General features: G+C 40.7%; 192 protein-coding genes, 1 tRNA gene and 1 other RNA gene (2 of these 194 cut by a window edge). 92 read left to right on the plus strand and 102 right to left on the minus strand.

The window, feature by feature from the left end; genetic code table 11:
- The 6 genes from G7092_RS04775 to G7092_RS30605 all read right to left on the minus strand — a co-directional run.
- On the minus strand, positions 1–2356 hold the 5' portion of the coding sequence (locus tag G7092_RS04775; protein WP_166086730.1) for an ABC transporter permease. The gene continues 20 nt to the left of window position 1, outside the view; only the first 2356 of its 2376 coding nucleotides appear in the window; the start codon lies at positions 2354–2356; its stop codon lies off the left edge, out of view.
- A gap of 66 nt (positions 2357–2422) precedes the next feature.
- Entirely contained in the window at positions 2423–4783 is a 2361-nt protein-coding gene (locus tag G7092_RS04780; RefSeq protein ID WP_166086732.1) for an ABC transporter permease, read from the minus strand.
- 49 nt (positions 4784–4832) lie between these two features.
- Positions 4833–7199 (minus strand): ABC transporter permease, encoded by a 2367-nt coding sequence (locus G7092_RS04785; RefSeq protein WP_166086734.1) that lies wholly within the window; start codon positions 7197–7199, stop codon positions 4833–4835.
- 24 nt (positions 7200–7223) lie between these two features.
- Entirely contained in the window at positions 7224–9650 is a 2427-nt protein-coding gene (locus G7092_RS04790; protein WP_166086736.1) for an ABC transporter permease, read from the minus strand.
- Between the two features lie 220 nt (positions 9651–9870).
- Positions 9871–10548, minus strand: coding sequence for an ABC transporter ATP-binding protein (locus tag G7092_RS04795; protein WP_166086738.1), 678 nt, complete (start codon positions 10546–10548; stop codon positions 9871–9873).
- 119 nt (positions 10549–10667) lie between these two features.
- Positions 10668–11921 (minus strand): efflux RND transporter periplasmic adaptor subunit, encoded by a 1254-nt coding sequence (locus G7092_RS30605; RefSeq protein WP_166086741.1) that lies wholly within the window; start codon positions 11919–11921, stop codon positions 10668–10670.
- Positions 11922–12265: 344 nt separating this feature from the next.
- Between G7092_RS30605 and G7092_RS04805 the strand changes: the two genes are divergently transcribed.
- The 10 genes from G7092_RS04805 to G7092_RS04850 all read left to right on the plus strand — a co-directional run bounded on the left by G7092_RS04805 (position 12266) and on the right by G7092_RS04850 (position 23296).
- Positions 12266–13621: a sigma-54-dependent transcriptional regulator gene (locus tag G7092_RS04805; protein ID WP_166086743.1), complete on the plus strand. Its 1356-nt coding sequence runs from the start codon at positions 12266–12268 to the stop codon at positions 13619–13621.
- Positions 13611–14960: a sensor histidine kinase gene (locus G7092_RS04810; RefSeq protein WP_166086745.1), complete on the plus strand. Its 1350-nt coding sequence runs from the start codon at positions 13611–13613 to the stop codon at positions 14958–14960. The genes G7092_RS04805 and G7092_RS04810 overlap by 11 nt, the downstream gene beginning before the upstream one ends.
- A 54-nt stretch (positions 14961–15014) precedes the next feature.
- Entirely contained in the window at positions 15015–15560 is a 546-nt protein-coding gene (locus G7092_RS04815) for a transposase (RefSeq protein ID WP_166086747.1), read from the plus strand.
- A gap of 156 nt (positions 15561–15716) precedes the next feature.
- A complete protein-coding gene (locus tag G7092_RS04820) occupies positions 15717–17120 on the plus strand; it encodes an aminotransferase-like domain-containing protein (protein ID WP_166086749.1) in 1404 nt (467 codons plus the stop codon).
- Positions 17121–17189: 69 nt separating this feature from the next.
- Positions 17190–17711, plus strand: coding sequence for an N-acetyltransferase (locus G7092_RS04825; protein WP_166086751.1), 522 nt, complete (start codon positions 17190–17192; stop codon positions 17709–17711).
- Positions 17712–17837: 126 nt separating this feature from the next.
- Positions 17838–19049: an MFS transporter gene (locus G7092_RS04830; RefSeq protein ID WP_235953777.1), complete on the plus strand. Its 1212-nt coding sequence runs from the start codon at positions 17838–17840 to the stop codon at positions 19047–19049.
- A 115-nt stretch (positions 19050–19164) separates the two neighbouring features.
- On the plus strand, positions 19165–19743 hold the full coding sequence (locus G7092_RS04835) for an NADPH-dependent FMN reductase (protein ID WP_166086753.1): 579 nt from the start codon (positions 19165–19167) through the stop codon (positions 19741–19743).
- Between the two features lie 10 nt (positions 19744–19753).
- Positions 19754–20332 (plus strand): thioredoxin family protein, encoded by a 579-nt coding sequence (locus tag G7092_RS04840; protein ID WP_166086755.1) that lies wholly within the window; start codon positions 19754–19756, stop codon positions 20330–20332.
- A gap of 431 nt (positions 20333–20763) precedes the next feature.
- Positions 20764–22647 (plus strand): molecular chaperone HtpG, encoded by a 1884-nt coding sequence (gene htpG / locus G7092_RS04845; RefSeq protein WP_166086757.1) that lies wholly within the window; start codon positions 20764–20766, stop codon positions 22645–22647.
- A gap of 127 nt (positions 22648–22774) precedes the next feature.
- Positions 22775–23296: a DUF4251 domain-containing protein gene (locus G7092_RS04850; protein WP_166086760.1), complete on the plus strand. Its 522-nt coding sequence runs from the start codon at positions 22775–22777 to the stop codon at positions 23294–23296.
- A 195-nt stretch (positions 23297–23491) separates the two neighbouring features.
- Here G7092_RS04850 and eutC read toward each other — a convergent pair whose 3' ends face one another.
- From eutC to G7092_RS04915, 13 genes are all read right to left on the minus strand, one after another.
- The gene (gene eutC, locus G7092_RS04855) at positions 23492–24250 is read right to left on the minus strand and encodes an ethanolamine ammonia-lyase subunit EutC (RefSeq protein WP_166086762.1); all 759 of its coding nucleotides are present in this window, start codon (positions 24248–24250) and stop codon (positions 23492–23494) included.
- Position 24251: 1 nt separating this feature from the next.
- Complete coding sequence (locus G7092_RS04860; protein WP_166086764.1) at positions 24252–25631, minus strand: ethanolamine ammonia-lyase subunit EutB; 1380 nt, start codon at positions 25629–25631, stop codon at positions 24252–24254.
- Positions 25632–25685: 54 nt separating this feature from the next.
- On the minus strand, positions 25686–27026 hold the full coding sequence (gene eat / locus G7092_RS04865; RefSeq protein ID WP_166086766.1) for an ethanolamine permease: 1341 nt from the start codon (positions 27024–27026) through the stop codon (positions 25686–25688).
- 135 nt (positions 27027–27161) lie between these two features.
- A complete protein-coding gene (locus G7092_RS04870; protein ID WP_166086768.1) occupies positions 27162–28094 on the minus strand; it encodes a sugar phosphate isomerase/epimerase family protein in 933 nt (310 codons plus the stop codon).
- 474 nt (positions 28095–28568) lie between these two features.
- Positions 28569–31166 carry an MGH1-like glycoside hydrolase domain-containing protein gene (locus G7092_RS04875; protein ID WP_166086770.1) on the minus strand — a complete coding sequence of 866 codons (2598 nt, stop codon included), beginning with the start codon at positions 31164–31166 and terminating at the stop codon, positions 28569–28571.
- 242 nt (positions 31167–31408) lie between these two features.
- The gene (locus G7092_RS04880; protein ID WP_166086772.1) at positions 31409–32482 is read right to left on the minus strand and encodes a dipeptidase; all 1074 of its coding nucleotides are present in this window, start codon (positions 32480–32482) and stop codon (positions 31409–31411) included.
- A gap of 1 nt (position 32483) precedes the next feature.
- Complete coding sequence (locus G7092_RS04885; RefSeq protein WP_166086774.1) at positions 32484–33593, minus strand: D-TA family PLP-dependent enzyme; 1110 nt, start codon at positions 33591–33593, stop codon at positions 32484–32486.
- Positions 33594–33732: 139 nt separating this feature from the next.
- Entirely contained in the window at positions 33733–34200 is a 468-nt protein-coding gene (locus G7092_RS04890; RefSeq protein WP_166086776.1) for a RidA family protein, read from the minus strand.
- Between the two features lie 99 nt (positions 34201–34299).
- Positions 34300–35403, minus strand: a complete 1104-nt coding sequence (locus tag G7092_RS04895; RefSeq protein WP_166086779.1) for a hypothetical protein — start codon at positions 35401–35403, stop codon at positions 34300–34302.
- Positions 35404–35500: 97 nt separating this feature from the next.
- Positions 35501–36316 (minus strand): hypothetical protein, encoded by an 816-nt coding sequence (locus tag G7092_RS04900; protein ID WP_166086781.1) that lies wholly within the window; start codon positions 36314–36316, stop codon positions 35501–35503.
- Positions 36317–36402: 86 nt separating this feature from the next.
- A complete protein-coding gene (locus G7092_RS04905; protein ID WP_166086783.1) occupies positions 36403–37956 on the minus strand; it encodes a vanadium-dependent haloperoxidase in 1554 nt (517 codons plus the stop codon).
- Positions 37957–37983: 27 nt separating this feature from the next.
- Positions 37984–38919 (minus strand): hypothetical protein, encoded by a 936-nt coding sequence (locus G7092_RS04910; RefSeq protein WP_202985218.1) that lies wholly within the window; start codon positions 38917–38919, stop codon positions 37984–37986.
- Positions 38920–39170: 251 nt separating this feature from the next.
- A complete protein-coding gene (locus G7092_RS04915; protein ID WP_166086785.1) occupies positions 39171–39722 on the minus strand; it encodes a hypothetical protein in 552 nt (183 codons plus the stop codon).
- 145 nt (positions 39723–39867) lie between these two features.
- Between G7092_RS04915 and G7092_RS04920 the strand changes: the two genes are divergently transcribed.
- The 4 genes from G7092_RS04920 (at position 39868) to G7092_RS04935 (ending at position 43145) form a co-directional block, all read left to right on the plus strand.
- Entirely contained in the window at positions 39868–40431 is a 564-nt protein-coding gene (locus G7092_RS04920) for a YeeE/YedE family protein (RefSeq protein WP_166086787.1), read from the plus strand.
- Positions 40432–40434: 3 nt separating this feature from the next.
- Positions 40435–40845 (plus strand): DUF6691 family protein, encoded by a 411-nt coding sequence (locus tag G7092_RS04925; RefSeq protein ID WP_166086789.1) that lies wholly within the window; start codon positions 40435–40437, stop codon positions 40843–40845.
- Between the two features lie 20 nt (positions 40846–40865).
- Positions 40866–41450, plus strand: coding sequence for a TlpA family protein disulfide reductase (locus G7092_RS04930; protein ID WP_166086791.1), 585 nt, complete (start codon positions 40866–40868; stop codon positions 41448–41450).
- Between the two features lie 144 nt (positions 41451–41594).
- Complete coding sequence (locus G7092_RS04935; RefSeq protein ID WP_166086793.1) at positions 41595–43145, plus strand: alpha-N-arabinofuranosidase; 1551 nt, start codon at positions 41595–41597, stop codon at positions 43143–43145.
- Positions 43146–43257: 112 nt separating this feature from the next.
- Here G7092_RS04935 and G7092_RS04940 read toward each other — a convergent pair whose 3' ends face one another.
- From G7092_RS04940 to G7092_RS04950, 3 genes are all read right to left on the minus strand, one after another.
- Positions 43258–44700 carry a phytoene desaturase family protein gene (locus G7092_RS04940; RefSeq protein ID WP_166086795.1) on the minus strand — a complete coding sequence of 481 codons (1443 nt, stop codon included), beginning with the start codon at positions 44698–44700 and terminating at the stop codon, positions 43258–43260.
- 93 nt (positions 44701–44793) lie between these two features.
- Positions 44794–45411 (minus strand): beta-class carbonic anhydrase, encoded by a 618-nt coding sequence (locus G7092_RS04945; RefSeq protein ID WP_166086797.1) that lies wholly within the window; start codon positions 45409–45411, stop codon positions 44794–44796.
- Positions 45412–45433: 22 nt separating this feature from the next.
- On the minus strand, positions 45434–46078 hold the full coding sequence (locus G7092_RS04950; RefSeq protein WP_166086799.1) for a redoxin domain-containing protein: 645 nt from the start codon (positions 46076–46078) through the stop codon (positions 45434–45436).
- 413 nt (positions 46079–46491) lie between these two features.
- Here G7092_RS04950 and G7092_RS04955 point away from each other — a divergent pair, with 413 nt between their 5' ends.
- From G7092_RS04955 to G7092_RS04980, 6 genes are all read left to right on the plus strand, one after another.
- Positions 46492–48153, plus strand: coding sequence for a L,D-transpeptidase family protein (locus tag G7092_RS04955; RefSeq protein WP_166086802.1), 1662 nt, complete (start codon positions 46492–46494; stop codon positions 48151–48153).
- A gap of 401 nt (positions 48154–48554) precedes the next feature.
- A complete protein-coding gene (locus tag G7092_RS04960; RefSeq protein WP_202985219.1) occupies positions 48555–51731 on the plus strand; it encodes a SusC/RagA family TonB-linked outer membrane protein in 3177 nt (1058 codons plus the stop codon).
- A 5-nt stretch (positions 51732–51736) separates the two neighbouring features.
- Positions 51737–53335 (plus strand): SusD/RagB family nutrient-binding outer membrane lipoprotein, encoded by a 1599-nt coding sequence (locus G7092_RS04965; protein WP_166086804.1) that lies wholly within the window; start codon positions 51737–51739, stop codon positions 53333–53335.
- Positions 53336–53486: 151 nt separating this feature from the next.
- Positions 53487–56801 carry a VCBS repeat-containing protein gene (locus tag G7092_RS04970; RefSeq protein ID WP_166086806.1) on the plus strand — a complete coding sequence of 1105 codons (3315 nt, stop codon included), beginning with the start codon at positions 53487–53489 and terminating at the stop codon, positions 56799–56801.
- Positions 56801–58138, plus strand: a complete 1338-nt coding sequence (locus G7092_RS04975; RefSeq protein WP_166086808.1) for a vanadium-dependent haloperoxidase — start codon at positions 56801–56803, stop codon at positions 58136–58138. The genes G7092_RS04970 and G7092_RS04975 overlap by 1 nt, the downstream gene beginning before the upstream one ends.
- A gap of 5 nt (positions 58139–58143) precedes the next feature.
- Positions 58144–59694, plus strand: a complete 1551-nt coding sequence (locus G7092_RS04980) for an FG-GAP repeat domain-containing protein (RefSeq protein ID WP_166086810.1) — start codon at positions 58144–58146, stop codon at positions 59692–59694.
- Between the two features lie 115 nt (positions 59695–59809).
- Here G7092_RS04980 and G7092_RS04985 read toward each other — a convergent pair whose 3' ends face one another.
- The 5 genes from G7092_RS04985 to G7092_RS05005 all read right to left on the minus strand — a co-directional run bounded on the left by G7092_RS04985 (position 59810) and on the right by G7092_RS05005 (position 70781).
- On the minus strand, positions 59810–62083 hold the full coding sequence (locus G7092_RS04985) for a GH92 family glycosyl hydrolase (protein ID WP_166086812.1): 2274 nt from the start codon (positions 62081–62083) through the stop codon (positions 59810–59812).
- A 73-nt stretch (positions 62084–62156) separates the two neighbouring features.
- Positions 62157–64259 carry an alpha-L-fucosidase gene (locus G7092_RS04990; RefSeq protein WP_166086814.1) on the minus strand — a complete coding sequence of 701 codons (2103 nt, stop codon included), beginning with the start codon at positions 64257–64259 and terminating at the stop codon, positions 62157–62159.
- A gap of 9 nt (positions 64260–64268) precedes the next feature.
- On the minus strand, positions 64269–66563 hold the full coding sequence (locus tag G7092_RS04995; RefSeq protein ID WP_235953778.1) for a family 20 glycosylhydrolase: 2295 nt from the start codon (positions 66561–66563) through the stop codon (positions 64269–64271).
- A 12-nt stretch (positions 66564–66575) separates the two neighbouring features.
- Entirely contained in the window at positions 66576–69257 is a 2682-nt protein-coding gene (locus G7092_RS05000; RefSeq protein ID WP_166086816.1) for a glycoside hydrolase family 2 protein, read from the minus strand.
- Positions 69258–69350: 93 nt separating this feature from the next.
- Positions 69351–70781 (minus strand): alpha-L-fucosidase, encoded by a 1431-nt coding sequence (locus G7092_RS05005; RefSeq protein ID WP_166086819.1) that lies wholly within the window; start codon positions 70779–70781, stop codon positions 69351–69353.
- A gap of 181 nt (positions 70782–70962) precedes the next feature.
- On the opposite strand from G7092_RS05005, the gene G7092_RS05010 reads away from it, so the two are divergent.
- From G7092_RS05010 to G7092_RS05025, 4 genes are all read left to right on the plus strand, one after another.
- Positions 70963–71610, plus strand: a complete 648-nt coding sequence (locus tag G7092_RS05010; protein WP_166086822.1) for an RNA polymerase sigma-70 factor — start codon at positions 70963–70965, stop codon at positions 71608–71610.
- Positions 71611–71661: 51 nt separating this feature from the next.
- On the plus strand, positions 71662–72747 hold the full coding sequence (locus G7092_RS05015; RefSeq protein ID WP_166086824.1) for a FecR family protein: 1086 nt from the start codon (positions 71662–71664) through the stop codon (positions 72745–72747).
- A gap of 215 nt (positions 72748–72962) precedes the next feature.
- Complete coding sequence (locus G7092_RS05020; RefSeq protein WP_202985220.1) at positions 72963–76280, plus strand: SusC/RagA family TonB-linked outer membrane protein; 3318 nt, start codon at positions 72963–72965, stop codon at positions 76278–76280.
- 10 nt (positions 76281–76290) lie between these two features.
- Positions 76291–78471 (plus strand): glycoside hydrolase family 3 N-terminal domain-containing protein, encoded by a 2181-nt coding sequence (locus G7092_RS05025; RefSeq protein WP_235953779.1) that lies wholly within the window; start codon positions 76291–76293, stop codon positions 78469–78471.
- Between the two features lie 63 nt (positions 78472–78534).
- Here G7092_RS05025 and G7092_RS05030 read toward each other — a convergent pair whose 3' ends face one another.
- Positions 78535–79212 (minus strand): MgtC/SapB family protein, encoded by a 678-nt coding sequence (locus G7092_RS05030; protein ID WP_166086826.1) that lies wholly within the window; start codon positions 79210–79212, stop codon positions 78535–78537.
- 311 nt (positions 79213–79523) lie between these two features.
- On the opposite strand from G7092_RS05030, the gene G7092_RS05035 reads away from it, so the two are divergent.
- Positions 79524–79853, plus strand: coding sequence for a hypothetical protein (locus G7092_RS05035; protein WP_166086828.1), 330 nt, complete (start codon positions 79524–79526; stop codon positions 79851–79853).
- A gap of 12 nt (positions 79854–79865) precedes the next feature.
- Here G7092_RS05035 and G7092_RS05040 read toward each other — a convergent pair whose 3' ends face one another.
- Both G7092_RS05040 and G7092_RS05045 read right to left on the minus strand, forming a co-directional pair.
- A complete protein-coding gene (locus G7092_RS05040) occupies positions 79866–80645 on the minus strand; it encodes a uracil-DNA glycosylase family protein (protein WP_235953780.1) in 780 nt (259 codons plus the stop codon).
- A gap of 14 nt (positions 80646–80659) precedes the next feature.
- On the minus strand, positions 80660–82291 hold the full coding sequence (locus G7092_RS05045) for a carboxylesterase/lipase family protein (RefSeq protein WP_166086830.1): 1632 nt from the start codon (positions 82289–82291) through the stop codon (positions 80660–80662).
- A gap of 131 nt (positions 82292–82422) precedes the next feature.
- Between G7092_RS05045 and G7092_RS05050 the strand changes: the two genes are divergently transcribed.
- The 14 genes from G7092_RS05050 (at position 82423) to G7092_RS05120 (ending at position 98523) form a co-directional block, all read left to right on the plus strand.
- Positions 82423–83154 (plus strand): NUDIX hydrolase, encoded by a 732-nt coding sequence (locus G7092_RS05050; protein ID WP_166086832.1) that lies wholly within the window; start codon positions 82423–82425, stop codon positions 83152–83154.
- 119 nt (positions 83155–83273) lie between these two features.
- Positions 83274–84116 carry a VOC family protein gene (locus tag G7092_RS30610; protein WP_235953781.1) on the plus strand — a complete coding sequence of 281 codons (843 nt, stop codon included), beginning with the start codon at positions 83274–83276 and terminating at the stop codon, positions 84114–84116.
- Positions 84117–84213: 97 nt separating this feature from the next.
- Positions 84214–84435, plus strand: coding sequence for a hypothetical protein (locus G7092_RS05065; RefSeq protein ID WP_166086834.1), 222 nt, complete (start codon positions 84214–84216; stop codon positions 84433–84435).
- Positions 84436–84496: 61 nt separating this feature from the next.
- A complete protein-coding gene (locus G7092_RS05070) occupies positions 84497–84889 on the plus strand; it encodes a VOC family protein (RefSeq protein WP_166086836.1) in 393 nt (130 codons plus the stop codon).
- Positions 84890–85357: 468 nt separating this feature from the next.
- A complete protein-coding gene (locus G7092_RS05075) occupies positions 85358–85744 on the plus strand; it encodes a response regulator (RefSeq protein WP_166086838.1) in 387 nt (128 codons plus the stop codon).
- A complete protein-coding gene (locus G7092_RS05080) occupies positions 85725–86813 on the plus strand; it encodes a sugar transferase (protein WP_166086841.1) in 1089 nt (362 codons plus the stop codon). The genes G7092_RS05075 and G7092_RS05080 overlap by 20 nt, the downstream gene beginning before the upstream one ends.
- 5 nt (positions 86814–86818) lie before the next feature.
- Positions 86819–87499: a TolC family protein gene (locus G7092_RS05085; protein WP_166086843.1), complete on the plus strand. Its 681-nt coding sequence runs from the start codon at positions 86819–86821 to the stop codon at positions 87497–87499.
- Positions 87500–87501: 2 nt separating this feature from the next.
- Positions 87502–89667 (plus strand): GumC family protein, encoded by a 2166-nt coding sequence (locus tag G7092_RS05090; protein ID WP_166086845.1) that lies wholly within the window; start codon positions 87502–87504, stop codon positions 89665–89667.
- 203 nt (positions 89668–89870) lie between these two features.
- Positions 89871–91391 (plus strand): O-antigen ligase family protein, encoded by a 1521-nt coding sequence (locus G7092_RS05095; protein WP_166086847.1) that lies wholly within the window; start codon positions 89871–89873, stop codon positions 91389–91391.
- Between the two features lie 4 nt (positions 91392–91395).
- Positions 91396–92010, plus strand: a complete 615-nt coding sequence (locus G7092_RS30880) for an acyltransferase (protein ID WP_166086849.1) — start codon at positions 91396–91398, stop codon at positions 92008–92010.
- A gap of 10 nt (positions 92011–92020) precedes the next feature.
- Positions 92021–93367 (plus strand): oligosaccharide flippase family protein, encoded by a 1347-nt coding sequence (locus G7092_RS05105; RefSeq protein ID WP_166086851.1) that lies wholly within the window; start codon positions 92021–92023, stop codon positions 93365–93367.
- Positions 93368–93369: 2 nt separating this feature from the next.
- Complete coding sequence (locus G7092_RS05110) at positions 93370–94578, plus strand: glycosyltransferase (RefSeq protein WP_166086853.1); 1209 nt, start codon at positions 93370–93372, stop codon at positions 94576–94578.
- Positions 94579–94616: 38 nt separating this feature from the next.
- Positions 94617–95804, plus strand: coding sequence for a glycosyltransferase family 2 protein (locus G7092_RS05115; protein WP_166086856.1), 1188 nt, complete (start codon positions 94617–94619; stop codon positions 95802–95804).
- 61 nt (positions 95805–95865) lie between these two features.
- On the plus strand, positions 95866–98523 hold the full coding sequence (locus G7092_RS05120) for a non-ribosomal peptide synthetase (RefSeq protein WP_166086858.1): 2658 nt from the start codon (positions 95866–95868) through the stop codon (positions 98521–98523).
- A 47-nt stretch (positions 98524–98570) separates the two neighbouring features.
- On the opposite strand, the gene G7092_RS05125 is transcribed toward G7092_RS05120, so the two are convergent.
- Entirely contained in the window at positions 98571–99710 is a 1140-nt protein-coding gene (locus G7092_RS05125) for an acyltransferase family protein (protein WP_166086860.1), read from the minus strand.
- Positions 99711–99935: 225 nt separating this feature from the next.
- On the opposite strand from G7092_RS05125, the gene G7092_RS05130 reads away from it, so the two are divergent.
- The 5 genes from G7092_RS05130 (at position 99936) to G7092_RS05150 (ending at position 113661) form a co-directional block, all read left to right on the plus strand.
- Complete coding sequence (locus G7092_RS05130) at positions 99936–100859, plus strand: glycosyltransferase family 2 protein (protein WP_166086862.1); 924 nt, start codon at positions 99936–99938, stop codon at positions 100857–100859.
- Positions 100856–102028: a glycosyltransferase family 2 protein gene (locus G7092_RS05135; RefSeq protein WP_166086864.1), complete on the plus strand. Its 1173-nt coding sequence runs from the start codon at positions 100856–100858 to the stop codon at positions 102026–102028. The genes G7092_RS05130 and G7092_RS05135 overlap by 4 nt, the downstream gene beginning before the upstream one ends.
- A 206-nt stretch (positions 102029–102234) precedes the next feature.
- Positions 102235–108849 carry a polyketide synthase gene (locus tag G7092_RS05140; RefSeq protein WP_166086866.1) on the plus strand — a complete coding sequence of 2205 codons (6615 nt, stop codon included), beginning with the start codon at positions 102235–102237 and terminating at the stop codon, positions 108847–108849.
- A gap of 1 nt (position 108850) precedes the next feature.
- The gene (locus G7092_RS05145; RefSeq protein WP_166086868.1) at positions 108851–112879 is read left to right on the plus strand and encodes a non-ribosomal peptide synthetase; all 4029 of its coding nucleotides are present in this window, start codon (positions 108851–108853) and stop codon (positions 112877–112879) included.
- Positions 112880–112887: 8 nt separating this feature from the next.
- Positions 112888–113661 (plus strand): 4'-phosphopantetheinyl transferase family protein, encoded by a 774-nt coding sequence (locus G7092_RS05150; protein ID WP_166086870.1) that lies wholly within the window; start codon positions 112888–112890, stop codon positions 113659–113661.
- Here G7092_RS05150 and G7092_RS05155 read toward each other — a convergent pair.
- Positions 113632–114357: a glycosyltransferase family 2 protein gene (locus G7092_RS05155; RefSeq protein WP_166086872.1), complete on the minus strand. Its 726-nt coding sequence runs from the start codon at positions 114355–114357 to the stop codon at positions 113632–113634. The two genes, G7092_RS05150 and G7092_RS05155, sit on opposite strands and share 30 nt — an antisense overlap.
- Positions 114358–114442: 85 nt before the next feature.
- Between G7092_RS05155 and pbpC the strand changes: the two genes are divergently transcribed.
- From pbpC to G7092_RS05195, 8 genes are all read left to right on the plus strand, one after another.
- Positions 114443–116836 carry a penicillin-binding protein 1C gene (gene pbpC / locus G7092_RS05160; RefSeq protein WP_166086874.1) on the plus strand — a complete coding sequence of 798 codons (2394 nt, stop codon included), beginning with the start codon at positions 114443–114445 and terminating at the stop codon, positions 116834–116836.
- A 136-nt stretch (positions 116837–116972) separates the two neighbouring features.
- Positions 116973–117533, plus strand: a complete 561-nt coding sequence (locus G7092_RS05165) for a hypothetical protein (protein WP_166086876.1) — start codon at positions 116973–116975, stop codon at positions 117531–117533.
- 162 nt (positions 117534–117695) lie between these two features.
- On the plus strand, positions 117696–118283 hold the full coding sequence (locus G7092_RS05170; RefSeq protein ID WP_166086878.1) for an RNA polymerase sigma factor: 588 nt from the start codon (positions 117696–117698) through the stop codon (positions 118281–118283).
- A complete protein-coding gene (locus G7092_RS05175) occupies positions 118280–119881 on the plus strand; it encodes a porin family protein (RefSeq protein ID WP_166086880.1) in 1602 nt (533 codons plus the stop codon). The genes G7092_RS05170 and G7092_RS05175 overlap by 4 nt, the downstream gene beginning before the upstream one ends.
- Before the next feature lie 96 nt (positions 119882–119977).
- The gene (locus tag G7092_RS05180; RefSeq protein WP_166086882.1) at positions 119978–120688 is read left to right on the plus strand and encodes a 3'-5' exonuclease; all 711 of its coding nucleotides are present in this window, start codon (positions 119978–119980) and stop codon (positions 120686–120688) included.
- A complete protein-coding gene (locus tag G7092_RS05185) occupies positions 120689–122401 on the plus strand; it encodes an ABC transporter ATP-binding protein (RefSeq protein WP_166086884.1) in 1713 nt (570 codons plus the stop codon).
- A 149-nt stretch (positions 122402–122550) separates the two neighbouring features.
- Positions 122551–124686 carry a ribonuclease R gene (gene rnr / locus G7092_RS05190; protein ID WP_166086886.1) on the plus strand — a complete coding sequence of 712 codons (2136 nt, stop codon included), beginning with the start codon at positions 122551–122553 and terminating at the stop codon, positions 124684–124686.
- 106 nt (positions 124687–124792) lie between these two features.
- Entirely contained in the window at positions 124793–125767 is a 975-nt protein-coding gene (locus G7092_RS05195) for a polyprenyl synthetase family protein (protein ID WP_166086888.1), read from the plus strand.
- A 66-nt stretch (positions 125768–125833) separates the two neighbouring features.
- On the opposite strand, the gene G7092_RS05200 is transcribed toward G7092_RS05195, so the two are convergent.
- The 6 genes from G7092_RS05200 to G7092_RS05225 form a co-directional block, all read right to left on the minus strand.
- Entirely contained in the window at positions 125834–126697 is an 864-nt protein-coding gene (locus tag G7092_RS05200) for an EamA family transporter (protein WP_166086890.1), read from the minus strand.
- A 141-nt stretch (positions 126698–126838) separates the two neighbouring features.
- On the minus strand, positions 126839–127273 hold the full coding sequence (gene rpmA / locus G7092_RS05205) for a 50S ribosomal protein L27 (protein ID WP_166086892.1): 435 nt from the start codon (positions 127271–127273) through the stop codon (positions 126839–126841).
- Between the two features lie 50 nt (positions 127274–127323).
- Positions 127324–127632, minus strand: coding sequence for a 50S ribosomal protein L21 (rplU, locus tag G7092_RS05210; protein ID WP_090467954.1), 309 nt, complete (start codon positions 127630–127632; stop codon positions 127324–127326).
- 74 nt (positions 127633–127706) lie between these two features.
- On the minus strand, positions 127707–128210 hold the full coding sequence (locus G7092_RS05215) for a hypothetical protein (protein WP_166086894.1): 504 nt from the start codon (positions 128208–128210) through the stop codon (positions 127707–127709).
- Positions 128211–128250: 40 nt separating this feature from the next.
- On the minus strand, positions 128251–128634 hold the full coding sequence (locus G7092_RS05220) for a four helix bundle protein (protein ID WP_317169985.1): 384 nt from the start codon (positions 128632–128634) through the stop codon (positions 128251–128253).
- Between the two features lie 70 nt (positions 128635–128704).
- Entirely contained in the window at positions 128705–130078 is a 1374-nt protein-coding gene (locus G7092_RS05225) for a dicarboxylate/amino acid:cation symporter (protein ID WP_166086896.1), read from the minus strand.
- Positions 130079–130250: 172 nt separating this feature from the next.
- Here G7092_RS05225 and G7092_RS05230 point away from each other — a divergent pair, with 172 nt between their 5' ends.
- Genes G7092_RS05230 through G7092_RS05245 form a run of 4 tightly spaced genes read left to right on the plus strand, consistent with a single transcriptional unit; the run spans position 130251 to position 132438 of the window.
- Positions 130251–130778 carry a hypothetical protein gene (locus G7092_RS05230; protein WP_166086898.1) on the plus strand — a complete coding sequence of 176 codons (528 nt, stop codon included), beginning with the start codon at positions 130251–130253 and terminating at the stop codon, positions 130776–130778.
- A 44-nt stretch (positions 130779–130822) separates the two neighbouring features.
- Positions 130823–131320: an RNA polymerase sigma factor gene (locus G7092_RS05235; RefSeq protein ID WP_166086900.1), complete on the plus strand. Its 498-nt coding sequence runs from the start codon at positions 130823–130825 to the stop codon at positions 131318–131320.
- Complete coding sequence (locus G7092_RS05240) at positions 131307–131897, plus strand: hypothetical protein (RefSeq protein WP_076373348.1); 591 nt, start codon at positions 131307–131309, stop codon at positions 131895–131897. The genes G7092_RS05235 and G7092_RS05240 overlap by 14 nt, the downstream gene beginning before the upstream one ends.
- A gap of 16 nt (positions 131898–131913) precedes the next feature.
- Positions 131914–132438: a GNAT family N-acetyltransferase gene (locus G7092_RS05245; protein WP_166086902.1), complete on the plus strand. Its 525-nt coding sequence runs from the start codon at positions 131914–131916 to the stop codon at positions 132436–132438.
- 2 nt (positions 132439–132440) lie between these two features.
- Here G7092_RS05245 and G7092_RS05250 read toward each other — a convergent pair whose 3' ends face one another.
- The 4 genes from G7092_RS05250 to dinB form a co-directional block, all read right to left on the minus strand.
- Positions 132441–133139: a LytR/AlgR family response regulator transcription factor gene (locus tag G7092_RS05250; RefSeq protein WP_166086904.1), complete on the minus strand. Its 699-nt coding sequence runs from the start codon at positions 133137–133139 to the stop codon at positions 132441–132443.
- Between the two features lie 3 nt (positions 133140–133142).
- Entirely contained in the window at positions 133143–134171 is a 1029-nt protein-coding gene (locus G7092_RS05255; protein WP_166086906.1) for a sensor histidine kinase, read from the minus strand.
- Positions 134172–134189: 18 nt separating this feature from the next.
- Entirely contained in the window at positions 134190–135410 is a 1221-nt protein-coding gene (locus G7092_RS05260) for an acyltransferase family protein (protein WP_166086908.1), read from the minus strand.
- Positions 135411–135513: 103 nt separating this feature from the next.
- Positions 135514–136698: a DNA polymerase IV gene (gene dinB, locus G7092_RS05265; RefSeq protein WP_166086911.1), complete on the minus strand. Its 1185-nt coding sequence runs from the start codon at positions 136696–136698 to the stop codon at positions 135514–135516.
- Positions 136699–136770: 72 nt separating this feature from the next.
- Between dinB and G7092_RS05270 the strand changes: the two genes are divergently transcribed.
- From G7092_RS05270 to G7092_RS05335, 14 genes are all read left to right on the plus strand, one after another.
- Entirely contained in the window at positions 136771–137400 is a 630-nt protein-coding gene (locus G7092_RS05270; protein WP_166086914.1) for a 2'-5' RNA ligase family protein, read from the plus strand.
- Between the two features lie 10 nt (positions 137401–137410).
- Positions 137411–137986 carry a 2'-5' RNA ligase family protein gene (locus tag G7092_RS05275; protein ID WP_076373355.1) on the plus strand — a complete coding sequence of 192 codons (576 nt, stop codon included), beginning with the start codon at positions 137411–137413 and terminating at the stop codon, positions 137984–137986.
- A gap of 113 nt (positions 137987–138099) precedes the next feature.
- Positions 138100–138198: signal recognition particle sRNA small type (ffs, locus tag G7092_RS05280), an RNA gene on the plus strand.
- Positions 138199–138413: 215 nt separating this feature from the next.
- On the plus strand, positions 138414–139988 hold the full coding sequence (locus G7092_RS05285; RefSeq protein WP_166086916.1) for a glycoside hydrolase family 10-like protein: 1575 nt from the start codon (positions 138414–138416) through the stop codon (positions 139986–139988).
- A gap of 149 nt (positions 139989–140137) precedes the next feature.
- Positions 140138–140611: a PaaI family thioesterase gene (locus G7092_RS05290; RefSeq protein ID WP_166086918.1), complete on the plus strand. Its 474-nt coding sequence runs from the start codon at positions 140138–140140 to the stop codon at positions 140609–140611.
- A gap of 294 nt (positions 140612–140905) precedes the next feature.
- Positions 140906–141862: a YpdA family putative bacillithiol disulfide reductase gene (locus G7092_RS05295; RefSeq protein ID WP_166086920.1), complete on the plus strand. Its 957-nt coding sequence runs from the start codon at positions 140906–140908 to the stop codon at positions 141860–141862.
- Positions 141863–142015: 153 nt separating this feature from the next.
- Positions 142016–142447: a hypothetical protein gene (locus G7092_RS05300; RefSeq protein ID WP_166086922.1), complete on the plus strand. Its 432-nt coding sequence runs from the start codon at positions 142016–142018 to the stop codon at positions 142445–142447.
- 710 nt (positions 142448–143157) lie between these two features.
- A complete protein-coding gene (locus G7092_RS05305) occupies positions 143158–143805 on the plus strand; it encodes an N-acetyltransferase (RefSeq protein ID WP_076378871.1) in 648 nt (215 codons plus the stop codon).
- Between the two features lie 80 nt (positions 143806–143885).
- Complete coding sequence (argG, locus tag G7092_RS05310; protein ID WP_166086924.1) at positions 143886–145088, plus strand: argininosuccinate synthase; 1203 nt, start codon at positions 143886–143888, stop codon at positions 145086–145088.
- The gene (locus tag G7092_RS05315) at positions 145081–145431 is read left to right on the plus strand and encodes a cupin domain-containing protein (RefSeq protein WP_166086926.1); all 351 of its coding nucleotides are present in this window, start codon (positions 145081–145083) and stop codon (positions 145429–145431) included. Before argG ends, G7092_RS05315 begins: the two co-directional genes overlap by 8 nt.
- A 38-nt stretch (positions 145432–145469) precedes the next feature.
- Entirely contained in the window at positions 145470–146513 is a 1044-nt protein-coding gene (argC, locus tag G7092_RS05320; protein WP_166086928.1) for an N-acetyl-gamma-glutamyl-phosphate reductase, read from the plus strand.
- 60 nt (positions 146514–146573) lie between these two features.
- The gene (locus tag G7092_RS05325) at positions 146574–147707 is read left to right on the plus strand and encodes an aspartate aminotransferase family protein (protein WP_166086930.1); all 1134 of its coding nucleotides are present in this window, start codon (positions 146574–146576) and stop codon (positions 147705–147707) included.
- Between the two features lie 23 nt (positions 147708–147730).
- Positions 147731–148678, plus strand: a complete 948-nt coding sequence (locus G7092_RS05330; protein WP_166086932.1) for an N-acetylornithine carbamoyltransferase — start codon at positions 147731–147733, stop codon at positions 148676–148678.
- Positions 148679–148733: 55 nt separating this feature from the next.
- A complete protein-coding gene (locus G7092_RS05335; RefSeq protein ID WP_166086934.1) occupies positions 148734–149342 on the plus strand; it encodes an FMN-binding negative transcriptional regulator in 609 nt (202 codons plus the stop codon).
- 15 nt (positions 149343–149357) lie between these two features.
- Here the strand turns inward: G7092_RS05335 and G7092_RS05340 are convergent, their stop codons facing one another.
- Positions 149358–150656 carry an NAD(P)/FAD-dependent oxidoreductase gene (locus tag G7092_RS05340; RefSeq protein ID WP_166086936.1) on the minus strand — a complete coding sequence of 433 codons (1299 nt, stop codon included), beginning with the start codon at positions 150654–150656 and terminating at the stop codon, positions 149358–149360.
- A gap of 203 nt (positions 150657–150859) precedes the next feature.
- Between G7092_RS05340 and argB the strand changes: the two genes are divergently transcribed.
- The 3 genes from argB to G7092_RS05355 all read left to right on the plus strand — a co-directional run bounded on the left by argB (position 150860) and on the right by G7092_RS05355 (position 154071).
- The gene (argB, locus tag G7092_RS05345) at positions 150860–151705 is read left to right on the plus strand and encodes an acetylglutamate kinase (RefSeq protein ID WP_166086938.1); all 846 of its coding nucleotides are present in this window, start codon (positions 150860–150862) and stop codon (positions 151703–151705) included.
- Positions 151702–152520 (plus strand): pyrroline-5-carboxylate reductase, encoded by an 819-nt coding sequence (gene proC / locus G7092_RS05350; protein ID WP_166086940.1) that lies wholly within the window; start codon positions 151702–151704, stop codon positions 152518–152520. The genes argB and proC overlap by 4 nt, the downstream gene beginning before the upstream one ends.
- 174 nt (positions 152521–152694) lie before the next feature.
- Positions 152695–154071 (plus strand): aspartate kinase, encoded by a 1377-nt coding sequence (locus G7092_RS05355; RefSeq protein ID WP_166086942.1) that lies wholly within the window; start codon positions 152695–152697, stop codon positions 154069–154071.
- A 30-nt stretch (positions 154072–154101) separates the two neighbouring features.
- Here the strand turns inward: G7092_RS05355 and G7092_RS05360 are convergent, their stop codons facing one another.
- Positions 154102–154602: a hypothetical protein gene (locus tag G7092_RS05360; protein WP_166086945.1), complete on the minus strand. Its 501-nt coding sequence runs from the start codon at positions 154600–154602 to the stop codon at positions 154102–154104.
- 367 nt (positions 154603–154969) lie between these two features.
- Between G7092_RS05360 and G7092_RS05365 the strand changes: the two genes are divergently transcribed.
- Positions 154970–157780 carry a S9 family peptidase gene (locus G7092_RS05365; RefSeq protein WP_166086946.1) on the plus strand — a complete coding sequence of 937 codons (2811 nt, stop codon included), beginning with the start codon at positions 154970–154972 and terminating at the stop codon, positions 157778–157780.
- Positions 157781–157866: 86 nt separating this feature from the next.
- On the opposite strand, the gene G7092_RS05370 is transcribed toward G7092_RS05365, so the two are convergent.
- Genes G7092_RS05370 through G7092_RS05380 form a run of 3 tightly spaced genes read right to left on the minus strand, consistent with a single transcriptional unit; the run spans position 157867 to position 163503 of the window.
- Positions 157867–159354 carry a dihydrolipoamide acetyltransferase family protein gene (locus G7092_RS05370; RefSeq protein ID WP_166086950.1) on the minus strand — a complete coding sequence of 496 codons (1488 nt, stop codon included), beginning with the start codon at positions 159352–159354 and terminating at the stop codon, positions 157867–157869.
- 55 nt (positions 159355–159409) lie between these two features.
- Positions 159410–160645 (minus strand): competence/damage-inducible protein A, encoded by a 1236-nt coding sequence (locus G7092_RS05375; protein WP_166086952.1) that lies wholly within the window; start codon positions 160643–160645, stop codon positions 159410–159412.
- 5 nt (positions 160646–160650) lie between these two features.
- Positions 160651–163503, minus strand: coding sequence for a putative LPS assembly protein LptD (locus tag G7092_RS05380; protein ID WP_166086954.1), 2853 nt, complete (start codon positions 163501–163503; stop codon positions 160651–160653).
- Positions 163504–163555: 52 nt separating this feature from the next.
- Here G7092_RS05380 and G7092_RS05385 point away from each other — a divergent pair, with 52 nt between their 5' ends.
- Positions 163556–164467 carry an N-acetylmuramoyl-L-alanine amidase family protein gene (locus tag G7092_RS05385; RefSeq protein WP_166086956.1) on the plus strand — a complete coding sequence of 304 codons (912 nt, stop codon included), beginning with the start codon at positions 163556–163558 and terminating at the stop codon, positions 164465–164467.
- Between the two features lie 87 nt (positions 164468–164554).
- Positions 164555–165499 (plus strand): MlaD family protein, encoded by a 945-nt coding sequence (locus G7092_RS05390; RefSeq protein WP_166086958.1) that lies wholly within the window; start codon positions 164555–164557, stop codon positions 165497–165499.
- A 245-nt stretch (positions 165500–165744) separates the two neighbouring features.
- On the opposite strand, the gene G7092_RS05395 is transcribed toward G7092_RS05390, so the two are convergent.
- The 4 genes from G7092_RS05395 to G7092_RS05410 all read right to left on the minus strand — a co-directional run bounded on the left by G7092_RS05395 (position 165745) and on the right by G7092_RS05410 (position 169104).
- A complete protein-coding gene (locus G7092_RS05395; RefSeq protein WP_166086960.1) occupies positions 165745–166659 on the minus strand; it encodes a ribonuclease Z in 915 nt (304 codons plus the stop codon).
- A gap of 22 nt (positions 166660–166681) precedes the next feature.
- Complete coding sequence (locus G7092_RS05400; RefSeq protein ID WP_076378832.1) at positions 166682–167059, minus strand: STAS domain-containing protein; 378 nt, start codon at positions 167057–167059, stop codon at positions 166682–166684.
- A 53-nt stretch (positions 167060–167112) separates the two neighbouring features.
- On the minus strand, positions 167113–168057 hold the full coding sequence (locus tag G7092_RS05405) for a phosphoribosylaminoimidazolesuccinocarboxamide synthase (protein ID WP_166086962.1): 945 nt from the start codon (positions 168055–168057) through the stop codon (positions 167113–167115).
- 87 nt (positions 168058–168144) lie between these two features.
- Positions 168145–169104, minus strand: a complete 960-nt coding sequence (locus G7092_RS05410) for a PhoH family protein (protein WP_166086964.1) — start codon at positions 169102–169104, stop codon at positions 168145–168147.
- Positions 169105–169204: 100 nt separating this feature from the next.
- Here G7092_RS05410 and G7092_RS05415 point away from each other — a divergent pair, with 100 nt between their 5' ends.
- From G7092_RS05415 to G7092_RS05430, 4 genes are all read left to right on the plus strand, one after another.
- Positions 169205–169981, plus strand: a complete 777-nt coding sequence (locus G7092_RS05415) for an SAM hydrolase/SAM-dependent halogenase family protein (protein WP_166086966.1) — start codon at positions 169205–169207, stop codon at positions 169979–169981.
- Between the two features lie 90 nt (positions 169982–170071).
- A complete protein-coding gene (locus G7092_RS05420) occupies positions 170072–170590 on the plus strand; it encodes a hypothetical protein (RefSeq protein WP_235953782.1) in 519 nt (172 codons plus the stop codon).
- 28 nt (positions 170591–170618) lie between these two features.
- Positions 170619–172451, plus strand: a complete 1833-nt coding sequence (locus tag G7092_RS05425; RefSeq protein ID WP_166086969.1) for an ABC transporter ATP-binding protein — start codon at positions 170619–170621, stop codon at positions 172449–172451.
- Between the two features lie 123 nt (positions 172452–172574).
- A complete protein-coding gene (locus tag G7092_RS05430) occupies positions 172575–173975 on the plus strand; it encodes an MBL fold metallo-hydrolase (protein ID WP_166086971.1) in 1401 nt (466 codons plus the stop codon).
- Here G7092_RS05430 and G7092_RS05435 read toward each other — a convergent pair.
- The 11 genes from G7092_RS05435 to G7092_RS05485 form a co-directional block, all read right to left on the minus strand.
- Positions 173966–174511 (minus strand): GNAT family N-acetyltransferase, encoded by a 546-nt coding sequence (locus tag G7092_RS05435; protein ID WP_166086973.1) that lies wholly within the window; start codon positions 174509–174511, stop codon positions 173966–173968. The genes G7092_RS05430 and G7092_RS05435 overlap by 10 nt on opposite strands.
- 342 nt (positions 174512–174853) lie before the next feature.
- On the minus strand, positions 174854–176359 hold the full coding sequence (locus G7092_RS05440) for a glycoside hydrolase (RefSeq protein ID WP_166086976.1): 1506 nt from the start codon (positions 176357–176359) through the stop codon (positions 174854–174856).
- Between the two features lie 843 nt (positions 176360–177202).
- Positions 177203–177853, minus strand: a complete 651-nt coding sequence (locus G7092_RS05445; RefSeq protein WP_166086978.1) for a hypothetical protein — start codon at positions 177851–177853, stop codon at positions 177203–177205.
- A gap of 328 nt (positions 177854–178181) precedes the next feature.
- Positions 178182–179132 (minus strand): D-2-hydroxyacid dehydrogenase, encoded by a 951-nt coding sequence (locus G7092_RS05450; RefSeq protein WP_202985221.1) that lies wholly within the window; start codon positions 179130–179132, stop codon positions 178182–178184.
- A gap of 93 nt (positions 179133–179225) precedes the next feature.
- Positions 179226–180293 (minus strand): 3-phosphoserine/phosphohydroxythreonine transaminase, encoded by a 1068-nt coding sequence (gene serC / locus G7092_RS05455; RefSeq protein WP_166086980.1) that lies wholly within the window; start codon positions 180291–180293, stop codon positions 179226–179228.
- 184 nt (positions 180294–180477) lie between these two features.
- Entirely contained in the window at positions 180478–181146 is a 669-nt protein-coding gene (rpe, locus tag G7092_RS05460) for a ribulose-phosphate 3-epimerase (RefSeq protein WP_166086982.1), read from the minus strand.
- Between the two features lie 321 nt (positions 181147–181467).
- Entirely contained in the window at positions 181468–181791 is a 324-nt protein-coding gene (locus G7092_RS05465; RefSeq protein ID WP_166086984.1) for a GIY-YIG nuclease family protein, read from the minus strand.
- A 266-nt stretch (positions 181792–182057) separates the two neighbouring features.
- The gene (locus G7092_RS05470; protein WP_166086986.1) at positions 182058–182330 is read right to left on the minus strand and encodes a hypothetical protein; all 273 of its coding nucleotides are present in this window, start codon (positions 182328–182330) and stop codon (positions 182058–182060) included.
- 171 nt (positions 182331–182501) lie between these two features.
- Positions 182502–184634 (minus strand): polyribonucleotide nucleotidyltransferase, encoded by a 2133-nt coding sequence (gene pnp / locus G7092_RS05475; protein ID WP_166086989.1) that lies wholly within the window; start codon positions 184632–184634, stop codon positions 182502–182504.
- 129 nt (positions 184635–184763) lie between these two features.
- On the minus strand, positions 184764–185042 hold the full coding sequence (rpsO, locus tag G7092_RS05480) for a 30S ribosomal protein S15 (RefSeq protein WP_166086991.1): 279 nt from the start codon (positions 185040–185042) through the stop codon (positions 184764–184766).
- A 250-nt stretch (positions 185043–185292) separates the two neighbouring features.
- On the minus strand, positions 185293–186246 hold the full coding sequence (locus tag G7092_RS05485) for an adenylyltransferase/cytidyltransferase family protein (protein ID WP_166086993.1): 954 nt from the start codon (positions 186244–186246) through the stop codon (positions 185293–185295).
- A gap of 49 nt (positions 186247–186295) precedes the next feature.
- On the opposite strand from G7092_RS05485, the gene G7092_RS05490 reads away from it, so the two are divergent.
- Complete coding sequence (locus tag G7092_RS05490) at positions 186296–186715, plus strand: acyl-CoA thioesterase (RefSeq protein WP_166086995.1); 420 nt, start codon at positions 186296–186298, stop codon at positions 186713–186715.
- 8 nt (positions 186716–186723) lie between these two features.
- Here G7092_RS05490 and G7092_RS05495 read toward each other — a convergent pair whose 3' ends face one another.
- The 3 genes from G7092_RS05495 to G7092_RS05505 all read right to left on the minus strand — a co-directional run bounded on the left by G7092_RS05495 (position 186724) and on the right by G7092_RS05505 (position 189573).
- Positions 186724–187836: a hypothetical protein gene (locus G7092_RS05495; RefSeq protein WP_166086997.1), complete on the minus strand. Its 1113-nt coding sequence runs from the start codon at positions 187834–187836 to the stop codon at positions 186724–186726.
- Positions 187836–188471: an ABC transporter ATP-binding protein gene (locus tag G7092_RS05500; RefSeq protein ID WP_166086999.1), complete on the minus strand. Its 636-nt coding sequence runs from the start codon at positions 188469–188471 to the stop codon at positions 187836–187838. Before G7092_RS05500 ends, G7092_RS05495 begins: the two co-directional genes overlap by 1 nt.
- 118 nt (positions 188472–188589) lie before the next feature.
- The gene (locus tag G7092_RS05505; RefSeq protein WP_166087002.1) at positions 188590–189573 is read right to left on the minus strand and encodes a D-alanine--D-alanine ligase; all 984 of its coding nucleotides are present in this window, start codon (positions 189571–189573) and stop codon (positions 188590–188592) included.
- Between the two features lie 280 nt (positions 189574–189853).
- Between G7092_RS05505 and G7092_RS05510 the strand changes: the two genes are divergently transcribed.
- From G7092_RS05510 to G7092_RS05550, 9 genes are all read left to right on the plus strand, one after another.
- The gene (locus tag G7092_RS05510) at positions 189854–190645 is read left to right on the plus strand and encodes a PASTA domain-containing protein (protein ID WP_166087004.1); all 792 of its coding nucleotides are present in this window, start codon (positions 189854–189856) and stop codon (positions 190643–190645) included.
- Positions 190629–190934, plus strand: coding sequence for a rhodanese-like domain-containing protein (locus G7092_RS05515; protein WP_166087006.1), 306 nt, complete (start codon positions 190629–190631; stop codon positions 190932–190934). The genes G7092_RS05510 and G7092_RS05515 overlap by 17 nt, the downstream gene beginning before the upstream one ends.
- A gap of 145 nt (positions 190935–191079) precedes the next feature.
- The gene (gene mltG, locus G7092_RS05520; RefSeq protein WP_166087008.1) at positions 191080–192132 is read left to right on the plus strand and encodes an endolytic transglycosylase MltG; all 1053 of its coding nucleotides are present in this window, start codon (positions 191080–191082) and stop codon (positions 192130–192132) included.
- A gap of 2 nt (positions 192133–192134) precedes the next feature.
- Complete coding sequence (locus G7092_RS05525; RefSeq protein ID WP_166087011.1) at positions 192135–192542, plus strand: acyl-CoA thioesterase; 408 nt, start codon at positions 192135–192137, stop codon at positions 192540–192542.
- Positions 192543–192552: 10 nt separating this feature from the next.
- Positions 192553–193527, plus strand: coding sequence for a YihY/virulence factor BrkB family protein (locus tag G7092_RS05530; protein ID WP_166087013.1), 975 nt, complete (start codon positions 192553–192555; stop codon positions 193525–193527).
- 116 nt (positions 193528–193643) lie between these two features.
- Positions 193644–193730: transfer RNA gene (locus tag G7092_RS05535), tRNA-Ser, on the plus strand.
- A gap of 259 nt (positions 193731–193989) precedes the next feature.
- Complete coding sequence (locus G7092_RS05540) at positions 193990–195273, plus strand: site-specific integrase (RefSeq protein WP_166087014.1); 1284 nt, start codon at positions 193990–193992, stop codon at positions 195271–195273.
- Between the two features lie 196 nt (positions 195274–195469).
- The gene (locus tag G7092_RS05545; protein WP_166087016.1) at positions 195470–195763 is read left to right on the plus strand and encodes a type II toxin-antitoxin system HigB family toxin; all 294 of its coding nucleotides are present in this window, start codon (positions 195470–195472) and stop codon (positions 195761–195763) included.
- Between the two features lie 18 nt (positions 195764–195781).
- Entirely contained in the window at positions 195782–196156 is a 375-nt protein-coding gene (locus tag G7092_RS05550) for a helix-turn-helix domain-containing protein (RefSeq protein ID WP_166087018.1), read from the plus strand.
- A gap of 346 nt (positions 196157–196502) precedes the next feature.
- Here G7092_RS05550 and G7092_RS05555 read toward each other — a convergent pair whose 3' ends face one another.
- The 35 genes from G7092_RS05555 to G7092_RS05725 all read right to left on the minus strand — a co-directional run bounded on the left by G7092_RS05555 (position 196503) and on the right by G7092_RS05725 (position 226995).
- The gene (locus G7092_RS05555) at positions 196503–196766 is read right to left on the minus strand and encodes a helix-turn-helix domain-containing protein (RefSeq protein ID WP_166087020.1); all 264 of its coding nucleotides are present in this window, start codon (positions 196764–196766) and stop codon (positions 196503–196505) included.
- 247 nt (positions 196767–197013) lie between these two features.
- Entirely contained in the window at positions 197014–197982 is a 969-nt protein-coding gene (locus G7092_RS05560; RefSeq protein WP_166087022.1) for a hypothetical protein, read from the minus strand.
- 158 nt (positions 197983–198140) lie between these two features.
- Positions 198141–198443, minus strand: coding sequence for a hypothetical protein (locus G7092_RS05565; protein WP_166087024.1), 303 nt, complete (start codon positions 198441–198443; stop codon positions 198141–198143).
- Between the two features lie 56 nt (positions 198444–198499).
- Positions 198500–198958 (minus strand): PH domain-containing protein, encoded by a 459-nt coding sequence (locus G7092_RS05570; protein WP_166087026.1) that lies wholly within the window; start codon positions 198956–198958, stop codon positions 198500–198502.
- Positions 198942–199544, minus strand: coding sequence for a hypothetical protein (locus G7092_RS05575; RefSeq protein ID WP_166087028.1), 603 nt, complete (start codon positions 199542–199544; stop codon positions 198942–198944). The genes G7092_RS05570 and G7092_RS05575 overlap by 17 nt, the downstream gene beginning before the upstream one ends.
- A complete protein-coding gene (locus G7092_RS05580; protein WP_166087030.1) occupies positions 199544–200320 on the minus strand; it encodes a DUF4099 domain-containing protein in 777 nt (258 codons plus the stop codon). Before G7092_RS05580 ends, G7092_RS05575 begins: the two co-directional genes overlap by 1 nt.
- On the minus strand, positions 200321–201496 hold the full coding sequence (locus tag G7092_RS05585; RefSeq protein ID WP_166087032.1) for an ArdC family protein: 1176 nt from the start codon (positions 201494–201496) through the stop codon (positions 200321–200323).
- Positions 201453–201917, minus strand: a complete 465-nt coding sequence (locus tag G7092_RS05590) for a M23 family metallopeptidase (RefSeq protein ID WP_166087034.1) — start codon at positions 201915–201917, stop codon at positions 201453–201455. Before G7092_RS05590 ends, G7092_RS05585 begins: the two co-directional genes overlap by 44 nt.
- Complete coding sequence (locus G7092_RS05595; RefSeq protein ID WP_166087036.1) at positions 201914–202324, minus strand: hypothetical protein; 411 nt, start codon at positions 202322–202324, stop codon at positions 201914–201916. Before G7092_RS05595 ends, G7092_RS05590 begins: the two co-directional genes overlap by 4 nt.
- A 55-nt stretch (positions 202325–202379) precedes the next feature.
- Positions 202380–202760 carry a hypothetical protein gene (locus tag G7092_RS05600; protein WP_166087039.1) on the minus strand — a complete coding sequence of 127 codons (381 nt, stop codon included), beginning with the start codon at positions 202758–202760 and terminating at the stop codon, positions 202380–202382.
- A gap of 25 nt (positions 202761–202785) precedes the next feature.
- Complete coding sequence (locus G7092_RS05605; RefSeq protein WP_166087041.1) at positions 202786–204792, minus strand: type IV secretion system DNA-binding domain-containing protein; 2007 nt, start codon at positions 204790–204792, stop codon at positions 202786–202788.
- Between the two features lie 68 nt (positions 204793–204860).
- Complete coding sequence (locus tag G7092_RS05610) at positions 204861–205532, minus strand: hypothetical protein (RefSeq protein WP_166087043.1); 672 nt, start codon at positions 205530–205532, stop codon at positions 204861–204863.
- 12 nt (positions 205533–205544) lie between these two features.
- Positions 205545–210983, minus strand: coding sequence for a helicase-like domain-containing protein (locus tag G7092_RS05615; RefSeq protein WP_235953783.1), 5439 nt, complete (start codon positions 210981–210983; stop codon positions 205545–205547).
- 25 nt (positions 210984–211008) lie between these two features.
- Positions 211009–211224, minus strand: coding sequence for a hypothetical protein (locus G7092_RS05620; RefSeq protein WP_166087047.1), 216 nt, complete (start codon positions 211222–211224; stop codon positions 211009–211011).
- 15 nt (positions 211225–211239) lie between these two features.
- Complete coding sequence (locus G7092_RS05625; RefSeq protein ID WP_166087049.1) at positions 211240–212034, minus strand: DUF4138 domain-containing protein; 795 nt, start codon at positions 212032–212034, stop codon at positions 211240–211242.
- A gap of 1 nt (position 212035) precedes the next feature.
- On the minus strand, positions 212036–213262 hold the full coding sequence (traM, locus tag G7092_RS05630; protein ID WP_166087051.1) for a conjugative transposon protein TraM: 1227 nt from the start codon (positions 213260–213262) through the stop codon (positions 212036–212038).
- A 6-nt stretch (positions 213263–213268) separates the two neighbouring features.
- A complete protein-coding gene (locus tag G7092_RS05635; protein ID WP_166087053.1) occupies positions 213269–213682 on the minus strand; it encodes a hypothetical protein in 414 nt (137 codons plus the stop codon).
- Complete coding sequence (gene traK, locus G7092_RS05640; RefSeq protein ID WP_166087055.1) at positions 213660–214274, minus strand: conjugative transposon protein TraK; 615 nt, start codon at positions 214272–214274, stop codon at positions 213660–213662. Before traK ends, G7092_RS05635 begins: the two co-directional genes overlap by 23 nt.
- A 78-nt stretch (positions 214275–214352) precedes the next feature.
- Positions 214353–215510, minus strand: coding sequence for a TraJ family protein (locus tag G7092_RS05645; RefSeq protein ID WP_166087057.1), 1158 nt, complete (start codon positions 215508–215510; stop codon positions 214353–214355).
- Entirely contained in the window at positions 215507–216289 is a 783-nt protein-coding gene (locus G7092_RS05650) for a hypothetical protein (RefSeq protein ID WP_166087059.1), read from the minus strand. Before G7092_RS05650 ends, G7092_RS05645 begins: the two co-directional genes overlap by 4 nt.
- A gap of 58 nt (positions 216290–216347) precedes the next feature.
- On the minus strand, positions 216348–217022 hold the full coding sequence (locus tag G7092_RS05655) for a hypothetical protein (protein WP_166087061.1): 675 nt from the start codon (positions 217020–217022) through the stop codon (positions 216348–216350).
- On the minus strand, positions 217019–217687 hold the full coding sequence (locus tag G7092_RS05660) for a hypothetical protein (protein WP_166087063.1): 669 nt from the start codon (positions 217685–217687) through the stop codon (positions 217019–217021). Before G7092_RS05660 ends, G7092_RS05655 begins: the two co-directional genes overlap by 4 nt.
- 10 nt (positions 217688–217697) lie before the next feature.
- Positions 217698–218219 carry an MT-A70 family methyltransferase gene (locus G7092_RS05665; RefSeq protein ID WP_166087065.1) on the minus strand — a complete coding sequence of 174 codons (522 nt, stop codon included), beginning with the start codon at positions 218217–218219 and terminating at the stop codon, positions 217698–217700.
- Positions 218216–218896, minus strand: a complete 681-nt coding sequence (locus tag G7092_RS05670; RefSeq protein ID WP_202985222.1) for a hypothetical protein — start codon at positions 218894–218896, stop codon at positions 218216–218218. Before G7092_RS05670 ends, G7092_RS05665 begins: the two co-directional genes overlap by 4 nt.
- Positions 218893–221319, minus strand: coding sequence for a TraG family conjugative transposon ATPase (locus G7092_RS05675; RefSeq protein ID WP_166087067.1), 2427 nt, complete (start codon positions 221317–221319; stop codon positions 218893–218895). Before G7092_RS05675 ends, G7092_RS05670 begins: the two co-directional genes overlap by 4 nt.
- Positions 221297–221593 carry a plasmid transfer protein gene (locus G7092_RS05680; RefSeq protein WP_166087069.1) on the minus strand — a complete coding sequence of 99 codons (297 nt, stop codon included), beginning with the start codon at positions 221591–221593 and terminating at the stop codon, positions 221297–221299. The genes G7092_RS05675 and G7092_RS05680 overlap by 23 nt, the downstream gene beginning before the upstream one ends.
- On the minus strand, positions 221593–221955 hold the full coding sequence (locus tag G7092_RS05685; RefSeq protein WP_438861462.1) for a DUF4134 domain-containing protein: 363 nt from the start codon (positions 221953–221955) through the stop codon (positions 221593–221595). The genes G7092_RS05680 and G7092_RS05685 overlap by 1 nt, the downstream gene beginning before the upstream one ends.
- Before the next feature lie 172 nt (positions 221956–222127).
- Complete coding sequence (locus G7092_RS05690; RefSeq protein ID WP_166087071.1) at positions 222128–222424, minus strand: DUF4134 family protein; 297 nt, start codon at positions 222422–222424, stop codon at positions 222128–222130.
- Positions 222425–222427: 3 nt separating this feature from the next.
- Positions 222428–222712: a hypothetical protein gene (locus G7092_RS05695; protein ID WP_166087073.1), complete on the minus strand. Its 285-nt coding sequence runs from the start codon at positions 222710–222712 to the stop codon at positions 222428–222430.
- Entirely contained in the window at positions 222709–223119 is a 411-nt protein-coding gene (locus G7092_RS05700) for a hypothetical protein (RefSeq protein ID WP_166087075.1), read from the minus strand. Before G7092_RS05700 ends, G7092_RS05695 begins: the two co-directional genes overlap by 4 nt.
- Positions 223116–223475, minus strand: a complete 360-nt coding sequence (locus tag G7092_RS05705) for a hypothetical protein (RefSeq protein ID WP_166087077.1) — start codon at positions 223473–223475, stop codon at positions 223116–223118. Before G7092_RS05705 ends, G7092_RS05700 begins: the two co-directional genes overlap by 4 nt.
- The gene (locus G7092_RS05710) at positions 223463–224089 is read right to left on the minus strand and encodes a ParA family protein (protein WP_166087079.1); all 627 of its coding nucleotides are present in this window, start codon (positions 224087–224089) and stop codon (positions 223463–223465) included. Before G7092_RS05710 ends, G7092_RS05705 begins: the two co-directional genes overlap by 13 nt.
- Positions 224090–224109: 20 nt before the next feature.
- Positions 224110–225105: a relaxase/mobilization nuclease domain-containing protein gene (locus G7092_RS05715; RefSeq protein WP_166087081.1), complete on the minus strand. Its 996-nt coding sequence runs from the start codon at positions 225103–225105 to the stop codon at positions 224110–224112.
- Between the two features lie 294 nt (positions 225106–225399).
- Positions 225400–225810 carry a plasmid mobilization protein gene (locus G7092_RS05720; RefSeq protein ID WP_166087083.1) on the minus strand — a complete coding sequence of 137 codons (411 nt, stop codon included), beginning with the start codon at positions 225808–225810 and terminating at the stop codon, positions 225400–225402.
- 240 nt (positions 225811–226050) lie between these two features.
- Positions 226051–226995 carry a DUF8464 domain-containing protein gene (locus tag G7092_RS05725; RefSeq protein WP_166087085.1) on the minus strand — a complete coding sequence of 315 codons (945 nt, stop codon included), beginning with the start codon at positions 226993–226995 and terminating at the stop codon, positions 226051–226053.
- 963 nt (positions 226996–227958) lie between these two features.
- Between G7092_RS05725 and G7092_RS30945 the strand changes: the two genes are divergently transcribed.
- Both G7092_RS30945 and G7092_RS05730 read left to right on the plus strand, forming a co-directional pair.
- Entirely contained in the window at positions 227959–228435 is a 477-nt protein-coding gene (locus G7092_RS30945; protein ID WP_369074287.1) for a MauE/DoxX family redox-associated membrane protein, read from the plus strand.
- On the plus strand, positions 228432–228737 hold the full coding sequence (locus tag G7092_RS05730; RefSeq protein WP_166087087.1) for a hypothetical protein: 306 nt from the start codon (positions 228432–228434) through the stop codon (positions 228735–228737). Before G7092_RS30945 ends, G7092_RS05730 begins: the two co-directional genes overlap by 4 nt.
- 22 nt (positions 228738–228759) lie before the next feature.
- Here G7092_RS05730 and G7092_RS05735 read toward each other — a convergent pair whose 3' ends face one another.
- On the minus strand, positions 228760–230139 hold the full coding sequence (locus tag G7092_RS05735) for a TlpA family protein disulfide reductase (RefSeq protein ID WP_166087089.1): 1380 nt from the start codon (positions 230137–230139) through the stop codon (positions 228760–228762).
- 30 nt (positions 230140–230169) lie between these two features.
- Positions 230170–230686 carry the end of a RagB/SusD family nutrient uptake outer membrane protein gene (locus G7092_RS05740; RefSeq protein ID WP_166087091.1) on the minus strand. Its footprint extends 881 nt past the window's final position, so the window shows 517 of its 1398 coding nt (coding positions 882–1398); the start codon falls outside the window, past its right edge; its stop codon occupies positions 230170–230172.

Consider the following 230686-nt stretch of genomic DNA (forward strand, 5'->3'; position numbering starts at 1 on the left):
TTACCGGATTTGCCAAAGCTGCTTTTAAAGACTTAAAGCTGATGGTAAACAGAGCTATTAAAAAGGTTAAAACTGCCGCTAAAACAAATATCCACCAGTGCAATGTGGTGCGGTAAGCAAAATTTTGCAACCATTTATTCATACAGTAATATCCAACAGGCATAGCAATAACCGTAGCCAGTAAAACAGGCTTCAACATATCTTTTGACAGTAGCAGCAAAATATTGGGCACAGATGAGCCCAGCACCTTACGTACACCTATTTCTTTGGTACGTTTGGCTGCTGTAAATGAGGCCAGACCAAATAAGCCTAAACAGGCAATAAATATGGCCAGACCGGAAAATATGCTCAACATGGTTTGCTGCCTGATATCATTTTTATAAGTGGTATTAAATTGTTGATCCAAAAAGCTGTACTCGAAAGGATAAACAGGCGCTACTTTGGCATATATTTCTTTAATACTGGCCAATGCAGCCGGTATATTTCCAGGTTTTAATTTTATCACTACTACCCGGCGATCATCATTGGGTGCTATCACCAACGCATCCATATTTTCTTTAAGTGATAAAAAGTTAAAATCTTCTACAACGCCTACTATGGTACGTGGTTTATCGTCGCGCCCATTATTTCTTATCCATTTGCCCAAAGCTTGTTGGGGCGTGTAACCCAATTCTTTGGCTGCAGTACGATTAAGCAGCACCGCATTAGCAGTATCGGTAGCAAATTGTGCCGAAAAATCCCGGCCAGCTATGATCTTTAAGCCAAGAGTTTTTACATACTCAAAATCGGCAAACTCGGTTCTCGACCTGAATACATCATGCTGACCTTCGACAGTAAAAGTATGCGTATCAAAAAAACCTCCCGGCTGACCCGACATAAGAGATACCGATGATACAACACCAGAGTTTTGAAGCTCGTCTTTAAACTGGCGTCGGTGGTCATAAATATCATTATTGTCTATGCTTACAGTAATAGTTTGTGCTTTATCATAACCCAGTGACTTACTTTTGATATAATGCATCTGGTTCATAATAACAATAGTACCAATGATGAGTAAAACAGAGATACTGAACTGTAACACCACTAATGATTGCCTCAGCAATGTACCTCCTTTGCCTAATCTTAATTTCCCCTTTAACGCCTGTATGGGTGAAAATGCAGAAAGGAAAAACGCCGGGTAACTGCCAGCCAAAAAACCTACAGTCAATATTACGCCTACCAGGAACAGGTAAATAGGTGGCTGGTTCCAGGCAACCGATAGCTTGTAGCCCAACAACTGGTTATACCAGGGCATCAACATTAATAATAAGCCAACGGATATAACACAGGAAATTAATGCTAATAAAAGTGATTCACCAATAAACTGAATAATTAAATGGTTACGTAAGGCTCCCATTACCTTTCTCATACCAACCTCTTTTGACCGCTCAACCGCACGTATGGTTGACAGATTCATGAAGTTGATACAAGCAATAAGCATGATAAGTACAGCAATGGATATAAAAATGAATACTACAGTTTTATCGCCGTGCTTCACATTATCAAATGATGAAGCATCTTCAAAATAAATATTTTTTAAAGGAGTAAGTTTCAAATCGAATTTAGCGCCAAAACGTTGCATATCCTTGCTCATGTACTTATCCATAAACTGGGTAAAATGACTTTCGAGTGCCGATTGTGTACTATGCTCGTTTAGCAAAAGATAAACAAATAGTCCGTTATTGATCCAGACATTAAAGCCTGCGTCTTTGGTATAATTAGCTATAGGAAAAACAACATCAAAGTCAAGATGCGAATTTGAAGGAACGTCTTTCGCAATACCGGTAACCTTCAATTGTAGGGTCTTATCTATCTGAATTACCTTGCCCATGGCATTTTCTGTACTCCCAAAGTATTTTTTGGCTGTGGTTTCGGTAAGTACTACACTGTTAGGGTTTTCCAATGCTGTTGCTGCATCTCCCTTGATAAGCGGAAATGAGAATAATTTGAAAAAGCCTGCATCGGTTGCGTATACTTTCTGTTCGTTGAATGCTTTTTCACCAAATGAAACCAAATTATTTTGTGGCCTTACCCGTACCGCCATCTTGATATCCTCAGGATAATCATTCAATAATGCCGGCGCATAAGGACCTGAAAGATAAGCCGTACGTGGTTTTCCCGGCTCGAAGCCCCGCATCACCCTATAAATATTTTTGCCTTGCTTATGGAAACTATCCACGCTAAACTCATTGGTGATGTACAGGAATATCATGAGGCAAACGGTAATGCCCATGGTGAGCCCAAGGATGTGGATAAGCGAAAAAGTTTTATTCTTATAGAGATTTCGCCAGGCTATTTTGATGAAGTTTTTTAACATGATATTTTAAATTCTAAAATTTAAGCGCTAAACTTTAAATTATTTATCCTTTTGTTCACTACCGCTTTACTCATTTTTTAAACTTTTTATCGGGTTGGTAAGTGCAGCTTTTATAGATTGAAAACTAACTGTTGCCAAAGCGATGATCATAGTCAACAACCCTGCTGCTATAAATACCCACACCTGAATATTGATACGGTAAGTATAGTTTTGCAACCAAACGTGCATGCCATACCAGGCTATCGGCGATGCTATCAAAAATGATATCAATACCAGCATTAAAAAGTCCCTGGACAATAAAGTGGTAAGATGAGAAACTGATGCGCCCAATACTTTACGCATACTGATTTCCTTTTGACGATTTTGGGCCATATAAGCCGCCAAACCAAACAAACCAAGGCATGATATAAATATGGTTAATCCGGCAAACAAGCTGGCTAACGTGCTTGTCCGCTTTTCGTCATTAAACTTACGGGCGTATTCCTCGTCGGCAAAATGATATTCAAATGGATATTCCGAATTATATTTTTTGAATACACCTTCTGCCCGTTTTAAATTCTCGGCAGTAGTGTTAGCAGGATTTAATTTATAATGAATTACGCTAAACCATGATTTTGGCCCCTGTACGATCATCGGCCGAACAGGTTCATAAGGTGATTCGATAATAAAATTTTTGACTACACCGATAATATGCCAATCGTGTTCATCTCCATTTTTCACAATCTGGCCTATAGGGTTTTTAAAACCCATAACCTTGGCGGCGGCTTCGTTCAGCAGCATAGCCGTTGAGTCGGTTGGATAAGCGGCAACATCAATGTCCCTGCCGGCTATAACTTTCAATCCCATTGTTTTTGTGAAATCCCCATCGGTATTGTAAATGATAAAGTCAATTTTCTGACTTTGATCCTTTCCTTTCCAATCGTAGCCCCAGCTATCACTCCAGCGCTGCGTAATAGGCGAACTGGTTTTGGTTACCGATGTTGCTGCCCCGCTGCTAATCAATTCGCTCCTGATCATTTTATAATTCTTCTCTATGCCCCCCATCATCATGGTATAAACCAAGTTATCTTTTTTGTAACCTAATTCGCGGTCTTGCGCATATTGCATTTGATTGCGCACAATAATGGTACAAATGATGAGCACTATAGCAAAAGTAAACTGTATAACTACCAGTAATTTACGCGGGGTTACTAAAGCATTTGCTGCTTTAAACGTTCCCTTTAATACGCTTACCGGCTTAAAGGATGATAAATAAAAGGCTGGGTAACTGCCGGCTATAGCACCGGTTAACAGTACAAACAAAAGGCATATAAACCAAAAAACAATGCTGCTAAAGGGTATAAATAATTGCTTATCGGTTAGCTGGTTAAATCCTGAAAGACTGATTTGCACAATAATGAGAGCTAATGCACCGGCAATTAGGGCAAGTAATATCGACTCACCCAAAAACTGCCCTATGAGCGAACCTTTTTGCGCTCCTACTACTTTGCGGATGCCTACCTCCCGCGCACGCCGTTCGCTGCGTGCCGTACTCAGGTTCATAAAGTTAATACAAGCAATAAGCAAAATAAACATGGCTATCAACCCAAATAACTTTACCGTATTGATGCGGCCACCCACTATTTTACCGTTTTCAAAATTGGAGTACAACCGCCATTTACTTGCAGGGTGCATAAACACCTCATCATCTTTTTGGTCGGAGTGCGATTTGGTTATATTTAATACCTGTCTATTTAAGCTGGCTTCAGACACATTGGGTTTGGCCAACACCCAGGTTTGTACAGAGTTGTTGCCCCAATTTTTCTCATCCACATGTTCTGTTTTTACCAAATAGCTCCAGGGTACCAGGTATTCAAAATCAAAACGGGTATTATTAGGCAATGCCTTTAAAACACCGGTAACGGTAAAATTATCTACACTATCTATCCTGACAACTTTACCTATGGCATCATCATTACCAAACAGTTTTTTAGAAAGCTGCTCGGTGATCACTATAGAACTAACTGTATTAAGCGCTGTTTTAGGATTACCATTCAGCAAGGGAAAGCTAAACATGGTCAGGAAACCCGGATCAGTAAAATAACCAGGAACGTTCAGGTGCTTATCGCCAACGGTAAACAAAAAATTGGCCGATGTGGTACGCGCAGTTTCCTCTACTCCAGGGTATTCCTGTTTTAAAGTTTTGGCCATCACCTTAGGCGTACTTGACCAGCACCAAAGCTTACCATCAAAAATCGCCCGGTTATAGGCCAGGTACAAACGCGATTTATTGGCATGAAACTGATCGTAACTTACCTCATTCTGTATCCAGAATAAAATAAGAGCTGCACTTGCCATCCCGATAGCTAATCCGGCTATGTTGATCAGCGAAAATGATTTATGACGTAATAAATTTCGCCAGGCTATTTTTATAAAATTTTTGATCATAATGATTTGAAATATCAATTTCTAAACTCTAAATAGCTTTTTCGTTTCCTTATTCGTTCTTTAAACTTTTCACCGGATTACTCAAAGCCGCCTTAATAGCCTGCCAGCTTACCGTAATCAGGCACACGGCTACGCTTATACTTATAGTTACTACAAATACCCACAAACTTATATCGGTACGGTAGGTATAATGCGCAAGCCAGCGGTTCATGTAATACCAGCTAATAGCCGATCCTATCACAAACGAAATAATGACCAGCTGTAAAAACTCTTTTGAAAGATTAAACCAGAGACTGCTGACTGTGGCACCTAATACTTTTCGTATACTTATTTCTTTCTTTCGCTGCTCGGCCGAGAATGAGGCAAGTCCGAATAAACCTAAGCAGGATATAACAATAGCCAATATGGTAAACGCGGTTGATATGGTACCCAATAATTTTTCCGTTTGAAATTTGCCATTAAAGCTTTCGTCAACAAATTTGTATTGAAAAGGATACTCTGGATTGTATTTTTTGTAAATGCTTTCTAATTTGGCCAAACTCGCCGAAACCGGCGCTTTGGGGTTTAAACGTAACCCCATTTGTCCGGCCCAGCCTTTATCAAACCCTATAATCACCGGTTTAACAGGTTCATAAGGTGATCCCCATACGAAATCCTTAACTACCGCTATTACAGCACATTGTTTTCCCTGCCATTTTACTATCTGACCTAGTGGCTGTTTCAGTCTCATCAATTTTACCGCGGCTTCGTTGAGCATCAAAGCCAATGTATCGGCCGGGCGGCTTTCATCAAAATCCCGTCCTTGTAAAATATGCAAACCAAAGGTTGATATAAAATGATAAGATACCGCAATCTGATCAATAGGTATTTTGTCTTCACCTGCAAGCTGTCCCGGCCATGTAACACCCCATGTACTACCGTTAGTATTGGCAATGCTGGTTGATGTAGCTGCAGCGTCCGTTACCGCTCCTGAACTAATAGCGTCTAGCCTGAAGTTATTAAATTGATCGATCATTTTACCTTCCAGGCCAAACTCCACCAGTCCGTTTTGCGAATAACCAACAGGCCTGTTTTTGATATAAGAAATTTGTTTATATATCAGAATACTTGATATGATCAAACAGGTAGCAAATACAAATTGGGTTACAACCAGTATTTGCCTGGTATGCCATGTTCGCTTCCCGGTGCTGCTATTACCCTTTAAAACCCTTACTGGTTTAAAGGATGATAGAAACAAAGCCGGATAACTACCCGCCAAAAGGCCGGTGATTACTGTTACCGCGATGGCCGCTGCCCATGCCCCATAATTAGCATACGGTATGGTCAATTGCCCCCTGATAAGCTCATTAAAATATGGCAACAACACCGACATCAGTAAAATGGCAAATACAAATGCCAAAAATGCGGTAAGTACCGATTCGCCTAAGAATTGCTGTATGATGGCGGTTCGCTTTGCTCCCACAACCTTGCGGATACCAACCTCTCGTGACCGGCGCCCTGAGCGGGCTGTTGAAAGGTTCATGAAATTGATACAGGCAATCAGTAAAATCCCAATAGCCAATAACAGAAATAATCGCACATACTCAATACTCCCCCCAACACTCACACCATTCTTGAATTCACTATACAAATGCCATTTAGTAAAGGGAAATAAAAACAACTTATTCTCTTTATTATCTGCATTATACCGGGCTATCACATTTTTTATTTTGTTGCTAAATACATCAGGGTTAATACCTGGTTTTAACAATACATACGTCATGAAGCTATAATTTCCCCAACTTGAGCCTTTTACCCAGGGTTGTGCCGACTCATAAAGCTTCCAGGGTATAAGTGCTTTAAACCGGAAAGTTGAGTTTTGAGGCAGGTCTTTTATTACCGCGCTTACCTTAACCAGCTGGTTACCATTTAATTTTACGGTTTGGCCCATTGGATCTTTATCGCCAAACAAAGCCTTAACCACCGACTCCGTTATGATCACAGACGACATGTCTCTAAATGCATCCTGTTTGTTGCCTTTAACAAAGTCGAGCGTAAATATGTCCAAATAAGAAGCATCAACCGACATCAGGTTAAATTTCAACGGCTTATTGTTGTAGTTAAGCAATTGATCGTAGCCCCAATTGGTACGGGTTATAGCTTCAATTTCGGGATAATCTTTTTGTAAAGCACCGGCAAGCTGTACTGGCGTTGCATCGCCGGTATTTATTTCGCCGTTGGCAGGCTGATTTTTCATTACCTTATATATCCTGTCCTTATTTTGATGAAAACTATCAAAAGTAACTTCATTATATACGTATATCAGCAGTATAAAACTTACGGCCATACCAGCACCTAACCCACCGATATTGATAGCGGAGTACAGCTTGTTTCTGATAAGTCCGCGCCAGGCTATTTTAAAATAATTTTTAAACATGAGCTTTAATTTAAGTCTGCTATTCTATTCGTTTTTTAAGCTATCAACCGGGTTGGCCACTGCAGCTTTGATGGATTGAAAACTTACTGTAATAACTGCTATAAATAATGCTGCCATGCCGGCCAGCACCAGAACCCACCACTGGATATTAATCCGGTAAGCAAAATCCTGTAACCATTTATTCATCAGGTACCATGCTAAAGGCGAGGCTATCAAAATGGATATAAACACCAGCTTAATGAAGTCCTTGGACAACATACCCGCAATGGCCGATACACTGGCTCCCAGTACCTTCCTTATACCAATCTCTTTGGTGCGCTGTTCTGCAGCATAGGCGGCCAAACCAAATAAACCCAGACAAGCAATTACAATGGCAAGAGAAGTAAATACTATAAATATCTGACCTGTACGCTGTTCTGTGCGATAGGAGGCGTCAAACTCCTGATCCATAAATGAATAGTTAATCTGCACGTTGGGCGATAATTCCTTCCACCTGTCTTTTATTTGGGATAGCAGCGCAGACAGGTTTTTAGTATCTACCTTAACACTTAGAGCGCCTGTATTTTCGCCAAGTGTCATCACCACCGGACCTATACTTTCGCGCAGGGAACTAAAATTAAAATCTTTTACTATACCCACTACATGATATTGCTTTACATTATCCAGCGTATTTTTGCCACCCTGGCTCCTGTACAGGATTTTATTAACATCGTTAAAGCCCAGGAATTTAGCGGCAGATTCATTAAGTATAATACCCGTAGAATCCGTAGGCATATCTTTGGAGAAGCTGCGCCCTGCCACCATCTTCATATCCAACGTTTTTACATAATCCTCATCAATTTCCCAGCTTTGCGGAAACAGGGATTTTTTTTGATCAAGCGTAGCATCTTTATAGTATATAGCCGTGCTTTTCCAATTGGAAGTAGGCAGGAAACCCGTCATGGTGGCATTCATAACCCCAGGAATTTCTTTTACCTCCTGTTTAAATATTTTAGCCTGTTTGTTAAGCTCAAAAACATTTTGAACAATAAGTACCTGGTTGCGATTGTAACCTAAGTTTTTTGTTTGGATATAATTTAACTGGTTATATATCACCAAAGTACCGATGATCAGGAAAATGGATATCGAGAACTGGAAAACGACCAGAAAACTCCTGAGCCTTCCCCCCTTAAACCCGGCAGCTAATTTTCCTTTTAAAACATCCACCGGTTGAAATGCTGATAGATAAAACGCTGGGTATGCCCCAGCAATGGCACCAACAAATAAGGATATGAATAATAACGATGGGATGATCCAAACTAAAGACTGGCTATTAATTGCCAGTTCCTTACCCGATAACTGGTTGAATAGTGGTAATAAAAATAAGGCTGCTGTAAAGGCCAGTAAGGTTGCTACAAAGGTAACCAGAACAGATTCGGTTAAAAACTGAGCGATAAGATGTTTACGGTCGGAGCCTAAAACTTTACGTACACCAACCTCACGTGCCCGGTTTGACGAACGTGCTGTAGAAAGGTTCATGAAGTTGACACAGGCTATTAAAAGAATAAAAATGGCTATTGCCGAAAATATATAGATATACTGTGTGGTGCCATTAGGGCCTAATTCCCCGCTCAGGCTCGATTTCAGGTGAATGTCAGTCAGCGGAATCAGATTCATTCTGAAGAAACTGCCGCTTTTTTCAAAGGCATCAATACTCATATTCATATCCGCCTGCATTTGGGCCCCGCTGAATTTTCTTAATAATTCAGGAAAGCTGGCCGCTAATTTCCCGGCATCGGTAGAATTCTTTAATAAAACATAAGTATTATAATCACTGCGTAACCACTCATTGGAACGGCTATCGGGCCAGGTAGACATCGACAGAAAGAAATCAAAATTGAAATGCGACTGCTTGGGCACATCATGAATTACACCGGTAACTTTAAATGGAGTATTATCATTGAACACCAGCGTTTTGCCTATCGCATTAACGCTGTTAAAATATTTTTTGGCTGTACTTTCGGTAATTACAACGCTATTAGGTTCGGTAAGGGCCGATGAAGGGCTGCCTTCGATCATCGGTAAGGTAAAAACATCAAACAACGAAGGATCGGCATAAACCAACCGGTTCTCCAGTATATTGGAATTTCCTTTTTTAACATGCCAGCTACCGGCATTTTTTAAGCGGACAGTATTTTCAACGTATGGATATTCTGTTTTTAGGGTTTTAGCCAGCGGGGGCATGCAAACGGCATATTTTACGCTGTTATCTCCCAGTTTAAGATCTTCATTTACCCGGTAAATTCTGTTGGCTTTGGTATTGTAGCGATCATAGCTTAATTCATCAACTACATATAAAATAATGAGCAGGCAGGTGGCCAGGCCCAAAGCCAGGCCCAGGATATTGATGGCGGTAAACCCTTTGTTTTTTTGAAGATCGCGGAAAGCTGTTTTTATATAATTCTTGATCATTTACTTGAGCGTTAAATATTTAACTATTATAAAACACCATTTCTACATCTTCCTTAATACCGAAGGTTTATCTCATGTTCTTTTAAAAACTAAAGGATATTTTGAGTTATCCCGATGGAACTAAATCATAAAACTCAAGCTAACCCCTCCTGATAAGGAGAGGATAGCAAGGCACTTACTAACTTATATAAACTATTTTCTTTTGGGAAGAGGCTGGTGGTTAAACCATAATATTCTCCATTACGCTCTGACCATCCAACAAGCGGATGATACGGTGGCTATAACGGGCATCATGCTCAGAGTGCGTAACCATAATAATGGTAGTTCCCTGCTCATTTAAATCAGTCAGCAGTTCCATTACGTCGTTACCGTTGCTGCTGTCCAGGTTACCAGTGGGCTCATCCGCCAGTATCAGTTTAGGTTTGTTAACTACTGCACGGGCAATAGCCACACGCTGTTGCTGACCACCTGATAATTGTTGCGGATAGTGGTTACGGCGATGCATGATCTGCATTTTGTCCAATACCTCTTCTACCCTTTTTACTCTTTCGGCTGATGCTACACCAGTATATATCAACGGTAATTCTACGTTTTCAAATACAGTAAGCTCATCAATCAGGTTAAAGCTCTGGAACACAAAGCCAATGTTGTGTTTACGCAGATCGGCACGTTTACGCTCAGTAAAATGAGCTACCTCAATATCATTAAAAATATAACTGCCCGCATCCGGATCATCAAGCATCCCTAAAATATTAAGCAAGGTTGACTTACCGCAACCAGACGGCCCCATGATGGCCACAAATTCGCCGGTAGCAATTTCAATCGACAGCTTATTTAAAGCTATGGTCTCTACCTCTTCTGTACGGTAGAATTTTTCGAGATTAGTAATTTTTATCATTGGTGCCTCCTGCATCATCCCCGCCCTGTGGCGGATAGATTTGTTTTTTTAAGTTTCGTTAAGTTAATTAGTTTTATATATGATGTTTTACAGCTGCTTTTCGTTGCAGTTTTGTTCATTTATTTTTTCAATACCAATTCCTGTATGTCGCCATAAGTTTCATAGCTTGAGGTAATTACCTTGTCGCCAGGTTTCAATCCATCGGTTATTACAAAGTAATCCGGGCTTTGTCTGCCTAATTGTATATCTACCTTATAGGCCTTGGTGCCATCTTCGCTTACTTTAAATATCCAGTTACCACCGGTTTGCTGGTAAAAACCACCTTTAGGAACCAATATAGCCGTAGTTTCGTCGCTCAGCGCCAGTCTTACCTGCAATGTTTGTCCTTTCCTGATACCTTTAGGTACCTCACCTACAAACTGCATATCAACCTGGAATCTGCCTGCAGTTACCTGTGTGAAAACCTTTTTGATTACCAGGTTATAGGTTTTATCAGCAAACTGAAAATCGCCTTTTAAGCCAGTGTATATACGTGACAGATAATGCTCGTCAATATCAACCCTTACTTTATAGCCTGATTGAACATCGATCTGCCCCAGGTGCTCTCCTTGTTTTTTGTTTTGACCAACTTCTGCATCCATTGAGGTTAACTGACCATCAATAGGCGCCCTTAAAACCAGGCTGGCTACTTTTTTACGCATCAATTCCAATGTGGTTTTCATGTGCGCATATTGTTCCTGTGACTGCGAAGCCTGCTGTTTAACCAGTGAGGTATCCTGCACTAATATTTGCTTGGCTAATTTATAACGGTTAACCTGATAATCATACATGTTTTTATCAGATTGGTATTGTTGTAAACCAATAGCTTTTTGGTCATAAAGATGTTTATCCAGCTTATATACCCTTTCGGCTTCTTTGTAAGCGTTCTCAACATCGGCCATGGTATTTAACTTGGTAATGGTGTTCTGCTGCGCGTTGTTATGCGATATCTGCATCTGGGTTTGCTCGGCATATACAGCAGTTTCCTGGTTAGCCAGACTCAGTTCCAGATCGGTATTGGACAGTTTTAAAATCGGATCGCCTTTTTTCAGGTTGGCGCCATCTTCCACAAACTTTTCTTCAACCACACCACCTTCTGATGCGTCAAGATAAATAGTGGTCAGTGGCATTACCACGCCATTAACCGGGATAAACTCCTGGAACGGGCCTTTAGTGATAGTACTGATGGTTATACGTTCGGTGTCAACATCCAATTTGCTTTTACCAGATGTAAAATAAATACTGCCGCCAACTAATAAAATAATGCCTGTTATGCCCGCAATTGTTAGTATCCGTTTATTATTCCAGGTCTTCTTTTCAATTTTTCTGTCCACTGTAGTTTATTATATTTTGAATAGTGATAACAAAAAGATATGCCACAAATTAAATTACTGTATTTCAACACATTAAACAGCAAATAAGCAATTAAAGCGTACGCTTCTGTTACAGCAAGTGTTCGGTTATGATACAGTGATACAATTTTGCTATATCCGTTCACTATTGATTTACAGTTTAATACTTGTATTATGATAAATGGTATGAAATTTAAGCAATTTAGTTCAATTGTTCACTGGTTCTTTAGTTCATTGGTAGCAATAGTCTGTTATATTTGTCAATATAAGTAAGAGATCCTAATGAACTAATGAACCAGTAAACTACTACTGAACTATATAAATATATGATATTAAAAAAAGCTACTATTTTAATTGTTGACGATGACCCGGATGTGTTGACCGCCGTTAAGCTTTTACTGAAGACAGAAGCGCAGGAAGTGATTACCGAGAAAAACCCGGAGAATTTAAATTGGTTATTGCAACGCAACGAAGTTGATCTGGTTTTGCTGGATATGAATTTTAATAGCGCTATAAATACCGGCAACGAGGGCTTATACTGGTTACGCAAAGTGAAGGACTGGAAACCCAATGTATGCGTGATCATGATAACCGCTTATGGCGATATTGATTTAGCCGTACGTTCTTTAAAAGAAGGCGCTAATGATTTTATTGTAAAACCATGGCATAATGAAAAGCTAATAACTACCATAAAAGAGCTCCTTGATAAAAAAGAGGGTGTAAAAACCACCAAAACCGCTGTTAAAAGTACAGCTGGCGATACTTCTATCCTTGGCGAATCAGAAGTGATGCAGGATATTTTTTACAAGGTGAATAAAATTGCCCCTACTGATGCCAATATCCTGCTCCTGGGTGAAAATGGTACCGGTAAGGATTTGATGGCCAAAGCCATACATGAACGTTCGCTGCGTGCCGATAAGCCTTTTATTAAAGTGGATGTAGGAGCCTTAACCGATACTTTGTTTGAGAGTGAACTTTTTGGTCATAAAAAAGGCGCATTTACCGATGCCCGCGAAGACCGTACCGGCAGGTTTGAAGATGCACAGGGCGGTACTTTATTCCTCGATGAAATTGGCAACATTAGCCTGCAGCAACAGGCTAAGCTGCTTACTGTATTACAAAACCGGCAGGTAACCCGTTTAGGTACCAACAAAGCTGTTGATATCGACATCCGGTTGATTTGCGCCACCAACGTGCCTATGCATGAGCTGGCTAACGAAAACCGTTTCCGCAAGGATTTGATATACCGCATCAATACCGTTGAGATTAATATGCCTCCATTGCGCAAGCGTAATGAAGATATTACGATACTGGCCAGACATTTTGCCAAATTATATGCCGGTAAGTACCTGAAACCTTCGATGGATTTTGATGCCGTGGCTCTGCAGAAATTAAAATCATACAATTATCCAGGCAACGTACGCGAATTGCAATATACTATTGAACGGGCGGTGATTATGGCCGACGAGAATATACTGCGCCCCGACGATTTGATATTCTCGATCCTGGAAACGGCGCCTGAAACCGTTGCCGATGATGATAACATACAGCTAAGTACCCTGGAAAAAAACGCCATACTTCGGGTTATCGAAAAACACAATGGCAACATCACACGGGCCGCTAAAGAATTGGGATTAACCCGCACGGCCTTATACCGCAGATTAAGCAAATATGATATTTAACCGATATGAATGGCGGCTGTTGCTGCGTGTATTTCTGATGTTCCTGGCCCTGGTTGCCGCCGCTTTTGTTATTGTTAGCGGTAAACCTTTATACCTGGTTATTTTTATCCCGCTCATTGTATATGCGGTTATTGAAATGATCCGTTTTCAGAAAAAAGCACAGGACGAGGTAAACCAGTTTGTGGAGTCAATCCATTACCGCGATTTTTCACGCCACTTTGATGTTCGGCGCGCGCCCAATGAGCTGAAGCCATTACGTAAAGGATTTAATGATATCAATACCACCTTTAAACTCATCAGTCGCGAACGTGAAACACAATATCACTATCTTCAAAAGATTTTGGAATTGGTTGATACCGGTATTCTTTCGTTCGAGGAAGAAAGTGGCAACATCAGCTGGATCAATGAAGCTTTTAAAAACCTGATTGGCATCCCCTATCTTAAATCTCTACATTCGCTGGAAAAACGAGATCCGGCCCTGTACCATGAGCTGATCATCGTAAAACCCGGCGACAGCAAGATCATCACCATTACACGTAACCAGCAGCTGGTTAAAATGCTGATCACCGCCAGTGTAATGCGCAGTGATAACATATTATACAAATTGGTAGCCTTTCAGAATGTAAGCGAGGCCCTGGATGAAACGGAGTCAAAAGCATGGTCAAAACTGCTTAACGTAATGACGCATGAGATCATGAACTCGGTAGCGCCAATATCATCATTGGCTGATACCTTGAAAAACCGACTGCAAAGCCCCGAAATAACCGGTGCTATTCAAAGCAGTGAACTGGAAGACCTGGAACTGGGTATCGATACCATTAAAAGACGAAGCGAAGGCTTGCTCAAATTTACCGAAAGCTACCGCAGTCTCAATAAGATCACCAAGCTCGATCTGAATAAAATCCTGGTACGCGACCTGTTTGAGAACCTGGCCAGCCTGATGCGGCCAACACTCGAGAAAAAACACATCGAACTGGAAATCATCCTGCGCGATCCTACCCTGGCTATACAGGCTGATATTAACTTGATTGAACAGGTAATGATCAACCTGCTGGTAAACGCCATAGAAGCGGTAAAAGACCGTGAAGAGCCCCGCCTGATATTATCAGGCGAGTTACAGAATAACAGCAAAACCCTGGTAAAAGTGATAGACAACGGTTTGGGTATGCCGCCCGAACTGCTCGATAAAATTTTTATCCCCTTCTTTAGTACCCGTAAAACAGGCAGCGGTATAGGTCTTAGTTTATGTAAACAGATCATGTTATTGCACAAAGGCAATATACAGGTACAATCAACCGAAGGCAAGGGATCATCATTTATTTTGCAATTTATACCATGACAATAAACTTACGAAGTTTTAAAAACTTCGTAAGTTTGAAAGTGCCCTCTATATATGAAAATCAACAATAACACCTGCTACCATTTATATAACAGAGGAAACAATAGAGAACCGATCTATTTTGAAGAAGAAAATTACTGCTATTTTCTTACCCAATTTAAAAAACACGTATTACCATCCTCTGAAGTTTACTCATATTGTTTAATGCCAAATCATTTTCATTTCTTTATCCGGGTCAATGATAATGTGCTTTTTGAAAAAGGGATAAAAAACTTTTTTATTTCATATTCCAAAGCGATTAATAAAAAATACAATCGCATTGGAAGCCTATTTCAAGGTAGATATAAAGTATCCGAGGTCAATTCAAATAGTTACTATACTAAAATAATCACTTATATACATCAGAATCCGGTAGTTGCCAAACTGGTTGACAATATGATTGATTATAAATACTCATCTTATTCAGCATATTTGACGCAGAAAGAAACCTCATTAAAAAAGCAAGAAGTTTTGGATTGGTTTGGTGGCCTAATTAGCTTTATTGATGTTCATAAGATAATACTTGATGAGCGTCAAATAAGTCAATATTTAAAGGTTTAAACTTAGCCCTTCAAGGACCGGAGCACTCTCCATATAAAACTTACGAAGTTTTAAAAACTTCGTAAGCTTACTGTTCTGCCTTCATTTGCCTCGTTTAAAAAGCAATCACTACCTTTGGTACAATGTCTTTATTTGTAAATAAAGACAGTACAGTATATGAAAACCTATAAATTTGAGGCATTTACTTCCGATATTGAAAAGAACATCAGAGATGGAATTTATAAACCCGGTCATAAGCTCCCTTCTGTCCGCGATCTGAAAAAGCAATATCATACCAGCGTTAGTACCATTCAAAGTGGTTATGAGCATTTAATTATCTTAGGTTTAGTAACCAGCATTCCCAAATCCGGCTATTATGTAGCGGTGCCATCAATCCCCAATAAAAAAAATACGCTACGAGATAATCCAGTAGTCAGGGACGCCATTTTTGAAAGAAATATCGAGCAAATAACCACATCCCGAAGCGAAAAAAAACTAGCAGAGTTTAATGTAGCCACCCCCGGCGATCTTATTATTTCTCAAAAGTTGCTACTGAGAACAATGCAACAAGTTATACGAGAAAAAGGCGCAGGCCTGTTAAGATATTACCCTACAAATGGGTCCGAAGATTTAAAAAATAACATTATAAAACATGCGGCCGGTTATCAGACCCGTATCAATCCACAGGAATTGCTGATCACCGATGGTGCATTACAAGCCCTTTATATTGCCCTTTCTGCCATATGTAATGCAGGCGACGTAATCGCTGTAGAAAGCCCCTGTGTTTTTTCTATATTGGAGGTTATCAGGGTGCTTCATCTCAAAGTGATTGAAGTACCTGTCGATTTGGTGAATGGTTTTGATGTTGCATTTTTTGAAAAAGCCTGTCAGAAAAACAAAATAAAAGCTGTTGTTATTACACCCAACTTTCATAATCCTACAGGTATACTACTTGCTGATGAGGTTAAAAAAGAATTGGTTAAAGTAATACAGCGATACAATGTTGCCGCTATCGAAAATGACATTTATGGCGATTTAAATTTTAGCGGAAAGCGTCCATCTACGCTAAAGAGCTATGATGATAGTGGCCTGGTAATCACTTACTCATCCTATTCCAAAACCCTTGCACCCGGTATTCGCCTGGGTTGGTTAGCCGCCGGCAAATTTCTGGAGCGTGCAGAACAAATTAAATTTTCTATGGGTAGTACGGTTTCCCCTATCTATCAGGAAACTGTCAATCGTTTATTAGATACCAGCAGCTACGACCGGCATATCCGGGCTTTCAGAATGCAACTGGCAAAAAACGCACACTTTACCATCAATCTTTTATCAACTCATTTTCCTAAAGATACATATATCGTACCTCCTTCAGGAGGTTATAATATATGGGTAAAAATGCCCGATCAAGTGGATATGAATAATTTTTACCATCAGTGCGAACGAATCGGTGTCAAATTTACGCCAGGCTATACTTTTTCTTTTTCGGCCATGTTTGCCAACAATTTCAGAATTGTATTCGCAGATAAATATTCTTCATTAAAAGTTAAAGCGCTTGAGCTACTGGGCGAGGCTGTTTCATAGTAACTGTACTGCTTGTTTTTACATATTCTGTATATGTATCAATAGTATCATAGAGTCTAATTTTGGCAAATGGATTCAACAATCATAACCAAATTTACTATTGCTACCCAACAAGGCATGGATGCCTTATTATACCTCACCCAAACCATTGCCAGGGAAAAGTTTTTGCCCTTGCTCTCACAAAAGCAGGTTGAGAATTATCTTTCAGAAAACTTTAACGAAAAGGCGTTGATGGCAGAAGTCAACAGCATGTCCAATCAATGGCTTGTAGTTTACGCCGACGATAAACCTGCAGGTTTTGCCCGTATTACGTCTAAAGGAGAGCGCCCCAGGCAGATAGCTCAAAATCGTATTATCCGCATTGCTGATTTTGGTATCATTAAAGAATACACAGATCCTGCTATCAGACAATCATTATTTGATAAATGCTTAGCAGTTTGTAAATCCTATGAAGCCATCTGGATTAATGAATATGTGGAAAATCCCTTCATTGGTTTTTTTGAATCGGAAGGTTTTGCCAAACAAGATGAAAAATCCCAACTGCACGAACTTCCATTGCAATCTGTTTGCCTGATAAAACATCTTTCCTAAAAAACGATCAACAGTTTTTATCATGCCTTTTATACCGGTAAAAGCAAAGCGGTTTTTATCACTATGGGATAAAAAATCATGTCTATGGAAGGCTGTTGCCTACCTCTTCATCAAAATATACTAAAAATGAAATCAGATCAACAACTAACTGCCAATTCCGCATCAGTTACTAATATTATTGCACCGCCAATGTTCCTGGTCATTATTTTATCATTAGGAACTTTCATTATTTTTTTCCAGGGATTTATGGTCGCGCCGATTTTGCCAGGACTGGCCATGCTATTTCACGTATCTGTGCGTCACGTAAGTTTTATTGAACCAGCTTACTTATTAGGATATGGATTTGTTACCCTGGTTTACGCGCCTTTATCAGATAAATACGGCCGTTTTCCGGTTATATTATTTTCATTAAGTTGCTTTATTGTGTTAACTGCCTGCACCGGATTTTGCACCTCCATCACACAGATGATTATCCTTAGGTTATTGACTGGTTTGGGTGCAGGCGGCGTGGCTCCAATTACCATTGGATGGATTGGTGATAATTTTCCATATGAAAAGCGAGGTCATGCCCTGGGTATTTTTTTCGGGTTTATGGCCGGTGGAATGGCCTTTGGTTCCAGTGCTGGAGCTTTGCTTACTGCTCAGTTAGGCTGGCAAATGATGTTTTGGGTTGCGGCTGCTGTAGGTGCTTGCGTTTTATTGGTATTGATGGTTAACGCTAAACATTTTTTACAAAGAAACACCAAACATGCCGGCGGCTTCCATATTATGTACCAATCTCTTAAAGAGATTTTTTGCTTGCCGAGGGGCTGGCGAACTTACTTGTTTGTGCTGTTTAATGGCATGTTTCATAGCGGGGTTTTCGCTTGGACAGGTTATTTTTTTTATAAGAATTACCATCTTAATGAAAGGGAAATCGGCTTTGCGCTATTGGGCTATGGCATACCCGGATTGCTCTTTGGGCCAATACTGGGCAAACTTGCCGATAAGTTTGGGCGCAATAAAATCATCCCGATAGGAATTTTAGTGGGGGCTTTATCTGCAATAACATTGGGCATAAACTATTCACTGGCCGTATCCTGCATGGCTATTGCCACCTTATCCTTAGGGTTCGATTTAACCCAGCCCCTGTACGCAGCCATTATTACAACCCTTTCGCCCAAAAAAGGAGCAGCCACAGGTTTGTTCGCTTTCTTCCTTTTCATGGGCTATGGGTTTGGAAGCCTGATTTTCAGCATGATTGTAAGTATAGGACTGAATCAAACCTTCCGGCTATTTGGAATAGTTGCTGTTGTTGTTGCTTTTATCGCTGTAAACAATTTTAAAAATGAAAAATAAGAAGAGGGTAAAATTTTAAGAAAACGGAAAGCAATCTTTTGTTTCTTCTAAACACATAGCAAGGTTCCGGTTAAGTAACCACTATATTTGAGTCGAGCATTGATAGAATATCACGATGAACAAACAATTTCAAACAGATGATACGCCCATTTTACAAAGAACACAACTTCTTGCTATTTCCGGGAGTTTAAGAATAGGTTCATCTAACCATCATATCCTAAAATACCTGGCCACCCAGGTTCCTGACAGTATTAATTATACCATATACGATGAACTGGCACTGATACCGCCATTTGATCCGGGTTTGGATAATGACACACCGCCCGATGCCGTTACACGTCTGCGTGGACTTTTAAATACCGTTGATGGTGTGATCATTTGCACGCCCGAATATGCTTTTGGTGTGCCTGGGCAGCTTAAAAATATGCTGGATTGGCTGGTATCCAGCAGTTCACTGGTCGAAAAACCAATAGCCCTTATTACGGCTTCCCTTGGTGGCGAACATGCCCATGCCTCGCTCCTGCTTACGCTGGGCGCGTTAAATAGTTATGTTATTGAAAGCGCAACATTACTTATCCCTTTCATCCGGTCCAAAATAAACGCGGATGGCCATATTATCCATCAGGAAACCGAAGAAAGCTTAAAATTATTACTACATAATTTTTTAACTTTAGATTCACATCCATCTCAATAAATTTAGCCCCATGAAAAAGATCACTTTGTTGTTTTTTGCACTCGCAATTGCCTTGAGCAGCCATGCGCAAACCACCAATCCATCAGCCGATGAGATATTAAAGCAGGCTTATTCAAAAGCTACCAAAGAGCATAAAAAGGTAATGCTGATATTTCATGCGTCATGGTGTGGCTGGTGTAAAAAAATGGAGGCCTCGCTGAATGATCCATCCTGTAAACAAATGATCGATAACAATTATGTGATAGCCACATTGGACGTACTGGAACAGCCTGCCAGAAAAAATCTGGAAAACCCGGGATCCACAGAGGCTTTAACCAAATTTCACGGGGAAAAATCAGGATTGCCCTTTTGGTTGATCCTGGATGAAAAAGGCAAAGTTTTAGGCGATAGCCAGGTAAGACCAAAAGGCGCTTCATTGGATACGTATGGCGATAATGTAGGCTGCCCGGCCAGTGAAAGCGAAGTAGCTTATTTTGTTCAGCTGTTAAAATCAACTTCTAAACTAAGCGACCTTGATTTGGCGGTTATCGGCAAACGTTTCGCGCAAAACCAACCTGCCCCGGCACTAAAACCAGCAGGTACAAATTAAACGATTAAAAAATACACGAATCAGGCATTTGACAATGCTCCGGGATTTTCGTGTAGTGATATCATTACCCAGCCCGGTTCTCTTTTATTCAGAGAACCGGGCTGTTTAGTTAAAGGGAAAAGACCTCAAAAAACAGTCGATATCTTAATACTTTTTAAACCTTTTAAAACGCCTCAAAAATTTGTTAAAAAGTGTTAAAATCGATGGTTTTGGATCGAATTCCGGGGCTTTTTTAAGTGATTTTGATTGTTTTTTGGCTCAAAAAATGTTAAAATCTGAGGTTTAAAAAGTTCGGGGATTTAAAATTTAACATTTGCCTACCGGTATATCTTCAAAATTCTTACTGACAATTTGACAACATCACCGCCTTTGGAACAGGCATTGATAGTTATCGATCGAAAATCATATTAAATCAACCATATAAAAATATTATGCAAGAAAAAGGCAGTATTTCGATTCACACCGAGAACATTTTTCCGATCATTAAAAAATTCCTTTACTCTGATAATGAGATATTTCTGCGCGAACTGGTATCAAACGCAGTAGATGCTACCCAAAAGATCAAACGCCTGGCCTCTCTGGGTCAATACAATGGTGAACTGGGCGATCTGCGTGTTGAAGTAGCTTTCGACGCCGACAAAAAAACCATCACTATTTCCGATAACGGCCTGGGTATGACCGCCGAAGAGATTAAGAAATACATTAACCAGATCGCTTTTTCGGGCGCTACTGAGTTTATGGAAAAGTTCAAAGAAGCCAAAGATGCCAATGAAATTATCGGTCGTTTTGGTTTAGGTTTTTATTCTGCCTTCATGGTGGCCGATAAGGTTGAAATTCAGACACTTTCCTATCAGGATGGTGCCGAGCCTGCTTACTGGGTTTGCGATGGCAGCACCGAGTTTGAAATTGGCGAAGGCGTATTGGCAGAACGCGGTACCGAGATCACGCTATATATTAACAGCGAATCTGAAGAGTTTTTGAACGAACACAAGCTGCAGGAGATACTGGATAAATACTGCAAATTTTTACCTGTGCCTATTAAATTTGGCACCAAAACCGATCGCGAAGAAGATGGTGTTGATGAAGAAGGCAAACCAAAATACATTGAGGTTCAGCACGATAATATCATCAATGAAACCAATCCTATCTGGACAAAAGCGCCATCAGAATTAAAAGATGAGGATTACCTTAACTTCTACAAAACACTTTATCCTTTCAGCGAAGACCCCTTATTCTGGATCCACCTGAATGTAGATTATCCTTTCAATCTAACCGGTGTACTGTACTTCCCTAAGCTGAAAAACGATTTTGAGATTCAAAAAAACAAAATCAAATTATTTAGCCGCCAGGTATTTATTACCGATGAGGTAAAAGATATCGTACCTGAGTTCCTGATGTTATTGCATGGTGTTATTGATTCACCGGATATTCCGCTTAACGTATCACGCAGCTTTTTACAGGCCGATAGTAACGTTAAAAAGATCAACAGCTATATCACCAAAAAAGTAGCTGATAAATTGTCAGAGCTGTTTAAAACCGACCGTAAAGCCTACGAAGAAAAATGGACGGATATAGGTTTGTTCGTAAAATACGGTATGGTGAGCGAAGACAAGTTTTATGACAAGGCAAAAGACTTTGTTTTGGTAACCAATACCAAAAACGAGAACTTCACCCTGCCTGAATATAAAGATAAGGTTGAAGCTGTTCAAACCGACAAAGATGGTCAGCTGGTTTACATTTACACCAACGATCCGGCAAAACAGGATGCCTTTATCCAGTCTGCAGGTAAAAAGGGATACGATGTGCTGGTGATGAACTCTCCTATTGATAATCACTTCATCAGTCAGTTGGAACAAAAGCTGGAAAAAACATCACTAAAACGTGTGGATGCTGATGTGGCTGATAAATTGATCAAGAAAGATGACGCTCCTGAAATTGTTTTAACCGAAGAACAATCAACCAAGGTAAAAGACATCTTCAATAAAGCTATTAATAAGCCTGCATATAATGTTCAAATAGAGAGCCTTAACCCAGACGAACTACCTGTAACCGTTACCATGGATGAGTTCATGCGACGGATGAAAGATATGGCCGCTATGGGTGGTGGTATGAGTTTCTATGGCAATATGCCCGACAATTATAAGGTGATTGTGAATGGTAACCATAAATTAATCAACCGCATATTGCAGGAAGAAAACGAGGATACCCAGGCTCAATTATCAAAACAAGCATTCGACCTCGCTTTGCTTTCCCAAGGCTTACTTACAGGTGCCGAGCTTACCGAATTTGTTAATCGCAGCGTTAATCTGATATAATTTAAAGTCTGCTTATTGATATAAAACCACTCGTTTTACGGGTGGTTTTATTGTTTAAATAATGCTTAACTTTAATAGTAATTAAACCTAAGTATTACTTTATTGTCTAATCTACAAATACTTAATTATGAAATTATTAAAGAATATATCAGCATTGCTCTTACTGGCCTTTATCAGCATTAATATAGCTCATGCGCAAAGCTCTGGGAATGACAAAAAAGCTGCCCGTGCCCTGGCTGTAAAAAACATGGTAGAGGCTCAAAACTATGTATTTAAAGCCAATTACGTGATGCCAATGCGAGGCGTAGGCAGATCATTAACTTCTGAGTATGATCTGACTGTATCTAAGGATACCATTGCTGCATTTTTACCTTATTTTGGCAGAGCCTATACAGCGCCTTATAATCCTACCGAAGGGGGCATTAAATTTACCAATACCCACTTTACCTATACTTCAAAAGTTGGTAAAAAAGGAGGTTGGAGCATTACCATAAAACCAACCGGCAAAGACAAAAACATTAGTGATTGGCGCGATGTGCAAACCTTAAGGCTTGATATTTCTGCTGATGGTTATGCATCACTACAGGTAACCAGCAGCAACCGGGATCCAATTTCTTTTAATGGAACTATCGAAAAGCGCGGGAAATAAGTTTTTCTGTCTCCTCCTGGTCTTCTCAGAGTTTAAGAACCTAAGGTATAAAGTGGGTTTACACATAAATCAATTATATAGTAAAAAATTACATATATATAATTGATAATCAACTATTTACATACATGTAAACTATAAAAAGTGTAAACCCATGTAAACCCACTTTTCGTCTCCTCGGGCTTTCTTTTAGCTTCCTCAGCTTTCCAGTAATCCGGCGTTATCCTTAAGCATCACGCCTGATAATTTCCGTTTAAAGGCCTCGCTGATAAGATAGAATATTTTCTTAGTTGCTTCAGTGTACGATAAACCTCCAGGCCTGATGTTGGATACGCAATTACGGGCTTCATCAGTAAGGCCTGGTTTAGGGCCATAAGTGAGATAAACGCCCAGACTATCCGCCGAGCTTAGTCCAGGCCGCTCTCCTATCAATACCAGGGATAGTTTTGCATTTAACCCATGTCCAATGTCGTCACCAATAGCAACGCGCCCTTGTTCAACCAGGCTAATGGGAGCTAATTTAAAGCTTGATGCAGTCAATTGCGGGATTAGTACCTGTAATAATTCCAGTGAATTTTTATTGACAGCAGTTGCCGATAGACCATCGACTATAATAATAGCTATATCTGTTGGGGCATAATACCCTTGTTGAAGCAGATTAATAGATTCCTCGTTTAATCTGCGGCCCATATCTGGTCGTTGCAGGTATTGTTCGCGATAACCAACTCTACTTTGAAGTTGTAAAATCGGCAAACTAAACAATTGAAGTAGCTTTGTTAAGCTATTGATATCCAATTCAGAATATACAGCATCACGAGCATGCGCATGGGCCAGTTTAAACTCCAGCGATTGTTTTAATGGGATACTGGTACCTACCCTCCCCAAACCTATCCGGGCGGGTGTAAACTCCTGTAGCGCCTTTAATGGCTGTATTTCCTGGGGGATATTCCTTTTCATGCTATTTGATCATGACATCTAATAAGCCATGTGATTGACTTACAGGTAACATATTTCCACTGTTATCAATTATTCCTTGTTTAATGAGCCATTTTTCAAACTCAGGTGCGGGTTTTGTCCCTAGTACCTTTCGTAAATAAAGTGCATCATGAAATGAGGTAGATTGGTAATTAAGCATAATATCATCGGCACCGGGGATTCCCATAATGAAATTACAGCCAGCCACGCCTAACAAAGTGAGCAGGTTATCCATATCGTCCTGATCTGCCTGGGTATGATTGGTATAACAAACGTCTACACCCATAGGTAAACCGAGCAGCTTTCCGCAAAAATGATCTTCTAAAGCAGCCCGGATAATTTGCTTGCCATCGTATAAATATTCGGGTCCGATAAAGCCGACTACTGTATTGACCAGTAATGGTTTAAATTTACGAGCAACCGCATATGCCCGCACCTCGCAAGTTTGTTGATCCACGCCAAAATTGGCATTGGCCGATAGTGCACTACCCTGCCCCGTTTCAAAATACATCACATTATGGCCGATGGTTCCACGGTTTAATGATAGTGTGGCTTGATACGCTTCTTCAATTAAGTTCAGATTAACCCCAAAGCTCGTATTAGCCTGCTCCGTTCCAGCTATGGATTGAAAGCAGAGATCAACAGGCGCGCCCTGGTTAATCAACTGCAAAGTGGTAGTAATATGGCTCAGTACACAGGTTTGCGTTGGTATATCAAACTGATAACGAATATTATCCATCAGATTGAGCAGGTTATTTACCGCTGCAGGGCTGTCTGTAGCCGGATTGATACCTATACAAGCGTCTCCGCTACAATTTAACAAACCATCAATAATACTCGCCGCTACACCCTTTGGATCATCAGTAGGATGATTTGGCTGTAAGCGGGTACTAAAATGCCCTTTTAAACCAATAGTATTGCGAAAACGGGTAACCACCTCGCATTTTTTACCTATGGCGATCAAATCCTGATTACCCATTAATTTAGATACCGCTGCAGCCATTTCGGGTGTAATACCGGCAGCAATACTGGTCAACGTTGCTGTATTAGTTTCATCACTCAGCAACCAATCACGCAGTTCACCAACGGTTAAGTGGCTTATTTGGCTAAAACTTGTATTGTTATGGGTGTCAATTATCAATCTGGTTATTTCATCCTGCTCATAAGGTATTATGGCTTCGTTCAGGAAAGTTTTCAAAGGAACATCGGCCAGGGTTATCTGGGCTGCTACACGCTCCTCATAACTTCCGGCAACAACGCCGGCTAATTCATCGCCAGATCGGTATGGCGATGCCTTGCCCAGTAAAGTTTTCAGATCTGGAAACTTATACACTTTATTGCGTATGGTGTGCTTGTAGGGCATCTACTTTCTAATTGGCATTAAGTCAATGGTTTCGTCGTTTAATGACTAAATACCTTAATGATTATATTCCGGCGTCGTCATCATTTCATCGGTTAAGGCTATTTTATGTTTTCCCATCCATACAAAAACCACAATTACCACAGCCAAACCAGCAAAGAATATACCGCTTACTTGTAAATTAAACCAGATAATGGCAAAAAGGCATACTGCTGATATGATAAGGGCAGTAGCCGGGAATACTGGGTAAAAGGGCGATGCAAAGGGTCTTTCTAATCTTGGTTCCTTTTTACGAAGGATAAACAGGCTCAGCATGCTCATCAAATACATCACAATAGCTCCAAGTACCGATAGTACTATAATTTGCGCTGTAGTGCCACTATAAATAGCTATAAAGCTCACTACCCCGCCAGCAATAAGCGCCCAATGTGGCGTTTTAAACCTATGATTGATGCCTGCCAGCCCTCGTGGCAGGTAGCCGCTGCGCGCCATGGCAAACACTTGTCGTGATGAAGCTAATATGGTGCCATGCAATGAAGCAATAAGCCCAAACAAGCCTATGCTGGCAAATATTTTTGTAAGACCACTTGCTTTACCCAAAACAATTCCGATAGCTTCTGGCAAGGGATAATCCAGGTTGCTGAGTTTGCGCCAGTCGGTTATTCCACCGGTTAATATCATCACTCCTAAGGCTAAAGCTACTAAAGTAGCCAACGCAGATATATAACCTCTTGGGATATTCTTTTTAGGCTCCTTAACTTCTTCGGCAACCATAGCCACACCTTCAATGGCCAGGTAAAACCAAACAGCGAAGGGTAATGCCGCGAATACTCCGGCCCAACCAAAAGGCATTGGGTTGCTTAGATAATTATCCATTTTAAAATGGGGCGATACAATGCCCATATAGAGCAACAGTTCGGCTACGGCCAATATGGTAATGAATACCGAAAATGTGGCCGATTCCTTTACCCCGGATATATTCAATACAATAAAGGCCAAATTGAATAGCATAGCCGACTGCATAATGGGTATAGCCGGATATAAAAAGTGAAGATAACTTCCCAGTGAGATGGCTATGGCCGGCGATGCCAGTAAAAAATCAATCAATGTAGCATAACCTGCTACAAGACCGCCGATAGGCCCCATTGCCCTGTAAGCATATGCAAATGCCCCGCCTGCATGTGGAATAGAGGTAGTAAGCTCTGTATAACTAAAAATAAATGTAATATACATTACCGTGATCACCAGGGTAGCAATCAGAAAGCCAATGGTTCCGGATACGGCCCAACCCAGATTCCAGCCAAAATACTCGCCGGATATAACCAGACCAACAGCTATTGCCCACAGATGAACAGGTTTTAATACGCGTTTTAACTGTTCTGCCTGGGGTGCTGCCATATTTTTGTTTTAATGCGGCTTTAAGATACTTAAAGCCGCTGTTAAATCAAAATGATGACATATTATGGAATTGTTAAGGTCAATATTTCATTGAAGTCATTCCTATTTATTCAATAACCTAATGAATTAATAATCTTACACTTTCAATGTATTTTTCAGATAGCTGATGCTGCTGGTGATGCTTGCCAATGGGTCTTTAGGCATGTCATGCTCTACAAAAAAGTGTTTCATGCCTGCAGATGATGCTGCAGCAAAAATGGGCTTAAAGTCGATAGTTCCACTACCTACAGGCAATATGGTTTCGCGTTTTGCATCCAAATCTTTAACGTGCCATAGCGGGAAACGGCCAGGATGTTGTTTAAACATTTCAACTGGGTTTTTACCGCCTTTGATAGCCCAGGCCAAGTCAAGTTCCATTTTTACATTTTTGGCGTCGGTTTCGCTCAACAACAGATCATAAGGGACTTTGCCGTCAACCTGATGAAATTCCATGTCGTGGTTATGATAGGCAAATTGTATACCTACTTTTTTAGCGGCCTCCCCTGTTTTGTTCAATACCTTAATGGTCGATTTGATCTCCTCCAGCGTACCTGTGGGCGAATTGGCGCAAACCAGGTATTTGATTCCCCCTTCAGCAGCATCGTCAACCAGTTGCTGCATATCGTCGCGCAGGTTTTTCATAGGCGGTATCACCAAAGGCTTTCCATCGGCTCCTACAGGCATTTTTGCTCCTGGAGGAAGCTTAAACGGTGCTCCAAGCACATGATGCGATGTCCAGGCCATACCCAGATCGTTCACCATAGCTTTGAACTCTTTTGGACTCATTCCATAAAATCCTCCTTTTTTACTAAAGGCCGATTCCAGCTCTTTATAACCCAAAGCAGCTATTTTGGTGAGGGTGCCTTTTACATCTTCGTCAATCACTCCAAAAAATGTAAATAACTGTAGACCAATTGCGTGTTCTCCTTTTACATTATTGAGCAGTGTAGCTGCTTTTCCGGATAGTGCCATGGTTCCAAGAGCCAGTGCACCAGCGCTTTGGATAAACTTTCGCCTGTTGTAATTCATGCTGATAATTTTTAGTTTTTGTAAGTGGTACAGTAAAACTAAATAATTTTTACATCGAATTAAACTTTATTGTGTCTTTATTACACAATAAATTATTAAACAATCATTTTTTTCTGTTACAGCAAATTATTGCTGTAATAAATAGGTATGTTTTTAATTATGTCCACTTATAAAAAAACTTTTTAAACCTTAAATTTTAACACTTTTTTAGTCAAAAACGGGATAAAAAAGTTCAATAATTACTCTCTTTAACTAAATTTTAATGCAGTTTTAACACTTTTTAACAAATTTTTGAAGTGTTTTGAAAGGTTTAAAAAGTATTAATTATCTGATTAACAAATAAAACATTATTAAACGGTCAATTTTTGGTCTTGCTTTCCCTTAACTAAACAGCCCGGTTCTCTGTTAAAAAGAAAACCGGGCTGTTATAGATATAAATATACGAAAAGTTTGCCAGACTATCAATCTTCACAATTACATATACAGACAGTTTGCTATCAGCCCTGTCCAGCCGGTTTGGTGCGATGCGCCTGCCCCGCGACCATTATCGCCGTCAAAATATTCGTAAAAGAGAATGTAATCTTTAAAATTCGGATCCGTTTGCATTTTGTGATATTGGCCAAATACCGGGCGGTTACCATTATCGTCACGTAAAAACAATTTGGATATGCGCCTGTAAAGTTCATTAGCTACCTCTTTAAGACTCATATAATTCCCCGATCCTGTAGGGCATTCTACTTTAAAGTCATCACCATAATACTCATAAAAACGGTGCAGACTATCAATAATCAGGTAGTTAATAGGTATCCAGATAGGGCCACGCCAATTGCTGTTACCGCCAAATAAACCACTGTCACTTTCGGCTGGGATATATCCAATACCAAAATCAACACCATTTACATCTACATGGAATGGATTATCCAGGTGATATTTGGAAAGCGAGCGGATACCGTAATCGCTCAGGAACTCTTTTTCGTCCAGCATGTATTTCAGGATGGATTTCATCCGGAAACCACGTAACAAACTAATAAGATGTTTGCCATTAGTACTTTTCTCATTCCAGCGCGATACCAGCGAGGCCAGGTCGGGCCGGTTTTCGGCAAACCATTTCATCCGGTCGCGAAATATAGGACTCTCTGTTATATCACTCTCATTGAGCACTTCGGTAGCAAACAGTGGAATAAGCCCAACTATGCTGCGTACTTTCATTTTGATGGAACCATCATCCGGAAAGCTAATCTGGTCGTAAAAGAAGCCATCCTCATCGTCCCAAAGCCCTTCATTATTTTCACCCAGGTTTGACATCGCCCCTACGATATAAATAAAATGCTCAAAAAACTTCGAGGCGATATCTGAATAAGCATCATCTCCAGCTGCCAGTTCTGTAGCTATACGCAACAAGTTAAGAGAGTACATGGCCATCCAGCTGGTGCCATCGGCCTGCTCCAGGTGCTGGCCACTGGGCAGGTGCATGTTGCGGTCAAAAACACCAATATTGTCCAAGCCTAAAAAGCCGCCTTCAAATACGTTGTTGCCCGATGAGTCTTTACGGTTTACCCACCAGGTAAAATTGAGCATCAGCTTATGAAATATCCGTTCCAGGAAGTAGGTATCGCCTTTGCCATTATTGGCTTCCTTATCTGTTTTATAAATACTCCAGGCCACCATAGCGTGTACCGGTGGGTTACCATCACCAAAATCCCATTCATAGGCTGGTAATTGCCCGTTAGGATGCATGTACCAGTCGCGCGTAAGCAGTATGAGTTGATTTTTGGCAAAGGCCATATCAATGCGGGCCAGTGCCAAACAGTGAAATGCGAGATCCCAGGCAGCAAACCATGGATATTCCCATTTATCGGGCATGGATATAATGTCGCGGGTGTTCAGGTGCATCCACTTACTGTTGCGGGCGGTTTTACGCTGCTCTGGCGGTGCTGGTTGTGCCGGATCGCCGCGGAGCCAGTGACGTATGTCGCAATAGTAAAATTGCTTATTCCACATCATCCCTGCAAAGGCCTGCCGTTGTATCAGGCTGCGATCTGTATCGGGTTTACTGGTGTATACATCCTTATAAAATTGATCGGCCTCCGTAATACGGGTATCAAATATATGGTCGAAATCTTCAAAGCTATAATTGGCATCGGGCGATAAACGGAGTCGCAGTGTAACGCTTTGTTTAGCGGCTATGGTAATATCATAGTTAACAGCAGCCTTGGTGCCCGTATTCCGGGGGTTGAGGGTATCAGCGCCATGTACAATATGATCATTAATACCATCCTTATGGTATTTGATGCCATTATCATAATTATAAAGCCGGTTTGTATTGGTTTCGTTATCACAAAATAACAGTTCTGGCGAGCCTTCGGCATGCAGCCATAGCTGATCAAGGTCTTTATGCGATACTTCTATCCTACCTGCTCCATTGGCCGTTAAATAGGGTTTATAATCATTATAGCCCCAGCTCCAAGTGTTGCGAAACCATATAGTTGGCATTACATTTAACGCCGCGTCCTGGTTGCCGCGGTTGTGGATGGTTATTTTGATAAGGATATCATCCTGCGCGCTTTTGGCATATTCGGTAAATACATCAAAATAAGCATCATTGTCAAATATCCCGGTATCGATGATTTCAAATTCCGGATCTTTACGCGTGCGGCGTTTGTTTTCGGCCACCAGCCATTCATATGGAAAAACCTGCTGCGGATATTTATACAGGGCTTTCATATAGGAATGTGTGGGAGTACTATCCAGGTAGTAATAAATCTCCTTTACATCCTCGCCATGATTACCTTCGGGGTTACTGAGGCCAAAGTAGCGTTCCTTGATAATGGGGTCTTTTTTGTTCCACAGAGCTATGGCAAAACAGAGGTTCTGTTGCCTGTCGCAAATGCCTGCTATACCCTCCTCGCCCCATCTATAGGTTTTGCTGCGGGCCATGTCATGTGTTATATAGCTCCAGGCATCGCCATTGGCGCTATAATCTTCCCTAACGGTGCCCCATTGACGGTCACTTACATACGGGCCCCATTTTTTCCAAGTGGTATCTTTTAACCTTGATTGTTCTGCATTCATGATAGATGATAATGCTTTTTTGAAGCAAGTGTTTGCAAATTAGGCTTATTTAAGGAAAGATAATAGGATTGGATGGTTTGTTTTACATGGGGATGAAAAATCGGATTTAGAAATGATATAGGAACAAAGACAAAAGAGCAAGGACATTCTTGTCATGCTGAACGGAGTGAAGCATCTATTATTCAATATGCAAATTGGCAAACAGATCCTTCGCTGCGCTCAGGATGACAACTTTTATTATTTTATTCAGCCCAGGTCTTTCTTAAAAACCTCAGCCAGTTGCCGTGCATCATGTTTTCAATATCCTGATCGGTATAGCCGCGTTTTTTGAGCAGAGCAGGTACTTTTTGCAGATCGGCGATGGTTTCCAGATCATACGGGCATTGTTCGCGGCCGAAAGCGCCGTCGAGATCAGAGCCCATACCGATGTGCAACGCGTTACCCGCTATCTGGCAGATATGATCGATATGATCAACCATCACTTCCAGGTTACAGTTCATGCCTCTTGGAGTAGATTGTCCTCTCACCCAATTGGGTACCATCATCCAGGCATCCAGCGCGGCACCAATCACCGCCCCGCGATCAATCAGGGCTTTAATCATCTCATCGCTGTACTGGCGGTTATGGTTCACGAGAGCGCGGCAATTATTATGGCTGGCCCAAACATGCCCGCTAAAATGATCAAGTGCTTCCCAAAAACTATCATCGCATAAATGGGTGGCATCCAGGATAATGTTAAGGCGCTCCATTTCTTTTAATAATTCATGTCCTTTCGGTCCCATATAGCCTGTAGCATCTGTACCCTGGGCGTAACGACCCGGGCCGTAGTGTGCAGGCCCAACGGCACGTAAACCATAGTTATAGGCACGTTCCAGATGTTGAACGGTAACGATAGAATCTGCACCTTCCAGGCTTAAAATATAGCCTATGGGTTTATGTTCTGTGGATTGTCCATCGCTCCAAAGCTGCAGGTGTTTCTCCAACGATGGCAGATCATTTACCTGTACCATTTCGCCGGCATCTTCCATAGCTTTATACCAGGCAACCTGTCCCTGCGTTTGCGCCCAGGCCTGCTCTGGCGAATGCCAGCCCGGCAGTGGATTATCGGGCGCAACGTAACGGCCTATCTGCGTAGCTACCACCAGGCCGATATTGCCTTTGCGCAGCTCGGGTAAAGTAACTACAGCTTTGGCGCGGTCGGGTTTGTCGGTCAGGCCTTCTTCGCGCTGGTTAACTTCGGATAGCGGACGGGTAAGGTCGCGGTTCCACTCGAGCGCGTTCATGCTCAGGTCTAAATGGGCATCAACTATAAACATATTAGATGGTTATTTTTCTGTCGCGGGCAGCGTTGAGCCACTCACTATTAAGTAATTTATTTTCAATAGTATAAGCACGTTCATATAAAGCTACAGTTGGGCATATATGATGCGGTATACCATATAGCACATCGCCTATCTGATAAGCATGCCCTTCGCCTGCTTCTACTACCAGATGTTCTTCGCTCTGGCTAACAGGTACCAGTTCAGGGGCATTTAAAAAATAGATGCGCTTACTTAGTTCATTCTCCGTAGATACGGATTTATGCCCTACATCCAGGCAAAGTTTGGTAGTTCCTGGCAGGGATATTACCCTGGAAATAACCAGCGCAGCGGGTAAAAAACCTTGTTCGGCCATGCCCAGCTGATAGCCTTTATCCCAGTAAACAAAAGTACCGGGACTGCATTCTACCACTCCTCTTTTGGCATGTATAGGAAAGGTGGGCGATCCACCGGCTATAATTACCGGTTCGGCATAACCACGCTTTTTAATATCCTCCTGTAGTTTTAAAACTGGCTCAAAACTGTTATTACAACGCTCGGCACGGGTGGCCAGATCGGCATCATGGATATGACCATCATAGGCGTGCAAGCCTACTGGATTTAATCCTGGTAATACGGCGCAGTCCATATATAGCTGCAGCGCCTCAAAACCGGCTTTTATACCCGTACGGTTCATACCTACATTAATATCAAGATAAACATCAACCCGCAGTTTGTATTTTTCGGCTACTTCTGATATTTCATTCGCAGCTACGGCGTTATCAACCAGGCAAGAGAATTTAGTACCCGGATACGCGTGTATAAGCTTTATAAAACGGTAAAGCTTTGGGCCCACCGGCTGATAGGCCAACAGCACATCCGGCGCCTTGCATATGGCTAAAAGTTCGGCCTCGGCAATGGTAGCGCATTTGAATTTTCGGATACCTGCTGCCATAAGCAACAGGGTAACCTCTTTATTCTTGTATGTTTTTACATGCGGGCGCAAGCGGGCAACATCATCGATCATGGTTTTAAGCAGATCGATATTAGCCTTTACCCTATCCGGATAAACCACTAAAGCCGGAGTATCCAGCTTTTCTATATCATCAATTGTGTACCAGTTGTTCATTTTTGAGTTTTGGGGCTTTTTCTGAACCTTGATTTCCGTGATTAAAGGATTAACAGGATTTTTTCACCTTTATCTATACTGGCTCCATCCTATCATGATAATCCTTCAATCAGGAGAATCATGGTCAAAACCTCTTAAATTATTCGGCTAACTCAAACAGGGCCTCAATTTCAACCGGGATATTGTCTGGTAACGAACCCATGCCCACAGCGCTGCGTACGCCGATACCGTTCTCTTCGCCCCATATTTTGGCAAAGAGTTCACTGGCGCCGTTAATGATAAAAGGATGTTTCTCAAACTCGGGGGTGCAATTCACCATACCCAATACTTTGATCACTCTTTTTATTTTATTAAAACTGCCAATATTAGCCTTAATAGTAGCCAACATGGTTAAACCAACCTGCTGAGCCGCCAATTTTCCGTCCTCCTGTGAAACGGTATCGCCGATACGGCCGATGATCAGGGAAGCATCATCCTGAACCGGGCCATGACCCGACAGGTATAAATATTTACCATCAACTAAACATGGTTTATAAACGCCAAGTGGCTTTGGTGCGGGCGGCAGGTTTAAACCCAGCGCCGCGAAGTTTTCTTCGGGAGTGTTCATGCTGGTAAAATTATAAAGTTTGCGCCATAATTAACAATAAAAAAGCCGGGGATCTCACTCCCGGCTTCAATTAATCAACTATATGTACTGTATGGTATTCTATTTAAATTTAAAGGTAACGCCAACGTTAACGGCATAATCAGCAAAAGCAGCATCACCCTGGGTATATACACCTGTTTGTTGTGTGGTAAGCTTGTCAGGTACGCTCTGCGTACGATCCCGTTTCAGGGCTACCGGAACAAAAGCATATATAGATAGCGTTTTGAGGCGATAAGTAATACCCGGCTCGGCCGAGATAATATAGCCAGGCCTTCTGAAGCCATTACTGCCGCCGATCAGGTCTTTTACTGGTAAACACTCATAACGTACGCCTGCCGAAAAGTCGAACTTGCCAACACCATAGCTGGCACCTCCCCTGATCATGATCTGATCGGGAACGCTCATTACATCACTTCCATTAGCCACTGCTTTGGCACTTGGTGCACTGCCGCGTGCTGTCGATATCCCATTTTGCTCACGTGGACTAATGAGGTAATAAAAACCACCGTACAGGCCAAATTGATGAGTGAAGTTGTAATAAGCGTTGATCTCGGTAGTGATGCCTGTGCCGCCGTCACCCAGTTGTATCGATTGATCAACAGGGCCCAGCGTACGGGTATCATTAGCACCGGTATGGTAAAAATAATCCTGATAATTATAATTACCGGTAGGCAGTTTAAGACCCAAACCAACCTGAATATTTCCTTTCCGTGCCTTAGCCGGGTTAAGCAGCCAGGCATAAGCGGTTAAGCGGATGTCGCCCAGGCCAAATGAATGGGTACTCAAGCGTTCTTTACCACCGTGCTCATATAACGATGACCGGCTATTATCCAAAATAGGCACATCAACTGCAAACGACCAGCGATTGTTAAAAATTCGGGTAAGTGTAAGATCTTGGGTATAGGAATGATTGATCACATTAGTGCCCTGGGCAATACGTTGTTTTTGCTCCTGAGTACCAATAAAATGCTTATATGACCGAAAATAACGGTTATTACTGTTCAGTAACCAGCTGCTGTTGGTATTATTACTGTCTGGGTGCTCATCCATAGTGCACAAACCACCCGTACTGCGAATGGCTACACAACCCTGTGCATTTGCACGGGTGGAGTTAAAAAAGATGTAAAAAGAAATAGAAAAAAGTAAGCGTAGAGTTAATTTCATATTTATTGGGTTAAAATTGGTCTATGGTAATTTGTTTAATAAAGCCAGGTTTCTCAGGCCTGGCTTTCACCTGCTCTCATACAGGATTTTTTATTAATCAACTAAATCTCAAATCTTTGGTGTTTTTCCAGGGAAACACGATAAAACCCGATGGTGCTTTTTTTAGCGCGAACCATAAAGCCAGCAGTACGCCATAGCTGCCGCCCCGCTCTACCCATTCAAATATTTCGTAATGAGGATAAAACAGCTCGCTGGTTATTTTCCAGATGATAAATACAAGTAATAAATTTTTAAACGGACGGATGAGTATGGACAAAGAGGCTAATATTTCAAAAGCGCCGGCGATTAGCGCTGTTTTAGCCGGGTCATGAAAACCCAGGGATTCATATTGTTTCAGCAATCCAGCCTTTTGTATGAGGTTAAGCCAGCCATGACCTAATAACAATAAAAATGCCACCGCCCTTAAGCTATTGATCACCGTTTTTAATGCCAGTGGTTCAATTACTACCTGATCATTCATGCGAGCGAACCATTGCTTTAAAGGGATTCTGATTCCTCCTTGTACTATCAACAACACCAAAGGAGCGCCAAAGTTACCGGCACGTTCAATAAACTCAGCAAAAGGCTCACCGGATAATGGACGGAAGGAAGCCGTAATAATGCCCCAGATCACCAACCAGCCGGCAACAGCACGTGTTGGGTAAATCAGCATGGATATACCCATCAAAATATCAATAGAACCTACAACCGGCATCAGTCGATAGGCCTCATCATGCCCTATACCCATTATCGCGAAATAGTTACACCATATTTGTTTGGTAATGATACCAAATGCGCCATGCCCAATAAAACACATGGCACACGCCAGCCTTAGTGTAAAATATATTTTTTGATCAGTTGTTAAACGTAACATTCTTTTTTATTTTGTTTTGGAACAAAGATTTTTGGATGAATGACATCCTATTAAAATCCTTGCTCCTTGCTCCAAAAATCCTTATTCTACTTATCTGCCCCATCTGCTTTTCCCCTCAGCACCGCGTACTGCCCTACTTTGGCCCCGGTTTGCAAACCTACCTCACAATCACTACGGTAATGTATGGCACCATATAGCCGTGACATGGCCGCGTCATGCGCCAGATCGGTGAACTTGGTACCTCTATCGGGCAGTAAATAGGTTAATACCGCAGCAGCTGCCGCGCTAAAATTGGAGTGCCCCGATGTATATGCCGGAAAATTTGGTACTCCTGTCAGCGTTTTAATATTAGGATTAGCCTGTGACGGCCTTTGGTTAAAATAAAAATATTTGGTATCCCAGCAAACAATGGCGGCATCCATTTCGGCCATATTCAGTAATGCTAAATTTCGGGCCCAACGAACTTCGCTGTAATTTTGCTTTACAAATTCATCAGCAGCAATAGCATTCCAATGACCAGGAGGTGTGTATGTACCTATACCATCGGCCCAGAAAGCTACCTGCGTTTCATGATCACGGGAATGATCTTTACTAAATGCCAATACCTCCTCAGTTTCCTTTTTAAATTCAGGTGAGTTGGTTAAGTACGGCGGCGCTGGTCTTAAAGCAACCACTGTAAGTGTGTCAAACAAAAAGGGTAAAACTTTTGAAAACAAAGGCAGCATCGGTGGTCTTTTGGGTGTTTCCAGGCTCACCCAAAATTGTTCTCCTTTGGCAGTGGCGGCTGTTTCAAAACCTTTCCAGATAGCGGGTGTTCCAATAGCCTTGCCTGCACGATCATTACGGGCACGGTTAGCAAATATGGCCGCCACCTGTTTGCCTAAGGCTTCACCGGCATTAAGCTCACCGCGGGTATTTGCGCCAGCCATAATGCGGTATAGCTTTTCTTCATCTGATTTTTGCTGTATATAAGCAATCTCCGTAGGGAATAACAATTTCATAATTTCCACCGTGGTTCCAGCTATAACTGCATCTTCACTCGGGTACGATGGTAAATCTGAAGTGGGTACCAATGGTTTTACACCTGTATCATTTTTATATGGTGCTGTGCGCTTGTACAGGTTTTTAAAATGCCAGGCAGCAATTAACGCATCATATTGGCTCGCGCTTACATAAGCGTAAGCTCTTGCTGCATATGGTGGGTTGGAGAACGGAAATTCCGGATAATTGAACGGATTAGCCGAGTTGGGGGCAGGATAAGTGCCATCTGGATTTTGGTATGGAGCTACATTGTGCTTAGCTACCAGATCGCGCAATATCTCGTTCCATCTCAAAACCGAACCTGCGCTCCAGTATTTAATGCTTGCTTTCTGATCATCAGTCAGGCTGCGTTGAAGAGCCTTGATTTCGTTGATATCAGCCACATAAGCCGGCGAGGTTACCGCGTCGGGAGCAGCTACGGTTAGTGTGCTAAAATCGGTTACCAGTACCGGTTTCCAGGTATCCGCATTCAGGTCGATATTGGCAGGTGCCAGCGCCGGGTACAATGTTGTACGATCGGTAATATCTTTTTTGCAGGAGCTTAAAAAAGCGGCACCCGAAAATAATATTGGGGCTATATAGCGTAATGTTTTTTTCATATTGATCATCGTTAAGTATTAACCTGCCTATTTCTCTTTCTTAGTACTAAAAACGTAATAAACCCCTCCGTAAAAGGTCCGGGTTTGTCCCACATTGCGGCCACTCAGCACATAATTACCACCAGCGGTAAACTCCAGGCCGCTAATAGATTGCAGACTATATTTCAATATAACACCGGCCAATGTTGAATTCATTTTATTGCTGGGAAAAGGCATATCGTTTTTACGGATATCAAATCCGCCCAGCGTGGTCACTTTGGTTAATACAGCTTCGGCATTGAATTTTAAACTCCTGTAGCCAGAGCTTACCAGGAAGTTGGTCATATTAGGCATTTCAACCTCGTTGGTATAATGCAGCTCGGTAGTATAATAGGAATTTCTGTCGATAGTGATATTGCTCCGACGGATATACTGACCGGCCCCGGCAACAAAAAACCGGCCCGTTTGGTAGTTTAACAAGGCTCGTAAGGCCACATTTTTGCTATGAAGACCAATTGATAAGGGTAAATAATCAGCTTCGTAGTTGCTTAGTGGTATCGATCCGGATAAGATAGCATGTAAGCTGAACAACCCTCTTCCAATTTCTTCTTTTAATGCCATCCATTTGATAGATGCGCTCAAGTCCTGGAAATTGTGTTCGCCTCTTAATGTACCGGCGGTAGCATTGGTAGTTACATAAGGTACCATGAATAATAAATTAATACGGTTGGACAAGCCATAATTACCACCTAAACTGTACACATTGGAGCTTACCGTCCCCAGGTTCAGGTTATCGCGTTTAAAAGTACCTTCCCAATAATGATCCCAGCTGCTGTGGGTATAGATACCGGCGGCACAAAAATAATTCTTGGGGATCATCAATGCATCAGCATCTGTTTGCGCCCTGGCAAAAGGCAATAAAACAAGGCAAAAAGCTATAACTAAACAGCATCTGCAGAAAAGTTTTGATAAATTTTCTATCATATATAATTAATTAGGGTGAGGCTAATAAATCAATCTGTAACCGGGCTATAACCCGTTGAACGGGTATTGATAACCGGTTTTTATAACCAATTAGCAATACAAAAGACAATCAATCCGTAAATTGTGCTTACAAATAGCTCGTGTATATTCTAAATACAACCTAAACAGTAGTTCAAACTGTAATCAAATACAGCGGCAGCTTTAAAATAAAGCATGCAAAGCCATTCAATAACATCATTTAAGGTTGCTGGTTAGCAAGAAAAATTAGGAGGTTTACCGGGAGATTCAATGAAGGGAGAACTCAAGTGGTAAGATATAGGATTCATGGTAGCTTTAAGCGTGGTTGAAAATGCCAAAAAGCGATAATGCATCACTTCGCAACTATATTCACTACCGAAGGTTACTTTTTTAAGCGGTGCTTCGTGTCCTTTCTTGCTCAGGGGCACATCGCAAAATTCTTTAGCGATAATTAAATTGGCGGTAACCAACCTGGTTTTTACACTGTTGGCAATGCAAATAAACGACATGGTGTCGCGGGTAACCTTATATCGTAAATAATTATAATAAACTCCTTTGAGTTGCAACTGCCCATGGTCAACTACATAATCATTCCAGTCGTGAATGCCCGGTAAATGAACAGGAAGCTTTATTTCGACAAGTTGAGTTGCATCTACTTTATTTTCGTAGATCTGTTTAACTATCTGAACTTCTGAACGGTGAATTAAGTATTTAAAAACCAAATTATACCCGCCCAAATTGAACAGATGCACATTTAGTAAGAGTATGGCAATAAACCTTTTCACCAGAAAGAGACAATTAATAGGGTATAATCTATTGTAAAGATATTGATACGCTTGATAAAAACAAATAAAAAATCAATAATTACTTAACAAGTAGTGTATTGCTCACACAATAAATATCTTTACCATAATATAGCTATTACGTATCATGTTGGATATTTTAAAACACCCCTGGCCCTGGTATGTTGCCGGTCCTTTAATTGGTCTTGTCGTACCAGCCCTTTTATTAGCAGGCAATAAAGCATTCGGTATATCATCATCATTAAGGCATATCTGCGCAGCTTGCTTACCGGCAAATATTTCTTTTTTTAAGTACGATTGGAAAAAGGAAAGCTGGAACCTGTTTTTTGTTGCCGGTATCGTATTAGGTGGTTTTATAGCCACGCAATATTTATCGGGCAATCATCCAGTTCAGATCAATCCGCACACCACTACCCTGCTCAAACAACAAGGCATTGCAGACTTTAGCGGGCTGTTGCCACATGATGTATTTAGCTTTAGTCAACTGTTAACCCTGAGAGGATTTATTTTTATAGTTATCGGAGGTTTTATGGTGGGTTTTGGCACGCGGTACGCAGGCGGCTGTACATCTGGACATGCTATTATGGGTATATCCACATTACAATGGCCTTCTGTAGTGGCTACCTGCTGTTTCATGGCTGGTGGTTTTGTTATGACCTGGTTCATTTTACCTTATCTCATCAGTCTGTAAACTATGCGCAATATTAAATACCTCATCATAGGGATGCTTTTTGGCATTGTGCTGATCAAATCGGAAGTAGTATCCTGGTTCAGGATACAGGAAATGTTCCGGTTACAATCATTTCATATGTATGGCATTATCGGCAGCGCTATTGTAGTAGGTCTTATCTCTGTTTTGCTCATCAGGCGCTTCCAGGTAAAAACCATATCCGGAGAAGCTATTATTATCCCGGTTAAAAAATTTCATTGGGGTAACGTTTATGGCGGATTGATATTTGGCTTAGGCTGGGCCATAACCGGAGCATGTCCGGGCCCACTGTTTGCTCAGATAGGCAGTGGTTTTGCCGTGATTATTGTCACCCTGTTTAGCGCTATAGTTGGTACCTGGGTTTATGGACTCCTTAGGGACAAGCTCCCGCATTAGTTTGCTATAAACCTGATATAATGGAAAAGAAAAAATTAAGCGTTGGCAATATTATCTACCTGCTATCGATAGCTATTTTGGTTATTATGCTCATTAATCCAACGGCCAAAAGTTTATGGATAAGAGGTTTAATAAACATTGGCTTTTTTAAACCAGAGATCCCGGCCCAGGTATTACCCAAAGTTTTGACCAACCCGTCCAATATAGCTTTCAGAGATAGTACAGGTAAGGTTTTAAATATAACTGATTTAAAGGGTAAGGTAATATTTGTGAATTTTTGGGCCACCTGGTGCCCACCCTGCATTGCAGAAATGCCGAACGTTAACGAGCTGTATCAACAGTATAAAAATACTCCCAATGCGATTTTCATACTGGCTGATGTAGACAATAACTATACAACAGCCAATGCATTTATGAAAAGTCATCAGTATGATTTACCTGTTTATACATTGGTTGGCAACATGCCCGAAGATATTATGGACGGAACCATCCCTACCACGCTGGTATTTAACAAAAAAGGCGAGCTGGTATTTAGGCATGCCAACACTGCGAATTATAACAGCACCAGATTTGCAGATTACTTTGCCAGGCTGATTAAGCAATAGTCTAAAGCGTTTTATTAATTGTTTAGCTAACACCAAATAAAATCATTTCAATAAACAGGTTTTTATTTAAATTAATTGTTGTTATTTTAACACTTATTAGTTTTTTTTCTTTTCTTTACAATTCCAATATCAAAACCTCATTCAATGAAAAAGAAAACACTTATCCATCTGTTTACTTGCTTGCTATGTTTTGGTTCGACTGCTGCCTTTAGCCAAACCGGAACCATTACCATTAGTGATAATTCAAAAACTACAATCGACAAAAACATCTACGGGCAATTTGCCGAACATCTTGGCCGTGGGATATACGGTGGTTTTTGGGTAGATAAAAGCCTTCCGGTAAAAAAACAGGATCGCATCAGGCTTGATGTTGTTGAGGCTTTAAAGAAAATAAAGATCCCAAATCTGCGCTGGCCCGGTGGCTGCTTTGCAGACGAGTACCATTGGCGCGATGGTATAGGTCCCACAGCACAACGCCCGCGCATGGTAAATACTAATTGGGGCGGTGTAACCGAGGATAACAGCTTTGGCACCCATGAATTCCTGGAGCTTTGCAGTTTATTAAAATGTGAACCTTATGTTGCCGGTAATGTTGGTAGTGGTACGGTTGAGGAAATGTCAAAGTGGATCGAATACCTGAACTCCAACAGCACAAGCTCAGTGGTACAGGAAAGAGCAAAAAATGGGCACCCGGAGCCTTACAAAGTTACTTTTTGGGGTGTGGGTAATGAAAGCTGGGGTTGCGGTGGCAATATGACACCCGAGTATTATGTAAACCAGTTTAAACGCTACGCTTCTTTTGCTAAGGATTATCCTGGTGCAAGACTTAAAAAAATAGCCAGCGGCCCCAATGCCGATGATTATAATTGGACAGAAGTGTGTATGAAAAACATACCGCTGCACATGATCTACGGTCTATCACTTCATTACTATACTATACCAACAGGTAACTGGGGTAAAAAAGGCTCAGCAACTTCATTTAGCGAAAGTGAGTACTTTAACACCATGGTAAATTGCCTTAAGATGGAGGAGCTGGTAACCAAACACTCGGCCATCATGGATAAATACGATCCGGAGAAAAAAGTGGCTTTAATAGTTGATGAATGGGGTGTTTGGACAGATCCTGAGCCTGGCACCAACCCAGGCTTCCTGTATCAGCAAAATAGCCTTCGTGATGCGCTCATTGCAGGTACCACGTTAAATATTTTTAACAATCACAGCGACCGGGTAAAAATGGCCGCGTTGGCACAAACTATTAATGTTTTACAATCGCTCATTTTAACTGATAAAGAAAAAATGGTACTTACTCCTACCTATCATGTATTTGATATGTACAAAGTGCACCAGGATGCTAAATATCTCCCCATCAAATTAGATGTACCAGATTATGAAGTAGATGGTAAAAAAATAGCGGCAGTGAATGCTTCGGCTTCACAGGATGCTGCAGGTAAGGTACATATTTCATTGGTTAACCTGGATATTCATCATCCTATAACCATTACAACGGCTTTGCAGGATATCAAATGGTCGGCAGTAAGGGGACAGATATTAACTTCGGCCAACGTAACCAATATCAATACTTTTGCCGATCCCAACAAAATACACCTGAGTAATTTTACTGGTGCCAAAAAAAACGGCGACAAACTAGTGGTTACGTTACCGGCCAAATCAATTGTGACTTTGGAGTTGAACTAACACCTGCCTACACATTGTCATGCTGAGCGTAGCGAAGGATCTATTAAAAGATAGGCATATCGAAGAGCAGATCCTTCGCTACGCTCAGGATGACAAATTGTGCTATAAAGGGCTACTTTACCTTAATCTTCCAAATATCACTCAACGCTTTTTTAGCTGCATGATAACCACACATACCATGTACGCCGCCACCCGGTGGTGTGGATGAGGAACAAATGTAAAACCCCTTAGCTGAGGTTTTATAAGGCGACCAACGCAATGCAGGTCTGGTAAATAGTTGTCCGATATCGATAACGCCGCCATTGATGTCCCCACCAATATAGTTGGGGTTATACTGTTCCATCTGCGTGGTATTGAAAGTATGTTTGGCCAATATAGTATCCCTGAAATCTGGTGCAAAGCGTTCCACCTGTTTTTCAATAATAGTGGTCATATCTTTTTCAGAATCGTTGGGTACGTGGCAATAAGCCCAGGCGGTATGTTTACCTTTTGGCGCCCGTGAAGCATCAAACTGACTTTGCTGAGCCAGTAATACAAATGGTTTTTCTGGATGTTCACCTTTCCATATGCGATGCTCGCCGTCGGCTATTTCTTCAAATGTGTTACCAATATGCACGGTGCCTGCTTGTTTAACTTGCTCTGCTTTAAAAGGTATTGACGTACTCAGGGCCCAGTCTATTTTAAATACACCCATTCCATAGCGGTAGCGTTCCAATTGCCATTTATACAAAGATGAAAATCGGTGCCCGGCTATTTTGAGGAGTTGTTTAGGCGTGATGTCAAACAATACGGCGTGTGCAGATGGCAGTTGACCTAACGATTCAATATAACGGTCAGTTTCTATTTTTCCTCCTATCGAAATAAAATACGAAGCCAATGCGTTGGCTATTTGTTTTGATCCGCCTTTTGGTACAGGCCAGCCTTTTAAATGCCCTTGCGCCATTAGTACCAAGCCAATGGCTGATGTAGCGAAATTGCTTAAGGGCTGTATGGCATGTGCTGCCATCCCGGCAAATAAGCCCTTTGCAGCCTGGGTTTTAAAACGTTTCTCTAAAAAGCTGGCGGAAGTTAAGCCATCCAGACCAAATTTGGCCATGGCCAGCGGGTGTTTGGGAAAATGCAGCGGCCCTAAAGCATCGGGCGCTATGAGCGGCCAGTTTTTTACTACGGGTTTGATGAGTTTAAGATAAGCCTGTTCGTCGGCACCTAACAGGCTTGCGGTTTGTTCAATTGATTTGGTTAAAATAGCGGCCGTGCCATCATCAAATGGATGCGCGGCTGCTATTTCGGGATAAATATATTCCAACCCGTGCTGGTCAAGTGGTAATGTTTCAAAAAACGGTGAAGCTGCAGCCAGAGGATGGATGGCGGAACAGATATCATGCAGATAACTGGGTAAAGTGAGCTCTGCCGAACGAAGACCTCCTCCTATTTCTTTTTTACCTTCAATCAATAATACCGACAAGCCATTTTGCTGTAATAATATGGCAGCAGCCAAACCATTAGGTCCAGAGCCAACTATCACGGCATCATAATCACGTTTTTCAAGCTTCATGTATACGGTAAGGTGTTTAATAACTCACTAAGATATTTAAATAAAGGCTTTATTATCTTAATGAATTTTAAAAACACAACCCTATTTTCCGCATCAATTTAAAACCTCACCGGCATGGGTAGCTTCAGGCACTTCGATAAGTTTACCGGAGCGTACATCATAAATGTAGCCATAAATAGGAATATTTTTAGCTACCAACGGATGCTGCCTGATGCGTTGAACATCTTCAGTAACGCTTGCTTCCAGGTTTTTAAAAGTAAGGAAAGCAATATGTCGGGCTTCATTTGATCCGCCGCTTTCTTCGGTATTACGCCAGCCGTGCTCATCAACAGTAGCAGTCTTCAAACTTTTGGATAGTAAGTCACGAATAATATCATCGGTAAACAAAGCCATACCACAATCGGTATGATGGATCACAAACCATTCCTTGGTACCCAGTAGTTTGTGCGATATCACCAGCGAACGGATGGCATCATCGCTTGCCCTGCCTCCAGCGTTACGGATCACGTGTGCGTCGCCCTCGGCAAGACCTGCATATTGAGCTGGGTCAAGCCGGGCATCCATACAGGTTAAAATGGCAAATTGGCGGGCGGGTGGTATAGCCAGTTCCCCTTTGTTGCCAAAGTGCTTCACATATTCCTGATTGGCCGAAAGCACCTGCTGGTGAACTTTCGACCTCACTTTTTCTAATGGATCAATAACGTTTGACATGGTATTTCTTTTTTTAAGATGATCAGGCAGATTTTCTGCTATGGTTGATCAATGCTGATTCATAAACCGAAGCAATAATATCATCGGCCGAAAATGTACCCAGAAAGTCGAAATCAATATGACTATATACAACCTGCTTTGAAGGATCGACGATGTAAGTAGCCAATAAAGGCGCATTTACATCAATCCCTGAAAACCTATTCCAAACAGGATCTTCATCGGAGAACACCCGAAATGCCTGCGCCAGTTCTTTTGCCTCATCATAATAAAAATTAAGGGTAAAACTGTGCTCCCAGGCTTTCTTTTCCAGCTCGTCGGTGCGCTCATCACTGATGATCAACAGGTTTCCGCCACTTGCTTTTATTTCGTTATGGATATTGTTAAGCTGTTTAAGTAAGTTAAAACCATGATCGTGCCAGTGATGCGAGTAAAAAGCTATAACGAGTGGTTTATTTAAGAGATGTCTTAATGAAACAGGGCCATGCACTTCGGCCCCGTTAAAAAACTGTTGCCAGCGGTTGTAAGTACTATAGAATTTAAGATCTGGTATATAATTGCCGGCTTTAACAGGCTTTAACGGCTGGTATGGTTTAAACGGAAGATCGGCGTCTGCAACGATCTCTGACAGATCAAAAAAAGGATATTTGGTATTATTTGTAGTTAACATTTTAAATAGAATGAAGATTAAATGAATTGTAATTGATTAACGTGGTGATAGCTCAGCATCAACAACTGCACAATCCGTAAATTACAGGGTAGTCAGCTAATAGCCGGGCGATTGCGGGCTTTTTTAATTGATTTACCAGATAAGCGTTCATAAAATATATGTTAAATAATGAAATCAGTAAAATATGGGAGTAGACGGGATCGACAGAAGGTATAATTCAACAACAGCAACACATGACCATTTTGCTATCGACGCGATGCAAAAAGAGAGGTGTATTTAATATAGATTTACTGCCCGACATGATTTTGAATGTTCTGAAGTTCAAATATACTACAATGTCTATATATTTAGTATATATTTTATAAATTATTTTTTTGTCTTTTGTTTTTTATCTTTCAGACAAAAAATAAACTATGCTAAACAGGCGGATAAAACAATATACTCTACTGATAATCACCAGCATTTCTATCCTGTTCAGCTGTAAACAAAACCCCAAACACCGGGTATCAAAAGCCGATTCTATTAAAAAGAAGATTGTAAAGGAATGGAATAAAACCATCCCGGGGAGTTTTAGTGATCAAACCGAAGCGGTTTTTGACAGCATACAAATAAATATTTTCCTCAAAAAGTATCCGGCTTTTGATTCCTACGCAAAAGATATTAACCAGTTTTACAGCAAGCGTAAATTTGCCTATGCCTGGTATGCCAAGAGCATATTAATAGAACAAGCCGGCAACCTGGTTGACAGATTAAACAATTTACAAAGCGAAGGTATATATAAGGCCATCCCCTATCCCAAATCTTTAGACTCACTGGTGTTTGATGCTCACCCCAAGGCGGCTAATATTAAAGCCAAGACAAATATTACCACCGAACTGATGCTTACCGCACAGTACTTTGTTTTTTCGAAACTGGCCTTTCAGGGTATGAGCGATTCAGTTACACGTGCAGTAAACTGGTACCTGCCGCGTAAAAAGGTATCTTATAATGATTATTTGGATAGTTTATTAAAAAAAACAGGCAAATCAAGCAATGTTTTATCTGAACCTGTTTATCGTCAATACGATCTTTTAAAAGGCTTCCTGGCCAAATACCGCCATTTGGATACGGTGGATAAATGGCAACCCATTGTTCCGGGTAAAAAACTTAAGCCAGGTGATTCCTCTGCGGTAATATCCTTAATCAAAAAACGACTTTATAAACTGGAGGATTTTAAGGGTGACACATTAAACAATGTATATGATGATGAACTGAAAGATGCTTTTAAACAATTTCAGATGCGACATGGACTTACAGCCGATGGTATTGCCGGAACAAGTACTATAACCGAATTAAATGTCCCGCTGAAAACCCGGATGCGACAGATCATCGTTAACATGGAACGTTGCAGATGGCTTCCTGTAAGTTTAAATACTGATTACCTGGCGGTGAATATACCTGAATTTAAACTCCATGTTTATCATGCTGATAGCTTATTATGGAGTTGTAATGTAGTTGTGGGTCAAAAAGTGCATCAAACGGTAATATTCTATGGCGAAATGCAGTATATTGTTTTTAGTCCGTACTGGAACTTACCCGAAAGCATTATACGAAATGAAGTATTGCCCGAGCTTAAAAAGAACCCCAATTATATTACAGAGCATAATATGATTATTACCGGAAAAGAAAATGGGCTTCCGGTGATTAAACAAAAGCCCGGGCCAGCTAACTCCCTGGGGTTAGTTAAATTCCTTTTCCCGAACAGTTATAGCATTTATCTACATGATACACCATCAAAATCATTATTTGGAGAATCATCAAGAGCATTCAGTCATGGCTGTATCCGTGTTGGCGAACCCGCTAAACTGGCTTCATTTTTATTAAAATACGATACTACCTGGACTGCGGACAGGATTAGCAAAGCTATGCACCTGGGTAAGGAGCAGCAAATAACCCTTAAACATAAAACTCCTGTTTTTATAGCCTATTTTACTGCTTTTACAGATCGTAGTAACAAACTCAACTTCCGTAAGGATATATACAATCGGGATGAGCAGCTGGCATCCATGATCATATCTGGAAAAGGCAGATATTAAACAAAACAACAGCCATTCGTCGGTAGAATGAAGCCTTCTTTTTATTTGTCATTTTGACAATAAAATTTGCGATTAAACCATTTGAAGGTTTATAATACTGGCAAATTAAAAAATCAAAATATTTTTCATGGGTTTGTAGGCAATAGTTAAAATTTAATTGTCCACCTCTTAAATCACTTCTTGCGCCGATCCTAGTCCGGCGGCATTAAGTGTGAATTTAACACCAACATTGATTATTAAAACCCGAAAAAATTAGGCCTATGTAAAAAATGCTTACTAACCCTACCAAAGCACAATTACCCGGCGGGAAATTGCTGCTCGACAGAATGATTTTTGAATGTTTATAAATGCAGGTGCAATCGACAGCGCTTGTTATTAACTCCCTTTAAATTCAGTAAAATATGAAATTTTTAAAACACCCAATGGGTGTACATAGGCCATGGATATCCAAATCTTTGCCCTTATGTAAATTAGCCCTTGCAGGTATAGTTCTCATAAATACGCAAACAGTGGCCCATGCCAGTCCAAAGTTTACCAACAATCTTGGTTTTAATATCAATAGCAACATTGCAAAGATTAGTGGTAAAGTTATTGACGAAAAAGGAGAACCTCTTGTTGGCGTAAGTATCAGGGTAAAAGGCACTACAACAGGTACACAAACCGATGCCAATGGTAACTTTACACTGGAAGCCGATAGCAAAACGGTTTTGATTGTAAGCTATATAGGTTTTACTACAAAAGAAGTAGCTGTAGGTTCAAAAACATCATTAACTATAACCCTAACAAGTAATAATAACCTAAACGAAGTGGTTGTTACGGCTCTGGGTATTAAGAAAGAACAGAAAAAACTGGGTTATGCATTAACAACAGTTAAAGGTGACGTACTTGATAAAGCAAAAGAAAGTAACGTGGCCTTATCATTAGAAGGCAGAGTTGCCGGTTTAAGTATAAATGGTGCTGCGGGTGGCGCCGGTTCATCTGCTCGTATACTATTACGTGGTGTAACCAGTACCAGCTCTACTCAAGGGCCATTATTTGTAATCAATGGAGTTCCAATGGATAATACCCAAAGAGGCCAGTCAGGCGAATGGGGCGGCGCTGATTATGGTGATGGTATTGCTAACATCAACCCGGATGATATTGAAACCATGACCGTACTAAAAGGCCAATCAGCATCAGCCCTCTATGGTACACGTGCTACAGGTGGTGTTATTTTGATCACTACTAAATCAGGCAAGAAAAATTCAGGTTTTGGTGTCGAGTACAATACCAACTACCAAATGGATAAGGTATATGATAATACCGATTTTCAGGATCAGTACGGGCAAGGTGAAAATGGGTTAAAACCTACTACCGTTGCGGGTGCCTTAAGTTCAGGGAACCTTGCATGGGGTGCCAAATTGGATGGATCATCTGTTATACAACTTGATGGTAAACAATATGCTTATTCTAAAACCAGTGATAATTATACCAAATTCTATAAAACAGGTAATACATTTACCAACACTGTAGCATTTACTGGCGGTGGCGAAAGCGGCGCGTTTCGTTTGTCGTTATCTGATATGAATAACCACGCTATTACACCTAATAGTGGTTTAAACAGAAAAACCTTCAACTTTAACGGTATGCAAACCGTTATGAAAAATCTGGATATCAACGTTGTTGCCAATTATATTCTTGACAACGAAAAAAACCGTTCCGGATTGAGTGATGGACCTGGCAACCCTAACAACGTTCAGTTTTTGGCTCCAAATGAACCTCAAAGTATGTTAGCGCCTGGCTATGATGCAAATGGTAAAGAAACGTCGTTTACTAATGATATTTATGTAACCAATCCTTATTTTGCCGCATATAAGTTTGTAAATACTACCAAAAGAGAGCGTTTAATATCTTCACTATCAGCTAAATACAGTGTAACTCCATGGGCTTACGTTCAAGGTAGGGTTGGTTATGATAATATTCATGACTCCCGTTTGAATATCGAACCTACCGGGACTGCTTTTTTAAGCACTCTTGGAGATATGGGGGTTCAAAATACAGAAATTACAGAATTTAACGCCGACGTTTTGGCTGGCATCAAGCACGATCTGATTAAGGACTTTTTAAATCTCGACTTTTCTGCTGGTGGTAATATTCGTAAAAGTACAGCTTCTGGCACTTATATCAGAAATGTTGGTGGTACTGGCTTTATTATACCTTACTTCTATGATCTATCAAATCTGTCTAACCGCGACAGTGGTAATCAGGGAATTTCCAATTTACAGATAAACTCCTTGTATTATACTGCTGATTTTGCTGTAAAAAACTACCTGGTACTGAGTACCACGGGCAGATATGATACGTATAGCAGTATTGCCGGTAATATTGGCCGGGGCATATTTGCGCCTTCAGTATCAGCTAGTTTCATTTTTTCAGATCTGACACACATTAACGGACTTGACTTTGGAAAACTCCGTGTTTCTTACGCAAAAACAAGCTCAAGTGCTGCTCCATATGCTAACCAGGTTTACTATAGTGTAGCAAATCCTATTAATGGCACAAGTGCTGCAACATTTTCAAGCACACTACCCAACCTTACATTAAAACCATTCACCCTAACTGAGCTTGAAATAGGTACTGAGTTAAAGTTTTTAAATGATCGCCTGGGTGTTGATGTCGCTTATTTTGACAGAAAAACTAAAAATGAAATTGTACAGGCTACATTGGATAATTCAACCGGTTATACTTCTCGTTACGCGGCAAGCGCCAGCATGCAAAATAAAGGCGTAGAAGTTGAAATACATGGTACTCCAATTAAAACAAGCACTTTTTCTTGGAACCCCTCATTTAACTTCACTTATATTCATAACAAAGTATTGGAAACCGACGCTCAGGGTGCCAACTTAGGTTTAGGAACCTATCGTCCGTTAAATGCAACCACAGCCTTTGTTAAAGGTATGTCAGGCCCTCAGATCATGGCCAATGATTATAAACGCGATGCAAATGGTAATATCATATTTGATGCTAACGGTAACGCCGAATTTACTGCTCGTAAAGCAGTAGGTAGTGTAACACCTAAATTTTATGGTGGTTTAAACAACGATTTTAACTACAAGAATTTCAACCTGGGTTTCCTGATTGATTATCGTTATGGTAATAAAATATTATCCGCTACTAACTATTACAGCATCTTCCGTGGTTTAAACAAAATGACATTAGTTGGTCGTGATGGTGGTGTTGTAGGTGTAGGTGTAACAGAATCAGGCACTCCAAATACCGTAAAAGTACCTGCGGAAACTTATTACCAAACTTTAGCTAAAAATGTATCAGCGTTAAACGCGTTGGACGGCAGCTTTATTAAACTTCGCCAGGTTACCTTTGGATATACTATCCCTAAAAATGTATTGGGTACTACCCCATTCAATTCTATAACTGTATCACTGGTAGCCAGAAACTTATGGACTATTATGAAACGTTCGGATAATATTGATCCGGAATCGAATTTTGCACCTGGAATTAATTATGCAGGTATCGAAGGCACAAGCGTACCTGCTGTTAGAACTTATGGGTTTAATGTTAATTTCAAACTTAAAAAATAACTCAGATGAAAAAACGACTAATATATAGTTTCCTGCTTGCTGGCTCCACCTTAATAGCGGGTTGTACTAAAAATTTCGACCAAATAAATACAGACCCAACTAAGATAAATGGAGATCTGATCATTCCGGATTATTTCATGGCGCAGGCACAAATCCAGTTCTCTAATTTGGGTTATGGGCAGTTATTATTTCAAAGCATGTGGAGTCAGGCTCTGGCCTCAACCTATGACTATTATGGTAATGGTGATAAATATGTACTTCGCGGAAGTTTTGATAGTTATAAAGCCAACTTATGGAACAATGGCTATAATGCAACAACACTGCTTGATGAGATGAAAAACCTGATCAAGGGAAAAGCAGCTTATGGCAATCTGGATAACTGCGGTACTATTATGCGAATGCTTATACTGCAACGTATTACGGATACTTATGGCGATATCCCGTTCTCGCAGGAAGGCCAGGCAAAAACAGGTGTATACACTCCTGTGTTTGATACGCAGCAAAGCATTTATACCTCAATGCTCGACCAGTTAGATAAGGCTTGTACTGCCCTTGATGTTTCAAAACCAGGTCCAACCAGCGATCTGTTTTATGGCGGTAACGCTGACCAGGTAAACCAATGGAAAAAATTGGGTTATTCATTAATGCTGAGAGCTGCCATGCGCTTAACAAAAATCGCACCTGATGTAGCTCAAAGTTATGCTGAAAAAGCATATAAGGGTGGTACAATGGCGGGAATCAATGATAACGCCAAAGTAAAAACCGACAATGCCCACTCCAATGGCAATGCAGATGCCGGAGCTTTAACAGTGCCCGACGATTTTAGAGAAGTACGCTGGGGTAAAACCTTGTTTGATTACATGAATAGTAATAACGACCCACGCGTTAATGCCATTGGTGAAATATCAGCGGGCACCGGTAAAAAAGCTAATGAAACTCAAATTCCTGGAATTTTACCAACTGGTCAGCAATTAGGTATGCCTAATGGTTATGATTTAGGAGGTGGTGCAACAGATATTTCAAAAGCGCCTGGTTATCCTGGAGCAACCCCCGCTGATCCTGCAGTACCAGGTGACGCCCCTGCTCCGGTTGCCAAATACTCACGCCCGAAATTTGCTGTATACGACGATCGTAATCGTTACAACTTCCTGTTAACTTATGGCGAAACTGAGCTTTTATTAGCAGAAGCATCTACAAGGGGCTGGAACACAGGTACCGCTGCTACACATTTTTCAAACGCACTTACTGCAGATATGCAAACGTTAGGGCAATTCGGTACAACTTCTGTTAACGCTGCCGATATAGCTACTTATGTTGCGGCACATCCACTTAATCCGGCCACTGCTATGCAGCAGATTAACATGGAATACTATGTGGAGACCGCCACTGTATTTAACTTCATTGAAACATGGTGCAACTGGAGAAGATCTGGTTACCCAGCTTTAGTAGCTGTTGTGTACCCAAATCAATTTGCTACAAGCGTACCAAGAAGGGTACCTTACCCGGTTACTTTACCATCAACCAACGGTGCTAATTATAACGCTGCTGTTGCCAAACTTTCTGGTGGTGATACTTTTACCGCAAGGGTTTACTGGGATAAATAATATCCTTATAACATGTTAAAAAAACAAGGCTATGGATTCATAGCCTTGTTTTTTAATTTTTACACAAAAAAGGGGTATTGATATTGGCTGCAATTGCATATCAAATGTTTATTTTTATAATTACCGTACATCATATAAAATCAGCTCATTAATGTATTGTTCCTTCCCGTTTGTTTCCCTTTTAAAAAGGCTACTTAATCATAAATGGAGCATCATACTCCTGCTGTGCTTTACTGCTCTTTCAGCAAAAGCTCAACAACCACTTTTTAAACTATTATCTCCTGAGCAAACCAACATTACATTCAAAAACAATCTTGTAGAGGATGAGCATTTGAATGTTTTATCGTACGAGTATTTATATAATGGCGGTGGTGTGGCTGTTGGAGATATCAATAATGATGGATTGGTGGATATCTTCTTCACCAGTAACCTGGGCCCCAATAAACTCTATCTGAATCTGGGCAATTTCAAATTCAAAGATATTACCAAAGAAGCCGGTGCAGAATTGGCCGGGCGACCAGGTGACTGGAAAACCGGTGTTACCATGGCCGATGTAAACGGCGATGGCCTGTTGGATATTTATGTATGTTATTCGGGGCTTGGTGATAACAGTAAACGCCGCAATCAATTATTCATCAACAAGGGTAATAATAAGTTTGTTGAACAGGCTAAGGAATACGGCTTAGACGATCCTGGCTATAGTACCCAGGCTGTGTTTTTTGATTACAATAACGATGGTAAACTGGATATGTTCCTGCTTAACCATAATGTAAAAAAAATAAACAATCTGGAATTTGCCCAGAATAAAAAGGAAACTGACGAATTAGCCAGCAATAAACTTTTTGAAAATCAGGGAGGGCACTTTATAGATGTTTCAAAAAAAGCCGGTATTATACAAAACCCACTCACTTTTGGCTTAGGTGTTGCCATTGCCGATATCAATAAAGATGGCTTTCAGGATATTTATGTAACCAATGATTATAACGAACCCGATTATATGTACATCAATAATGGGGACGGAACTTTTACTGATAAAAGTAAACAAAGCTTAAGACATCTATCCCAATTTTCAATGGGTGTAGATATTGCAGACATGAATAATGACGGACTCCCTGACATCATGACCCTGGATATGCTCCCCCCGGATAATCGCAGGCAAAAGCTTTTGCAACTCCAGGAAAATTATGAATCGTTTGAGTTAATGTTACAACAGGATCTGTATAAGCAATACATGCGTAACATGCTGCAGCTAAACAATGGCGATGGTACTTTTAGTGAAATAGGCCAATTGGCAGGTATTTCCAATACTGACTGGAGCTGGTGCCCGCTTATGGCCGACTTTGATAACGACGGTTATAAGGATATTTTTATTTCCAACGGTTATTTCAGGGATTATACTAATAAAGATTTTTTAAGATACTGGGGCGATTATAAGCTTAAAAAAGCTATGGATCGCGAACCGTACTTACTGATGGATCTGGTGAAAGCCATGCCATCTACAACCTTGTCAAACTACATTTTCCAAAACAATCACGATCTTACTTTCACTGAAAAGAAACAAGATTGGGGTATCAATAAACCAGGCATATCGAGCGGTGCCGTTTACGCTGATCTGGATAATGATGGCGACCTCGATCTCATTACCAACAATATCAACAGCGAAGCTTCCATTTATCGGAACATGACGATGGAGACTTCTAAAAAAAATTATGTGGCCGTTAATTTAAAACAGGGCGGTCCCAATGTAAACGCCATAGGCGCTAAAGTTTATGTGTATAATGATAAACAAACACAATATCAGGAGGTTAATCCCAGCAGGGGTTACCTATCATGCGTGTCCACTGTTTTAAACTTTGGGCTTGGCGATCAAAATAAAATCGACTCCATCCGGATCATATGGCCCGATCAAACCACACAATTATTAACTGATGTAAAGGCCAATCAACGTTTAAATATTATTTATAAAGCAGGCTTGGCCGTCTACAAACCAACGGCTAAAAGTAATAAAACGCAATTAAGCCTAGCGAAACCAATTATTGATTATAAACATACTGAAACTACCATAAACGATTTTAAACGTCAGTTGCTGATGCTCTTCATGAGTTCCAAAACGGGCCCGGTTATAGCTAAGGCTGATGTTAATAAAGATGGGTTGGAAGACTTGTTTATTGGTGGTGATCAAAACACACCGGGTAAAATCTACATCCAAAAACCAAATGGGACATTTACAGCTACAGAAGTATCTGATCTGAATCATGAAAACACCGCCGCGGCTGTGTTTTTTGACGCCAATGGCGATGGTTTTCCTGATCTGTATGTGGCTAAAGGAGGGTATTCCTTATTAGAGCCCAACACATCTGATTTGCAGGATAAATTATATCTCAATGATGGTAAGGGAAATTTCACGCTGTCAACAACTTCCCTACCCCAGCTTAATGCCGACAGTAAATCATGCATACGTCCCTGTGATTATAATAACGATGGCAAAATAGATCTCTTTGTGGGCTCTAATGTTATCCCCGGCCAATATCCGGTAACCCCTAAAAGTTATTTATTAACCAATGCCGGCGATGGCCGCTTTGTCACTACCGATGTGCCTTTTACTGCCTGCGGTATGGTTAAGGATGCGCAATGGGCCGATTTAAATGGCGATGGCCGTAAAGATCTGATCATTTGTGGTGAATTTATGCCCATCATGGTTTATATCAATACCACCAATGGCTTTGTGGATGAAACTACCAAATACTTTGATCATCCGGAAAGTGGCTTTTGGAATACTTTGACAGTTGCTGATATAGATGGTGATGGTAAACCAGATATTATAGCCGGCAATCTGGGTACCAATACTCAGATACATGCCACAACTACCGAACCCGCTGAAATGTATTATGCGGATTTTGATGGCAACGGTTCTATCGATCCATTCTTTAATTTTTATATTCAAGGGGTAAGCTACCCGTTTGTTAGCCGTGATGAATTAAACGAGCAAATATATCCCATGCGTAAAAAATTCAGCTCGTACAAGGCCTATTGTGATGCTACGATGAAGGATATCTTTAGTCCGGATGATTTGGCTAAAGCTTCAAAGCTAACCGCCAATGAAGTGCAGACCAGCTGTTTTCTGAATAAGAATGGCAAATTTATAAAGGTCGGCTTACCTATTGAAGCTCAGTTTTCTATGGTTACTCAAATAATTACAGGCGATTTTAATCATGATGGTAAAGTTGATCTCCTATTACTAGGTAACCATTCTGATAATCGCTTGAAACTTGGTAGTTTTGATGCCAATTATGGTTGTCTGCTGACAGGCAATGGCAAGGGAGACTTTAAATATCAAACTCAGTTATCGTCAGGGCTATCAGTTACTGGAGATGTAAAGTCAGCGATAGAAACAAAAATAAATGGCTCAAAATACCTATTGATAGGTGTATCTGGCCAGCCACTACAATTCTATAAAGAAAACTAATGATTAAGAATATATTCATCTTTTTGCTGATTCTTTGCAGTGCAACTTTTGGCTATGCGCAAAAAACTAAAAAGGCATTACCTGATTATTTACAGTTGGATAAGGCCATCAATGCAATATCGGCAGTAATGATCCACGATGTAGTAAATCCGCCTGCGGCAGCCCGCTATTATAATTATGTTATGCTGGGTGCTTATAATCTTACAGCTTTAAATAATAAAGAGATAGTTCCGCTTGCTGATTTTGTAAAAAACTATCAAGAGGATAACCACATCAGTATTGCAAAGGATAAGTACAATTATCAGATAGCCGCGATATACTGCATGTTAGAAACTGGTAAGCAAATGCTTCCTTCGGGCTTTATGTTACAGGATGATGAGGATAAATACATCGCTTTATTAAAAACCAATAAAATAGATGATGATATCATCAAACAATCCGTAGCGGCAGCTTCAGAAATGACCGCCAAAGTAATCAAATACTCTAAAGGCGATAATTACAATAAATTAAGCGGCAGGCTAAGATATACGCCCATAAAAGGCGGTAAAAACTGGTATCCCACTCCCCCAACTTACATGGAGGCGATTGAGCCTAACTGGAAAACTATCAGACCTATGCTTATTGATTCGTCTAATGAATTTGTGCCGGTGCGACCAACCCCATTCAGCACCGATAGTACAAGTGAATTTTACAAACAGGCATATGACGTTTATAAAGTTTCCAAGAACCCTCCGATGGAACAGGTTACCATCGCCAACTTTTGGGATTGTAATCCTTTCGCCGTCACTACATCTGGTCATATGATGATTGGGTTTAAGAAGATCAGTCCGGGAGGACATTGGATGAACATTGCAGGTATTGTTACAAAAAAAGCTGGACTAAGCTTTGATCGTTCAGTAACTGTAATGACGCTTGAAGCGATAACCCTCATGGATGCCTTTATCAGCTGTTGGGACGAAAAATACCGTAGTAATGGTATCCGACCAGAAACTTACATCAACAAGTACATCGACATTACCTGGACACCGTATTTACAAACACCACCATTCCCTGAATACCCAAGCGGTCACGCCGTGCTTTCTAATGCATCAGCGGGGGTTTTAACCTATCTGTTGGGCGACAAATTTGCCTATACAGATGATTCTGAAATTCCATATGGCGTTGGCCCGCGCAGCTTTAAATCTTTTTACGAAGCGGCAGAAGAAGCTTCGATATCCCGCTTTTATGGCGGTATCCACTTTAAAGATGCTATAGTTTTTGGCAATAAACAAGGCCGGCTGGTAGCAGCTAAGGTGATTGAGAAAATAAAAGCTGCAAAAATTACCAGGCAAAATTGATCGGTATGAAAATGAGGGCGTTTATTTTAACCGGGCTTTTTGTTTTGACCGCTCTTATTTGCCTCAATTCCTTTACTTCAAAAAAAACTATACCACGTAACGATGATGGCAAAATACTTTTTGAGAGATACTGTACCAGCTGCCACATGGCTCCAGATCCGGTTAGCTTAACCAAAGAAATATGGCAAAACCATGTATTGCCCGTTATGGCTAGCCGTATGGGAATCATCTACCCTAACTATGACCCTTTAAGAGGATTAAGTGACGAGGAACGGGAAATTGTAAAAAAGAATCACATCATTCCGGATGAACCTATTCTGACCAATGAAGAATATGGTAAAATTGTAAATTACATACTTAGTAATGCGCCAGATAGTGTATTACTAGATAAAAAAAGGTTAACACGTAACAGCCCGTTACAACAATTTGTACGTCAGGATATACCAATAGCAGAAGCTACGCCGTCATTAATAACAGGTTTAGAATACAATACCTCAACCAATACACTTTGGATAGGTGATTTCTATAAAAAGGTTTATAATTGGCAATACGACAAAGGCGTAACTAGGGTTATCAATAGCAACTGCCCGGTGGTTGATTTTAACTTTTACAAGGGAGATACTTATTTTACAGAAATAGGAAAATTATACCCAACGGAGCTTAGCACAGGATCTTATTCGCAATTGAAGGACAGTGTCAGCTCTACCTTAATTAAGGCCTTGCATCGTCCCGTTCACACCGAAATAGATGACCTGGACAATGACGGTGTACCAGAAGTAGTAGTGTGCAATTTCGGAAATAAAACCGGCTCACTTTCTTTGTACAAAAAAGACAAATCCGGAAAATATACCGAAGATGTATTACTACCATTGGCGGGTGCCATTAAGTGTTACATTAAAGATATGGATGGTGATGGTAAAAAGGATATTGTGGCTATGTTTTCGCAAGGAGATGAAAGTGTTTGGATCTTTTACCAAAAGGACAAATTAAAATTTAAGGCTAAAAGAGTTTTACGATTTCCGCCAAATTATGGCACAACAGATATGGTATTGGTTGATTATAATCATGACGGACTTACAGATATCGTTACCGTTCATGGCGATAACGCCGATTATTCCAACATTTTAAAGGCCTACCATGGAATTCGCCTTAACATCAATCAAGGAAATGGTGTATTTAAGGAAAAGTTCTTTTACCCGATATATGGCGTTACCAAGGTATTAGCGGAAGATTTTGACAAAGATGGAGATATTGATTTTGCAGCCACAGCTTTCTTTCCGGAATTTGGAAAACTAGTGGATGAGTCTTTTGTCTACCTGGAAAATAGAGATCAGAATAAGTACATCTTTAAATCATACACACAAAAAAGCGAAGTCCCGATAAAAACATTAACACTTGAAGCAGCAGATGTTGATGGAGATGGAGATTTAGATATTATCATGGGTAACTTTGCTCAAAGCCCCGGTCCTGCTCCTGCGGATCTTGATCAGAAATGGAAATCAGCCAAGTATGGTTTGAGTATTTTTTATAACCAGTTGCATCAGCCTAAGAAATAGTATAATTAAAATTATGTCATTGCGAGCGATAGCGTGACAATCTCCTCGTTTGCATATTGAACGCGATAAGATTGCTTCGTCGTCCTCCCCGCAATGACATATTTTTATATGGTGACTATTTTAGCACCGATACTGCTTTATTAGCATCGCCCACGCCCCAAACCGTTCCCGGTTTATTGCCCATGGTAATTATCAGTTCGCCGCCATCCATAATATCCTTATGTGCAAAATAGGTTTTGTTGTAAACCTTGCCATTTAACAGCATAGCATTAATGTACTTATTTTGTGGACTGTTGTTTTTCACCACGATATGGAAAGTTTTGTTGCCTTGCAATTTCAACGTAGCCTCATTGATAACAGGGCTGCCGAAAACATACAAGCCATTTGCCGGGTTGGCTGAGTAGAAGCCAAGTGCCGATAATACATACCAGGCCGACATCTGGCCAACATCTTCGTTGCCAATAATACCATCGGGTTTATCGGTATAAAAATCATCAAGGATATATCTTACTTTTTCGGCGGTTTTCCAGGGCTGGCCAGAGTAATCATAAAAATAACTCATTGGGTGGCTTGGTTCATTACCATGGGCGTATTGACCGATTAAACCAGATACATCTGGTGATTTAAATTTACCCATATCTCCCTGGGCTATAAACAATGAGTCAAGTTTGGTGTTGAATTTTGCTTCGCCGCCTAAAAGGTTGATCAAGCCCTCGACATCCTGAGGTACCAGGAAAGTATATTGCCAGCCGTTACCCTCGGTAAAATCACCATGTTCATGGATAGAAATAAAGGGACTGTATGGTGTGCGCCATGAGCTTTCTGACAAACGGCCACGCATAAAGCCTGCCTTGGGGTCGTAATAGTTTTTATAGTATTGACCACGTTTGCTGAAATACTCATAATCAGCTTGTTTGCCTAATTTTTTGGCAACCTGCGCAATGCACCAATCATCAATGGCATATTCCATACCCATTGAAACCGATTCAGCAGTACTATCGGCAGGAATATAACCCAGACTTTTCACAAACTTGATACCACGGGCATCCTGCATAGCGGTTGTTTTCATAGCCTCAAAAGCCAGGTTAGCATCAAAACCTTTATAGCCTTTTAGTAAAGCATCAGCCACAACCGGTACCGAGCTGTAACCTACCATACAATTGGTTTCGTTAGCCATGAGATGCCATACCGGTAAACTACCCTGCTGCTGATAAATAGCCAGCATTGAGTTGATCATATCGTTAGTATGCTCCGGATGTATAATGGTAGATAGCGGATTATTTGCTCTGTAAGTATCCCACAAAGAGAAGGTAGTTACATTATTGAATCCCTGGTTTTTATGCACTTTTTTATCCGTCCCCCAGTATTCGCCATTCACATCATTAAATATAGATGGAGCTATCATGGTATGATAAAAAGCGGTATAGAATTTTTTAAGCTGTGATAGTGAATCGGCTTTAATGGTGATCTTTTGAAGCTGGTTGTTCCAGGCTTTATCAGCATCAACAACTACCTTATTAAAATCCCAACCCGGTATTTCGGTTTTAATATTCAGCATCGCGTTTTCGGCACTTACCGGTGATATACCCACTTTGGCATAAACTACCTCGCCTTTTGTAGTGGCAAAACTGATCACGCCTTTAGTCTTCTCGCTTTTCAGCTCGGTTCCGGAAGCAAGCGTTGTATTGTCATAAACCTCGAATTTGCTGATGGGTTTGGAGAATACAGCGGTAAAGTAAATACGCTGATCAGCAGCCCATCCTTTTGAAAAACGGTAGCCTACAATGGTATTTTTATCAACCTGTTTGATATAGGTTTCCATTGGTTTGTCCCAACCGATACCTTCTTTTAAATCGATCACGATATGAGCATCTTTTGCAGCCGGGAAGGTGTATTTATGCATACCTACCCTGGTGCTTGCAGTAAGCTCCACCCCTATACTATAACGTTTTAGCTTAACTTTATAATAACCGGGTTTTACTACTTCGTCCTGATGACTAAATAGTGAAGTATAGCCACTTTGCAGATCTTTGATACTACCTTTGGTTACTTTAATAGGTCCGGTGGTTGGCATAAAGGAAATATCGCCCAGATCGCCTATGCCGGTACCGCTCAAATGGGTATGCTGAAAACCGATGATAGTTGAATCGGATATATGATAGCCCGAACACCAGTCCCAGCCCTCCGAAATATTGGTTGGCCCTAATTGAACCGCTCCAAAAGGTACGCTGGCGCCCACAAAAACGTGACCGTGGAACCCCGTACCAATGTAAGGATCGACATATTGAGTTAAACTACCTTGCTTTGCCGCAGCCGGTTTATGCGCCTGGCTAAACGAATTTGAACAAAATAATGCCAGTAACCCGGCTAAACAGATCTGTTTTTTCATTGAATGATTTGATATAGAAATAGTATTGGGTTTATAATTCTATACAAACATAAACCCAATACTTAATAGTTTATTAATAAACGCTTAATTCGGCAACAGTAATACCATTTCCTGAAATTACATGTGTTGCCTCAAATTTAAAATATCTGGCTTTAACCGGCTCTTTTAAAATAACCGGTTGCTCAATCAGGCTTGCTTTAATGTTAGAAAATTCGCCCGAAGCCACTTTTTGCCATTCTTTACCATCATTACTGATGTAGAACACATAGCTATCCACAATTCCATCAAATTGTTTATCCTGGCGTGGCAAATAGCCAAAAGCCTTTATCTGTTTAATACCACCCAGATCAATGCTTATTTGTTGCGGAAAAGATGCGTTTTCCTGTTTTGAAGTACTGTAAAGAGAATGGCTATTTTCGTCAATAGCGTTTTCGGCCCGGTTATTATTATTGGCATCAATAACCTTCCAATCAGCCTTAGCATATCCTAATGAGGCAAAAACAACTTCACTTTGCTGATCTTTTCCCTCAAAACTACGTGCTTTTACTACCGCACCATTAGTTATAATAAAAGGGGCCTTATATAATGGCGACTGTAAAGTGGGCTCCTGTCCGTTTAAAGTATAGTGAATAGAATTTACAGGCGCTTCGGTGGTGATACTTACCTCTCCGTTTTTGTTACGATTGATCTTTGGAGCAGTTAGGTGAACCGGTTCTTTATAAATGCCAAAATCACTCAAAGCTATGGCAGCCTGCGAACCGGTTATACGCAATCTTAATTTTGATGCTGTTAGATTTTGAGTTAAACGAATAAGCCGGTTCCCTCCTATGCTAGTTGCCGAAGCAATTTGCTGCCATTTGCCATTGGTAAACGCGTCAACAGCGAGCGAATCGATGCGTTGTCCTAATTTAATATTTTCACGTACTCTAATTACATTAAATGTTTTAGGAGTATGCAGATCAATAGTTAACTGAGGTGTCGTTACTTTATCGTCTGTAGTCCAGTAGGTATAGCGATCGTTATCCAATAAAAACTGTGGGCCGTATTTAACCTTGTTGCCACCACGTACGTTACTTGCTGTAAGCGTTGCTCCTTTTGCCAGATTTACCGCAAAGGTTTGTTTCAATAACTGGCCAAATTCGGTAAGGGATTTTACATCTATCTCATTAACAATACCCCGCTGATCAGGCGATAAGCCCAAGTCAAGTGAAGCACCACGGCCAACACTTTTGTAATACAGATCGAGCAAAGTATAAGGTGATTTTACGCCGCCATCCTGTGTTTTATGGTAAAACCACCCGGGTCTTAATGATACATCGCATTCAGCCGGCATCCAGTATTTACCATCGCGGGTACCTTCTGTACCTTCATAATCTTTTACGTATCCATTGCCGGGTTCTTTACCTTCATCCGGAGCATGAGGAGTATAAGTAGCCCAGCAGGTTTCGCCGGCATGGCCTTCTTCATTACCTACCCAACGTACATCCGGACCTACATCGCCAAATATAACCGCGTTGGGTTGTAGTTTGCGGGTAATGCCCCAGGTGTTCTTCCAGTCGTAATAAGTTGAACGGTCTATTTTACGTATTTCGTGCTTGCCGCCATAGTAGCCATCACCGCCATTGGCACCATCGTGCCAGGAGATGAACAATGGGCCGTAATGTGTGTACAGTTCCCGTAATTGTTCCTGATATATTTTTAAATATTCGGGGGTACCATAGTTGGGATTGTTTCTATCCCAGGGAGAGCAGTAAACACCCAATTTCATCCCTAACTTGTCACAAGCCTCCCGGTATTCCTGCAGTATATCGCCTTTACCATTTTTATATGGGCTTTGTGATATGTTGTGTTCTGTTGTTTTGGTTGGCCAAAGGCAAAAGCCATCATGATGTTTTGCTACCACTACAACACCTTTAAATCCACCGGCTTTAGCCGCGGCTACTATTTGCATAGCGCTAAATTGAGATGGATTAAGCAATTTAGGATCTTCGTCACCATAGCCCCACTCCTTGTTGGTATAAGTATCCAAACCGTAGTGTATGATGCAATACATCTCCATTTCCTGCCAGTTAAGTTGCCCCTGCGTTGGTAAAGGTCCATAAGGTTTTGGGGGAGTCTGACTAAAGCATCGAAGACTAACAATAAACAGTAATACTAACAAGATAATTCTTTTCATTGCTGATATTTAATTTTTTAACCATTCGGCAGGGACATCCTGCCGGGCCGAACCATTTACACTATATTGTAGTTTAAGGGTAAAACCTCCACCGCCTTCAATAAAATCAAGTGCGAAAGGATGTAAGCCCATTTTCAGCGCTATCTGTCCGCTCCTTTCTTGGGCAGAATGGTTACCGTCGTTATCAACCACCGTTGCAGGACCAATTTTTAATACAGCTCCGTCATCAGCAGTTAAATAGAAACTATAAATACCATCAGCTGGTACATCTATATACCCTTTATAAGCTATACCAAATGATGGGGCTTTTACCGTTGATGGCACCTCGATGGCAGTAGCGGTAAACGTACTGTCAACCCTGGCTTTCTTCATCAGGGATGTTTGTTTGAAATAAGCTTTGTAATATTTGCAATCTAATCCAGGTTTTGTACTCCTTACCTTTATCGGGCCAAGCATATATTGCTTAGTATAGTTTAAATTATAAACATCACCGCGTGTACCATTAGCGGTAAAGGCTGCAACCCTAACAGTTTCATTATTGGTTATGCTTAAAGCTTCTGGTAATTCCCGTGATTTAACATCGGGCAAAGAGCCATCGGTTGTATAACGAATAATAAGCGAAGGCAGCGGTTTGTTAATACTTAAACTTCCCTCATCAGTAAATACATAATTGTTTAGCAATCCGGGAAGATCAGGTAAGCGATAATTGATATTCATAGCATCCATCCGGCTATATTGTTTTACCAAACGTTTCTGGTAAGAGTCATATTTATCAGGCTTGTTTGTCCATAACATTTCGGCCAGGGCGGTAAGTCGAGGCATGTACATATAGTCAGCTCTCTTTTCAGAAGGGATCATTTCTGTCCAGATATTGGCTTGTGCACCGATAATAGATTTGGCTTCTTCGGCATTTAGCGCTTTTGGGATCGGGTTAAAATGATATACTTTATCAACTGAATACTGATCTGGCTGGTAATCAAAATATAAAGGTTCTCCCGGAGTCATAATCACGGTGTTACCGTTTTTCACCGCTTTTACCGGGGCATCAGGTACCCAGGTGCGCCAGTACATAATGATGGCCGTGGGACTGATACCACCTTCGATAATCTCATCCCAACCAATCAATTTACGACCTTTGGAGTTAAAAAACTTCTCCATGCGATTGATAAAATAGCTTTGCAGGGCAGGCAGGTCTTTGATCCCTTCACGTTCCATTAAAGCTTTACAATCAGCAGATTTACCCCAGTCTGTACGATCAACTTCATCACCACCAATATGAATGTATTGTGACGGGAAAATATCCATGATTTCGCTGTATACATTTTGTGCAAATTCATAAGTTGACTCTAATCCTGGGCAAATAGGCTTGGTAAACAATGTACCCCAGGAATTTTCGCCATTACAGGTTAAAAAAGGATAAGAGTTAATAGCTGCCATCATATGACCAGGCATATCAATTTCGGGTATGATGTCGATATGACGGGCGGCGGCATAAGCTACCACCCCTTTCATTTCCTGTTGGGTATAAAAGCCGCCATACATGGTTTTGCCATTGCGTTGGACGATATGTTCTTTGTCGATAACAAAATCGGGATTATCCTTAGCCTTTTTCATACAGGCCGAATCCTGGTTATTAAAAGTACGCCAAGCGCCTTCTTCAGTTAGCTTTGGATATTTTTTGATCTCGATGCGCCAGCCCTGATCATCAGTTAAATGCAAGTGGAACTTGTTCATTTTATAAAGAGCCATCCTGTCGATAAACTTTTTCAGATAATTTATCGAGAAGAAATGTCGGGAAACATCCAAATGCATACCACGCCATGCATAAGCGGGTTGATCCTGAATAGTTACCACCGGCAACAATAAAGTTTTAGCCATTTTACCTTTTTCTACAGAAACCGGTAACAGTTGACGAATAGTTTCAATCCCATGAAACATACCAGCCGCGTCTTTAGCCGCGATGATTACCTGTTGTTTACTGATAGTCAGCTTATAAGCCTCAGGTGCTGTTAATGAAGCATCATATACCAAATTAATGGCATTGGCTTTATTGCCTTTGACTATTGGTAGTTTTTTGCCTAAACCTTTTAACAATAGCTGATTGAGCTGATTGGCTTCGTCAGTAAATTGCTTCGCGGTTGTGATGCTGGTTTTATTGTTAATAATAAAAGCTCCTTTTCCTGCTACTAATTGCGTTGGATAGGGTATCAAGGGAAACCGGGCTGCTGTTTCTTGCGCGTTTGCAGCATCAACACAGGTAAACATCAATGTTGCAGCCAACAAATATTTTGAAATAGTCTTCATTTTTTCTTTTTGTTATTTGCTGATAGATACTGTCCGTTCAACTACATTCCAGCCGCCTATAGTTACAGTGAGGCTCTTTTTGGCTGAGTTTTTATAATCAATAATCACTTTCTTTTCCTCGCCTGGTAAAACAGTAATATAATTATCACTGTAAAAGGCAGGTAATATCCTTTGTTTAGTATCCGAATCAGTTAATGACAGCCGATTAAAAAATGCCAAAGGGCCATTACTTGTATTACCTAAAGTTACTTCTACTTTGTCCGTGCTTAGGTATTTAGCCGAGGCATTTAAGTTTCCTTTAGGTATGTTTTGTAAGCCGGAATAGTTTCCGTTAGCATCCGGTATCCAATAAATATTTTCGCTGAGGGTCTTTTTATCTTTGTCCAATAACTGCAGGCAAAGGAAAGCTCCTTTGTCTTTGGCCAATTTATCCATTTCTCCTTTTAGTGATAAATAACGCTTAACCGTAGTTGGCGTTACGTCAGAAAATACCTGGGTAAGCATTTTTTCTTTACCATCCATATCATAAGCTTTGGCTACCAGCATCATATTGGTGTGGCTCTTAAATGTGTTATTGGCTACCATCACCATACCATCTGTAGGATCATACATAATGTGCAATGGCTCGCTGCCATTGTGTAAGCCATACAGGCAAGCATTTGGATCCAGGTAATAATCATACATTTGCCCACGCATCGCTGTCCATGGGTTTTGGGTTTTCCATATAATAGTGCCCGTATACCACTCCCACATATGTGAGCTAAAACCTTCCATCAAACCACGGTACTGATCATAATTAACCAATTGTGCTTTAGTTGCAAAATCTTCTACATCTTTTGCTTTGCCATATTTATCAATAAAACCGTCGTAACCAATATATTTATGATAATCCCAAACAGAGTCGGTTTTAGTTTTACCGGTAGACTCATCATACTCTGGTACTACCATATTTTTAGCCGGGATAAATCTTTTGAGCGATTCATAATCGCTTACACCCACAGAACCAACTTCAGAGTTAAATGGATAGGTTTTATGCGCCCAAAAAGTGGATAAAGGCTGAATGCCATAAGGCCCATCACCATTACCACCCAGCGTATTACGCGACATTTCTTCTGAATTGGAATAAGGGATAAACCAACGTGTGTTATCCAATTTAGGCATGATACTATCGCGCAATGATATCAGCATATCTTCTGGCGGAGTGATCTCATTGCCTCCGCACCAAATAGCCAGCGAAGGATAATTGCGCACCAGCTTTACCTGATCTTCAATTGATTTAAGGTATAAGCCGTGATCATCAGGGTATTTTCTGCGCGTCCATTGATCATCCAGCTTCATAGGATCCGTCCAGCGGCCATTACAATCTCCCGATCCCCACATATCCTGAAAAACCAGCATGCCATAACGGTCACAGGCTTCATAAAATTCGGGGCGTTCAATCAATGCACCACCCCAAACCCTGATCAAGTTCAGGTTCATATCGCGGTGAAAGCGAACTTCGGCATCATATCGGGCGTCCGAAAAACGCAACATCTCATCCGACACTATCCAGTTACCACCTTTGATAAATATTTTTTGACCATTGATATTGATCTGTCTGCTCTCTGTACGGGTATTCCACTCGGTTGTTATCTGCCTTACTCCTACTTTTATTTCATCTTTATCAGATATTTTATTGTCAGCGGTTATAAACTGCAGGTTCATGGGATAAAGATGCTGTGTACCATACCCATTGGGCCACCACAGTTTTGGATTTTTCAAAGAGTAATCATTGAGTTGTACTGTTTGAATCGAATTCGCTTTGAGCGTAACTTTTTTTGACACAGTGTTACCATCTAAAGTATATTTTAATTCACCACTAACAGGTACATTGCTGGCGTTTTGCAAATCTGCCGACACCTGGATAATAGCGGGTTGTTGTGGCCCTTCCGGTTGCCTTACTCCGGGAACCAGGGTTATAATGTGTGGATCTTTAATTCTTATCGGCCCGGTTTTTTCTATAGTTACTTTATCCCAGATGCCGGTATTGCGGTCTTTAATAGGTTGAATCCAATCCCAACCTGCGGTATATTGAATACCCACATTACGGGCAATGGTACCATCACCACCCTGGCCTCCGTTAGGGTTACCCACTACATCAGGAGGATAAACAATAACAGCTATCCGGTTATTGCCATCTTTAGCCATCCACTTAGTAATGTTGTATGACTGACGTAAAAACATGCCCTTATTAGGCTTATCATTTAATTGATGACCATTTAAAAACACATCGAAGCTGTAATTTACACCTCTGAAGTTCAGATAAATCTGATTGTTACCAATAGATTGCGCTTCTTTAAAGTCTTTTACAAACCAATAAGTATAGTAATCGCGACCTGTTTTGTAAATGTCAGGGATCTGCTCATTGTTCATACCGTAAAATGGATCGGGCATTTTATGAGCGGCTACCAGACTTGTTAATACTGTGCCCGGTACAACGGCAGACATCCACGAGCTGGTATTATAGGTTGTATGCGAGATATCTGTCCCCGCTTCTTTTTCATCACTTATCGGGGCACATTTCCACCCTTCATTTAGTTCATAGTTATTTTGCGCATTTGCTGTAATGCTTTGAAAAGTAACACAGAGTATAAACAAGGTTACTATAGAGAATTTAAAAGATAAAGATCTGGTTGCCGGATAAACTTTTTTCATTATTGGGTGGGGTGATCGTTTCAAAATTAAGCACTGCAATGCATGCAGAGTTATACTTGTTTGGTAATTTAATGTGTTTTTTTATCTCAGTATTTAATATTCTAACTTAAAACAAGCTGCTTCACTTAAGCTACTGTTTTGTTGCAAGCCTGCAGGGATACTGATTATTAGTTCATCATTTTGTTGTTTCCATTTCAGGTTTTGCTTGCTTCCCAACAAAATTATTTTCCGAGGCTTACCGGCTTTGATCGAAACAGTTGCAGGCAGTGTCACCTTCTCCTGATCTGATAACATAAAAGCATATATGGCTTTATCGTTTTTTGCCTTGGTATAAAAAATATTACCTGTTGAATATGGAGCAACCGATTTGGAATTATAAATACCTTCCCCATTTATTTTCATCCAGGTGCTTATACCTTTTAATCGTTCGTAAGCTACAGGATCCCAATCACCATCCGGGCCAGGGCCAATATTCATCAACAGGTTACCACCGCGTGATACTATTTTAACCAGCAACTGTACAATTTGCTGCACCGATTTATAATGGTCGCCGGGGACATAGCTCCAGGAATTACCCATGGTAATGCAACTTTCCCAGGGATGATCAAGGGGCACTTCAGGTACTTCTTGCTCGGGGGTTGTATAATTTTCATATTCGCCGGATACTGTACGGTCGACAACAATAAGACCAGGTTGTTTTTGTCTGCCCATCGCTGCAATTTTGGGCATATCAATATCTTGATCATATTGAATCCCCCTTTGCCATTCCACGGTGGTGTCGATACTCTTTTTTGGACGAACCCATCCGCCATCGAGCCACAAAATATCTACTTTTCCATATCCTGTCATCAATTCGCTGATCTGGTTATAAGTAAAATCTTTAAACTTCTGCCAGCGCTCGGGATATTTTTTGGGATCATAATTCACGTTTCGGTCTTTCGGTGGAAAATAAGGCCACCAATAATTCTCCGTGTGCCAATCGGGTTTTGAAAAATAAGCACCTATCATGAAATTTTCTTTACGAAATGCGTTGAATACTTCTTTAGTAACGTTGCTTCTCGGATTAGTCGAAAACGGTGTTTTTGAACTGGTAATCTTATAATCAGTTTCCTTAGTATCAAACATGCAAAAACCATCATGGTGCTTCGTGGTAAATATCACATATTTCATACCCGCATCTTTTGCTGCCTGCACCCATTTTTCGGGATTAAACTTTACCGGGTTAAATGTGGTTTGCAAGTTTTCATAAGCTGCTTTATAGCCATTATAGGTAGCACCATATGGGCCGCGACGCTGGGTCCACCCCTCGTCTTCAGGGCAAATGCTCCAGCTTTCAACTACACCCCACTGGCTATAAGTTCCCCAATGCATAAAAAGTCCGAATTTTAGATCCTGCCATTCCGTTAACTTTTGTTCAACCAAAGGATCTCCTGGTGCAACGTACTGTTTGGAAACATTATGTTTTTGCGCCATTAAAAAGGCGCTAAAAAAGCTTAAAACAAGAAATGTAAAGATTTTTTTCATGCTAAATCAGGGTTTAATATAACTGACAACAATAATAGGTGTATTGCTTACACTTTTTAAATTTTTTTAATAAATATTGAAACTTTGCCAATAAAATTTCTTTTTTAGTAATTAATGTTTTATTATTGTTAGACCGATATTAAGATTTAAATTTAAGTGATTAATTAAAAATTCCCGGGTTTTGAAAGACAGAAAGGTTGATACACTGAACTTGTGGAAACTCATTTGCAATAATGATGATGAAAAAGCTTTTGAGCTTTTATTTCATTTGTTAAACAATTCACTTACTAAATTTTGTATTCTATACGTTAATCAGCGCGAAATAGCAGAAGAGATTGTCTCTGATGTATTTGTTAAATGCTGGTTAAACCGGAAAACCTTAACTGAAATATTAAACCCTGAAACCTACCTGTTTGTAGCTGTAAAAAACCAATCCTTAAATCACATCAAAAAATACTCCAGTATCCACCTGGTACAGATAGAAGAAACCAATTCTGTTGAATTTGTAAATACTTACAATCCGCAAAGAGAAATCGAGAATAAAGAATTGATCTTCAGAATGGATAAAGCCATTACTGCCCTTCCTCAGCAATGTCGTATCGTGTTCAGGCTCATCAAAGAGGATGGAATGAAATACAAAGAAGTTGCCGAGATTTTAAATATATCACCACGTACCGTACAAACACAGCTTTTTAGAGCTGTTAAAAAATTAAGTATAGTTCTAAGCAATTATGATAAACTTAATAATCCTAAAGTACATACAAGCAATATATTCAAGGCATTAAGTGTGATTATTGGTATTTGGCAACTATTTTTTATAAACTTGTAGGTAATTTATTAAAAATAGTTGTCCACCTATAAAAAGCACGAAATATCAAAAATGGGCAATGATAGATTTATAGAGCTGGTTAGTAAAAAATTAACCAATGAAATCAGCTCTGAAGAAAGCGAAGAGCTTCAACATTGCTTAAATTCCGACGAAATAAATCGCCGTGATTTCGAGTTCCTTAATATTTACTGGAATAGTAACGATACCGAATTTGCGGATAATGCCCTGGCGTTTCAAAAAATAAAAACAAAAATCAAAAGCCAGGAAGTAGCTTCGCCCGTTTTTCCTGCTTCTAAAACGTCTTACCTGTATATTTGGCGTGTGGCCGCAGCTATCATTTTGCTTGCCGGTGGCTCATGGTTTTTTTATTCCCGATTTGTTAGTAAAAGGATTAACCAACTTACTACTACCCCCAATACATGGCAAAATAAAAATACAGTCAAACGTGAAAAATCAACCATTGTACTTACCGATGGAACACGAATTACTTTAAACTCACAAAGTACACTTAAATATCCTGCGGTATTCACGGGTAAAACCCGCGAAGTTTATTTAAGTGGCGAAGCTTTTTTTGATGTACATAAAGATCACGAACATCCCTTTATTATTCATACTGAAAAAATGAATATTAAGGTCTTGGGTACTGCTTTCAATGTAAAATCTTACCCAAATGACCCCCAAAGTGAGACTACGCTCATCAGAGGTACTATAGAGGTTACACTTGATGACAGGCCTTCTGATCGTATCATATTAAAGCCAAGCGAAAAACTCATCGTAAAAAATGGGTTGTTTACAAGCAGGCAACGAAATACAACTAAACTTAAACACGCAGAGACTAGTTCAGGCATGCAATACGTACTTACTACCTTTACTCGCCTGCAACAAGATGATAGTACCATAGTTGAAACCTCCTGGACACAAAATAAGTTCATCTTCCGGGATGAAAGTTTCCCTATTCTGGCCGATCGGATGGAAAGATGGTACGGAGTAGACATCAAATTTAAAAATGATGCCCTAAAGCAATACCGTTTTAGCGGGGTTTTTGAAAAGGAAACAATAAACCAGGCTCTTAATGCGCTACGCATGACAGAAAGCTTTAATTATAAGATTAAAAACTCAACCATTTACATCTATTAGATTGCCTATGAAACTAAAATTTACTTAATATTTAAAGAGCCAAGTCTGATGTAACAAATTTCCGGGGAACTGATAATTGTTACATTTTTTTTATATAATTACCCCCATCTGTACCGCGTTTGGCAGCCCCATCTATTCCTTATTAAAATTTATGTAAATTTAAAACACAACGGCAGTGTAAAGGCAAATATTGACTATAATGTCCTTATTGATAAATGAAATTAACTTGTACTTTAATTATATTTTTTAATTTTCTGATCTTAAATTCTCATGCCCAAACACGCGTAAGCATCAATCTGCAATCGGCCGATTTTCGTAAGCTACTATCAATAATTGAGCATCAAAGCAGTTATCATTTTGTTTATAGTGAGCGCAAAGTACCGGTGATGAAAAAAGTAACCATTGATGTAAAGGATGAAGAAGTTATAAAAGTATTAGATAAAATTTTACTCAATTCCGGCTTTGCGTACACCGAACTGGCTAATCACCTGGTTGTTATAGCACCAACTACTGAGATTATTAATATAACCAAGATAAGTGGTCATGTAACCGGTGAAAAAGGTGAACCATTAGCCGGCGCTACAGTCATGGTAAAGGGTTCAACAGCGGGCACCCCAACTGGAACAGATGGCTTTTTCTCATTTGAAGCGCCGGAGCATTCTATCCTAAGAGTAAGCTATGTGGGTTATCAGACAAAAGAAGCAAAAGTATCAGGAACTACTCCCTGCGTTATACAATTATCTGTTAGCAATGTACTTAACGAAGTGGTTGTAACCGCACTCGGTATAAAAAAGGACGAGAAGAAGGTTGGATATTCTGTGAGTACTATTAGTGGTGATTTGCTTGATAAAGCAAAAGAAACCAATATTGCCTATTCACTCGAAGGCCGGGTTGCCGGTTTAAGCATTAGCGGTGTAAACGGTGGACCTGGTTCATCAGCGCGTATATTATTAAGGGGGGTAACCAGTTTCGGCGCTGCATCACCGCTGTTCATCATCAATGGTATACCTATTGATAATACACAAAGAGGTACAGCTAATGAATGGGGAGGCGCTGATTTTGGTGATGGCATAAGCAATATCAACCCAGACGATGTGGAGAGCTTGACCGTTTTAAAGGGGCAATCCGCTTCTGCGCTATATGGAGCCAGAGCCGCCAACGGTGTTATTTTGATCACAACAAAAAGCAATAAAAAAAGTGCTGGCTTTGGGGTTGAAATAAACAGTAATTATCAATTAGATAAAGCAGTTAATACCTTTGATTATCAAACTGTTTATGGACAAGGGGAGAACGGTGTTCGACCACAAAATATATATGGTGCCATATCAACAGGCAATTTAGGTTGGGGCGAAAAGCTTGACGGTAAACCAACCATTCAATTTGATGGCAAATATTATCCATACTCTGCTGTAAATGATAATATCACTAAGTTTTATCGAACTGGTTCATCCGCCACAAATACCGTAGCTTTTAGTGGTGGAGGTGACAACGGAGGATTCAGACTTTCGCTCTCCAATCTTAGTAATAACTCTATTGTGCGTAGTAGTGGTTTATCGCGAAAAACAGTTAATCTTACTGCCAATCAAAACGTATCTGCTAAACTCAGCTTAAATGTAGTGGCCAATTATATTCAGGAATCATCAAACCTTAAACCAAATTTAAGTGATGGACCGATGAATGCCAATAATATACAATACCTTGCTGCTAATGAAAATCAGGCTGCTCTGGCTCCGGGCACCAACGCAGATGGCTCAGAACTACGTTGGAATAACGACTCATACGTAACCAATCCTTACTTCGCCGTAAATAAATTTATCAACAACATCAGCCGTCAGCGACTTATTGCTGCTATTGTTACCAGGTATAATTTTAATAACTGGCTGTATGCACAGGCAAGACTGGGCAATGATGTTTTGCATGATAAAAGACTGACTATTATACCTACCGGCACTGCTTATACACCGGGAGGTACGGGTTTGATTCAGGAACAGTCAGAAACACAGAGATCTGAACTAAACACGGATGTGTTAATAGGCGCAAAACACGATATAATAAAGAATCTACTTAATTTTGATATATCAGGAGGAGCGAGTATACGTAAAAACAGTTATGAATATACTGATCTTTTCGGTGGGCCTTTCATCATTCCTTATTTTTACAGTTATGAGAATCTAAGTGTAAAAAACAGCACTTACAGTTATAAAAGCAGCGAAACACATTCAGCTTATTATACTGCCGATTTTTCGATCAAAAAATATCTGACAATTAATAATACGGGGAGGTTTGATGCTTACTCCACCCTACCCACAGGGCATCAGGGCATATTTACGCCATCTGTATCAGCCAGTCTTATATTTTCTGAGCTTGCACATATACCAGCACTCGATTTTGGGAAGTTTCGTGTTTCTTACGCGCAAACCAGTGGAGAACCTTCAGATACTTACATCACCTCTCAATATTATACCATTAACAACCCTGTTAACGGCGTTCCTACGGCTGGTTTTTCTAATACTCTGCCTAATTTATTTTTAAAGCCTTATACTTTAACCGAGACCGAAGTTGGTATTGATCTCAAATTTCTCAATGGCCGCTTAGGTTTCGATGCCGCTTTTTTTCATCGAAGAACAAGGAATGAAATCATTAAAGGTGATCTGGATATATCATCGGGATTTACGACACGATTTATTGGTACAGGATCAACTCAAAATAATGGTATCGAGATTGAATTAAATGGAACCCCTTTTAAAACAGCCAATTTTGTATGGAACCCTTCTTTTAATTTTACTTATGTACAGAATAAAATACTCCAAACAGATGGAACCCCTCAATCGGCAAATATCAGCTTCGGAACTTACAGGCCATTAAATGCTACTACTGCATTAGTTAAAGGTTTACCAGGTCCACAGATCCTGGCAAATGATTACCTGCGAAATGCTAATGGACAGATCATATTCGATGCCAATGGTTTACCTTTAGCAGGGCCACGGGTACCAATGGGTAGTGCAGTACCCAAAATTTATGGTGGCTTTAACAATAGTTTTACTTATAAAAATCTAAATCTTTCCTTTTTGATCGATTACCGATACGGGAACAAAATTTTATCAGCCACCAATTATAACAGTATTTTCAGAGGATTTAATAAACTAACTCTTGTTGGCCGTGAAGGCGGGGTTGTTGGTGATGGCGTAACATTAACAGGAACTAAAAACACCATATCTGTACCGGCAGAAAATTATTATCAGGTATTAGCCCAAAGAATATCGGCGCTTAATGTTCTGGATGGTAGTTTTATTAAACTAAGGCAGGTTACTCTCGGATATACTTTTTCAAAAGGTCTATTAAGAAATTCTCCAATTGAAGGTATAACCGTATCTTTAGTGGGTCGTAACCTGTGGACAATTATGAAACATTCAGACAATATCGACCCTGAATCTGGCTTCTCGCCCGATATCAAATATGCAGGTATTGAAGGTGCAAGCTTACCTCCTACTCATACATATGGAATTAACCTTAATATTAAACTTAAAAAGTAATTACAAAAAGATGGCTCCAACCATAAAGAATCTCCTCAAATCGTTAGCCACCATGATGGCGATATTGTTCATTAGTACTGTTACACAAGCACAACAAAAACTTTTTTATAAAGACCATTCGCAATCGATTGAAATAAGAGTAAAGGATCTTTTATCAAGACTTACTCTGGAAGAGAAAATATCCCTTTTAGGTTACCGCAGCCAGGCTGTACCCCGCTTAGGTATACCGGCATATAACTGGTGGAACGAAGCCTTGCATGGTGTAGCCCGCGCCGGAGAAGCTACTATATTTCCCCAGGCCATAGGTATGTCTGCAACATTCAATGACGATCTTTTGAAGGAAGTTTCAACAGTTATATCAACAGAAGCTCGTGCCAAATATAACCTGGCTATAGCACAAGACAGGCATTTGCAATACATGGGACTAACCTTCTGGACGCCCAATATTAATATTTTCCGCGATCCGCGCTGGGGCCGTGGGCAGGAAACTTATGGCGAAGATCCATTTTTAACCGGACGTATGGGCTCAGCATTTGTTAAAGGGCTCCAGGGTGATGATCCACGTTACTTAAAAGCTTCTGCAACCGCCAAACATTTCGCTGTTCATAGCGGTCCGGAAGCGGAACGTGATCACTTTGATGCCAAAGTGGATGAAAAAGACCTGCGCGAAACCTACTTATATGCTTTTCACGAATTGGTGGATGCCGGCGTCGAATCAGTGATGAGCGCCTATAATCGGGTAAACGGTGTGCCTAATTCCATTAACAAAGTATTACTTACCGATATTTTACGCAAAGAATGGGGATTTAAGGGACATGTTGTTACCGATTGCGGGGCACTTGATGATGTTTACCTAACCCATAAAACTTTACCAACAGCCGTTGAGGTTGCCGCAGCAGCCTTAAAAGCCGGCGTAAATTTAGACTGTTCATCCATTTTACAAAATGATGGAATGAAAGCCATCCAACAAAAATTATTGACAGAAAAAGATGTGGACCTGGCATTAAGCGCCATTTTACGCACCGAGTTTAAACTTGGTTTTTATGACGATCAAGCCCTCAACCCTTATCATGGTTATGGAGCAGACAGCATTCATAATACGCAACATATAGCCCTTGCCCGTAAAGTAGCCCAACAAAGCATGGTGTTACTTAAAAACGATAAAAATATTTTACCATTAAATAAGGCTAGTGTATCCAGCATTATGGTTGTAGGCCCTAATGCAGCATCTCTTGATGCTATGGTAGCTAACTATCATGGCACAAGTAGTAAAGTCATAAACTTTGTTGAAGGTATCACCGCTGCGGTTAGTAAATCGACAAGGGTTGAATACGATCTGGGCTGTGATTATAAGGATACCACTCATTTTGGAGGCACCTGGGCCGCAGGAAATGCCGATGTTACCATAGCGGTAATCGGATTATCACCTGTATTGGAAGGTGAAGCCGGCGACGCGTTTTTATCAAACAGCGGCGGTGATAAAAAGGATCTTAATTTACCAGCCAGCGAAATCGCATTTATAAAAGCGTTAAGAAAAGGTGTTAAAACTAAACCAATCATCGCTGTGATTACAGCTGGTAGTGATGTAGATGTTTCGGCTATTGAACCATATGTCGATGCGGTTATATTTGCCTGGTATCCCGGTGAACAAGGTGGTAATGCTTTAGCCGATATTGTATTTGGCGATGTTTCTCCTTCGGGACATTTACCGCTCACATTTTATAAAGACATAAGCAACGTACCAGATTATCAGGATTACAATATGAAAGGCCGTACCTATAGATATTACAACGGCCCGGTTCAATATCCATTTGGATTTGGTTTAAGCTATACTTCGTTTGCTTACATTCTTGACAGTAAGCCCAAAACTCAATATAAAAAGACAGACACTGTATCCGTAACAGTTAAAGTACAAAATACAGGTAAAATAAATGGGGATGAAGTTGTTCAGGCTTACATTGAATATCCAAAACTTGACAGGATGCCCATTAAAGAGCTAAAAAGCTTTAAGCGTATTAGTCTGGCGAAAGGCAGTGAGGGATCGCTTACATTAAAAATACCTGTTCAGGACCTGCAAAAATGGGATATGGCTACCCATCAATGGAAAATATACTCCGGTAAGTATAAATTAGTACTTGGCAGTAATTCTGCTGATGAAAAAGCAAGCGTTGATTTTACTATAACTAAATAAGATATAATGAGGCTTAATATCCTAAGTTATTCAAGATATTAAGCCTCATTTTTTCGCTTCGTTTCAGCTTAAAAAGTCAACTCCATTTACTCCTTTTATCTTCTTCAGTTCAGCAATCACCGTCAGCACAGTTTCCTGCTGATTGAATTGTTTTTGTATCGTGATCTTGATCTCATCATTTCCATCACCAGAAAGCAAACTGATTTCCCTGAATGGAATATTATTTGTTTTCAAAACCGCTTCTATCGCTTCAAAATCTACCTGTTTCTGCTCTAAGGTCATTCTAATATTACGATACCTGTTTTTCTTGAAAAATCTATTTTCAAAAGGCTTAAATACAGCGAGAATAATCAATGCAATAAACGTGGTACTCACCGCTTCTATATATAAACCACCGCCGACTGCCAAGCCAATAGCGGCTACCGTCCAAAGACCTGCTGCAGTGGTTAAGCCTTTTACAATCTCGTTACGCAGAAAAAATATAGTTCCGGCCCCAAGAAAGCCGATACCACTCACTACCTGAGCAGCTACACGTGAAGGATCAAGCGCGATGCCGGGTTTACCCACTACATCATTAAAGCCATAGGTAGAAACCAGCATAACAAGCGCCGAACCAAGGCCTACCATCATATGGGTTCGTAAACCTGCCGTCCATTGCCTGCGTTCCCGCTCCCATCCAATTATACTACCCAATAACGCGGCTACTAACAGCCGTAAGAGCATATCATATGTATTGATCATATTATTCAAATATACATGAACATTAAAATGTTTGACACAAAAGATAAAGTTGGATGAGTTTTAGAAATGGTAGGTTATCATTACCCAGAATCTCCGAACAAAGCGCTATTTTGTTGTAAAAGTGGGTTTACATGGTTTACACTTTTTGCGGACATTTTTTATTTATATAATTGAATACCAATAAATTAAATAAAAAAATCATCATATTTTGAGTTTACAGTGGTAACCATGCTGCAAGGCTTTTTATATCTTATTAATTTTCCCAAAACAATTCCATACACCTTTTGTCTATCAATTAAAATTCATTCAATATGATTACCAGCGGCGTTACAATAGGGATAAAGAAACAAGACGGTACCCCAATTAATATTGCCATTGACCCAGTAAATCCCAATAAGATGGGATCGGAAACTGCAAATACGGGCACCTATAAATTATATAAGGATACTGATAGCGCTAAAACCTTTGATAAAGGCTATCTCGGTGCCATATCTCTAGATAGCGAAGATAATAGCTATCATTATTCAGGAGGTACTGAGCTTACTGATTTTGAACTGAACCAGCTAGCCGATTTTATACGCAACTACAGCGCTACAGGAAAAGAATTGGATGACCATAACCGGGACATCACTACCAAGTGAAGTGTTGCTTATTTACAAAAGAACTTTGTTAAACTCCCTGATATATTTATCAATATAATCTTGTTTTGATTTTGCCTTATACTGCATAATATACCGGGGATGTTCCAGCGCGATGACTTGTTTAAAAAAGCGTTTCTCATCGTTTAGCTTTCGTAAAAAAGCTTCATTTTTACCCGTTCCAAAGCAAAAACAAACATCTGTTTCAAATCCTATGTCTATTTGTTTCTGTATGTTTTCTACAATAAATGGATATACCGCTTTTTGTAATCCGGGTGTATCGTAATAGTTATAATTCGTTTCCTTTCCGTTGCTGCCTGTAATAGTAAAACCCAGCGGGCAAACTGAATGGATATAAAACTGACTGTAAAACTCCGGTATGCCGCCAAATGCATTGATCATATCATAAACATACTCTGAGGATGGCTCATGTGTTATTTGACCTTCAAAAGGTATCTGACATTGAGCAATCATTCTTTTGGGATCGGTAAACGATACTCCCGTCATACCAGAGCCAAACCTACCCGGATTAATCCCTAATATTAAATGCCTGGGATGCTCATCATTATAATACTTTCGGTAAAACCGGGTAGAAACCTGCAGGGCAGGCCCGTTTTCTTTAAACGGGTTCATAATGCTGATACCGGGCGGTAATATTCCGGCAAAGTCAAGCTGTTGGTTAAAGGCTATTATTCTATCGGCAAAGGTACTCATATTGAGTGCTAACTTATTCAAAAAGAACCGATACAAAAAATAAAATCCCGGCTCCAATTGGTAACCGGGATCTATCAGCATCAGTTAATCAATAATTATTTCATATACTCTTTGTCCAGGAACAGGTAACGTGAACGATTCACCTCTGTTTTGAGTTGACTTACAACATCGATAGTCATAAATTTCACATGATCATTATCTTTAATGGCTTCCCATTTCGGCTGACTATTACCATTCGGGTTACCCGTTTTTATAAAATTGGCAAAATAGTTTTCCATGGTGGTGGATACTTTATAGTCCTCAGGTGTCCATGCATAAACTTTATTACTGGCTAGGTTGCCCATTGCATATTCAATTTCTGAAGCATGAGGAGCTCCTACAGTCAAAGGTTTAGGGGCTGCCGCTTTGGAGGCATCACCTTTTACCACACCACCGGCCAAACCAGGTGTTGCATTACCCATTTGAGCTGTCATAGCAGGTCGTACACGGGCAAATTCATAACGATATACTGGCTTACCTCCTGTTTTTACTTGTAAATCAGCCCATTTCCAGGTGCTGTAAACTATAAAGCGATCGCTGGATAACGCCGTTGCCGACCGGATCACTTCATCGTTTGAAGATGCCGGATATAATTTTAATACCTCTTCGGCACGGTCGCCATAAAGTTGTTTTATTACTTTGGTATAATTTTCAAGAGTTGGTGAATCGCCTCTTAACAAAAATTGATACGGAACCTCTGCAGAGTTCCATCCTACCAGCAAAGGTACATGAGCCTGTTCGCCAGCCTCAAAAATTTCGGGTAATGACTTGGGCAACAAGTAGCCGTCAATAGTAGCTGATGTTACCGATGCTCCGGCTGAAAAAACAGAATCAAGTAATTGTTTAGCTGGTAAAGCCCTTAATTCAGCCAATGAATTCACTTTCATGCGGGAGGCAAAAGTTGTACCTTTTTGTTCACCCTCGGCCAATGGCACGGGATAAAGCGTAGGTTTAATGCCTGCCCCGCTTTCGCCAATAGCGCCCGCTATCAGGCCTTTGGATAAAGGAGAAGCCATTTGTACCGATACCGAAATAGAGCCCGCTGATTCACCGGCAATGGTAACCCGTTTAGGATCGCCGCCAAATGCCGCGATATTTTTTTGCACCCACAATAAAGCTGCATGCTGATCAAGATACCCGTAATTACCCGACGAATGGTTAGGTGATTCTTTGGTAAGTTCCGGGTGGGCAAAAAAACCAAATATGCCTAACCTGTAATTTACAGTAAGTGCTACAATACCTTTCTTAGCCATGCTTTCCCCGTCATAACGTGGCTCAGATCCATCACCAGCAGCCAATCCACCCCCATAAAAATAAACCAACACCGGAAGTTTTTCTTTGCCGGTTTTAGCCGGTGTCCAAACATTCAGGTACAAACAATCTTCACTCATACCAGCTGACCGGAAGCCCATATCACCAAATATTGGTTTCTGCATAGGATTGTTTCCAAAATGATCGGCCTTTAATACGCCTTGCCAGTTTTGAGCCGGTTGGGGTTCTTTCCATCGCAGATCACCTACCGGCGGCTGGGCGTAGGGAATTCCCTTAAATATCAAAATTGGTGAACCTGCTTCTCTTGTACCCTCCACTACCCCATTCTGTGTGGTTACCTGATTGCCTGTTTGTGCTAACACTTTTACGCTAACAATCTGTGTAAGCAGCCATACTGCTATTAGTGTTTTTTTCATATTGGTTATAATTGCTAATTGGCTTAAAATGAATGGATTTATATTATTGTATCATTTTGTTACAATAATAAATTAAATTTAATTAAACATCAATTTTTTTGTTAATTGCCACCTGAATTTTATAATATTAAATGGACAACGAGTTTATAAAGCAGGAAACTAATGTTACCGGCGAAGGCTTCTTACCGGGTTTAGCTATTGATACGGTTATTTTTGGCTTCCATGACGATAAACTTAAAGTCCTGATCCTTAGCTACAAGGACACTAGCTTATATGCGCTTCCGGGTGGCTTTGTACACACTGATGAAGATGTTAATGAAGCTGCCCGCCGTGTTTTGTTTAGTCGTACAGGGTTAACCAATATATTTCTTGACCAGTTTTATGTATTTGGTGACAAAAGCCGGTATGATAGTACACCGCTTAAAACTATCATGAAAGCTCGTGGCCTCACACCTCCCGAAGATCATTGGTTGTTAAAACGCTTTGTATCTGTTGGCTACTATGCCCTTGTCGATTTTACAAAAGTTATTCCAACCCCGGATAGTATATCCGATAGTTGCGATTGGTTTAGTTTAGATAAGCTGCCTGCCTTAATGCAGGATCATCAGCAAATCATTAATAAGGCTCTACAGACCCTGCAAGCTAATCTTGATCATAAACTTATCGGCTTTAATCTGCTGTCGGATAACTTTACCATGGGCGATTTGCAACGTCTTTATGAAACTATTTTAGATAAAAAACTAATCCGTGCCGCCTTTCATCGTAAAATGCTTGGTTTAGGTATACTGGAACGGATAGCCAAAAAATGGACAGGTGGAGCGCACAAAGCGCCTTATCTATATCGGTTTATTGCCCGGGATTAGCATTATGTCATAATCAACCCCTTAATTGTCGTATTCGCCCCTTTCGCATCCTGTTTGATGAAGGTAAATTTGATCTGTAAACAACTTACAGATCAATACATACTTAAATTAAGCACAAGATGATAACAATTAACCCTTATTTGAATTTTGCCGGTAATACCGAAGAGGCGTTTAACTTTTACAAATCTGTTTTTGGAGGCGAGTTTGCAGTTGTAATGCGCTACAAAGACACTTTTGAAGCAAAAAATACAGCCGATGCGGACAAAGATAAGCTCATGCACATAGCCCTGCCCATAGGTAATGGAAATATGCTGATGGGTACTGATGTTTTAGACCAAATGGCCGAAGATTTAGTTCAAAGCAACAGTTTTTACATCTGCATGAATGGCGAAACGCCAGAACAAACAGAAAAGCTATTTAATGCGCTTGCTGCTGGTGGCAAAATTGTATATCCTTTTGATAAAGCGCCGTGGGGTGGTTATTTCGGTCAGTTGGTAGACCAGTTTGGCATTCAATGGATGGCAGATTCCATGTCAACCATTAACCCTTACCTGAATTTTGCTGGTAATACTGAAGAAGCTTTCAATTTCTATATATCTGTTTTTGGTGGTGATTTTTTCATGTTAATCCGGTTCAAGGATAGCCCCGAGGCCGATCACACTTCTAAACAGGACCTGGATAAACTAATGCATATATCATTACCAATCGGCGGAAATGTGTTGATGGCAACAGACGCCATAGGTAAAATGGGAGAAGGTTTAGAGCGCGGCAATAATTGTCACCTTACTATTAATGGAGGCGGCGTAGAAGAAACAAGAGCATTATTTAATGCACTGGCAGCCGGTGGAGGAACAGTTGTATATCCATTTGAGATAGCACCCTGGGATGGCAGTTATTTTGGTATGTTAACCGATCAGTTCGGTGTTCAATGGATGGCTGACGCCGCCAACAAACAAGGGTAATAAATTATAAACAACCTTTAATCAGGCCCATGTTATATAATTATGTTCCCAGGTAAAGTTCTATTTAAAGAGGCCATCGTACTTAAGTAATACAACTATGCATGTTGAAGTTTTTAAAACCAATGTAAATACCCGTCGATACGCTAATAAGCTGATTAATCAGATACATCAAACTTTTACACATTATAATGCCAACTTTGACCTGGACGATTGTGATAAGATATTGCGTATTGAGTGTACAAAAGGTGTTATTGGATCTAAAAAACTGATCATTTTTTTAAATGATTGTGGATGTCGTGCTGAGGTGTTACCTGATTAATATTTTAGCCAGGCAAACAAAAAACAATTAGTTTAATTATTAATTAACAAAACAGAAGATCATGTTAGAATATAATAGCGCATTTAGTGGTTTTTCAGTGAATGATTTACCCAAGGCAAAAGAATTTTATGGCAACATATTAGGTCTGAACATTTATGAGGACAAGGAAATGCCTAACTTGTTAAATCTGCAATTAAGTGAGGGGAATATTATTCTGATCTACCCCAAGCCAAATCATCAGCCCGCTACCTTCACCATACTTAATTTCACCGTAAATAACGTTGACAAAACAGTTGATGAACTAACAAACAGAGGTGTAAAGTTTATAGTTTATAACGATGAAAATTTTAAAACCAACGAAAAGGGCATCTTAAAAGGCGATCATCGTGGGCCGACTATAGCCTGGTTTAATGACCCCGCTGGCAATATTTTGTCGATTATTGAGAAGCCTTGAGTATATACTTCATTTTTCTTTTTAATACAAAAGCGTAATTATTGCTTATATACCATATCAACTCATAGTAAATTTATTCCCTAACAGGGAATAAATTCCTCACTTTATCCACTTCGGGGTAAAATGAATATACTATTCCCAAACTGCATTTATACGTATAGGGCTCTTTATGGGCTCAATATAGGTATGTTGACAAATAAAACCGCTTCCTGAAACTGTGGCAGGCATTATTTCCGTACTTTCGGTATAGTAATTGAACATGTATCCAAAATTGAATATCAGTGCTTAGCTTTTATATTTCATCAATAATAACAAACCCTGGATACTGTTTTAACGTAAACCCAATTGTTTCTATTGATCGTCAAAATAATCTTTTTAAAAGAAAATTAATAAAAGTCAACAGTGCGCCCGTTCATAATTAAAACATGTTTACAACTTAATTAATTCAGGTTTTATAAATCTTCAGAAATGAAAAAAACCCTACTTATTGTTGATGACGATTTAAGTATTTTAAAGTTACTCAACTTTATCCTTTCAAAGGATTATGATATAGTTGTTAAAAATAACGGAATTGACGCCTTTGGCTGGCTCGAGGATGGCAACATGCCCGAGTTAATTATTTCCGATCTTCAAATGCCTTACTTTGATGGTCAGTCATTTGTGAAAAATGTCAAAATCAGCGGATTTTATCGTGATTTGCCTGTAATATTACTTTCAGCTGCACATGATCTTGATGAACAGGTAAGTAAAATGCCTTTTAAGGTTGAGGCTTGTATCCACAAACCATTTAAACCTAATGAGTTAAAAACAGCCATTAACCAACTTTTACAAGTTTATGAATCACCAAACATCTGATTGGAACGAAAACTCAGGCGCCCATGTCAAAATTGCTTACGCAGGTCTAGCATTGAAGGAGTTGGTTTTTGCAGGTCTTCATGAGAATTTTAAAGTGGTATATAATGATTCCATTGCCGAGCTTGAAGAATATCTGGGCAATCAATCAATTTTAACCGTTCCTGATATTATTTTAATGGAAGTTGACGCCGACGGAGAATGCTTTAAAATGGTTCAGGAAATCAAAAAGAGCTTTTTACTTCATGGATCGATCATCGTTCTTTTATCATCAATTGATGACAAAAGCCTTAAACAAAAAGCGATGCAGCTAAAGGTACATGATTTTTATAGTGTACCCTTTCTGGTTGATAACCTGCGTGAACGTCTTAACTTCCTGGTTACATTTAAATTGATCAAGCCAAGATTGCTTGAACTTTCTAAAGAAGTAGATACCACTTATAAAATGCCTTTTGGCAAACGCTTAATTGATCTGGTTATATCTTGCAGTATGCTGTTTGTACTGTCTCCGGTATTCCTGATCATTGCTATATTGATTAAGTTAGATTCAAAGGGTCCTGTTTTTTATAAAAGCAAACGTGTTGGTACAGGTTATAAAGTGTTCGATTTTTATAAATTCAGGTCGATGCGCACGGATGCCGATCAGTTGCTGGCCAAATTATCAACAGAAAGCAATCAGTATGCATCTGAAACAGGAACTAATAAAGCGGCATTTGTAAAGATTAAAAATGATCCGCGCATTACTAAGCTTGGACAGTTTTTACGTAACTCGAGTCTTGATGAATTGCCTCAATTATTTAACATCCTGGTAGGCGATATGTCTGTAGTAGGTAACCGTCCATTGCCGGTTTATGAAGCAGAAATGTTAACTTCCAACGAATGGTCAATGCGTTTCTTAGGCCCCGCTGGTTTAACCGGACTTTGGCAGATCAGTAAACGGGGAAAAGAAGACATGTCTGAGCGTGAACGGAAAAAATTAGATAATTTTTATGCCCAAAAATATTCTATTTGGTTAGATTTAAGAATTATTATGGGAACTATACCTGCACTGTTTCAAAAAGAAAAAGTATAAAACTAATGAACCAAAATATTATTAAGCTTTCTTTTCTATTAATTTTTATTGTTTTTACGAATAATATATACGCTCAGGAATCTTTTATTAAAGATATCTCCTACCCTTATCTTGAAAAATTGATAGCTACTGCAAAGAAAAACTATCCGGAAGTTAAATTAAGGCAAAGCCAGGTAAATGCTGCTAAAAGCAATTACAATGCAACCAAATTCGCCTGGCTCGATGGTTTAACCGCCTCTTATATTTATAGTCCGCAAAATTCCATCAATCTTTCTACCCCCACTATTTTTAAAGGGTATCAATTATCTGTGTCCCTTAACATTGGTCAGCTACTAAAAAATCCGGCCACAACTAATGCAGCCAGAGAGACGTATAAAGTAGCAGAGTATCAGCAAAGCGAATATTTATTAAGCCTTGAGGCGCAGGTAAAACGCTTTTATTTCGCCTATCTGGAAGCTCAGGCCGAACTTAGGTTACGTTCAAATGCGGTACTTGATGCCGAAGGTGCAGTTAAACAATTAAAGTATGCTTTTCAGAAAGGTGAAACCACTTTTCAAATTTATAACGAGCAACTAAATAGCCTTTACAATCAAAACTCATTTAAAGTACAAGCTGAATTGGCGACATTTACAGCAAAAACCAATCTGGAAGAATTATTGGGTACTAAATTAGAAGAGATTAAATAATAATGGAGATCGCTAAGTTTTTTAAACTTCTACGTAAATATAGAAACACACTCATTATCATTCCGTTGGTAACGGTAATTGGTTCATTTTTTCTTGTTAAGAATTTACCTAACAATTATATATCCCATGCCCAAATAGCAACCGGTATAGTTGATGCTTCCAGGCACCTGCTGGATAAAGAGGATAACGTAAATGCCCAGGAACAGCAGGTCTTCCGCGAGTTTAGCAACCTGATAGCTATTATGAAACTAAAGAAACTGATCAATCAGGTTTCTTACCAGCTCATGATTCATGATTTGAGCAGCCCTACCCCATTTCGTAAATTCAGTAAGGAATTATTGGCATTGCATCCTTATGAACGCGATAGGGCCTTGGTGCTATTTAAAAATAAATTTCAAAGCATGCAGCCTCTATCTCTTTATGATAAAGAAGAAGATATGCTAAATGACATACTTATATCCATGAAGTATGATGAGCGTTCCATCATGAAAGAACTTACCATTGCACGTGATGAAGACAGTGATTTTATTTCGGTAAGCTTTGATTCAGAAAATCCGCAATTATCAGCTTTTATAGTTAATACATTATGTAACCAGTTTATAGCTTATTACACCCAAAATGTAAGGCAAAATGAAACTAATGCAGTGAATTTCTTATCTAAGCTATTGGAAGAGAAAAAGAACGCTTTAAGTAAAAAAACGGAAGAACTGCAAAAGTATAAGATACAAAATGGTGTACTAAGCCTTGATGAGCAATCTAAAGCCATTTTTGGCCAGATCATGGTTTATAACGACAAAAAGTTACAGGCTGAAAAAGACATTATTTCTTATGACGGCGCCATTAATGCCATCAATAGCAAATTTCAACCAGGCGACAGAAAATATGTAGAAGCCTCAGTTAGTAAATATAATCAGGCCATTACTACAACTCAGGATCAGCTTCACATCCTGGAGGACAGATATGTACGCAGCGGGTTTAATCCCCGTTACAAAAACACGATAGATTCTGTTCAAAATGTTCTTACCGGCCAGATAAATCAATCATCAGATAAATACGTTACCAACCCATTGGTAGCAAAGGACGACCTGATCCACCAAAAATTAACTCTGGAAATATCAAGGGATCTTGCCAAATACAGCGTAAAATCAATTGATAAGGAATTGGCTAGTTTGAATGGCAAATTTTCACGCCTGGTTCCTTTTGACGCCACTGTAAAAACTTATGATTTTGATATTGATATTGCCGGCAAGGAATATCTCGACGTTTTAAACAGATATAACGAAACCAATTTAAAGTCTAATTTTTCTATCAATCTGCGACAGGTTGAAGTTGCTACACCCGATGTTGCTCAGCCATCCAAAAAAATACTGCTGATTGCGCTTAGTGTTATATTAAGTGTGTTTGCCTGTTTGTTTGTGTTATTTGTATTGTTTTACCTGGATAGAAGCATTCAGGATCCATCAGATTTGGTTAATAAAACACAATTACCCTTATTGGGCTACCTCAATCGTATCAAGGGTGAAAACCTCGATCTGAAAAAACTTTGGGATGTAGAACATCGTGATAAGATGAAGCAATTTAAAGAATTGATCAGATCAGTACGATTTGAAATTGATCAGGAATTGCAGGGTGAGAAAGTTATTGCCGTAACCAGTTTAAATGCTACCGAGGGAAAAACGTTATTAGCCATTAGCCTGGCCTATTCTTACTCCATGATCAACAAAAAGGTATTATTGATTGATGGCAATTTCGATAACCCTACCATTAGTAAAACAGCGTTGCCGGGTGTTTATGTTGAAGATTATTTTAAAAACAATCCACTTAATGCACAGGTAGTGAACAGCAGCACAACTACCGTATTGGGAAATCATGGCGGGGATATTACCTTATTTGAAATTGGAGACGAGGCTTTTATAAAAAGCCGCCTTGATGACTTTAGATCAAAGTACGACATTATTATTATTGATACAGCTCCATTAACCGCTTTAAATAAATCAAAAGAATGGTTATTGTTCGCCAATAAAACCCTTGCAGTTTTTGAATCGGGGAAAAGTATCACCAACAGCCAAAAACCTGATATAGCTTATCTGCGTAGCCTTAATAATAAATTTGCGGGCTGGGTACTTAACAAAACTGATTTCAATCAAAAAAAAGAATCAGCATCGTAAACTAAGGACTTTCGACTGGTGTTAATATTGATTTAAAACTACATTATTATGAGGTTGGAACCCAAGAAACAGGAACTTGACCCATTTGAAAATTTAAGTCCCCTGCAAAAAAAATCACGCAAAGCTGCTGTCGTTGTCGCTTTTATCGGAACATTTGTTTGGGTAGTTAAAATTTTATTTTTTTAAAACCATAATAACAGCAAATGCTGAACAATGTCAACAATAGTACTGAAACAAAGCCATCACTTTGGAAAAGCATATTAATACAAAAGCTATCCAACAAAGTGGTGATATTGTTATTGTTGTTGGCTTCGTTATTCTTTAGTTATATCGTGTTTAAATTCGGGATAATTGGGGGGAGTATAGTTTTAACATTGCTCGTTGGCATTCCTATACTATATGGCATTGTAGCCTATCCTAAATTCGGAATAACAATCCTCATAATCGCCTCATTTTTTATAAACTATTTTTCGGAGATGGTTCCGGAAATAGCTCCTATAGGTACGCTGCTTGATGCCATAACGTATTTATTGATTCTGGGATTTTTTATCAAACAAAAGAGAGAACATGATTGGTCGCGCTTTAAAAACCCAATTAGTTATATTATTTTAATCTGGCTGGCATATAATTTCCTGGAAGTAGTTAACCCCTGGGCTACGTCAAGGCTTGCCTGGGTATATACAGTACGTACGGTTGGTTTTATTATGATGATGTACTTTGTATTTGTATATCACATCAGATCTGTTGATTTTATAAAGTTTCTGTTAAAGCTATGGCTTGCTTTTTCCTGTATTGCAGCTATTTCAGCGTTTCAACAGGAAAACATTGGTTTTTTTTGGTTTGAAAAAGATTATCTGTACGCAGACCCTTTACGCGTAAGCTTGCTTTTCATTAACGGGCATATGCGTAAGTTTGGCATTTTCCCCGACCCTGTTACTTTTTCATATAACATGGTAGTTGCGGCCTTGCTTTGCATCGCTTTAATTATGGGTAACCATAGTTTGCGTAAAAAAATAGCCTTAGGTTTCATGGCGGCATTTTTCCTTTTTGTGATGCTTTATTCAGGCACCAGGGCCGCTTATGTGCTTGTTCCGGCATCTCTACTGATGCTTGCCGTATTAAATTTCAATAAAAAGGTGATGCTATTTGCCGTAACAGCAGGTTTAATGCTTGGCTTTTTAATTGTAATGCCTACTTCAAACCCATTGATCAAACGGTTCCAGACTGCTTTTAATCCTTCTGACGACCCATCATACAACGTAAGGGCAGAGAATCAAAAACGGATAAAACCCTACATTTTAGCACATCCTATCGGTGGCGGACTGGGTTCTGTAGGTGTTTGGGGACGACGGTTTTCACCAAATTCTGAATTATCAAAATTCCCTCCGGATAGTGGTTATGTACGTGTAGCAGTTGAAATGGGCTGGATTGGACTGATTCTTTTTTGCACACTAATATATATTGCCCTTTATAACGGCATTAATTATTACTACAGAATAAAAAACCCGGAGCTCAAAAACTATTGTATGGCTATGATATTGATCATTTTTGCTTTCAACGTGGGTAATTTTCCGCAGCAGGCATTAGTACAATATCCAAGTAACGTCTTGTTTTATTTGGCCATAGCTATCATCGTAGCCTGTATGCGTTTGGACAATGAAGAACAGGCAAAGATTATGGCTCAACCTCTTGCAAATGAACATAAATTACAAAAATGGAGTTAGGTAAATGGCGCTAGTATCAACAATAAAATCAAACCCTGGTTTAAAGCGTTTCGTGCACTGGTTAGTTGTACGTAGCGGCGAAGCTAAACCCAGATTATGGGTGCGTTGGTTTGTCAATCCATTTTTTCATAAACGGGGTAAAAAGTCGGTTGTGAGGTTTAAAGCTCGGATGGATATATTTCCTTTCAACAAATTCGCCCTGGGTAGCAACAGTATTGTTGAAGATTTGGCTACTATTAATAACGGTGTTGGTGATGTTATTATTGGCAATAATTGTGGCATTGGTATTGGTAACGTATTGATAGGTCCGGTGAATTTGGGCAATTACGTTATGCTTGCTCAAAACATTGTGCTTTCAGGTCTTAATCATGGGTATGAAGATGTCACCACGCCCCCACGTTTGCAAAAAGTAACCACCAAACAGATCACTATTCATGACAATGTTTGGATAGGCGCCAATAGTGTGGTAACAGCCGGTGTTACTATTGGCAAACATGCCATTATTGGGGCCGGCAGTGTAGTTACTAAAGATATACCAGAATATAGTGTTGCAGTTGGTAATCCGGCAAGAGTGATTAAAAGATATAATTTCACAACCAACAGCTGGGAAAAAGCGTAACAACTGATACATGAGCTTTTTAAAAAAAGTTATTAATAAGCACACACTTTCCTTAGCCAGTAACGCTATTATGCCGGTATTGGGGATGGCCATCTTATCGCTGATGGCCCGTTATCTTTCCAAGGCAGATTTTGGCGATTACATCTTTTTCCTGATCGTATTTACCCTGGCCGATACCTTTCGTACCGGCTTTATGCAAACATCTCTCATTAAGTTTTATGCAGGTACTGATAAAACACGGGCAGCTAACATAGCAGGCTCAGCCTGGTACCTGGGTTTTATGATTGTATTGGCATTTGGTATAGGTAATTTGCTGATGTACTTTTTCTACTTCGGTAATAATCCGAATATGTTTATGATCATCAAATGGTTCAGTGCGATATTTTTTTGTACACTACCTGCAGCCATAGCCATGTGGATACTGCAGGCAGAAGAACGCTTTGATAAACTATTCCTGTTACAGCTGATAAACCAGGGAGGTTTTTTTGTACTGATACTGCTGTTGATTATTTTTCACCAGGCAAGTTTTCAAAATGCCTTATATAGTTATCTTATTAACAATATAGTAAGCAGTATAATTACCATTATTATAGGCTGGTCAAAAGTAAAAACCATCAGTAGCAAAAGCTGGGCATCTATCAAAGAGTTGGCTCATTTTGGTAAGTTCAGTGTCGGTACCTCTATCAGTTCCTATCTGTTGCGAAGCTCGGATACCTTTATTATTAAGATGATGTTTCCATCTGAGTTGCTGGCTGTGTACTATATTCCTCAGCGTCTTATGGAGATATTTGAGATACCACTCAGGGCTTTTATAGCTACGGCCCTACCCGTAATGTCTGCAGCCGTCCACCGCGAGGATAAAAGATATGTATCTTATATCATGAAAAAGTATGCAGGTATGCTCACCATTGCCCTGATACCTATTGCCATAGTTTCATTTATAGCTGCCGATTTGATCATAGGGTTACTTTTTGGGGGTAAATACCAACATTCTGATGCTGGTAATATCTTTCGTATATTCATGTGCTTTGTAATGCTGCTGCCTATCGACAGATTTTTTGGAATTACACTCGATATCATCGGCAAGCCACAGCTAAACATGATCAAGGTATTTATTATGTTGACGGTAAATGTAATTGGTGATTTTGCCGGTATATTCATCTTCCATAATCTTTATGGCGTGGCTATTGCTTCTATATTCACCTTTTTTTCGGGGGCGATATTCGGTTACTGGGCTCTTAAAAAACATCTGGAATTTAAGATCGGAGACATATTTAAGCTGGGATATATCGAACTCATGGAGCTATTAGGTTTACTGTATCAAAAGCTACGAAAGAAGGAGTTGAAGCAAGACTAATCATGGAGTTGAAAAACAGGCATATTATTATATTTTCGCAAATGCAGTTTGATGGCCGCCTGGAGTCAACTAACTATACTATGGCCAAACATCTGGCTAAAGACAATTATGTATATTATGTAGACCGCCCTTTTACCTGGAAGGATTATATCAAGTTTAGAGATTCCAAAGAGTACAAGATACGTAAGCCGCATTTTTTTTCATCGACCAACAGTTATATTCAAACCGATATTCCGAATCTTAAAATTATCATTTCTCCTCCGGTGCCATCCATTAACATGCTACCCGAAGGTGTATTTTATCGGGCGGCAGTCAAATTCAATGAGGGTATTGTAGCCAAAAGGCTCAAGAAGGTAATTAAGCATCTGAATATCAAAGATTATATCTACATCAATTCCTATAACTACACCTACCCTACTTTTCATCAACTGATAAAACCGGTATTAACGGTTTATCATTGCGTTGATCCCTTGGTTGAAGAGTATCAGATCAGGCATGGATTGATATCAGAAGATATTGTTGTAAAAAGTGTCGACCTGGTTATCTGTACCAGCAAACAGTTAAGAGACAGCAAGAAAAAGTTAAACAGTAATTCCTTTTTTATTCCAAACGCCGCAAACATCACTCACAGCCAAAAAGCACTTGATCCGCAATTACCGGTAGCTGCTATTTTAGCAGACATCAAAAAACCGGTAATCGGTTATTTCGGAAATATAGAACGACGTATTGATTATGATCTGCTATCTGAATTATTACAACAAAATCAAGATAAGAACTTTGTTTTTGTAGGGCCTATTGACATCGATTATTTAGACCATCCCGTTTTCAAGGCGCCGAATATATCACTAAAGGGAGCAGTACCTTATGAGGAAATGCCTGCAGTTTTAAAGGGCTTTGATGTAGCTATTATTCCCTTTAAAAAAGACGATGTGAGTAATGCGATATTTCCATTAAAGCTATTCGAGTACCTGGGATCAGGCCGACCAGTAGTATCAACTGACTTTAATATCGACCTGCGCGAATTTACAGGAGATACGGTAAACTATTGTAGCAGCGTAGCTGAGTTTTCGGAAGCTTTGAATACAGCACTAAATGACACCGCCGATCTGCAGCAAAAAAGACTTGCGGTAGCTGCTGAAAATACTTGGGAGCACCGGATTTTAGAAATCGAAAACTTGTTGGCATTAAATTTAGATAGAGTATCTAAATAGTTAAATTTATAATATAACACTTCATAGATAATACACACATGGATATTATAAAACTAATAGCAACAGTAATTATGGATGTGCTTTTTATATACCTGGGTATATACTGCATTTATCTATTTATTTTCTCAGTCGCGGGGAAATTAATACCCATTAAGCAGCCTCCGGTTGCTTCTTCGTTAAGTCGGTTTGTAATTTATATCTGTGCTTATAAAGAAGATGAGATATTATTAAACTCTGCCGCAAGTGCCTTAACTATTGATTATCCTAAAGATCTGTTTCATGTTTGTATTATAGCAGACTCGCTAAAACCTGAAACCATTGAAAAATTAAAGCAAATGCCTTTGCAGGTATTGGAAGTTTTTTTTGAGAATAGCACTAAATCGAAAGCCCTAAATAAGGCTATCGAAAACACAGCCGACGGTTTTGACGCAGCCATTGTTTTTGATATCGACAACGTAGCTGCACCCGACTATCTGCACCAGATTAATAACTGGTTACAAGCTGGAGAAAAGGTAATACAAGGCCACAGGGTTGCCAAAAACTCCAATACATCAGTAGCTGTGCTTGATGGCATCAGCGAAGAGGTTAACAATCACATTTTCAGGAAGTCGCAATGGGTATTTAAATTATCGGCAGCTATAATTGGCTCCGGAATGGCGCTGGAATACAAGCTTTTCAAAGATACTATGAGTAAAATAGATGCCGTAGGTGGTTTTGACAAGGAGATGGGTTTGATACTTACCAGGCAAAAGATCAGCGTGGCTTATGCAGAAAATGCTTTAGTTTATGATGAAAAAGTAAGTAATCCTGAAGTATTTAAAAAGCAACGAAAAAGATGGCTATCAGCCCAGTTCAATCTGCTGCGTAAGTACGGCAGCAGTGGATTTGGTCAGCTGTTTTTACATGGCAACTTCGATTACTTTAATGAGATATATCAAATGTCCATATTACCCCGGGTATTGATGTTGGGTCTGATGCCTTTTATGCTTTTGATTTCCTTATTGCTTCCAGGCATAGGTCCGCATTGGTATTTGTGGCTTATCGCTACATGCTGCTGTTATATTGGTATTGTTGTTGCTATACCCAGAGAGTACTTTAACAAGCAATTATTTAAAGCGGCCTTAAAGCTGCCAATGATATTTTTCACTATGCTATTGTTACTATTTAAATTAAAAGGTGCCAATAAAAAATTTATACACACACCTCACGATCATACTGCCGCTTAATTACGTATATAACACTTGAAGTTGATTATTAACCGGATAAAAAATTAAATGTCTCACCACGATGGCTGTTCCAGTAAATACAGACGCTATAAATACACTAAACAATACCCAGGCTCACTATCCGAAGGATAAGGCACTTCATCATCTTATTGCTGACCGGGCTGCACAGATACCAGATCAAGTAGCGGTGGTGTTTGAAAATCGTTCACTTACTTTTAAACAGGTAAATGAGGCAGCAAATAAGCTAGCCGCGCATTTACTTACCTTCCATATACAAACCGGCGATATCATTGGTTTATCAATTGATCGTTCACCTGAAATGGTTATCGCATTGCTGGCTATTCTTAAAACCGGAGCTGCTTATGTGCCACTTGATCCTGAATATCCTAAGGACAGGGTAGAATTCATGATGGAAGATTCAGCTGCCAAAATACTGCTCACTTCTCAAAAATTTAAAGGTCATTTTGTTTCTGTAGCACAGGAGGTTTTGATAGAAGACGCCATAGCTAAGTTTGATAGCTACAGCGCCAATGAGCCCGAAACCATAGTTACCGGAGATGACCTCGCTTATGTTTTGTTTACATCAGGCTCAACAGGCAAACCTAAAGGCGTGCAGATTAAACATCATAACCTGGTAAACTTTCTGCTCAGCATGCAAAAAGAACCCGGGCTGAAAGCTGGCGACAACCTGCTTGCCGTTACAACTGTCTCATTTGATATCGCCGGACTTGAAATGTTTTTGCCATTGTTAACTGGCGCTAAACTCATTATTACTGATGCCATCACTGCAAAAGATGGCCGGGCGTTGATCGATCTGGTTGCTGACCATAAGATAACCGTAATGCAGGCTACGCCTTATACCTGGCGGGTAATGTTAGAGGCCGGCTGGGAAACCAAGTTCCCGCTACGAATACTTTGCGGCGGCGAAGCTCTTCCAAAGGATCTGATCAATAAGCTCCTTGCCCGTTGTTCTGAACTCTGGAACATGTATGGCCCTACAGAAACCACAGTATGGTCAACCGTAAAACAGATTACTAATGATGAGGATATTTCGATAGGTAAACCTATTGATAACACCCAGGTATATATCCTAGATGAAAAGTTGAACAACTTTACAGATGGCACCGTTGGCGAAATATATATTGGTGGCGATGGTGTGGCCAAAGGTTATTTAAAACGACCAGAACTTACAAACGAGCGTTTCGTTGATGATATATTTTCGGGTATTCCTGGCAGCAAAATGTATCGTACTGGTGATTTAGGTAAAATACGTGAAGACGGAGAGATTGTTTGTCTCGGCCGAATTGATCACCAGGTGAAAGTTCGTGGTTATCGCATTGAGCTGGAAGAAATAGAACAAAACCTTTTAAAACAAGACAATGTAAAACAGGCGGTGGTTATTGCCCGCGAAGACACACCTGGTAACCCGCGATTGGTAGGGTATGTGATCATCAACGAGCAAAAAAACGACAGTGATCTGCGGGCCCAATTTGATACCTGGCAACGGGGTTTGCTGGAAGTATTACCAGAATATATGGTTCCTGATGACTTTGTGATCATGGAAACTATACCCATCACCCCCAATGGCAAAATCGATCGCAAGGCCCTACCCAAGCCAAACTATAGTAATATACAACGTACCGGCGAAATAGTAGCTCCGCGCACCAGTAACGAAAAACTGGTAGCCGATATCTGGAAAGAACTCATGGGCTTGGAAACCATTAGTATTTTTGATAATTTCTTTGAACTGGGTGGCCGCTCTCTGGTAGCCGTCAAGATCATGGCCCGCCTGAAACAGGAAACTGGTAAGCGCCTGCCACTAGCTACGCTTTTTGAACATTCTACGGTAGAAAAACTGGCTGCCCGGCTCGAGGTTGATGCCACTTCTATCACCTGGGAATCATTAGTGCCGATAAAACCCAATGGTTCAAAGATGCCGCTTTACATCGTACATGGCGCAGGCTTAAACGTATTATTATTTAATGCGCTGGCCATGAATATGGACGCAGAACAACCTGTTTATGGTCTTCAAGCCAAGGGACTTAATGGTATTGACGAACCATTGGATGTAATGGAGGAGATAGCGGCTAATTATATTGCTGAAATCGTTGCCAAAAATCCGGATGGCCCCTATGCACTCGCCGGCTACTCTTTAGGTGGCATCATTGCCTACGAAATGGCGAATCAACTCATGACCGCGGGCAAAGAGGTTAAAATGCTGGCCATGTTTGATACTTATGCAGACCTGTCGACTGTTAATGATCCGCTCTTGAAAAAGGTTTTTAATAAAGTAACATTGGTTTTAAAACAGATTGGCTACAGCCTGGTATTACTTGCTGAGGATCCCAAACGTACCATCGAATACAAAAGCCTGATCCTTAAACGAAAGATAATCAAACTTTTCTGGAAATTATCTCCTGGAAAAGATGAGAAAAAAGAGGGCTTTTTTGCTTATGATAATGAGATAGACGAAGCAAGTGAAAAAGCTTTGCGCAATTATATCTTAAAACCATTGCCTATTGCCATTGAATTATTCAGGGCAAAAAAACGTACTTTTTATATGGCAGATTTTAAATTTTTAGGATGGCAACCATTTGCACAAAAAGGTGTTCATGTACACGAAATACCCGGCGAGCATAATACCATATTTGCTCCACCAAATGATAAGGAATTTGCCGTAGTACTGCAAAACTGTCTTGATCAGGTATCAAAAAATTAAACTTCTTTATACTATTAACTGATCTGTTACCCGGTGATATTAATTTATTACTGGGTAATTTTTTGGAACCGTTTTTTAATCCTTAAGAACGGCTTTTCGTAACCGTAATAAGAAGCTGAAGCCAGGGCGATAGTCCCCCCTATTGTTGCCACATAAATTATTATATTTTCGGCAAACGCTCCTCTGGATGACAAATAATTTTTAACCAGATACAGGATCAGGAACAATACAAACTTGTGTAACAGATATATTCCATAGGAAATCTGACCAATATAATCCAGATATCGATGATTTAATGAATAGATACTTGTTTTAGCTTCGCAAAGGTTTACAATGAGCAACGATGACATAAACGCAATCAAAATATCTCCGTGAGGGATATCATAATTAATATACAACCCGAGATAAGTAACATAAGTAACCAATAATAAGGCTTGGAACCACCTTTTAAAGATCACATCAAATAACGCCTGAAATTTGAAATTAAAATCCGGATGTTTGGTATTATAGTAAATAACCGCAACTACCGCTCCTATCATCATGTTATCATATCGGGCGTAGTACAAAACTAAATGCAGGGTCTGATAAATAGGATTTTCACCAGCCAATTTCCCAAATACCAGCTGAATTGTTATAATAAGAACAATAAAAAGCAACATAGCATAGAGGATGTGCTGCAGCTTTTTAATCCTGAAAAAGTGTGGGTGAAAAATATAAAATTGCTCTTCTGTACCAATTGACCATATGGGATCCATAATAGCCGGTAACAAATTCAAACAAAAAGCAAGATTAGGTAAAAATAACACCGAAAGCCATAATGCTGTGTTTGACCCACCCGGGTAAATAAAAAAGCCAAACAAAACTACCAGGAAGTATAAAGGCCATATCCTCAAAAGCCTACGCATATAAAATGCTTTAAAATTAACCGTTTTAAAGTTTTTCTTTTCTTCCAGTAATAAGTAGGTTATTAAAAAGCCACTTAATGAAAAGAAAACGGTTACACCTATCTTTCCTAAGTTAAGCACGTTAAAATGTGGAATACGGGATATATTAAAATTAACCTTATGTAATTCAATATGTGCTATAACTACCATCAGTGCAGCCAAAGCCCTGATCCCATTTAAATTGGGGAAATGTAATTTGGGGTGATTTTTACTCAATGAAACTGGTTTCGTTCCATCATCCATAGCTATTCTATATTATAATTTTAACTTTTAGATAATCTTTTCCGATTAAGAAACAACAGGTTAAATACTTCTGTATCAACAATGATAACTACAGACATATATCCATATTACAGATCATTAAATAATGCCGGCAACGGTTTGTATTACACGTTTAACATTGCTATGGCTTAACTTTTGTTTATATTAACTCGTAAAACATACCACACCTGGTGCTAAACATTGTGCATGAAAAAAGTTTCTATTGTTACTGTAAATTTTAATCAGTCGGTTGTTACTGAAGATTTGCTCGAATCAATAGAAAAGTTGAACAGTTACAAAAACATACAAATTATTGTAGTTGATAATGCAAGTATAGCAAATCCCCTACCAGAGTGGTCTTTAAAATATCCACAGGTAATTTTTATACGTTCAGAAGCTAACCTGGGTTTTGCAGGCGGAAACAATCTGGGTATAAAACAGGCAACCGGCGATTATCTTTTCCTGGTTAATAACGATACTGAATTTACTCCCGGATTGGTGGAAAAATTAGTTCAGGTAATGGATGCTAATCCAGAAATAGGCATGATATCACCCATGATCAAATACTACAGCGATAAGCAACTCATACAATATGCCGGTTATACACCCATGAATTATTATACCTGTCGTAATAGCTGCATTGGGCTAAAACAAAAAGACGTAGGTCAGTATGATCATATTACAGGCCCTACCGCCTACTGTCATGGCGCCGCTATGATGATCAGGAAAGATGCAATTGACAAGGCTGGATTAATGAACGAGAATTTTTTTCTATATTATGAAGAGGTAGATTGGTGCGAGCGTATTATTAAAGCCGGATACAAGGCCTGGGTTTGTACCGAGGCGCTGATCTATCATAAAGAATCGGTTTCTGTAGGTAAAAAAAGTAAACTAAAAGAGTATTTTATGAATCGAAATCGGATACTCTTTATACGCAGGAATGCACCTTTTGGCAAAATGCTGATCTTTTATATTTACTTTTTATTTCTTGTGGTGCCCCGCAATTTAATGGCTTACCTTAAATCTGGGAACCGCAATTTTATACCTATGCTTTTTAAGGCTATTTGGTGGAATTTTACCCATTCAAAAAACAGTAACAATTTAGGCTATCCTATTAACACCATTAAATGAAAATTACATTACTCCTAAGTCTGATCATTGTATTTTACACCTTTGCCGGTTATGGGATACTTTTATATTTTATCATTCGTGTTAAAAGGGTATTCAAGGGTATTAAAACAGTTGCAGAAGATCTGGATAATTTGCCGACATGCACACTGGTGGTTGCTGCTTATAACGAAGAGAGCTTTATGAAGGATAAAATAGCTAACACGCTTTCGTTAAATTATCCTACCCAAAAACTAAATCTCCTTTTTATAACAGATGGTTCATCTGATAATACACCAAACATCATATCGCAGTACCCACAAATCCAATTAATGCATCAGCCACAGCGGGCCGGTAAAATAGCGGCTATACACCGCGCAATGGAGTTTGTACATACCGATGCTGTTGTATTTACCGATGCCAATACTTTTTTAAATAAAGACGCTTTAATAAAAATATGCCGGCATTATAGTGATGCCACAGTTGGGGCTGTGGCCGGGGAAAAACGTGTACACTTTGATGAAAATGCAGATGCAAGCGCTGCCGGTGAAGGCTTCTATTGGAAATACGAATCAGCTTTAAAAAAATGGGATTCCGAGCTTTATTCTGTTGTTGGTGCAGCCGGGGAGCTATTTAGTGTGAGACGATCACTTTACCAACCCGTTTCTGCGGATACCGTACTGGACGACTTTATGATATCTATGCTCATAGCCAAAAAAGGATACCGTATTGTATATGAACCAGAGGCTTATGCCACTGAAACAGCATCTGAAAACGTATCAGAAGAATTAAAAAGAAAGATCAGAATAGCCGCCGGAGGCATGCAATCTATTTTGCGTTTAAAAAGTTTATTTAATCCTTTTCTATACCCTGTACTTTCATTTCAATATATCAGCCACCGTGTTTTACGATGGACGATAACTCCTTTTTTACTGATATTGTCATTCGTATTAAATATCATATTAGCACTTGAACCCGAAGCAACCGGTTACCAAGTACTTTTATTGGCTCAAATATTGTTTTATATATTGGCGCTGTTAGGCTTTATCATGGAAAAGAAGCAACTACGAATAAAAATACTATTTATACCGTACTATTTTTGCGTGATGAATTATGCAGTTCTGGCTGGCATTATCAGGTATTTTACCAGTAAACAAAGTGCGGTTTGGGAAAAGGCCCAGCGTAAACAATAGTTAACATTTAAGCATAAGTTTAATATCAGCCTCTAAACGGGTTAAATTATTATCACTGCTGATTTTAATTAATTTTATTTCTTTAAATTAAAATATTAAAACATATAAAATCGCTACCTTGAACTGGTTTAAAGTTCCTGCAAATAACTTTAAAAACCATTAATAAATGGTCTGTGACCGGCGCAGATAGCTATCCTTGTCAACTCATGAATAATAATATCGGCAAAGCATCGACAGAGGGTACGGATCATATTTCTCTGATACATCAATTATTTGGGCGTCAGCTAAACAAAACACCTGATGCCACAGCCATTGTTCATAACGGCGAAAGTATTACCTATGCACGCTTAAATCAGCTATCAAATAATTTAGCAGCTGTAATTTTAGCGCAAACTTCAGTTTCAGGAATAATTGGTGTTAGCAACCACCGTTGTATAGAAACCATCATTAGTGTACTAGCCATACTTAAAGCAGGTAAAGCCTACTTACCTCTTGATGCCGATTACCCTAAAGACAGACTCGAGCAAATCATAGCAGACTCCGGCATCGACACTTGCCTAATTACTCAAGCACAGGAATCTTTTTTCAAGGAGTTATCTGTTAATATCCTATTAAGTGATATAATTTACGCTGAAGTAGATTCCTTACCTGCTATCGAAACGGCAGCAGGTGCCTATGTATTATATACCTCCGGATCAACCGGTAAACCCAAAGGCGTGTTGATGGGCCATGTCGCATTAGTAAACCTGTTACTATGGCAAAAGGATAATTCGACTTTAACAACAGGCAGCCGTACTTTACAATTTGCGCCGCTTACTTTTGATGTATCTTTCCAGGAAATTTTTTCTACACTAACCACAGGTGGTACACTGGTACTTGTAAACGACGAACTGCGGATTGACCCGGTTCAATTACTAGGATATATTGAGTCGAATTTCGTAAACCGTATTTTTTTACCGTTTGTAGTATTGCAGTATTTAACAGAAGCTGCTATTGCCAATAATCTTGTCCCCGCTTCCTTACAGGAAATCATGACTGCTGGGGAGCAGTTGAAAATAACCCCACAGATCGTCAATTTTTTTAAGGCATTACCGGGCTGTGTACTATATAATCAATATGGCCCCACAGAAACGCATGTAGTAACACAATTAAAGCTAAACGGAGACACTTCCCTATGGCCATTTTTACCAACCATTGGAAGCCCTATCTATAATACAGACATTATTATACTTGATGAAGAGCTGCATAGTTTGCCTAAAGGTGAAATTGGTGAACTCTGCGTTGCTGGTACCAGTTTGGCGGAAGGTTATTTAAATAAACCAGAGCTAACAACAGAAAAATTCATTAGCTGGCAAGAAAAAGAGCACCAAGCCACCCGCATTTACCGCACCGGCGACCTGGCCCGTTATCTGCCCGATGGCAATATTGAATACCTGGGCAGAAGAGATACCCAGGTTAAGATCAGGGGAAACCGGGTTGAACTTGGCGAAATAGAGATATTACTAAACCAATTGGAAAATATCAGGCAAGCTGTAGTAATTGCAGAGGAAGATGCTACCGGTCAAAAACGGTTATTAGCTTACCTCGTTGCATCTGGTGAATTGCCAAATACAGACAAAGTCCGCCAGCATCTGGAGAAGCATCTGCCCGATTTTATGCTTCCTTCTGCTTATATGTGGTTAAATGAACTACCCAAAACCACCAGTGGTAAAGTGGATCGCAAAGCGTTACCCAAAAACAATTTGCAAAGGCCCGAACTTTCTACATTGTATAAAGCACCATCCACATCAATAGAAAAAAATATCACCTCTGTTTGGTCAAGCCTGCTGCAATTAGATAAGATCGGTTTAGATGATGATTTTTTTCAGCTTGGCGGTAATTCTTTACTGGCTCTAAAAACAATAGCCGTATTAAAGCAACAATATAATTATACCATTGCAGTAACCAAGCTTTACCAATATCCTACCGTAGCTGGTTTAACAAGCTTGTTGAGCGGGACAAATAAGGCTACATCACTCCCTATACGTAAGAAAAAAAAGGATGGTAATACCAATCGGGATGTAGCGATCATAGGTATGGCAGGCAGGTTTCCGGGAGCTAATACAATAGATGAATTTTGGGAGCTATTAGTCGAAGGACGGGAAACAATCAGCTTTTTTGGTATTGATGAATTAGATAAAAGTATTCCATCCTATATTAAAAATAATCCGTCTTATGTAAGGGCTCGGGGTATTATTGATGGAGCCGATGAGTTCGATGCTGAATTTTTTGGTTTCAATCCCCGCTCGGCAGAATTGATGGATCCCCAACACCGCGTGTTTTTAGAAATAGCCTGGGAGGTATTGGAAAAAACCGGGCATCTGCCGCAAAAATATTCGGGTAGTATTGGTGTCTTTGCAGGATGCGGATACAATACCTACTACGACAATAATGTTTTAACCAACCCTGATATACTAGAAAAGACAGGTCATTTTCAGGTACGGTTATTAAATGAAAAAGATTATATAGCTACGCGTACCGCCTATCAGTTAAATTTACAAGGCCCTGCGGTAGCAGTTTATGCAGCTTGCTCTACATCATTATTAGCAGTAGCACAAGCAGTAAACAGTATACGCGATGGGCATTGTGGTGTAGCTATTGCCGGTGCAGCTTCTATCACTTCACCGATAAAAAGCGGGCACCTGTACGAGGAAGGATCGATCATGAGCAGTGATGGTCATTGCCGCCCCTTTGACGCTCAGGCAACAGGTACCGTTTTTAGTGATGGCGCTGGTGTTGTTTTATTAAAAAACCTGGAAGATGCCTTGCACGACGGCGATACCATTTACGGCGTTATAAAAGGTGTTGGTATTAATAATGATGGCGCTGTAAAAAGTAGTTTCAGTGGCCCAAGCGCGCAAGGGCAGGCAGGTGCTATCGCCATGGCTATAGACGATGCGGGAGTCGAGGCCTCTACTATCAGTTACATAGAAGCTCATGGAACAGCCACTCCTATTGGCGATCCTATTGAAATAGAAGGTTTAAATCTTGCTTTTGGTGATCAGGATAAAAAACAGTTTTGTGCTATTGGCTCCATAAAAAGTAATATGGGCCATCTTACATCGGCTTCGGGCGTAGCTGGACTTATCAAAACGGTATTAGCCATTCGCAATAAGCAAATACTACCATCATTATTTTATCAGCACATCAACCCTAATATTAATATTGAGGAAACTCCTTTTTATATAAATACAGAACTAAAACCATGGGAGACTAACGATATCAGGCGTGCCGGTGTAAGTTCATTTGGGGTAGGTGGCACCAATGTTCATGTAGTTGTGGAGGATTTCTTAACTGAGCCAGAATCTGCAGGAATGGACAAGCCCTGGAAACTACTCTGCTGGTCGGCAAAAACTGAAAGTAGCCTTAATCAGTATGCTCAAAAACTGGGCAAATATATTTCACAACACCCATTTGTTGATTTGAATGATGTTGCCTATACCCTGCAAACTACAAGAGTAGGATTTAATTTCCGAAGATTCGTATTGGTTGCCAATAATGAGGAACTGCTGGATAAATTAAACACTTTCCAGAAGGAAACTTCAACTTTTAAAGATCTTAAAAAGGATATCAGTGGTGTTACATTTATGTTTCCGGGGCAAGGCTCGCAGTACCCGGAAATGGGCATGGATCTTTATCAAAATGAGCCTGTTTTTGCTAATGCGGTAAACGAGTGTATAACCCTATTACAAGGCACTATCCACGAAAACCTGTTACAAATCATGTATCCCGAATTACCGGATAGTGAGTTGTACGAAAAAATAAAACAGACCATAAATGCCCAACCTGCCATATTCATATTGGAATATGCTATGGCCAAATTATGGATGAGTTGGGGTATACAACCCGAAGTATTAATTGGTCATAGTATTGGTGAATTTGTGGCTGCGCATTTAGCAGGGATATTTAGTCTTAAAGATGCGTTGATATTGATATCTGAAAGGGCAAGGTTAGTAAACGGCGTATCGAAAGGCAGTATGTTATCTGTAAGATTGCCAGCTGATCAACTCGGTGAGCTATTGCCAGAAGGCTTATCTATAGCTGCCATTAACAGCTATAAATTATGCGTTGTAGCAGGACCGGATAAGCTGATCAATAAATTTTCTGATGATTTATCTGAAAAAGGTATTCCAAGTCGTTTATTGGTAACCAGCCATGCCTTCCATTCATCCATGATAGATGAGGTTATTGCCCCATTTGAAACAGTAGTAAGATCAATAAAATTAAATACACCTGTAAAACCATTGATATCTACCGTTACTGGTAACTGGATGACTGAGGCAGAAGCTACGGATCCAAATTATTGGGCGCAACATCTGCGCAAAACTGTTCGCTTTGCCGATGGTTTAGATACTTTATTAGAAGATGAAAACAGGCTTTTCCTGGAAGTTGGCCCGGGAAATATATTAGCTACATTAACCCGTCAGCATACTACAGGCAAAAATGTTGCTATCATATCAGGATTTGAAAAAACAGAAAACTTAAACGAAAGTTATTCTTTACTTAAAGCTCAGGGGCAGCTTTGGTTAAACGGAATAGAACTCAACTGGAACGCTGTTTATCAAGGTCAAAACAGAAAAACGATTGATCTGCCAACTTATGCATTTGATCATAAACAACACTGGCTTGAACCAGCTACTATTATCAACAAATCTGAAGCAGCAGCCAATGCTTTTGTACAACAAAACACTATCACACAAACTACACCGATGAGAAAAGATATTTTGATTAATAAACTAAAAAAAATATTTGAAGATGCGGCAGGTATCGAAATCGACGCGGCCAATATCGGATTGAATTTTATTGAAATAGGATTTGATTCTCTTTCACTAACACAAATTGCAACTAATCTTAAAAAAACATTTAATATACCTGTTACTTTCAGAAAGCTATTTGAGGAGTATAACAGTTTAAACTTGCTGGCATCATATCTCGATGCAAATTTGCCTGCCGATGTGTTGAAACCAGAAACTGTTACTCCTGTGACTGTACAACAATCATTTACTCCACAACCAGTAAATAATGGCGCAGCAAATAACGATCTGATTATTGGGTTGATATCACAGCAACTACAGTTGCTTACCAATCAATTGGCACTTATACAAAACGGTGGTAGTATCCAACCATCTGCTTCTATTCAAATTCAAAGTCATAGTACACCTCCCCTAACTCTTGTAAAACCACAGCCGGTAACGTATGAACTTACCCCCGAAGAACAGGTAGAGTTAAAAAAACCTTTTGGTGCAACCGCACGCATTGAGAAACAAACACTGGAACTAAATGATAAGCAGGCCGCGTTTTTAAAAGATCTCACTGCCCTGTACAATGCCAAAACGGGAACCAGCAAAGCTCAAACACAAAAAGACCGTCCATATATGGCCGATCCGCGCGTAGTTAGTGGTTTCAGGCCTTTAACTAAAGAGCTTGTATACCCTTTAGTTGTTAATCGCTCAAAAGGTAGCCGCGTATGGGATATCGACGGCAATGAATATATTGATGCTTTAAATGGTTTTGGGTCAAACTTTTTGGGTTATCAAACAGATTACTTAAAAAAAGCAGTTCTTGAACAAGTTGAAAAAGGTTATGAAATAGGTCCGCAGCATGAATTGGCTGGCGAAGTTTGTAAATTAATTACCGAGTTTACCAATTTTGACCGAGCTGCGCTTTGCAATACGGGCTCTGAAGCGGTACTTGGTGCCATGCGTATAGCACGTACAGTTACAGGGCGTTCGCTTATTGTGGCTTTTAGTGGGTCTTATCATGGCATTAACGACGAGGTTATTGTACGTGGAACCAAAAAATTAAAAACTGTACCAGCCGCACCGGGCATTATGCCCGAAGTAGTGCAAAACATGCTAATACTGGATTATGGCACCGAAGAATCCTTAAAAATAATAGCCGAACGGGCTCATGAACTGGCAGCCGTATTAGTAGAACCTGTGCAAAGTAGAAGACCGGAGTTTCAGCCGATATCTTTTTTAAAGAAAGTACGGGAGATAACCCAACAATCAGAAACCGTTTTAATCTTCGACGAAGTAATTACGGGTTTCCGGATGCATCCGGGTGGCGCCCAATCCTTGTTTGGGATCAAGGCTGATCTTGGTACTTACGGAAAAGTAATTGGTGGCGGGATGCCCATCGGTGCGATAGCAGGCATCAGCAAGTATATGGATGCATTAGATGGCGGTAACTGGCAATATGGTGATGATTCAGCACCAGAAGCTGGTGTCACCTACTTTGCTGGTACATTTGTTCGACATCCGTTAGCATTAGCAGCTGGCCGGACTTCGCTGTTATACATGAAGGAAAAAGGCCCTGCACTTCAGGAAGAGCTTAATGCCCGCACTAAAAGATTAGCAGATGCCTTAAATACTATTTGCGAGCAATATACCATTCCATTGTATATACCGTACTTCGGCTCATTGTGGAAGATAAAATTCAAATACGAACTCGCTTATGGGGAACTACTGTTTACCCTCATGCGCCTAAAAGGTATTCATATCTGGGATCTTTTCCCTTGCTTTTTAACTGCATCGCATACGGACGAAGAGGTAAACGAGATTATTAGCAAATTCGGCGAAAGCGTTGCCGAACTCATAGAAGCTGGATTTATGCCTTCAGAAAAAACACAGCAAGCCAGCGTTACGCAAAATGGATTAGCCACAAGCCCTCCTGTTGCCGGCGCAAAACTTGGACGGGATAAAGATGGAAATCCTGGCTGGTTTATCAGCGATGAAAATAATCCAGGAAAGTATTTACAAGTAAAAATTAGCAACAACTGATTTGGACATCACTTACACATACGATACCATTCCGGTTGAATTTGATCCTTTTGCCGGACCCGAATTGCTAAATTTGGCTCATCCTACGGAATCACAGCTGGAAATATGGACATCATGCCTTATTGGTAGCGATGAAGCCAACTGTGCTTACAATGAATCTTTTTCGCTATCCTTTTCAGGTATCCTTAATCAGGATGCCATGCTCCGTGCACTTCAGGATCTTGCTAATCGGCATGAGGCACTCCGGTCCTGCTTCAGTGCCGACGGTAAATATATCTGCATTTATAAAGAGTTAATCCTCGAAATCAATTATCGGGATATTGCTGACCGTTCGACCGAAGAACAACAGGGTTTTATTGAAGATCAAAATAAACAAAACGCATTAACGCCTTTTAACCTGGTAACCGGACCTCTTTTTAAAACTACGCTGATTAAGCTAGCCAACGACAAGTATCTTTTAACCTTCATCGCGCATCACATCATTTGTGACGGGTGGTCGATAGGCATTATGATGCAGGATTTGGGTAAACTCTATAATGCGTATATCAATAATGAACTTCCGAAACTACCACCAGCTCCCCTTTTTAGTAATTACGCCGAAGAACAGTTAGCATTTGAGCAAACTCCGGAATATAGAAATACCGAAACTTATTGGCTCCAACAATTCAATGGCAGCGATCATACACTAAACATCCCTACCGATCTGCCGCGCCCTGGCCTACGTACCTACAAAAGTCGTCGTGATGATTTTAGTCTGGACAGTAAGTTGGCTTCCTCGCTCAAGCAGCTGGCTAAAAACAACAGCAGTAGCTTTGTTACCACTTTATTGGCATCATTTGAAATATTTCTGCAACGTTTGACCGGTCAGGAGGAAATCATTTTGGGTTTACCAGCCGCCGGGCAGTCAGCTACAGGCAATTTCGGATTAGTGGGCCATTGTGTTAACCTGCTTGCGCTAAGAAGTTATCCTAAGGGAGAACTTTCATTCAAGAGCTATTTAAAGCAACGTACTTCAACCATTTTAGATGCGTATGAGCATCAACAGTACACTTTTGGAAGCTTGCTCAAAAACTTAAATATTGCCAGAGATGCTTCCCGAATTCCCTTGGTACCAGTAATGTTTAATATTGACATGGGGCTTGACGATGATGTAAAGTTTGACGGCCTGCAGCATCAGTTGATAAGCAACCCACGCGAATATGAAAACTTTGAAATATTTGTAAATATATCTGGCCGGGACGAATCGCTCACGCTGGAATGGTCATACAATACCCGGTTATTCAAATCATCAACCATTCGTAACATGATGGATGATTTTGAATTTTTGTTAAAGCAGTTAGTAAAAAATCCGGATGTACTGATTGGCCATATTCCCCTTAAAAACTCTGAGGAACTTATCAATCGGCTAAATACCTGGAATAACACATTGGCTGTTTATCCAAAAGATAAGGGCCTGCATCAATTAATTAGTAAACAATCACAAAAATCTGGTGATCAGATAGCTATAAAGTTTGCTAATAAATCACTCAGCTACAAAAAATTGAATGAAAAGGCCAATCAACTGGCGGCACTACTCATTAATGAAGGCGTTAAGAAAGGCGACAAAGTAGCATTTGTACTTGATCGTTCGGAACAACTGGTTGTGATCATGTTAGGTATCATGAAAACCGGTGCGATATATGTTCCTGTCGATCCTCAATTTCCTTTAAACCGCATCAATCACATGCTGACCGATTCTGGTGCCGTTTTGCTTATTACATCCAAAGATTATAAAGAACGCTACCAATCATCCGCAAAAGAGTTACTGATCGATAATATATGGCCCCTGCTCAATCAATATCCGGTAACAGATGTCGAAATCGCCGTAAATGGTGATGACCTGGTTTATATACTATATACCTCTGGTTCAACGGGATTGCCCAAGGGTGTACAGATAGCTCATCACAACCTGATTAACTTTTTGTATAGTATGCAAAAAGCACCGGGTATTACCGCAGCAGATAAACTACTGGCAGTAACTACCGTAAGTTTTGACATATCGGGCCTGGAATTATTTTTACCGTTGATCAGCGGCGCTCAAGTAATTATAGCCAATAGTGCAGAAGCTAAAGATGGTCGCGCTTTGCTTGATATCATCAGGAAAGAAAGTGTTACCATAATGCAGGCCACCCCCTATACCTGGCGCATTATGATTGAGGCCGGCTGGGATAATTCGACCTCACTAAAAGTTATTTGTGGCGGCGAAGCATTACCAAAGGAGCTGGCCGAAAAAATAAACACAAGGGCAGAAAGCCTGTGGAATATATACGGTCCTACAGAAACTACCATATGGTCAACTGTAAAACAAATTAAGGTAGATGATGACATTATCACTATTGGTCGCCCTATTAATAATACAGCGATTTATATTTTAGATAAGTATCTGAATCCACTACCCGCTGGATTGGCTGGGGAGATATACATTGGTGGCGATGGTGTTGCCAAGGGTTATCTAAATCAGCCTGCATTAACCGCTGAAAAATTCATTATTGATCCATTTTCCAATACGCCGGGTAATAAAATGTACCGAACCGGGGATATGGGGAAATTCCTGGAAAATGGAGAAATAGAATGTCTTGGTCGTATTGATTCGCAGATAAAAATACGTGGTTACCGGATTGAGACCGGCGAAATCGAGTATCATCTGGTTAATCAATACAATATTAAAGAAGCCGTAGTTTTGGCTCAACCAGATAGCAATGGCATTAATAAGCTGGTTGCTTACCTGGTTGTGGGTGATGAATTCAAAGCCGAATTTGAAGCAGATCAAATAAAGGGCTGGAAAATGGCATTAAAAACAGGGTTGCCCGATTATATGGTACCTGATAACCTGACCATTATTCCAGCCATGCCATTAACCCCTAATGGTAAGATAGATAAAAAAGCGTTGGCTAATAAACATAACAAACTGGCCGAAAGCGTTCGTTTGTTTATTGCTCCCCGAACAGATGTAGAAAAATTGGTAGCTGATATATGGTCGGAATTTCTGGGAATCAAAAACATAGGAATTTACGATAACTTTTTTGAGTTAGGCGGTCATTCACTTATTGCCGTGCAGGTAATGACCCGCATTGAAAAGCTCACAGGTAAGCGCCTGCCCCTTGCTACCCTTTTTGAAAATTCTACGGTTGAAAAACTGGCATTGATGTTAGAGATGGACGGCAAATCTATCGTATGGGATTCGCTGGTACCAATTAAACCCTCGGGTAATAAAATGCCATTATATATTGTACACGGGGCCGGACTTAATGTTTTATTATTCAATACCCTGGCATCAGGCATGGATGCAGATCAACCTGTATATGGCTTGCAGGCTAAGGGACTTAATGGTATTGATGAACCCTTAAGTAATATTGTGGATATAGCGGCGCATTATAATGCAGCTATCATGGCACAAAATCCAACCGGGCCTTACGCGCTTGCTGGTTATTCATTCGGCGGCATTATTGCTTTTGAAATGGCTAAACAATTTGAGGAACAAGGCAAACAGGTAAAAATGCTGGCTATGTTTGATACATACGCTTATCGCTCTCCCTACTTTGATCCATGGCTGACTACGCAGATAAAAAGAGGTAAGTTTTTTGCCCGTAAACTATCGTACAATCTTACATTTCCAAATGGTTTTGTGAATACTATGGTACACACCGGTAAGGTTACTAAACGTGGATTAACCAAAGTATTCTGGAAGCTATTCAAAGACGAAAAGCAGGAAGGTTTTTTTGGTTACGCTAATAAAATTGACGAAATGAACGTACTTGCCGAAAAACATTATAAATTAGAGGCCCGAAATATTGCTATTGAATTATTCAGAGCCGAGGATCGTACTTTTTACCTGGACGATTTTGAATACCTTGGCTGGAAACCGTATGCATTAAAAGGAGTTAACGTTCATCAAATACCAGGTGGGCATAATTCTATTTTTAAAGCACCCAATGATAAAATATTTGCAAGCATATTACAAAACTGCCTAAACAAAGTCGCCCCAAAATAACCATACTTATGTGTTTAATTAAAGTTCATATCAAATATCAGGATGACATTAATTGGCAAAACGGGGCGCATTGTGACTATAAATTAAAAGATGGACAGGTTGATGTCTGGCGTATCCGAATCAGTTCTAACCTGGTATTTATTGATGATTTTTTTAAAGTACTGTTACCCGATGAAATAATAAGGGCTAATCGTTATGTGCAAAAAAAAGACAAGCTCCGGTTTGTGGTAAGTCGTGGTGCATTGCGTTGCTTATTAAGTAAATATACCAACCAACCTCCCACCACAATTAAATTTGTAATCAGCGCAAATAAAAAACCCCATATACATCAACAAAATTTAAAGTATAATGTATCACATGCCGGTGATTGGGTTTTAATTGCCATATCAAACACCGAAGTGGGTGTTGATACCGAAGAAATAGATCACTCCTTTAGTTATAAGGAGATCCTCGCTGATTATTTCAGTAAAGATGAGATCAATTACATTGCTCATCAGGGCTCCAGTAATAGTTTTTTTTTACTTTGGACACGTAAAGAAGCCTTAACCAAGGCAACAGCCATTGGTTTAGACAATAACCTGAAACATATCCCCAGTTTAAACGGCGATCATGAATTAGACGGTGGCATATTAGCCTCATGTGGTAATTGGAAAATGAACAGTTTTAAAACCGACGAAAATAATATGGCAAGCCTGGCTACCGAAATAACAGCCGGGCATACGATGTACTGGGATGTTAACTTCGAGAATTTTTTACCGGGCTTTAAACAATCCGTACTTTAGTATACAGAATATCGCCCTTACCCCATCTTTCCATCCTATTTTTTTTCCCTCTTCGTAAGTACGACCATAATAAGATATACCAACTTCATATATCCTGATCTTAGGAATGCGCGATACTTTTATGGTAACCTCCGGCTCAAAGCCAAAACGTTTTTCGGTAAGCGAAATACCCTGTATCATTTGGGTGTTAAATAACTTATAACAGGTTTCCATATCCGTAAGGTTTAAGTTGGAAAACATATTAGAAGCGAACGTAAGCCATCTGTTACCTATCGTGTGCCAGAAAAACAATATCCGGTGTGGGTTACTCCCCATAAACCTTGAACCATAAACAACATCAGCAAAACCAGAAACTACCGGTTTTAACAAGTCATTATACTCCGCCGGATCATATTCAAGATCAGCATCCTGAATAATAAGGTACTCTCCAGTCGCCTTTGATATACCGGTATGCAATGCGGCCCCTTTGCCTTTGTTTACCTCATGCTTAAAATATTGTATATTAAGGTCTGGATTGGTTTGCTGATAGCTGGCTATGGCCAGCTCGGTATTGTCTTTTGAACAATCATTCACAATAATAATCTCTTTCTGGATATCATTTATAAGGTTTACCTCTTTAATTTTATCCAAAATCAAATGTATCGTGTTACCTTCGTTATAAGCAGGGATGATAATTGATAATTTTTGTAATGTCATTATTGTTTTTGTGGTCAAACTTTGCTTTGTTATATATATTTATACTTCGGTATAAGCTTATTATATCTTTATTGAAAATATTTTAATGCAAGCCGTACTAGAACACGTCAAAATTTACTTAAAAAAACCAAAAGTAATATTTATACTCATATTCCTGACTGTTTTAACTCTGCTATTTTGGTTTTGTTTGCCAAATCCTTTATTTAAAAGTCCAACATCTTATGTTATTGATGATAGCAATGGACAATTACTGGGTGCTTCTATTGCTACAGATGGTCAGTGGCGTTTTCCATACAACGATAGTGTGCCCTATAAATTTAAACAATGTATCATTGCTTTTGAGGACAAACGTTTTGAACATCATCCAGGTTTCGATCCTCTGGCCTTTGGCCGGGCCATAAAACAAAATATCTCATCCAAAAAAGTAACCAGCGGTGGCAGCACCCTCACCATGCAGGTTATCAGGCTGGCTACCAGGCACAAGAGAAGCATCTGGAACAAGTTTTTAGAGATATTCATGGCATTGAGATTAGAGCTTACACACAGTAAAAATGAGGTATTGGCGCTCTATGCCAGCAACGCGCCCTTCGGTACCAACGTAATAGGTTTGGATGCGGCTTCCTGGCGATACTTTGGAAGAGGGCCGGATAAATTATCCTGGGGTGAGATGGCAGCTATGGCTGTTTTACCTAATTCACCGTCACTGGTACATCCCGGCAGGAACAGATTGATACTGCTCAAAAAACGAAACCTACTACTTCAGCGACTTTATAGAAATAGGATTATAGACAGCACTACAAGAGCCCTGGCCGAACTGGAGCCTGTACCTGATCGTCCGGTTCCTCTGCCGCAACAAGCACCTCACCTGCTTCAACGTTTTAAAAACGATCATCAACATCATCCAGATGGAGATACCCGATTGCAAACCAGTATAAACTCAGCATTACAACAGCAGGTTAATGACATTTTAGAGCAGCATCACCAGGTTTTAAAAGCTAATGATATCAATAATATTGCCGCCATTGTTTTAGATGTAGAAACCGGGGCTACGCTGGCTTATGCGGGTAACATAGCTCATCGGGAAGATCCGCAGATGGAAAGTGATGTTGATGTGATTGACGCACCACGAAGCCCAGGCAGTACCTTAAAACCTTTATTATATGCATCGATGTTACACAGCGGTTTGATATTACCTAATAGTCTGCTGCCAGATGTACCTACATTAATAGCAGGTTATCACCCAGAAAATTTTGACCTGGGTTATGATGGGGCAGTACCGGCATCCCGGGCGCTATCCCGATCATTAAATGTACCTGCTGTAAAAATGCTACAGCAATTTAAATACGAGCGTTTTTATGATTTTCTGCAAAAAGCGGGTATTACCACCTTAACAAAGCCGGCAGATCATTATGGGCTTTCATTAATATTAGGTGGTGGCGAAAATACCTTATGGGAGTTAAGCGGGGCCTATGCCGATATGGCTCGGGTACTTAATCACTATGATAGATACCATGGTCAATATAATCCGGCTGATTATCACAGCCCTGTTTATAGCGTGCCTGAAAAGCCTATAAAACCAAATCTGGAGAAGACAGGGTTATTGGATGCAGCATCTATATATTACACCTTTCAAGCTATGGAAGAAGTAATGCGCCCTGGTGAAGAAATGCTGTGGCAACAGTTCAGCTCTACCCAACGTGTAGCCTGGAAAACTGGCACCAGCTTTGGCTTTCGTGATGGGTGGGCAATAGGCATTACGCCCAGATATGTGGTTGGCGTATGGGTTGGTAACACCGATGGTGAAGGCAGGCCAGGATTAACAGGTATTAATACCGCCGCTCCTGCCCTCTTTGAAATCTTTAGGTTATTGCCTGTATCTCGCGATTGGTTTCCAATGCCCGTAAGCGAAATGGTCAAAATAAAAGTGTGCCATCAAAGTGGCTACCGGGCCGGACAATATTGCGATAACACCGATGATATGCTGGTACCTAAATCAGGGCTTAAAGCGCCAGTTTGCCCCTATCATAAGCTAATACATTTATCTGCAGATAGCCAGTACCAGGTGAACGGTAATTGCGAATCGCCCGATAATATCGTAAATAAAAATTGGTTTGTGCTACCACCATCAATGGAATACTATTATAAGGCAAGGGATTATCAATATCATGTATTACCACCGTTTAAATCAGGTTGTTCACAGGCTGAGAATGGTAACGCTATGGAAGTAATATATCCTAAAGACGATGCTAAAATATACGTACCACTAGAAGCCGACGGCAGCCGGGGCCGGATGATCTGTAATGCAGCACATCGTGTCCCAGGTATGAAAATATTCTGGCATCTGGATGATCAATACGTTGGCGAAACACAGGATTTTCACCAAATGTCACTAAATCCGCCACCCGGAAAACACATACTTACTCTGGTTGATGGAAATGGAAATACCATAAATATAGGCTTTGAGATATTAAGCAAATAACCCTCATTTTAATAATTGACCGATTGCTTTTTTTGGCTGATCTGGAAAAATCTTTAAAAATCATGGATATTACCCAACGTTTAAGGTTGTGAGTACGATGATGCAATAAAGATAAATTACTTAATCAATCAAAAAAATGAAAAACTTAACCTATGTCCTTGTGGCCTTTCTATTATCAGTTTGTATTATCACAGCGTGCAAAAAGGCCGAGAATCCAGTTGCTGTCGACAAAAAATCAACGATCAGCAAAGCTAATGCAGCCAACAATGGTGGTAACCCTGCTGATACAGTAGCCCTGGTTCCGCTTACTGGTGATCAGATTACCTTAGCACCGGGATTTTCACCCAGTGCAGTTGGCGACAGCGTATCTATCAGCTTTAACGCCCATACTACTAACTTATATTGTGCTCAGGGCACATTACAGTATCAAGCTATTATTGACTACAACAAAAACTTCAGTATTGATTTTTTTAATGTGAGAGAACCTGGTGTTTGTCCAGTGGGCGCTAAAATACCTATGGTAGCAAGCCCTGTTTTAATCAGACATGTAAATCTTGCTAATGGTAATTATCCGCTTAAAGTTATCTTAAATAACACTACGTACACTGGCAGTATTACAGTCTCATCAGCAAACATTACTTTTAATTGGACCTATACCTCAGGAGTAGTCATATCGCCAAAGATTTTAAACCGTTAATTTAAATCCTAAAACAAGAGAGATCAATCTGCTCACTGCAGATGATCTCTCACTAAAAATCAAATATTAAAAAAAATAAAAAAATATTTTCATTTTTACCCAACGTTTAAGCTACTACTTACGAAGAGCCTGTTAAAAGCACCTACTGTGTGAATTTCTTGAATGAATCTTTCTAAAAAACAGGCTGAAAAGCTGGTAAAAGGCTGCATTAACAACAACCGCACGGCCCAGGAAGCTTTGTACAAGCTTTTTCATGCCGATATGCTGCGGGTGTGCTATAGCTATTTGCCTGATAAAGAGCTTGCCAAGGAAGCTTTTAATACAGGATTTCTTAAAGCTTTCCAATCCATAAAAAATTTTGATATCGAAAAAGGTGAATTAGGCGGATGGATCAGGAAGATTATGATCTATACGGCCATTGATCTATGTCGTAAAGAACTAAAATTTAATGTTAAAAGTCTCGACGAGCGGGACTCAGATGATTACCTTATCAGCCCGTCTGCATTAGAGAAATTGTATTTTGAGGATATTCTAAAAAATATCAGGACCCTACCCTTTGCTACTCAAACCGTCTTTAACTTATCTGTACTCGATGGTTTTACACACAAGGAAATAAGCGAACAGTTAAACATTAGCGAAGGGACGTCGCGCTGGCATTTAGCCGAAGCAAAAAGAAAGTTAAGAGAACTGCTGGAAGCGTTGGCAACAGATAGCAACAAGTCCAAAGAAAGGAGTGAAAAAGCAAAATGAAAAATTCATTGAACTACCTTAATCTTTGGCAGAAAAAGAGAAATGAGTTGCCTGTGAGTGATGAACCCCAACAGGACTGGCTGGCTATGCAAGCTCTTTTGGATGCTCATCTGCCTAATCCTACAGTAAAACATAATGCAGCTTCGAAAATAACTAAAGCTATAAAAGCGTCAAAAACATGGTCGATCATATCCGTTACCCTACCGGCAGCAGTATTGATTTGTGTTTTAGCTTATGTGTATATCATCAAACCAAAACACATAGATCAGCCAAAAAAACATAAAAAGCAGGAAGTAATCACCCATAAAGACAGCTTGCAAAAACTCAGCTCAGATTCTTTAAATAAAACAGATACCGTACTGTTTAAAAATGATAGTACTTCTGCAATTAAAGGACTATCTGATACTGCTGATAATAAAAATGAACTAACAAACACCAGAAAATTAGATTCACCTGTTTCATCAAGCAAGCCTTATATAACATCGTCATCAAATACCACTCAAAATAATCGTAATGCTACCCTCGTTATGAATAATAATAACAAGAGAGCTTTCTTAGTAAATGGCATTCATGCGTTCTCTGGCACCACCACCGGACAAACAGTCAATCATAAGCAGTCAAATAAAACTAAAATGAGTGTACCAGCCGCTTCCTTTTATACCCAGGGTATTAATCCAACTGATCTAAACAACAATAAGACACTCCTATTAGCCTCAAACAGTTATATAACACAACACCTGATCAATAATTCAGATAGTGTTTTTTATGATCGTAACAGTTTTTTTAATTCGTATACCGCAAATAATATATTAGCAACAAAAGGCGGCAATACGCAAAATAATAGTGTTGTAGATCTGATCACAAAAGATCATAAAAAGATAAATGCGTTAAGTACACGGATAAAGGATAAAAATCCAAAGACAAGATCCGTAAATAACAAGATCAACATTTCAATCCCGTCAAATATTGATTATGGGATCCTACTTGGTGTAAATGCATCCAATAGCTTTACCCCTAAAGCCCAAAACAGTAATTTTTATGGAAGCCTGCCGGTTGATATGTATGCTGGCCTATATGGCACTTACAATTTCAATGATAAACTGGCTATCGGTATACAAGTAAAAGGCCTAAATCCATTGCGCTTTAATGGGTCGTATACCCACCACAACGAAAGTAAAATAGATACCAATCAAACGTTGAGTATAAATGATTCACGAAAAGCTTATTTTGTAAATATACCCTTGCATCTTGTTTACCATATTACGCCTAACATTCACGTTAAAGGTGGACCGGTTATCCAAATACCGGTGAAACAAATTAATGGCACCAGCAATTATCAAACATCAAAAGCCAAAAAAGATACATTGGGATATTACAATACGGTAACTGACAAAATAAACGCCACCCGGTATGAGCAGAAAATTAATTTAGGCTTTTCAGGAGGTATTAGCCTACAGTATCAACGTTGGATGTTAGAAGCTACTTATAATAAAAGTTTCAAAGGCTATCTGGTAACATCCGATTTGGGTAGTTACAACACAAATCCGGGTTCTGTTCAAATCTCTATTGGCTTTCAACTCAATAAGACTAAAAAGTAGTTGTAGTAAAATTACATTCCTATAGACTAAAACACCCTATTTAAGCAAAATACAAGTACAAACATTTATTATATTGGCAGATCAATTTTAATAGCAATGCTTGAACAGTATGATCTGCATAATTTAATGGTAATTGATATTGAAACTGTGCCCCAATACAGTTCACATGATCAGGTGCCAGAACATCTTCAAAAATTATGGGAACGCAAGAGTCAAAACATTCGTAAGGATGAAAGCGCTGAGAATTATTACACCAATGCTGGGATCTGGGCTGAGTTTGGCAAGATCATTTGTATATCTGTTGGCATATTTACCGGCGGCAAAGATATTGGTTTAAGAATAAAATCATTTGCCGGCCACGATGAAAAAGATCTGCTCACCCGGTTTTCAACATTATTATTTAGCCAACCGTCAAACTTGGTTCTATGCGCGCATAATGGTAAAGAATTCGATTTCCCTTACATCTGTCGTAGATTGTTGATCAATGGGCTGCCGTTTCCGCATCAGTTACAATTAGCCGGGAAAAAGCCATGGGAAATTGTACATATTGATACCATGGAACTTTGGAAATTTGGGGATTATAAAAACTACACTTCTCTAAATCTGCTTACCGCAATTTTTGATATCCCAACCCCAAAAGACGATATTGATGGTAGTATGGTTGGCGATGTTTATTGGAATCTGAACCAGCTTGATCGTATATGCACTTATTGCCAAAAAGATGTAATAGCTACAGCACAACTATTAAGACGCTATCGGGGCGAAGAATTGATAAAAGATGAATTGATTACCCTAATAGGTCAATAAATGTTACAGGTAAACGATCTCTCTATTAGTTTTAAAACAGCTAATGGCTTATTCAAAGCGGTAAAAAACATATCATTCAGTTTAAAAAAGGGTGAAACTATTGGTATTGTAGGCGAATCCGGTTCAGGAAAATCGGTAACATCACTCGCACTGATGCGTTTGTTGAATGCCGATCAAACTGTAGTTAACGGTGAGGTATTATTAAATGATACCCGTTTGTTCGACCTGCCCGAAGCTGATATGCGCCACATTCGTGGCAACCGTATGGCTATGATTTTTCAGGAACCTATGACTTCGCTCAATCCGGTGCTTACTTGCGGCTTTCAGCTTACAGAGGCCATTAAGCTTCATTTGGGACTGAGCAATGCCGAGGCTAAACAAAAAACCATAGAGTTATTTAACGAGGTACAATTGCCTCGTCCCGAAGCCATATTCGACAGCTACCCGCATCAAATATCCGGCGGACAAAAACAAAGGGTAATGATAGCGATGGCCTTGTCCTGTAACCCTGAAATATTAATAGCAGATGAACCAACCACAGCGCTTGACGTGACCGTTCAAAAAGCCATTATCGAGCTATTGTTAAACCTGAAAAGTACACGCTGCAGGAGCCTGATATTCATCTCACATGATTTGGGTGTGATAAGGGAAATTGCAGACCGCGTTTTGGTGATGTACAAAGGACAGATAGTTGAAGAAGCTACAGTAACCGATCTATTCAACAATCCGCAACATGCTTACACCAAAGGCTTATTGGCCTGCAGACCATCTCCTGATCAGCATTTAAAGAAACTGCCCGTCATCGCCGACTTTTTTGATGCCGGAGGTTCCCCGGATACTCAATCGGCCACTATCGAAAGCATCCGTGCAAAATATAGCTATAGTGAAAAAGAAATTACTGATCGTAAAAAGGAGCTTTATCAGCAACAGCCTCTATTAAAAATTGACAAACTCTCTACTTGGTTTCCTATTAATCCGGGCTTATTAGGTCCATCGGGCCATGTAGTAAAGGCAGTAAATAACGTAAGCCTGGAGGTTTATCCCGGTGAAACATTAGGTCTGGTAGGCGAATCGGGCTGCGGTAAAACCACTCTGGGCCGTACTATTTTGCGGCTTATTGAACCCACCCATGGCACTGTAAGTTTTGAAGGCACAGACCTGGGCAGTTTAAAAAAAGATGCACTCCGTGAGATTCGCCGGGATATCCAGATCATTTTCCAGGATCCTTATTCTTCGTTAAATCCACGGTTAACCGTTGGGCAATCCTTAATGGAGCCCTTGCAAGTGCACCAGTTTTATAGCAACGATACCCAGCGTAAGCAAAAAGTGCTGGAACTGCTGCAACGGGTAAATCTTTTGCCGGAGCATTTTAACCGCTACCCGCATGAGTTTTCGGGCGGGCAAAGGCAGCGCATTGTTATAGCCCGTGCGTTGGCCCTGCAACCCAAATTCATTATTTGTGACGAATCGGTCTCCGCGCTCGACGTATCTGTACAGGCCCAAGTATTGAATCTCATCCGCGAGTTGCAGCAGGAGTTTAAGCTTACCTACATCTTCATCTCGCATGACCTGGCTGTTATAAAGCATATATCCGATCGTATGGTGGTTATGAACAAAGGCGAAATTGTTGAAACCGGCTATCCTGATGATATTTATTATCGCCCGCAACAGGATTATACCAAACGGCTGATAGCATCCATTCCTCAAGGATAATGTTTTTGAGTAAGGATTTGGGGAGCAAAGAACAAGGACAGAAAGAACAAAGAAAAAATCCTTACTCCTAGCTCCCTAAATCTTTGCTCGCAGAAAACTCTCCCATCTGCTAATGTCCAAATTCCGTATCTTTGACCAAATACTTATGTATGTCTAAAAAGAAAAACAATTCTTCTATAGTTCAGGTGCTAACTCAAATGGTGCTTGATATATTTGAACAAAACGGTAATACACCGTTAAACTATAAACAAGTTTCTGCTAAACTAAACGTTCGTGACCCGGAAGCCCGGGAAATTATATTCGATATATTAAAAGACGAGGCCAAAAAATCAGTATTAAAAGAACTTTCACCCGGTAAATTTCAACTACTGGAATTAAAAACATTTGTTGAGGGTAAAGTTGATCTTACTAATGATGGTTCGGCATTTATTGTTACGGATGACGAATTTGAAAGTGACATCTTCGTTGCTCCCCGTAAACTACGCAATGCCTTAAACGGCGATCGCGTTAAGGTATACGTATACGCCAAGAGCAAGGGAAAACACAAAGAAGGCGAGGTTATTGAAATCATCCAAAGGGCTAAAATGGAGTTTACCGGTGTGGTAAAACTATCGGAGCGCTTCGCGTTCTTTATTCCTGATGATCGTAAAATGATGCATGATATCTTTATCCCTATCAGCGAATTGAATGGCGCTAAGAACGGGATAAAAGCTGTCGCCGAGATTACGGATTGGCCAACCGAAGCCAAAAACCCTATCGGTCGCATCAAACATGTACTAGGCGCCCAGGGCGAAAACGATACGGAAATGAATGCCATACTTGCCGAGTATGGGTTCCCACTCTCATTCCCTGCCGAGGTAGAACATGAAGCTGAGGCTATATCTGGTGTTATCTCGGAGCATGAAATAGCTAAAAGACGCGATTTTAGAAACATCACTACGTTTACTATCGACCCTTTTGATGCCAAGGATTTTGATGACGCGCTATCATTCAAACAATTAGACAATGGTAATTATGAAGTAGGTGTGCACATCGCGGATGTATCACACTACATTGCACCTGACTCTGCTTTAGATAAAGAGGCTCTGGAACGCGCAACTTCAGTTTACCTGGTTGACAGGGTAATACCTATGCTCCCCGAACGTTTATCAAACGGATTGTGTTCTTTACGACCCAAAGAAGAAAAGCTATGCTTTTCGGCAGTGTTTGAACTCGATGAAAACGCCTACGTTATTAATGAATGGTACGGCAAAACTGTGATCTACTCCGACAGGCGCTTTACTTACGAGGAAGTACAGGAAGTGATCGAAAATAAAGCCGGCGAGTTTGTAGATGAAATTTTAAAACTCAATGCCTTAGCATATAAACTCCGTGAGCGCAAATTTAAAAATGGGGCCATTAGTTTTGAGGCTACCGAGATTAAATTTAAGCTGGATGAACATGGTAAACCAACCGGCGTTTATGTAAAAGAACGAAAAGATGCCCACAAACTTATTGAAGATTTCATGCTTTTGGCTAACCGTAAAGTAGCCGAACATGTAAGCAAAATGGGTAAAGGCAAACACAAATACACTTTTGTATACCGTGCACACGATTCTCCAAAACCTGATGCGCTGGCGAATTTCGCGCAATTTGCAGCACGTTTTGGCTATAAAGTAAATACAAAATCAGACAAGGAAACGGCCAAATCGCTCAACTTTCTGATGGAAGATGTGGAAGGTAAAAAAGAGCAGAACGTGCTTACTCAATTGGCTATCCGGTCGATGGCTAAGGCTATATATACCACTAAAACCAGTAGCCATTATGGACTGGCGTTTGATCATTATACGCACTTTACCTCTCCCATCCGTCGCTATCCAGACGTGATGGTGCACCGGCTTTTGTTTCATTATTTGAACGGTGGTCAATCGGCCAATGCCGAACATTATGAGAAACTATGTTCGCATAGCTCACAAATGGAGAAAAAAGCTGCCGACGCTGAACGCGCCTCCATAAAATACAAACAGGCCGAATACCTGAAAGACCAGGTGGGCAATATGTTTACCGGTATTATATCGGGTGTTACCGAGTGGGGTATGTATGTGGAGATCATCGAAAATAAATGTGAGGGTATGATCCGTTTACGCGATATATCTGACGATTTTTATACTTTGGATGAGAAAAATTACGCCATCATCGGTCAGCGTAAAAAGAAAATATACCAGCTTGGCGACGAGGTACAGATCAGGGTGAAAAACGTAGATCTTACCAAAAAACAAATTGACTTTTCATTAGTACAAGATTAGTTTATTAGCTCATTAGGTCACTGGTTCATTAGTGGTTTGTTCAATACCTATCCGCTATAAAACACCAATGAACTAATGAACTACTGAACCAATGAACCAATAAAGAATGAAACAACTTACTGATCTGCAGGCATTAATAAACGAGGCTATTGACAAACTTGCTTTCCCTCAACAACCTGCAGACTTATATGAACCTATAAGTTATATACTTACGCTTGGTGGTAAACGCCTCAGGCCAGCGCTTTTATTGATGGCCTGTGACCTTTTTGGAGGCGATGTAGAAAGTGCGGTGCAACCGGCTCTGGCCATTGAGGTTTTCCATAACTTCACCCTGATGCATGATGATATCATGGACAATGCCCCCTTACGTCGCGGCCAGGTAACCGTACACGAAAAGTGGAACGCTAATGTGGCTATCCTCTCGGGCGATGCCATGATGGTAGAATCGAACAAACTAATGATGCGGGTTCCGGATGCCATTTTACGCAAAGTAATGGATGTTTTTAACGAAACCGCTACCGGTGTATGTGAGGGACAGCAGATTGATATGAGCTTTGAGCAACGCGGCAACGTAATCATCGAAGAATACCTGAACATGATACGCCTTAAAACGGCTGTATTATTAGGTGGTACGCTTAAAATTGGTGCCATTATAGGCGGGGCAACACTAACCGATGCGCAGTTACTCTATGATTTTGGCGTGAACCTGGGCATCGCGTTTCAACTGCAGGACGATATCTTAGATGTTTATGGCGATCCTGACAAATTTGGGAAACAAGTTGGGGGCGATATCATATCCAACAAAAAAACATATCTGCTCATTAAAGCACTAGAACTGGCTAAAGGCCACCAGGCGCAGGAGCTTGACAACTGGCTCACGCTGCAACTATTTGATGTTCCAGAGAAGGTAAGCGCCGTTACAGGCATTTACAATGAACTTCAAATAAGGAAATATGCCGAAGAAGCCATGCACACTTATGCCGATAAAGCATTTAAAGCATTAGACGACATAAACCTACCCGAAGAACGCCGCCAATACCTGCGTCAGTTTGCCGATAGTTTGTTGGTGAGAGAGTATTGAATTATCTAAATCAAAAACCTGGTTTCAGTCATAAGCTATAAATCTGTGACTGAAACAGGATTATTATTATGATTCCGGCACAGGATTCTTGGCCTTCATCGTAGCACCCGCGCTCGCTATAACGATCAGTACTACTGCTATCCACTCATTCAAAGAGAGGTACTCATGAAGAAAAACAAGACCGGAAAGCGCAGCAACAGCGGGCTCCAGGCTCAGTAAGATACTGAATGTTTTTGCTGGAATCCTACGTAAAGCACTCATTTCTAATGTAAAAGGTATTGCACTTGAAAACAAGGCCAGTAAAATACCAGACAACAACATACCCGGTTTAAAATGGACTAATAATCCACTGCCTATAGCCACCGGCAATACCACCACAGAAGCGAAAATCATACCGATACTCACAGCTTTACCCCCATCCATTATTTTTGAGATACGTCCACCCAGCACAATGTAACCCGCCCACAATACACCAGCGAGTAAAGCCAGCAGAACACCAACAATATCTAACCCGTTATTGCTCCATGGTGCTATCAAGGCTATCCCTGCCGCCGCCAGAATCACCCATAAAAAGTCTATGAGGCGTTTAGACCCTGTCAAGGCGAGAACCAATGGCCCAATAAACTCCAGGGCGACCCCCAAGGCCAAAGGTATGCGGGCAATAGCCATATAAAAAACAATATTCATGGCCCCTAACGTTAAACCATACCAGGTTACGGCTTTCCATTGCGCATTGGTTAGATTTTTTAGGTTAGGGCGATTAAAAACAACCAGTATAATGGCAGAAAAAACGATTCTTAATGCAGAAGTTGAAGCAGCACCTAATACCGGAAAGATACCTTTGGCAATTGCCGCACCACCTTGAACACTTATAATAGATAATAGTACAGCAGGTACCGCCGGAATCTCAAATCCCTTTTTATTTTTCATTTAAAAATGTTGAGTGATAAAAATAAAAGATTTGACCCGCAACGATGTCAAGTCTGTGTAAGTTCAGGCAGCTCATAATAGGATAAAAAAAGCCCCGGTCAAATTGACCAGGGCTTTTTAATATCTGTTTAGCTTAGCTAATTACTCAGCTGCTGCTTCTTCAGTTGCTTCTGTATCAGCTTTTTTTGCTTTTGGAGCTGCTGCCTTTTTTGCCTTTGGAGCTGCTTCTGTAGCTTCAACTTCGGCTACTGGTGCTTCAACTGCTTTTTTTTCTGCTTTTGCTTTTGGTGCAGGAGCTGCAACCTCAGCTACAGGTGCTGCTGCAACCGGAACTACAGAAACGTATGAACGGTTATCAGCTTTTTTTCTGAACACTACGTGTCCATCAGCTAAAGCGAATAAAGTATGATCTTTACCAATACCTACGTTAACACCAGGATTGTGTTGGGTACCACGCTGACGTACGATGATATTACCCGCAATTGCTGGCTGACCACCGAAAATTTTGATACCTAAACGTTTGCTATGCGACTCACGGCCGTTTCTGGAACTACCGGCCCCTTTTTTGTGTGCCATTTCTTAATATTTTTATGGAATCGACAAGCAATCCCAGGTTTAAACTTTAATTATAATGTAATACCAGTGATCTCGATCTTGGTAAATTGCTGACGGTGACCGTTTTTCTTTTTGTAACCTTTTCTTCTTTTCTTTTTGAAGATAATTACTTTATCACCTTTTAAATGAGACACGATCTTAGCAGATACTTTAGCACCTTTCAAATCAGAACCTAATTTGAATTTACCTTCGTTTTCTGCTAACAATACACTGTCAAATTCAATACTAGCGCCCTCATCGCCTTGTAATCTGTGTACAAAGATCTGCTGGTCTTTTGCAACTTTGAATTGCTGTCCGGCTATACTTACTATTGCGTACATGTTTGTTAATTATTGTTTTAAAATTCGAGGTGCAAATATAGGGATTAATTATTAAATAAACAACACCATCTATTTTATTTCTTTAATCTTTCTTCAGCAGTATATAAACTCTGCTCTATTTCCTTGATCAGGGTTTTATTGGCATCAATCAATCGGATGTCCCCTACGTAACCACTATCATACACTACCCGCTTGCTTTTTTTCTTGTACTTAAATTCAATAATATAGCGTATCGACTTGTTTTTACCTTTAGTACTATCCGCCAATTCTTTTACCGGAAAATCCCAGAAACCCAGATCGGCAGCCTTATGGTGTAAATAAAGCAGATCATCGCTGGTTAAACGCAGGTGCATTTTTACCAGGGAGTCTTGTTTATTTACATATTGATAATCACCTGTTTTGGAATCATATTTATTGATCAGGCTATCCACAGGCCCGAATTGTATGGTCATGGAATCAAAATCAGAGAAGCGGTAAGGCGCATTCTTGATCATCATGCCATAATAATAAAAGCAGTATGCTAAAAAGGGCACTATAATAGTAAGCGCGAAAAATATTTTCTTGGAACGATCAGACATGGAATTAATTAGTGAGTTAGTGAATTACTGAGTTAGTGAATTATTGAGCATCATTATTTTTTGATACTGTTTTTCTTGACGCTGAAGCTATTTTAAGAATTTGGCTTGCTTCATCTGCCAATATCGATAAACTTGATTCTGTTACTACTCCTGCATCTATCAGAACCTCCATCCAAAACAAAGCCTCATCTGCTTCTTCTACAACAATGGAAAGTTTAGCATGAAACTCAGCTTGTGATCGTGCTCTACAAGCAGCCCGATAGTTAGCTCCAACGGATGAAGATGACCTTAGCAATTGCCTACCAATAATTTTAGCCTCCTCCGTCGGCGGCAAAGTTCTAAAAAATTTAATATTATCTACAACAAACTTTTTGGTTCGCTGTCTAAACATCTCTGCAAATGCTGTTTTGCTATTATCTTCCACTAGTTACTTAATCAATTAATAACTAAAATTCTACTTAAATCACTAATTCACTAACCCACTAATTCAATAATTAGCTATCCAGCTCTCCTTCCCATTTACTTACAACAGCAGCTGCCATGGCATTACCCAAAACATTGGTTGCCGACCGGCCCATGTCTAATAATGGATCTATACCGATTAATAAAAACAAACCTGCTTCTGGGATATTGAACATAGATAAGGTAGCGGCAATTACTACCAGCGACGCTCTTGGAACACCGGCAACACCCTTACTGGTCAACATAAGCACCAACAGCATGGATAACTGATGACCGAAAGACAAATGAATATCATATGATTGCGCCAGGAACAAGGAAGCAAAGGTCATGTACATCATAGAGCCATCCAGGTTAAATGAGTAACCCAGCGGCAATACAAAACTTACAATTTTGTTGCTGCAGCCAAAATTCTCCAACTCCAGTAATACTTTAGGATAAGCGGCCTCACTGGTTGATGTACTGAATGCTATCAGCATAGCATCTTTTATACGACCAATTAATTTAAACACTGGTTTCTTTAATACGATGAAGCCAACCATAATAATGACCAGCCAAAGCATCACCAATGAAAAATAAAACTCACTTATAAAAATACCATAGGTTGATAATACTCCCAGCCCCTGCTTGGCTATTACTGCAGTAATGGCTCCAAAAACAGCTAAAGGAGCTGCTTTCATCACATAACCTGTAATTTTTAAGATCACATGAGCGAAAGCATCCATAGCTTTAATCACTATCTTGCCTTGCTCCCCAATAGCAGCGGTAGCCACACCAAAAAACATGGCGAAAACCACGATTTGCAAGATCTCATTATTGGCCATCGCCTCAAAAATGCTTTTAGGAAAAACGTGGCCCACAAAGTCAACAAAAGACAGTGCCGTTTTCTTGATACCAGTGCTTAAATGACTGTCGGGCAATGGCAAGTGCATAGCTTTACCGGGTTGAAACAAGTTAACCAACAGCATTCCCAACAGCAAAGAAACCAAGGTAGCACTTAAAAACCAAAGCATGGTTTTACCACCTATACGTCCAACGGCTTTAATATCACCTACTTTGGCAACCCCAACCACCAATGTGGTAAAAACCAATGGGGCCACGATCATTTTGATCAGTCTTAAAAATATTTCGCTTAAAATAGAAAAGCCTTCCAGTTTATCCTCGCGAATAGAATTGTTATCTTTACTGATCTTTATTTGTTGTACTTTTTGCGCTTGCAGTGTGATGTGCTCGGTAGCAGTAGTATCATTTAATAAAGCCAATTTGGTGTTAATAGCTTTAATATTAGCATCAGCCGTATTAATTTTTACGTTGATGGCATTAATTACGCTTACATTATAAATGTAACCGGTTATTACACCTAGTACCAGGGCGATAAAAATGTAGAGAGTCAGGTTGTTTTTTGGCATATAACTTTTTGCAGGGCGCTAAACTACAAAAATTAATAGTTTTACCAGTATCAAGTAGCTAGTATCAAGTATCAAGACTTTGATTATAAGACACCTATATCTAAGATAAAAATCATTCTGTGTTATATCTTGATACTTGATACTAGCTACTTGATACTTAACCAACATGAACATGAGTATTACCACTTACGGTTTACAGCATATAAAAAAAGAAACTCAGCACCTGTCGCATGAGCAATTAACAGAGCTTTTGCTTCGTTTGGCACGTTATAAAAAGGAGAATAAGGAGTTATTGGCTTACCTGTTATTTGAAGCCCATGACGAAGCTGCTTTTGTTGAAAAAATAAAGGGCGAAGCGGGATTTATGTTCAGTCAGCTATCCGCACTGAGCTATCATGCCGCAAAAGGTATGCGTAAAATTTTAAGACTGCTGAGCAAGTACACCAAGTTCGCGGGTTCAAAAGAAGTGGAGATTGAATTACTGTTGAATTTTTGTGTTAACTACCTGGAATATGCCGACAGGCGAACTACCTACAAACCTATCAGATTCATATTGACCCGGCAGGTTGAAAAGGTGCGTGGATTGATAGGAAAATTACATGAAGACCTGCAATTTGATTACCTCGACAGTTATAATACCCTGCTCGATGATGCCGAAAAAAAACTGATTTGGTTTAAAAAGAATGATTATCAGTTGTAACATATAGCCTTTACATTAATCTAACAATAAAAATCTATTAACGCGTGGCCAATAAAGAAGCAGCCTTCAAGCAGATATATGAAGCTAATTCTAAAAAGATATTCCATTTATGTTATGGTTACACCGGCGATGATGACGCTGCGAACGACCTGCTACAGGAAACTTTTTTAAAAGTTTGGCAAAATTTAGAGAAGTTTCGCAACCAGGCTATGATTTCAACCTGGATATACCGCATTGCTGTAAACACTTGTTTAACCTATTTACGATCAGAAAAAAGACAGGCTAAGGATGAGCTAACCCCTCAGATAGCCGAAACCAAAAGAGAAGAACTATCGGATAAAAACGAGCAGGTAGCTTTGCTGTACAAATGTATTTCAAAGCTGGAGGAGTCGGAAAGAATTATAATAACCATGGTACTTGATGAAGTGCCATACCCCGAAATAGCAGATATTTCGGGTATATCAGAAGGAAACCTGAGAGTGAAGATTTATCGTATAAAACAAAAATTAACAGAATTATTTAACCAGTATGAAAGACTTTGATCATCTGATGTCGGTTTGGCAGGGACAGCCAAAACCAGATCAACTTTCAGTGGATGATGTGCTGAAACAGGTAAAGAAGGGAATTCGAAGCATAACTACCAAGTTATACTGGACAATTGTGGCCATGGTGGCCATAGCAGCATTTGCGTTTATTGTTACGTTTTTCCTGGCCTTTAAATCGTGGATAACTACCGTAGGTATATTAATAGTGCTGGTCACTATGCTGATGTACCTGTCGCTTGTAGTAAGGCATTACCATATTTTAAGTAAGCGCGATGCCACCCAAAACCCCTCAGAATACCTGGACAGTTTGAAGGCATACCAAAAAACAAGAACAAAAATTATCGGCTGGTTCTATTACATTTACATACTACTCATCAGCGCCGGCCTCGCCCTCTACTTTGCCGAAGTATTATCAACCTCCTCCCTCCTTTTTAAACTCATCACTTACGGTTCTATCATTATCTGGTTTTTATTTACCACTTTTTATTTAAAACCGCGTATGTTTAAAAATGAAGAAGAAAAGCTTAATTTAATGATTGATCGCCTGGTACGCCTGAAAGAACAATTTGATTAAGCCTTATATTAAATTGATGACGGATAATAATATCATTATAACAAAAGCTAAAATTGCTGATGCCGATATGCTTTTGGCCTTCAGCAGAAAAACATTTTTTGATTCCTTTGCGCATCTCAATACGCCAGAAAACATGGAGGCTTATGCAGCCAACGCATTTACACTGCCGCGGGTACAGGCTGAATTAAACAATCCGGATTCGCACTTTTATTTTGCTATGCTTAACGGGATCATTACCGGGTATATCAAAATAAATATAGGTGCAGCACAAACCGACATTCAGGATAGTAATACACTGGAAGTAGAACGTATTTATGTTTCGGCTGAATATCATGGTAAAAAGATAGGTCACCAATTGCTAGACTTTGCTTTTAAAACAGCACAAGACAGTGGTTTTAAATATGTTTGGCTGGGGGTTTGGGAACACAATCATAAAGCCTTAAGTTTTTATGAAAAGCATGGCTTCAAAGTATTTGGTAGTCACCCTTTTATGTTAGGGAACGACAAGCAAACCGACCTGTTAATGAAGAAAGAACTATAGCCTTATCTTTGATTAACTAACAAAAACATTACCTGCTCCCTCAATTGCCTGCTGATAGGTACCTGATGATGATTGATATGCAACATATTACCCTCAATAGCCGTGATTTTTTGAGTAGCTACTATAAACGATTTATGAGTTTGTAAAAAACCTTGCTGGGGTAGTTTCTCCAGCAACGCTTTTAATGTACTATGGGTAATAATTCTGCGGCCGGGAAAATGGATCTCCACATAGTTCTCCATCCCTTTAATATATAACACATCGCTAAACACTACTTTTTCCAGTTTCCCTTCGCTTTTTACAAACAGGTAATCTGCTTCTTTAATATTGCTGTTACGCAATTCAAAGTAATCTTTAGCTTTAAAAGCGGCTTTCATAAATCGCTCAAATGGTATAGGCTTGAGCAAATAATCCAGCACATCCAGATCAAATCCATCCGTGGCATACTCTTTAAAGGCTGTAGTGAAGATCACCTTTGGAGGATCGGATAAGGACTTAATAAAATCAACACCGGTGATATGTGGCATTTGTATATCCAAAAACAAAAGATCCACCGGTTGCTGAGCCAGCACGGCGCCCAGTTCCATGGCATCTTCGCATTGTGCCTTAAGGTCAAAAAAGCCTGCCTTTTTCACATAGCCCTCTAAACCTTTCCGGGCAAAGGGTTCATCATCGGTAATAATACAACTGATCTGGCTCATGTTCTAAAATTCTAATTCTAGTTGTGCAATATAACTATCTGCTTCGCCACCGGCTATCAAACGGTGCTTATTCGGGTAAAGCAACTCTAAACGCCTTTTTAAATTTTCGTGACCAATGCCGCTGTAATTATCTTTCATTTTCATCTTTGCCGGCACATCATTATATACTTTAAATAACATTCCTTTTTCGCTGATAAAGGCTGAAATATCAATTTTATAATCGCCGCCAACATACTTAAAAGCATTCTCCACCAGCGGAAGCAAAAGTAAAGGATACACCTGCTGATCGGTAAGCTCTTCATCAAAAAATACATTCAAACGCATTTTCTGACTGGCCCTTATCCTTTGTAGCTGGATATAATCCTGCAGGTATTCCAGCTCCTGTTTTATGGGCACCTGTTGCTGTTGGTCATAAAGCTGGTACCGTAACAGACTTGAAAGCAATTCTGTGCTTTTTTTAGCACCCGCTACATCTTCATCCATCTGAAAATAAATAGTATTCAGCGCATTGAATAAAAAATGTGGATGATACTGCGCCTTTAGAAACTTCAGCTCAGTTTCCAGGTGATCATTGGTTAGTTTTTCCAGTTGCATCTTATTATTTACATAAGCCTTTAGCCAGGTTCTGCTACGTGCTATGCCGTAATAAACAATAGCGTACAAAGTGGGTATCATATTAATGTCGACAATATCAGCCCAGGAAATTATATCATTACGCAAGGATATATTCATTGGGACAAATATTACGTTTACCAATATCAGGTTTGCACCTACTAATATGGTAAGTTCTCGCACCACGTCCTGATAGGATAACTGTGCCGGCCAGTGTTTATCATAATACCTAAAAAGCCGGCTGAACAGGTGTATAGCAATATAACCTACTATTATTGAGCACGTAATTTCAACAGCGTTTATGTAAAAATATCTCTCCCAAAAATGTTGGCCAACGTCGATATCGTGGAGCAATCTGATAGTAAAGTATACCAGCAGACCATACAAGGCTGGGAAAATGTATTTTCTGAAAAAATTCATACCGTTAAGTTATATATTTCAGGTAGAAAGTATTACAGTAGGTTGTATTTCTTCTGTAGGAGCCTCTATCACAGGTTTTGGTTTATCCTTTGGTTTCATCCCAAATAAAAAGCGCATTAAAGCATAAGGCCGTATCAGTAAATGGTAAGTTAACACGGTTACAAAAAAGGTTATACCAACAGTATAAATGTATTTGGATAAAATGCTTTCATTTTGAACCTGCACAATGTAATAAACTATCAGTACAATAACCGTTTGGTGCAAAATATAGAACGGATAAACCGCCTGGTTTAGGTAGTTTAGTACAACATGTTTCCGGTTCAGGTAATGTTTGCCATAGCCTACCAGTGCCAACACCCATCCCCAGGCAATAGTTGGCCTCAACGCTGTAAAGGCATACGAAAATAATATATGATGAAAGGGCCATGCAACATGATCGGGTTCTATTTTATTCCACCTCATCACTTCCCACGTCATCAGGCTCAGGAAACCGATGGTTAACGCGAAGCGGCGGTTACGCTCTAAACTATCCATCAGTTTTGGCTGAAGGATGCAGATAAAACCAACCAACAGAAATAGCAACCAGTAAACAAAATAACTGCCATCATGTATCAGGTCATTGGTTTCGGGATAATCCCAACTAGTAAAAGTGAACCAAACGATGCCGGGCAGCATCAGCAAATAAATCCATTTCCCTTCGGCTAAGACAGCCAGTTTCTGCTTCAATCCATCACTTTTGGGTGAGATAAGCCAGGCAAATACTGGTGCAAATATGAGGTCATAAATAAACAGGTAAGCAATAAACCACAAGTGGTGCCAGCTAAAACTACCACCCTTTGGATAGGGTACAAAATTAAATACACTTGGATACCAGTCCCAAAAGTAGCCTTTGTAGCCATGCACCAATCTTTCTATAAATATCTGCGGCGGAACAATGATGAACATGCCTACCAAAAGGGGAATAAAAAGCCTGCGGAAACGCAAACCGATGAAACTTAAAGTAGAACGCCGCTGCATCATGTAAAAACTTACTGTACCCGAAATGAAAAAAAGCAGCGGCATCCGGAAAAGGTGCAAAAAATGGTTCGATTCCATCAGCAGGTTGCTGGTTTGCTGGTTTTTAATATGCCAGTCATCTTCAGAAACAAAGGGCATAGCCGAATGAAAAAATAATACCCCGACAATGGATATTATCCTTAACCAATCGAGGTAGGTTTGACGTTGTGTGGTTTCCATCATGTTTTCTTTTTTATTCAAAAGAAGCTACCACACATCACTTCATAAAAATAGTTTGACCAATGGTATTGCCGCTTTGACCAACAGTAAAAAAGATGGTTTCATTTCAACCTTTCATAAACGGATTAAAATTGCGCGTACCTATTTCCATGCCGGCGGCGCGGCAAATAGTTTTATCGCCAAATTTGAAGTTGATCCTGTCCATAGCCTGGTAAAGCCTGATCTGCTCTTCGTTATCCTCAAATAAATTGATCTGGTAACTGCCGGTACAGAGATCACTCAGTCTCACACCTATCAGCCTGACGTGCCGGTGTTGGTTCCAGGCTTTTTTGAGCAGATTTTTAACGCCAGGGATCAGGATATGCTCGGCCGCCGTAAGCGGTATTTTTTGCTGCTGGGTATGGGTTTCAAAATTAGCATAGCGGATCTTGATAGCCATACAAGAGGATAATTTATTCTCCCGTCGTAGCTTACCAGATAGTTCTTCGGTCATAGATACCAGTATATTTTCTAAGGTACGCGGATCATTCACATTGCTGCCAAAAGTATGCTCAGTAGATATCGATTTACGGTCGCTATGGGGAATAATCTCACTTTGATCAATACCGTGGGCTTTTTCCCATAGATATGTACCGGCCTTGCCAAAAACAGCCTCCAGGAAACGAATATTGGTTCGTTGCAAATCGCCGATCTTTTCAATACCATATTGATACATTTTCTGGCAGGTACTTTCGCCCAAACCAGGTATTTTACCAATAGGTAATGGCGCTAAAAACGCCAGTTCCTCGCCATGCTTAATATATAGCTGCCCATTAGGTTTAGCCTGATTGGTGGCCATTTTTGCTACAGTTTTGCCCGATGCCATACCAAAGGAAATAGGCAGACCAGTTTCACGGATCACCTTTTGGCGCAGGTTGCTGGCTATCTGGTAACAATCATAAAACCGTTCCATACCTGTCAAATCAATATAAAACTCATCAACAGATGTTTTTTGATAAAGGGGTACCGAGTCATGGATGATTTGGGTAACCTCGCGGGAGGCCTCGGAATAACGACCATGGCTACCATGTAACACTATGGCATGCGGACAAAGTTTTACGGCTTGCCGGGTAGGCATGGCAGAATGTACACCATAGGCGCGCGCCTCATAGCTGCATGAGGATACCACTCCCCTGTCAACCGAGCCGCCAATGATTACCGCCTTACCTATCAGGCTGGGGTCAAACTTGCGCTCAACCGATACAAAGAAGGAATCAAGGTCGATATGAACAATATGCCGCTTAACATCCATGCACAAATATGAAAATAAATTTAGTATTTTACTAAAAATATTAGCATTTTTGTTCAATCAAAACCAGCCGCTATGTATATGTACGAAGACTATTTATTTCTGCTTTCGCCTCCCGAAGCTATTAAGCAGGAAATCTCCCGATATAAAAGAGCCTCGGCTAAATTAATTGGCAATTATAAAAGCATGGATTCACCGGCACATATTTCTGTTCATCACCTGGAGCGGCAAAAACCCTTTATGGAAGAAACCAATCTGAACAAGATAGAGAAAGGCTTGAATGAGCTGCCTCCTGCTTTATTACATGTAGATGGGTTTAAGTTTTTCCAACACCTGCATAACCGGATGACCATCTACGCTCATATCCGGGTTACACCTGCTGTTGATGAGTGGTTTACACAGCTAAAAAGGCTACTTAAAATTCGTAAAACCATCATTCCTCACATCACTGTTACCCGCGATGTTGCCGGGCCCGATTTTGAACGTCTATGGCCAAACTTCCGCCATAAAAAACTGGTGGAACCATTTTGGGTCAATGAACTCATTATGCTTAAACGGGAAACATTTGCCCATGAGCCGCAATGGCAGCCTTTTAAGGTTTTTGAATTTAAGAACAAGCAGACAATGGCTAATACTGCGGAGGCTATCCTTCACAAACAAGCCGCTGCAGATAATCAGATCCAGGATCAGATAAACCTATTTTAAACCAACCACCATGAACAACAAAGATTATCTTACCGTTATTTCTCCGCCGGAGCACGTGGATAAAAAAGTTGGCTCGTTTAAACAGGAATGTGTTAAACGCATCGGAAAATTTCCGGGGATGTATGCGCGGGCACATATTACTATTGAATCCTTCAGGGACGAGGTGCATCAGCTTACGCTCAAACCTTTGCTCCTTACTCCTTTTTATGAAATGATTAGTTTTAAAGTTAAAACCATACCCCAACATAAACTTCGCATCAATGGCTTCGACTTTTTTAAACATGGCCCCAATTCCAGAACCATATATGCCAGGGTAGATCTGGATAAAACCACCGAGGACTGGTTTAACCAGGTTAAAGGAGCCTTAAGAATGAAAACCAGGAGAATTACACCACACCTCACCATAGCCCGCAATATACCGGTAGCCTCATTTAACAAACTATGGCCATATTTTCAGGAAATGGAATACCGGGACACCTTTTTAGCGGATTGCTTAACCATACTGGAAAAGGAAATAGATAACAAAAACGACCGCTATAAAGTGCATAAAACGATCCCTTTTGGTAAAAATCCGCTGGCGGCTTAACCTTTATTTGTATCAATTGGCACTACAATGAGGGCTAATTACCTAAATCATAATCAATTATCTTTTTTAACAATTTATTAACCATAAACAAACCTTTTTCTATATTTGCGCCGGGGTAAGTCTTTTACGGCCAGCTCCTCTTGAACTCCCCCAGGGTGGGAACACAGCAAGGGTAGAGAGTTGAGCGGCGCGATAAAAGTAGCTTACCCTTTTTTATGCCCCAATTTTTGGAAAGCCTCCAATTTCTTGCATTAAACATAAAGAAGAACATCAAAAGCCATGTTATCCCAAACAGGCCAGGGGAGCATATCTTTTATGTAAGATGCATCCAACTCAATTGTGCAAACGTTGGCTGTCTGGAAAATGTGTACCTTTAGGCATACCTTTTTATCTGGTAACAATAGCTTAAAATCTACTCATTTAGTGCATGTTAAAAAAATCAATAATTTTCCTTTGTATAACGTTCCTTTTCACTATTGATCATAAAACAAACGCTCAACTGTTAATCACACCCAAACGAGAGTTTAGAGGAGCGTGGCTATGCACCGTATCTAATTTAGACTGGCCTTCAAAACCCGGATTATCTTCTACAATACAAAAGCAAGAGTTATTGACTATTTTAGATAGCCTGCATTCATCAGGAATAAATGCGGTTATGTTCCAGGTTAGGCCCACAGCCGATGCTTTTTATGGCAACGGACCCGAATTATGGAGTCGATATTTAACCGGAAAACAAGGCTTACCGCCCGACCCTTATTATGATCCTTTAACTTTTGTTATTTCTGAGGCACATAAAAGAGGGATGGAATTACATGCCTGGTTTAACCCCTACCGGGCATCCTTGGATTTAATAGCATCTCATTTTAATGACAAGCACATCAGCAATCAAAAACCCGAATGGTTTTTCAATTACGCCGGACAAAAAATATTTAACCCCGGCCTCCCACAAGTCAGGCAATATATTACAAGTGTTATTATGAACGTTGTTAGAAATTATGATATTGATGGCGTGCACTTTGACGATTATTTTTATCCTAATGAGGTTCACGGTAAGCCTTTACCGGATTTGGCAGCTTACAAATTATATAATCCTGATAGTTTAAATATCAAAGATTGGCGAAGACAAAATGTGGACGTTTTAATCCGTGATTTAACTGACAGTATACATGCTTGCAAATCTTATATAAAATTTGGTATAAGTCCTTTTGGTGTTTGGAAAAATAAACAGCAGGACGCCGATGGTTCTCTTACAAATGGGGGCTCATCCTATTATGAATTATATGCAGACACCCGGAAATGGTTAAAGAATGGATGGATAGATTATATTAATCCGCAGCTTTACTGGCCCATAAAGCATCGCTTAGTGCCTTTTGAAAAACTATTGGAATGGTGGAGCAATAATACTTATGGCAGGCATCTTTATATTGGGCAGGCAGCTTATCGGGCACAGGAAAACGTACAAGGGTTTCGTAATCGCAGTGAACTTTCAGATGAGATCAGGTATGTTCGTGGGAATGCGCGGGTGCAAGGAAGCGTTTTCTTTAGAGCGAAGTCCTTAATAGACAATTTAGCGGGACTGAAAGATTCTTTGAAAAATAATTTCTACAACCGTCCCGCTTTGCCGCCAGTAATGCTTTGGTTAGACAGTATTCCTCCCAATCCCCCTCAGAATGTAATTGCCAAACAATTGGCCAACAAATCCATCCAAATAAGCTGGACAGCGCCCACAAAGGCAAAGGATAATGATTTGGCCTATGGATATGTTATTTATCGCTTTAATGACGGAGAAAAAATACAGATTGATAATCCACGCAATATCATCAATATTTCATTTGAAGATGCCACCACATTTGTCGATAATACAATTACAAGGCCAGGTAAATATATTTATCTCGTTACAGCAATTGACAGATTAAAAAATGAAAGTTTGAATTCTAACCCGGCACCAGTCGAAGTGAAATATTTAGTCTACGATCAATATTATCATCCTACTATGCCATAGGATTTAATTAAAACAGAATAACCGTACCCACTTCATTATTCAGCATTAGGCACCACCTCTTCTTTATCTGTTATGGCTAAATACTTACAATCTGTATATTTTAATTGAGCAGTATTGTATTTAGTTTTGCAAATCAATACAAAAACATCATGCCTAAGATCTCCGTTTTAGAATACCTTCAACGCCAGTTAGCTGGCACACTTACCCCGGATATGGAAACCCATATGAGATATCCCACAGCCATATCTCAAACTTTAGCCATCAGAATAGCCGCAATAGATCACGGAACTGCCACCGTTGAAATTGATGCCGATGCACTGATCCATGGTAATCAGCAGGGTACCGTTCACGGTGGATTAATCTGCGAACTGGCGGATGCAGCCATCGGTACGGCACATTCTACACTGATGAAAGAAGGGCAATCCTTTACCTCTATTGAATTGAAAATTAACTTTTACAGGCCGGTATGGGAATCAAAGTTAAGAGCCATTGCTACTCCTTTACAAAGCGGCAAAACTATTACGCATTACAAGTGTGAGGTAAAAAACGAAGAAGACAAAGTGGTAGCCATGGTAACCAGTACGGTAATGACTCTTCATGACGATAAGGCAGCAGGACGCTAGTTGATTGGTGAATGTAGAATATCAGATGCTGAATATCGAATTTAGCCTGTGGTCGGTGTTATCACCGCACCACATTCACTGGAGTCTGTATTTTTTGAGTAAAATCACTAGCCGGTGGTCGGTGTTTAGCCTGTGGTCGGTGTTATCACCGCACCACATTTAGCCCGTGGTTGGTGTTATCACCGCACCACACTTCACTGGAGTCTGTGTTTTTTAAGTAAAATCACCTCGATATTCAGCATTCAAAATTCATTATTCGATATTACTTCTTTCTAAACTGCCTATCTTCGCAACATGCTTGATATACTCATTATAGGTGGCGGCCCAATTGGTTTGGCTTGTGGTTTGGCTGCTCAAAAAGCCGGTTTAAGTTTTGTTATTATTGAAAAGGGCTGCCTGGTTAATTCGCTGTACAATTACCCATCAACAATGACCTTCTTTTCTACTTCAGAAAAACTGGAGATTGGCGGGGTACCTTTTGTAACCGTACATAATAAACCCACCCGTAATGATGCGTTGGAGTATTATCGCCGTGTAGCGCTTTCTAACCACCTACCCATCAACCTTTTTGAAGAGGTAACCAATGTTACCCCGCAGAATGGAACTTATACTATAACCACCAGTAAAGCTACCTATCAGGCCAAAAGGGTGATTCTTTCCACCGGCTTTTATGATATCGCCGTTAACCTGGATATTCCCGGCGAGGATTTGCCCAAAGTAAAACACTATTACCAGGATCCGCATTTTTATACCTTACAAAAAGTAGTGGTGGTTGGTTCCAGTAACTCGGCTATCGATGTAGCATTAGAAACCTATCGTAAAGGTGCCGAAGTTACCCTGGTAATTCGTGGAAGCGAAGTAAGCAACCGGGTAAAATACTGGGTACGGCCCGATATTATCAACCGCATTAAAGAAGGCAGCATTAAAGCCTATTTTAACTCCAATCTACACGCCATCCGCCAATATGAAGTAGACATACAAACCCCGGATGGGCTGGTAACCATCCCCAATGACTATGTAATGGCCATGACAGGTTATCAACCAAACTTCGATTTTCTCAGGAAGCTGGGCATCGTATTGTCTGACGATAAATTCATCCCGCAATACAACCCCGAGACTATGGAAACCAACCTGCCGGGTCTTTACCTTGCCGGTGTAGTTTGCGGCGGTTTAGATACTCACTTGTGGTTTATCGAAAACTCCCGTATCCATGCAGATATGATCATCAATGATATCATAACAAAGAGATAACTAAACATCTATTTCTCACAATACACTCCTCTATCTGAATAATTTAATTATTCACTAGTAAATATTTTTTTTATAAAATAGTACTATGTATTGCATATTACTATTTAAAACATGTATCTTTATTTGAGTTTTAAACCACATAAAGAAAAAACCATGAAATCAACCATTATTGCGTTACTGCTACTATTGGCCGGCGGTACCGTGTGCCTGGCACAATGCGACAAAAAATTAAGTCTGGTAACTTCAAAAACCGAGCATCTGGATGCTAACAATAATCTGCAGCGAACTGCAGACGAGCAAACCGTTATTGAAATAATTGACAAGAAAATCTCGGTTAATATTGAAAATGGAAAACAAACCCTTATGGGAACTATCAAATCAAATACCTGCAACTGGACAACACCATTTAAAGAAGGCAAATCGGTAATCAATACCACCATCAGCGATGAAGATGGTAATGGCGAAAAAGACTATACCCTCACCATTGAAGGTAAGGACGGTAAGGTTACTCTGATTGCTGAGAGTCCGCAAATGCCGGATCATAAGCTAAGATTTGTTTTAGACAAATTTGAAGAGAAAAAGTGACGATAAAATACAGCAACTTAATACTTATCAGAAATTTGAGTATATTTATATCATAAGCAGCCCGGTTCTCTTTTACCCAAAGAACCGGGCTGTTTGGTTAAAAGAAAAACAAGACCCAAAACCAACTGTTTGACACCTGGTTATTTAAGCATCAAATCATTTAATACTTTTTAAAGCTTTCAAAACGCATTAAAAATTTGTTAAAAAGTGTTAAAATGGAGTTAAAGCCCTGTTACAGTGAGTGATTATTGAATCTTTTCACCCCGTTTTCAACTAAAAAATGTTAAAATTTAAGGTTTAAAAAGTTTTTGGGTATGTCATCTGACCATCTGTATTTAAAGACCCGGGTATCCCCCTCAAAAAACCGAATATAATCTTAACGTTATTAAATCATTTTTTTCTTGCATAAGTAAAAATTTATGCAATAATTTGCACCCAAATTAAAAACACAGTAATACCACAAAAAAATGAATCTACAAAGCTTAAATAAGCCCGCAATAAGAGCAACATTTGCTCCGGCTGCCGCTGCTTTGGTTTCAACTGTTTTTTTATGCTGCCCTCCCCGACGAAGGCCCTATATGCCAAGGGTTTGAATTAATTTCCTGTAACAGACCCCTTCGAAAGAAAAAAGTTTTAAACTTATTCTTTTAAAAACCATCTAATTATTAAGGCCTTAAAAGCCAATTAATTTAACGGTAATATCTATTTTAATGACCATACAAGATTTTGATATTCAGGTTGCTACTGCACAACATGTAGATTATGCGCCTCAAATATGCGTTGAAATGGCCGAATCGGCCAAAGCCAGGGGCACAGGTATAGCCCAGCGCTCACCAGAATATGTTGCTAATAAAATGCTGGAAGGCAAGGCTGTTATAGCCCTGCATAAAGATGGCACCTGGGCCGGTTTCTGCTATATAGAAACCTGGAGCCATGGTGATTTTGTGGCCAATTCCGGTCTTATTGTTAACCCACAATTTCGTAAAGCGGGTTTGGCAAAAGCCATTAAACACCGTGTTTTCCAGCTTTCCAGAACTAAATACCCGGAAGCTAAAATATTTGGACTAACAACTGGTTTAGCCGTAATGAAGATCAATTCAGAGATAGGTTATGAACCAGTTACTTACTCTGAACTTACCCAGGACGAAAATTTTTGGGCTGGCTGCAAAAGCTGTGTTAACTATGATATTTTGATGAGCAAGGAGCGTAAAAACTGCATGTGTACTGCCATGCTGTTTGATCCGGCCGAAAAGCAAAAACAGGATGAGGAAAAAATGAAAAGAATCACCCACAAAGCTACCTTGCTTGAACGTATCGAAAACGCCATCAAGAAAAGGATACACCACGATAACGATTAAGGGTTTATAATAACAAATACACATAAATTAAAAAGAAAAAGCTTTAAGCCTTCTGCTTTTAGCTTTAAGCTCAAAAAAAGATGAAGAAAAAAGTAGTATTAGCGTATAGCGGCGGATTAGACACCTCATTTTGCTGCATATATTTAACACAGGATCTTGGTTATGAAGTTCACTCCGTTATTGTAAACACAGGTGGCTTTAGCGACGAAGAGTTAAAAGGCGTTGAAGAACGTGCCTACAAAATGGGCGTAACTTCGCACCATGTGGTTGATGAAACCAAAAACTTTTACAATACCTGTGTTCGCTTTTTGATTTATGGTAATGTTTTAAAAAATAACACCTATCCCCTTTCTGTAAGTGCAGAGCGCGTAAGCCAGGCAACAGCTATAGCCAACTACGCTAAAGAAATAGGTGCAGAATTTGTAGCACATGGCAGTACCGGTGCAGGTAACGACCAGGTACGTTTTGACATGATCTTCAATATCCTGGTACCTGAAGTACAGATCATCACCCCTATCCGTGACCTGAAATTGAGCCGTGAAGAAGAGATCGAGTACCTGAAAAAACATGGCGTTGACATGAACTTCGAAAAAGCGAAGTACTCCATCAACAAGGGTATCTGGGGAACATCTGTAGGTGGTAAAGAAACCCTTACTTCCAACTTAGGTTTACCCGAAGAGGCATGGCCTACCCAGGTTACTGAATCAGAAGTAAAAAACCTGGAGCTTATTTTTGAAAAAGGCGAGCTGGTAGGTATCGATAAAGAAAGATATGATCACCCAACAAAAGCGATACAGGCTTTACAGGCCATTGCGCAGCCTTACGGCATTGGCAGGGATATTCACGTTGGCGATACTATAATAGGTATTAAGGGGCGTGTTGGTTTCGAAGCCGCAGCGCCAATGGTGATCATTAAGGCTCACCACACTTTAGAGAAACATGTACTCACTAAATGGCAACTGACCTGGAAAGATCAATTATCTGCATTCTATGGTAATTGGCTTCATGAAGGACAATTCCATGATCCTATTATGCGCAACATGGAAGCCTTTTTAACCGATACTCAGCAAAACGTAAGCGGCAAGGTATTTGTACAACTGCACCCGTATCGCTTCCAGGTAGTAGGTATTGAGTCGGATCACGACCTGATGTCGAACAAATTTGGCAGTTATGGCGAAATGAATAATTCATGGTCTGGCGAGGATGTTAAAGGATTCTCTAAAATATTCGGCAACCAGGTTATGATCTATCATAAGGTTAATAATCAATCACAGAATGATTAATACAGCTTTTTCAAAGGGTGAATGTCTTGACCACTATAACTGGGGTGATGATTGCCATGGCTGGACTTTTATTGATACCGAAGCGTTGTCCGTTAAGCAGGAACTAATGCCACCGGATACTGCCGAGCAGTTGCATTACCACGAAAAGGCTACACAGGTATTCTTTATTTTAAAAGGTAGAGCTACATTCACTATCGACGGTAACGTTACGGAGCTAAAACCAGAGCAGGGAATAGAAATTTTACCTGGTCAAAAACACTTTATCAGCAATAATGACCGGAGCGATCTGGAATTTATTTTATATTCTTATCCATCAACCAATCATGACAGGGTTAACATTTAGCCCCCTAACCCCCTAAAGGGGGAATAAATATAAAAGGTATGACTAATATTATCGAAAATACAGATAGCTCTTCTTCGCTCACTCCCCCTTTAGGGGGCCGGGGGGCTATACGTGCGGGTATTATAGGTGGCGCAGGATACACTGGCGGCGAAATGCTGCGTATACTGATCAACCACCCCAATGTGGAGATAGTTTTTGTAAATAGCAATAGCAATACAGGCAATTACGTTTACGAAGTTCACACCGATCTTTTCGGCGAAACCAATCTTCGCTTTACCGGGGAATTATCATTTGCCATTGATGTGCTTTTCCTCTGTGTTGGTCATGGCGATGCTAAGAAGTTTTTAGAATCGACAATGATCCCTGATCATATCAAAATAATAGACCTGAGTCAGGATTTTAGATTAAGTCAAGGTTCAAAATTCAAAAGTAAAAACTTTGTTTACGGATTGCCGGAGTTAAATCGCGAAGCCATAAAAACTGCTGCTAACATTGCAAACCCTGGCTGTTTTGCTACCTGTTTGCAATTGGGCTTATTACCTTTAGCATCCAAAGGCTTATTAAACAACGATGTACATGTGGCGGCTACAACAGGATCAACAGGTGCAGGCCAAAGCTTAGCGCCTACATCTCACTTTACCTGGCGTAATGATAACCTGTCTGTTTACAAGGCATTTAATCATCAACACCTAAATGAGATAGGTCAGTCGTTAAAACAATTACAAGGCGATTTTAACAAAGCCATCAACTTTATACCTTATCGCGGCGATTTTACCCGTGGTATTATAGCTTCCATCTATACAGATAGCGATCTGAGTGAAGAAAAAGCATTGGAACTGTATAAAAGTTACTACGAAGGTCATCCTTTTACCCATGTAACCAATCGCAACATCGATCTGAAACAGATCGTGAATACCAACAAGTGCTTTATTCAAGTGACTAAACACGAGGGTAAACTATTAATCATCAGCATACTGGATAATTTACTTAAAGGCGCCTCTGGCCAGGCAGTACAAAACATGAATTTGTTATTTGGCTTAGATGAGCGCGCAGGGCTACGACTTAAGGCGACCGCTTTTTAAGCTTTCGCCACAATTGCAGCATTGTTAATTTAAGTTTTTAATCTATTATCTTTTTCAAAAATGAATCTATTCGACGTATATCCTGTTAACCCAATAAATATAGTAAAAGGCCAGGGCAGCCTGGTTTATGATAATCATGGTACTGAGTACCTGGATATGTACGGCGGTCATGCCGTAATATCTATCGGTCATACCCATCCACATTATGTAAAACGGTTGGAGGATCAGTTGCACCAGTTGGGTTTTTACTCTAACTCTATTGAGATCCCAATTCAAAAAGAACTGGCAGCCAAATTAGGCAAAGTATCAGGCAAAGATGACTATCAGCTATTTATGTGTAACTCTGGTGCCGAAGCCAATGAGAATGCTTTAAAACTGGCCTCATTTTATAATGGCAAGAAAAAAGTGATCGCCTTTACCAAAGCATTTCATGGTCGTACTTCTTTGGCAGTTGCTGTTACAGACAATCCTAAGATCGTTGCACCAATTAATGAAACAGATAACGTAATATTCTTACCATGGACCGATGAAGCTGCATTAGAACAAGCCTTTGCCGATCATGGAAATGAAATATCATCCGTTATTATCGAAGGTATACAAGGTGTTGGCGGTATACAGGTAGCTCCGGAAAGTTTCCTGCAAAAAATTCGCTCTTTGTGCGATCAGCATAATGCCGTTTTCATAGCTGATTCTGTTCAATGCGGTTACGGACGTACCGGTAAATTTTTCTCGCAGGATTTTTCTGGTATAAATGCCGATATCTATAGCATGGCTAAAGGTATGGGTAACGGTTTCCCTGTAGGCGGTATTATTATTTCACCCAAAATACAGCCAGCTTATGGTATGCTGGGCACTACTTTTGGCGGAAACCATCTGGCTTGTGCGGCTGGTTTAGCGGTATTGGAAGTAATAGAGCAGGACAACCTGCTGCAAAATGCGGCAACTATTGGCGAATACCTGATCAAAGAACTTAAGAAACTGGAACAGGTTAAAGAAGTTCGTGGCCGGGGTCTGATGATTGGTATTGAATTACCAGAGGAGTTGGCAAATGCACGCAAAGACCTTTTATTTAAACACCATATTTTTACAGGTGAAGCCAAACCAAACGTGGTAAGGTTACTACCTGCTTTAAATTTAACCAAAGCACACGCCGACAGATTTTTAGAGGCTTTTGTAAATGTTTTAAACCAATAATTCGCTATTAAATATCCGGGCTAATGAAACTATTCTCTTCTGTAAATGATGTTGCTGATATCAATGCTCTCGTAAAAGAAGCTTTGAAGCTTAAACAAAATCCGTATGCTAATCAGGATCTGGGTAAAAACAAAACCCTGGCACTGGTATTTTTAAACCCAAGTTTGCGTACACGTATGAGTACCCAAAAAGCGGCTCTTAATTTAGGCATGAACGTAATGGTGCTTAATATCGATAAGGAAGGATGGGCTTTAGAACTCCGTGACGGCGTGATTATGGATGGCAGCACTGTAGAGCATATCCGCGAAGCCGCTGGCGTTATGGGGCAATATGCTGACATTATCGGCGTACGCTCGTTCCCTGGTTTAAGAAATCGTGAAGAGGATTATAGTGAGATGATATTCAATAAGTTCGTGCAGTTTTGTAAAGTGCCGGTGGTAAGTTTGGAGTCGGCTACACGCCACCCACTGCAAAGTTTAGCGGACCTCATCACCATCGAAGAATTGAAAACCACAGCACGCCCAAAAGTGGTATTAACCTGGGCTCCGCATATTAAACCTCTGCCACAGGCTGTACCAAATTCTTTCGCAGAGTGGATGTGTAAGGCTGAAGTTGATTTCACCATTGCCCAGCCCAAAGGTTATGAGCTTTGCACCGATTTTACCCGGGGAGCAAACATTGCTTATGACCAGGACGAAGCATTAAAAGGCGCCGACTTTATCTATGTAAAAAACTGGTCGGCCTACGAGCCTTACGGTAACATCCTCGGTAAAAACGAGGAGTGGATGCTGACCAACGAAAAGCTAAAGATCACCAATGATGCAAAAGTTATGCATTGCTTACCCGTACGCCGCAACCTGGAGCTTTCAGACGAAATTCTGGATGGGCCAAACTCAGTAGTAGTGCACGAAGCCGGTAACCGGGTCTGGGCTGCTCAGGCAGTACTAAAGCAAATGCTGGAAAGTTTGTAGCATGAGTTGGTTCAGATGTCTTGTATCTTGGATCTCATAATCTTGATTCTTTATTATGTACATCCCATCATTCAACAAATTCGAAAGCGAGCAGGAAGCCATCAGCTTTATGCAACGCTACAGTTTCGCTACTATAGTTACATCTAATAATGAAGTACCGGTAGCTACGCACCTGCCATTTATAATTGAACAACGCGATGATAAGCTGGTCTTATCATCGCATTTTGCAAAAGCCAATCCACAGGCAACAGGTATAGAAGGCAAAAATGCACTCGTAATCTTTACCGAACCCCATGCCTATATATCACCCGCTAACTACGAAAAGGAAGCCAACGTACCAACATGGAACTATCTGGCCGTACATGCCTATGGAAAAGCAGCTTTATTAACCGATACTGCAGATCTGCTTGCCCGTACCATCGACAATTACGAAGAAAATTACCTGCAACAATGGAATAACCTTCCCGATGACTACAAGCAAAAAATGATGAAAGGGATTGTAGGTTTTGAAATTATAGTGGATGACCTTCAAGCCAAGAAAAAACTAAGCCAAAACCGCAGCGAACAGGAAAAAGAAAACATTATCAATACTTTAAGTAAAAGCACAAATACTACTGATAATGAGATAGCTGAATACATGAAGCTTATTAAACCCAAACAGTAATCAGTTGCTTATATTTTACTTTGGCTCCGGATCAATAGCCCGGGTCTTAATATCAAAATACCGGATGATCAATCGGTTATCACTATTCTTCGTAAAGTAAGATATGGCCCAGCTAAAAAATATAGTCCCTTTGTTGGTGAATCCGGCTAATGACATAATATGTACCACACCCCATATTATCCAGGCAATAAATCCCTGCAGATGAATTTTACCAATATCAGCCACTGCTTTATTTCGGCCAATAGTAGCCAGTGATCCTTTATCATTATATTTAAATGGGACGGTGGCTTCACCATTAATCATACGAACCAGGTTTTTGCCCAGATGCCTTCCCTGTTGTATGGCTACCTGTGCCACACCGGGGTGTCCATTTGGGGTATCGGTTGTGATCACCGCGGATACATCGCCTATGGCAAATATATTAGCATAACCATTTACCCGGCCAATACCATCGGTTTGGATACGATTACCTTTAGTGATGGATGTTTCGGGCATACCTTCAGGCACCTCTCCTTTTACACCTGCTGCCCATAAAACATTACGGGTTAATATAGTGGTACCATCATCAATTTTAAGTTCGGTACCATTATAGCTTTGCACATGCACACTATTAAATATGGTTACATCCATATCCAATAAGAACTTTTTAGCCTTTGCAGATGCTCCAGCTGAAAACGAAGCCAACAGTTCGGGTTTACCCTCAACAAGGTAAACTTTCATACTATGCTTGCGCAAACCATGATAATCTTTCATCAATATCAATTGGCGCATTTCGGCCAAAGCGCCAGAAAGTTCAACCCCGGTTGGGCCACCTCCCACTACTACAAATGTCATTAAAGCTGCTTTTTCCTCGGGATCCTTAGCTATTAATGACATTTCCAGATTTTGAAGTATCAGGCTGCGCAGGTTCAATGCTTCGGGAATATTTTTCATAGGCATGGCAAAATGCTCTATTTCCTTATTTCCAAAAAAGTTGGTATTTGAGCCTGTTGCTATAATCAGGTAATCAAAATAAATAGTCCCTATATTAGTAGTGAGTGTATTGTTTTCCGGATTTACACGTTCCACTTCGGCCAGGGCAAACCTGAAATTATCTTGTTTGGTAAATATCCTTCTGATAGGGAACCCGATCGAGTCGGCAGCAATGCCGCCAGCGGCCACCTGGTAAAGTAAAGGCTGAAAGGTATGATAATTATGCTTATCCAATAAAAGCACATCTACGGGCGCATTTTTAAGATTTTTGGCTAGTTCCAGACCACCAAATCCTCCACCTATAATAACTACACGGGGTTTTGTACCTTTCTTTTGATCCATAGAAAAACTTTTAAGCAAGTTTAGTGCCTTAAAAACTCAATATTACTAATTATTTCATAATCAAATTGTAAAGTTACGCAGATAACACTTTAATCATTTTTTAACATTTTTTGAATAAAATACGCTATAAATTCATATTTTTAGCAAGTTCCTGTTTAATTTAATAGGAATTTAACATCAAGAAGGTTATATTACTATTAACAATGGATAAAATTGATACAGATTCGGGAAATTCTACCCTATTACAGGAAAATAAAAGCTTGTACATCATAAAAATAGGAGGAAACGTAATTGATAACTCCGAAAACCTGTATCATTTTCTGAAAGATTTTGAAGGGTTGGATGGTTTTAAAATATTAGTACACGGCGGCGGCAAGGTAGCTACTCAAATTGCTGAGGAATTAGGCATCGAAGCCAAAATGGTTGATGGCAGGCGCATCACCGATATTGAAACCCTAAGGGTGGTTACCATGGTGTATGGTGGCCTCATCAATAAAAATATAGTGGCGCAGCTTCAGCGCTTCGGTAACAATGCTATTGGCCTTACCGGGGCCGATGGTAATTTTATAAGAGCCAAAAAACGCCCGGTAAAAACCATTGATTATGGCTTTGTAGGCGATATAGATAAAGATTCCATCAATCCTGAAAACATAAGCCGCTTAATGCAGGCAGGCTTTACCCCGGTTTTTTGCGCCTTAACGCATGATGGCGAAGGGCAGTTGTTAAATACCAATGCTGATACTATTGCTTCGGCACTGGCTGTATCACTATCGTCATTGTATAAAACAACGCTTATTTACTGTTTTGAGAAAAAGGGTGTGCTGCAGGATATTAATGATGATGAATCGCTGATCAGGGAAATTGACCCCGTACATTACGAAGAATTGAAGGCCCGGCACATTATACATAGCGGCATGTTACCCAAACTTGATAATGCTTTTACCGCTATTGCTTGCGGCGTAAAAGCAGTAATCATAGGTAAATCTGACGACCTGGGACAATTAAAAGAAAATAAACCATTTGGAACACGTTTAAGCAAAAACGCATGAATTCATCACAGCATTTAGCCATTTTAGGATCTGGTAACATTGGGCTGTCATTAGCCAAAGGGTTAGTAAAAGCAAACATTTGCAAACCCCAGCAAATTTCACTCACACGCCGTAACGTATCGGCATTGGCAGAATATGCCCAATTAGGCTATCATACTACCGATAATAATACTAAGGCAGTAAAAAAAGCCGATATTATTGTTTTGGCCGTACTCCCCCAACAGCTTAATAAACTACTGGATGAAATAAAACCCGTTATAAAAGCTGAAAAGCAATTGATCATTTCCGTAATATCCGGAGTTACTTGTAACGATATCCGCCAGCAGCTTGATTTGAATGTACAGGTAATAAGAGCTATGCCCAATACGGCTATAGCCATTGGTCACTCTATGACCTGTATTGCTACTGATAATGGCACCAATAAAAATATAAACCTGGTAAAATCTCTGTTTGATACCGTAGGTATGAGTATCCAGATCAATGAAGAGCTGATGACTTCGGCAACGGCTCTTTGTGCCTGTGGTATCGCGTTTTTCCTGCGTTCTATCCGTGCGGCCTCACAAGGTGGTACCGAGATAGGCTTTCATGCACATGATGCTTTAAAAATGGCGGCCCAAACCGCTAAAGGAGCTGCCGATCTGCTGTTGCAGCTGGCATCACACCCGGAGCAGGAGATTGATAAGGTTACCTCGCCAAGCGGATGTACTATTGCCGGTTTAAATGAAATGGAGCACAATGGTTTCAGTTCGGCTATGATCAAAGGCATTAAGCTTTCGGCAGAAAAGGCGGGAGATCTTTATAAGAAGGACGAATAAGCACAATATTATTTTGATAGCCCGTGTATCAATATGATATACCGGGCTAAATAGCACACAAAATACAATAATCTAAAAACCAATTCCTTAAACGTGCCATATCAACTAAAAAACCATCATTTTGCAGATGGTACGGTTTTGGCATTCATGCGCTAAAAGCGTTTATTTATAAAAATGTTAACAGTCGAAAAAATTGGCGGTACCTCTATGACCGCCTTAAGTGATGTCATCAAAAACATCATCTTATTTGAACGTTCCGGACAACAATTGTACAATCGCATCTTTGTAGTATCGGCCTTTTCAGGGGTAACCAATCTCCTGCTTGAAAATAAAAAAACCGGAGCACCCGGTGTTTATCATAAACTGGCTACTTATAAAGATTTTCATAAACCGCTTAAAGCCCTTATCGTAAAGCTAAAGCAGATCAATAAAAGCTATGAAAGCCTGGGCTTAAATATTGCCGAAGCAGATAAATTTATTGAACAACGTCTTAAAGATGCGCAGACCTATCTCGAAAACATCGCTAATATTCTGGCCTCTGGTTATGTAAACAAAGATGATGTGCTGCTGGCTGCCCGCGAAATCCTGGCGTCAATAGGCGAAAGTCACTCGGCGTTTAACTTTACTAATATCCTGCAAAATATGGGTATTAACGCCACGTTTGTTGACTTGAGTGGGTTTCATGACCATCGATCTTTCACTATTGATCAGCGCATTAAGAAAGATCTGCAGGATATCGATTTTGAAAATACGATCACCATCGTAACTGGCTATACCAAAGGTACGGAGGGTATCATGCGAGAATTTGACCGTGGCTATTCCGAAGTTACTTTTAGTAAAATAGCCGTAGCCGTTAAACCGGAAGAAGCCATTATACATAAAGAATATCACCTATGCACAGCTGATCCGGAACTGGTTGGTGTTGATAATTGTTTTCCTGTGGGTAATACAAACTACGATGTAGCTGATCAATTGGCCGATGTGGGCATGGAAGCGATACATCCTAAGGCATCAAAGCCACTGGAGATACACGATATCGATCTCCGCATCAAAAATACTTTTCAGCCTGAACACCCGGGTACATTGATAACCCGCGAATATATATGCGATAAAAAACGCGTTGAGGTAATAACAGGCACAGAACGTGTGATGATGATTGACATCTACGATCCATCCATGGTAGGTAATGTAGGTACCGATTTCCACATCATGCAGCTGTTCTATAAATTCGGTGTAAGCTATACGTTTAAGGCCACCAGCGCCAATAGTATCTCTATAGTGATATGGGATAAGGATTTTAATAAAAAGCTGATACAAGAGCTCGAAAACGATTATGAGAAGGTAACTGTAGAAAAAATGGCTATGGTTTGTCTCATAGGCTCTAATATGGATCAACCAGGCTTGCTGGCTAAATCTGCAACGGCATTAGCTCAAAAAGGCATCAATATCAAAAGCTGTGGTTTTGCCCTGCGTAAGGTTAACATCCAGTTCCTGGTAGCCCGCGAGGATTTTAAAGAAGCCATCAAAGCTTTGAATAAAGCGATGATATAAATAGAATGGAAGCAGAATATAAAACTAATTTTATACCTTGCTTCCATCTATTTCTTGAGCTTGAATGCTATAGTTATTAAGGGTGGTTATAAGGTTTTTCATATCAGCTTTAACGCAACTTAAATTGATATTAAATCGTTCTTTACGTTTCGAGTAATAAAGATATCTAATGTAAAAGTTACTAAAGAACTTTAAATATTTAGCTGGATCATTTACTTTAATATAAAGTGTGCGATTATCCTCATCTGCATCAATTACGTCAATATCAATCCAATAATATTTTATGTTATTGACACCATCAAAAACATAAGTCTCATTGGCCTCTAACAATGGCTTTTTTCTCAGCCCCAGCATTACAGATTTATAGTTGTTCACAAAAAGATATATCAGCATCAGGCAAAGTATGGGGCCTACGTAATAATAAAAATGATCTGACTTTCTCAAAATTTGAATAATGGCAATTGATAGGTAAACTAAAACAATCCCAAATGTACCAAGCAGATTTTTGCTAAGTCTGAAGTAATATTTCATGGTTAATAACAAAGTAGCTAATATAACATAACAATAAGCTCATCACCAATAGCTTGTTTCACTACAGTCACCTCCATGCCCTCTGCGAGAAAACAGGGGTATAAAGGTGGGTTTACACTTTAAAGGTGCTAAATTGCATAAATTACGCATAAATATTTGATTATCAATTATTTTAAATTATATTAACCATAAAAAGTGTAAACCCATGTAAACCCACTTTTTGTCACAAACTGCTTTATCTGTTCAGGCATTATGCTTACAACATGCTTTAAATGCCCCCATGGATTTAAAGAACAGTAATTTTCCTGTGACTAAATTTTAATAAATGTCCTGTTTTTAGCATATTTAACTCTTAATTAAGTTTCTTATGCGCAAAACCTTACTCCTGTTATTTTCGATCTTTATTTTTCTTAATGTATCTGCTCAAAAGACAGAAAAAAAACCTTTAGACAATACCGTTTTTGATGGATGGCAAAGCATCAGCAACCAGCACATCAGTAACAATGGCAAATGGATATTTTACGTAATAAAACCACAGCAAGGAGATGCTGAGCTGGTGATCACCAATACAGCTAATTCCACTAAAATAAGGATACCCCGTGCTGATACGGCCAGCTTCATTAACGATTCCAGGTTTGTCACTTTCCTGATCAGGCCATTTTATAAAGCCATCCGCGAGGCTAAAATCAAAAAGAAAAAACAGGCGGAGTTTCCAAAAGATACACTGGGCATTATTACCTTGGGTTCCCAATCTATTACCAAGGTGCCTGCTATTCGGTCGTTTAAGCTTTCGGCAAATGCACCGGTAGTAGCCTACCTGGCCGCTGCTGATACGATAAAAAAACCGCTCCCTAACGACACCTCAAAAAAAGCTGTAAGCGCAACAATTGCTCCTTCTACACATGAAGGTTCAAATTTAACCGTAAACAAATTAGGTACCACCATAACACGTACATTCAAATATGCTACCGATTATCAATTAAGCAAAAATGGAAAGCTATTGGCGTTTGCGGTTACCGCGCCTGCAAAACAGAAAGATGTCAAATCGGGCATGTATGTTTATGATATTGATAAAAATGTGCTTAAGGTCATAAGTACCGGTCGCGGCAATTACCGCAATATCACAATCGACGATGAAGGTAAACAGCTGGCCTTTACCGCCGAAAAAAATCCTGAAAAGGCATTAGTTAAACCCTTTAAACTGTATTATTATACAAACAGTCGTGATAGTGCGGTAATTATAGCCGAAGCTGGATCAAAAGGCCTTTCAGAACATTGGGCTGTAAGTGGTGATGGTAAGGTTTACTTTAGCAAAAGTGGCAGTAACCTGTTTTTTGGTACCGCCCCTATCCCCAAACCCGCTGATACTACTATTGTTGATTTTGAAGTGGCTAAACTGGATATCTGGAATTATAAGGACGATTATCTGCAGCCCCAACAGTTAAAAAACCTGCAAACAGAATTAAAACGTAGCTACCTGGCTGTTATAAAACCAAATGAGGCAGAGCCTAGACCATTACAATTAGGCAGTAAGGCAGTACAGGAAATACTGGTTGCCGAAAATAAAGACGCCCGTTATGTTTTGGGAGTAACTGATACCGGGGCTCGCATACAAGCCCAATGGCAAGGCGGCACTAAACAACAAGCTATTTTGATTGATACCAAAAGCGGCAATAAACGCCTTATTAACGCGAGCGCCAGAGCACGATACCGGATATCCCCTGATGGCAAATATGTGATATGGTTTGATCTGGAGCAACAAAACTGGTTCTGCTATACCATTGCCAATGGACAAAAAAATAACCTTACAGCTACTACTGGAACAAAAATGAGCGACGAACTAAATGATGTTCCTGATTACGCGTCGGATTATGGTCTTGCTGGTTGGTTACAGGGCGATAAAGCTGTTTTAATATATGATCGATATGATATCTGGAAAATCGACCCCGCTACAGGTGCTGTTACTAACTTTACCAATGGTATTGGCCGCAAGAATAAATTCATTATCCGCTATGATGCTACCGATCCGGAACAGAAGTTTATTCCGTTAAAACAGCAAATGTGGCTGCAAACCCAAAACGAGACTAATAAACAATGGGGCTATTATACTAAATATCCGGAGAGCAATTCTGTTCCGGAAAAGGCTACGATGATCCCGATGAGTTATGGCGATCTGTTAAAAGCAAAAAACGCCAATACCTACATCTATACCAAAGCCAGCTATGAACTGCCTCCTGATTTATATGTATCGTCAGATCTGAAAAAAGAAACCAAACTAAGTGATATCAATCCACAACAGGCCAATTATAATTGGGGCACCGTATCACTAGTACATTGGACAACTCCCAAAGGATATCATTCGGAAGGTATTTTGTACAAACCTGAAGATTTTGATCCCAATAAAAAATATCCAATGATCGTATATTTTTATGAGAAACTATCAGAAGGGCTTTATAACTATATAGCTCCAGCCCCTACTCCATCGCGATTACCAATCTCGTACTTTGTGAGCAATGGATATTTGGTTTTTGCGCCCGATATCAGCTATCAAACCGGGCATCCGGGTGCATCAGCGGTTGAATATATTAATTCGGGTGTAGAAGCGCTTAAAAAGAACACGTGGGTTGATGCGGCCCATATTGGCATCCAGGGACAAAGCTGGGGAGGCTATCAGGTGGCTTATCTCATCACACAAACTAATATGTATGCCGCTGCCTGGGCCGGCGCACCTGTAGCCAACATGACATCGGCTTATGGTGGTATACGTTGGGAATCGGGTGTAAACAGGCAATTTCAGTATGAAAGAACACAAAGCCGTATTGGTGCCACTTTGTGGGAAAAACCTGAGCTGTACATAGAAAATTCACCCTTATTTCAGCTCCCTAAAGTGCAAACGCCTGTAATGATCATGAGTAATGATGCCGATGGCGCCGTGCCATGGTATCAGGGTATAGAAATGTTTACCGCCTTGCGTCGCCTGGGGAAACCTGTTTGGCTTTTACAATACAATGGCGAAGCACATAACCTGGTTTTAAGACAAAACCGTAAGGACATCACCATACGTGAGCAGCAATTTTTTGACCATTTTTTAAAAGGCGCACCTCTGCCTGTTTGGATGGCTAAAGGGGTACCTGCTGTTGACAAAGGGAAAGAGTGGGGTTTTGAATTAGTGAAGTAATATACAATCAAAACAAATCCAGTTTTGGAATACAACAAAAAAGCCAGGTATTGCCTGGCTTTTTTGTTGTATGTATATCAATTAAATTATATCGTTCTGTTTGGATCCCATTGCTCCAGATAATCAGCAACACGGCGTACAAATGATCCGCCCAGGGCCCCATCAACCACACGGTGATCGTAGGATAATGACAGGAACATCATATGACGGATAGCGATCATATCACCTTCTTTTGTTTCGATTACAGCAGGTTTTTTCCTGATAGCGCCAACAGCTAAAATAGCTACCTGTGGCTGATTAATAATAGGCGTACCCATTACATTACCAAATGAGCCAACGTTAGTAATAGTAAATGTACCATCCTTTACATCATCAGGCTGCAATTTGCCGATACGAGCTCTGTTAGCCAGATCATTTACCGCTTTGGTAATGCCCAACAAGTTTAACTCATCAGCCTTTTTAATCACCGGTACTATCAAATTGCCACTTGGTAAAGCAGTAGCCATGCTGATGTTAATAGCCGCTTTTTTGATGATCTGTGTACCATTTACGGTAATATTGATCATCGGGAAATCTTTGATAGCTTTTACAACAGCCTCGATAAATATAGGTGTAAAGGTTATCTTTTCACCTTCACGTTTTTCAAAGCTACTCTTAACCTTATCGCGCCATAACACCAGGTTGGTTACATCGGCCTCCACAAATGAAGTAACATGCGGCGAAGTATGTTTACTCATCACCATATGATCGGCAATTAAACGGCGCATTCTGTCCATTTCAATAACTTCATCCGCGCCGGATACCGAAGCAACAGGCTTTGGTGCCTCTTCTGTTTTAGCTGGTTCTGCAACTGGAGTGGCAACCGGAGGAGGCGTATAAGTATTTGCGACAACCGGCGGTGCCACAGGAGCGCTAAATGTTACCGGAGCTTGTTGCTTCAATGGTTCTTCTGCTTTTTGAGTAGCAGATGATTTCTGTTTATGTTGCAGATAGTTTAAAAGGTCATCTTTGGTTAAACGCCCGTCAGAGCCGCTTCCCGGTATCTTGTCCAGTTCATCGGTACTGATACCTTCCTGACTGGCAATATTTTTTACTAATGGCGAATAAAAACGTCCTTCACTTTTAAATGAAGGGGCATCGGTAGCAATATTCTTTTTCTCCAATTGATCCAAACCTGGTATAGCCAGAGATTCAGCTAAAACCGCGGGCTGCTCATTTTGTACCGTTTCTGTAATGTGGCTGGCAGTTTGTGCAGGAGCCGCTTCTTCTGTAGCTTTTTGTTCTTCTACAGGTTGTACAGCTGTTGTTTTTTCAGTTTCATTTGAAGCAGGTTCATTGGTTTCAATGATGGCGATCACAGATCCCACCTGAACAACATCATTCTCTTTGTAGAGTTGTTCAATAAGTTTACCAGCTACCGGTGATGGAACATCCGAATCAACTTTATCCGTTGCTATTTCCATTACTGCTTCATCAGCATCTATATGATCACCTGGATTTTTTGTCCATTTAATTATAGTTGCTTCTGCAACACTCTCACCCATTTTTGGCAATAATAGTTGGTATTTGGCCATTCTAAAATTATAGTTTCTCTCCCAAAATTAGGAATTTCGATCAGTACTTTACAATTTATGTGAGTAAAGTATTCAACATTGTTAACGCCGTTACAGCACTCCTTTCAATGTTTTGACGGCGTTTATTACCGAATGTGTATTTCTTTATTAACATTTTTTGATTGCCTGCAACCGCAATCCACACAGTACCAACAGGTTTAGTATCAGTACCTCCGTCTGGACCTGCAATACCAGTTATAGCTATAGCAAAATCCGATTTGAAATTCTTTAAAGCGCCTTCTACCATTTCTTTTACGGTTTGCTCACTTACAGCACCAAAATTGTCCAACGTTTCTTGTTTTACGCCTAAAATACTTTCTTTTAGCTCATAAGCATAAGTAACACCGCCGCCTAAAAATACAGATGAACATCCGGGATGCTGGGTAAACAAATGTGAAAGATAACCGCCTGTACAACTTTCAGCAACAGATAAAGTAAGTCCTTGAGCTTCCATTTTATTGAGTATTGCTTTTTCAAGAGCAATATCCTCATCTATTACAAAAGCAGCCCCTATACGCTCAATTATCTTTTGGGCAAATTGATCTACTTGCTCCTGTAAATCTGTTTCCTGATCAGCAAACGCACTTAAGCGTAAACGCACCATGCCCAACTTGGGCAAATAGGCTAGTTTAATGTGAGCGGGAAGACTATCTTCAATATCGGCTATACGTTCGGCTAAAAAGGATTCTCCTTCTCCTGCAGTCAAAATGGTTTTATGAATGATAACGGGTAGCTTGAACAGTTCTTTAATTTGAGGTAGTACCCGCTCTGTCATCATGTACATCATCTCAAAAGGTACTCCCGGCATAGATATGTAGGTAACTTTATTTTCATAAAACCACATGCCCGGCGCTGTGCCATTTTGATTAAAGATCACTTTGCAGTTAGCTGGTACGTAAGCCTGTAAACGATTCACCTCAAGTAAGGGGCGATTATAACGGGCAAAAATACCTTTTACATGTTCAAGGGTTTCTGCATCTTCCACCAGTTCAACACCAAAATATTCTGCTAATGTTTTTTTAGTAATGTCATCCTTGGTTGGCCCCAAGCCTCCGGTAATAAAAACAATATCCACTCGATTGGTAGCCTCGGCCAGGGCTTTCAGGATATGTTCACGATCATCAGATATCGAGGATATTTGTTTTACACGGATGCCAATTTGATTTAGCTCGGTGGCCATCCAGGCCGAATTGGTATCAACAATTTGACCTATAAGTATTTCGTCGCCTATGGTTATAATTTCTGCCAGCATTTTAATTAGTAAAAGGTTCCACTATTGGTATAATCATTTCGCTTGCTCAGTTTCAGATCCTGCAATATAGTTGATTTTACCTTCAGCGTAACATTATATGATTTCAAATAACCAAAAGGTATCCATTGAATGGAAAGATCCCAGCAATGCAGATCGCGATAAATCGAAAATGAAGTTGCGCTCCCTAATTTCCCAGCTTTGATATCATAGTTAGTTGAATATTGCACTTTCCACTTAGGCGAAACATTGACATCCCCGCTTATCTGTACTGTATTGCTCGTTGTGACTGTATTTAATGAATTAGTATAGCTATAGCTGTAATTAAAGTTAATATTCCAGGGCACATTAAAATCAACGTAAGCATTCGGGTCGCTATTTACCAAAGCCAAACGCTGGGATTGGGTTGGCGTAAGGTTAGCCAGACCGTTTACCGCTCCCGGGGTACCGCGCGCCGCCGCTTTGGTTGAATTTAAACTACCACTCATAGATATACCTATATTTGATAATTGAGGAAACTTGCCATCTTGCCAGGTATAACGATTGATCGGAACAGCGTATCGTTTGATAGTGTTGTTTTCTATAGAATCCCGAATAGATGTCACATATGGGTTAAAGCTCCCCTGAAAGCTAATGCTCAACTTTTGATTAAAAATGGCGGTATGCCCCGAAAACGTAATGGGTGAAAGCTTCATAGAATCGGCGGCAAAATTGTAGAAGGTTGAAAAAGATAAACCCTGCAAAATAGTTATCTTACGATCTGTACCCGATGTATCTGTACTTTTTGCCTTTACTTTGGCTTCAATCGTATTATCTACGCTAAAATTAAGTCCGGCTTGCTTACCTGGCGAAGGGCCTCCATAAACAGCTCCATCAAAAATAGAATATTTCTGGGAGGCATATGGATAAGGTATGGTAGCATTACTTACCGCAGTTTTATAATATCCAAAACTTGGATCAGAAAAATCCGGGCGGTAACCAAAGCTTATAGAAGGTGTCATTACGTGTCTGATCGCTTTCAGATTTCCATGTTTAAAATTTACCTGACCGTACAATTTAGTAGATAAGCCGGTACTGACACTATATTCTCCGGCGCGTTTAAAACCAGGTACAGTATCTGTGATCAACTGATCGGAGTTACTGGTACTTCCGCGTTCAAATCTTTTAGTTATACTTTGAAAATACCAACGCTCGGTATAGTTAATGCTGCTGTTAAACTGGAAGTATTTCAACACATTAAGACCTAAACTCACAGGTATCTGATGCTGGAAACCATTTTGTAAACGTTTTGAAAGCGTTTCACTTTTAAAAAGCTCGGCCTCCGGTATGTTATTTACCTTATTGGTGGCCGTCATGTTATAGCTTACTGTAATTTTCTGATACCATTTTTGCTCGCCTACCCTATCTTTAGAATCAAATGGATTTATGGACGACATACCAAAGGCCACCGTTGGTAATTCTATAGTAATGGTTTTATTGGCGATATCCTGGCTATGCGACAAACCAACACTTAAATTGAATGGTGTACCAGCCCATGTTTTACCATAAGATATACTTGAGCGTAAGCTGCTTGTAGCTATAGTATTTACATTGACCGTTCCCCTGGTATTTCTGAAAAAGCCCGAAGTACCGGCATTTACCGAGGCGCTAAAGGTAGAGCCGGGGTTAGCGTTAGGGTCTTGGGAGTGCGTCCAGTCAATATGAACGTCTTTTGTAGCCGGATCACCGGGTAAGCCATAATTATGCGATCCAAAGCTTAACGCAAGGTTACCAGTATATTTATATCTTTTTAAATAACGCATCACGCTATTTAACTCATATGATCCTTTTGAATATACGGTAGCTGTAGTAGTAAGGTCAATATAATCATTAAAACCTAAGTAGTATCCAAAATTGGAGAGTTTAAACCCAAGCTGTTGATCCTCGCCAAAAGTGGGTAGTATAACACCTGATGTTCGTTGATTTGGTTTCGGGAAAAAACCAAACGGAATAGCTAATGGTAAAGGAATTCCTTCAATTTCAAGATAGGCAGGCCCTGAGATGATCCTATTTTTTTCACCAATACCCCGGGTTATCACGATTCCAAAGTGGGTTTCCGGGTATGGGAGATCGCAAGTACTGAATATTACATTGCGATAAGCCACTTCAGTTTCGTTCAGTTTTTTTGCCTGTCCGCCGGATATAAAATTACCCTCTTGTTCTGACGCCGGGTTATATAGTTTTCCCTTTTTAGTTTCATAGTTAAACAACAGCGAATCGGAAGATACTGGTTTCTCAGTTTTTTGCTTCGATATTGGCCGGCCTATATAACGGTGTGTACGAGGGTCTATACTTCCGCGAGCGAATATGATGTGATTTTTCTGATCAACACGGATAAAATCAGCATCGAGTTCAAAGTCTTCATAAGTAACACGCGCACGTCCGTATAAATACAAAATATTATGCTCGTTATCTACATGAGTAGAATCTTCGGCCACAGCCTTTACTTCTGATTGTATATCACCTTTCTTTTGTGTGGTATCAGTTTGGGCAGTTGTTTTCTTTGTCGCGGGAGTGGCTCCATTTTTTTTGCCCTTAACAGCTTTTCCGTTTTTAATGGTGTCGCGTTTTATAATCGTATCGGTAGCAGGAACTATATTATAATTATTATTTAAACCTGTGTTTTCAACACCAAGGGTGCTTATATTTTGTTTAGTTTTCTTAATCCTAAGCAGTTTCTTGTCCCGAACAGAATCAAGTTTTATAATAGTATCTCTAACAGGTTTGCTGCTATGGCCTTTATACGTATTTTTGCTTTCGGCAGAAAGTACACTCACCGTTAAAATAATTGCAAGCAGAAAAAAGAAGGTTGTGAATTTCAAAATTGATTATGAATAGTATTTTTGCAGATAAAGTTAACAGCGTTCAAAAATAATGAAAAATAGGGCATTGAAAAGATTGATTTATAGTTTATCGGTATTGCTGGCATTCCTTTCATATTTTCCGGTCACATCTTATGGTTCCATAAAAAAAGATACAGTTATAAATAACACTGGTTTCAAGATCAAAACTATTATTATTGATGCCGGTCACGGAGGTAAACCATCCAGTAATGTGGGTCACTTTTCACATGGCGCATCAGGCGAATATTCTACTGAAAGGAATGTAACGCTTGCGATTGCGTTAAAATTGCAAAAAGCGGTAGAAAAAGATATACCGGGTGTAAAAGGGGTGCTTACCCGCAGCACCGAAGATGATGTTTCATTTGAACGGCGTGCCGAAATTGCCAATGAAAATAAAGGGGACGTTTTTATTTCGATACACTGTAATTCTTTATCGGATAGACGCGTAAGCAGAAGAGTAGGTACCAAACATCATAAACCGGTTTATAAAACAAGTTTGGTTCCCGATCGTTCAGGTAAAGGAGTGTTACTATTGGTTTATGCATTAAAACGCACAAGAGAGGCCGAAAATGAGATTAAAAAAAACCAGGTTGAAGGCGACTCTGAGCTTGATGGAGGAGCTTTAGATCCCAACGATCCCATAACTATTATTTTAACAAACGAGTATAAAAGAAAATTCAGGCAGCAAAGTATAAATCTGGCAACATTACTTAATAAAGAGTTTGTTGAAACAGACGGAAGGCCAAGTGAAGGTATAAGAGATCAGAGCATTTATGTATTGTGTCATAGTTCTATGCCATCTGTTTTGGTAGAAACAGGATATATTAATAATCCTGATGATGAGGCTTATTTAAATTCAGAGGATGGACAAAATACCATTGTCAATTCGATTGTAAGGGCTTTAACAAATTTTAAAAATGAGGTTGAGCAGGTTTCAAAGTAATATAGTTTAGCTTTACCTGTTATATAAAATCAAGCAACATCAACAATTCAAAACAAAAAAATAATTTAACCCGAAAACCACTACTTAATGAAAATTTCAAACGAAACAAAAATAGGTGCCCTTACAGCCATAGCCATTACTATATTGATATTAGGATATAGCTTTTTGCGCGGTAATGATGTTTTTTCGGGTTCCAATAAATATTATGCCGTTTACAGAAGCGTGGAAGGCCTTGCTTTAGCAAAACCGGTATTGGTTAACGGGTTTCAGATAGGACGTGTATCAAGCATGAAATTACAGCCCGATGGACATACTATTGTAGAGTTTAAGATTGATCCGGATTATGTTATACCCAATAACACCCTGGCTAAACTATCAAGTACCGATCTTTTAGGCAGTAAGGCTATTGTTTTTGAACTGGGTAACAGTAAAGTAGCTGCTGAAGATAAAGACACTCTGAAAGCCGATATACAAGGAAGTTTGGCCGAAAGTTTACAACCCATCCAGAAAAAAGCCGAAATGCTGATATCAAAAATGGATTCATCATTGGCAGCTATCAATAAAATACTGAACCCTAACTTTCAGAAAAATGTTGACCGGAGCTTTATGAGTATTGCCAATTCGCTGCAAACATTAGAGGGTACTACTAAAAAAATAGATAATCTGGTAGCTTCTCAATCAGGACACATCAATGGTATTTTAACTAATGCAGAAGTAGTATCCGGCAGTCTGAAAACGAGCACATCTCACCTGAACGGCATGACTGCTAACTTTGAAAAGGTGAGTAATGATATCGCATCAGCAAACATCAAACAAACTTTAGACAATGCCAATAAAGCCATGGCAGATCTGCAGGCTACTATTGCCAAAATCAATAATGGCCAAGGTTCATTAGGCTTATTGATGAATGATGATAAGATGTACAAAAATCTTACTGATGCATCAAATAACCTGAATAACCTGTTCATCGACCTGAAAGCGCATCCAAAACGATATGTAAGCTTCTCAGTTTTTGGAGGTAAAAAAGACTGATCTTTAGAATCAAGAAATTAGCGTCAAGAATCAAGACGGAAAATATGCATCAAAAAGTGGGTTTACATGGGTTTACACTTTTTACGGTTTATATTGATATAAATAATTGACAATCAAATAGATATGTCATTTTTCAAGTTAAAAAGTGGGTTTACATGTAAACCCACTAAACAAAAAAAGCAAACGATGTTCGTTTGCTTTTTTTGGTATAGACAGTTTTGATTCTTGACTCTAATCTCTTGGCTCTATTCTATAGCGAATGTTTTTCCTTCAATAGCCAATTCGGTCTCTGGAAAAACACTTCTGGCTTCATCGAGCAATTCATTCAGGGTTTTATACCTGGCCGAAAAATGGCCAATCAACAATTTCCGGGCATGGGTTTTTAGCGCTATCTCTCCTGCCTGCAAAGCTGTGGTATGATGCGTATCTTTCGCCCTGTCCAACATATCATTTAAAAACGTAGCCTCGTGATAAAGCAACGTAACATTACTGATCTGTTCAAAATACTGCTCGTTATAAATTGTATCTGAGCAATAGGCATATGATTTTGGTATTTGGGAGTCTATAGTTAAAGTATCATTTTTGTACACCTCCCCACTTGCTGATGTATAATCACTTCCTCTTTTTAAAGCGGTGTAATACTCCACCGGAACATTCAGGTTTTCCAGTTTCTCCTTTATCAACTTACGCAAACGTTTCTTTTCTTTGAAAAGGAAGCCAGTACAGGCAATACGATGATCAAGCGGAATTGTTTCTACGATAACATCACTATTATTGACAATTACTTCGGCATTTTGGGCATCGATAGCAGTAAACTCCAGCGGAAACTGTAGCGTTGTTTCCGAATATTTAAACTGCAGGTCTATAATCTCTTTCAAGTGAGCCGGCCCAAAAAGATAAAGCGCTTTTTTACGGCCATTAAGATGCATAGACGATAATAAACCTATCAGCCCCAAATAATGATCGCCATGAAGATGACTGATGAATATATGATCGATACGGCTCGCCTTAACATCAAAACGCAGCATTTGCTGCTGGGTACCTTCGCCGCAATCAATTAAATACAGGCGCTCATTGATATTAAGCGCCTGTGCTGTAGGATTTCTGTTAAAAATGGGTGTCGCGGAACTACTCCCCAGTATTGTTACCTCAAATTTCATATAGGGTAAACAACCATAAGGCCTATCTTGCTTCTTTTTTCAGCTCTTTTTCAATCTCTTCCATGAAAATAAGATCGATACCTTCTTCGGCTGTAGGTACAATGTTCAGTACATTATCCAATTGTGATATGGTTACTAAGCGGGCCACTGCATCATTTAAACCTGCCAGGATAAATAACCCAGTAGCATTTTTACATAAACGGTGCCCTACCAGTAAACTGCTTAAACCAGAAGAATCTGCAAATTTTACCTGTGAAAGATCAAGAATTATATTTCGCTGACCTTCAGTATTGATCAATATCAACTCAGACTTTAATTGAGGTGTAACCAACGAGTTCAATTTCGACTCATTAAGTTTCACTAAGATATATTTCTCGTGCTTATCGACAGTAAATTTCATTCTTATTAATAATTAGAAAGCTAAGATATGATAATTTTACGTGTAATTAAAAACTACAAATTTGTTAATGCGGCTTTGATGCTGTTTTCAACCCGGTTGAGTACACTCTCGTTATCAGGTTTTACAAATACTTCGCCGATAATTTGCTCATATAACTCGATATAACGTTCGGAGATCGACTGTACAATTTCCGGGGTCATCACCGGCACTACCTGGCCATCTTTACCCTGGAAACCGTTTTCAATTAACCATTTCCTTACAAACTCTTTCGAAAGTTGTTTTTGCGCCTCCCCTTTCTGCTGGCGCTCTTCATAACCTTCTTTATAAAAGTATCTTGATGAGTCGGGAGTATGTATCTCATCAATCAGATATATCTGATCCCCAACCTTACCAAATTCATACTTGGTATCAACCAGGATCAAGCCTTGTTTGGCTGCTATTTGAGTGCCGCGTTTGTACAAAGCTTTGGTGTAAGCTTCCAATTTAGCGTAATCATCAGCAGATACAATATTTTGTTTCAATATCTCGGCTTTTGATATATCCTCGTCGTGCCCAACAGATGCCTTGGTAGTGGGTGTTATGATAGGCTCTGGTAATATATCGTTCTCTTTTAAACCTTCGGGTAAGCTTTCTCCGCAAACTTGTCTTTTACCAGCACTATATTCCCGCCAGGCATGACCGGCTAAATAACCACGGATCACCATTTCTACCTTAAAAGGCTCACAAATGCGACCAATAGTAACGCTCGGATCTGGTACAGATATTACCCAGTTTGGTACAATATCAGCAGTAGCCTCTAAAAAACGGGCCGCTATTTGGTTAAGTACTTGTCCTTTATAAGGGATAGCTTCTGGCAGCACCACATCAAAAGCAGAGATGCGGTCGGTAACCACCATGGCCAGGTATTTATTATCAATCGTATAAACATCACGTACCTTGCCTTTGTAGTAGTTAGTTTGGCCTGGTAAATTAAAATGTGTTTCTTTTATCGCGTTCATTCTTTTTAGTTCATGGTTGATAGTTTATAGTTCATGGATGATTTGCAAGAATACTATGAACCATCAACCATGAACTATGAACCTTCCCTATTGTATATCCCCGTAAGCTTCCAGTATTTTACGTACCAGTTTGTGCCTTACCACATCTTCGCCGCTCAGGTAAACAATTTCAATTCCTTTTATATCAGTTAATATGCGCAACGCGGTATGCAAACCTGACTGCTGTTTTTTGGGTAAATCAATCTGGGTAACATCACCGGTAACAATAAACTTGGCCGATGGGCCCATACGGGTCAAAAACATTTTGAGCTGCATATCAGTAGCGTTCTGTGCCTCATCTAATATCACAAAACAATTATCCAATGTACGACCGCGCATAAATGCCAGCGGAGCTATCTCAATGGTGCGATTCTCCAGGTAAAACTTCAGTTTTTCTGCAGGGATCATATCATCAAGCGCATCATACAAAGGCCTCAGGTACGGATCTATCTTTTCTTTCAGGTCGCCCGGTAAAAATCCAAGATTCTCCCCTGCTTCAACCGCCGGCCTGGTTAAAATTATCCGTTTGATCTCCTTGTTCTTGAGCGCCCTTACCGCTAAAGCAACAGCGGTGTATGTTTTACCGGTACCCGCTGGCCCTATGGCAAAGAGTATATCGCTTTTGTTGATACAATCAACCATTTTGCGCTGGTTGGCCGTGCGTGCCTTCACCATAACCCCGTTTGGCCCAAACACAATTACTTCGCCGCTGGCAAATTTATCTGCTGAGGGATCAGCTGATGGTGCATTTGTATTTTTTGAGCCCAGGATACGCTCCAGGTCGGTAATATTCAGGTTTTCGAACTTCTCTACGTGTTGTAGCAGGTGATCGAATTTTTCCTGAAAAATATTCAGTTCGTGATCATCACCCAGAATTTTAACTTCGCTGCCACGCGCAACTATTTTAAGCTTAGGATATTGTTTCTTAATGATCTCAAAATGATCATTATTTGGCCCCCACAATACTGCCGGATTTACATTTTCAATTGATAGCTTTAGCTCGTTCAATACTAATTTGATTTTTAGTTACGGATTTTTATGAATTAAAAATTGAATATTTGTAGCTTCAAATGCTACTACAAGATTAGCAATAAATATTATAAAATTAATGGCAATAATAACATTAACTACTGATTTGGGCGATAAAGATATTTACCAGGCTGCTTTGAAGGGCAGCATCTACAAATTGTTGCCCACAGTGAATATTGTTGACATTACCAATAACGTTGCCGCGTTTGATGTACAGCAAGCGGCCTTTATACTAAAAAACAGTTTTTATTACTTTCCTGATGGTACCGTACACCTCATTGGTATTGATACGGTGTATAACGACCACACCAAATTTCTGGCCGTAAAGTATAAAAATCATTACTTCGTGGGTGCCGATAATGGCATTTTTTCGCTGATGTTTAAAGAAACTCCGGAGGAGATTGTGGAAATAAACATTATGCAGGATCTTAAGTTCTTACATTTTCCGTTAGCAGATATTTTTGTAAAAGCGGCCTGTCATCTGGCTAAGGGTGGTAAGCTTAATGAGATAGGCATCCCTATACAGGATATTGAAAATAAAATGAACCTGCAGCCCGTTATCGAAAAAAACCTGATCAAAGGTGTAGTGATCTATATCGATTCGTTTCAGAACGTAATTACCAACATTACCAAGGAGTTTTTCAATAGCGTACAACAGGGTCGTAAATTCGTATTAAATTTTAAACGTAACGAAACTATCAATCATCTGAGCTGGCATTATAACGAAGTTCCTGTTGGAGAAAAATTGTGTCTTTTTGGTATAAGCGATCATTTGGAGATAGCAATTAACAAAGGTAACGCCAGTGGCCTTTTAGGTTTAAATTTGAATGATAAGGTAATCATTGAGTTTCAGTAGCAGCATGAAACCATCATGAGCTATCGCTCACACCAAAATGTATAAACATCTCATGATAGCTTCATCTCCATTAAAAATCAAATTATACAGATGAAAAAATTCTTACTGATTGGTATTATCCTCTTTTTATTTAATGACTTATACGCGCAAACTGACGCACAGGTAAGTGCCGATTCCGTAGCTTATCAGTTGCAGCGTAAAAAAATAAACAGTATGCTGGATGCCCGTAAAGTACGCTTTGGGCAATACGGTCAAAGCCTCAATGAGCATACCGGGATATTCGGTTTTCAAACTAAAGGCGATATCCGCCGGTCGAACGATATTTTGATGGATATTGTTAAAACCGACGATAACATTTATAAAGAGCTTAAGATCCTGCTGGAATACAGAGCATTTCAGCAACGGCAGATTCAGAGCCACTCCAAAGAAGCCGAAACTATTAACCAGAATTATGTCAATCTGATCAGCAAGTTAAGGCAGCAAAATGCAACATTAAAGGCAGATAATCAGCGAGCTGCCACTATGCAGCGCATCTATATTTTGATCATTGTTCTCATGATTGCGTCAATTTTATTTCTGATAAGCAGAAAAAGTAAAGTTAAGGTGTAATTTTGCGATCTTAACTATAAACGTATACATGGCAAGAGGACGGCTGAATAGTGGCGCTAAAGCAGAAGCAGAATTACCCAAAGCAAAAATAAACAGGCAGAGCATACAGAACATCCGTAAGCTGCTCAATTACATTAAACCTTACCGGGGCAAATTTATAGCCGGACTGATATTTTTGTTTATATCCAGCTTGGTTGGGCTTGCTTTTCCTAAAATATTAGGGGCATTGATAGATGCCGCACAAGGCAAATTTCCCAACAGTTATTTACCCCATAGCCTTAATGCTATTGCCATTGCTGGCTTTCTGTTATTATTTGGGCAGGCCTTTGTTTCCTTTTTCAGGGTGGTTTGGTTTGTTCAGGTAGCCGAGAAATCGCTGGCAGATATCCGTCGGGACACTTATTTTAAGCTGATCACCTTGCCGATGAACTTTTTTGCCAACCGCCGTGTTGGTGAGCTGAACAGTCGCATATCAGCCGATCTGTCACAGATACAAGATACCCTTACTACTACTTTTGCCGAGATCATCAGGCAACTGGTAATCATGGTAGGCAGCGTTATTTTGCTGGCTGTGGTATCCATAAAATTAACCCTGGCTTTATTGGCTATCCTTCCCTTCCTGGTAGGTTTCGCCGTATTTTTTGGGAGATATATCCGCAAACTATCCCGCCAGGCACAGGACAGGCTGGCCGAATCCAATACCATTGTCGAAGAAACCCTGCAAGGTATTGCCAATGTTAAAGCTTTTGTAAACGAGGCCTACGAAGCCACCCGCTATGATAAAATTCTGCGCATGGTAGTGAACATAGCTGTAAAAGGCGCCAAATTCCGCGGCATATTTGCATCGTTCATCGTATTTTGCCTGTTTGGGACCTTTGTGGGTGTGATATGGTACGGTTCGGTACTGGTGAGTAATCACGAGATACTGGTAGGCGATCTGACTACTTTTATCATGTACTCCATATTTGTAGGCGCTGCCATGGGTACTTTCCCCGATCTGTATGCTAATCTGCAAAAAGCTGTTGGAGCAAGCGAGCGTGTGTTGGAAATACTGGCCGAACAAGGCGAAGACATACATATGGTTGAAAATAACAACCAGGTAGATCAAAAAATCAAAGGCAACCTGGCTTTTGACAAGGTGGTGTTCGCCTATCCTTCCCGGTCTGAACTTACTGTTTTAAAAGGCATTTCGTTTGATGCAGCTGCAGGGCAAAAAGTGGCTATTGTTGGGCCAAGCGGTTCTGGTAAATCAACCATGGCATCGCTTATCCTTCAATTCTATCATCCTCAAAATGGCAATATTCTGTTTGATGGTCGCCCAGCTTCAGATTTTTCCATTACCGATATCCGTAACCAGGTAGCTATTGTACCGCAGGATGTAATGCTTTTTGGCGGAACTATATCCGAGAACATTGCCTATGGCCGGTTGAGTGCATCGAAAGAAGATATTATACAAGCTGCTAAACGCGCCAATGCGCACCAGTTCATTACTTCCTTCCCCGAAGGTTATGAAACTGTTGTGGGCGAACGTGGAGTTAAACTGTCTGGTGGTCAGCGCCAGCGTATCGCTATAGCCCGGGCATTGCTTAAAAATCCTTCTATATTGATATTGGATGAGGCTACTTCATCATTGGACTCTGAATCAGAACGCCTGGTACAGGAAGCCCTGGAAGAGTTGATGAAAGATCGTACATCCATCATCATAGCACACCGTTTGTCGACCATTCGCGAGGCTGATAAAATCATCGTGCTGGAAAAGGGCGAGATCATTGAATGCGGTAACCACCTGGAATTGATCAGCAATGAACAGGGTCTTTACCGCTATTTGAACCAGTTACAATTTGATGCGCAGAATGGCTAATGTTGGCGTTTTACGTTGGGTGTTTTACGTAATACGTTAAACTTTCTGAAATAATTTTTTCAATTATTTATATTACCCCCCGAACAACGTAAAACGTCATACGTATAACGCATAACATAAAAAATGAAATTAACCATACACGGGGCGGCCCGTCAGGTAACCGGCAGCATGCATTTGCTGGAGGTTGACCGATATAAGATTTTAGTGGATTGCGGGTTAGATTACGAGAAAGACCGCAGCATACAGGATAACGAGAACTTTCCTTTCCGCCCGGAAGAAATCGATGTGGTGATACTAACGCATGCGCATATCGATCATTCCGGCAATCTGCCCACGCTCATCAGAATGGGTTTTAACGGGCAAATCCTATGCACCCCACCTACTGCCGACTTAACCGAGCTCCTGCTACTCGATTCGGTTAGTATCTTCATGAATAAGGCTAACAAAGGCCATAGAAAGCGTGGTAAAGGCAAATTCAATACCGGCGGAGGCCCACAGCCACTTTACCTGCAAAAACACGTGATGGATACGGTAGACCGTTTTGTGACCATCGGCTTTAACCGTCCCTTCCGTATCAATGGCAATATTGAACTCACTTTTATACCGGTTGGGCATTTACTGGGTGCTGCATCCGCAGTGCTGCGTGTTACCGAAAACGGCGAAGAAAAATCCATCGCCTTTACCGGTGATATAGGCCGCAAAAACTACCCGGTATTAAATGATCCACAGGAATTGCCTCCGGTTGATTACCTGGTTACGGAATCAACCTATGGAGGCCGCTATCACACTAAAGATAAATCCGTTGAACAAACCCTGATAGAGGTTATTGATAAAGCCTGTGTTAAAGAACAAGGACGGTTAATTATACCCGCGTTTAGTATCGGTCGTACCCAATCATTGGTTTATTCGCTTAACAAGATCTTCAGCGAAGGCTTGCTACCACCAGTTAAGGTGTTTGTCGACAGCCCTATGGCTACCATGGCCACAGGCATTTTCAGGAAGTACCACAGCCTGGTGAACCAGGACGCCCAGGATTTTTACAAGGATAAAGGCGACGAATTTGAGTTTGAAAACCTTACCTATGTAGAGAATCTAAAGGATAGCCGCCAGATATCCAATTATTACGAGCCCTGCATCATCATCTCTTCGGCGGGAATGCTGGAAGGTGGCCGTATCCAGGATCACCTGTTTTATAATATTCAGAATTACTACTGTACCATTCTTTTTATAGGCTATTGTGCCAAAGGCACTCTAGGTCACCGTTTACTGCGTGGCGACTCCATAGTACACATCAAAGACCGTGAACTGGCCGTTTATGCTACCATCAAACAAACCGACGTACTGAGCGCCCACGGCGATCATAACGACCTGATGGAGAATGTAAAACATCAGGATAAGTCAAAGCTCAAAAACGTGTTCCTGGTACATGGCGAAACCGAAAGCATGCAACTACTGGCCAACGACCTGGAGCAGAATGGCTATACGGTTACTATACCAGAGAAAGATATAGCGTATCAGCTATAAGCGGGGTTAGCCAGTAGATAATGATAAAATGACCTATGGCCACCATGCTCTGTTTGGGCGAGTGTAAAGCCCAGTTTTTCAATAACATGTACAGATACCGCATTTTCGATATCAATGGTGGTAACAATCCGTTTTAGGTGATGATCATTAAAACCAAAGCGAATCAAAGCAAGCCCCGCTTCGGTGGCATAACCTTTTCGCCAGTGTTGATGAGCTATGTAAAGGCCCATGGAGGCATCACCCTCTATGATTTCACCCGCCTCATTATAGTGCGGATACAAACCACACCTGCCAACGTATTGATTGTTTGATTTTAATGTGGTAGCCCACATAGCCCAGAAACCATCATGGGGCTGCATGGGGCCATTAATAAACCTGTCTTCGGCTTCCACCCGGGTACGGGGTTTTCCGCCAACATATCGCCGTACTTCAGGATCCTGCTCCATGGCGCAAAAATCGTCCATGTCATCAAGAGTATGCAGCCGGAAGAGCAGCCTTTCCGATTCCAGAATTATTTTTCCAGTATTGAGTTTCATTTCATGATCCCAAGGAATACCCTAAGATACAAATCCCTTCTGAAAACTTTTTAAACCTTTAATTTTAACATTTTTCTGCCCAAAATCAGATCAAAAACGCTCGAAAATTACTTTAAAACACCCCATTTTAACACTTTTTAACAAATTTCAACGCGCTTTTGAGCAGTTTTTAAAACTTTAAAAAGTATTAAATATTTGACCATCAAATAACTACATAAAAAAAGTTAATTTTTGGCTTGATTTTGACCTTAACCAAACAGCCCGGGCCTCTTAAAAAAGAGACCCGGGCTGTTGTTATATGTAAATATAATCAATTGAATTATTTAAAACAAATCGGCAAAGCTACTGACCTTTAACCCCAGTGAAAGTTGTTACACTCAGAGCTGGTACCGTAACGCTGATGCTTCCGTCGGGGTTGGCAGTTACAGGAATGCCTTGTAGCCAATGAGCATGGTTATTGCTATCGGCAGTGAGATATGAGTTTAACGTAGCCGCGGTAAACCCTTGTAATTGAAGGGTACAAACGGCAGATTGATTACCCGTATTAACCGCAACAATACTAAACTTACCGCTTGAAGGATCTTTAAAGGCTGATACTTTCAATGAAGAATCATTCTGCACGTTGGCATCAAAACGAACATAGCCAGGGCGTACATATCTTGAAAACTGCCCCATAACATCATAAGTTTTGGCAATATCCAATGAACCATCACTATTTTTATTGATCAACGCCTCATTATCCTGTCCGGCTAGCATGCCCAACCAGTATACAAAGGCGTTTACATTACAGGTTGTCAGGAAGTTATGCATGCTGGTGGCTAATTTCAAGCCCTCTCCCATGGTATTGTCATAAGCTACACCTGCATCAGATGTTTCGGTGAGCCATACCGGTTTACCACCAGTACTAAAGGTCCAGGCTGAAGGGGTTTGATTCAGACCCTTTTTACCAAGAATGGCATCTACCACTCCTACATAACCATGGCCGGCCAAAATATCGACATTGCTTTTATCCATTCCCGACAAAAAGCCATTGGCTGTATCCCAGGCCGCGTTTTCAGAAGCAATGATCTTAACCGAATTGAGACCCTTTTCATTTAATGCCGGGCGGAGATTATTGGAAACAAACTGACCAAGATGTGCCGCATCCCAATATGATGCAGCCCAGGATGAGAAAATATTCTCGGGCTCATTGGTTGGCGATACTGCAGAAAAATTAACACCTTCACTTTGAAAAGCTTTTGCAAAGCCTGCTATATATCTTGCAAAATCGGTAGAACTGGTGTTGAAGTTAAGCCCGTTAAACCACTGTGCGTTTACACTGTTCGGATTAGTTTTCATGGCCAATGGCGGCGTCCACGCGCTGGCAAACATTACCGGCACCTGGTACTTGCTCTTTACCGTTTTCATGATCCATAATTGCGCCAACTGTTCTTTCTGATCATCCGTTAAGGAAGTATAGGCGCTGCTGGTTACATCTACGTTAATATCTGCTCCGCTGGGTTTTATAGTTACCACTCCGCTGGATTTATCAAAAGGATAGGTATACAGGATCTCTCCGCGGATGATATTGAGCTGTAAACCCTGATTGCCCCAGAGGTACGCCATAATAGTATCCCGTTTGGCCGATTCAAAAAAGGGAGTAACTCGTCCGCCGAAGCAGCCAAAACCATCAATGGTTTGGTAGGTTTTATCCCAGTTAAATGTAATACTGGCCGATGTAGTGCCAGCTGTAACAAGTGACTTACTTTTCGAAGTCTTCACTTCCTCCAGTGTGCCTTTTTTACAGCTCCCGGCTAAAATAGCAGCGAGCATAGCCAGTCCCGCGATTTGTAATTTGTTGTTTTTCATAGGTGGTTGGATTTTAATTTGTTTATTTTATATAATCATGATTGGTAAGCATATTTAGGGTGATACCTCCCACGGAGGCGATATTTTAATTCGGATAGATTATGGTTTAAATTGGGGATAGTGTTTAGTATATATACAATTATAATCACTATTTATAAACACTATGTAAACTAATATTAAACTTACTCAACAAAAATTCAACCGAGGCAATCAGCTATTTTTGTTATTAAACAATCATATATAAAGTTGGAAAGGAGGTTATATTACTTAAAAGCAATGAAGCTGGGGTTTAAATTTACGTTGCGTTACGGTTAAACCTACAGCAAGCTATCAAACAATGAATCAGATGTTTATAAATACTAAATAAACCAATCACAATGTTATTGATATACATAACCACACTTACGAAGTTTTGAAAACTTAGTAAGTCTTAAATAATGTCAATCCAACCATGTCAATTACGAGCGCAGCAAGGCAATCCGTAATAGCCCATCAAATAGTTTTATGCAAAAAGGGGTGTCATGCTGAGCTCCGTCGAAGCATGGTGGGCAGGGCCTCTGCGCTCTACCCTTCGACGGAGCTCAGGGTGACAGCCCCCTTTAGTTCATTATTTATTCGCCATGCCTTTTCATGTGTTATTACTCTCGCAAGTAAAGGTTCGTGAGGATATTGCTTCGCCGTTCTTCTTTACAGCAATCACATATTTGTTTGCGTCTACTTAATGAGATGTTATTGAATCCGTCGATACATGATGATAATAACAGCCAGTGACTTAAACTATTGCGGCTTAAGGTATTTTATGATGAGACCAGGGAAACGTCACAAATATTGAATGACAGAGTATTATAATTTTCTATCATTTTGATTATTATTATCGTTTTTTTGAGGAATGGCAATTGTTACGGTTCCATAAGGACTGGTGTATGTAGTACCATCAGCACTTAAAAGAGTTACAGTTAAAGCAGGAAATGTCCATGTGGCGCTAAAACAATTACGTGTTGCACCGAAGCCGTTTTGTAATTGGTATCGTTTAATAGATACATCGTTTCCGTATTTTTGCTTCAATTGTTCCAAATCGCTGTTTGCCTCGTCGGATCGGATCTTGAAGGTTATGCCTATTAACTTAGAATCCAGAATACCGGCTGTGAAAGAGATCACCGGGCAGATGGCTGGTATTTTATTTTTTGCAAAATAGATGTCGATAAAGCCATTGGTTACTTCTGGCAGCGATTTTGTTTTTTTGGGGTCGTATTTATTTAAATCTCCTCGTTCAAAACAATCTACGGCGCTTAGTGGAGGGTAAGTGTATTCGTAGTATTCCTTTTTATTAAACCGGGTACCTCCAAGATAAGCTTTAATTTCACAGGAGCATTCCGGAACATGCAATGGCTCTCCCAATTTATATCCGAATACCGTCATGTCAGGCTGAGTGGTTTGTGCATTGGCCCAAACAGGCGCCAAAAATAAAATGATATACAAAAAGGCTTTAGGCATAACGTAGGCTTTAAATAACAAATATAATATACTTTAATATTTTTGCGGCCAACTTAAAATAATTTCAAGATGAATTATTGTTCGATAAAGAAATCTTATAAAAAGTTATTCTAACTAGCAGCTTCTCTTTTACATACACAAAATCGACTTCGCTAAACAGATAAACGAAACAATGTCTTGACTATGCTTCAAAGGCTCTCTCCGGGATGATCTTCCAAACACTGATGATGAGGATACAGGTAGCGGCGATTGAGCTATATAACAAAATAGCCAGGATCATTTACAGATCCCGGCTATTTGCGTTAAACAGTAAACCTCGTATTTACTTTTACTTTTTGAAATGATCAATGATCAGATTGGCCAATTCAACACCTATACGTTCCTGGGCCTCGTTCGTGGCGGCGCCAATATGCGGGGTAAGTGAAATTTTAGGGTGTTTTAATATTTCTTCGCGCGGAGTTGGTTCGTTATCAAACACGTCTAATGCTGCGAATGAAACTTGTCCGCTGTTTAAGGCGTCAATCAGGGCCAATTCGTCAATCAAGCCGCCGCGTGAAATGTTCACCAGGCCTACGCCTTTTTTGGTTTGAGCCAGTTCTTCGGCGCCTAAAAGAGCTTTGTCGATGAATGGAGTGTGCAGGGTAATAAAGTCGGCTGTTTTAATCACTTCATCAAGCGTAGCTTTCTTAACAGATACTTTTACAGTTGTACCGCCGCCCAAAACAATATCCAGCTCTGGGTTAAAATCAAAAAGATCATAAGCCAACACATCCATACCAACGCCGATAGCAATTTTTGCTACTTCGCGACCGATACGACCAAAACCTACAATACCTAATGTTTTACCGCGTAGCTCGATACCTTTAGCATAAGCTTTTTTCAGGTCGTTAAATTTGGTACCGCCTTCAACCGGCATTTTGCGGTTGCTATCATGTAAAAAGCGTACAGCGCCAAATAAGCTGGCAAATACCAGTTCGGCAACTGATAAGGAAGAAGAAGCCGGCGTGTTATAAACGCTTAAACCTTTTTCCCTGGCGTATTCTACATCGATATTATCCATACCAACACCACCGCGACCAATTACTTTCAGGTTAGGAGTTGCGTCAATTAAAGCCTTGCGAACTTTTGTTGCGCTGCGCACGGTGATGGCATCGTACTCTTTTAATTTTTCAGGCAATTCATCCTGAGGTATATTGTTGGTATCAACAAAAAATCCGGCATCTTCCAACAATTTCTTTCCAATTGGATCTATACCATCGTTAGCTAATATTTTGATCATGTCTTTTGTGTGAGTGGTGAGCAGTGAGTGGTGAATGGTTAAATGACGGCAAACTACTCACCATTCTCCATTCTCCACTCACCATTCACTAAATTATTTATTACTTTCTGCAAACTCGTTCATTACATCAACCAGCACTAAAATGCTGCTTAATGGTAAGGCATTATAGATGGAGGCACGGAAACCGCCTACGCTGCGGTGACCTTTGATGCCTACTATACCTCTTTCGTCGCACAGTTTCAGGAAAGGTTTTTCCAGCTCTGGGTTCTCCATTACAAAACATACGTTCATGTTCGAGCGATCTTCCGGAGCTGCTACCGCCTTAAACAACGGGTTAGCATCGATAGCATCATATAATACGCGTGCTTTGGTAATATTTTCCTGCTCAATGGCAGCTACACCACCTTTGGCTTTTAACCATCTTAAGGTTAACATAGAAACATAGATAGCGAAGCATGGAGGCGTATTGTACATAGAACCACCTTCAATTTGTGTCTGGTAGTTAAACATAGACGGGATCTTACGATCAACTTTGCCTAAAATATCATCTTTTACGATCACCAGGGTTACACCTGCAGGACCCATGTTTTTCTGAGCACCGGCGTAGATCAAACCAAAATCGGCAACATTAACTTTGCGGCTGAAGATATCTGACGACATATCACAAACCACCGGTATTGGCGATTTAGGGAACTCCTGTAATTGTGTACCATAAATGGTATTATTAGAAGTAATGTGGAAATAAGCGGCATCCGCAGGGATGGTATAATCCTTAGGGATGTAAGTAAAGTTGCTCTCTTTTGAAGAAGCTACAATTTCAACCTCGCCAAAGTATTTAGCTTCTTTTAAAGCTTTGTTCGCCCAAACACCTGTTTCCAGGTAAGCGGCTTTACCGGTTGATGGCAACAGGTTATATGGCGCCAAAGCAAACTGGGTGCTGGCACCGCCCTGTAAAAACAGAACCGAATAACCCTCAGGAACGCTGAATAACTCTTTCACCAAACTAACAGCTTCATCTAAAACTGCTTCAAATTCTTTTGAACGGTGTGAGATCTCCAATAATGACAATCCTATACCATTTAAATCAATTACTGCCTCAGCAGCTTGTTTTAAAACTTCCTGAGGTAAAATGCCGGGTCCGGCACCAAAATTATGTTTCATATAGTTAACAAATTGTAGGTTCTGAATACACGATTAGGAACTTCGTATTTAGTTGGGCCGAAGTTAATTAATTTGACAAAATATATAGAGATTATTTGCATTTTTTGAAAAAATATACAATTAATCAACAAAAGGCCCTTTGATTGCAAATTTGTAATTTATCCTACGGAGTTCGTAGAATTTATTACGATTGTAATAACTTTTCGGGATATTTAAGGTGAGATATGGCAGCCGATGGGTCGGCCGACGAAAACACAGAACTGCCTGCAACCAGCGCGTTGGCACCGGCATCAACCAATTTCTGGATGTTGTGCTGATCAACACCGCCGTCAACCTCAATAAACAGGTTTGGATTTTTGTCGCGGCTCAGCGCTTTCAGGTCGTGCAGTTTTTTGTAAGTATTGTCGATAAATTTCTGTCCGCCAAAACCAGGGTTAACAGACATGATGAGTACCAGGTCCAGATCGGCAATGATGTCTTGTAGCAAAGTAACCGGTGTATGCGGATTAAGGGCCACTCCTGCCCTGCAACCCAGCTCTTTAATAGCCTGAATGGTGCGATGCAAATGCGGACAAGCTTCATAATGTACCGTCATGCCATCAGCACCGGCATCTTTAAAGGCTTTCAGGTACCGGTCGGGCTCTACGATCATCAAGTGAACATCAAGCGGTTTGGTAGCGTGTTTTTTGGTGGCGCTAACCACCGGGAAACCAAATGATATGTTGGGCACAAACATACCATCCATAATATCAACATGCACCCAATCTGCATCGCTTTTATTGATCATTTCCAGATCGCGTTGCAGGTTGGCAAAATCGGCAGCTAAAATTGATGGTGCTATCAAATGGTTCATATGCAAATATAATAATCCCCGCGGCCCTCAGAAGGCAGAGTTATAAAATTTATGTAAAGTTTTTTGGGAGGAGGATTTCTACCTTCTGTCATCCTGAGCGTAGCGAAGGATCTATTAACGAACTATGCAAACTGCAATAAAAGACGTAGAATAGATTCTTCGCTATGCTCAGAATGACAAGAATATTTTTTTAGATCATAATCTGAAAAGTTTGTCATCCTGAGGAACGAAGGATCTATTACTGAACTATGCTAACTATAGGAAAAGTAAAGAGTAGATTCTTCACTACGTTTAGAATGACCAGACACTTTTGGTTATAGTTTAGCCAGTAAATACTGGAGGCCATTCCATAATTTCCTTATTCAGAAAATCCCAACTTTGGTTTTCCACCTCAATTAGTTTTACCTTTTTCTCCCTCGTCCAGCCTGTAATCTCCTTTTTACGTTCAATAGCATGATTTATAAATTGGTGCCGCTCAAACCATACGAGATAATAACATTTATACTTTGAGGTGAAACTTTCAGCTTGTCTAACACCAAAATAATGCTCGTACAATCTTTGATTTAAATCGTTAGTTACACCAGTGTATAATACCGTTTTATTATAATTTGTAAGGATATAGGTAAAAAAGTTATACTGGCTCATCTTATAGATGAATATACAAATTTACACCTATTTAAAGGAATATGGCGTAGAATAGATTCTTCGCTACACTCAGAATGACAAAAATATTTTATACTTAAAAAAGCTTGTCATCCTGAGGAACGAAGGATCTATTAACGAGCTATACAAGCCGGAAGAAAGGGCGTATAATAGATTCTTCGCTGTCGCTCAGAATGACAAAAGAAGGTAAGAAAAAGATGTGTAAAAGGATTTGCTTTATCACTCCCCCCTTCAGGGAGCTGGGAGCCTTAATCGCAGTTAAGCAACAGGTCGTAGTACTTTTTCATGAGTATAGTATCGTAGTTGACCAGGGAGCTGTAAGCTTCGGATACCAGTTCGTTCAGGATAGATGAGCCTAGCTGGCCGCCTCCGTTGGGTATGGAGTCGTAATATACAATGAGATCTTTTACCCTGATGATCTCATATAACAACAACTGCACAAGATCGGTCTGTGTTCCCGACTGTATCCCATGCGGATTGTTATTTAGAAAATCTAAAGGATCATTAGTAGAAGAAGTCATGTTTTCTCTCAAGCAGGATCGGACTTTATGGTTTTGTCAAACTATCTCTCAATTTTACTAAAGTTCAAATAAGCCTGTTTTGTTTTAATTTTTTTTCAAAAAAAACATTCACAAAACAGGCTAAATAACAAAACCCTCGTTACGAGGGTTTTGTATACTAAAATTCAATAATTAATTGGCTTTAGGCGCTTCTGGTTTTGGTAATAAAACTTTTCTTGAAAGTTTTAATTTACCTTGCTTATCTACATCAAGCAATTTAACCCTTACCTCGTCGCCAATCTGGAATATACCATCCATCGTTTCGATACGGCGGTGATCAATTTCAGAAATGTGCAACAGACCATCTTTACCAGGCATAATTTCAACAAATGCACCAAATGGCATAATTGATTTTACTTTACCTTCATATATCTCGCCTACTTCTGGTTTTGAAGCAATAGCGCGGATACGTGACAGAGCGGCATCGATAGAAGCCTTGTTATCGGCAAATACCTGAACAATACCCTGGTTGTCTTTTTCTTCGATAGAAATGGTTGCACCTGTTTCGCGCTGCATTTCCTGGATGATTTTACCACCGGGCCCGATAACTGCACCAATAAATTCTTTGTCGATTTTAATGGTAACAATACGCGGAGCGTGTGGTTTGTAATCTTCACGTGGCTGAGTAATGGTTTTAGCCATTTCGCCAAGGATATGTAAACGACCATCTTTAGCCTGGTTTAAAGCGTTGGTTAACACTTCGTATGAAAGGCCATTGATCTTTAAGTCCATCTGTACAGCAACGATACCATTTTTGGTGCCGGTTACTTTAAAGTCCATATCACCTAAGTGGTCTTCATCACCCAAAATATCAGAAAGGATAGCATATTTAGTACCCATTTCGTTGGTGATCAATCCCATCGCGATACCAGATACAGGCTCTTTAATTTTCACACCGGCATCCATCAGCGCCAATGTACCGGCACAAACTGTTGCCATTGACGACGAACCATTTGACTCCAGGATATCAGATACGATACGGATAGTGTATGGGTTTTCGTCTTCAGAAGGCAATACTTGTTTTAATGAACGCATAGCCAGGTTACCGTGACCAATTTCGCGGCGACCAGCACCACGGTTAGGACGAACCTCACCGGTTGAGAAGCCTGGGAAATTGTAGTGTAACAGGAATTTCTGGTAACCGTTAATGAACGCACCATCAATCATTTGCTCATCATCTTTAGCACCCAGGGTAACGGTGGTTAATGATTGGGTTTCGCCACGGGTAAATACAGCCGAACCGTGAGCAGATGGTAAATAACCAACTTCGCTCCATATCGGGCGGATCTGGGTAGTTGTACGACCGTCTAAACGTTTACCTTCGTCTAATACCAGATTACGGATAGCATCATACTCTACATCATGATAATATTTTTTAGCCAGGAACTTGGTCACGTCATCTATCTCACCTAAGGTTTCGATATACGCGTCACGAACTTCTTTAAATTTAACACCACGCTCGTCTTTTGCAGATGCAGAAGAAGCGATAGCGTAAACCTGGTCATAAGTAGCAGCGTAGATGGCTTTTTTCAAGTCTTCGTTGCTGTGCTCGTGGCTGTAAGTACGTTTTACAGTTTTACCAACTTCGGCAGTTAATTCTTTTTGAGCTAAACACTGTAATTTAATAGCAGTGTGCGCAAATTTGATAGCTTCAACCAATTCGGCTTCCTGAATTTCTTTTGATTCACCTTCAACCATGTTGATGTCATGCTCAGAACCTGCAACGATGAATTCTAAAGTCGCGTTTTCCAGCTGGCTCAGGGTTGGGTTAATTACTAACTGGCCATCAATTTTAGCTACACGAACTTCAGAGATAGGGCCATTGAAAGGGATATCAGAAACAGATAAAGCTGCTGATGCTGCCAAACCAGCTAATGCATCGGGCATAATATCTTTATCAGCAGATATTAAAGTGATCATCACTTGGGTATCCGCATGATAATCTTCGGGGAACAATGGACGCAAAGCACGGTCAACCAAACGGGAGATCAAAACCTCATAGTCTGATAAACGAGCCTCACGGCGTAAAAAACCACCTGGTATACGACCAGTGGCAGCGTATTTTTCCTGGTAATCAACAGAAAGGGGTAAAAAATCAACTCCCTCTTTCGCTTCCGGTGATGATACTACAGTAGCTAATAACATGGTATCACCCATTTTAATTACTACCGAGCCATCGGCTTGTTTGGCCAGTTTTCCGGTTTCGATCTCAATGGTGCGGCCGTCACCTAAATCAATAACCTTTTTAATTACGTTTAAACTCATCTTGTTTTTGTTGTGATGCGCTTTTCATCTTTCGGAACGCATCGGTTTTTATGTGTGTATAATATTTGTTCAAAAGTAAAAAAGCCATCCGAATATTACGGACGGCTTTTTATGAAAAACTTGAAAAACTTATTTGATGATATCCCTAAGCTGTAACGCTTTGATGATAGCACGATACCTTTCAATATCCTTATTGTAAAGGTATGCCAGCAATGCACGGCGTTTACCTACCAATTTTTGAAGTGATAATTGAGTAGAGAAGTCTTTTTTGTTATTTTTTAAGTGCCCGGTTAAGTGAGCAATACGGGTGGTGAATAAGGCTACCTGTCCTTCTGCAGAACCTGTGTCTGTAGCTGATTTACCGTGTTTTGCAAAGATCTCTGCCTTTGCTTCTTTACCTAAATACATTACTTGAATAATATTAAAGCGTGAATGATTAATTAATTGTGGGTGCAAAGATAGGTATTTAATTCAAAAGTAAAAATTCAAAAATCAAAAGGCTGCCTTTATATTTTTCCGGGTAAAGCTTTTGATTTTTGAATTTTAACTTACCAAGTACGTTGCCTTCGGCCCGGGCTTTCCGCTCATACGCCTGCAGGCCTTAGGCGTCAGGCCGGTATCCGCTACAATCCCTAACGCAAGAGAATATGCCCCTTTGTCAGATCAAATAGTCGCCAGCCTTACCGTATTTTTCTAATTGCCTGATGCCAGTGCTCGAAATATGTTCAAATTCCATATCGCAAAAGATAGCTGCTACGCTTATGTTTTTACCGCTCAGCTCCTGCATATACCGGTATTGGTTAAGCTCATATTGTAGATCAGATCCATTTCGCAGTCCGCGTATAATGGTAACATCATAACCCAGGCTATCTGTAAAATCGGTGAGTAAACCTTCGTAGGTGGCTTGCTGCCTGTATTTTAAAACATCGGGCAGATCATAGGTTGATTTTTCCTTACCCGGGTTAATACCACGGGCAATGATCACTTTGTCAAATATCTGCTCGGCCTTTTGCAGGATGTTATAATGCCCTTTGTGAAAAGGATTAAAACTGCCGGGATAAACGGCGATACGGGGCTGACGGTTGTTCACATAATCGATCAGGTAACTCAAGGCCGGGTTATTGACCATGGCTTGCAGGTTCTGTAGTACCTCTACCCTTTTTTGCCGATAAATGACATGATCAACAAATTGAAATTCTTTAAATATCTGTTGCTCATAAACCAGCAACTTGTCAAATGATTGATGGAGGATATTCAGATCAACGTCGCAAAATATGCGCGACAGTTCTGTTTTGGGTTGATGGGACTTAGTATCCAGTATAATCTGGGTTACTTCATCTTTTAGTGCCTGATCACCGGCAAATACCTCGTTAAAATAAGCTGCGGAATCCTCCTCGTTGGTTGCCGAGCGAGGATCGTAAATAATATCATGAAACACCGTGGCCAACAGCAAAATATCATTATCGCCAAGACCCTTGAGTTCCAACTGATTGTAAATATCATCCAAATGTTCCAATGTATGATAAAACCGGTGCGGCTCCTGATAGTGTTTTAATATATCTTTGCCAAGCCCCAGGCTAAGCAGTTTGTCTGTTTTATCTGTAATTTTCATTGTGCGCAAATGATGGGTAATTTTACAAACAAATAATCAATAATTAAAAATGAGCCAAGCCCAATACAGCACCTTTGAAACCGAACTCCGTGTACGCCCCGACGATATCGACATGTTTCAACATGTGCATAACAGCAAATACTTTGATTATGTGCTGGCTGCCCGGTACGATCAGATGGAACGCTGCTATGGTATGGCCATGGAAAAATTCATGGAACGCGGCTTTGGTTGGGTAATACGCATTGCCCATGTGGATTATAAACGCCCCCTGGCTATGGGTGACTATTTTGTGGTAAAAACAGGCATCGAATCCATTAACGAAAAAGGCTGCCGGGTACAATTCAGCATCACCAATAAAGGCACCGGTAAAATAAGCTGCGACGGCTATTTTGATTATGTGATGATCGATATGGCTACCGGTAGAGGAGCCAAGATCCCGCAGGATGTGATTGAACACTATTTGATATAAGTTTAATGTCAAACCTTCTCGCTTACGACTCCTTCATGCTTATAATAGTTATTGTAGAAAAACAGGTAAGCTGTAATCAGGTTCAGCGGTATCAGCAGCCAAAGTAAGTGGAACATAATTATCCAAAACAGTACTATAAATAATCCGAGGATCCATTGCAGGTACTTATCCATATTTAGCCCAAACCAGTATAGCAGGCTATGAAATAACATGGCTATGCTTAACCCGGCCAGCAATAACTCAACCGCCATTAACGGGCGAAACCTGCAGAAAAGCCAAACACTTTCGGGCAGCAATAAAAAGAAATAAACCCCGCTAAAATTTAAGAATAATTTGAATCGGCCAATCGGTAAATTACGTGTAAAGCTTAGCTTAGTTTCCTCAAAACGGCGCTCTTCAAATATCAGCACCACATGAGCCGTGATTACAGCCAATATGGCTATGCCCGCCACTCTTATATCAGTACTTACATCGGCAAACAAATAAAATACCCCGCTAATAATAAGCCATGACAAGCCCTTAGTGATAAAGTATGGTACTTTTTTATCGTCAAATATGTGATACACGTACAAGCTGAAATAAGGTTTGCGCCATTTGCTGCTCCATCTGAGTAAAAGCGATTGTTTACTACCATCAATCAGTCCATTTATTAAACGTGCATATATCAAGGCACTACACCAGATCATAGCCGTTAAAAACAATACGATTACCACTGGCAGTATATAAAAATGATGCGCCATCCCTACCCCAACGGCCAGCAAGGCGTAAATAATAACAGGCGCTAAAATGGCAGCCTGTGTATAACACCAACTTTTATGTTGTTCAGCAGGGCTCAGTGCAGTACTGCTGTAAAACAGAAATTGTTTATCTGGTGCAAAAAGTTGTGTACCTACATAATGCCAGCTTTTGAAAATATAGATAAGCCAACCTCCTATCACTAAAGCCAGCATAACCGGGCTACTGGTCATGGCCAACATTAAGGATTCGTGATAACTGATCAGCATATTGCCGGGTACCGTACCCACCATAATAAAAAACACAAAAAACAATATCCCTGCATGTACCTGGTAAAAGCCGCCGGCAAATATTTTGAGCAATACTTTGGTCAATGGCTGCTGCATCAGGCAATAAATTTGAGGGTTTGGTTTTCGACCAGTAATTCGTGCGCTATGGGTAGTTCGGCATGCTCCAGCGCCTGGTGCGATGATAGCAGGAAACTTGTACCATCCTGATTGTAACGTTCGGCTATCCAGCTATTCAATACTTTTAAAGATGCGGTATCGATGGTGATCAGCGGTTCATCTAGTAGAATCAGTTTTGGTTTTCCCATAAAAGCCAGTACCAGCGATAGCTTTTTGAGCATTCCGCTGGAGTACGTACCAACCGGTCGGTTTATATAAGCCTGCATTTGCATGGTATCGATGTAATGCTGCTCCTGCCCTGCCGGCGCGTCTTTGGCTTGTGCAAACAGGGCGATCATTTCCTTACCCGTTAAAAACTCCGGGAATATGGGCTCTGCTTCGGCAAAGTTTACCTGTTTCCGGTACTCCACGGGTTGCTTTTTGATGCTGATACTGTTGTCCAGCAAAATATCGCCCTCAAAAGATAATATACCGGCTATGGATTTGAGTAAGGTACTTTTGCCCGAACCGTTTACACCCTTTATCCAGTAAATACCCGGCTCGATGACGAGTTCATCAACCTTCAGTGCAGGAAAACCTCCATATAGTTTTTTGAAATTTTGGAACTTTAACATTGATGGTTGGATAATAAAAGAGAGACCATTGTTACAAAAAAGAGACGCTAATATGCGTCTCTACAATTATTCATTTAAATAGTAAATCCGAAATCGAACATCCCAATTCCGAAATCCCTTATATCGCTCCTTCTATTAAAGCGCTGTAAAACTCACCCAGGTCCATGCCTGCAGCCCTTACCTGTTGCGGAATCAGGCTAGCAGCTGATTGTCCTGGCGTAGTATTTACTTCGATAAAATAAAAATCGTTTGATCCTTCCAGCAGAATAAAATCTATCCGCACCATGCCTTTGCAATTCAACCGGCTGTATACTTCGGTCACAATACCGGCTATCCGTTCGTTTTGCTCCGTGGTTAGGTCGGCCGGGGTTACCTCCTCTGTTACACCTGCGGTATATTTGGCTTCATAGTCAAAAAAGTCTTTAGAGGTAATTATCTCGGTAGCGGGCAAAACGGTTATTTTCCCATGCAGGCGGGCTATACCAATGCTAAATTCCCGCCCTTTAATAAATTCTTCTACCAATATCTGCTGATCTTCGTGGAAAGCCTTTTTTAATGCATCGGGCAAACCGGCTACATTATAAACCTTGCTCATACCTACGCTGCTGCCGCCGTTATTAGGTTTGATGAACAGCGGAAATTTCAGTGTTGCGGCAATAATAGCCACATCATGCATATCCTTTTCAAACAAGCGCATCGAATGAGCAGTATGCAAACCATGTATACCGTTTACCAGAGTTTTGGTGTAGGCCTTATTCATAGTAATGGCCGATGTAGTGGCATCGCAGGTATTATATGGAATGCCCAGCATATCCAAATAACCCTGTAACTTACCATCTTCGCCGGGGGTGCCGTGTATGGTAATAAACGCGAAATCAAATTTTATCTTTTCACCATTCAGTGTGATAGTAAAATCATTTTTGTCTACATCAACCAGACCGTTCTCCGATTCATAAAACCATCTGTCGCGCTTAATTAATAAGGTGTATACCTTATATTTTTCGGCAGGTAAAGTGTTCGCTATATTCCTGGCACTGTTGATAGATACTTCATATTCACCGGTAAAGCCACCGGCCAAAAGGGCTACATTTTTAGTTGTCATATTTGTTGTTTTAGGGGAAAACTTAAAAGACTGTAAGTCTGTTTTAAAAGTATTAAAGGTGATGTAAAGGGCAAAAAATCAGTCAGGGCCGAAATTAAAATCTTTAAATTGAATAATTAAATAATGAACCATAAATTTTACAAAAATCATTATATTCCGTGACTGATCATCTGCATCCGTAAGACTTTCGGACTTTACAACCTTCCCTACTTTCGGAGTTTATACATAGCCAAATCCGAAATTATTACTATGTTTGATGCTTAATTTGAAGCAAATACCAATGAGCAAATTTGGGGCTTATTTAAAAACAAAATCATTTCGCAATAACATCATTATGGCTATTATTTCGGTAATAGTCATTGTTTTAATAGCTTTTTACAGCCTCGGATACTATACTCACCACGGAGCCGGCATACCTGTACCAAAACTCAAGGGATTGCTGATAGATAGAGCCACAGCCACCTTAAAAGAGCAGGGTTTTGATTATAAGATCGACTCCGTTTATGTGCAGGACGTAGCCCCGGGAACCATTGTAGAGCAAGACCCTGACGCAGGCACCAACGTAAAGGAAGGCCGCGTTATTTACCTCACCATGGTAACCCTGCAGGCACCTAATATTTCGCTGCCCGATCTGGAACAAAGCAGTTACCGTGAAGCAGTAGCAACCCTGTCAAACTATGGTTTAAAAATTGGCGATACTACCTATCGCTCAGATATTGCGCGAGATCGTATCCTGGAAGTTCGTTTTGGTGGTCAGGTGATCAAAGCTGGTACTAAAATACCAAAAGGCTCACGCATTGACCTGGTTTTAGGTGATGGTGAAGGCGCCAGCGAAGTGGAGATCCCAGAACTGGTTAAACTTGATCTGGATGCAGCGCGTTTTGCCATTAAAGGTGCGGGGCTTACTATAGGTACCATTACCTACCAGGGAAGCATTACCGACTCAACCAATGTGGTTGTAGTATCACAATATCCTATGAAAACCGATTCGTCCAGTAAGGCCAGCATAGGTACACGCATCAATTTAACCGTAACACAAGGCACAAAAGCACCCGATGCCCCAACAAATTAATGCTACCGAGTTACTGGCCCGCTTAAACAATGGCGAGCACCTGAACCTGGTTGATGTACGCGGGGTAATGGAATACCACACCTATAATATAGGTGGACTCAATATTCCCCTACCACAACTAGAGCAAAGCATTAATGACTGGGACTACAACAAAACAGACGAGATCATCGTTATCTGCAAAGTTGGTTTGCGCAGTAAAACGGCACAAACTATATTGCAGCAAAATGGTTATCTTGATGTTAAAAATTTAAGCGGCGGATTGATAGCCCTCCAAAAACTAAAAAAGTAAGAATCAAGATACAAGAGTCAGGAATTAAGAAAATCAATTTGTTTTCAATAGAAATATTACAATCAGAAAGTTTTTTTATCTTGATTCCTGACTCTTGTATCTTGACTCTATAATTATATCTTGACTCAATAAAAATCTATTTATCATGACTGAACAAAAAGCACCGTCAAAGGGTATACTCAAAAAATTCATCATAGCCCTGGTGCTCCTTATTATTGTAGTACTGGCTTTTGGAGCATATTATTACTCCAAATATTTTGGCCCCAACGTTACAGGCAAACAGGAATACCTGTATATACATACCGGCGCCACTTATGATCAGGTGTTAAAAACCATACAAGATCAGGATATGGTAAAAGATACAGCCTCATTTAACTGGGCCGCTGTGCATATGAACTACCCTAAACGGGTAAAACCAGGCCGCTACCACTTGCATCAAGGTATGGGCAACCGCAAGCTCATTAATATGTTGGCATCGGGTACGCAGGAACCTGTTCAGTTGGAGTTTCATGGTTTAAGGCAAAAAGAGCAGTTTGCAGGTTTTGTATCAAAAAAGATCGAGCCGGATTCAACCGCTATCATCAACCTGCTGGATTCTGCCAGCTATGTGTCTAAATATGGCTTTACTACCGATAACGTGTACACCATGTTTATGCCCAACTCCTACCAATTATATTGGAATACATCAGCCGATAAATTCTTTGAAAAGATGTACGCCAATTATGAAAAGTTTTGGACTCCGGAACGTAAGCAACAGGCCGCAGCACTTAATTTAACGCTGCCCCAGGTATCTATTTTAGCCTCTATTGTTGATGCCGAAGCTTTGCATGATGACGAAATGCCCGCTGTGGCTGGTTTGTATTTGAACAGACTAAAAAAAGGCATGAAACTGGAGGCCGACCCTACTGTTATATTCGCTTTAAATGATTTTACTATTAAACGGGTGCTTAACAGGTACCTGTCATACAATTCACCATATAATACCTACCTGCATACAGGTTTGCCTCCGGGCCCTATTATGATGCCATCGGTTGCAGCAGTAAAATCGGTATTGAACTATCAGAAAAGCGATTATATTTATATGTGTGCCAAGGCCGATTTTTCAGGTTACCATGCCTTTGCTACTAATGTGGCCGATCATTTGGTAAACGCACATAAATTTCAGCAAGCCCTTAACGAGCGAAACATCAAGCGCTAATAATGTTTGAACATACTACTAAAATACGTGTCAGGTATGGCGAAACCGACCAGATGGGCTATATGTATTATGGCAACTATGCCGAGTTTTATGAGGTTGGCCGTGTAGAAATGCTGCGCAGCCTGGGTTTAACCTATCGGGGTATGGAAGAATCAGGTATTATGATGCCCGTGTTGGAGCTTAAATGCAAGTACCTGAAACCAGCCCTGTATGATGAAGAAATCAGCATAAGGGTGATCATGGACAAAATGCCGGGTATCCGCATTCATTTCCGCTACGAGCTAAGTAACCCAAAAGGCGAGCTGATAAACCAAGGCGAAACGCTATTGGTGTTCATCAATATGAAAACAAACCGCCCCTGCCTGCCACCCCAGGATTTCATTGATAAATTAGTACCGTTTTTTAAGTAGATTTGGTTTAATGAGATGGCTGCATCACTTTTTGCTCCGGTTTGGTTTTTACAGATACGTTGTTGACTGGACAAAAGTTATCATCCTGCCTGGTTTTCGCCCCCTGCCCTTATATACTGTAGTTGTTTTTTTTATTAAGGAGATCACCAACAGCTCACTGGTTAACCGGGCATCGTCATTAGCATACAGTTTTATGCTGGCCATTTTCCCGGCTACCATATTTTTGTTTACGCTGATACCTTATATCCCTATTCATAATTTTCAAAGGGAGTTGCTGCGTATATTGGCCAGCATCATGCCAACTAACGCCTACCTTGCCTTTAACGATACTATTATTGATATCATTAAGAATCAAAACGGCAAGTTACTGTCCTTTGGTTTTCTTTCTACCATATATTTCTCCACTAACGGTGTAATTAACCTCATGAAGGCCTTTAATAAGTCATCGTTGATAACAGACAGGCGTAGCTGGATAAAAAGGCGTGGTGTGGCTCTGGGATTAACGATGGCCATTAGTTTAGCCCTTATTATTGCCATAGGCATTATGATAGCCGGACAAGGCCTTATTAGTTCTATAAGGCACCACCTGGATAGCAAAAGTCATTTCTGGATCTATCCTATCCTGCTGCTTCGTTGGATAGTGATCATCGTGATATTTTTTGTTACGGTATCGTTTCTATACCGCTATGCCCCGGCTCACAAAAAAAAGTGGAAGTTTATTAACCCTGGATCAATTTTAGCTACCGGGCTTGCGATATTAACTTCCTTAGGTTTTTCATACTATATCAACAATTTCTCGTCATATAACAAAGTCTACGGATCTATCGGAACACTGATTGTGGTGATGTTATGGATGTACCTCAATTCGCTAATTTTACTCATCGGATTTGAATTAAATGCCAGTATTGAGCTTTCAAAACGCAACATTCGCATCGTAAAACCCCGTTATAATAGCTTCAGGAGCAAAAAAACAGGCAATTTATAAGCAAATTCTAAAATTAATAAACTGGCTATCAAAAGCTTATTAAGGATATGTAAATAAAATGAAAAAAAATCGTTTTCAGATTTGGCAATCCGCTTCAGATTTGTACTTTTGTCGCCGGAGAGCTGGCAGAGTGGTCGATTGCGGCAGTCTTGAAAACTGTTGAACTGTGAAAGGTTCCTGGGGTTCGAATCCCTAGCTCTCCGCTGATTACATTAACAAAAGTGTCAAAAGCCCCTTAATTGCAAAATTAAGGGGCTTTTTCTTTTACACGACCTATCAAAACTCGCATATAATCGCAAAACTCTATTGCGTCATTCGTAGCGTCCTCTCAAAAAAGCACAAAAAAACAAAAAGACGCTACGAATGGCTTATAACCATTTGAATTACAGCATGTTCGACAGGTGTACATCTTGTGAAAAAAGTGGCTAAAACGTATTTTTGTTTAACTTTTATTTATGTTTTATGTTAGAAAAAACGTTTGGGTTATTGTTCTTTTTAAAGCAGCCCAAAAACAAAGGAGAAGACAACAGATTTATCTACCTGAAAATCACGGTGGATGGTAAAGCAGTAGAGCTTTCCACCAAGCGAAGGTGTGAACAATCGAGGTGGAATGCCCGCGCAGGCCGGGCCGTTGGGACAAAGGAAGCCACCAAAGAATTAAACCAATATCTCGATTCTTTTGAACAGCAGGTATTTCAGGTGAAGCGATTTCTGAATGACTCTGAGCGCAATGTCAGTGCACAAGGTATCAAAGATATCTTAACTGGTAATGTTGAAAAACCCAAAATGATTCTCGAAATATTCAGGCAGCATAATGATCAGATGGAGGCACTTGAAGGTATAGACTTTGCTACCGGAACAATTGAACGTTATAACATCTCTTTGGATCACACCAGGGCTTTCATAAAGTGGCATTACAAAGTAGAAGATAAACCGATAAAGGAGCTGGATTATGAATTTATTTCACAGTACGCCTTCTGGTTAAAAACAGAGCGAAAATGTAATCATAATTCAACGATGAAATATTTGGCAAACTTCAAAAAGGTCGTTTTAATCTGTGTGAAAAACAGGTGGCTGCCTGGTGATCCGTTTGCGAATTTCAAGTTGACGAAAAAGCCGGTAGAAAAAACAGCATTAACAGAATCGGAACTAAAGCGGATAATAGAGAGGGAATTTATTTCGGAAAGGTTGGATATTGTCAGAGATGTCTTTGTGTTCTGTTGTTACACAGGCCTTGCTTACGCAGATGTAAGGAATCTGAAGAGATCAGATGTAAAAAAAGGCGTTGACAATAAGGAGTGGATATTTATTAAGCGGCAAAAGACAAACTCTCCGTCGAATCTGCCATTGTTAGCTCAGGCCAGGCGGATCGTCTCCAATTATAGCAAACATCCTAAATGCGCAGACTCGGGACTGGTATTGCCGGTGCTGACAAATCAAAAAATGAACGCCTATTTAAAAGAGATAGCTGACTTATGCGGAATAAAAATGGATCTTACTTTCCATATAGCCCGGCATACTTTCGCTACAACCGTCACACTCAATAATGGCGTCCCCATAGAGTCGGTTTCTAAGATGCTTGGCCACGCGTCCATAAAGCAAACTCAGCATTATGCTAAAACGCAGGAATTCAAAGTAGGTAAAGATATGCTCGAACTGGAGAAAAATCTGTTTGAGAAAAGTCTGTTGAATGTTTCGGGTATAAAAAAATCAAATAGCAGGCGATCAAAGAAGCTTACCATCTAACACTAACGCATCCGTTCCCCGGAAACAAATGCACCTCCAAATAAAGATAAACAAAAGTTGGCAAATAACCAACTTTTGTTTATCTTTGATTATATCATTCCGGGAAGGTCCCGGTTGCGACTGAATGTAGTAATGCAAAATTGTAAATGTAAAAATGTAAGGAGATCGCCGATGACAAACAAAACACTGAGAAACGATGATCATCATCTATCAAAAGAAATTACAGGAGTTTGCGAAAAAACACGCAGACGCCGCTAACAGTATTACTACCTGGAGAAAGGTAGTAGAGCAAGCTAACTGGGGAAAGGGTACTGATATTCTAGCTGATTTCCCAAAAGCAAAACTTATACCCGCAAAACGGGCCCGTTTCAAAATTACCGGTAATAAATACCGCTTGATCATTGAACTGGACTATGCAGACAAGATCGTTGAAATCCGATTTATAGGCACCCATTCAGAATATGATGAAATTGATGCGAGTACCATTTAGAGGTTAAATTCTTAAAACATGACCAAAAAGCATTGGTTTTTACTAGAAACCGAACGACAGTATGACGATGCTGTTGCCAGGTATGAAACAATCAAGTATGCAACAGCGGGAGAAGATCATCAGGAAAAACTCCTGCTGGCACACTTGATTGAAAGATATGAAAATAAACATTGGGATTTACCAGAGGTTGATCCCGTTGAAATGATCAAGATACGTATGGAAGATTTCGGCTATCGCGCGGCTGATCTTGCCGCAGTATATGGGGACAAAGGAACGGTGAGTAAAGTATTAAATTATAAACAGCCTTTGTCACTTACTATGATCAGGAAATTTAGTGAACTATTACGGTTACCCATTTCTGCCTTAACGAAGGAATATGACCTTAGTCATTAACAAGATTTCTACGTGCCTGGATAATATGTTCAAGCCCCTTTTTTTATACTTATTGTACCCCGCATATGATTTCTATTTTACTCCCCGAGTAACAGTCGTAAGTGGGAATGTATTTTACGTATCCTAATTCAGTTAACTGATTCATGCATTTATGATAGGTACTTGTACTCTTGATATGCGCTTTGGCCATTAATAGCTTTCTGGTCACTTTGACTTGCTTTTGAAAACCTGATTCCAGCCATAAATTGAGCAAACAGGTGTATATACTCATATGCCAAACGCTTACATTGGGGTCATTTGCAATTTTTGAATACAGTTTTGATAAAGTGGAAAGTTCTGACATTGTTTATTTGGTATTGCCACTGATCATATTTTCTACGTCAGTTAATTTATAAAAGTGGATCCCTCCCACTTTTTGTGATTTAAGCTTTCCGCTGACCCTTAGATTCTGAACGGTACCCGTGGATATTTTAAGCATACGACGGACATCGCAGCACCGAAGCCAGACTTTTTGCTCTTCGGGCTTTGCGGAAAGTAAAAGTTTAATATCGTTTATTAAGGTCTGACGAAATGTTTCCAGATCTTCCTTGGTGATGAGCTCGACAGGCATGAAAGTCCTTAGAAAATGACTTCTATGCGAACCTGTAATATCTAAGTTCGCGCATAATAACTACTATCGTTCCGTGCGGAACGATAGTAGTTCCCGGGTTGCCTGCTCCATCATACTTTGGGAAGTATGTGCATTCCGCAGGCAATCCGATAGGTATATAAAAACGGGTAAAGTAAACGCAGGCTATGGCATTGCCAAATTAAGCGCGGGTAAACCCAGGAAATACAGAACCGTAAATCCCTTGATCTTACACTGTTTCGTGCCGTCCCCATCCGCCAAATGTGGAGTGATCGCATACTTCGGCACCTGCATAAAGGCATTTTAGCAAATACTGGTCTATATTTAATCCAATGGCATAGTACGACAGGTTACCGTCCATGCGACACTCCAGGGAATGCAAAAGATCTATTCGTTTGTCGTTTACATAATAATTACCCTGCAACGCATCACAATAAGGACATGACGAAGCGCAGTAATTCTCTTGAATAGTGTTGCTGAATCTGAAACTAACGGGCGTAATGGTTTCATCATTTTGCCGAAGAACATCAACAAAATTCCCGATCAGGTTAGCGGTATCGCCTTTGATATGGTACAGGCTTAACATATCATTATAATATCGCCAGTCTACGTTATCCCAATTCTCTAGTTGCCTGTCGGGAAAAACAATACCTGTTACCGTTTTCATCTCCTGTTTGCACTTCCAGCAGTGATCACGCATAATCTCCAGGTTCACTTGCTTAAATCCCTCTTTAGGTCCCTGGTAACTGAGCGTACCCTCCCAGAGGCTTCCAAAAACAACATGCAAACTTTCATAATTAATACCATCAAAAGTAGTTTGATTCTGTTTATCGCCACAACAGGTAATCCACATAAAATCCGGGCTGTGAACTTGCAGCTTTTCAGATATGAAAACGCCGGTGTTCCCCAATTGCAAGGCGGCAGCTTCTTCGCTAATGACCATTAACAAACATCCTTCGGATAAAATATAGTCTCTTAGTTTCAGCAGAGCGCTTTCCTGTGCGACATCCAGATTCAAAGACAAGGGTAAAATTAAAATATTGGCCAGTTTTTGTTCACCTTTAATTGTTGTCAGAAAGGCGTGGCTTATTTTACAGGGCTCATCACCCAGCTGTTTGTCGGCAGAAACCCGTTGCCAATTGGCGGGCTGCGATTTTTGCAGCTCATTTTCTACAAAAAGATAAAATTCACCTGTCATAACCTATGAGTTCGGTGAAACGGATAGTTGGTTTTAAAAAAATGGCAAAAAAGAAAGTCCCTAAACGCTCGCCGCCGGGACCTTCAACCTAAACCTTATCACAATAGCGGGCAGATAGCCCACTAAGATTTTGCAAAATAGCAATAAATATTTACCTGTCAATAATGGCGATTAAACGAAGAGTTGCGCATATACTCATTAAACCTGCGCTGATATTCCCTTTCTTCATTTATTCTGCGGTTGATAACCGAACATCTCCAGAAACATAAGCCCCAGGCCAAAAAAGCTACCGATAAACAGGTAAATGTTTCCTTTTGTCGTTCGGTGATGAATTCTTTATTTTTTTTAGTTTCCCTTATAATCACTGTAGATGGTTTAATTTGTTTCCCTCCCAATGCTCCGAAGAAGGCAAAAGTGGAAATTAGGAAGGCGAGTAAAACATTGCGGACTATAGCTTTCATAATGATTTCTATTTATAAAATTACTAATTTAATTAGCAAACAGCAAGCACTTTTTTTTAATTTAGTTCATAGATATTATTGTTGTGGCGGGCTTCCTGTACCCTATCGCGAAGAGTATCAACAATATCAGATTCCGGAATTCCCTGCAGATTGATGATCTGATTGGAGTGATCGGTGCTTATTAACGTCAGGTTCATCAATTTAAATAGTTGAAGTATGAAAGATTGGGTAATAATGAAATCTTTTACTCTGAACATCTCCACTTGATCGATTCGCTTAAAGAAAATCCCACGAGTTATACGTATATATTCCGTCGTAATGAAGTATTGAAAACTGCGGATATATAATATGCGGTACCATGCTGCACCGCATACCGCAAGACTGAATAAAATAAAGTACGGCGATAACCACCAGGACAATAAAAGAAAAGTAATGGCCAGCAAGATCAGCGGCAAGACTTTTAAAAAAGCAAACAACACCGCCGGCTTTAGTACAATATCATCGTTCAGCATCATATTTTAATTGATCTAAAAATGTTAATGATTGGATTGGTTTACGTGTGCGGATACGATCGCGGATATGGAAGGCCTGTTTATAACGATTCAGGCTGACCTCTCCATATTTAGAAATAACGAGCTTGCCTTTATGATCTATGATCACTTGCCGGCTCTGGCCAGTATGATAAATATGAATTGTCGTATTCCGGATGCCGGCCGCCACTTTGATATCGGTCAGGTGGCCTATCTCATCTTTACCGAATAGCAGTGTAAATCTTCGCTTAGGAAATGTTTGCCTGAGCCAATCTACCTGGCCTTGCTGTAATTGGTTACCGATGGCGACAAACGCCAATTGTTGCAGGTTAGCATAACGTGCACGGTTGATCGCGATAAAGGCCATGGCTTCCATTGCCGAATAGGACACAATCACCTCATTCGCTGTTTCATTCCCGGCTACCCATAGATTTTCGGTCGTAGGAATTTTATGGAACCCTTCTCCGTAATGCTCCCGGGTATCGCCATAATGAAACAACAGTTCGCCACCGATATTAAAAAAGGCCTGGATCTCCGGAGAAACGCCAAGCCTTGTTAACAGTGCGTTCATCAGCGTGATCTCCCGCTTCGGGTATAGGACCGGGAAACCTCATTTGGATTAGAGGGCCGTTGGTTTTCGATGTCCTTAATGGCATTGTGATAACCAGGGCTCAATTTCTCAGCCATTTTTGGGTCATGCTTTTTGTTAAATAAAGCATTCAAACCTTTGTAGACCATATATGATAAACCGCCATCGATCAGAATAGATGCCACGAGCGCCAGTTTATTTGAGCGAATGCCATGATGGTCAACACCGGAATAGCTGAATCTGGTCCCATCGGCAATTTCGACTTCCTTACCTTTACGGTAATTTTCTTTTTGAGCGGGTGTCAGGAACTCATTATTAACCATATCCGGTACCAGTATCTTTTCGGTATCTGATACAATGTATTCCCTTGTTTCGGCATCGTATTCGATTAACATTTCCTTTTTATTACCCTTTTTATCGGTTGTGATTTTGAGGATGCTGACTACCTCCCCTTTCTGCAACTGTTGTGCTTCGTTGTCATCCAGGAATTCGGGGGTAACCGCTCTATGGTAAATGGGATGAATGAGCAGGTCGAGTTTGCCACTTTCATTGGGCATAAGGGAAATCTTGGCATTAAGGGATTTAATCTTGATATTTTCTGCTTCAAGATTATGCAATTCCATTAAGCTGGTACGACGACCCGAAAGCAAAGCCTTCAGATCGTCTACATTTAACAGGAGCTGACCGCCCGCGGCCAACCCGATGGTTTCCAGATCCTTGATCGGGAGGTCACCTTCACGATTATTAACCAGGTTCATTTATCTTTCCATTTGATAGTCTTGTTCCCGTTCAACCGATTGACCTTTACCCTCGTCTAATTCCCTTTCCGGTCCTCTTGGATTGGCTTTTGCCTCCAACAGTGACTTATAAAGGCCATAGTCTGGTTTCAACACCTTGCGGGTACCGTCGGCGTCTTCTACTTTGATGCTTTTAGTTTTGTAGGTTTCCAGCACTTTGTAGGTAGTATCGAGATAGGCGATCTCGTCTCCCTTTTTAAAACCGACTTCTGCACTTTGCTTTTGTTCACGCTTCTGGTCAACACCCAATAAGAGATTGGCGATCTTCTGCGCGTCCCTGGAAGCTTTTGCGACCTCAAAAGGTTCGTCTTTTAAGATCTTGGCGAAGTTGCTCATATAGGCAGCCTGCTGACCGAAGTTGTGACCGATCTTCAATTCACCGCCGATCAGGATGCCGGCAATTGCTGCCCGCATTTCTTCACGTGCATAATCCTGCGAACCAAATTTGCCTTCCATAGGGCGGTTTAGCCTACTTTCATGACCTGACCAGTGCGCCAACTGATGAATGGCCGCCTGATAATATTTGGTCTCGTTTTCGAAAGTTTCCTTTTCGGGCATAAAGATGGCATCGCGTTGCTTATCGTAATAAGCTTCCTGACCGCCGTGGATGATGACCGCTTTGCTATCTTCAATCAATTTATCCGCGCGTTCAACCGGCGACAAAGCTTGACCTTCTTCCTGTTTCGCGAGGAATTCCTGCAATGGCATGATATCCTTCATCTGTTCCGCATTAAACAGGAAAGCCTTGCCTTGCTGCGGCTTTTCAAATTCAACGGTTTTTGTTTGGGTAACTCCGTTGTCGTCTTTGATGGTTTTACCTTCAGCGGTGCGGATGGCCTGTATATCGCTTGTTTTTGGAAACTCGATCAGGGTGCCTTTTTCACCCTCTTTTACCCAGTTACCGGCGTACCGTGCGGCATCTGCCGACATCCAGCGCGGGTCGTCACGCCGCTGCATCCCAAGGGCCAGCGCGTTCATGGCACTGTAGCCTTTTCCCGTGGTCGGATTAATGGCTTTTACGAAGGCAGGCATGCCATTCTCTTTTACCGGTTTCTGAAATAAGGAGTTACCCTCTTTAATTTCCGCTATTAGCTTATCTGAAAGCTGAATGGGAAGTGCTTTGAAGTTTTTGCTCATTTTCTTGTTTAATTAGCAGTTCATATAAAAATTTAATTGGATTGATGTATTTGTATTTATAGCAGATACTGAAATGCAGGTGTTCGCCAGTCACACGACCTGTCGCACCTGTGATACCGATGGGTTCGCCCGCTGTCACGCTATCTTGAGCCCCTACCAAAACCCTGCTTAAATGGCCGTAGATCGATTCTACATTTCCATGTCCCAGGCGAATGTTTATACCGAGGCCGTCATCGTAGCCTGTTGATTTCACTACTCCATTTAAGATGGCATACACAGTGTCGCGGCGGGCCTTAAAATCTGCACCGGCGTGGAGGGCATATTTGCCGGTAACCGGGTGAATCCGGTAACCGAAATCAGAATTTATTTTGAGGTGTTTGAGGGGAAGGCAGACCAGGCAAATGCTGATCAGCATCTTCATCGGTCAACAGTTTGGGCCAGCTCCTGTTCTTGTGTCGGATTAATGGATTCCAACACATTATCCCGCACACCGGGATTGTCTTTCGCAATGGCCAGTGCTGAAAATATGGCCTGGGACGTTCCTCTGTCCTGCAGCAACATGATCTTATACATAGCCTTAAAATCATCAAGGGGCATGGACGAGCCATTTTTTGTCAGATCATCTAAAACCTGTTGCTTGTCTTTGAGCTTCAGCACCTGTTCGGCAGGGTAAATGGCTTCGTTTCCTTCCAGGAAACGCACATAATTTTCAGATGCTGATCTTGCATAGGTCACCACTCCGATCTGTCCTCGTTTCGTCTCGGGATTATTTTCCAAATCCGGCAACACCAAAACAAGGGTCCCGTTTAAACTTTCATTGTTTTTCATGCTGTTTAATTATTAATTCTGTTGATTTTCGGGTGAACGCATTTCTTAGTTGTGCTTATCTATCCACCCCTTTGTTTTGCTGAAGGCCGAGAATTTTATCAAGCGGTATCACACTGGCCACCCGGATATTTTCGTTCTTTTCAACCAGTTCCATTGCAGTTCGCATTTGTTTCGCGGTACCACGATCCACTAAAAGGGCAATGGCCCTCAGATCTTTAAAATCAAACGTGGAGATGTCAGCCGAATGATTCTGTAGATATTCGTAAATCTCATCAGGCTCCCGCAGTACCATGAGGGCATCCGCGCTGTGGAGGCGTGGCTCGGCCCCATCACCATATTTAACATAGAAATCATCATGGGCCGGGTTAGCTTTTATGATCTCTCCTATTACCCCCTCTTTGTCAGCATGTAACTCCCACATTTCGGGATGTAGCATGACCACTGTTCCTTTTAAATTTTGTTCATCTATCATTTTTCAAACTTATTTTAGCTGTTTCCGGTAAAGCGGGGGGCTTGAATGCGAGTACCATTTCCTGTATTTCCCGGCTGATATGGTTAAAATTCTGGCGAAGCTTTTCCTCCATCTGGCCGCCAAAATCATAGAAAGTGGGTAGTGGCTTATAACTCTTCTCTTCCCGCCGGATCTCCTCCATGTCCAGGTTTATCCGGCAATTGACGGCCGAAGTTTCAAATTGCCCGGTGAACTTTTCCTGGGCATCGGCAGCGATCACCCCTACCATTTCGCCAGAATTGAGCGAAGCGATTTTGCCTGCGGGTATCAATACTTCCAGTTTTTCATTCAGAGAAGTGGAGGTTTTATTACGGTCGATGGACAAACCCTCTCCTATTTGTTTGGATTTACCAAAGAGCCTTTCCAGCCACTCCAATGTTTCCTTGTTCCGCACAGAACCTGATAGCACGGTACCAACCACTGAGGTAATTGTGGCGGCTGTATCCTTGCCGTACTGTTGATTGAATTGCGGCAATTCTTGCAATCCCATCAGCACAGCGACCTTATTTGACCGGGCAGTTGCAATTAGATTTTCAACCCGGTGAACGAATAAGGTGGGTACCTCATCCACGATCAATGCAGAGGGCAGGTTCCCCTTGGTGTTAATAAGCTTGGTGAGCCGGTTGATGATGATCGAATAGCAGGCCGAATTGATATTTTGAGTATTAGGGTCATTGGCCAGTACAAGCATACCCGGGTTTTCCCTGTCCGATATTTTAAGATCGAAGTCATTGCCGGAAAAGACCCAAAACGTTTCTTTGGTTGCCAAACGGCTGATAAAAATCTTCAGCGTACCGATCTGTCCCTCCAACTGGTTAAATGCCTTGGCATCGAATGCTGTCATGAATGGTGATAACAGTGATCGCAGTTCTGGTTCAGAGGTCAAAGCATTGAATATTTCCTCATAAGAGCGGTTTAGCAAAGCCAAAACGTGCGGAAAGCTGGAATAGATACCACCCTTGTATTTACTCATGAAATACACACAGGATGCTAAAAAATTAATAGCGGACTGCGTAAAAAACTGGTCACTCCCACCCGACCGGTCACCTTTTTTTAAGGCTTCCACCAATGCCTCGGCCGTTTCAGCCGCATCGGCCAGGGATTTGATGTAATCTGCTCGCCAGGGGTTGATCCTGCGGCTCTTTTCAATATCATTAAGGTTAATGACATGAAAGGCATAGCCTTTCAGCTTGCCATTCTGCTTGGCCAGGAGGTAATGATAATAAGCGATATGGCCGAGGTCAGGAAACTTGAAATCGTACAGGCAAACCGCAAACTCTTTGGCAATTAATTGCCTGATAAACGGATTTACAATCGAGAAACTCTTCCCGGAGCCAGGGGTACCGATCACCATCGTCCCCCTGAAAACGTTGCAGATATTGATCCATCCGTTCCGTACTTTCCCCTTATAGTAAAAAAGCATGGGGATGTTCACAGAGTACGGGGTGTCTACCCTTTTCACCGGCTGCATAAAGCTTTCAGCTTCGGTATTCCAGATATCCTTGCCTAAACCAGACCTGATCATCTTGGAGATGTTGTCCATCGACACACTTAAGAGGAGCGCCCCGAAAAAAGAGCAAACCATATACAGCAGGTCATACCAGGTCGTGTAGGCAAACGCGACATGGGAGGCCCGGCCCTGAAAGATGAGGCTGCCAAAGAACAAAAACAGACCGGCTGCAAGGGGATAGACGATGTGCTTTTTAGGGTCAAGATCTTTTTCCTTTTTTGCCAGCGTACCAATGCTGACCAGGCAGATCAGGCCCAACGTAGCCAGCTTACTATAGACCAGTTTCGAGTAAATAATCAGGTGACTGATCTTATCCAGCGGGGTAAAAAAAATGCCCCAGAAAGGAGCATCGTGATAAATAAAAATGGCGGCTTCCAAGCCTATGGATATGTAAATGGCACACTGCAAAAAACCGTGAAGCTTTTGCTGTTCACGCGTTTCCTCCATAATAAAAACGGGGTAAAATGAAAAAAGCCACCGGCTTTTGCGGGTGGCTTATTGCTGAATGGATTGACTTAGCGGTTTAGACTTTGCCCGCTGTCCTGTCCATTTTCTGAAGCCTGATTGGACGTATGATGCGACTTGTTGTATTCATGCAATAAAAAAGCTGTATGGTGACCGTCCGGAACCTCTGCAAAAACGATGTGTTCAGGAAGTTTGGCCGGTGGATGGTAGGGATCAAGCTCATGCGGGAAAGGCACCTGGAGCACCGTTGTATCGATGTAAACACCAGTTTTGCCATTATGCTTAAAAACGTCTGCAAACTTGATCTGGTTCCAGTAGTTTTCGGTATCCCGAAACGTGTTGCGCTTTTCGTCAATAAAAAAATCCTTTCCTGCAATTTGAACAACCGGTAAATCACTAGGGTAATGCTCCCTCCAACCGGTGCGGAATTCATCCATCCAGGCATTCTTACCCAACGGATCGAGGGCATCAAAGGGGTAAAGCCAAAATAACTTTACCCTATCAGGCAATATTCCGACCAAAGGCCCACCAAAAGCATTTTTAGTAAGGGGATCATACCAAAGCTCTACATGGTCATCCAGGCACATGAGGTCATACATAGTGATCTGGTTATCCGGATTCGCAACTTCAACGAGTGCCATCAGGTACCCATTCACATAAAAAGAAGTCCCTTCTAGTTCAACCACCGGTAAGGGCCCATTATAGTCATCTGTTTTTTTCATTTTGTTGAATTATCAGCGTTGTATGAACACCGGCGGTTCTACATCGACGGCTGTTTCCTCTTTAATAATCGCTTGCTCCGCCTGGTCCTGCTTTTCACTTTCCGCAATTTTCTGACTGATCTCCAGTTCCAGCCTGTCCAGTTCACGCTTTAATGAAGCCAGCTCATACTCCTGTTCAAATGGTCGCTGTGTGAGTTCCTGTATCTCCGGGATCTGTTTATTGATACCGGTCAGTTCTTTTTCATAGCGTTCAGCCATACCAATCACCCGGTCGATAGCATTTAAAAAGTACCGGGCAGCGAGTTTTGGGTTGTCAATATTCGGTGCTCCCCCATTCTGCATATATTTAATGCCGGTAGTCCGGCTTTCAGCATAAAGGGAAGTAACATGGTCGATCCTGCTGGAAAATTCACTCTCAACCGTTTGCAACTTCCGCCTGATATACAGATCAAAACCATACAACTCGCCCAAATGCAAATCAGGTTTGTTAAAATCTTTGGGATACCAGTTTTTGTATAGATCAATCAATTTCTGACCGATAGCAACTGTATCAGCCTCAGACGTATCATTCAATCGCAATAGATTAAGCTTGATCCCATCAGCGTCATATTTCAAGACCTGTTTGTAGGCGATTTCATCGGTACGCACCATATCCAGTGTGCCCTGAGTATCCCTGCTTTTCTTTTCCAAATCTTCCAGCAAATACCTGCTGCGGGCAACTTCTTTAAAGTGAGCAGCTTTATAGCCTTCCAATTCTGCAACCTTCTTTTCAATACGGGTCTTTTCCAATAAAGAGGTATCACCTGATAATATGGCGATGTATTCCGAAAAGCTCATGCCACTTTGTTCGTCCATTGCACCTTCATCCAGGGTACGTACAGCCAGCTCATTATTTTTCATCTGGCTGATGAAGATCTGCTTGTTCTTCAGCAGGTTGAACTTATAGTTATCCAGAGATTGCTCCACGGCATATATAAAATTCCTGACCTTGTTGTTATAAAACTTTTTGGCGAGCCAGTTACCCTGTCTTGCGCCACGGCCATCACGCTGTTCCAGTTCCGAAGGTTTCCAGGGAATATCCAGGTGGTGCATGGCAACGATCCGTTCCTGTACATTTAAACCTGTTCCTGCCTTTTCGGTACTACCGATGAGAATCCGGATCTCCCCGGCATTCATTTTCTTAAACAGCTCTTTGCGCTGTTTATCCGTTGACCAGTTATGAATAAAGGTGATCTGGCTTATCGGAATATTGAAATCAGTTACCAGTTTATCCCGCAGAGCATCATAGACATTGAATTCACCGGGTTTAGGCGTGCCGATGTCGCTGAAAATGATCTGGGTGCCCCTATGCGGGGTGCTTTCATGGTAGATCTCCGCTACGTTCCGTGCGCAAACATTGACCTTGTTACCGGGGTGGTCGCCGAACTTTTCAGAATCGACCAGACGCATATCCACCGCCATTTTTTTGGCGTAGTTGGTAGCAATCAGCATCCGGCCCTTATCCTCATCTTTGGTCAGCGGCCGCCTTCCGATCAGCGTGGCATCCCCTGTTTTGGCAAATTGCATCAACCGTTTGATAAACTCCTGCTGGTCTGGTGTCGGTTTAATATTGACCAGGGTTTCATCAATGTCAGGCTTATCCAGATTGATATGTTTAGCAGTTTTATAATCGGTGATCTGGTTATAAAACAGGGCCAGTTCAGGTACTTTGATAAAGTGACGAAAACGTTCTTTCGCCCTGATCTCGTTAGTGACCGTAAATTCAAAGTCAACTGTTTTCCGTGCATATACTGCCGCCCAGGCATCAAAATTGGAGATCTTTTGCCTTTCCAGTTCCCGAGGCCGAAGATATTTGAAGATAAGGTACATCTCCGTCAGGCTATTGGAAATCGGTGTTCCTGAAAGGAATGTGGCGCAAAGGTCGGCATCACTCCTTTCCTGCAAGGTCCGGATGGCGAAAAGCATATTGAGCGCTTTCTGGCTGCCCAGCATATTACCCAGGCCAGCTACCTTCGTATGCCTGGTCGTGAAAGTCAGGTTCTTGAACTTATGGGATTCATCAATAAATAAATGATCTATATTCAGCTCGCTGAAATTAATACCCGTGTCTTTTCGCTGTTCAATGGCATCCATAATGCCTTTCAGCCTGGCTTCAAGATTATCCTTACGAATCTCTAACCCTTTCAACATTTCACGGGTGATCTCCTCACCGGAATCCTGAAAACTCAATAAATCCTGTTCAATGTTATCCAGTTCAATTTCAAGGATCTGACGTTGAATTTCCGGTGATTGCGGGATTTTGCCGAACTGATCATGTGTTAAAATGATGCAATCCCAATTGTTATTCTTTATCTCGTGAAAAATCCGTTTACGCTTGGCCGGTTCAAAATCATTTTCGCCCGGTGCCAAAAGTTTCGCTTTAGGATAGGCCAGCCGGAAAGTATCAGTAATCTGCTGCACATTGGCTTTTAAGGCCAGAATCATTGGCTTATGAACAATACCCAGCCGCTTCATTTCCATAGCGGCCAGGATCATGGTCAGCGTTTTACCTAAGCCCACTTCATGATCAATCAACCCGCCATTGTTTTGAATGACCCGCCATGCTGCATTACTTTGCGAGGAATAGACACCCGGAATACGCAGCGCTTTAAGATCAAGGCCTGGAAAAGTCAGATGGCTGCCGTCAAACTCCCGAAGGGTGTAGCAATTGTAAGTATCGTTGTATAGCTTTTCTAAGCGCTGTTTATCCTCGTTTGGCAGTTCCAGCAACCAAAGCAGGTAGCGTGACCGGATGTTATCAATTTTCCGGTGTGCATTCTGGATCGCTTCGGTATCGGGTACCCGGACGACCTTCCCATATTGCTCTACTGGATAGGTGAAATGCGGGTTGGTATTCAGCAGTGCATATTCCAGTAAAGTACGCCCGGTGATCTTATTGCTTTCTTTGGGTGTTACCGAGAATTCTTCATTGGTGATAGTATTACCTTTTTTCTCATAACTTACCTTATAGGTATCTATGGAATTATAAAAATCAACCCTGGTATCCAGCTTAAATAAATCCGTGGCAAAACGCTGGTAATATTCAACGGGCACCCATCGTTCCCCAAGATTAAAGTCCAACAATTCAAAAGGGATTTTCTCGGGCTGTACCCGCCGGATAGCGGCAAGGCTTCGTGCAAATTGCAGGTTTTCAGGTTCGGCTTCAGCCAGTTTTTCAGCGAGCTTTAACTTTTCTACCACATTACCGGACAGGTAATTATCGCTCGTTTCCCACTTGAGTGTTTGGGGATTTAATATGATCTGCTTATCCAGCTGAAGGATGACCCCATCTTCTGTTAAACCGGTGACCAGGCCAATAATCGAAAGGTCTACCCTCCCGGTATCATTCAAGCAACGCGCCAGGGCTTCAGCAGGGTCATCCGTTTTCAGCATATCTTTTTGCTGAAAAAGCGGCCCGTAAAATATATCTGAACGGACAAATTTGTCCTGATCCTTAATTTCAAGGGAGGATATGATCTTAAAGCCTAAAGCAACATCGCTAAAAATGCGGTTACGGTTGACATTTTTATTGAGTTCGCCATATTTGGCTGCAAATGCCTCATAATAAAAGTTTAGGGACTTGCGTAATTCCGGGAACTGGATACTGTGCTCATTCTCAAGACCTGAAAGCTCCATGTAAATATCCCGCAGCTCCAGGTAATCCTCGTAAAAAGCCAGTTCCGGTTGTGGGTCAAGCGGCTCAAATTTCGCCTCAAAATTGTAGGGCTCCCCGATCAGGCCAAGTTTGCCATTAAAAATGACCAGCGTATCCTTTGTATAAAAAGGTTTCAGGTCAGTAAAAGCCTTTGGCTTATCCGGTAGTAATTTAAAAGCAGGCTCTAATGAGGTGTCGCCTTCATACCGGTAATCATACCCGAAATGCTTCAATTTCGCTGAAAGCGCATCCAGTTCATGTCCGAGATTAGCGCCGGATAGCCACTTTCCGGGAAAAGAGATCTCCGAAAGGTTACTGTACAACTTATAGGTATAGCGGTTACTCGCCTTTGCCCGGGCAGTCAGCAATACAATGCTGTCATGCATCGGTTTTGCTGTTGTACGAATGGTACTGATCAGCCGTGCCGTGCCCCCATCAACAAATTGCAGGTCGAGATCGTCCAGGTAAGCCAGTGCCTTGTTGTCCCCGTCAACTTTTACGGGAGCATCAAACAGGCCCAACTGGCCAGAACTCATCCCTGGCTTATCTTCTTTTTTTTCCAGTTCAGGAACGGGTAAAAAAGTAAACTGGCTGAGTTGGCCCTGCTTTTTGTCAAAAGAGATTGCTTCCCATTTGGCCCGGTCAAAGTTATTATTAAAACCGGCGATCAGCTGTTTTTTGAGCAAGGGTAGAATATCTTGCATCTCGCCGTTCTGCCATGCCAACCGTGAGGCTTTGCCTCTTGCATTGGTGCCCTCAATGATTTCATCGGCATATACCAGTTCATTTTTATCGGCTAACCAGGCATTCAGGTAGTATCGACCAAAAGTATTTTCACGTTCTACAGTTTCGATCAACTGGCTTTCCGTTTCGGAAAGCGTTTCTTTGGTATCATTTTTCTGTACCAGGATCAGGTGCATACCTACTTCCACGTTGGCGTTTTCCTTCATGAGGTTGGCCGGCAATACGGCAACTGATAATAGGTCAGCTGAAGTAAACAGGTATTTCCTGGCCGTGGCATTAGAGGGGTTATTCAGGAAAGCATCGGTAACGATATAAGCCAAAATGCCCCCGTCTTTGATCTTATCCAGCCCTTTAGCGAAGAAGTAGGTATGCACTTTGGTGGAGATCCCGCTTTTGTTATAGGCGGGGTCATGTACTGCAATCTTGCCAAATGGGATATTGCTGATGACGATATCCGATTGCGCCTTTTCGGCCGCTGCCGTTTCCTCCAGCTTTTTGATCTGTACATCTATTGGAACGCCATAGGCCGAACAAATCGCTTTGAGCACCTTACCTGTCAGGATATCTTTCTCAACAGCCGCTATCTGCTCTATATCACCGAAGGCTTTTATCGCTTCTCCGATAAAAACACCGGCTCCTGCGCTTGGCTCATATAAACGTTTCGGCAAAATATCGCATTCTGCCATCGCTGCATAAATGATCTGCGGGATAAAATCCGGGGTATAGTAGGCTGTTGAGGAACTACTTTTTAAGGCATCAATAGCTGCCTTATACTCCTTGTTTGTTAATTTTTCCTGAAGCAGGTTATGTAACTCCACAACCTGGGGATAAAGCTTCAGGTCGGCCTTTGAAGCGCCGAACCGTGGCCATTCAGCTAATTCGCCGGGTGGAAATAATACTGCCTTGAGGCCACCAAATCCGGCGTAATTTTTTAACGTTTCCAATTCTGTTTCAGAAAGCTGCTGGCCAGTGAAGTCCAGCGCGATTCGGATGGCCGCGATATTGTCTGCCATCTTTTTGACCGGATTAAATGCCATATTACACCTCTTGTAAATAGTCTGCTATAATTCCGATCACTTCATATTTTAAAAAGCGGTCGTCCTCGTCCAGGCCCCTGATCAGGGGTGCGCATATTTCGAGGATATTGGTAAGCTCGTAGTGGAGTATCCCCTGGTTAGAAAAGCGCAGATAGGTTGCCAGAAATTCTTCTTCCAGGACAAGCTTTACATAATCGTAGGCTATGGAATCAGTCATAAGAAAAGAATAAGGTTAATTGGTGAGCGTATCCGCATCCAGGATATCCTGGTAGGATATACTTAACGTAACAATACGGCCGGAAAGCTGCTTTTCGCTGAGTTCTGCACGAAGCACTTTATTTCCGGGGAAAGACATTTTCTTAAAGACAAATACGTTCCGGTAACTTTTTGAAAAAGCAGGTGGGCTAAACAGCACAAACTCCGGTTTGATCTCCACGGACTGGTTATTGGCTGCCTTCGTTACCTTTCTATCATCTACTTTAAATCGAAAATCTGCGATATCATATTTCAAATTAGTTTTATTGCGATAAGAAATATCCAGAAAAATATAATCGCCAATGGTGCAGACATGGTTCAATTGCCCCTTAATACCGAACGCATTTACTTTTTCGATCCGTTTATCCTTTTTTTTAGCCACCAGGCTGAGCGCTAAACTTCTTAACTGATTTTGTGAAAGCCCGATACCGGAAATATCCAGGGGGTGCATTGCTGCAGGTGTTATTTCTATTTCGGTTGGGACGCCGGGATAACCGGGCATTAACCTATACTGTGCAATGAATTTTTCACCGGCTATGGTGATTACCGAACCAAGAAAGGATTTGAGGGTGTCACGCAGTTTTAAACGTAATACGTTTTTGAGCGGCAAATCACCGATCAGGTCTTTCGTGGAAATATCTACGTACTGGATCGGTTCCGGTGAGATAAAATGAATGGTCAGGTTATCGGGCAGGTAAATTACCGGCAATTTATCCTGCGCGTAAAGAGCGGGGGCAATAAGCACCCATACAATGAATAGTATCCGTTTCATATTAGTTTTTTTGTGTGGGTTGTTGCTTGTCCCCTGAATCCAGGAGGCTTTCACGTTTCTGTGTGTTTTGCAAGGCATCGGTGTCGATGATATATAGGTAAGAGTTATATTTAAGCTTTGCCTTGTTCTTGCGGATCAGGTCGGCAATAGCCGAGGATGTGGACTGAAACATCTTACTGAGCGAGCTCATGACGAACTGGGTATTTCCGGAACCGCCATCTACGGTGACCCCTTGTACAGAGTTACTGCCCAGATCTTTGGTAAAATCGCGAAATGCAGACGAGGGGACATAAAGGCCAGGAAGCCCATCCATATCATAAACATCCAGTTTAACCGGAAGGATCTTACCATCATATAGAATAGATGTAATGGAAAGCGTAACCCGCTGCTCTGAAAACCCATTGATCAGTGCATACAGAAAGGTACCTTTTTTGATGAGGTTATTACCGGCTTTGATATCTTCCAGCAGTTTTATCCGTAAGCGAGAGCCGGCATATCCGGTTACATTTTCATCAATTACGGCACTGATAAATGCAGGCTCCTTTTCCGGCATAACCGTATTAAAGTCGCCAGACACGGCATCAGCCTTTTTTACGGTCAGTTTAACCTGGCTCTCCTTAACCTTTGCAGCTTTATCGGCAGCCTCCTTCTTTTTCAACTCGTCTTTGTAGGTTGGGTCATTCTGCTTGTTGATACTGTCCATAATGGCCATTTGCTGCCTAAAAACGTCCATCGGGTCTTTTTCCTTTGGAGCACTTTGCTCATGATGAGCCTGGTTTACCTGGCGGCGGCTCATTTCCTCCACCGCTTTAGCAACCTGACGGTCATGCGCAATACCCGTTTCCGTTGCCTGCCCGGCATTGGAGTTGTTACCCGAGCTGAACTTTAGTTTCATAGCCTGCTGAATGGAATCCAGTTTTCTTTTCTGCTGGTCAGAATAGTCATTATTATAGGCCGGGTCACTGGAATTTTCTTTGGGGATTACATTTACCGCTGTCAGTCCATCGGCTTCCTTGTAAGTGTTCCTGTAGGCATCAAGCTTATCCGCCAGTTGTTTCTTGCGTACATCGGCTGAAACTGCCCCAACCGTGCCGTTCAGGCCGATGTTTTCTTTGACCGTTGCCTTTGGCTTCGAAAAGCCGCTTTGCCAGGCATAAAAGAACAGGCACAGAAAAGGCAACAGAATGACCGGCAGCATATACTTGGGCTGCTTAAAATCGATTTTCATAACATTTTATCGGAGGGATTGGTGAGTTTTGGAAAGGCGGTCAAGGGCGCTATCCAGTAAGGCGCTGTCTGCACCTGTCAATTGCTTTTTGGCAGAAATAGTGTCCACCATTTTCTTGAGGCGCAGCGTTTCCCGGATATTGCCGGTCGCCTGCATGATCTGGTCAAAGCCCACCTCTATCGGGCTGACTTTTTTAACCGTATTTATTTTTGCCTTATCCTGGTGGTGAAAGACCGTAAATGACAACACGAGCGATAGCGCCATCAGGAAGATCATGGCCCCAAACAGGAACTTAGGATAAGATTCCGCAAGGCGTTTCCCCATATTGCTAACCATAGTGAAATAAGGGCCAAATTCCTTGCGTATCTCGCTATACAGCGTATCCTTGGGATCTCTGTTAGAATGTATTTTTTTCCACATCTTGCAGGTCTTTATTTTCCAGGGTTTTCCAGTTCGTAATGAGTACGCCATGGGGGTTATTGTCGCTTCGGGGTATATCTTTCAGGTTACCTTCGGTGATCAGCGAGCGCACAACAGTGGAGCTGCGCCGGTCAATTTTTAGTTTTCCGTAATAGCGAAAATAACGCCGGGGCATGTCTACAGCAATGGAATCTGTTTGCAAGGTCAGCACGGAACTGGAGGAAAGGATCGAGTTAAAAAAACCGTTCTCTTTTAAATTATTGTATTGCTGCATCCCTGATTCGTCGACGAGGTACATGGCTTTCTTCATCTGGTACTCCATGTAATTATCATCCGGGGTCAGGGAAAAGAACAGCGAATGAAACAAGTCCACGTCAGCCCGGTATTCAGCAGGCCGGTTCATCTGTACATCCGTCTGCCGGGCCAGTATAGGGATGTTGTTATCTAGTATGTAAATGCTTTTTTGAGCATTAGATACCAGTTTGAAAGCATACAGGCTATTTATGCCTACGATGATCAGCGAGGTCAGCAGGCTACCAGCCGCGATGAATGTCGCCAGCCGTACTTTGGCTTCGATATTTTTTATGATCATAAAAATGGTGTTAAATAAAAAGGCCGGCCCGCATTAACGGGTCAGCCCAGACATCAAAAGGAGAACGAAAAGAAAGAATTAAAAGAAGCTGCCGGCGGCTTTTCTCGCCATACTGGTTACCGTTCCCGCGCTGCGGGCAAAAGTAGAAGTGGCCGAACTGATGCCGGATGTGGAAATGATCCAGGTAGAGATGCTGGGTACGGTGAACATACAGATCGCACCTATCAGGAATACGATTATCACAGTGCCGAAGGACAGAATCCCGTTACCTGCAAACCAGGCCATTTTTTGAAGGTTAGTGTTCATTCCATCTGCACCGACCAGTTCCGTGTACTTACTGATCTCCGATTTTAATGCATATTCCTGCATCAATCCGCAGATGTACATGATCAGGTAAGCAATACCGCTATACAGATTAACCGAAATGAAGCGGGCTACCCAGGTGCTGAAACTATCGCGAAAAGCTGGCAGGATACTGACAGCTACCGCAAACGGGCCAAGCATGATCAGAATGGAGGAGTAAATGATCTGTATCATAAAGATGATATAGACTGCTAAGCGCAGTATCCATATCCCCAGCAGTTCCAATAACTGTGTAAACAAAAGCTGCATCCCCACGGTGAGCCGGTTTTTTAATTCCAGCAACGGTGAAACTACGCTGCTGATCCCCTCTTTAACTGTGCTGGTCACGGAATCCCAGGCCTGGCTATACCATGTATCACTTTCCTTTTCTGCCACTTCGGTTTGTGCCTGGTAAGCATACAGGGAATTGGCTACCGCCAGCATCAGGCTGGAGCGGTTAAGGCGCAGGTTGTTGACGATGGTTTGTTCGCTGCTAAACATTTGTTCAGTTTGGTTGGCAACGATATCTGTCGGAAAAGCAATTATCTTGGTGAACGGCCCCCACCATAAGATCACCATTGCCAAACCAAAGGGTCTTAATAATGGCATAATCTCCAACTGTTTGTCACCTGCCATCATCTCATACGACTTAATAGCGAAAAAAATGATCATAAAAATCGCCGAAAGCGCTTTGGCATCAGTAATAAACATATCAAAATGTGTCCATACCGAGTCTTTAAGACCTTTCAAAAACACCCTGACACCTTCCTCATAAACACCGTCACCCTGTAAAAACTGTAAGGTCTTGCCATTGTCGGGCGTGCTTGTCGTTTGGGCATATACCGCCGTGATACCTAAGCATAGGAGTATTAATAAAGTTATTTTCTTCTTCATTGCAGATGTTGTAAAACTTGTTTGGCGATCTGGATATCTGTCTGTGGTGTCCATTCGCTGACCGTCACCTGGTTAGTTTTTAACTTCTGCTGCTGGGCGGTCATGTTGATAGTGGCCAGTGCCGAGGAGGTTCTGATGGCCCATACTCCCGCAAGCCTGCGGTATTCCATCAGGTAACGGTGATAGGCTAGTATCCGGGCACCTCTGTTCATTGTAGTGGAGTGTGCAGCCTGGATTCTTTCTTTGAGCATATCCAGCTCATTTTTATACCAGTCATATAAGCCTTCGGAAACCAGTTTAGCGCTGACCTGCGGCGAAAGCCCGGCCAATATGGAAGCCGTTGAGTTATTCAGCACCGGTTTGAGTTCATTGCTGTAATACAATTGCCATAAAGGATCTGCATCCGAAATCAAACCGGACTGGTTGGCTATTTCAGAAAGTGCAGTGTTACGCATGGTATCTGATTGCAATTTGTATTTATTATCCGTACTGTTCATTGCACCGACGAGTGCCAGCCGCTGGGTCTGAGGACCGGTGGCGCTTAATGGGCGCAGGTCCGTTTTATGATAGTTCTGGTGAAATAACCCCCAGGTCAGCCAGTAATATGGGTTGAGGCTAAGAAACCCCGCCTTTGGCGTAAATTTATTTTGATCCCATTGCAGGTAAACCATGCGTTCTTCCTGATAACGGACACTTTGATCTCGTGCAGCGGACTGACCAAGGCAGTGCTGGATCAGGGTAACTAGCATAAATGATATATGAACTAAGATTTTTTTCATGATTTAAATTGTTTTTAAACGGCATTCAAGCTATCATCCGACACTGTCGGAATGATGGTCATTGGTATAAGTATTTAGCGTTTTGAATAATCTGGCTGACATAGGTTTTGTCCTGGCTAACCCAGCCCGCAAATGGGGTTGCTGACGCGATAATGCCACGCTGCTTCGCCCAGTACATTGACTTCCATGCACCATAGGCTAAGCCGTCCAGTATTTGGAGTTGTGTAATTACTTTGCGCAGTAACTGGTCACGGGAATTATAATCGGCGAGTACATTATTCCCTTCTTTAAGGATATAACCGGAAACGTCAGTGACCAGCGTGAGTGATCTTGTTCGCATTTCAGCGGCAATATTGCCGGCAAATGCCAAAAGGTAAGGTTCGCTTTTCGCCATCGCCAGCGCCTGGTTGATGTACCCGGTCATATCGGCAATGATGACGGCGATGTTTTTGACCGCAAGGCCATCTTTTAGGGTAGAGTTCACATTGGAAAGCCCTTCATAGATCATGGTTTGGGCCAATACAACAGAACCGACATTGGTATTGAGGTCATTGATATTATTATTGATATTGCTGAGATATTGCTCGTGAGTAGCTTCTGCACCGCTCCTGACAGCTGCATTTTGCGAAACCGCAACAAGGTGCTGATAGTCGATAACATATTTTTGCGCCATTGACGAGGGGGAAAAGTAAAGCGAGAAAAGCAAAAGGAGCCCAAAGTTTCTTTTTTTCATCGTTTCAGGTATTTGGCGTTCTGAATAATATCCTGTCCAATTGACTTATCCGCATCAATAAAGTTCTGAAATGGATTTGCGGCTCTTAGCAGTGAGGCCAGGCTGGAATATTGCATCATATTAAGCATGTTACCGGACAAGTCCTGGATATAACTCAATTCAGAGATCACGTAATCAAAAAGCATCTTCCGGTCGGATGCCTTCATTTGGTTGACATCACCAGTTGACAAGGACAAACCGGTTACATAGGCCACCAGGCTCCTGGCCTGTGATGTAAACTGCAATGCCGATTGATATCCAATAGCAATTAATGCCGGATTTTTTTGTACCAACTGAACGATTTGTGCCTGGTTGCTGATGATCCGACTGACCATTGGTGTTGCGTAAATACCGATATCGGCAATATTGATCGCTGTCCCCAATGTATTGTATCGGTGTTGTAAAGTCCGGTACATGACTTTCGTTTTATCCAGTAAAGTCAAGTTAGCCTGCTCGTTAGCGACGGTCAAGGCCTGTTGGTTCTTTGCCTTTACCTGCAGCTTGTTTTCAGATTCAGATTCATCAACGAGTTGATGCAGGGCTGGAATGTCCAATATTTTTTGCTGGGCAAAAGCGGTCATCACTGTGCATGCCCATATGATTAAAATGGATGATATATTTTTCATAAAAATCCTGTTAAGTGTCATTGCGTTGAAAAACATCCCAGCCGCGGCGTAGGCAGGTGCCAAAGATCTGTACTTTGGCCCGTGTGGGATATAATGCTTCGATCATGACGTAAGCGTCATCGGGCTTTTGGCCCCTGAATTTAACTTTGCCTGTAAAGGGTGATTTTAAAGGATCTGGAAAATCAATGGCTGGTATCTTGTAGCCGTTCTTTTGAAACACCATCAGGTACTCGAAAACCTCTGTTGTGCTACCGCGTTTCCATTTTGGCCGCTTCCATATAAGGCAGCTGTCATATTGATATCCGAGTCGGCCCATGTATTCACGGCATTCGTCAGTGAATTTTTCAGTTACCCAAACCATGATGACATGCTCCTGAGAAGCCAGTTCGGCCAAACAGGTTTCCATAAAGTTAAAGGCACGGATTGCTCGCCACATCCTGGGAGGAATACTGTCAGTCAGAATCTTATTTGATCTTTTGTACGCCCAATATTGTTTCCAGGGTGGACAAATCAGAAATAGTTCATACTTCATTGCTTCAGGTATTTGGCATTAGTTAATACATCATTGGCTATCCTGACATCCTGGTTTTGCCATTCAGCCCAGGGGTTAAGCGAGCGAAAAATGCCGTTGATCTTCGCCCAGTACATAGCCCGGCTCATACCATAGGCGATTCCTCGCAGGATGCGCATTTCATCTGCAATATGATTGAGCAGTTTCCCACGTTCGCCGGAGTCCATGAGGTTTCCGGTTCCGCCTTTTAACACAAAAGCGCTGACTTCCGCGGCGAGTATAGTGGCTCTTGTTTCAAAGTCTCTGGCCCCCTGTTCTGCAAATAGCAACAATACAGGATCGGACTTGGCCAGCTTTACCGATGACTCCACGTCACTGATAATATCGGTGCCACATTCAGCGATTTCTTTTATGGTTGATAAATTATTGATCACCGATGCCACCTGGCTCAAACCTTGATAGATCTTGTTTTGCAGGCTATTGACAATAACCAGTTGACCACTGACCGCCAGCTGGCCTTTCTGGATCAGGTTTAACTTATCATTGGTGGTGTTGAGCTGTCCGTTGATAACACCTGCATTTACAGCAATAGCCGACGAAACGGCTGGGTCAACGGTCAATGTTTGCGCGCGTGTACTGCAATGGATTGCTAAAAAAACTATAGCTAATAATGGCCATTTGATAAAGTAATTCTTCATGATTGTTGATTTTGATTAACCTGTGAAATGAAAGCAGGTAAAGACTTACCGCTGTCTTTGAAGTCCCTGACGAAGGCATCAAGGCCATCCGGGTAAGAGCCGAAACGATTGGTGTAGCTTTCTACCGCCGACTTCTCCGGTTTTTCTGTTGTATAGCACAAATATTGGTGCAGCGATACCTCCACACCGTAAACTTCGCCGACCGCCCCGCGGCGTATATACACTTCTTTGAAGCGGCCCCGGTCATCCGTGTTATCAAGTTGGTTGATCGTGAAAATCTTTCGCCGTTCGATTTCGTTGATGGACAGCATGGCTGCGATTTCATTGTAATTGTCTTTGAATTTACTTTGGTCGAGCAGGACTACGGTATCTGAATTATTAATGATACTATCCTTTACTATCGGGTTGCCCAGCATATCATCTAATTCCTGGGTCACTTCGATAATCTCGCCCCAGAATTTCCTTACAGTTTTATTCAAATACAAAAGGAAGTTTGCCATAATCGGAGAGGTCAGTGCCCGCCATGCTTCTTCGAGGATCAGTGCTTTGCGCTGGTGCTTCCGGTTGCGCATCTTTTGGATGAACAGATCCATAATGATCAGCGTAACAATGGGAAACAGAGTGACGTTAGTCTGTAAATTATCGATTTCGTACACGATAAAGCGTTCTTCAAACAACGAAGCATCGGTTGCTTCATTCAGAATACTTTGGTATTCTCCTCCGCGGTAAAACTTTTTCAGCACATAACGAAACTCGTCAATATCGAAAGGGATATGTTCCTCTTGTTTGATCTGCGGGATCTTTTCCAGCGCAAACTCGTAAAACGAATTAAAGTTCAATTCCGGGGCGCGCTCCTGGAATTTGGCGACAAAAAAGGCATTGATGGTGTTTGACAACACATCCCGTTCCACAGTGGAGATATCGCCATCCGAGCCCTTCCATAACAAAGCAATGAGCGTAATTAAAAAATCCTTTTTCTCCAAATTATATTCTGCCGCTGTCATGGCAAAAGGATTCATCGTGATAGGCTTTGACTCACTATATGTGATATACTTACCTTTATAATAGGCACAAAGGCCGGAGTAAGAATGCCCTACGTCAACGATGACCACATCCATGTTATACAGCATGTACTGCTCCACAAGCGCGTTCATGAAAAAGCTCTTGCCGGAACCGCTGGGACCTAAAACAAATTTATTCCTGTTGTTAATTCGCCCGGTACGCATCGGCAGGTCGGCAGGGTCAATGCCGACAGGAATACCCTGCCGGTCAGTAAACCGGATCAGGAAATCTGAAGGTTCATCATTGGGCAGGGACTCCTTAAAAAAGAAACAGGCCGCCGCATCGCAGGTCGTCAAAAACCAATCGTATTCTTTGATCTCAACAGCATTTCCCGGGAGTAAACTCCGAAAAAGTTCCAGTTGATTATAACCGGTCTTACTGGGTTGAACACCCAAATTGAAAAGAGCTCCTTCCACAAAATTGGCCGCCTTTTCAAGTTTATTGAGTTCAGCCACAACCATGACGTTGAAATGGCTGTTAACCACCAGCTGGTTTTCCCTGGTGACATCCTTTAAGAGCAGGTCAATATCCTCTACACATAGATCATTGGCCGGGTCCGGGATACCGGAGTGCTTTTTCTTTTTCTGATCCAGTTTGCGCAGCATGGTGCTTTGCGCAATCAAATCGATCACCTGGTGGTAAACAATGGCTTTACAGCCGGGCACTTTAAATAGCAAGGATAAAAAGTCGACTGGAAACCCTCTTAACGAGTCCTTTTCATTTAATTCAATATGGGTCGCTACTTCTGCTGGAAGATCTACTATGTCGATGTCGACCAGGATAATACTTCTAACGGCCTGGTCGCCCATCCGTACTTCGTTATCATTAGGGCTTAAGTTATTCAAGGAAACAGCCCCCCCGGAAAAATTCATGCTCAGCATTTGTAAGAGCAGCAGGTTTATCTCCTTTTCCCTGAGCACGACGGCGGTCGGCAGGATATCTTGTATTTTGCCAATGGTATGGTAAAAATCACGGAGTACCCTGGGGTCAAATACATAGAATGAATTTCTCTTAACCCTACGGGTAATGGTCAGGTAAGTAGTGATCTGTAGGCATTCCCGGCCCTCGAAATGCTCGTTGTATTTTTGCTGCAGGTATTCGGTAGCCCTGGGCGTTTTGTACCGGTTTCGACTAATGATGTCGTGCTTTTGTAACAGGTGTCCGTCGCCAAGGATTTTAACGATATTGACCAGCGTATTATGAAATTCGTCGTAGGCTGAAGGATTTGCCGCGTAACGGATCACCGGGTTAATGATCTTTAGGATGACAGAAAAATCCCCGGCTGCTCCAATCAGGAGGTGAAATTCGCCCTTAGTGTCAACGCCGATAAAGGGCATTTCAAATAATACTTTTGCGGCCATAGTGGTTGATCTGATTGATGATTTGAATTCTATTGGCGCGGCTTTTGGAGTGCAAGCCTTGTTTTTGCCTGGATGCGGTGAACAGCAAACCGCCAACAATAAAGCCGATGAGTACCAGCGCACCAAGCCACATATTGACCAGTGACATGGTTAAAGCGCCAAATACAAGCCCGGTCAACAGGGAGGCAATACCCCAGTAAATGAACTTGCCTTTGAAACCTTTGAATATAAGGGGCCGTTGCAGCCCCTTATATACGGGATACTTCCTGGCCATTATAAGCCGAAGAAAGCTTTGATCACCAATGCGGAAACCACGAGAAAGACGCACGAACCGCCCCATCCCATAAGCTCTTTGTTGATATCTTGGTCACCCGAATTCCACTTCGAGTAGACACGAATGGCACCAACGATACCGACAATACCACCGATCACCAATGTGATGTTAGTTACCGGGGCTACATAGGTTTTCAGGGTGGAGGTTGCTGTATTCAGGCCGTTAACGCCGCTTTGCGCAAACACAGGAACAGACAGGGCCAGCAATACGGCTGAAGCCCATAACTTTTTTGTTTTTGTAAACATTAAAAGGGAGAAAAAATAAAGGCGGAGATCTTTTAAGGCCACCTGGGAGATGGCCATATATGGTAAAAGAGCGTTCAGATCACGAACAGCGCCCCTAAAAATTCACCCGAAGGGATCGGCAGTTTTCAGAACTGCGTAAACCAACCTGACGGCAGGTTGTATATATTGAAGTGGTTAATACAGAAATCTTTTATAGCTCCCGGAGAGAAAGCTTAACATGGAAAGGCGTTCAGATTCCGAACAACGCCTTTAAAAACGGCCCCGAAAGGATCATAAAAATGGCCGCAAAAAACCAGGCAGCTACTACCGCATCAATGCGTTTTTCACCCATTTGCCAATTTTGATATATTCTTAACGCCCCCATACTGCCCAATAGAAGAGCCAATACCAGCGCAAAATCCAAGGCCGAAAAAAAAGAAGAAGAAAGCTCTTGTTTGGCTTGCGCCAAAGAACCATCTGTTATGCCAGGCTGTGCAACTGCTATTATCGTAAGTAGGCTGCACCAGGCCGTCAGAAAAAGTTTCATATGTTAAAAGCTAACGGCTTTGATGTACTCGACCGATTCTTCGCGGGCGAGGTTGAACATCTGTTTGAGGCTGACGCCACCTGAAAAAACAATTGATGATTCCTTTCCGTTTAGAGTGGATTCATCTACGTGTGATTTAACGGGTTTAATATCCTCAACAAACGTGAGTTCATGTTGATCATATCCGGTATCCCCGCGTTTGGTGCGCAGATAATCCCAAATGATCAGCGCTGCATAATAGCTGGTATAGATACCAAGCAGCCATAGGGTAAATTTTATCCAGGTCATAGTTGAGTTCTTTGAAGATATTTGTTAATGATGGATTTAAACTCGGGATTGGTATTCAATAGAACTCTGACGGCAAAAGCCACAAACTTCGACATGTCCACACCTGTGGCGAGTTTAAACTTGTTTAAGGTATCGACCGTTTGCCTGTCGAACCGAATATGCATTAGGGTCTTATGATCACTGGTGTCATATGCAAAAAGCGCTCTGGTTATAGAGCGCTCAGCGAAAGGGGCATTTTTTAGTTCGGCATTTAATTTAATATGATCCGGCGTTCTAGGTCCATCTATAGTTGCCATAGCACCTGATTCTAAATCTTTATTTTTACGCAGATGATCATAAAGAATCCGGGTAGCACAAGAGGAAATAATGCTTCCAAATAGCACAATAGTTAATTTTGTCCGGGTCATAATTCAGTATTTTGAATGAATTGTTTGATGATCGTTTTAAGCTCAGGGTAGGTTTCCAGAAAATGCTTAACCGCGAAAGTGACGAACTTGGTCACATCAATACCTGTTGCCATTTTAAATTTGTTCATGATATCGACTGTTTGTTTATCGAATCTAGCATGAACCATGCTTTTATTACCGCTGTTATCATATTCGATCAATGCTTTGAGTATAGCAGTTTCTATGGTTTTTCCCGTTTTTCTACTACTCGTTTTAGGCACCTTTTCAGCCGAAATATGAGCGCCTTTCAACGGCTTGTCGACGGGTTTCCCCATTTGTTCACGTAACTGGTCAGCCAGGGTTTTCATTTTTTCCATAAGCGTTCGGCGAATATTTCTTCAAAAACAGGGGTGATCAGCTCATCAAGGGAAAATGGTGTTTCGAAAGTCGTAATGCGTTGAAAGTCTACACGGTCGGGAAGTTTGGTGGTGATTTTTCCAAATTTGGAAAGTTGTTCGTTGACTTCACTCATGATCTCAAACTTAACATTGGCTTTGATCCGGTTAGGAATGAAAACTATATCTACTTTGGGATTCACTTTTTTAAGGACTACGGTAAATAGAACAGTAGACTCAAATGTGAACTCATCATAGGTAAAGGGACAGATCACCAAATCGGCGGATCTAAAAACGGGGATTAGCCCGTCGTCATCCAGCTTGCCGGGAAGATCGATCAGTATCGCGTCCTCTTTACTTGCAGAGAGTTTGTTGCTCAGCAAAGGAAATGTTTCGAGCGTAGCCGGAAGTACATCATAGGGTTCTTTATTCTCCAGCACTTTAGCCTTTTCAAATTTCTGGGATATAGACAGCTGGTAATCCATATCGATGATGGTAACGGGCCATTCTTTAGCCAGGCTGAGGTAATTCCCTGATAGGACGGTGAGCGTACTTTTTCCTACGCCACCCTTTTGGTTGCCAAATAAACAGATCATACGTTTTCATGTTTTATCCCTTACCGGGTATTAGTTCTTGCTTTCTTTTGTCTCCGCCGTTTCATGCCCAGTACCTGCTGGTCATCTACATCGTCGGAAATCATAACGGGTCTGATGTACACTCCTTCTGGTACATATTCAGAATAATAAGTAACAGCATCCTTGTCCAGATAATCATGGAGATCAGTGTTGGGTTGTTGATAGACAGGTTCTAATTTGATATTGTCGTCCAGCAAATATTTCAAGTTCAGAATTTCACTGCCCTTAAAAACCTGTTTGGTGGCGTGGTCAATGACCGTATAGCCATATGGCTTTTTCCCTTCTGCGGAATGAAATACCAGATCGATTTGGAATTGTGTTTTCATCCGCTGCACAAAAGCCGGTGAAGTTTTTTGGGCAATAAACAATTCTTTGAGTTCTGCTATCCTTACTTTATCAGGCACGTAGGAGTTGATTTTTTGCTGCAGCTTTTTTTCGTTGATATAGTCACGACCAAGGAACCCATGATTTTCTAAAATCAGATAAAACTGCGCCGGGGTACTGAAACGGTACTGCATGGCGAAAGTGTAGCCCAACACTTTCTCGATGTTACCAACAGCTCTGACCTGTTCGTAATCACGGTCTATCTGTTTGCCATCCTTCCCCACCCGGGAGCTAACAATATGAACATGATGGTTTTCTGTGTCTTTATGAAAAACAATCAGGTATGGCTGATTGCCATATTTCATTTCCTTCAGCCACATAACAGCTGCTTTGGTCAATTCCTGCTTCGTATAGTTTCGCCCCCGGGCTGAAATAACCGCGTGAAATTGGGTGTTTTTTTGGATACCCTTATTTTGAGCGGATACCATCAGGAGGTAATTGACCAGGTCCTGCTGCCTAGGGTTGCTTAATGCTTGTAATATACCAAAGTTGGCGATAAGCATCAATTCCCCTTTGTTCCGGTCCACCTTATTGGTATTATATTTTACTCCGGCAAATACCCTGGAAGGTTTTTCTAAAATATGAGCGATCATTATGGCCAGGATTTTTGTTTGTAACTCTGTACCAGTCAATCTTGAAATCAAAATAACACTATAACACAAGACACTAACGCTGTTTCATTAGAACCTTATAACGCGATATCACAAGATCGTTAGAACATGGTACCTTCATAAGACTATAAAAAGATAACTTGGTAACGCCAGATCTTTAGAACAATGTTCCAGGCGATCAACTTAACTTTGTAACGGAATAATTTCCAATCGCAATAACTAACTATCGCTATTTCTTTATAACAAGATAACACGATAACAAATCTTTAAAAAATGCTATTGGCCCATAGCCCTGATAATACTGCGAAGTGCGGCTTCTAATGTTTGTTGAACTATTATATGTTCTTCAAACAGTTCATTAAACTTTTTGATAACAAGCGGTGACAGCTGCCCCTGAAGCTTAAGGATATTCGCGTGTTTAGCTAGTTGGTTGATATTATTGCCTACCCTTCCTAGCTCCGCACCAACCCCATCAAGATTCTTGATCAGTTCCTTTGAATTAATAACTACCCTTTTAGCATCAGTTAATATCCGCATTCTGATCAAGTCGGTCTTTGAAACACCCAACTGTTGCTCTAAATCAGCTATCTCTTTATATTCAACATCAGTGAATCTGACATTAATGAAATTAGTGCGCCTACCCTCCTTTAATTTCGGTCGCCCGTTCGGCTTCTTAAAGTCAACCATAGAAAAATTGAGTCGCGAAATTTTTTAAATCCCCCCTGGAAGGGCAAGAGACTTTTTGTGTAACAAAAAGACATCTTGCCGTTGCAGAAACAACGAAATTTTAGCTTATGAATTTGAAGTTTTGGAATTATACAATTGACCTTTTAGGTGATAAAAAAAAGATTGGAGAGCTGAATCGCAGCTTTTCCTGCCTTGGATGTTTTAATGAAGTCAATGGGCGTTCCCTAATGATGAGAGGTACTACCATTCAAATGGCACCTTAACTCCTGAAAAAAAATCACTCTTTTTCTTACTCGCAAACACTGCTTTCTTTAACTGTGCCTTGATCTTATCGTTATAATCATTAAATCCATCATAAACCCGTGAACGATCAGTGGCATATGGTAAGGCTTTTAAGAAAACCCTGGTGGCCAATGCACCTGCCCTGTTTCGGTCAAAATACACATCCAATGAAGAAAATGCTTTTGCTCTATTAATAGCCTGTTGCAATAAGGTTAGGGTATTTAAAACAATTGCGCTATGATCGTCGTCAGGTTTTTCTAACCGCCAGCTCAAAAAGTTGAGGAAACCTTCAAAAATTACGGCCCTTTTATTGTGACCAGGAATGAAGGTTATAGCTTTGTTTCCCATACACCCTTTAAAATACCTGTTACGAACTTCCCACGATTTGTTTTCATTTTGCCATCCCGCAGCGAAATAACGTTTACGAAGATTATTTTCGTCTTCTACATAGTAATACACCTCGGACAGGTAATTTTTAGCGATTTCAAAAACGCCGCGGCCTTTTAAATATTCGGTGATCGCCGGATGTGTGCCCAATGGTTTGATCTTTTCAACTATGTGGTGCGGATTTTTAATTATTTTTTTCGGGAATACTACCCTTTCTTCATCCGGAACTATCGAACAAACGTCCTGAATCTTTTTAACGACCTCATTCAATCCTAAATGCTTCCAATACGCCAAGCCGAAATCAATAATGTTGCCGCCTCTACCGACTCCATGATCGAACCATACACCGAGGTCGTCATTCACGCTAAAGGAAGGTTCGGTATCCTCGCTCTGTAGCATACTGTAATACATTCTTTCACGACCTCGTTTTGGAACCGGTTGATACCCCAAACGGCTCAAGAGATCAACAATAGAGCCCTGCTCCTTGAGCTCTTTTGCAGTTAATAAATTAGCCATGCCATAGTTATTTTTAAAGTTTCATAAAAGGGATTATTTGATTTTGAATGATCTGATCATGGATGGTCAACGACCAGTGAACCGGCAGCGGGTATCGATCCCGAACAATTCGCTTCTACCGGTTTATATATTCGGGACTACTCACGTCGGCATCTACATGCCGGGCTGTCGCCTGCCTATGCGTTTTCGCAATCTTGATACTATCTCAGCTTCGCAATATTTTCCGCTCCTGCGGAATAATGCTTTGTCCCCGTATGTCAAATAACAATTTGATCGGCTGATCGACTTATATGCAGATCAGCCAACCGGCTGCCTGACACCTAAAGACATCAAGCCGAAACCGGTTATGATTTTCAGAAAGGTTGGATACTGCTTTGAATTTTCTTCATTGCTTTCCGGCGATCGTCAAATCATGGAAGCAAATCACGTTTTTTGGGACACGCAGAAACAGGGAAAGGGGGTGAAAGAAAACTTTCACCCCCTCGGTTTTATGGAAGAAAAGATATAACGTTTATGAATAATTGAATGGCAAAACGAGTGAATGGCTATCCGATAGCTAACAGGTTTATTCCATCTATTGCAGAAGCTATTTTTTTTTAAATTATAGTATGGTATTATGGTAGTGAATTATTTTGGCAGATTTCTTTTATATACCACCAAATCAGCTCCTTTTTAAGCATAAATTTCCAATAATTTAATCAATACGTCACTTAACCCCTTTATTACATATCAAAAAGTCACTACCCTTTTCTTACTGTTTTAGAGCCCATGGTTGTATTTACTTTGTCTCAGCGTTTAAAACCTAAATCAATTTCTATTTAATAATCCCTTATTCCGGTTTCGGGGTAATACAAAAAAGAAAGGGTGTTTGTGACAAAGAGTATATCAATCGAACTGCCGGCTACGCGCCCGCACGTGGCTGAAGTCACGATCAAATAATGATCTCCGTCAAAAATATAGCTTATGGAAAGAATAGCATTAAAAATACAGCAAATTCATTTATCAGACCTCACCCGGGAAAGAATAGTTACCTGTATTAAGTTGGCTTGTATGTTCTTATTTCTGTATACAGCCTATGCCAAAATAGTCGATCACGATCGCTTTTTAAAGGGTCTGAAAAACGTGCATATCATTAATGGATTAGCCGTATACGTATCCTGGTTTGTTCCTTTGAGTGAAATCCTGACGTTTATTCTGTTATTAGTTCCACGAACTTTAAAATGGGGCTTTTTCGCCTTCACTGCGCTTATGACCATCTTTACAGGTTATATAATAAGCGTGCTGCTTTTGGAAAAAAAGCTCCCATGTCATTGCGGTGGGGTCATCGAAAAGTTGAGTTGGACACAGCACTTATGGTTTAATCTCGCATTTATATTTCTTGCCATAATTGCTATCCGGCTTTTTAAATCAAACCAAAATTTTAATAATTACAAAAGATGAAAAACATCAAACAAATCGCTTTAGGCCTGATAGTAGGCGCTTTAGCAATCGGATTTAGTTCGTTCACTGCAGTACGTAAATTACCTCCGCAGACTTTTGAATTTGTACATTTAGCGCACTCCACTTCTAATCTCCGGACCGACTATGTTTACCGGTCAGCGCCTGCCGGATGCGATAACTCGCTGAATAACTGCAGTTCCCTATGGAACGAAAACATTACCGGAACTCCATCAGAGGGTGATAATCCGATTCCAAGCGCGACCCAAGTCCAAATAACACCGGGCGACTATAAAGGACAATAATCATTATGAAATAGCACTGAGGTTATTTAACCTGAGTGCTATTTGTTGTCTTATCTTCCTTAAAAACCAATACATCTGTCATCCGATCGGCTGATATAAATTTTAATTTATATTTTTCTAATTCTTTATTCACGGCATCAATATCAGCCATATAACAGTTTAGATTTAAATCCACCTTACCATTCATTTTTGTTTCGTCAAAAACAGCCCTTTCCGAATTCTGCCAGAAATAACCTTCTAATAAAGCTATAAAATGGCTTAAAGGCATATTGTGCTGAATGTATGAATAAGCATCGTGTTTTTCAAACGGCGCACCTCCGGTTGTCGTTAAACTGCCATTTTGTTCTGTTTGGATAAGCACATCGCTTGACACCATGCGTTTTTCCAAGCCAACAGATAGTTTTAACGGTTTACCGAAATACCTGTCCAGGTCTTCCGCTAATAAAGCATATTTATCCTTCCACTTCCTGGCCGATTTCCAGATTAATTCATAGGTGTATCCATTTGTTTTCAACCAGTTATCAAAGGGAGATCCATGTAATGGGGAGGCTATCTTATCATATAAGACGGAATCTTTGATTTCAATGGCACACCTGCTTTTACCCCAGAATAATTGCGGTGATTTATTATACTTCATTCCCCAATAAAGTCTGTAAAAACTTAATATAGGTACATTAATTGTTACAAAATGAGTGGAATCAAAGTATAATTTAGATGCCGCATTTGGGACATATCTACTGAGAACTGATTGATATAAAATTTGATTATCACGTATCGGTTCCACATGAATTAAGCTGTCATCTTCTTCTCCTTTAAAAGGAATACCGGTAACAAAAACTGGTCTGTTGAAATCAACTTCTCTTCTGAGTTCTCCAATGGTATTTTTTATTCCCGGAGTTACTCCGTTAATTGCTGATTGAATATTCTTTTCATTGATTTCTTTACTTTCAGTAGTAGCTATTACAGTACCGTTTTTGTCAATCCAAACATAATATGGGATAGAACCGTGTACAAAAAGACTATTTAAAATCTTGTCACTGATCACTGAAGAGATGTTAATGTGTTTCACGGATTTGAGTTTTGCTAAAAATGCTCCGGCTGTTGTTTTATCCTCGTAGGTCACAGGTAATATTTCAACCTGTCCCGCGAATTTCTTCTGTAGGGAATCAGTCTTAGGCAACATGGCGACGCATGGGCTACACCAGGTAGCCCAAAAATCAAGAATTAATAATTTGCCTCTGAAATCCGACAATTTAAGCGAAGTAGTTTTGTAGTTTAATACATTCTGGATAATGATGTCAGGAACCTTGTCGCCTATAGCCAACGGTTTTGTTTGCGCATAACTATCATATGCAAAATTGGCCAATAACAAAAATAGTACTGCTAATAGATTATTTCTCATCTTATTTATATATAATGGTTTAATTAAAACTTATCTTGGATTTTGCTGTAATCCACTTAAGGCTATTTCATCGGGTGGTATAGGAAAGACATACAGGTTGCTATTGGGTGGCAACGAATAGGTTTGTCCGTTAAAAACACGGGTAAGGGTAACCGCGGTAGCGGCATCTTTATTCAATCGCTTTAGATCTTCCCATCTAAGTCCTCTAAAGACCAGCTCTTTTCTTCGCTCCGCCAATATCTGAGACAACGCGTCGGTACTATTTCCGGCAGTATAAGGAACAAAAGTCCCGGTGACCCACCTGCTTTTTAAGAGGGTGTTGAGATCCTGCATGGCCATAGCAACGTTATTTGCTCTGGCAAAGCATTCAGCTCTTGTTAAGTACATTTCGCTGGTTGTGATGCCTCCAAAAAGCGACGACGGATCGCCACTATAGGACCCTTTAGAAGTAACTATGCCGGATACTGTTTTAAAATAAACAACCTTCCTCAAGTCATTGGAATTGTATGATTTATATAATATGGAGTCTACAATCAGCTTTGGACTG

Origin of the sequence: Mucilaginibacter inviolabilis (assembly GCF_011089895.1) — a bacterium.
GTDB classification, from domain to species: domain Bacteria; phylum Bacteroidota; class Bacteroidia; order Sphingobacteriales; family Sphingobacteriaceae; genus Mucilaginibacter; species Mucilaginibacter inviolabilis.

Coding starts and splice junctions, on each gene's coding strand:
- G7092_RS04780 (WP_166086732.1), bottom strand. CDS start 4,783: ATGATCAAAAATTTTATAAAAATAGCCTGGCGAAATTTATTACGTCAT.
- G7092_RS04785 (WP_166086734.1), bottom strand. CDS start 7,199: ATGTTTAAAAATTATTTTAAAATAGCCTGGCGCGGACTTATCAGAAAC.
- G7092_RS04790 (WP_166086736.1), bottom strand. CDS start 9,650: ATGATCAAGAATTATATAAAAACAGCTTTCCGCGATCTTCAAAAAAAC.
- G7092_RS04795 (WP_166086738.1), bottom strand. CDS start 10,548: ATGATAAAAATTACTAATCTCGAAAAATTCTACCGTACAGAAGAGGTA.
- G7092_RS04805 (WP_166086743.1), top strand. CDS start 12,266: ATGATATTAAAAAAAGCTACTATTTTAATTGTTGACGATGACCCGGAT.
- G7092_RS04810 (WP_166086745.1), top strand. CDS start 13,611: ATGATATTTAACCGATATGAATGGCGGCTGTTGCTGCGTGTATTTCTG.
- G7092_RS04815 (WP_166086747.1), top strand. CDS start 15,015: ATGAAAATCAACAATAACACCTGCTACCATTTATATAACAGAGGAAAC.
- G7092_RS04820 (WP_166086749.1), top strand. CDS start 15,717: ATGAAAACCTATAAATTTGAGGCATTTACTTCCGATATTGAAAAGAAC.
- G7092_RS04825 (WP_166086751.1), top strand. CDS start 17,190: ATGGATTCAACAATCATAACCAAATTTACTATTGCTACCCAACAAGGC.
- G7092_RS04830 (WP_235953777.1), top strand. CDS start 17,838: ATGAAATCAGATCAACAACTAACTGCCAATTCCGCATCAGTTACTAAT.
- G7092_RS04835 (WP_166086753.1), top strand. CDS start 19,165: ATGAACAAACAATTTCAAACAGATGATACGCCCATTTTACAAAGAACA.
- G7092_RS04840 (WP_166086755.1), top strand. CDS start 19,754: ATGAAAAAGATCACTTTGTTGTTTTTTGCACTCGCAATTGCCTTGAGC.
- htpG (WP_166086757.1), top strand. CDS start 20,764: ATGCAAGAAAAAGGCAGTATTTCGATTCACACCGAGAACATTTTTCCG.
- G7092_RS04850 (WP_166086760.1), top strand. CDS start 22,775: ATGAAATTATTAAAGAATATATCAGCATTGCTCTTACTGGCCTTTATC.
- eutC (WP_166086762.1), bottom strand. CDS start 24,250: ATGAAAAGGAATATCCCCCAGGAAATACAGCCATTAAAGGCGCTACAG.
- G7092_RS04860 (WP_166086764.1), bottom strand. CDS start 25,631: ATGCCCTACAAGCACACCATACGCAATAAAGTGTATAAGTTTCCAGAT.
- eat (WP_166086766.1), bottom strand. CDS start 27,026: ATGGCAGCACCCCAGGCAGAACAGTTAAAACGCGTATTAAAACCTGTT.
- G7092_RS04870 (WP_166086768.1), bottom strand. CDS start 28,094: ATGAATTACAACAGGCGAAAGTTTATCCAAAGCGCTGGTGCACTGGCT.
- G7092_RS04875 (WP_166086770.1), bottom strand. CDS start 31,166: ATGAATGCAGAACAATCAAGGTTAAAAGATACCACTTGGAAAAAATGG.
- G7092_RS04880 (WP_166086772.1), bottom strand. CDS start 32,482: ATGTTTATAGTTGATGCCCATTTAGACCTGAGCATGAACGCGCTCGAG.
- G7092_RS04885 (WP_166086774.1), bottom strand. CDS start 33,593: ATGAACAACTGGTACACAATTGATGATATAGAAAAGCTGGATACTCCG.
- G7092_RS04890 (WP_166086776.1), bottom strand. CDS start 34,200: ATGAACACTCCCGAAGAAAACTTCGCGGCGCTGGGTTTAAACCTGCCG.
- G7092_RS04895 (WP_166086779.1), bottom strand. CDS start 35,403: ATGAAATTAACTCTACGCTTACTTTTTTCTATTTCTTTTTACATCTTT.
- G7092_RS04900 (WP_166086781.1), bottom strand. CDS start 36,316: ATGTTACGTTTAACAACTGATCAAAAAATATATTTTACACTAAGGCTG.
- G7092_RS04905 (WP_166086783.1), bottom strand. CDS start 37,956: ATGAAAAAAACATTACGCTATATAGCCCCAATATTATTTTCGGGTGCC.
- G7092_RS04910 (WP_202985218.1), bottom strand. CDS start 38,919: ATGATAGAAAATTTATCAAAACTTTTCTGCAGATGCTGTTTAGTTATA.
- G7092_RS04920 (WP_166086787.1), top strand. CDS start 39,868: ATGTTGGATATTTTAAAACACCCCTGGCCCTGGTATGTTGCCGGTCCT.
- G7092_RS04925 (WP_166086789.1), top strand. CDS start 40,435: ATGCGCAATATTAAATACCTCATCATAGGGATGCTTTTTGGCATTGTG.
- G7092_RS04930 (WP_166086791.1), top strand. CDS start 40,866: ATGGAAAAGAAAAAATTAAGCGTTGGCAATATTATCTACCTGCTATCG.
- G7092_RS04935 (WP_166086793.1), top strand. CDS start 41,595: ATGAAAAAGAAAACACTTATCCATCTGTTTACTTGCTTGCTATGTTTT.
- G7092_RS04940 (WP_166086795.1), bottom strand. CDS start 44,700: ATGAAGCTTGAAAAACGTGATTATGATGCCGTGATAGTTGGCTCTGGA.
- G7092_RS04945 (WP_166086797.1), bottom strand. CDS start 45,411: ATGTCAAACGTTATTGATCCATTAGAAAAAGTGAGGTCGAAAGTTCAC.
- G7092_RS04950 (WP_166086799.1), bottom strand. CDS start 46,078: ATGTTAACTACAAATAATACCAAATATCCTTTTTTTGATCTGTCAGAG.
- G7092_RS04955 (WP_166086802.1), top strand. CDS start 46,492: ATGCTAAACAGGCGGATAAAACAATATACTCTACTGATAATCACCAGC.
- G7092_RS04960 (WP_202985219.1), top strand. CDS start 48,555: ATGAAATTTTTAAAACACCCAATGGGTGTACATAGGCCATGGATATCC.
- G7092_RS04965 (WP_166086804.1), top strand. CDS start 51,737: ATGAAAAAACGACTAATATATAGTTTCCTGCTTGCTGGCTCCACCTTA.
- G7092_RS04970 (WP_166086806.1), top strand. CDS start 53,487: ATGTATTGTTCCTTCCCGTTTGTTTCCCTTTTAAAAAGGCTACTTAAT.
- G7092_RS04975 (WP_166086808.1), top strand. CDS start 56,801: ATGATTAAGAATATATTCATCTTTTTGCTGATTCTTTGCAGTGCAACT.
- G7092_RS04980 (WP_166086810.1), top strand. CDS start 58,144: ATGAAAATGAGGGCGTTTATTTTAACCGGGCTTTTTGTTTTGACCGCT.
- G7092_RS04985 (WP_166086812.1), bottom strand. CDS start 62,083: ATGAAAAAACAGATCTGTTTAGCCGGGTTACTGGCATTATTTTGTTCA.
- G7092_RS04990 (WP_166086814.1), bottom strand. CDS start 64,259: ATGAAAAGAATTATCTTGTTAGTATTACTGTTTATTGTTAGTCTTCGA.
- G7092_RS04995 (WP_235953778.1), bottom strand. CDS start 66,563: ATGAAGACTATTTCAAAATATTTGTTGGCTGCAACATTGATGTTTACC.
- G7092_RS05000 (WP_166086816.1), bottom strand. CDS start 69,257: ATGAAAAAAGTTTATCCGGCAACCAGATCTTTATCTTTTAAATTCTCT.
- G7092_RS05005 (WP_166086819.1), bottom strand. CDS start 70,781: ATGAAAAAAATCTTTACATTTCTTGTTTTAAGCTTTTTTAGCGCCTTT.
- G7092_RS05015 (WP_166086824.1), top strand. CDS start 71,662: ATGGGCAATGATAGATTTATAGAGCTGGTTAGTAAAAAATTAACCAAT.
- G7092_RS05020 (WP_202985220.1), top strand. CDS start 72,963: ATGAAATTAACTTGTACTTTAATTATATTTTTTAATTTTCTGATCTTA.
- G7092_RS05025 (WP_235953779.1), top strand. CDS start 76,291: ATGGCTCCAACCATAAAGAATCTCCTCAAATCGTTAGCCACCATGATG.
- G7092_RS05030 (WP_166086826.1), bottom strand. CDS start 79,212: ATGATCAATACATATGATATGCTCTTACGGCTGTTAGTAGCCGCGTTA.
- G7092_RS05035 (WP_166086828.1), top strand. CDS start 79,524: ATGATTACCAGCGGCGTTACAATAGGGATAAAGAAACAAGACGGTACC.
- G7092_RS05040 (WP_235953780.1), bottom strand. CDS start 80,645: ATGCTGATAGATCCCGGTTACCAATTGGAGCCGGGATTTTATTTTTTG.
- G7092_RS05045 (WP_166086830.1), bottom strand. CDS start 82,291: ATGAAAAAAACACTAATAGCAGTATGGCTGCTTACACAGATTGTTAGC.
- G7092_RS05050 (WP_166086832.1), top strand. CDS start 82,423: ATGGACAACGAGTTTATAAAGCAGGAAACTAATGTTACCGGCGAAGGC.
- G7092_RS30610 (WP_235953781.1), top strand. CDS start 83,274: ATGATAACAATTAACCCTTATTTGAATTTTGCCGGTAATACCGAAGAG.
- G7092_RS05065 (WP_166086834.1), top strand. CDS start 84,214: ATGCATGTTGAAGTTTTTAAAACCAATGTAAATACCCGTCGATACGCT.
- G7092_RS05070 (WP_166086836.1), top strand. CDS start 84,497: ATGTTAGAATATAATAGCGCATTTAGTGGTTTTTCAGTGAATGATTTA.
- G7092_RS05075 (WP_166086838.1), top strand. CDS start 85,358: ATGAAAAAAACCCTACTTATTGTTGATGACGATTTAAGTATTTTAAAG.
- G7092_RS05080 (WP_166086841.1), top strand. CDS start 85,725: ATGAATCACCAAACATCTGATTGGAACGAAAACTCAGGCGCCCATGTC.
- G7092_RS05085 (WP_166086843.1), top strand. CDS start 86,819: ATGAACCAAAATATTATTAAGCTTTCTTTTCTATTAATTTTTATTGTT.
- G7092_RS05090 (WP_166086845.1), top strand. CDS start 87,502: ATGGAGATCGCTAAGTTTTTTAAACTTCTACGTAAATATAGAAACACA.
- G7092_RS05095 (WP_166086847.1), top strand. CDS start 89,871: ATGCTGAACAATGTCAACAATAGTACTGAAACAAAGCCATCACTTTGG.
- G7092_RS30880 (WP_166086849.1), top strand. CDS start 91,396: ATGGCGCTAGTATCAACAATAAAATCAAACCCTGGTTTAAAGCGTTTC.
- G7092_RS05105 (WP_166086851.1), top strand. CDS start 92,021: ATGAGCTTTTTAAAAAAAGTTATTAATAAGCACACACTTTCCTTAGCC.
- G7092_RS05110 (WP_166086853.1), top strand. CDS start 93,370: ATGGAGTTGAAAAACAGGCATATTATTATATTTTCGCAAATGCAGTTT.
- G7092_RS05115 (WP_166086856.1), top strand. CDS start 94,617: ATGGATATTATAAAACTAATAGCAACAGTAATTATGGATGTGCTTTTT.
- G7092_RS05120 (WP_166086858.1), top strand. CDS start 95,866: ATGGCTGTTCCAGTAAATACAGACGCTATAAATACACTAAACAATACC.
- G7092_RS05125 (WP_166086860.1), bottom strand. CDS start 99,710: ATGGATGATGGAACGAAACCAGTTTCATTGAGTAAAAATCACCCCAAA.
- G7092_RS05130 (WP_166086862.1), top strand. CDS start 99,936: ATGAAAAAAGTTTCTATTGTTACTGTAAATTTTAATCAGTCGGTTGTT.
- G7092_RS05135 (WP_166086864.1), top strand. CDS start 100,856: ATGAAAATTACATTACTCCTAAGTCTGATCATTGTATTTTACACCTTT.
- G7092_RS05140 (WP_166086866.1), top strand. CDS start 102,235: ATGAATAATAATATCGGCAAAGCATCGACAGAGGGTACGGATCATATT.
- G7092_RS05150 (WP_166086870.1), top strand. CDS start 112,888: ATGTGTTTAATTAAAGTTCATATCAAATATCAGGATGACATTAATTGG.
- G7092_RS05155 (WP_166086872.1), bottom strand. CDS start 114,357: ATGACATTACAAAAATTATCAATTATCATCCCTGCTTATAACGAAGGT.
- pbpC (WP_166086874.1), top strand. CDS start 114,443: ATGCAAGCCGTACTAGAACACGTCAAAATTTACTTAAAAAAACCAAAA.
- G7092_RS05165 (WP_166086876.1), top strand. CDS start 116,973: ATGAAAAACTTAACCTATGTCCTTGTGGCCTTTCTATTATCAGTTTGT.
- G7092_RS05170 (WP_166086878.1), top strand. CDS start 117,696: ATGAATCTTTCTAAAAAACAGGCTGAAAAGCTGGTAAAAGGCTGCATT.
- G7092_RS05175 (WP_166086880.1), top strand. CDS start 118,280: ATGAAAAATTCATTGAACTACCTTAATCTTTGGCAGAAAAAGAGAAAT.
- G7092_RS05180 (WP_166086882.1), top strand. CDS start 119,978: ATGCTTGAACAGTATGATCTGCATAATTTAATGGTAATTGATATTGAA.
- G7092_RS05185 (WP_166086884.1), top strand. CDS start 120,689: ATGTTACAGGTAAACGATCTCTCTATTAGTTTTAAAACAGCTAATGGC.
- rnr (WP_166086886.1), top strand. CDS start 122,551: ATGTCTAAAAAGAAAAACAATTCTTCTATAGTTCAGGTGCTAACTCAA.
- G7092_RS05195 (WP_166086888.1), top strand. CDS start 124,793: ATGAAACAACTTACTGATCTGCAGGCATTAATAAACGAGGCTATTGAC.
- G7092_RS05200 (WP_166086890.1), bottom strand. CDS start 126,697: ATGAAAAATAAAAAGGGATTTGAGATTCCGGCGGTACCTGCTGTACTA.
- rpmA (WP_166086892.1), bottom strand. CDS start 127,273: ATGGCACACAAAAAAGGGGCCGGTAGTTCCAGAAACGGCCGTGAGTCG.
- rplU (WP_090467954.1), bottom strand. CDS start 127,632: ATGTACGCAATAGTAAGTATAGCCGGACAGCAATTCAAAGTTGCAAAA.
- G7092_RS05215 (WP_166086894.1), bottom strand. CDS start 128,210: ATGTCTGATCGTTCCAAGAAAATATTTTTCGCGCTTACTATTATAGTG.
- G7092_RS05225 (WP_166086896.1), bottom strand. CDS start 130,078: ATGCCAAAAAACAACCTGACTCTCTACATTTTTATCGCCCTGGTACTA.
- G7092_RS05230 (WP_166086898.1), top strand. CDS start 130,251: ATGAGTATTACCACTTACGGTTTACAGCATATAAAAAAAGAAACTCAG.
- G7092_RS05240 (WP_076373348.1), top strand. CDS start 131,307: ATGAAAGACTTTGATCATCTGATGTCGGTTTGGCAGGGACAGCCAAAA.
- G7092_RS05245 (WP_166086902.1), top strand. CDS start 131,914: ATGACGGATAATAATATCATTATAACAAAAGCTAAAATTGCTGATGCC.
- G7092_RS05250 (WP_166086904.1), bottom strand. CDS start 133,139: ATGAGCCAGATCAGTTGTATTATTACCGATGATGAACCCTTTGCCCGG.
- G7092_RS05255 (WP_166086906.1), bottom strand. CDS start 134,171: ATGAATTTTTTCAGAAAATACATTTTCCCAGCCTTGTATGGTCTGCTG.
- G7092_RS05260 (WP_166086908.1), bottom strand. CDS start 135,410: ATGATGGAAACCACACAACGTCAAACCTACCTCGATTGGTTAAGGATA.
- dinB (WP_166086911.1), bottom strand. CDS start 136,698: ATGGATGTTAAGCGGCATATTGTTCATATCGACCTTGATTCCTTCTTT.
- G7092_RS05270 (WP_166086914.1), top strand. CDS start 136,771: ATGTATATGTACGAAGACTATTTATTTCTGCTTTCGCCTCCCGAAGCT.
- G7092_RS05275 (WP_076373355.1), top strand. CDS start 137,411: ATGAACAACAAAGATTATCTTACCGTTATTTCTCCGCCGGAGCACGTG.
- G7092_RS05285 (WP_166086916.1), top strand. CDS start 138,414: ATGTTAAAAAAATCAATAATTTTCCTTTGTATAACGTTCCTTTTCACT.
- G7092_RS05290 (WP_166086918.1), top strand. CDS start 140,138: ATGCCTAAGATCTCCGTTTTAGAATACCTTCAACGCCAGTTAGCTGGC.
- G7092_RS05295 (WP_166086920.1), top strand. CDS start 140,906: ATGCTTGATATACTCATTATAGGTGGCGGCCCAATTGGTTTGGCTTGT.
- G7092_RS05300 (WP_166086922.1), top strand. CDS start 142,016: ATGAAATCAACCATTATTGCGTTACTGCTACTATTGGCCGGCGGTACC.
- G7092_RS05305 (WP_076378871.1), top strand. CDS start 143,158: ATGACCATACAAGATTTTGATATTCAGGTTGCTACTGCACAACATGTA.
- argG (WP_166086924.1), top strand. CDS start 143,886: ATGAAGAAAAAAGTAGTATTAGCGTATAGCGGCGGATTAGACACCTCA.
- G7092_RS05315 (WP_166086926.1), top strand. CDS start 145,081: ATGATTAATACAGCTTTTTCAAAGGGTGAATGTCTTGACCACTATAAC.
- argC (WP_166086928.1), top strand. CDS start 145,470: ATGACTAATATTATCGAAAATACAGATAGCTCTTCTTCGCTCACTCCC.
- G7092_RS05325 (WP_166086930.1), top strand. CDS start 146,574: ATGAATCTATTCGACGTATATCCTGTTAACCCAATAAATATAGTAAAA.
- G7092_RS05330 (WP_166086932.1), top strand. CDS start 147,731: ATGAAACTATTCTCTTCTGTAAATGATGTTGCTGATATCAATGCTCTC.
- G7092_RS05335 (WP_166086934.1), top strand. CDS start 148,734: ATGTACATCCCATCATTCAACAAATTCGAAAGCGAGCAGGAAGCCATC.
- G7092_RS05340 (WP_166086936.1), bottom strand. CDS start 150,656: ATGGATCAAAAGAAAGGTACAAAACCCCGTGTAGTTATTATAGGTGGA.
- argB (WP_166086938.1), top strand. CDS start 150,860: ATGGATAAAATTGATACAGATTCGGGAAATTCTACCCTATTACAGGAA.
- proC (WP_166086940.1), top strand. CDS start 151,702: ATGAATTCATCACAGCATTTAGCCATTTTAGGATCTGGTAACATTGGG.
- G7092_RS05355 (WP_166086942.1), top strand. CDS start 152,695: ATGTTAACAGTCGAAAAAATTGGCGGTACCTCTATGACCGCCTTAAGT.
- G7092_RS05360 (WP_166086945.1), bottom strand. CDS start 154,602: ATGAAATATTACTTCAGACTTAGCAAAAATCTGCTTGGTACATTTGGG.
- G7092_RS05365 (WP_166086946.1), top strand. CDS start 154,970: ATGCGCAAAACCTTACTCCTGTTATTTTCGATCTTTATTTTTCTTAAT.
- G7092_RS05370 (WP_166086950.1), bottom strand. CDS start 159,354: ATGGCCAAATACCAACTATTATTGCCAAAAATGGGTGAGAGTGTTGCA.
- G7092_RS05375 (WP_166086952.1), bottom strand. CDS start 160,645: ATGCTGGCAGAAATTATAACCATAGGCGACGAAATACTTATAGGTCAA.
- G7092_RS05385 (WP_166086956.1), top strand. CDS start 163,556: ATGAAAAATAGGGCATTGAAAAGATTGATTTATAGTTTATCGGTATTG.
- G7092_RS05390 (WP_166086958.1), top strand. CDS start 164,555: ATGAAAATTTCAAACGAAACAAAAATAGGTGCCCTTACAGCCATAGCC.
- G7092_RS05395 (WP_166086960.1), bottom strand. CDS start 166,659: ATGAAATTTGAGGTAACAATACTGGGGAGTAGTTCCGCGACACCCATT.
- G7092_RS05400 (WP_076378832.1), bottom strand. CDS start 167,059: ATGAAATTTACTGTCGATAAGCACGAGAAATATATCTTAGTGAAACTT.
- G7092_RS05405 (WP_166086962.1), bottom strand. CDS start 168,057: ATGAACGCGATAAAAGAAACACATTTTAATTTACCAGGCCAAACTAAC.
- G7092_RS05415 (WP_166086966.1), top strand. CDS start 169,205: ATGGCAATAATAACATTAACTACTGATTTGGGCGATAAAGATATTTAC.
- G7092_RS05420 (WP_235953782.1), top strand. CDS start 170,072: ATGAAAAAATTCTTACTGATTGGTATTATCCTCTTTTTATTTAATGAC.
- G7092_RS05425 (WP_166086969.1), top strand. CDS start 170,619: ATGGCAAGAGGACGGCTGAATAGTGGCGCTAAAGCAGAAGCAGAATTA.
- G7092_RS05430 (WP_166086971.1), top strand. CDS start 172,575: ATGAAATTAACCATACACGGGGCGGCCCGTCAGGTAACCGGCAGCATG.
- G7092_RS05435 (WP_166086973.1), bottom strand. CDS start 174,511: ATGAAACTCAATACTGGAAAAATAATTCTGGAATCGGAAAGGCTGCTC.
- G7092_RS05440 (WP_166086976.1), bottom strand. CDS start 176,359: ATGAAAAACAACAAATTACAAATCGCGGGACTGGCTATGCTCGCTGCT.
- G7092_RS05445 (WP_166086978.1), bottom strand. CDS start 177,853: ATGCCTAAAGCCTTTTTGTATATCATTTTATTTTTGGCGCCTGTTTGG.
- G7092_RS05450 (WP_202985221.1), bottom strand. CDS start 179,132: ATGATCAAAATATTAGCTAACGATGGTATAGATCCAATTGGAAAGAAA.
- serC (WP_166086980.1), bottom strand. CDS start 180,293: ATGAAACATAATTTTGGTGCCGGACCCGGCATTTTACCTCAGGAAGTT.
- rpe (WP_166086982.1), bottom strand. CDS start 181,146: ATGAACCATTTGATAGCACCATCAATTTTAGCTGCCGATTTTGCCAAC.
- G7092_RS05465 (WP_166086984.1), bottom strand. CDS start 181,791: ATGAGCCAGTATAACTTTTTTACCTATATCCTTACAAATTATAATAAA.
- G7092_RS05470 (WP_166086986.1), bottom strand. CDS start 182,330: ATGACTTCTTCTACTAATGATCCTTTAGATTTTCTAAATAACAATCCG.
- pnp (WP_166086989.1), bottom strand. CDS start 184,634: ATGAGTTTAAACGTAATTAAAAAGGTTATTGATTTAGGTGACGGCCGC.
- rpsO (WP_166086991.1), bottom strand. CDS start 185,042: ATGTATTTAGGTAAAGAAGCAAAGGCAGAGATCTTTGCAAAACACGGT.
- G7092_RS05485 (WP_166086993.1), bottom strand. CDS start 186,246: ATGAAAATTACAGATAAAACAGACAAACTGCTTAGCCTGGGGCTTGGC.
- G7092_RS05490 (WP_166086995.1), top strand. CDS start 186,296: ATGAGCCAAGCCCAATACAGCACCTTTGAAACCGAACTCCGTGTACGC.
- G7092_RS05495 (WP_166086997.1), bottom strand. CDS start 187,836: ATGCAGCAGCCATTGACCAAAGTATTGCTCAAAATATTTGCCGGCGGC.
- G7092_RS05500 (WP_166086999.1), bottom strand. CDS start 188,471: ATGTTAAAGTTCCAAAATTTCAAAAAACTATATGGAGGTTTTCCTGCA.
- G7092_RS05505 (WP_166087002.1), bottom strand. CDS start 189,573: ATGACAACTAAAAATGTAGCCCTTTTGGCCGGTGGCTTTACCGGTGAA.
- G7092_RS05510 (WP_166087004.1), top strand. CDS start 189,854: ATGAGCAAATTTGGGGCTTATTTAAAAACAAAATCATTTCGCAATAAC.
- G7092_RS05515 (WP_166087006.1), top strand. CDS start 190,629: ATGCCCCAACAAATTAATGCTACCGAGTTACTGGCCCGCTTAAACAAT.
- mltG (WP_166087008.1), top strand. CDS start 191,080: ATGACTGAACAAAAAGCACCGTCAAAGGGTATACTCAAAAAATTCATC.
- G7092_RS05525 (WP_166087011.1), top strand. CDS start 192,135: ATGTTTGAACATACTACTAAAATACGTGTCAGGTATGGCGAAACCGAC.
- G7092_RS05530 (WP_166087013.1), top strand. CDS start 192,553: ATGAGATGGCTGCATCACTTTTTGCTCCGGTTTGGTTTTTACAGATAC.
- G7092_RS05540 (WP_166087014.1), top strand. CDS start 193,990: ATGTTAGAAAAAACGTTTGGGTTATTGTTCTTTTTAAAGCAGCCCAAA.
- G7092_RS05545 (WP_166087016.1), top strand. CDS start 195,470: ATGATCATCATCTATCAAAAGAAATTACAGGAGTTTGCGAAAAAACAC.
- G7092_RS05550 (WP_166087018.1), top strand. CDS start 195,782: ATGACCAAAAAGCATTGGTTTTTACTAGAAACCGAACGACAGTATGAC.
- G7092_RS05555 (WP_166087020.1), bottom strand. CDS start 196,766: ATGCCTGTCGAGCTCATCACCAAGGAAGATCTGGAAACATTTCGTCAG.
- G7092_RS05560 (WP_166087022.1), bottom strand. CDS start 197,982: ATGACAGGTGAATTTTATCTTTTTGTAGAAAATGAGCTGCAAAAATCG.
- G7092_RS05565 (WP_166087024.1), bottom strand. CDS start 198,443: ATGAAAGCTATAGTCCGCAATGTTTTACTCGCCTTCCTAATTTCCACT.
- G7092_RS05570 (WP_166087026.1), bottom strand. CDS start 198,958: ATGATGCTGAACGATGATATTGTACTAAAGCCGGCGGTGTTGTTTGCT.
- G7092_RS05575 (WP_166087028.1), bottom strand. CDS start 199,544: ATGAACGCACTGTTAACAAGGCTTGGCGTTTCTCCGGAGATCCAGGCC.
- G7092_RS05580 (WP_166087030.1), bottom strand. CDS start 200,320: ATGAACCTGGTTAATAATCGTGAAGGTGACCTCCCGATCAAGGATCTG.
- G7092_RS05585 (WP_166087032.1), bottom strand. CDS start 201,496: ATGAGCAAAAACTTCAAAGCACTTCCCATTCAGCTTTCAGATAAGCTA.
- G7092_RS05590 (WP_166087034.1), bottom strand. CDS start 201,917: ATGAAGATGCTGATCAGCATTTGCCTGGTCTGCCTTCCCCTCAAACAC.
- G7092_RS05595 (WP_166087036.1), bottom strand. CDS start 202,324: ATGAAAAACAATGAAAGTTTAAACGGGACCCTTGTTTTGGTGTTGCCG.
- G7092_RS05600 (WP_166087039.1), bottom strand. CDS start 202,760: ATGCTACATCCCGAAATGTGGGAGTTACATGCTGACAAAGAGGGGGTA.
- G7092_RS05605 (WP_166087041.1), bottom strand. CDS start 204,792: ATGGAGGAAACGCGTGAACAGCAAAAGCTTCACGGTTTTTTGCAGTGT.
- G7092_RS05610 (WP_166087043.1), bottom strand. CDS start 205,532: ATGAAAAAAACAGATGACTATAATGGGCCCTTACCGGTGGTTGAACTA.
- G7092_RS05615 (WP_235953783.1), bottom strand. CDS start 210,983: ATGGCAGACAATATCGCGGCCATCCGAATCGCGCTGGACTTCACTGGC.
- G7092_RS05620 (WP_166087047.1), bottom strand. CDS start 211,224: ATGACTGATTCCATAGCCTACGATTATGTAAAGCTTGTCCTGGAAGAA.
- G7092_RS05625 (WP_166087049.1), bottom strand. CDS start 212,034: ATGAAACGGATACTATTCATTGTATGGGTGCTTATTGCCCCCGCTCTT.
- traM (WP_166087051.1), bottom strand. CDS start 213,262: ATGAAAATCGATTTTAAGCAGCCCAAGTATATGCTGCCGGTCATTCTG.
- G7092_RS05635 (WP_166087053.1), bottom strand. CDS start 213,682: ATGTGGAAAAAAATACATTCTAACAGAGATCCCAAGGATACGCTGTAT.
- traK (WP_166087055.1), bottom strand. CDS start 214,274: ATGATCATAAAAAATATCGAAGCCAAAGTACGGCTGGCGACATTCATC.
- G7092_RS05645 (WP_166087057.1), bottom strand. CDS start 215,510: ATGAAGAAGAAAATAACTTTATTAATACTCCTATGCTTAGGTATCACG.
- G7092_RS05650 (WP_166087059.1), bottom strand. CDS start 216,289: ATGAAAAAAATCTTAGTTCATATATCATTTATGCTAGTTACCCTGATC.
- G7092_RS05655 (WP_166087061.1), bottom strand. CDS start 217,022: ATGAAAAAAAGAAACTTTGGGCTCCTTTTGCTTTTCTCGCTTTACTTT.
- G7092_RS05660 (WP_166087063.1), bottom strand. CDS start 217,687: ATGAAAAATATATCATCCATTTTAATCATATGGGCATGCACAGTGATG.
- G7092_RS05665 (WP_166087065.1), bottom strand. CDS start 218,219: ATGAAGTATGAACTATTTCTGATTTGTCCACCCTGGAAACAATATTGG.
- G7092_RS05670 (WP_202985222.1), bottom strand. CDS start 218,896: ATGAAGAATTACTTTATCAAATGGCCATTATTAGCTATAGTTTTTTTA.
- G7092_RS05675 (WP_166087067.1), bottom strand. CDS start 221,319: ATGGCCGCAAAAGTATTATTTGAAATGCCCTTTATCGGCGTTGACACT.
- G7092_RS05680 (WP_166087069.1), bottom strand. CDS start 221,593: ATGGCCAGGAAGTATCCCGTATATAAGGGGCTGCAACGGCCCCTTATA.
- G7092_RS05685 (WP_438861462.1), bottom strand. CDS start 221,955: ATGGCCATCTCCCAGGTGGCCTTAAAAGATCTCCGCCTTTATTTTTTC.
- G7092_RS05690 (WP_166087071.1), bottom strand. CDS start 222,424: ATGAAACTTTTTCTGACGGCCTGGTGCAGCCTACTTACGATAATAGCA.
- G7092_RS05695 (WP_166087073.1), bottom strand. CDS start 222,712: ATGACCTGGATAAAATTTACCCTATGGCTGCTTGGTATCTATACCAGC.
- G7092_RS05700 (WP_166087075.1), bottom strand. CDS start 223,119: ATGACCCGGACAAAATTAACTATTGTGCTATTTGGAAGCATTATTTCC.
- G7092_RS05705 (WP_166087077.1), bottom strand. CDS start 223,475: ATGGAAAAAATGAAAACCCTGGCTGACCAGTTACGTGAACAAATGGGG.
- G7092_RS05710 (WP_166087079.1), bottom strand. CDS start 224,089: ATGATCTGTTTATTTGGCAACCAAAAGGGTGGCGTAGGAAAAAGTACG.
- G7092_RS05715 (WP_166087081.1), bottom strand. CDS start 225,105: ATGATCGCTCATATTTTAGAAAAACCTTCCAGGGTATTTGCCGGAGTA.
- G7092_RS05720 (WP_166087083.1), bottom strand. CDS start 225,810: ATGGTTGACTTTAAGAAGCCGAACGGGCGACCGAAATTAAAGGAGGGT.
- G7092_RS05725 (WP_166087085.1), bottom strand. CDS start 226,995: ATGGCTAATTTATTAACTGCAAAAGAGCTCAAGGAGCAGGGCTCTATT.
- G7092_RS30945 (WP_369074287.1), top strand. CDS start 227,959: ATGGAAAGAATAGCATTAAAAATACAGCAAATTCATTTATCAGACCTC.
- G7092_RS05730 (WP_166087087.1), top strand. CDS start 228,432: ATGAAAAACATCAAACAAATCGCTTTAGGCCTGATAGTAGGCGCTTTA.
- G7092_RS05735 (WP_166087089.1), bottom strand. CDS start 230,139: ATGAGAAATAATCTATTAGCAGTACTATTTTTGTTATTGGCCAATTTT.